The sequence below is a fragment of the Endobacterium cereale genome, assembly GCF_009617585.1.
GTDB lineage: Bacteria > Pseudomonadota > Alphaproteobacteria > Rhizobiales > Rhizobiaceae > Neorhizobium > Neorhizobium cereale.
In genome coordinates, this window is the sequence record NZ_WIXI01000049.1 from 57,672 (window position 1) to 288,357 (window position 230,686).

Here is a 230,686-nt window from a genome sequence, read left to right on the forward strand (position 1 = left end):
GACCTGATCGCGGTGGCTGACGAGATTTCCGAGCTGAAAAAGCGTTCGGGCCGCGATGCTCCTACGGTCATCACCTAATCTGACGGCAAGCGATACGGCCAAAAAGGGCAAATAGTGACGACACGAACGGCATCCTGCGGCTGCGGCCAGCTTCGCATCAAGGTGAATGGCGCGCCGCTTGCCGTTGGCGTGTGTCATTGTTTTGCCTGCCAGCAGAGGACCGGCAGCGTTTTTGCAGCGCTTGCCGCTTTCGCCCCGCCTTATGCCGTCAGCGGCAAGGCGCAGGAATATTTGAGAACGGGCGATCAGGGCGCCCGTTTTCGCTTCCGCTTCTGCCCCGTCTGCGGCAGCAATCTTTTCCATACGGAAGAGAGCGTCGCTGACAATTCCGTTGCCGTCGCGGTCGGCTGCTTCAGCGATCCGTCCTTCCCGCCGCCGCGCGATTCCATCTATGACTGCCGAAGGCACACGTGGGTGACGCTTCCGGCCGGTGTAACCATCCATGCAAGGGATCCGGCATGAGGCTTGGTGCGACCCTCACCGCCAATGGCGCCGACTTCGCCATCTGGTCCTCGACTGCCGAAAAAATCGAGCTCTGCCTTTTTGATGCAGACGGCAAAACCGAAACTGCCCGTCATGCGCTGACACATGGCGAAAACGACGTCCATTACATCACCCTCCCCGGCATCACCGCCGGCCAGCGTTACGGATTTCGTGCCCACGGTACCTACGATCCCGATCACGGCCTCTGGTTCGACCCATCCAAACTGCTGATCGACCCTTATGCCCGCGAACTCGACCGCCCCTTCCGCCACGATGTCCGTCTGATGCGGTTTGGCGAAGACACCGCCGATATAGTGCCCAAAGCCATCGTCACATCCCAGACGAAAACCAAGGTCACGGCGCCAAAACTCAAACCCGGCGGTTTTGTTTATGAAGTGGCCGTTCGCCCCTTCACCATGCTGCACCCGGATGTGCTGGAACAACAACGCGGCACGATCGCCGCCCTCGCCCACCCATCCGTCATCGCGCACCTGAAAAACATTGGCGTCGACGCCATCGAACTGATGCCGATCACCGCATGGATCGATGAACGTCATCTTCCCCCGCTCGGCCTCACCAATGGTTGGGGTTACAATCCCGTCGCCTTCATGGCGCTCGATCCGCGCCTTTGCCCCGGCGGCATGAGCGAACTGCGCAAGACAGTAGCGACACTGCACGAAGCCGGCATCGATACCATCCTCGACCTCGTGTTCAACCACACCGGCGAAAGCGACCGTTATGGCGCGACGCTCTCCATGCGCGGCCTCGACAATCTCTCCTATTACCGCCATCTGCCGGATGCGCCCGACGTACTGGTCAACGACACCGGCACCGGCAACACCGTCGCCTGCGATCACCCGATAGTACAACGCCTGATCATCGACACGCTGCGTCACTTCGTGCTGGAGGCCGGCATAGACGGTTTCCGCTTTGACCTCGCCCCCGTTCTCGGCCGCACCGCAAACGGTTTTGTCCGCGATGGCGGCACCCTCTCGGCCATTCTGGCAGATGATGTGCTGGCCGATCGCATCATGATCGCCGAACCTTGGGATATCGGCCCCGGCGGTTACCAGCTCGGCAATTTCCCATCCCCCTTCCTCGAATGGAACGACCGCGCCCGCGACGATCTGCGCCGTTACTGGCGCGGCGACAATGGCCTGACCGGCACGCTGGCAAGCGCTCTGGCCGGAACATCGAGCGTGTTTTCGCAACATGGCCTGACACAGACCCGCAGCGTCAATTTCCTTGCCGCCCATGACGGATTCACGCTGATGGACCTCGTGTCGCACGAGCACAAGCACAACGAGGCGAACGGCGAAAACAACCGCGATGGCCACGGCGAAAACCTGTCGTGGAACAACGGCACCGAAGGCGCGACTGAGGACGACAGCATTCTCGAAAACCGCCGTCGCGATGTCATCGCCCTTCTCTCCACCCTGTTCGTCTCCCGCGGCACGGTGATGCTGACGGCAGGTGACGAAGGCGGCCGCTCGCAAGGTGGCAACAACAATGCCTATTGCCAGGACAATGCCATCACCTGGGTGGACTGGCAAAAACTCGATCCGGCAATCATCGCCCACACCGCCTTTCTCTCAAGCTTGAGAAAACGCTTTCCAGCCTTCGCCGACACCGCTTTTTTGACAGGAGAAGGCGATATCGAATGGTTTTCCGCCCGTGGCGAGGTCATGACCGTAGGAGATTGGGAACGCGGCGACGCCTCCACGCTGACCATGGTGCTTGCCACGCCCGATCGAGAAACCGGCCAGAATGTCCGCATAGCCGTTCTCTTCAACCGTGGCCACGACACTGTCGAAGCCCGACTGCCCGGAAACAACTGGCAGGCGCTGGCATCGCCCTACACAATCGGTAGAATGAATTTGCCGCCGCGCTCAGTAAGCTTCGCAAGCGGACTGTGATTGCATCCCCGGCCAGCAAACTGATTTTCAGAAATGCAATTTACGTATAAATTCTTGATACTTGCCGGAAATAACCCGCCAGCTGAAAGAGATACTGATGCCACGTGAGATTTCGCTAAGCGATGTCAAGGATCTCGTCGGAACCGAAATCGGCGTGTCCAGCTGGATCACCGTCGACCAGACGATGATCGACACCTTTGCCGACGCTACCGACGATCATCAGTTCATCCATGTGGACCCCGCGCGCGCCGAGGCAGAGAGCCCGTTCGGCGGCACGATTGCCCATGGTTTCCTGACGCTATCACTCCTGTCGACCATGAATTACGATTGCCTGCCGGTGATCCGCGAGCAAACGATGGGCCTCAATTACGGCCTGGACCATATCCGCTTCGGTTCCCCCGTCAGAACCGGCAAACGTATTCGTGGCCATTTCAAACTTACCGAAGCCCGTTTTCGCGGCGCCGGCATGCTGATGACCACCTATGACGTCAACATCGAAATCGAAGACGAAAAGAAGCCCGCTCTGACCGCCACCTGGACGACGATCGTGCAGTTCGATCCCAAAGACCGTCCCGAGGACGCGTAAGCAGAAAAACTGCAATTTCCTGATGCAGGCCGAGTACCTGCGGTGCTAGGCTGGAAACATTCATCCCCACCGCCTGGAGGCTGCATGTTCCCTCTCTCGCATATGATGAAATCCTTTATCCGCAAGGGCCGCCTGACGGTCATCGATGCCGACGGCAAGCGGCACGTGTTTGCCGGCACGCCGGGTCTCGAAGTGACCATGCGGCTGACCGACCCGAAACTCTACAAGGGCCTTGTCTTCAATCCCGAGCTTGCCGCCGGCGAAGCCTATATGGATGGCACGATGCGCTTCGAGGAAGGCTCGACGCTGCAAGATTTCCTGACGCTGTTTTCGGTCAACCGGCTGTCGCTCGGCTCCTATCCGCTGCAAAAGGTATTGCGAGCAATAAAAATGCGGTTCCGCAAACGCCAGCAATCCAATCGCAAGGGTCAAGCGCAACAGAACGTCGCCCATCACTACGATCTCGGCAACGAATTTTACAAACTCTTCCTCGACGACAACATGCTCTATTCCTGCGCCTATTTTCGTGAGGAAGGCGAGACGCTGGAACAGGCACAGCGCAACAAGCTGCGGCTGCTAGCAGCAAAACTCGGCCTCAAACCGGGCATGAAAGTGCTGGATATCGGCTGCGGCTGGGGCGATCTTGCGCTGTATCTCGCGAGCCTCGAAGACGTGCAGGTTCTGGGCGTGACGCTCTCGAAAGAACAGCAGGCGCTGGCATCGGAAAGAGCGCAAAAAGCCGGGTTGGCTGATCGCGTCAAGTTCGAGCTGCGCGATTATCGCGACGTCACCGAAAAGTTCGATCGCATCGTTTCTGTCGGCATGTTCGAACATGTCGGTGTGCACCATTACGATGAGTTTTTTGCCAAGATAAACACGCTGATGCCGGATGACGGCGTGATGGTACTGCACTCGATCGGCCATATGAGCCCGCCCGGCATGGCCAGCCCCTGGCTTCGGAAATACATTTTTCCGGGCGCCTATTCTCCCGCCCTGTCGGAAGTGTTCGAGGTTGTCGAGCAGAACAGCCTCTGGGTCACCGATCTGGAATTTTTGCGCGTGCATTACGCCACCACGCTTGCCCATTGGAACCAGCGTTTTCAGGCCAACCGCAACAGGGTGATCGAACTCTATGACGAGCGGTTTGCTCGCATGTGGGAGTTTTATCTGATCAGCGCCGAGATGATGTTCCGCACCGGCAGCCAGATGGTCTTTCATATGCAATTGTCCAGAAAACGCGCTGCCGCCCCGATCGTGCGCGACTACATTACTGACAAACAACGTGAATATATCGAGCGGGAAAAACGGCTCGACCTATCCATTTGAGAGAATGCAGGAGGACATGAATGGCACCGGAGACAGATCGTGAAACCGCTGTGCGGGAGGCTTTTCGCGCGCAGATCAAGGCCGCAACAGCACTCGGTTCGCCCTTCGTCGCCCGCCTTTCGGCCCTTGCCGCGCAGAGGTTGAACCGCGACACCGATGTCGGTCGCGCCCTGCTCGACTGGCCCGGCGACGCCTCGATCAACAACGATCTTGTTCCGGCCCGTCTTGCCGGCTGCCTGCATGCGCTGGTTCTGTCGGGCAAGGATGATGCGCTGAAAACGCTTTATCCGCCTCACGAAAGCGATGACGATATGCTCTGGCAAGCGATCACCAACGCTTTCGAAGCCCATGGCGAATTCATCCTGCAACGGCTGCAATCGCCACCGCAGACCAATGAAATTCGTCGTTGCAACGCCCTTCTGCCGGGTTTTCTCACCATTGCGGAGATTTTCGAAAAACCGCTCGACCTGCTGGAAGTCGGTGCCAGCGCTGGCCTCAATCTGCAATGGGACAGATATCGCTACAATCTTGGTGGTTTCGAATGGGGCGACCCCGCCTCGCCCGTTCTGCTTCAGCCCGACTGGCAGGGGCCGCCGCCGCCCAACGCGACAATCACCATCGCAAGCCGCCTTGGTTGCGATTTGAACCCGCTCGACGTCACCTCGGCGGAAGACCGGCGGCGGCTGATGTCCTATGTCTGGGCCGACCAGCCGGACCGCCTGCAGCGCCTGTCGGCCGCGCTTGACCTTGCGGTCGGCGATCCGCCGCCGGTGGAACGCGCCGATGCGCTGGAATGGCTGCCGCGCGAACTGGTAAAACCGCCGACCGGTGCGGTGCGCGTGATCTACCATTCCATCGCCTGGCAATATCTGCCGGCAAGCTTACGCGCTCGCGGCGAAGCCACCATCACCGAAGCCGGCAAACGCGCAACGAAAGACCAGCCGCTTGCCCGCCTGCAGATGGAAGCCGACGACAAGGCGGATGGCGCCACGATCAGCCTGCAGATCTGGCCAACGGGAGAAATCCGCGAACTGGGGCGCGTGGATTTTCACGGGCGCTGGGTTAAGTGGAAGGGGTGGTGACCGCAGCCCACATCATATCATCCCGAATTTGACACTCATCGAATGCATCCTATGATTGCATTGGATGGGTGGAAATGCCAATGAGCGGGCTTGATATTGCGGAAATGGAGCAGATGAAACTGCTCGCCAATGCGTTCACAGGACATCCACGGCCTGCATTGCTGTTGGCGTCGTGACGCCAATTGCGGACGTCATTATGGGATCGGCGACACATCTGTCCAATTTAGCGGGTTGATGGTAAGTTATTTCACCAGATGGCTTACAGTCGTCATCGCGCTACACTACATGGCGCGACGCGTATTGAGGAAGCTAAGATGACATCAGAATGGCTCTTTATTTCATTCGGGATGCCTGCAATCATCGCGGTCATCGCCTATGTCGCAGTCCGTCTGCATGAATGGGACCTTGACCGCAGCACAAGCACCGCCACCCCGGCGAATAGTTTTCGCTAACCGCCCACGCCACCAAATCGCTGGCGATACGCGCCCGGCGTGATTCCCGTCTTCCGCAAAAAGCTTCGGTGCAGCATGTCGAGACTGCCGAAACCGCTGCGCTCAGCGATACGTGCAAGCGGCCAATCCGTCGTTTCCAGCAGCAGCTTCACGCGTTCCACCCGCGCGGTTTCAACGAAGGCAGCCGGCGTTGTGCCGGTCTCAGTCCTGAAAGTACGGGCGAAATGGCGTTCGCTTTGCCCGACGCGGGCAGCAAGGGCCGGCACTGAAAGGTCACCGTCCGGATTTTCGATGATATCCGCCAGCAACGTCTTCAGCCTCGGTGTCGATGCCGTGGTCTGGATGCCGGCACTGAATTGCGACTGGCCGCCCGGCCGACGCAGAAACAGCACAAGTTCACGGGCCACCGCGCGCGCCGTCTCTGTGCCAAGATCCTCCTCGACAAAGGCCATGGCAAGGTCGATGCCGGCGGTAACACCCGCGGATGTATAGATCGGCGGTTCGGCCACGAATATGGCATCGGGCTCGAGTTGCACACTCGGCTCGATCAGCGGCAGAAAACGGTGCAGGTTCCAGTGCGTGGTCGCGCGCTTGTCTTTCAGGAGACCGGCAGCGGCAAACAGAAGCGCACCACTGCAAATGCTTGCCATGCGTCGCGCCTGCCCGGCATGGAGGCGTAACCATGCGAGGAAATCGGCATCTTGCATGGCTGTCATCATCGGCAGTTCACCGCCACCGCAGACCAGAATCATATCGGCATCTGCCGCAACGTCTGTGATCGCCATACAGGGGCCGATCTCATAACCGGCATGGGTCTTGATCGGTTGCCCCGTCAAAGAGGCAAGCTCGATACGGTAGGCGGGCGCGTGCTTGGGGCGAAACCTGTTGGCAACGGCCAGCACTTCGGCAGGCCCGGTGATATCCAGCGACTGCACGCCGTCGATCGCCACCATCACCACGCACCGTTCCATCACCGCTCTTATCGCCATGGCGCTTTTTACGACCTTTATGTCATTTCCGCCATCATCTGATACGGCTACCAAGGGCCATGAAAAAGCGCTTCATCGTCCCGCTCGCGATCATCGCCATTTTTTCTACCGCCATCGTCTGGATGAACGCACCCGCACCCGGCAATATCGGTTCAACGAGCGACAAAACGCCGACACTGACCATTCCCGAAGCCAACGGCAGGCGGCCACTGGTTCTGCTCCTCGCGGAGAATGACGGCACGGAAACCACTGATCTCATCGTGCCTTTCGGCATCCTGAAACAGGCCGATATTGCCGATGTGGTGATTGCCGCCACGAAAGCCGGGCCTGTGACGCTGATGCCAGCGCTTACCATCGAGCCGGACATCACGCTCCAGGACTTCATGGCGCGCTACGAGCACCGACCGGATGTGATCATCGTGCCGGCCTATCACCATGCCGCAAATCCTATCATCGAAAATTTTGTGGCTGAACAGGCCCGGGCCGGCAAGACAATCGTCAGCATCTGCGACGGTGCGCTGACCGTTGCGCGCACCGGCATTTTTGATCACCGGCGCGCCACTGGCCATTGGTTTTCGCTGCGTGGTCTGGCGTCGGATTTTCCGGATACGCAATGGATCACCAACCGCCGGTTCGTCACAGACGGCCCGATCATGTCCACAACAGGTGTCTCGGCCTCGATCCCGGCCAGCCTGTTTCTCGTCGAACAGCTTTCCGACCGGGTAACAGCCGAACGCACAGCGCGAAAACTTGGTCTGCCGATGTGGTCGGATGCACATCTATCGGAAAATTTCCGTCTGACGGCTGGCCGCATAACTGCCGTCGCCAGCAATGCAGCCGCATTCTGGCTGCACGAGACCATATCGATCCCGGCACAAGATGGCTTTGACGAAATCGCTCTGGCGCTACAGGCAGATGCATGGTCGCGCACCTACCGCTCGCAGGCCATCGTTCGCGGAAATGGCGTGATCACGTCGCGCAACGGCCTGAAGCTGCTCCCCACCGACATGCAGGCAGATGTAAAGATGCCCGCAGAAACCAGTCTCGCGGGCATTCTTCATTCGATCGGTAAACGTTATGGCGCGGCCACGGCCGACCTCGTAGCCTTGCAGCTGGAGGCAGACCCCTGATTAGAGCGCCGCGTCGCCAGCGCCTTCAGCCAGTAGCCCAAAGGCATAGGTCGAAAACGACCGCCAGACCTCCACCCGGAACACATCTTCGGCCGTTCTGAGCAGCACGATCTCCACCTTGCCAAAGATGGTGCGTGAGCAGGCGCCGACGGGAAACGCCGCAAGCGACAGATCCTGCGGGCAACCGGTGTTGATGGTCGCAGCAGCTCCGGGACCGGACACGAGAATGGCCGTGTTACGGTGAGATACGTCGGCCGCAGAATGTGGCACACTGGCCTTGGCCGCCTCTGCCATCAAACCACTGCCAATCTCACCCGGACCATCAGCAATCACCAGCCACTCATCCGGCCCCAGCCACATGGCAGTGCGGCCATTGGCGGAAGCCGAGGTCTTTGGTTCTGTCGGAAGATCGACACCAAGCGCCGCCGACAGCGCGGCAACATCCGCAGCCGCCACGCGCAAGGAAATGCGCTCTGCCGGTGCTGCCAGTTCAAGCCGGGCGACGGACGAACCGCCATGAGCGCCGGCAAGCGGAAGGGTTCTCGTAGCGATCTCAGCCCCAAAATCAACCATTGATGCGGCCTCCTTCCTTGTCGACAAACACCACGTCGGTCACTTCGACGGCGATCGTCTTGTCCTTCATCGGCACGTAAAGCGTTTCACCCATTTTGGCGCGACCGCCGGCCACCAGCGCCATGGCAATCGACCGGCCGAGATTTTCCGACCAGTAGGACGAGGTGACATGGCCAAGCATGGTCATCGGTTTCGGCTGGTTCGGATCGGCAACGATCTGGCCGCCCTCTTCCAGCACCTCGTTCGGATCCTTGGTCAGAAGTCCGACAAGCTGCTTGCGACCTTCACGCACCAGATCCGGGCGCTTGAGGCCACGGATACCGACGAAATCGGTCTTCTTCTTGGAGACGGCCCAGCCATAACCGGCATCGTCCGGCGTGACAGTGCCGTCGGTATCCTGACCGACGATGAGATAACCCTTTTCGGCGCGCAGAACGTGCATGGTTTCGGTGCCGTAAAGGCAAGCGCCGAGGCTTTGCGCGCGTTCCCAGATCGCCTTCCACACGGCCGGACCGAAATCCGCCGGCACGTTGATTTCGAAACCGATTTCACCGGTGAACGACACACGGAACAGACGCGCCGGCACACCCATGACGGTGCATTCGGCAACCGACATATGCGTAAATGCCTCGGCGGAAATATCGAGACCTTCCACGAACGGTCGGATGATTTCGCGCGCCTGCGGACCCTGAACGGCAATCACCGCCCATTGTTCGGTGGTCGAGGTCAGCCAGACCTTCAGATGCGGGAACTCCGTCTGCAGATAATCTTCCATATGCTGCAACACGCGCGGCGCACCACCGGTGGTGGTGGTCACATGGAAACGATCTTCGGCGAGACGCCCGACGACACCGTCGTCATAGATGAAACCGTCTTCGCGGGTCATGATGCCGTAACGGCTCTTGCCCGGTTTCAGCGTGTCCCATGCGTTCGTGTAAAGCAGGTTGAGGAATTGGGCCGCATCCGGCCCGACCACCTCGATTTTTCCGAGCGTCGAGGCATCGAACACGCCGCCGACTTCGCGCACCGTCTTGCACTCGCGGTTGACGGCAGCATGCATATCCTCACCGCGCTTGGGAAAATACCAGGCGCGTTTCCAGTTGCCGACATCCTCGAACTCGGCGCCTTCGGCCGCTTCGAGATGATGCATCGGCGTCTTGCGGGCCGGATCGAACAGGTCGCCTCGCGAATGCGCCACCAGCGTGCCGTAAGTGACCGGCGTATAAGGCGCGCGGAACGTGGTGAGACCCACTTGAGGGATCGGCCGTCCCAGCATTTCCGAGGCGATTGCCAAGCCATGCATGTTGGAGAGCTTGCCCTGATCGGACGCCATGCCGTTGGTGGTGAAACGCTTGATATGCTCGATCGAGTGCATGCCTTCGCGCACGGCAAGGCGGATGTCCTTGGCGGTCACGTCATGCTGGAAATCGACGAAAGCCTTCACCGCCGTATCAGGCCCTGCCCCTTCGGCAGCACCGATCATGCCACCGGTCCATTCGTAGAGGTTGGATCCGGCAAAGGCGATGGCATCGATGCTGTCGGCACCCTTGTGGCCAGCCATTTCGGCACCAGCGGAAAGCGCTTCGCCGATCAACGTGGAAAGGTCGTCAGTGCCATTGCAGGCACCGATCGAGATGCAGTCCTGCGCATAGATATCCGGTAGGAAACGATCGTTTTCGGCTTCGAAACGCAGTTTTCCGCGCGATTGCGAGAACAGGTGCACGGAAGGCGTCCAGCCGGCGGAAACCAGCAGCGCATCGACCTTGAGCTTGCGGCTGTTCTTCTCACCATTGCGGGCAACGGTGATGGAGGAAACGCGGTGGCGGCCCGCCGTATCGACCACGGAATGGCCGACCAGAACCTCAAGCCCAAGCGAACGCGCTTCAGCGAGAACGGCTTCACCGGGCAGCTTGCGGTTGTCGATGATGGCAACCACATCGATACCGGCGCGCTTCAGGTCGAAGGCAGCCTCATAAGCGCTATCATGCGCCGTATAGACGGCAACCGCGCGACCGACGGCGACACCGTGATGGTTGAGGAAAGTGCGTGCAGCGGACGCCAGCATGATGCCGGGACGGTCGTTGTTGGCGAACACCATATGGCGTTCGATCGAACCGGTGGCGAGGACAACCTTCTTCGCACGCACCTGCCAAAGACGCTCTCTCGGAAGGTCCCTGGACGGCAGCGGCAGATGGTCCGTCACGCGCTCCACGAGGCCGAGAAAACCGTGATTATAGTAACCGAACACGGTGGTGCGGTTGAGCACCGTCACATTCGGCATCGCCTTCAGTTTTGCCGCGACGCCTTGCGCCCAGTCATAGCCGTTCTTGCCGTCGATCTCGGTTGACGAGTCGAAATGCAGCGCACCGCCGACTTCCGGCTGTTCATCGACGAGAATGACCTTTGCGCCGGTCGAGGCAGCAGACAGCGCCGCCGTCAGGCCCGCGACACCGGCACCGGCAATCAGTACGTCGCAATGTTCGTAACGGCTGGCGTAGTGATCGGTATCGCCTTCCTTCGGCGCTTCGCCGAGACCGGCGGCGCGACGGATGATCGGCTCATAGAGTTTGTGCCAGGCTTCCTTCGGCCACATGAAGGTCTTGTAGTAGAAACCGGCGGCAAAGAACGGCGAGAGCAGATCGTTGAACGCGCCGATATCGTGTTTCAGCGACGGCCAGCGGTTCTGCGAGGCGATCTTTGCGCCGTCAAAAACTTCCTGCACGGTAGCGCGCACGTTCGGCTGGCGACGCGAGGCGTCACGCGACACGTCGAGCAGCGCATTCGGCTCTTCCGGTCCGGCGGAAAGAATGCCGCGTGGGCGATGGTATTTGAACGAACGGCCGAGCAGGTGCACGCCATGCGCCAGAAGTGCGGATGCAACGGTGTCGCCCTCGAGCGCCGTATAGCTTTTGCCGTCGAAGGTGAAGCGGGCGGTGCGGGCGGGTGTGTGGCGGCCGGTCCCCTTGATGCGGAATGCGCCGGAATTGGAGGAAGAGCTCATCGGGCGTCTCCTTCCATTTGTTCCCAAGTCTCGACCGTCTTTTCCTCGGCGATCGCTTCGGCTTTTGTCTCTGCCGGGATCGGCTGTTTCGGAAGGCCTGCCTTGTAGGTCATCAGGAACTTGTCGCTTACCGTATCGCGCGCCGCGTTGAAGAAGCGGCCGCAGCCATGGATATGCCGCCACCGTTCATAGGTGAGGCCTTTTTCGTTGTTGCGCAGGAAGAAATATTCCGCGAATTCCTCGTCCGAAATCGCGGCGATATTGTCCGGGCGGGCAATATGCGCCTCGCCGGCCCAACGGAATTCCAGCTCGGAACGGTCTTCCTCGCAATAGGGGCAATGGATCAGCAGCATCGTTCGTCCACCTCAAAGAGCACTATCCGGAAGGTCAGTTCCGGGAGGTTGATTACACAGGCGCTGCCCCATGGAGACATAGGGCACGAGCCTTTTCAGCAGTTGTTCAAAATCGTCATAAGGGCGAAGGACACCGGTTGTACCCATATTCACCAAGGCGACTTCCATCATGTCGGTACTGATCGCGAACGGATGCGACTGCTCGCCGTCCGGGTCTTCTCCGATGAAATAGACCACGGGCTTGAGTAAAACCTTGGCGCAGACCAGCAACCCCTTGTTTGCCAGGAATGGCCAATCCGTCTCGCTCCTGGCCCGAGTTATGGTCTGCATGCGGAAATCATCGACACCCGGAAGGATATCACTGGCAGCCGCCGGCCTTTCGCCGCCAGCCGACGCACCGAGTACGGCCGCAAGGCCTATCGTTGCGATCATCATCAATGTGCCACGGCCGCCGCAGCCGCCTCGTCGATCAGACGGCCGGTACGGAAACGGTCGAGATTGAGGCCTGCGGCCAGACGGTGCGGTTCACCGCGCGCGATCAGATGCGCGAACAGGTTGGCAGACCCCGGCGTCGCCTTGAAGCCGCCCGTACCCCAGCCGCAATTGACGAACAGGCCCGGCACCGGCGTCACGCCCTGGATCGGCGAGCGATCCGGCGTGTTGTCGGTAATGCCGCCCCATTGGCGCATCATTTTCACGCGGCGGAAGATCGGGAAGAGTTCACAGATCGCATCCAGCGTATGGGTAATGATCTGCAGGCCACCAGTCTGGCTATAGGAATTATACTGGTCGGTACCGGCGCCGATGACGAGTTCGCCCTTGTCGGACTGCGAGATATAGGCGTGCACGGTGTTGGACATCACCACGCAGGGGAAGATGGGTTTCAGCGGTTCCGACACCAGCGCCTGCAACGGGTTGGAATGCAGCGGCACGCGCACGCCCGCCATTTCCATCACCACGGATGAATGGCCGGCAGCGGACACGCCGATCTTCTTGGCGCCGATGAAACCCTTGGAGGTTTCGACACCCTGCACCTCACCCGCAGGACCGCGGCGGATGCCGGTCACTTCGCAGTTCTGGATGATGTGAACACCACGGTCGGCGGCAGCACGTGCATAACCCCAGGCGACGGCGTCGTGACGGGCGGTGCCGCCGCGCCGCTGCAACGCAGCACCGTTGATCGGGTAACGCGCCGTCTTGGAAATATCGAGAACCGGCACGAAATCCTTGGCCTGTTCCGGCGAAAGCCATTCGTTGTCGATGCCGTAAAGCCGGTTGGCATTGATATGGCGCTTGAACGACTGCTGGTCGTGGATGTTGTGCGACAGCATCATCACGCCGCGCGGCGAATACATGGTGTTGTAGTTGAGATCCTGGCTCAGGCCTTCCCACAGCTTCAGGGAATGCTCGTAGATGTCCATGCTCTCTTCATAGAGATAGTTGGAGCGGATGATGGTGGTGTTGCGGCCGGTATTGCCGCCGCCGAGCCAGCCCTTTTCGATCACCGCGATATTGGTGATGCCATGTTCCTTGGCGAGGTAATAGGCAGCCCCCAGACCGTGGCCACCGGCGCCGACGATGATGACGTCGTAACTGGAGCGCGGCTCGGGCGATGTCCATTGCTGGTCCCAGCCCTTGTGGGCACGCATTGCCTCGCGTGCGATGGCGAAAACCGAATATCTGCGCATCTGGCCTCTCTTCCTTGCTCCACCTCAAGGGTCTTTCGACCACATGACTTGGGTAATGTCATACCCATCGCAAATCAACATGCAGCGTAATGGCTGTTTTGCGACGCTTGAAGGGATTGTTTCGACACGGCGAAAATCGAAGCATGCCTGACGCAGCGCAGACACATTAACCAACCACGGATGATCCACTTGCGCGGCAGATGTAATTACGGCTCAGTACTATCGGGCAGATTGGGGACGCGTTCATGGAAAAGCTGCATTCCATTCAGTATCTGCGCGCCCTGGCCGCACTTCTGGTCGTGGTCGCACACTCATTTTCTCATCAGATCGGCGTAGAAAATCCATTTGTGGTTCTCGCAGGACGTCTCGGGGTCGTACTGTTTTTCGCGATCAGCGGCTTTATCATGGTCTATATTTCCGGATCGGGCGCGTTTTCCCCTGCAACCTTCCTGAAGCGACGCGCCATACGCATCATTCCGCTCTACTGGCTGTTTACCGGCCTGACCGCACTGATTGCCGCTGCTATCCCCACTCTTTTGCAAACGACCGTCTTCACATGGCCGCACTTCATCCAGTCACTGCTTTTCATTGCGCATGAGGCGCCGGGCCGGGGCGGCACCAGCCCCATGCTGTCACTCGGCTGGACACTGAATTATGAAGCCTATTTTTACGTCGCCTTCGCTGCATTGGCCACGATGGGTGCCCTCACCCGCGTTCGGCTGCTGACATCGTTGTTTGCAGCCACATGGATTGCCGGACTGATACTGGCACCGGAAAATGCCATTCTGAAATTCTACCTGAATGTATCGCCGCTTGCCTTTGCTGCCGGCGCATGGATCGGCTGGCGGCAACTGAACGGCGGCTTTCGCTTCGGTAAACATCACATCCGGGCACTTGGTTGCGCCGCGGTGACGGGCGTTCTGCTTGCGCTTGTTGATGATGGCCGGGGCTGGACAATGCAACTGAGCTTCTTCGGGCAGGTGCTTTGCGCTGCCAGCCTGCTGGCTGCTGCCCTGGCAAGCGAGCCTCGCCTGAAGCGCGTGGCACTTCTCGGCTTGCTGGGCGACTCATCCTACGCTCTTTATCTTTCGCACATGTTCGTCATCGGCGGCGTCACCCGGATTGCCACCCGCCTGATCGGCACGGAAAACGATATAGGACTGCTCGCGACCACGAGCGCCTGCATCCTCGCCTCCTGTTGCGTCGCCGTTCTTGTCCATCAACGCATCGAAATGCCGCTGCTGCGGCTTCTTTCCCGAAAACGCCGCAGGGATAGGCTTTTGCAACCCAACGAGGTTGCCGCGGCCAGATAAGCACCGGCAGCAACACCGCTGGGTTGAACGGTGCATAATGAACACAATTTTTCATAATTACCCCCGCAGTATCTGGACTTCCCCCCGATCACCTGTTAATAGCCCTGCCAAATCGCACGGTTGACGCCGCGCGTACGTAACTCTATCGCCAAAAATCCTGTCGAGGAACCGGCGAACACAAACCAAAGGAACGGGATTTCACGTGCAGGTACTAGTCCGCGACAACAACGTTGATCAGGCACTCCGCGCTCTCAAGAAGAAGCTGCAGCGCGAAGGTGTTTTCCGCGAAATGAAGATGCGCGAAAGCTATGAAAAGCCTTCGGAAAAGCGCGCTCGCGAAAAGGCCGAAGCCGTTCGTCGCGTTCGCAAGCTTGCCCGCAAGCGCATGCAGCGCGAAGGCCTGCTGCCGCAGACCCCGCGTCCGGCACGTCCGGCTCGCTAATCTGTCGTCTTTTCGACGTTTTCTCATGCTTTAGAGCGGCGGCGACCTGACGGACGCCGCCGCTTTTTGATTTCTGTCTGGATTTCCGCCCTGTCGTTCAGGCTGGTATCCCTGCTCATATGAGGACAAGCGCCTGATGGCTGCCATGACTGCCGCTGATTCCATGTCGAATGGTGTTTCGCATTCCACAGCCCGTCTCCGCCGCGGCATTGCACCCATTGCCCTCATTTTTCTTGCTGCCAGCGCTCTGACCGCTTGCCAGTCGACCGTAACCTCGATGGATACGATCCGGCTCGATCGCGCCCAGGGCTCGGAACAGAACATTGCCTCGCTGACATCCGTCATCAACGCCAATCCGCAGGATCCGGAAGGCTACAACGTCCGTGGTTCGGCTTACGGCCGCGCTGGCGACTTCCGCCGCGCCCTGGACGATTTCAGCCGCGCCCTGCAGCTCAACCCGCAATTCTACCAGGCCTATGCCAACCGTGCGCTGGTCTATCGCAACATGGGCAAGCCGGTCGAAGCGGCCAATGACTACAACGCCGCGCTGCAGATCAATTCGAACTATGACGCCGCCTATATCGGCCGCGGCAATATCTACCGCCAGGCCGGCCGCACCAACGAAGCCTTCAACGATTTCTCCCGCGCCATTCAGCTGGAAACCACGGATGGCCGTGCCTATCACGGTCGTGGCCTGATTCTGCAAAGCCGTGGCCAGCACGCGCAGGCGATCGACGACTTCTCCAAGGCGATCTCGCTGGCATCCACCTCGCCGGAACCTTATAACGGCCGTGGCGTATCCTATGTCGCGCTGAACGACGACGAAAACGCGTTTGCCGATTTCAACCACGCCATTGAGCTGGATGACAAGATCGCCGAATCCTGGGCCAACCAGGCGCTCGTTTATGAGCGGCGCGGCGACAAGGCACGCGCCGCGAAATCCTATTCGCACGCAGCGCGGCTCGATCCGAACTACAAGCCGGCCAAGGATGGCCTTGCCCGAACCCGCGGCGGCGCCTGAACGGCACGCAAACTGCCCGAACAGCACGTAAGCTGGATGAACAAAGATTGACGGCCTCGCTGATGCGGGGCCGTAGTCGTTTCAGGACCGGGTGAGAAAACTCAGCGCAGCAGGAAAACGCCGGCGGCATTGAGAATGATAAAGACAATCAGGCCGCCGAGAAAACCGCCACCGGACAGAAACCCGACGGCCATGGCGATCAACAGCACGACGGTGGCCATCGTTCCCCACTTGGCGCCCGCCAGAAAAAGACCATAGGTCTTTTCATGCTCGCGATAGTCCATTTCGGCACCGGTCTCGATCGGCCCGCTGTTGTGATGCTCCATGCACGCTCCTCCCAGATCAGCACGGGGCGCCCAGATGACGCCCACACGCAATTGATCCGTGTCGGCGGCCGTTCTGTCAAGACCGGTTCGGCGGCTCGCCATGGCAACATAAGTTGCATACGCGCCATCTTTCAATTTGACGCCTGTTTTGTTACATCGCGAAGAGAGGAGAAGGATGGTGGAGGAACCATCCGGGGGGACAAATGGCGGCACTGCTTCGTTTGAGCAGCCTGATCGACAGGCTGAGCGAGATAATAGGAAAATTTTCCGGGTATCTCGTTTTATTTTGCTGCCTGATCAGCGCCGGCAACGCTCTCATACGTTACACATTCAACATCAGCTCCAACGGCTGGCTGGAAATCCAGTGGTACCTGTTCGCCTTCATCGTGCTGATGGGGGCCTCCCATACGCTGCGGCTGAACGAACATGTCCGTGTCGACCTGATCTACGGGGCTGTGTCCGAAAGGAAGCGGTTATGGATCGATGTGATCGGTCTGACCCTCTTCCTGCTGCCCGCCTGCATCTATCTGGCATGGATCTGCTGGCCGTTTTTCTGGTTGTCCTGGGTTCAGGGCGAGGAATCCTCCAATGCCGGCGGGCTGATCCGCTGGCCGGTCAAGCTCACCATCTTCGCCGGTTTCGCGCTTCTTGTGTTGCAGGGGCTTTCGGAGTTGATCAAGCGCATCGCCGCGCTGATGGGACAGGCCGCGGTCGACACGACCTACGAAAAACCGCTGCAGTAAACACCGGGAGAGAGACATGTTCGCTTACGGTGTGATGCCGCCCTTGATGTTTGTCGGCATGATCATCTTCATGCTTTACGGTTTTCCCGTTGCCTTTTCGCTCGCGGCAGTCGGGCTTGCATTCGGTGTTCTGGGTGTTTTGACCGGTCATTTCGAACAGGTTTTTCTTCAGGCCCTGCCCTTCCGGGTTTTTGGCATCGTTTCCAACGACCTGCTGCTGGCCATCCCGTTCTTCACATTCATGGGTGCCATCCTCGAAAGATGCGGGCTGGCGGAGGATTTGCTCGAAGGCACCGGCAAGCTTTTTGGCGCAGTGCCAGGTGGCCTCGCCTATGCGGTCATCGTCGTCGGTGCCATTCTCGGCGCCATCACCGGAACGGTGGCAGCCTCGGTCATCACCATGGGCGTGATATCACTGCCGATCATGCTGAAATACGGCTACAGTCCGCGCCTTGCCACCGGCGTCATCGCCGCATCCGGCACGATCACCCAGGTCATCCCACCATCGCTCGTGCTCATCGTTCTCGCCGACCAGCTCGGTCGTTCGGTGGGTGACATGTATCTCGGTGCCATCGGCCCCTCCATCCTCCAGGTGACCATCTTCCTTCTGTTCATTCTGGCACTCTCCATCTTCCGCCCGAAGGATGTGCCGGCTCTGCCGCCGGAAGCACGCGGTGAAATGAACATGGCGCTGGTCATGCGGGTGCTCTGGGGCATGATCCCCTCTATCGTGCTGATCTTTCTCGTTCTCGGCACCATTTTCATGGGCCTCGCCACGCCGACGGAAGCCGGTGCGCTCGGCGTCGTCGGCGCCATGGGCATTGCCGCCCTGCACGGTCGCCTGACATGGGACCTGACACGGCAGGGTATGCACACCACGATGCAGATCACCTCCATGGTGGTGTTCATTCTTGTCGGCGCCACCTGTTTCAGCCTCGTTTTTCAAGGCATGAACGGCGGATTGTGGATCGAGCACCTGCTTTCTCACGTTCCCGGCGGCGCAATCGGCTTCCTGATTTTCGTCAACATCTTCATCTTCTTCCTGGCCTTCTTCCTCGATTTCTTCGAGATTGCCTTTATCGTCATCCCCATGCTGGTGCCGGTGGCCAATGCGCTCGGGATCGACCTGATCTGGTTCGGCGTGCTGATTTGCATCAACATGCAGACCAGCTTCATGCACCCGCCTTTCGGGTTCGCACTCTTCTACCTGCGCTCCATCGCGCCGCGCTCGGTCAAGACGAAGGATATCTATCTCGGCGCCATACCCTGGCTCTGCATGCAGCTGATCCTCGTTGCCATCGTTATTTTCTGGCCCGAGTCGGTGACCTACTGGCTCGACAAGACACCGGCAGTCGATCTCGACTCGATCAAGATCGAAATTCCGGGTTTTGGTTCCGGCGACGGCAACCAGATGCCCAATTTGGGCCTGCCGCCGTTGGACGGCGCACCGACGCAGCCGGGCGGCTTACCGGGACAGGGCCTACCGGGCATGCCGAACCTGGGAGAGCCACCGCAGATCAACCCGTAAGGGTTGCTCTCGTCGGGACAGGCTATCGAGAGTATACTTACGGAGCGAGGGCAGAGTTGGTTCTCTTCCCTCACCTTGCTATCTAGTCAAGAATATAAGCCGGACAGCTATTGATCAGCTTGTCCGGATTTTCTTCACTGTTAGCTTAATGGTCAGTGGTTTCCACATCGCATTACCTCCGGTTGGAGAGCAAGGTCCTTGCCTGGGTCGGCGTGACCTATCCTCGCCGATACTCCGGTGGCCTCGGAGCTTTCTTCTTTCGCTCTCCAACGGAGGAATTTTATCGAGCAGTGTAGGAAACGCCACAAAACACACGCATTGAATGCAAACCCTCACAGAATACCCTGCATATTCTTGTTCATAATGTTTTGCTTGAGGCTTCAGAGTTTACCGGTGCGTCGCTGGATCAGCATGAAGGTGTCGAACGTGTATTCCGATAACTGCAGCCACAGATAAGCTTCCTTTTTATAGGCAACCTGATCCTCGTAGATCGCCTTGAAGTCGGCATTGGTCGCCAGGATGTCCTTGTAAACCTCCAGCGAAGCATTGAAACACGCCTCCAGAACATCCTGACTGAACGGTCGCAATGTCGTGCCCTGCGCAACGATCTGCTTGATCGCGGTCGGGTTTTTCAGGTCATATTTCGCCATCATGTTTGTGTTGGCGAAAGCGCAGGCGTCTGTCAGCGCTGCCTGATAGGCTTTGGGCAGGCTATTCCATTTTTCGAGGTTGACCATCGAATGGATCGCCAGGCCGCCCTCCCAGAAGGCTGGATAATAGTAATATTTGGCAACCTTGTAGAAACCGAGCTTGTAATCGTCATAGGGGCCGATCCATTCCGCCGCATCAATCGTGCCCTTTTCCAGCGCCGGATAGATGTCACCACCCGCGATCTGTTGCGGAACAGCACCAAGCTTTTCAAGAACGCGGCCGGCCAGGCCGGCAATACGCATCTTCATCCCCTTGAAATCATCAACCGTATTGATCTCTTTTCGGAACCAGCCGCCCATCTGCGCACCGGTATTGCCCGTCAGAAGACCGTAGACGTTATGTTTGGCAAAAAACGCGTTCATCAGATTATTGCCGTTGCCCTGATAGAACCATGCATTGGTCAGGCGCGCATTGAGACCGAACGGAATGGCGCTGCCGATGGCAAAGGTCGGGTCCTTGCCGACGAAATAATAGGAACATGTATGCGCCATTTCGACAGTGCCATTGGTCACGGCATCGAGCGCCTGCAGGCCGGGAACGATCTCGCCCGCGGCAAAAGGTTGGATGATGAACTTTCCATCGGTGGAATCGGCCACATGTTTTGCGACATCGTCTGCGCCGCCGTAGATCGTATCCAGCGATTTCGGAAATGATGATGTCAGCCGCCAACTGATCCTTGGATTTTGCTGGGCGATAGCCGGCGCGGCAAGCACGCCTGCGGTCGCCACGCCCGTTCCCGTAACAGCCGCCTTTTTGAAAAATGCACGACGATCCATGCCCGCCTCCCGTTGGCTCTTGCATTGAAACCGAGCCACGGCCCAAATCTCTCCCAATTCCGTGGCGCCACTGAAACAACCACGGCGCTCGACATGTGACAAGCCGGCGATTTTCTCTTCCTGCGTGCAAACATGCCGCCACATGGCACCTTTGGTCCCAAACCGCTCTCGACAAAGTCTGCGCAACCCGTGGTCCGCCCCCCCGGCAGGACAGATGAGCCATAAAGCGAACTCGCTTGACTTGGATATATAAGCAGCGCCAAAAGGCTTCACCAGACCAGCCTTTCGGAGCCTCTCGCATGCCAAAACCGATCGTCGCCATTCCCGCCGATATCAAGGAGATCGAGGGCGCCCTCTGGCATGCAACGCCCAATCAATATGCCAAGGCTGCGCTTCATGTGGCGCAGGCCATGCCGATCATCGTGCCGGCGTTCGAGGACGGCAATGATATCGACGGCCTGCTCGACCGCGTCGATGGCGTGCTGATCTCCGGCGCTGCCAGCAATGTCCACCCCTCGCGTTACGGCCTTGAAGCCACAGAAAAGGACGGCCCGTTCGATCTCGCCCGCGACGCCACCTCGCTGGAACTGATCCGCCGCGCCATCGATCGCGGCATCCCGCTTCTCGCCATCTGCCGCGGCATTCAGGAGTTGAATGTCGCGCTCGGCGGCACGCTGGCGAGCGAAATCCAGGAGGCAGAAGGCATGTGGGATCACCGCATGCCGGACGATCAGAGCCGCGATGTGCGTTATTCGATCCGCCAGCCGGTTTTCGTCAAGGACGGATCGTGCATCGCGAATTATCTCGGCACAGCCGGCGAAGTGCAGGTGAACTCGCTGCATCGTCAGGCGATTGCCAAGACCGCGCCGCGCCTGCAGGTGGAAGCGACTGCCGAGGACGGCACGGTCGAGGCCGTGTCGGTGATAGATGGCAAAAATTTTGCTGTCGGCGTGCAATGGCACCCGGAATACTGGGCCGCCACCGATCAGCCGTCGCGACACCTGTTCGAAGCGTTTGGCGATGCGGTACGGGCATATGCGGCAGGCAAGACAGCCGGCCAGACAATACGCAACATTGCGGCCGGATAGTGCCTGCGTCTCTCCGGCTGGCCGCACGAACCCGCGTCGGCTGTATCAGCCAGCGCCGGGCCCGGTTTTATCTGAAGCAAGATCGGTTCGGGATATTTCCGTGACGTCGAGAGACCGCGAAATCCCGAGTAACGTCTTCCACCACATCGGCTTTACCTCGTGCAGGGACAGAATCAGCAGTTGATCCTCCGGCAAGACCATCCGCCTTGAGAACCCGTCCCCGTCAGCATTCCTGACGGTGATCATCGCATCGCCCGGTTCGCACAGCGCAACCTTCGTCTCATTGACCTCGAGATCAAAAACCGTCCTGTTGTCGATGGCGACAGTCAACCGGCCAAGAGTGCTCAGGTCAGGCTCTCGTCTGATCTGCAGCCTGCAGCGGCTCATCAGGCCCTTACCCCTTCACCGGCGTTTCCGGCACCGGCGTATAGACTTTCTTCTCGTCGAACCAACGGATCAGGTTGTCGACCACAAGATCAGCCATGGCATTGCGGGTCGGCACGGAGGCAGACGCGACATGCGGCAGCAGCGAGGCATTATCGAGATCGAGGAAATTCGAGGCCGTCGTCGGCTCTTCGTAAAACACGTCGAGACCGGCAGCAGCGATGGTGCCATTGCGCAAGGCTGCTTCCAGCGCCTCTTCATCCACGCTCGATCCGCGCCCGACATTGATGAACACGCCGTTCGGTCCGAGTGCCGAAAGAATGTCTGCATTGATGATCTTGTGGGTGGCAGCCGTGCCCGGCACGATGCAGATCAGCGTATCGACCGCTTCCGCCATCTCCTTCAGCGAGGCGAAATGCGTGTAGGAAACATCGGTGCGCGGCGTACGGGTATGATAGCTGATCTTCAGCTTGAAGGCTTCCAGCCTCTGCGCGATTTCGAGCCCGATACGGCCAAGACCGAGCAGTCCGACATGACGGCCTTTCAGCGACAACGGCGACAGCGCAAACGGACCATCCGACTTCCAGCGACCGCTGCGCAGCCAGTCTTCCGCCGGCGGCAGGCGGCGCACCGTGTTGAGCAGAAGACCGATCGTCGTGTCGGCCACCTCGTCGTTCAGGACATCCGGCGTATGTGTGACAATGATGTTTTTTGTGGCGGCATAGGCCGCATCGACACCGTCATAGCCGACACCGAAATTCGAGACGATTTCGAGGTTGGGCAGCAAATCCATCCATGGCTTTTGCAATGTGCCGAACAGCGCAACGGCACGCACTTTGTTGCGCGTCGCTTCATCGAGGCCCAGTTCACCGCCTTGTGTCGGCACCGATACCACGTCAAAATCTTTCCCAAGCCGCTCCAGCACACGCGGATGAATGCGTCCGGGAATGAGGACGGTGACGGGCTTGTCGGTCATGCTCTGTTTCCTGTGCTTCTCTGGAAAATTCTGGAGGCTCTATGCGCGAGGGCGATGCGGCCCTGTCGATTGACGGATGCGCATTTCCGGCTTGATGAGATGGATGCCGTCCGGCTCATGGCTTCCAGCCAGACGGTCGAGCAGCGCACGCGCCGCCAGACGCCCGACTTCCGCCTGCTGGTTTGACACGGTGGTCAGCGCCGGCACCGAGATCGAAGCCTGCTCCAGATCGTCGTAACCGGTGACCGAAATATCTTGACCCACCACGAGGCCGGCACGGGCGATACCGTTCATCAGACCGATGGCGACCAGATCGTTCCAGCAGACGGCAGCCGTCGGCTTCTGCGGCAGGGAGAGGAAATTGACCGCAGCCTCGAAACCGCCCTGCATCGAGCGCGGGCCCGGGATGCGCAGTTCGGGATCGACCTCGATACCGGCCTTGCGCAGCGCATTGACATAACCCTGATAACGGTCGCGGCCGGTAGAGGTCTGGTCGGTACCACCGATCATGGCGATGGTTTTATGGCCAAGTCCGATAAGGTGATTGGTGGCGAGCGAGATACCGTAACTGTCGTCACCGCGATAGGTCGGCAGCGCCGTGCCTTCCATCGAGCGGGCAACGAGGATCAGCGGCATGCCATTGGTTTCCGCCAGCCGTACATCCTCGATCGGGGTGCCGATGGCCGGTGACATGATGACGCCGTCGCCGCCGAGCTGCAGCAGCGTTTCGATGAAATTGCGCTGTTTTTCGACCGAATCGTAGTGGTTGGAAAGAATGAAGGTCTGGCGGTTGCGGTCGAGTTCGGTCTCGATGGCCTTCAGGATTTCCCCGTAGAACGGGTTCATGATGTCATGCACCACGACGCCGATAATGCCCGAGCGCGAGGTACGCAGGCTGGCAGCGCGGCGGTTATAGATATAACCCAGCGCGCGCGCCTGTTCCTTGATTTTTTCGCGGGTATCGGAGGCCACCAGCGGGCTGTCGCGAAGGGCAAGCGAAATGGTTGCGGTCGAAAGCCCCAGGCTTTCGGCGATCGTCGACAGCTTGATCTTTTGGGCCACAGGTCCTCCGGCGGTGAGATGCACCAAACAGAGGCGCAATCGGGATTTAAATTATTAAAACAATTTAATTCCGTTTCGCAAGCTTTGAAACGACGTTTATGCGCGACCTTCAGTCATCGTCGGACTGAAGGTTTTCATCCACGGTGCGCAGCAGTTTGATCAGGGTCTTGATCTCCTTGTCGGACAAACCCTTGGCGGCCAGCGCCCCGCAATTTTCAGCGGACCGCGAAATCTGCTCGACGCTTGTGCGCCCGAGTTCTGTCAGATGCACCTTGGCCAGACGGCCATCGTTTTCATCGGCGCGGCGCTCCAGAAAGCCCTGCGCCTCCATGCGACCGATTGTGCGCGTCATTGTCGGCGCCTTGACGCCGAGTTTTTCGGCCAGATGCCCGGGCGTCATGCCGTCCTCTTCGGCCAAAAGCATGATCACGCCGTCCTGACCGGCATACAACCCGCTGTCAGACAGCATATGGCTGAGGGCGGTGCGCATGGATCGGGCAGCCTGGGTGATCGCCGGTGCGATATCGACGGCCTCGTAGGAGCCCTTCTTCTTCAGCTCTTTGTTCTTCTTGTCGGCCTTTTTCTTGCTCATGCCCTCAAACCTACCCTGCCCATTCACTTGATCGGTTACGCCGGCTTTGCCATGCAGATGCCTTGCCGATATAGGAAGCATAATCCATAGCGAAAGCCGGGAACCATCGCCAGATGTCCAAAACCATGCCGCCCGAACATCCGGCCCGATACCCGCAACGGCGTTCTGCCATGAACGCGCCCGACCTGTCACCCGATATGCGCCGCAATTGGATCGCCATCCTGCCGCTCGGCGCCCACGAACAGCACGGCCCCCACCTTCCCTTCGAAACTGACGCGCTGATTGCCGAAGGTCTTGTCGAACGTATCATTCCGCAATTGCCGACGGATTTGCCGGTAACATTTCTGCCGGTCGAATCAGTCGGTTATTCCATAGAGCACATGGATGTGACGGGCACAAAAACGCTGAGCTTTGCCGACGCGGTGAACCGCTGGCTTGGCATTGCCGAGGACCTGCACGAACAAGGCATCCGCAAATTCGTGATGCTGAACGCCCATGGCGGCAACTCCCCGCTTCTGACCATCGTGGCAACGGAAGCACGCGTGCGTTTCAACATGCTGGCAGTGGCGACAAGCTGGACGCGTTTCGGCCAGCCGGACGGCTGGATCAAGCCGGAAGACAAGGCACTCGATATCCATGGCGGCGATATCGAGACCTCGGTCATGCTGGCGCTTTGGCCGGGCCGTGTGGATATGGCCAAGGTGGACAGATTTGGCTCGAGGCAGGCGGAGTTTACGAAAGAATACAAACATCTGCGTGCCTATGGGCCGCATGCTTTTGGCTGGAAGATGAGTGACCTCAACGGCCAGGGCGTCGCGGGTGATGCGAGCGCCGCAACCGCCGAGCGCGGCGAGCAGTTGGTGACGCATGCGGTGGCGGGGATCATCGAGCTTCTGCAGGATGTGGCGCGGTTCGATGTCGAGATATTGAAGTAACGCCAGGTCTCCTTGAAATATATGAGGGTTCGTTTCGGGCGCTTGTCGCTGAAACCGCGATGCCTCATACTACTGCAAGTTGTGATCGCCAAAGGAGGCGGACATGCGCATATCCATTGCCGATGCCCGAAGCCAACTCTAAGAATTGGTAAAACTTGCAGAGCAAGGCGAAGAGATGATCCTGACGCAGCCCGGCTTACCCTCTGCGCGACTGTCGATCGTGCATACAGCGACCGAAACTTCGCACCAACGCTACGATGCCGCCGCCGAACTGCCCAAAATTGGTCCGCTGACATCCAGACGCGAGCCTGTGAGCGCTGAAGAGAAACGAAAAGTGTTCGAGGAAATCCGCAGGCGCGCACCCGAGAGGGACCTTGTCGACAGCACCGACGCCGCTCACAGCCAGGATTTTCTTTATGACGAATCCGGCTTGCCCAAATGATCGTCATCGACTCGTCGGCAATTATCGCAATTGCAGCGAACGAGCCAATGGCGCGCGAGTGTGAAAAGGTCTGCAAACCGAAAAAGCAGTCCTTATTTCTGCTGGTACTCTCGCACAGGTTCTGATCGTGTCGGACCGACGCAAACTTGTTCAGGACGTAAGCGACCTGTTGAACAGCGTCATTACCCAGATCGTAGACGTTACGCCGGCGCGCGCGCATCTGGCTGCCTCCGCCTAGGCCCAATGGGGCAAAGGCATCCACCCCGCCGCCCTGAACTTCGGCGTCTGTTTTGCCTATGTCACGGCGCAGGAATTCGACTGCCCTCTCCTCTTCATCGGCGAAGACTTTTCCCGCACCGACATCAAGCCCGCCATCCACACCTGATCACGTCATCTTATAACATTAAACCCTTTGAACTCGTCCCGCCTTGCTCTTATATGGGTCGGACCGGATGTCCGGGTCCTAAAAATTTCGCGCGCATAGCGCCCCAAAATCTCTCGAGGTTTCCATGACCGAAGCAGCCACCGCAAAGCCCGTTCCCGTTACCGTGCTGACAGGCTATCTCGGCGCCGGCAAGACGACGCTCCTCAACCGCATTCTCTCCGAAAGCCACGGCAAGAAATACGCCGTCATCGTCAACGAGTTCGGCGAGATCGGTATCGACAATGACCTGATCGTCGAGTCGGACGAAGAAATCTATGAAATGAACAATGGCTGCGTCTGCTGCACCGTGCGCGGCGACCTGATCCGCGTTGTCGAAGGCCTGATGCGCCGCCCTGGCCGCTTCGATGGCATCATCGTCGAGACCACCGGTCTTGCCGATCCGGTTCCGGTCGCACAGACGTTCTTCATGGACGATGACGTACGCGCCAAGACCGAGCTCGACGCCGTCGTTGCACTGGTCGATGCCAAACACCTGCCATTGCGCCTGAAAGATAGCCGCGAAGCCGAGGACCAGATCGCCTTTGCCGATGTCATCGTCGTCAACAAGACCGATCTCGTGACGGCAGAAGAACTGTCGGTGATCGAGGAAATCGTCCGCGCTATCAACCCGACGGCCCGCATCCACAAGACCAACCGTTCGCGCGTCGATCTGTCCGCCGTCCTCAACCAGGGTGCCTTCAACCTCGAGCGCGCGCTGGAGAACGATCCGCATTTCCTCGAGCACGGCCATGACGACCATGTCTGCGGCCCGGATTGCGATCACGATCATCATGATCATGGGCACCATCATCACCACGATCACGACCACACCTGTGGTCCGGACTGCGGCCACGATCATCACCATGATCACGGTCATGGCCATCACCACCATTCGCCGGGCGCCGTTGCCGCCATTCACGACCTGACGGTCAAGTCGATCTCGCTGCGTGGCGGCGAAATGAACGCAGAACGATTCTTCCCGTGGATCCAGAAGATCACCCAGACGGAAGGCCCGAACATCCTGCGCCTCAAGGGCATCATCGCCTTCAAGGGTGACGAGGAACGGTATGTCGTCCAGGGCGTGCACATGATCGTCGAAGGCGATCACCAGCGTCCGTGGAAGGAAGGCGAAAAGCGCGAAAGCCGCCTCGTCTTCATCGGCCGCAATCTCGATTTCGCCAAGATCGAGCAGAGTTTCCTCGCCTGCCAGGCGACGGAAAAGACACCGGCCTGATTGCCCATCCCGACCGAGCGGTCACTGACGAAATCCATGCGTGAAAGAAATATCCACTGATGCCGACTGTTGCACCGCTTGATCTTGAAGGCCACGTCGTCGGGGTTCACTTCCTCGGCGACATTCCATTCTTCGCTACCGCCGCCGGCACGATCCACCGTCTCGATGGCGGCGCAAAGGTCGAGGAAGCCCATCAGGGCCTGATCACCTTCGTGCGTGATCCTTTCAGCAACTCGCTGCTGACAGGCGGCGAGGACGGCAAGGTGCTGCGTATCGCGCCGGACGGTTCGGCAACACTGGTGGCCGAAGCGCCGCGCAAATGGATCAATGTCGTGGCCGGCGGCCCGCAAAACGCGGTCGCATACGCTTACGGCAAGTCGAGCTTCGTCAAACTGGCAGACGACACGACCAAGGAATTTACCGAGGAACGCAGCGTCGAGGCCATCGCCTTTGCACCGAAGGGCATGCGCATTGCCGCCGCTCGTTACAACGGCGTTTCCATGCACTGGGTCGGCACCAATGCGCCGGCACAGGATCTGGAATGGAAGGGTGCCCATACCGGCGTCACCTTCTCGCCGGATGGCCGCTTCCTCGTCACCATGATGGTGGAAAACGCCCTGCACGGCTGGAAGCTGGACGGCAAGGCGAACGACGCCCGCCACATGCGCATGACCGGTTACCCGGCCAAGGTGAAATCGTTGTCCTGGTCGCCCAAGGGCAAGTGGCTTGCCTCATCCGGCGCACCGGCCGCCATCGTCTGGCCGTTTGCCGGCAAGGATGGCCCTATGGGCAAGGCGCCGCAGGAACTCGGCACCCGCGCCAATATCATGGTCACACAGGTTGCCTTCCACCCGGCCGAAGAGGTGCTGGCGATTGGTTACATCGACGGCATGATCCTCGGCGTCCGCCTGTCGGACGGCAAGGAAGCGCTGCTGCGTCGCCCCGGCAAGGGCGGCATCACCGGCTTTAGCTGGAGCGGTGATGGCAAACGCCTCGCCTTCGCATCCGATGCCGGCGATTGCGGCGTTATCGATATCTCGGCCTGATCTTTTCGAGCGGCTTGGACCTCAGGCCGCCTGCAATTCTTCAGAAAACACGTCGACACCGTCGCGACCTTCGCGCTTGCGGCGATAAAGCGCCTGATCGGCCCTGTGCAGGATGGCGTGCAGCGTGTCTGCCTCGTCCATCTGGCCGGTTGCCACACCGATACTGAGCGTCGGGCGCACGCAGCAAGCCTGTGCCATGCCGTCCGTTGCGGCCGAAAACGCACTGCGAATATTCTGCGCCAGGCCGGCCGCATCGTGGAGCGTGCGGTCAGGTAAGACCACCACGAACTCGTCACCGCCATGGCGCGCGATCAGATCGCCGGCCTGCACGGCGCTGTGCGCCGCCGTGGCAAATGCCTTGAGCACATCGTCACCCATCGCGTGGCCGCAGCTATCGTTGAGCTGCTTGAAATTGTCGATATCGACAACCAACACAGCCAACGGACGCTGCGTCAGCCCACTGAAGGCACGGCTCATGCCAGCCCGGTTGAGCACGCCCGTCAGCGGATCGTGATAGGCGGCATTTTCCAGCTGCAGCTGCGTTCGCTCCGTCGCCATCATCATGATCACCATGCAGCGCAACGTCAGGAGCAGCATGGCAACGAGGCCGAGCGCTGCATGCATCTGGTCGCCATTATGGAACAGCGGGCCGCCACCGAGACTGCCCCACCACCCCATCATGGCGCGCGCGCCATAGAGCGTGGCGGTCAATGCAAAAAGGCCGGAGGCCAGTTCCGCCGAATAGAGCTTTTCATCGCGCGCCATGCGCCGCGCTTCCCAGGCAACCGCCATGTCGAACAAGGCGCAAACTGCAGAGGCAAACACGATGCGCGGCATGGATTGCGACGGTTCGGTAAAGATCAGAAAATACGGAAGGCTCGGCACGCCGGCGATCAGGAACACGGCCCACGGACTGATCCTGCGCCCCGCAAACTCGCGGATTGCCACAACCAGGAACGCGCTACCGATGATCGTCAGCGTATTGCCGACGGAAATCGACAGGAAATCCGGGGCGATTTCCCGCAGCACGATGAGACAGGACGCCAAACCGAGCAGGATATTGTTGGCACTCCACCACCCGAGCCAGCGGCCGAACCGGCCTGTCGAATAGGCGGCAAGCTGCACCGCGCCCATGATCACACAGGCGAGTGCCGTCATCGCGTAAACCGTGCGCAGATCGAATGCCATCCCTTCACCCCATCTTCCTGAGCGAAGTGTAGGCAACCCGTCCTTTACAAAAGGTGACAAACACTCGCTTAATACGAGCGATTATTGTCGGTTTGCGGGGATTTACTGCTAACCTGCTTTTCCCGCTGAGGATTTTCTCTTCTCGTTGCGATCATGCGCCCAAAGCGTCATAAGGCAACACGGCAGGTGCCGCAGACGGAGAAGACGATGATCCCCTGGATAGTGCTCGATACGGCAAAGGTGCCCGGCGGACGCGACGAATTGCGCCTGAAACAGCGTGGGTCGGAATTTTCCATCATGCTCGGCAGCAATGAGTTGATGAACAGCCGCCTGAGTGGATCCGAGGAAGCGCTTGCCAGCCTCTCCTGGGAAAAGATCAAGGGACGCCCGAAACCCAAAATGCTGATCGGCGGATTGGGCATGGGCTTTACCCTTCGCGCCGCGCTGAAGGAACTCCCGGCCGATGCGCAGATTACCGTCGCCGAACTGGTACCAGCCGTGGTTGCCTGGGCACGCGGCCCGATGGCGGAAGTGTATGGCGATTGCCTGTCCGATCCACGCGTGACGATCGAGGAAGGCGATGTCGCCGATTTCATCAATGCGCGCCCGAAGGCATGGGATGCCATCCTGCTCGATGTCGACAACGGTCCGGAAGCGCTGACCCGTGATGAAAATGACCAGATCTACGCCTCGCGTGGGCTGCGTGCTGCAAAGACCGCACTAACGCCTGGCGGCGTCCTCTCCGTATGGTCCTCCGCACCCGACCCCAAATTTACCCGGCGCCTGCAGGCCTCGGGTTTTGCGGTCGAAGAAGCACGTGCCAAAGCCAACGGTCGGGGCAAGGGTGGTGGTGCACGCCACATGATCTGGCTGGCGACGGCCTGAACCTATGCCGAGCGCACGGCGCCGATAATATTGCCCAGTAGCGAATGCAGGTCGTCGCGATAACCATTGCGCGCCGACGGACCGCTTTCATTGGATGTCATCACCACTGTCATCTGCAATGACGGCACGATGTACACCATCTGGCCGCCATAACCCCAGCCGAACCACACATTTTCGCCGCCGATCGTGCGGTTGAACCAGCCATAGCCATAGCCATCGCCGGAAAATCGCGAACTTGTGCGCACCTGCCATGATGAGGCGATCCAGTCGGCCGGGATCACCTGACGCCCCTCGCTCGTCCTGCCTCCATTGCGATAAAGTTCACCGAAGGCCAGTAGCGAACGCGCCGTCATCGCCATCTGGTTGCCACCCAGATAGATGCCCTGCGGATCGCGTTCCCACGATCCAATGCGGAAGTCATCCACCGGCGCAAACCACTCCCGCGCCAGTTCCAGCGTCGATTTACGCCCTACCCGCGTCAGGATGGCGGAGAGCAGGTGCGTGGACGCGGTGGAATAGAGCATGTCGCCGCCCGGCTCACCGTCAAATGGTTCCGACAATGCAAACCGCACCCAGTTGCTACTCGACACCCAGCGCCCGTAATTCGGCCCCGACATGCGCGACAGACCGGCTTGCATAGACAGGAGATTACCGACCGTGACCGCGTTCAGACGCGGATCCGGATCGGATGGCAAGGCGGACTTCAGGATCGGGGCGATCTTCTGATCCGGCCCGTCCAGCAGCTTCTTGCCGATGGCGATGCCAACCATCGCGGAAATGATCGATTTCGACGCCGACTTGATATTGGTGGAGCCGTTGAGCGAATGACCATTGAAAGCGCGCTCGGCAAGCGGCTTGCCCTCGCGGTTAACAAGAACGACTTTCAGCGGCGACAGCGTTGCAGCACCATCGAGCACCGCCTTCAGGCCAGTGGCCGCAGGCGCCCCTTGCGCAAACGCATGCGCGGCAGGAATGAGAAATGGCAGCGAGGCAAGTGCGGAGCGGCGTGTAAACATCTTCACAAGCTAGGGCCGCAGCGCGGCATCACCATGGCGGAAAGTGCGTGCTCACACCAAGGTGAAGGCCTGTGAATCCGACATTGAAAACCCCGCCCCGACATCATGTCCGGGCGAGGCTTCAGGGCGTCATGCCCAAGTGCCCCACAGGAGGACACGTCATATTTGTACTTTCGAAAATATGATTACAAGTCGAATAAATGTCAATCTGGTGTGATCGGCGCTTTTTTCGCAATGCGTGCTTCTCGATATCACAAAGCAGGAGAGACGCCGGCATTTGCAATCCCGTCAATGCATGTCTTCATGATCACGGCCATTTCTTCATCGGTATCTGCAGTAACACCGCGAGAAACGATCTTTTCCGATTTGAAATTGGGATCATCGAGCGCGGTGCAGCCAATGAAACCCCACAGATAGCGAGGATCGCAGCCGTTATCCTCCAGCCGTCCGATGGCTTCTGGCGCCATATCACGCATGATCTTTTCGACACTGTCGAATGAGCTTGGCTGCGGCACACCGAGGTGATCCCTCTTGTGCCATTTCTCGATGCGGTGAGCGACGATACCGTTGCGGCAACGATCGGTGAGCGTCTTCGCCGGCTCGATCAGCAACGGTTTGAAAGCAGCTTCATCCGCATAAGAGGGCGGCGCAGCCAGTACCAACATCATTGTCGCCAACAGCGCAAACCACATCGCAAAATCTCGCATTCGTTGCGACAGAACTAAAGCAGGATTTGAAAATGAAAAGACGCGGGCGCCCGCCTTCGGGCACCCGCGTCCACATCATCAAAAAGGGGAGTTGGCCGGCGCCGCCTCCGTTGCGCCGGCCGGCCCCCTACCGGTCAGTTCTCGCGTCAGAACCGGTAGGTGACACCTGCGCCGATCAGCCACGGATCGATCTTGGCCTTGCCGGAAAGCGGGCCGTTGGTCAGCGCGTTATTGTCGACCTTCCAGTCGGTTTCGAGGAAGATCTTCTTGACGTCGAAGTTGATGCCCCAATGTTCATCGAGCATGTAGTCGAAACCGACCTGCAGAGCGGCACCAAAATTGTCTTCGACGTCAAGGCCGGTAAAGCCGGCACGATCGGACTGGTTGTAGAACAGAGAGTAGTTCACACCGGCACCCACATAAGGCTTGAAGGCGCCGAAATCGGTAAAGTGATACTGCAGCATCAGGGTCGGCGGCAGAAGCCATGCCTTGCCGACATCGAGATCACCGAGCCCGTCGGTCTTGATCTTGGCATAGGTCGTGCCGAGGATCAGTTCAGCGGCAAAATTCTCGGTGAAGTAATAGGTGATGTCCAGTTCGGGAACGACCGAGTCGGAATATTCCAGACCGACACCCGGAGCCTGATCGATGGAGCCGCTGTCATTGGTGATGACGCCGAGTGCGCGAACGCGGATCTGCCACGGGCTCTTGGTCGACAGCGCTTCATAGGCGGTCGGTGCTTCCTGCGGTGCTGCCAGATCGGCGGCAGTTGCGCCCATTGCGAATAATGCAACGCTTGCGCCAGCCAGACAGCTGAGAACCCGTGCTCGATTGATGTTCATAACCCTCTCCTTCAAATCAATGATGATCAAGGATTAGGCGTATGCGACAGATTGACGTTTGATCCGGATCAAACAGACGGGCGCCCCGTGATCGACTGCGGCCAAAAGGTCACAGGTTTTTCGCGGGGGCGCCCTCACCTCAGTCGTTCATTCAGTTGGCGGGCACACCCTTCTGCCAGACGGCCCAGTCGGCAATCACCGCATCGGCAAGTTTGGAGCCGACGCGGTAGGCATTCACGGTTGAAGGCATGAAGCCACCGGACTTGGCACTCAGCGATTCGGCCGCCGTCTTGCCTTCCGGCTCACGATCGAAATTGGACGCCGTGCGCAGAACCACGATACGGTGGAACTGCAAAAGGCCGGCATCGCCACCGCGCTTCAGGGCGGTCAGCGTGGCATTGTCCTCCATCTGCGTGGTGCAGTAATTACCCTTGCCCTCGGTCATCAGCGACACCCAGTCAGCCATGCCCTCGGCAATCTTTGTACCGTGCCAGTAGGTGTCCGTAGAGAGTGTATCGCAGATGCTGACGGCGGGGGCGGCACTACCCGGCTCTCCCTTTTTGTAAGCGGCGCGATAGGCTTTCGAATCGTCATTGTCGGAAAGCTCGGTATCCTTCGTGAGAGCAAACGCCCTCTGCAGCAGCGGCTCGTTCAACTGATACACTTCGGTGCCCGAACCCCAGCTTGCCTTCTCACCGGGCTTTTTGGCGCCAAGGGCGATCACGCCATTCGGCCAATCGGCCGGCACCTGGCGCGGATCGATTTCGTGGCGCAGCCCGGCATCGACGACATAACGCGCCCAATGAGCGGAGCCCAGCGTACCATCGGTCGGATCGACACCGGCAATGCCGGCGATGATGAAATACGTGTTCTTCAGATCGAACTTGTCGCTATAGACCAACGCCGATACCGAGCTTGCCGCGTTGGCAAAACCCATGGCCGTCGTCATCATGCACAGCCCGGCCGCATCGCAGGCAACATCGGGATATTCCTTGGAAAGACCCGGAACCGCGATCTTGGTTTCCAGTTTTCGCTCGGTCAGCCACGGCTTGGCTTCTCCCCCGAACATGGTGATGACCATGACTTTTGGCGCGATCGGCTCGGCGGCAACGGCCGGCAGCGCAACCGATGTCAAAACGGATGAGATGAAAAGTGCAGGAATACGCATAAAGCCCCTCTTATGATTTTTGAAAAGATTGAACCCGAAAACGGGTCAGGTCTTTTCAATCCATCATCCGGGGCGGGTCAAGCCGCAAAACAAAACACCCCGCCTCCCTTTCGGGAGACGGGGTCGGGCAGGATCGGAGATACGCGGGAGCCGTGAAGCCCCATCTTGCAAAAGGTGTGCCGCCACACACCTTCCCTGTCTCATGTCACCAATGGCAATCACCGGAAGGCTGAACACCTCCGAATATTGCCGTGACATGGGTCAGGCCAGCTTGCGTCCACTCGCCACGATCATGCCAGCGGCATCATCCAGCCAGCCAGCCTTCAGCTCCAGCGCCAGAAAACGGGCGCGGTCGCAGGGGCCGGGCATAACGAGATGCCGGGTCTTTTCGGCAGCAAAGCCGAATTTCTGGTAATAGGGTGCATCACCGACGAGGATGATCGCACCATGGCTACGCCGGGTGGCTTCGGTGATGGCTGCACGCATCAGAGCAGCACCCATCCCCTTGCCTTCGCGGGCAGGATCGACGGCCAGCGGGCCGAGCAGAAGCGCATCGACCGGAGCACCATCGGCGGCAACGCCGGCTTCGATGTTCCACAGACGCACCGTGCCGATGACATGGCCGGCACCGTCGCGGGCAACCAGCGCCAGACCTTCGGCCGGCAGACGCTTGCTGCGGATCTTTTCCGACGACTTCTTGCGGCGCTCAGTGCCCATGGCGCGATCGAGCAGGTTTTCGCGGGCAACGATATCGGCCGCATTTTCAGCGGAGATCGTGAAGGATTTGGATTTCGGCGCAAGGAATGCGCGTACAGAATCAAGAACAGCGGCCATCTTGGCCTCCCGCACTCAAAACCATTTCAAATGGTGTCTTCGGTTCATTGTGGATTTGCGGCCCCCGCCTGGAGGATCGGGAACCGCGAACTGTTTTCGCGTCAGGGACGCGGAGGCAAAAAGCCTTTAGATCACGTAGGCCTTGAGCGGGTCGAAGCCGTTGAAGGCAACCGCCGAATAGGTCGTCGTGTAGGCGCCGGTGCCTTCGATCAGAACTTCGTCGCCGATCGAGAGCGTGAGCGGCAGCGGGTACATGTTCTTTTCGTACATGACGTCAGCCGAATCGCAGGTCGGGCCGGCCAGAACGCAGGGCTCCATCTGATCCTGATCGCGCGTGGTGCGGATCGGGTAACGGATCGCCTCGTCCATGGTTTCGGCGAGACCGCCGAACTTGCCGATGTCGAGGAAGACCCAGCGATGGTTGTCATTGTCCGACTTGCGCGAAACGAGAACGACTTCCGCCTTGATGACGCCAGCGTTACCGACCATGCCGCGACCCGGCTCGATGATCGTCTTCGGCAGGTTGTTGCCAAAGTGCTTGCGCAGCGAAGCAGAGATCGCCTGGCCGTATTCTTCGGCCTTCGGGATGTCGCGCAGGTACTTGGTCGGGAAACCGCCGCCCATGTTGACCATCTGCAGGACGATGCCCTGCTTGGCCAGCGACGAGAACACGCGCTTGGCATCGGCCAGAGCCGAATCCCAGGCATCGACCTTGGTCATCTGCGAACCGACGTGGAACGACACGCCGTAGCTTTCGAGGCCCAGCTGGTGAGCGTAGACGAGAACGTCGACGGCCATCTGCGGGACGCAGCCGAACTTGCGCGACAGCGGCCATTCGGCGCCTTCACCATCGGTCAGAACGCGGCAGAACACCTTTGCGCCGGGAGCGGCACGGGCGATCTTTTCGACTTCCTCGTGGCTGTCGACAGCGAACAGGCCAACGCCGAGTTCGAAGGCGCGTGCGATGTCGCGTTCCTTCTTGATCGTGTTGCCGAAGGAGATGCGGTCAGCGGTTGCGCCGGCGGCGAGTGCCATCTGGATTTCGGCAACCGAAGCGCAATCGAAGCTCGAGCCCATGGAGGCGAGCAGTTCGAGGATCTTTGGTTCCGGGTTTGCCTTGACGGCATAGTAGATCGAGCTGTCCGGCAGTGCGTGGCGGAAAGCCTTGAAATTGTCGCGCACAACGTCGAGGTCGACAACAAGGCAAGGGCCTTCTGGACGCTCGGTACGGAGGAAGTCGAGGATACGTGCAGTCATCGTTCAAACCCTCTGGAGCACCACGCTCCGGCATGAGGACAAAGGACGAATGAGAATGCGCCGACGGCGGTTTTTGGAGACACCGCTGTCTAGCACGCTCAAACGCGCGATCGATGGACCAACGCCCTGCCAAGAGCTTTGATCCGCTTTGTCTGCCATTGATTGGAGGGTTGTCCCTACCGCACTTCCGGCAATTCAGGTGTGCCTCTACAGAATTGCATGCTGATGGAAAGCATGCAGAGACTTAAAAGGCCCGCACCGTCGTTGCTTCATATGTCCTCGCATTTCCCGGTTGGCCGGAATAGCGACTGGAGGGGTTAGTTCCAGGTACCTTACCGATGACCTCACCTTAGAGATAAATCTCAATTCGAGGGTCGGCGGACACACATGGGCACGTGCGACTTTGGGCAAGGCGGGAGATAAGAATATTCGCCGTCATAATCAAGCGGTTTTTTGTTTCCCGGCCAAAAATCTTAACACGACGCAGGCAGGGGGAAATTGCATGAACAATGGGGCGAAATTAGACAGGCATATGGAAACGCGCCCCTTGTGTTTCCGGGCCGGCTGACGTCTTGCTGGCCGTGAAAGCCAATTTGCGAACCGGAGCAAACACTTCGATGGATACACTCACCCGCATGCGCGCCTTTATCGACGTGGTTGAAGCGGAAGGTTTTTCCGCTGCTGCCCGCCGCACGGGCCGTTCCAAGGCGCTTTTGTCGAAATATGTGCGCGAACTCGAGGACGATCTCGGCGCGCTTTTGCTCAATCGTACGACGCGGCAATTCTCGCTGACCGAGGCCGGACACACCTATTTCCGCACCGCGGCCGACATCCTGAAAGAGATCGACAACCTCGCCGACCTGGTGCGCGAAAACAATGCCGACCTCAAGGGCCGCATCCGTGTGTCCGTGCCGCGCACCTTCATCGATGCGCCGGTTGGCCAGTCGCTTATCGATTTCGCCACTGCGAACCCGGAAATCGCGCTGGAAATCGTGGCCGAAGATCGCTTCGTTGATCTGATCGAGGAAAGTTTCGACCTCGCCATCCGAATCACCAAGCTGGAAGATTCAGGCCTGATCGCGCGTAAATTGTCAGATTTTCGGGTCTACGCCGTCGCGACGCCGGATTTCGTTGCCCGCTACGGCCCATTCGACCACCCGAGCGACCTGACCGGCAAACCCTTCATCGTCGATACCAACACCCGCTCACACAACAATATCCGCTTTCAGGATCCGAATGGCGGCGCGCTCTCGGTTCCGGTTGCCGGCCCCATCGAGGTCAACAGCCCTCAGGCGACATTGCGCGCGGCACAGGCAGGGCTCGGCGCCGCCATCGTGCCGGATTTTATCGTGTTGCCGTATATCCAGTCCGGTGAACTGGTCACGCTGTTCGATGACTACATCGTCAAGGACCGCGGTATCTATGCAGTCTACCCTCATCGCCGTTACCTGCCGGCCAAGGTGCGCAGTTTTGTGGACTTTCTCACCGCATGGTTCCGCAACAAGGGCGAATGATCGCGGCCTGATGACATGACTGTCATCAGGGAGCCGAAATTCCGTCTTATTTGCGGGTCACTCCACGGGCCTTAATTCAGGGCCGCATCATTTTGGGCAAAGAAAAGCAGACATGAAAATTCTTCGCGCGATATCGACGGTTGCCGCACTCTGTGCCCTGCCCCTGCCCGCCCTGGCGCACCCGCATATCTTTCTCGATGCACGCCTCGAAGCCGTTGCCAGCGATGACGGTCATCTGGCCGAGTTGCGCAATGTCTGGCGATTCGACGAGGTGTTTTCCTCCAGCGTGATGCTCGATTTCGACAAGAATTCCGACCTGAAGCTCGACAACGAGGAACTGGCCGAACTCGGTGAGACCATGCGCGCCTCGATGGAAGATTTTCATTATTTCACGACCATCTCGGTCGATGGCAAGGATGTGCCGGTCGCCAAGCCGGGCATTATCCACGTCACCTGGCAGCACGGCCAGATTCTCGTCATCTTCGCGGTAAAGCCATCCAAGCCCGTGCCGCTCAAGGGCAAGCTCGCCTTCGGCATCTACGACCCGTCCATGTATACGGCCGTCAATTTCCCGTCAGACGGCGACCTGAAGGTGGAAGGCAAGGCTTTTGCCGCCTGCAAACATCAGGTCGTGCGCCCCGATCCGGACGAGGTCATCGCGTCCAACAAGGACACGCTGACAGACGCCTTCTTCAACGATCCGACCGGCACCGACATGACCAAATTGTTCGCGACCCGCATGGAGGTGACATGCTGAACCTGCGACGCCTTGCGCTCATCATCCCCGGCCTTCTTCTCGGCGGGCTGATGCTGGCCACCGCTGCGCACGCGCAATCACCACTCGGCGTTGGCTCGGCCGAACCCAGCTTTTCGGTGGGCGGGCCACTCGCCCCGTATTTCCAGTGGATCAATATGTATCAGCAGAGTTTTTACCGTTCGCTGACCGGCGCATTGAAGGCCATGCGGGAAGACCCATGGGCGCTGTCCGGCCTCATCGGCCTTTCCTTTGCGTATGGTGTTTTCCACGCCGCCGGCCCCGGCCACGGCAAGGCGGTGATTTCCTCCTACATGATCGCCAACGAAACCGCGCTGAAACGCGGCATGGTGATCTCCTTCCTCTCGGCCCTGCTGCAGGGCGTTGCCGCCATCCTGCTGGTGGTCGTCGCCTATTTTGCCCTGCGCGGCACCGGCATCACACTGACCCGCGCCACATGGGCCATGGAAGTCGCAAGCTTTGCCATGATCGCCCTGTTCGGCCTCTGGCTGCTGACGCGCAAACTCTGGTCGCTGCGCCGCACGATGCCACTACAGGGGCTTGCCATGGCCGCCCCCACCGGCCCGACCGGCCTGCGCTTTGAAGCCGTCGAAGTGCATGACCACTCAGACCTGAAACCCGGCAATGTCTGCGACGACTGCGGCCAGATGCACATGCCCGACGCCGCCACGATCGGTGGCCGCGATTTCAGCCTGCACGAAGCATGGTCGGCCATCCTGGCGGTCGGCATGCGCCCCTGCTCCGGCGCCATTCTGGTAATGACGTTTTCGCTGCTGAACGGACTTTATCTTGGCGGTGCGCTGTCGGTCCTCGCCATGTCGATCGGCACCGCCATCACCGTCTCGATCCTGGCCACGCTTGCCGTGACGGCCAAGGACATCGCCGTGCGTTTTGCCGGCCCCGGCTCACGCCGCGGCGAACGCATCACGCTCGGCGTCGAAATCGTCGCCGCCCTCTTCCTGGTGATGATGGGCCTGTCACTGCTGGGCGCTTCGCTGCAGATGTGACGCTCGACTTCTCCGGCAGTGCAACCATATTGCCGAGGGAGACCAGGGGCATGGGACAATGAGCGCGGCGACAGGACCGACACAGGCACATTCGCTGCGAAGGCAATGGCTGTCGAGACTGGCCGTCGCGTTCATGATGGTGGCCGGCTTTATCGGCGGCAACTCACTTGCGATGGGTGGACTACCCGAGTGGCGTCAGGCGGGACCTTTCTGGCTGGCATGGGCGGGATTTCAGGCTGTCTGCCTGCTGTTCGGCACGATCTGGGCGCGCACGTGGAAAGGGCCAGACGCCTTCGTGGCCGGTCTCTGCTGGAAACTGAAACGGTTTCGCGTCCGCATGCGCCGCCGCTGGCTCCCCGGTCGTGACTGGGAGGCTTATCGCAGCGCAGAACCGGTCGTCGTCGTGTCATGCGTTTTCGCCGGGTTCGTGACCTTTGTTCTGATACCACTCGGTATAAAAGTCGTCCTGCTTTCAGGCGCCGGGGTGGTCTTCGTTATCATGATGGTCCTACCCTATTACAGGGATGCGCCCACCAACCCGGTCATCCATGTGCCGTTTTCCGGCATCATCAGTGCTTTCTGGGGCTTTCTTCTCGCCGCTCATTTTAATTGATGATCCAATATCGATCCGCCATGTTCAAAGAATACAAGCCTCCCTGCCGCTGCGAGACCAAATGAGCGACGACAAGGCAACAAGCACAACAGCGAACTCACAGGGGTGGCCATGGATAACGAGACTGACCGTTGCCTCCACTGCGATGGCAGGTTTCATCCTTGGGCGCATTTTCGGCGGCGAGGCATTTGCCGAATTTGAGAAGACCGCTACTGCCTGCACATTGTGGGCACTCCTGCACCTCACCTGCCTGCTGGCCGGCGCCGCATGGGATTTTTCCCGTTCAAACCTTGGGATGCGCCGCTTTACACTCGGCGTGAAACGCAAATGGCGCAGGCTGCGTAATCGCTTGAGAAGACGCTGGGCCGATCAACGCCGACGCAGGAACTCACATTGGGAAGAAGACCTGCTGTTCTGGCTTGTCCTGCTGTCAGCCTGTGCCGCCATGATGCTGGTGCCGGTTCTGGGGATTGCTCTGGCTATCGCGGCCGGCTTCATTTTCATCATATGGCTGGTCACGCTGTGGCTCTACAAAAACGCTCCGGCCAACCCGGTAACAGCCATCCGGACCTCGACCTTTCTGGGTCTATTCATGGGCTATACGTCCTGACCAACTCTAACGATCCCGCCGGCGCTGATAGCGCGCCCGCAACCAAAAGATCCAGAAGAAGCACAGGATCAGCAGCGTGCCGACGATGACCGCAAGAACCGGCGAAAAATCGCCGATCCACAGGACCAGCGACGGCATGAAATAGATGACGATACCGGCGCCGCCGAGGATGAGGGCTGCGGCAATCGCCTGCGATTTCGCTTCCGGCGTCATGCGCTCGCCTTCGCGATCTCGGCGCGAAGATCTTCCAGCTTGCGCTTCTGCTGGCCGTCCGCGTCAAAATTTTCCGGCGCAAGCCAGGCTTCAAAAGCCTTTCCAATCACCGGCCATTCACTGTCGATCATCGAAAACCATGCGGTATCGCGGTTTTCACCACGCGAAATCAGATGCTGGCGAAAGACGCCTTCGAAGGAAAAACCATAACGCCTGGCCGTCACCTTGCTCGGCTCGTTTTCGTTGTGACATTTCCATTCGTAGCGACGGTAGTCGAGATCCTCGAACACATGTTTCGCCATCAGGTAATGCAGTTCGGTCGACATCGGCGAGCGTTTCATCGCTAGCCCATGCGCCACGGAACCGACCTCGACCACGCCATTCTTCGGGTCCGGCCGCATGTAACTTGCCATGCCCACCACCTTGCCGCTGGCGTTTTCTCGGGCGACCAGCGTCACGAAACCGGAATTGTCGCGCACATTGTCCAGCCACGCGCCAAACGCTTCCGGCGTGTCGTATTGATCGTTCGGGAAATAGCGGATCAGCTCGTTGATCGCATCCGCCCCGCCCAGCGCATCCCACAACGCAGCCAGATGTTTTGCCCGGTCATAGGGTTCGAGGGTGACAAAACGGCCCTTCAAGGTGACAGGAGCGGGAGCGGCAGGCTTGTAGGTGGAGAGATCGCGCATGAATGCCTCTGCAATTGATCTTTTGAAAGCTAAGCGAGGCGTTTTGGAAAGGCAACGACAAAGCGCGATGATGATTTAAGGGTATTTTTCCGATCCGTTTTGGGGTGGACAAAAAGGGCCAGAAACCTAATTTGCGCACCATTGAATAAAGTCAAATGACTGTCATTTTCGCCGACGGCAACGACTGCGCGGCGCTTTCGAGAGATATATTTTCGCTCATTCGATCAACAGACACGGACGGGAAACACGATGGGACCAGGATCAGCCATGAAGGCGGCGAAGCTTTCGACACAGCCAGCCGCACCAAAGCCGAACGCCGTGCCGCCTTTCCGTCCGATCATCCTGCATAGCGGCCAGAGTTTTTCCGGCGCGGGCACGAGCTCCGACAATTCCGGCGTCATCTTTTCCGGCCATACGGCCCAGCTTGGTGATTTCGACAAGGCGCTCCAGTGCGGCGGCAGCTATTGCCTGCGCAACAGCCAGCATACCGGTTCCGCCGGCCTCACCGACGACGGCCGCGTGATCTTCAGCGTTACCAGCCGCATCAACGGTCGTGATACAACGGTGATTGGCGCCTTCGACCAATCCGGCCAGCCTTCGCCGCCGACCGACAAGGAAGTAAAGCTTCTCGACAAGATCGTGCCCTCGGCGAAAAGCCGGCTTGTGCTCGACACCAAAACGAGAAGCGACCTCGGTGTGAAGCTCAACGGCGACAATGCCACGGCCGCCATGTACGCCGACCGGAACACGATCAAGTTCAACGTGAGCTACCTCCACCAATTCGACAACAAGACGTCGCTGGGCGTGGATGCAGCGGCAACGGCGGATTACAAGACACGCCAGGTTCTGTCGCGATCGATTGGCGTGAGCGGAAAATCCGGTGACTTGTCGGGACGCGTCGCCTTCGAACAGGCAGGCCTGACGAGAACAGGCACCGCTGAGGTGCGTAGCGGCAAGCTGTTCGGCAATGTCAAATATGCCACGGACGGCACCAACCAGAACCGCGAATACAATTTCGGCGCTGATATCAACAAGTCCACCACCCTCACCGTCACGCTGAGGCCGGACTATCAGATGCCGAAAACCGCAGCCGCCCCGTCCTTCAAGTTCGATCCGATGAAACCGGACCCGATCCCGGATCACAGCAATGCCAAGATCGAGCTGAAGATCACGTTCTGAGACTTCATGGTTTGCCGCGCGTATCGCGTGCGGCAAACCGTTTTGCGGCCGTTCGGGGATGATCATGGTCTGGAGTACAAACCGCATCCTCGGACTGGCATTTGCCGCCCTGATCGGCCTGCAAGGCACCGCTCACGCAGCCATCTGGCATGCCTTCGAGTTCAAGGACGGCGATGGCTGGATGGTGATGACATCGGACGTGGTGGCCGGCGGCGCCATCGGCCTGCGATGCCTCAAGGGCGAATTGAACGCGGTGGCATTGCCGGTTCCCACCAATGCCAAGGATCCCATCAAGGTCTTTTATGAAATAGACGGCACGCCCTTCATCGGCATGTGGGAGATCGACGGCGACCGCGCCGTGCTGAAAGGCGATGCCGCCAAGGCATTCGGCTCGCAGATCCAGAGAATGAAAAGCGCCATGTGGTACTATGTCGGTGACACACCGAAATCGCTGGCGACGCCCGGCAATCTTCAGGAAACCCTCGACAAGCTGCCGAGCCAATGTGGCGACCGCGCCGGTTCATGAACCGTAAAAAGGCCTCCCACCGATAAGACGGGAGACCTGAACTGCCCCGGCAACCGTCGTAAACTCAGGCCTGAACCTTCGCCGCCGACACCGTCGCATCGATATGATCCACCAGCGCATCCGGCAGGTTGAGACGACCGGCGAGCAGGTCGAGATAACCGCGCTCAGCGCGTGTATCCGGTTCGATCGTCAGGCGGGTTGCGGTGTAAAGCTCGACCTTCTGTTCTTCGGTGCGGGCAGCAGCCACGAGCTCATCGATATCGACCGGGTTTGCCAGTTCGTCTCGGATGAAAGCTTCAGCTTCCGAACCAAGATCGACTTCATGCACCTTTTCCATGATGTTGGCGCGCTCGGCTTCATCAATATGGCCGTCGGCCTTGGCGGCGGCGATCATGGCGCGGATCAGCGTCAGGGCAAAGTCATTGGAAAGCTGCGGCGATTCCAGGCTGAAGGCGCTATCCGGCGGCGGCAGGGCGATAGGCTGATTGCTGGCCGGTGCCGGCTGCGGGGCGGCTTCCGGTGCCTTGCCGGACTGATAGTTCTTGTAGGCGAGGTAACCGAGGCCGGCGACGGCCGCGATACCACCGATCGTGGCGACATTGCCGGCCAGCTTGCGGCCGGTCTTGGTGCCGAGGATGGCAGCGGCAATACCGGCGGACTTCAGGGGATTTTTCTTCGCGATGCCGCCGAACTGGCCTGCCCGGTCACGAACGCTTCCCGAGAGGCCCGGAACTTGTGAACCGAGGAACTGGTCTAGAAGCTTCTTGGCGTCGAACATTAAAATCTCCTGATCGTGAAACACTGACCCGGAGATAGGGACGCCAAGGGCGAAATCAAAACGGATGACGAAAATGTCATGAGGCGGCCCGCGTGACGGACCGCCTCATGAAAACCGATCGAATGGCCGAAACTCAGGCCTTCAGCGCAAAAGCTTCCGAAGCAAGCTTGGTGATGCCGGCCCAGTCACCAGCAGCCACCAGTTCCTTCGGGGCAACCCAGGAACCACCGACGCAGACAACGTTGGGCAGCGACAGGTAATCCCTGGCATTGTTAAGCGAAATACCGCCGGTCGGGCAGAAAAGCGTGCCGGCGAGCGGCGAGGACCATGCCTTCAGCATGGCAGCGCCACCGTTCTGTTCGGCGGGGAAGAATTTCATCACGTCATAACCGGCTTCGCGCAGCGTCATGACATCGCTCGGGGTTGCCGTGCCCGGAAGCAGCGGAACCGCGCTATCGTTGGCGGCAGCAAGCACGCTCGGCGAAACACCCGGAGACACGATGAATGTGGAACCGGCCTTGACGGCGGCTTCGTAATCCTTCGAGTTCAGAATGGTACCGGCACCGACATTGGCGCCTTCCACTTCGGCTGCAACCGCCTTGATGGCGTCGAGTGCGGCCGGCGTGCGCAGCGTGATTTCGATGGCGCGCAGGCCACCGGCGACCAGCGCCTTCGCAAGGTTCACCGCCGACTTCGCGTCGTCCACGATCAGCACCGGCACGACCGGCTGCAGCTTGAGGATGGAAAGGACTTTTTCTGTCTTAACGCTCATCATCTTATCCGTTTGAAACGATTAAAGTGGGCTTTGAAATACTCCCCGTACTTTGCGATGTCGAGGAAAAATGCCGTTGCGACACAATGCGGGGCTGGTCGAAAGTGTCGCATTGCCATAGGTTTGCTGTCAACGGACGGGAGCACCATGGCCAAGGAAATAGAACGCAAGTTTCTGGTAGCGGATGACGGCTGGAAGGCCGGCGTGGGCACCACCAGCAAATTTTTGCAGGCCTATATCGCCACCGGAGAAGACCGCTCCATCCGGGTGCGCATCATAGACGGGGAACGGGCACGTCTGACGATCAAGCTCGGCCGCGATCTTCTGGTGCGCGATGAGTTCGAATACGACATTCCCGTCGCCGACGCCGAGGAACTGATGCAGGCGGCGATCGGCATCGTTCTGGAAAAGAGCCGTCACCGCGTGGATTATCGCGGCTTCACCTTCGAGGTCGATGAATTTGCCGGCTTCTATCACGGCCTGATCGTTGCGGAGGTGGAGATGCGATCCACCGAAGACCGGCCCGACCTGCCCGCATGGCTCGGCCGCGAAGTGACCGGCGACAAGCGGTATTCCAACATGGCAATGGCGACGAACGAGGACTTGAGCGCGGAGTTGGGCCATGGCCTTTCGAATCCGCCCCTCTGAACCGTTCGCTTCTGAAATTCGCGCGGTTGCGGAAAGGCAGCTTGGCCGTGCCGTGACCCTGCTGGAAGAGCAGCCGGACGGGCCGCACAAGGCCGTGCACGATGCGCGCAAACGTTTCAAACGGGTGCGCGCGCTCTACAGGTTGATCGAACCGGATGCCAAGGCGTTTCGAAAAGCGGAAAACGCCCGCATCCGCGATGTCGCCAAATCGCTGTCGGCCGCGCGTGATGCCACCGCCCTGATCGAAACAACCGAATATCTTGCGGGCGACGCGAAATCGCCGGAAGAGATCGCCGCCCTCACCTACGCATCCAATGCGCTGATCGAACGACGCGATCGCATCGTGGCGAACGAATCAGATCTTGAGGAAAAAATCGCCGCAGCCATCGAGCAAAGTCTGGCGGCGATCGACGCCGTGCAGACACTTGATCTCAACGACAATCCCGGCAAGGCAGCCAAATGTCTTGGCAAAGCATGGCGCAAGCAGCGCAAGGCAGCCGCATCGGCGCTTGCCGCATGCCATGCCCAGCCGGAAGCCGACGTCTTTCATGAATTGCGCAAATCAGGCCAGATATACTGGATGCATCTGTCGCTTCTGCGCGACCTCTGGCCATCTGCCATGAGCGCCAAACACGACGACGCTAAGACACTGGTCGAAATCCTCGGCCACGAGCACGACCTTTCCGTGTTGACCCAGTTGATCAACGAACAGCCGCAGCTTTTTGGAAATGGCGACACGATGGCGCGGCTTCTGGGCGCCGTCATATCCAAACAGCAGGCGCTGCGGCATCAGGCACTGGAGATGGCCGACAGCGTGTTTGCCGATGATAGAGAGCAGGAAAGCCACATCGTCGCCCTGCTCTGGAAAGCAGCCGCAACATCCTGATAATTTGTCACGATACAGGCCATTGCGAAGACGCGGCCAAAATTGTATTTCGTGCCCCATGACCGAAAACCAGACCCTTCCGCGCCCCGAAGCCACGGGCGCATTTCTTGTGGCTGCCCTCTATCATTTCGCCCGCTTCGAGCGTTTCGAAAGCGTGCAAAAGCCGCTGCAGGCTTTCTGCGATGAAAACGGCATCAAGGGTACGCTGCTGATCGCGCGTGAGGGGATCAATGGCACGGTGGCCGGCACGGATGCGGGCATAGCCAGACTGCTGGCCCACTTGCGCGCCATGCCGGAGTTTTCCGGGCTGGAGCACAAGGAAAGCCGCGCGTCAAAAATGCCGTTCGTGCGCATGAAGGTGAAGCTCAAGAAAGAGATCGTCACCATGGGCGTCGAGGATATCGACCCCAACCGCATCGTCGGCACCTATGTCGATCCAAAGGACTGGAACGCGCTGATCTCCGATCCGGAAACCATCCTGATCGACACACGTAACGACTACGAAACGGCGATCGGCATTTTTAAAGGCGCCGTCGATCCGAACACAAAGACGTTTCGCGAGTTTCCGGACTGGGTGCGCAACAATACCGGCCTGCACAACAAGCCGAAAATCGCCATGTATTGTACCGGCGGCATCCGCTGCGAAAAGGCCACGGCCTTCATGAAGCAGGAAGGCTTTGAGGATGTTTACCACCTCAAGGGCGGCATCCTGAAATATCTCGAGGAAGTGCCGGCAGAGGAAAGTCTCTGGGAAGGCGCCTGCTTCGTGTTCGACGAGCGCGTCTCGGTCGAGCACGGGCTGAAGGAAGGCAACCACAAGCTCTGCCACGCCTGCCGCAACCCGATCACGGCGGAAGAAGTGACCTCGGAAAAATACGAGGAAGGCGTGTCCTGCTCCAACTGCTACGACAGCCGCACGGAAGAAGACCGCTTGCGTTACCGCCAGCGGCAATTGCAGATCGCGCTCGCCAAAAAGCGCGGCCAGAAGCATATCGGCGGCTGATGAAAAACGTCCTGTTCGTCTGCAGCCAGAACAAGCTGCGCAGCCCGACGGCCGAACAGGCGTTTAGTGACTGGCCGGGCATAGAGACCGCCTCGGCCGGCACCAATAACGACGCGGAAAACCCGCTCTCCTCAGAGCTTGTGGAATGGGCGGACATCATTTTTGTGATGGAGCGCACCCACCGCACAAAGCTGCAGACGCGCTACCGGGCGGCGATGAAGAAGGCGCGGCTGATCTGTCTGGATATTCCCGATGATTACCAGTTCATGGAGCCGGCTTTGGTGGAGCTTCTGAAGGCGAAGGTGACGCGGTATTTGTGAGGATGCCCGATCTTGGTGTTGGTACAAAAATGTACTAACATGTGAGCTATGAAGGCACGGTTTGAATGGGACCCGGAGAAGGCAAAAGCCAATCTTCGCAAGCACCGGGTTAGCTTTCCGGTCGCTGTCCGTGTTTTTGCCGACCCATTCGCCATGACAGAGCAGGACCGCATCGAGAACCACGAATATCGTTGGCAGACCGTCGGCCTCGTCGAAGGAATTCTGCTGCTGCTGGTGGCACACACCGTCCGGGACGATGACGATGGCGTGGAAGTGATCCGCATCATCTCGGCGCGTCGTGCCGATCCAAAAGAGAGAAGGCGTTATGAGCAAAACCGTTCGTCATGAGGTTGACCTCAACAACCTGCCGCCCCTGACCGAGGCACAAAAGGCCGAGATCGAGACACTGGCGACAACGCCGGATGAACAGATCGATACCAGCGACATCCCCGAACTGGATGAGGCATTCTGGAAAAACGCTATGCAAGGCCGTTTCTACAAACCGACCAAGACCGCAACCACGGTGCGGGTGGACTCGGATGTGCTGGCGTGGCTCAAGGGACAGGGCAAGGGCTACCAGACCCGCATGAATGCCATCCTGCGCCGCGCCATGCTGGCCGACTTGGATCAAAACCGTTGATCGTGGGCGACGGCCCTGATCAGCGCCCAACCTCCCGCTGCTCCATCAGCATCCGCCCGATCGCATCCCCCGGCATCGGCCTGCCGAAGAAATAACCCTGCAATTCATCACAGCCGCTGAGCCGCAAGATCTTCGCCTGATCCTCGGTCTCGACGCCTTCCGCCGTTACCGGAATGTCGAGCGCGCGGGCAAGCGCCACCGTGGCCTGCAACAGATCGACGGCACTGCCGCCTTCCGCCACCGTCGCCACCAGAGACTGGTCGATCTTCATGCGGTCGAAACCGAACTGACGCAGGTATCCGACGCTGGAAAAACCCGAACCGAAATCGTCGAGCGCGATTTTGACGCCGATCGCTTTCAAACTGTTGATCGCCGCCAGAGCGCGAGCCGGATTGCGGATGAAATAGCTCTCGGTCATTTCCAGCGTGATGCGATTGGGATTGACATCGAGATCGCTGAAGGTTTGAGCGACATGGCCGGCAAAGGCCGGGTCGCGGAACTGCCCGGGAGAAATGTTGACGGCAAGCCGCAGGTCCGGCCATTGCCGCACGGCACGGCAGGCCGTACGCAGCACGCTCAAACCCAGCTGGTCGATCATGCCGGTCTGTTCGGCGACACCGATAAAGATTTCGGGGCTGACCGGCCCATGCCCCGTCCGGTTCCAGCGCGCCAAAGCCTCAACCGACACCATGCGCCCATCGCGCGCATCGACAACCGGCTGATACACAACACCGATCTCGCTGTTTTCGATCGCGCGGCGCAGATCGATTTCCAGCTGGTTACGCTCTTCGCGCTCGGCATCCATGCAAGGCGCGTAGACGGTCCAGCGGCCGCGACCGGCCTCCTTGGAGCGGTACATGGCCATATCGGCCCGACGCAGCAGTTCCTCGCCCGAAACGGTGCCGCGCGCAGAAACGGCCACACCGATACTGGTGCCGACCACGGCCACACGTTCGCCGATCACGAATGGCTCGGCAAAAAAGCCGAGAATGCGCTCGCATAGTTCCGGCACCACTGCCTCATGCGCCCGCGTGTTCATGGCTATGGCGAATTCGTCGCCACCCACCCGCGCGATGGCAACACCCTTGCCGATCAGCGCCGAGAGACCGGCTGAGACGCCGCGAATGAGATTGTCGCCGGTGCCGTGGCCATAGGCATCGTTGACTTCCTTGAACCCGTCGAGATCGAGATAAAGCAGCAACACATCGTCATCGCTGTTTTCCGCCAGCGACACCAATTCGCGCAGGTTGGCAAACAGGCCATAGCGGTTGGAGAGACCACTCAGCGTATCGAGGCGCGAAAGCTCCACCGCCGCCGCCTCTTCCGCCTTGATCTGACGCAGCAGCCGCGCGCCGCTGACAAAAAGAAGAATGAAATAGATCGCCACCATGGCAATGGCGCCAAGCACCAGCGGCTGCACCTGCGCAAGACTGGCGGTGCCCGGTAGACGCGAAGTCCAGGTCAGCCCGCCGATCGCATGCCCTTCGACGTCACGGATGTCCACATGGTTGGCGGGCTGCTCGCCTTGGTCCACGAGGCGCAGGCCGGAAACCACATAGGTTCTGGCCATGCCCTTGATATCGTTTTCATGCAGATGACGCAGCAGCACGAGATACCGGCGCGCCGCCGGTTCGTGATCGATACGGCCGCTTTTCTGGCGCACGAGGCCGATGGCAACGGCGGCGACCCCCCGATGCGTGCGGATGAAGGCATTGCCCTCCGGTGTCGCCTCCGGCGCAGAATTGCGAACGCTGTCGAACAGGGATTGAAATGATGGGCCGAAGTAACTCTTGACGGTCCAGTCGGCCGACGCGCCGGCCTCATAGGTCATCAGCGCCTGCCCATCGGCGGTGAGCACCACGGCGGCATCAAATAGGTTATTGTTGGCGGTCATGTCGCCAAAATTGCTGACAACCCAGTCCATGCCGTCGGTATCATAGACAAAGCGGTCGGCATCATCCCAGGCGGCATAATCATTGAGGGTGGCGCCGAGATGGTTGCGAAAGGTCAGCAGCGCACCGATCGTGGTCTCGCGCGAACGCTCATCATCCAGCCGATTGGCGTGTTCGCCAACGCGGTCGAGCGCGGTCAGCACCATGCTGGTGACGATCACCATGACGGCCGCGAAGATAACGAGAAGCGAGCGCACGAGCGAGCGACGCTGTGCGACAGAAGACTGCTTCGGACGCGATGATAGGACCCGCATATTTTCCCCCGAACCCACGATACGTTGCGAGGGTTCAAATTTTGTTTATCGCCAACAAAATCCGGGTGCAAACCCTGCCGACGAAAAAGGCGGCCCGACAAAGCCGGACCGCCCTTATTGCAGTGGATGAACCGCCCGGAATTACCAGGAAGCGATCAGCGCACCCTTGTATTCATCGTTGATGAACTTGCGGATGCTTTCGTCGTGATAGGCTTCAACCAGCGTCTTTGCCCAGGGAGCGTCCTTGTCGGCGGTGCGCACGACGATGACGTTGGCGTAAGGCGACTGTTCACCTTCGATGGCGATGGCGTCCTTCTTCGGGTTCAGACCGGCTTCCATGGCGTAGTTGGTGTTGATGACGGCGGCATCGACGTCGTCAAGCGAACGCGGCAGCTGGGCTGCGTCGATTTCGGCGAATTCGATCTTCTTGGTGTTCTCGATGATGTCGGCAGGGGTGACCTTGATGCCGGCATCTTCCTTGAACTTGATCAGGCCCTTGGCAGCCAGAACCAGCAGCGCGCGGCCGCCATTGGTCGGGTCGTTCGGGATAGCGACGGTCGAACCTTCCTTCAGTTCGTCGAGGCTCTTCACCTTCTTGGAATAAACACCCATCGGGGTGGTGATGGTCTTGCCGATGCTGACGAGATCGAACTTGCGGTCAGCGATCTGGTTGTCGAGGTAAGGCTGGTGCTGGAACGAGTTGGCCTGGATGTCGCCATCGTTCAGCGCCTGGTTCGGCACGACATAGTCGGAAAACTCGATGATATCGATGTTGAGGCCCTTGGTCTTGGCGACTTCCTTGACCTTTTCCATGATCTTGGCATGTTCGCCGGCCGATACGCCGACCTTGATGTCTTCGGCAAGAGCGGAGCCGGCAGCGAGAACTGCAAGCGTTGCTGCGATGATGAGCTTCTTCATTCTAGTGTTTCCTCACGTTTTATTTGATCTTATGGCGCCGCCTCTTGGGATGGAGGCGGCGCAATGGGTTTGGCCGTTACCAGGTGGGCGTGATGGCACCCTTGAACTTTTCCTCGATGAAAGCCTTCACTTCCGGGCTGTGATAGCTCTCGACAAAGGTTTTAACCCAGTCGGCATCCTTGTCCTTGGCGCGCACGGCAATGATACCGACGTAAGGCGCCTTCATGCTTTCCTGAAAGATGCCATCCGACTTCGGATTTAGACCGGCAGCAAGCGCGTAATTGGTGGTGATGGCGGCGAGATCGACGTCATCGAGCGAACGCGGCAGCTGCGCGGCATCGAGCTCCAGAATGTTGAGGTTCTTCGGATTGCCGGTGATGTCGGCAACTGAAGCCTTTACGCCGATTCCGTCCTTGAGCGTGATCAGCTTCTGGTCGGCAAGCAGCAGCAGGGCGCGGGCGCCATTGCTCGGGTCGTTCGGGATCGACACCGAAGCGCCGTCCTTCAGCTCGGAGAGTGCCTTGATCTTCTTGGAATAGCCGGCCATCGGAAAATTGACGGACTGAGCAACGCTGACGAGATCAAGCCCGCGCTCCTTCACCTGATTTTCCAGATAAGGCAGATGCTGGAAGGAGTTGATGTCGATATCGCCATCCGACAACGCCTGGTTCGGCACGACGTAATCGGAGAACTCGATGATATCGAGTTCGAGACCCTTCTTAGCGGCGACTTCCTTGACCTTTTCCACCAGCTGCGCATGCGGGCCGGGCGTCACGCCGACCTTTTTCGTTTCGGCAAATGCTGCACCGGTGGAAAACAGGGCGGCGAGCGTGGCCGCGACAATCAATTTTTTCATGATCTTACCCCTCTTTAAAACAATCAGTTCTTGCGGTTGCGCTTGTCGAAACTGCGGGCCAGTGCATCACCGGCGCTCTGCACGAACTGGACGAGCACGATCAGCACGATGACGACGGCGAGCATCATTTCCGGCATGAAACGCTGGTAACCGTAGCGGATGCCGAGGTCGCCCAGACCGCCGCCACCGACAGCACCGACCATGGCGGAATAACCGATCAGGCTGACCATGGTCATGGTCAGCGCCGCCATCAGCGACGGACGCGCTTCGGCGAGCAACACTTTGAACACGATCTGCATCGGCGTGGCACCCATGGCGCGCGCCGCCTCGATCAGGCCCTTGTCAATCTCGCGGATCGCCGCTTCCACCAGACGGGCGAAAAACGGAATGGTCGCAATGGTCAAAGGCACGATCGCCGCATTGGTGCCGATCGAGGTGCCGGTGACCAAACGCGTGAACGGAATGATCGCCACCACCATGATGATGAAAGGCGTCGAACGCGCCGCGTTCACGATCAGGCCGATGATACGGTTGACCGTGGGTGCCGGGAACAGTTCGCCCTTGCCGCTGGTGGCGAGAAAAATGCCGATCGGCAGGCCGATCAGCGAACCGAGCAGGCCGGAGATCGCTACCATCTGGCCTGTCTGGCCAAGCGATTTGAGAATAAGGCTGATCATCATCTCAAGCGACATAACCGAGAACCTCCGTGGTCAGGCCGGTTTCGGCATAAAATTGTTCGGCGCGGGCAACGACTGCGGGATCGGCCGAGTAGGAGACGACCAGCGACCCAAAGGGTTCTCCGCCGATTTCCTCGATGCCACCGGCCAGAATGTTGACGTCGGAACCAAGTTCGGCGACCAGACGACCGGTGAGCGGCTTGAAGGCGGTTTCGCCAAAAAACACCAGACGGACCAGCACGCGATCACCGGCAGCCGGCACCTGCTTGATGCTGTCGCGCAGCCATTGCGGCAGGTTCAGCGCAGAAGCCAGAAGCGTGCGCGTCGTCTCGTGGCTCGGGTTGGCATAAACGTCGAATGTACGACCGGCTTCGACGATACGTCCGGCATCGATCACCGCCACATGGCTGGCAATGGTTTTCACCACTTCCATTTCGTGGGTGATCAGCAAAACCGTGAGGTTCAGCTCGGCATTGATGCGCTTCAGCAGTTCGAGAATCGACTGAGTGGTTTCCGGATCGAGTGCCGAAGTGGCCTCGTCGGACAGCAGCAGCTTTGGATCGGTCGCAAGCGCACGGGCAATGCCGACACGCTGCTTCTGGCCGCCCGACAGTTCGGATGGATAGCGATTGGCCTTGTCACCCAGCCCGACGAGATCGAGCAACGGGCCAACCTTGGCCTTGATCGCCGCCTTGTCGACACCGGCAATTTCCAGCGGCAGCGCCACATTGTCGAACGCGGTCCGCGACGACAGCAGATTAAAGTGCTGAAAAATCATGCCGATCTGGCGGCGCAGGCCCCGCAGGTTATCTTCGCCCAGCCCACCGACTTCGATACCATCGACGATCACCTTGCCGGTCGTCGCCTTTTCAAGGCCGTTGACGAGCCGGATCAGGGTGGATTTGCCGGCGCCGGAGCGGCCGATAATGCCGGTGATGGAGCCGCGTGCAACGGAAAGATCGATATCGGCAAGTGCCGTAAACCCGCCTTCGCCGGCCGGGCCAAAACGCTTTCCGACGCCTTCGAAGGCAACCATCGGCACCGCCGATACGCCGGCCGATCGATCAGCCTCTGGCGCGGTGCGACCCGAACCTCTGACGGCCGCTTGTTGGATTGTCATGTCTTACTCTCGGGTGTTGGTCTTCAGAAACTGGCGGCTCTATAACCGCTTGTGCACGTTTTAGCCAATCAGGCGGCACATTCGAAGACAAACACAGACGGTGAGCATTTTTGACGGCTTTCGGTAAGGGCTGTTGCAGCAGAGGTTTTGACACCTCTCTTGACCGAGACTTATGCCGTTCGCGCTGACCACTGCACAGGGATGGTTTTCCGTTTGTGCAGTGCGGCAGGAAATAATCTTCTCTCTTTTACGGATTGCGACCTATTCGTTTGACGAACCGAAAGTCGAGGCGAGCGTGCTGTACCAATTGCCGCTTTTCTTGATCGTCCGCGTCTGGGTCTCATAGTCCACGTAAACTAGGCCAAAACGCATGCGATAGCCTTCCGCCCACTCGAAATTGTCCATCAGGCTCCAGGCGAAATAACCCTTCATCGGGTAACCGTCCTTCACCAGATCGGCGACAACACCCAGATGGTCGGCGTAATAATCGAGGCGCATATCGTCCGCGATCTGGCCATCGACCAGTTCGGTATTATCGCACGCGCCATTTTCGGTGACGTAGCAATCCGGCAGGTCGTAACGACGGTAAAGGTCTTCGACGAGAGACTTCATCGCCGGCGCATGGATTTCCCAGCCAATATCCGTCACCTGTTCATTCACGAACGGTGCCGGTTTCGTTGCCGGAAATTCCGCGCCCTCAGCCGGATCGGCGGAGACACGCATCGGCGTGTAATAATTGAGGCCCCACCAGTCGAGCTTTTGGGAGATGACGGCAAGGTCGCCCTCCTCCACCACCGGCATGCGATCGCCGAGCGCCTCAAGCAGCGAGGCCGGATATTCGCCCTTGAACACCGGGCCGAAAAACGCGCCATTGTGGAAATCGAAGGCACGCTCAGTCGCCGCCTTATCCTCAGTGCTGTCCGTACCCGCAATGACCGAATGGGCATTCAGCACCAGCCCGACCGGCACCTTTGGCGTGACATGGCGGATCGCCTCGACGGCCAGCCCGTGTGCGAGATTGGTATGATGCATGGCGGCCAACGCCGCTTCCATGTTGCGTTCGCCCGGCGCATGCACGCCGTAAAGATGCGACAGCCAGACCGAGCACCACGGCTCATTGAAGGTGGCGACGGAATCGAGCCTGTCGCCAAGCCGCGCCATCACCACCTTGGCGTAACGCTGGAAGGCATAGGCCGTGGAGCGCGCCGCCCAACCACCCTCGCCCATCAGCGTCAGCGGCAGGTCCCAGTGATAGAGCGTCGCATAGGCTTTGATGCCGCGCGCCTTCATGCCGTCGAGAAGACGATCGTAGAAATCCAGTCCCTTCTCGTTGATGCGACCGGTGCCATCCGGAATGATGCGCGGCCATGCGATGGAAAACCGATAGGCCTCGACGCCCATATCCTTGATGAGATCGAGATCCTGCTCGAACCGGTGATAGTGGTCACAGGCGACATCACCGTTATGGCCACCATAAACACGCCCGGGCATGTTGCAGAAAGCATCCCAGATCGAGGCTTTTCGCCCGTCTTCTTTCGCCGCGCCTTCGATCTGGAAGGCGGCGGTGGCGACACCGAAAAGAAAGTCCTTGGGAAAACGCGCGGCAAGATGTTTTGGGTCGGTCATGGAAACACGCCTGTCTGTCTCGAAAAGCCGGATGCTCAAGCGGTGTAAACCAAGCGGAACCCGCTTGTACAGCACGCACACGGCAATTGTTACGGGCATGACGCAAGCAACGAATCCGGTTTTTTAGAACGCAAAATCCCGCATCTCGCACGTAAGTATAAGTTTTAAAAACTGCACCAAATGCGAACACAGATTGGATGAAATTATGCACATGCGCAAAATTTGCCTGCCAATAGATGCCAATGCAACAATTTCAACCAACGCGTTCTTGCGCTTTGCGAATGTGCGGCGTACGGCCGCAGCGTCACATTGCCCTGCGCTGAATTGACGCGTCAGTTCCTGACCCGCCGCGTGGGGCATCTCATGCGGACGAAGGAGCATAAAATGAGAGACGTTCCGGGGCTGCCGTCTCGCCGAACCTTTTTGAAGGCATCGGCGGCAAGCGCAGCCATCGCGGGTATCGCAGCAGTACCTGCCAAAGCTGAACAGAAGCCAGAACCGGTGGCGCTCACCGAATACAAGCCAGACTGTCTCAAGCCCAGTGAGTGGGCTTTCGTGATGGCAGCGGTGGCAAGACTTATCCCGTCGGATGGCGAAGGCCCCGGCGCGATCGAGGCACGCGTTCCGGTCTTCATCGACAAGCAGCTCGCAGGCGATTACGGCCGCGCGGCCGACTGGTACATGCAGGGTCCGCACGATGCGGCGGCAAGCCCGTTGCGTGGCTGGCAGACCCCGCTCAACCCGCTGCAGATCTATCAGAAGGCGATCCCGTTCTTCGACGAGTGGTGCAAGACCACCCACGGCAAGATCTTTGCCGAATTGGATGCGGAAACCCAGGACAAGGCGCTCACCTCGCTCCAGAAGGACGAGATGAAAATCGCGCCGGAACTGCGCGAATTCTTCACCATCCTGCTCGCCAACACCAAGGAAGGCTATTTCGCCGACCCGATGTATGGCGGCAATCACGGCATGGAAGCTTGGAAATATATCGGCTTCCCGGGCGCCCGCGGCTCCTACAAGGAATGGGTGCTCAAGCATAACAAGCCTTACCCGCTTGGCCCTGTCTCCATCTCCGGCGAAAGGGCTTAAAAGTCATGGCACGCACAGAAAAGAAAAAAGACGTCGTCATCGTCGGCCTCGGCTGGACCGGCTCCATCCTCGGCATGGAACTGGCGCAGGACGGTCTGGAAATCGTTGCGCTGGAGCGCGGTCACGACCAGAACACCGTTCCGAACTTCCAGTATCCGAACATGATCGACGAGCTGAAATACGGCGTCCGCCTCGGCATGATGCAGAAGCCGCATAACTCTACCGTCACCATCCGCCGCGATGTCAACGAAACGGCCCTACCTTACCGCAGCCTCGGTTCGTTCCTGCCCGGCATCGGTGTCGGTGGCGCCGGCACGCACTGGAACGGCCTGAACTGGCGTCCGCAGCTGTCGGAATACCGCTTGCGTTCCCATGTGGAAGAACGCTGGGGCGCCGGCATCATTCCGGAAGACATGCATCTGCAGGACTACCCGGTCACCTACGATGAGCTCGAACCTTTCTTCGATCGTTTCGAGCATGTTGCCGGCATTTCCGGCATGGCCGGAAACGTCAAGGGCAAGATCATCGAGGGCGGCAACCCGTTCGAGGCACCGCGTTCGCGCGAATACCCGATGCCGGCCATGCCGACGACCTGGGACGGCGCAAAATTTGCCGAAGCCGCCAAGGCTGCCGGCTGTCATCCGTTCCCGAGCCCGGGCGGCATCGCCTCGCAGGCCTATGTCAACGAATATGGCATGCAGATGGGCCCGTGCAACCATTGCGGTTTCTGCGAACGTTACGGCTGCTACAACTATTCGAAATCCTCGCCGCAGACGGCCATCCTCGATGCCCTGAAGCGCAAGCCGAATTTCGAATACCGTACAGAGGCCGACGTCTTGCGCGTCGAAATGGCCGCCGACGGCAAGACCGCGACAGGCGTTACCTATTACGACTACAAGACTGGCGAGGAAGTTTTCCAGCCGGCCGATCTGGTCATCCTCGCAGCATACCAGCTGCACAACGTCCACCTGATGCTTCTTTCGGGCATCGGCAAGCCGTATGACCCGGCAACGGGCGAAGGCACGACCGGCCGTAGCTACGCCTACCAGATGAACGGCGGTTACACGCTGTTCTTCAAGGACGAGCACTTCAACCCGTTCATCGGCACCGGCGCAAACGGCATGTCGATCGACGATTTCGGCATGGACAATATCGACTTTGGTCGCGAAGGTTTTATCGGTGGCGCCTACTGGCGTTCCGGCCAGACCAACGGCCAGCCGATCCGCTCGATGTCGCTGCCGAAGGGTTCGCCATCCTGGGGTGCTGGCTGGAAGGAAGCCGTCGGCGAATGGTACGGCCATTCGATGTCGATCGGCTCGCACGGCTCGCACATGTCCTATCGTGGCAACTTCCTCGACCTCGATCCGACCTACAAGGATCCGCTCGGTCGCCCGTTGATGCGCATGACCTTCAACTGGAACCCGAACGACATCCGCATGACGCAGTTCATGAAGTCGAAGATGGAGCCCATCGCTCAGTCGATGAACCCGACCTCGATGCAGGAAGGCTTCAAGAAGGAAGGCGCCATGTACGACGTGCGTCCTTACCAGACGACGCACAATGTCGGCGGCTCCGTCATGGGTGCCGATCCGAAAACGTCTGCCGTCAACCGCTATCTGCAGGCATGGGACAAGCACAACATCTTCGTGCTCGGTGCCGGCGCCTTCCCGCAGAACACCCAGTACAACCCGACCGGCATGGTCGGCGGTCTCGCCTATTGGGCCGCCCATGCCATCCGCACGGATTACCTGCGTAATCCGCGTCCGCTGGTGTGAGGAGAACATCGATGAAAAAACTCGTTCGCGTTCTCGGCGTACTCGTCGTTCTCGGCATCATCGCCCTCCTCGCCTTCATCTTCGTGCCGGTGCAGCGCACCGGCCCGGCCACCCAGCTGGCAGCCGATTTCAAGCCAGCCAAGGGCCAGGGTGAATACGTCATGCGCGCCGGCGACTGTCTCGCCTGCCACACCAATGAAGGCGGCAAGCCTTTTGCCGGCGGCCGTGCAATCCAGAGCCCGATGGGCGCGATCTGGACCACCAACATCACGCCCGACAAGGAAACCGGCATCGGCAACTGGTCGCTCGACGATTTTCGCGCGGCCCTTTACGATGGCGTGACCCCGAACGGCACACATCTCTATCCGGCCATGCCGTATGAGAACTACCGCAAGATGTCGGAGGAGGACATTGTTGCCCTCTACGACTACTTCATGAACGAGGTGGAGCCGGTCTCCAACAAGGTCGAGGAAACCAAACTTGCCTTCCCGTTCAATCTGCGTTTCGGTCTCAGAGCCTGGAACTGGCTGGCTGCCAATTACGAACCCGGCTTCAAGCCCACGCAGGGCCAGGATGAACAGTTCAACCGCGGCAAATATCTGGTTGAAGGTGCAGGCCACTGCGCCGCCTGCCACAGCCCGCGCAATCTGTTCATGGCACAGGACGGCATCGACGACACGTCGAAGGCCTTCCTGACCGGCGGCGAGATCGACGGTTACACCGCCCCTGACCTGCGTGGTCCGGAAAGCGGCCCGCAGAAGTGGACGACCGAGCAAACAGCAGCCTATCTCGCGACTGCTCGTAACGCTCACTCCACGGCAACCGGCGAAATGATGCTCGTCGTGCGTGACTCGCTGCAGTACCTGACCAAAGAGGATAATATGGCGATTGCCGCCTACCTCAAGAAGATCGGTACAGGTGGCGAGAAAGCAGCGACTGCTCCGGCAGAACCTGTCGTCACCGAGACGGAAAAGATGCTGACGGAAGCCAAGGCGGACATGCCGCTCGGCCCCCGCCTTTATCTCGACAATTGCGGTGGCTGCCACCTCGTGAACGGCAAGGGTGCCGCGGAGATCTTCCCGGAACTCGACGACAACTCGCTTGTGACAGCCAAATCGCCGAAGGGGCTGATCAGCGTCATCCTGCACGGTGCGGAACTGCCGTCCACGGCCGACCGCCCAATGAAGGTGCGCATGCAGGGTTACGACAACCGTCTGTCGGACGAAGAAGTCGCAGCGCTTGCCACCTTCCTGCGTGAAGGCTGGACCAACAAGGCGCCGGCCGTTTCGGCTGCCGACGTCAAGGCCATCCGCGACCTTCCCAAACATTGATAACCACCCTGCCCCGCCGTGTAAAAATGGCGGGGCGGGACCATGATTTGGGGCTCTTTACAGTCGCATTTGAACATGTTCAAAAACAAACCATAAATTTAATTAGCAATTCGAAATCAAACATTTACGCGAATAAAAACTGATCAATTGTAATGAACTCGATCACAAAAAGGAGAAAAATACCCTCTTTCGGCACACCATAAAAATGTGACCGCCTATTTAAGTAATTTATTTATAGTCTTGATGGCCAAATCACCTCGTAATTCGAGGAATGATTGGCGTGATACTTCGTTTCCCCAAAAATCTTGTTCAGGCCGGCCTTTATATTGAGGCCGTCGAATGCCCCAGTGCCGAATTTCCGCGTCGGCGGTTCATGCTCGAATCCGAGGAGGATCTGAAATCCATCCTCCTGTCCTCCGCCGTTGACGTGCTTGTCAGCCAGCAGAAAAGCCGTGTGGATGTCGCAGCGCTTCTGGAGCGCGCCCCTGCCGGTTATTTCAAGCCCGCCCCCTTGAGCGAGCCGATGCGGCTGGAAACCAGCGCTGCCCTTGAAGGCGCGATGGATGCCATGCGCCAGGGCCTCGAAGCCATGGTCGACGGCAATATCGACATGACGCACATTACCGAGGCTGCCATCGCAGCCCGCCGCGGTGTCGAAAACGCGCCGGAACTTTTCGTGGAAATGACCCGCCTCAAGGCGAAGCACAAGGCGACCTATCTGCATTCGGTCGTCGTCGCCGGCCTGATGGCGCAGATGGCCGTTCTGCTCGAATATGATGACGAGATGGTCGACGAGATCGGTCGCGCCGGCATCCTGCACGATATCGGCAAGCTGCTCATTCCCAATGCCATCCTCAACAAGCCCGGCAAGCTGAATGCCGTCGAATGGCGGATGATCCGCAGCCACCCGGAAATCGGCTATCGCCACATGAAGGATCTGGGCGGCGTTTCCGAACTCATCCTCGATGTCTGCCGCCTGCACCATGAAGCGCTTGACGGCAGCGGTTATCCGCTTGGCCTCAAGGACGAGCAGATCATCCCGGTCGTGCGCATCTGCACCGTCTGCGACGTCTTCGATGCACTGACCAGCGTGCGCCCCTACAAGAAGGCGTGGACGACGGCAGACGCGCTGACCTGGATGTATGACCAGCCGCACATGTTCGACCGAAAGCTGATCCTGCGGCTGGGCTCGATGTTCCGGTAAAACCTCAGCCTTTCCGTCGCATCGGCAATTCCAGTCGGCGCGTGATGCCGGTCGCACGGAAAAACGCTTCGTCATGGCTGATGACGAGTAGAGCACCATCATAGGCGGCAAGCCCCTGCTCAACCATCGCGATCGAATCGAGATCCAGATGATTGGTCGGCTCATCGAGGATCAGCAACGGTGGCGGTCGCGTTCCTCCCAACACGCAGGCAAGCCCCGCCCTCAGCAATTGACCACCGCTCAGCGTTGAAACCGGCTGCAATGCCGCGTCGGCGCGGAACATGAAGCGGGCCAAGGCGGCCCTGCCCGCATTGTCATCGGCCTCCGGGTTGAGACGGCGAAAATTGTCCCGGATCGTTTCATCCGCCTTCAACATGCTGACGGCCTGGTCGAGCAGCGCATAATCCGTGAACACACGAACCGTGCCCTGCGATGGTGCGACGGCACCCGTGATCGCGCGGATCAGCGTCGTCTTGCCCGAACCGCTGGCGCCGATTACCGCGACCCGTTCCGGCCCGACCAGATCAAACGATATATCCGACAAAACAGGTGGGCGATCGCCATAACCGACGCTCAGATGATCGACCCGCAACACGACCTTGGTCGCCGGCAATCTGGTCGGAGGAATGTGCACTGACAACGGCTGCAATATCTCGATCCGTTGTCTGGCCTCCACAATCGCGGCCGACGCCTGCTGCTTTTGCCTTGCCGCCAGCCTCGCGTTTTCGCCGCTGGTGCCCTCGCTCTGCATTTTCAGCCCGCCCGCAGAAATCCGCGGCATGTCGCCCCGGTCTGCCTTGCGTTTGCCGGCGCCATCCCTGCGTGCCTTGCGCTCCACCTGCACCTGGGCGGTCCGGGCAATCTCGTCGAATGTCTTTTCCGCATCCGCCAGATCGTGTTCGGCAGCTGCGAGTTCCAATTGCTTGCGCTCCTGAAACCGGCTCCAGTTGCCGCCATAACGCCGGGCACTGACCGTCGTCAGTTCGACAATCGCATCCATACAGTCGAGCAGTTCACGGTCATGACTGACGACGATCGCCCCCGCCTTCCAGCGTGAAAGAAGATCGATGACGGCGATGCGCCCATCCCGGTCGAGATTGTTGGTTGGTTCGTCCAGCAGGAGGAAATCCGGTTCTTGAAAGACCAGCGAGCCGAGCCCCGCACGCGTGCGCTGCCCGCCGGAAAGTGCGGCAAGACGCGTCTCCGGTCCGGCATCGAGGCCGACGTCGGACAGGGCTGCAGCGATCCTTTCTTCAAGCAGCCAGTCGATGGTTGCGATTTCCTCGACGGTGGCGTCACCTGCAACCGCCTTGCCGAGAAGCGCAAGCTCGGTCGTGACGCCAAAAAGATCGGCAACCGTCGCGCCGTCATCGACCTGCACGCTCTGCCGCATCATGCCGATCCGGCCCTGCACGGAAACCGAGCCCGTCTGCGGCTGAATGTCTCCGGCGACAAGTTTCAGGATCGTCGTCTTGCCGACGCCATTGCGGCCGACAAGCCCTGCCCGTTCAGGGCCGAAACTCAGATCGAGATTGGGAAAAAGCGGGCGGCCGTCAGGCGTGGACCACGAAAGATTGGACAGGATTATGGAGGCAGGCATCTATATGATTTCCCTGGATTGCAAGGCAAAGCGGCGTTGCGATCGAGATGAAATCCATTGCGGCACACATCCTGTTGGTACTGCTGACTGCCCGTTTTTACCGGCGGACAGCGACCAAAACAAGGCGGACGGCAGCAGAGGTCTGCCGCCCGTCAAAACGGATCAGAGTTTTACCCAGGCGCCGTTCTTTTTCGAAGACGCCACGCAGGCCTCGACGAAGGCAACACCCTTCACGCCGTCATCGACGGTCGGATAGATGACCGCCTTGTCCAGCTTGGTGCCGTTCTTCTTGGCGTTGATGGCCAGAGCCGCTTCCGAATAGATCGTCGCAAAGGCTTCGAGATACCCTTCCGGATGACCGCCGGGAATACGCGACACACGCGCCGCAGCAGCACCGGCACCAGCACCATTGCGGGTGATCAGCCGCTTCGGCTCACCGAACGGCGTATACCACAAGAGGTTCGGGTTTTCCTGGGACCATTCCAGCCCGCCCTTTTCGCCATAAACGCGCAGTTTCAGGCCGTTTTCATTGCCCGGCGCCACCTGGCTGCACCACAACATGCCCTTTGCGCCTTCAGCAAACCGCAGCATCACATGGGCATTGTCATCCAGCCTGCGGCCCGGCACAAAACTGTCGAGATCGGCGGCGAGGCTTTCCAGCGTCAGGCCGGTGACGAAGGATGCAAGGTTATAGGCATGCGTGCCGATGTCGCCGGTCGAGCCACCGGCGCCCGACTGCGCCGGATCGGTGCGCCAGACGGCCTGCTTGGCGCCCGTCTGTTCGGCCGCTTCCGTCAGCCAGTCCTGCGCATATTCCACATTCACCACACGCAGCTTGCCGAGATCGCCATTGGCGATCATTTCGCGCGCCTGCCGCACCATCGGATAACCGGTGTAATTGTGGGTGAGGATAAAAAGCGCATCGCTTTCATCCGCCAGCTTCTTCAGCTTTTTGGCGTCCGCCAGATTGGAGGTCAGCGGCTTGTCGCAGATGACATGGATGCCGCGCTTCAGAAACTCGCGCGCGGCTTCGAAATGCACATGGTTGGGCGTGACGATCGACACCGCCTCGATGCCATCCTTCAGCCGCGCCTCGCGGATCGCCATGTCCTTGTAGGACCCATAGGTGCGGGCCGGGTCGAGCCCCAGTTCGCGGCCGGACGCCGCCGATTTTTCCGGCGTCGACGACAGCGCGCCTGATATCAGATCGAACCGGTCATCCAGCCGTGCCGCCATGCGATGCACCGCACCGATAAACGCACCCGAACCTCCGCCCACCATGCCGAGACGGATACGCCGCTCCCTTGCCGCTTCCTGTTTGCCTTCGATTGCCATGAAATATCTCCTTGAAATGTCTGTGGAGCAGTTGCCCCTCATCCGCCTGCCGGCACCTTCTCCCCGTAAAAAACGGGAGAAGGCCCCTAACGGCACCCTTTCCGTCCATCCACAATGTCGAGCGTGGCACGTCCCCTCTCCCCGCCTGCGGGGAGAGGGTTAGGGTGAGGGGCAGCCACCTGCGCCAATCACAGCCCCAGCATGCGCCGATTGGCCGCTTCATCCGTGCCGGCACCCGCAAAATCGTCGAACGCGTGTTCGGTGACGCGAATAATGTGCGCCTTGACGAACTCCGCCCCTTCCCGCGCGCCGTCTTCCGGATGTTTCAGCGCGCATTCCCACTCGACCACGGCCCAGCCGTCAAAATCGTTGGCGGCCATCTTGGAAAAGATCGAACCGAAATCGACCTGACCATCACCCGGCGAGCGGAAACGTCCGGCACGGTTTACCCAGCTCTGGAAACCGCCGTAAACGCCCTGCCGTCCGGTCGGATTGAATTCCGCGTCCTTGACGTGGAACATTTTTATCCGATCCTTGTAGATGTCGATGTTGTCGAGATAATCGAGGCATTGCAGCACGTAATGCGACGGATCGTAGAGCATGTTGGCGCGCGGATGGTTTTTGACGCGCTCCAGGAACATCTCGAAGGTGATGCCGTCATGCAGGTCTTCGCTCGGATGGATCTCGTAGCAGACGTCGACATCGTTTTCATCGGCATGGTTGAGGATCGGCGTCCAACGTTTCGCCAATTCGTCGAAGGCCGCTTCGACCAGACCGGCCGGACGCTGCGGGAACGGATAAAGATAAGGCCAGACCAGCGCGCCCGAAAAGGTCGCGTGTGCCTTGATGCCGAGATGTCTTGAAGCGCTGATGCCCATCTTGACCTGCTCGACCGCCCATTCCTGCCGGGCTTTCGGATTGCCACGCACTTCCGGTGCGGCAAAACCGTCGAACACTTCGTCATAGGCCGGATGTACGGCCACAAGCTGGCCCTGCAGATGGGTGGAAAGCTCGGTGATCTCGACGCCGTTCTGGCGGGCCACACCGGCCAGTTCGTCGCAATAATCCTTGGAGTTCGAGGCCTTTTTCAGGTCGATCAGCTGGCTCGCCCAGGTCGGCACCTGCACGCCAAGATAACCCTTGTCGGCCGCCCATTTGGTGATGCCGTCCCAGGAATTGAACGGTGCCGCGTCGCTTGCAAACTGGCCGAGAAAGATGCCCGGTCCCTTGATCGTCTTCATGAAAATACCTCCGCTTTTTTTACAATTCAAAACATGGACCGGGCGCGCATGGAAACAACCGTGCGCGCCCGGGAAAAGCCAAATCAGAATGGCGAGTCAGGGAAATAGAAGTCCTTGGCGTTGTCCTTGGTCACCAGCGTAGCATCGAGGATGTAATTGCCGCTGACCGGCACCTGATCGTAGAAACCGCCGGCGGTGAGCTGCATGGCGGTCGCCACCATGGCCGGCGGATACAGCACGTCGACCGGCATCATCTTGTCGCCATCCATGACCTTCTTGATCATATCCTTCGAACCGGCGCCGCCGACGACATATTTGATGTCGGTGCGGTTGGCTTGGCTGATGGCTTCCATGACACCGACGGCCATATCGTCATCCTGGCACCAGACCACGTCGATCTTCGGATATTTGGTGAGATAATCCTGCATGACGCGAAAGGCGTCGTCGCGGCTCCAGTTGCCGTACTGGCGATCCAGAATTTTGACCTTCGAGCCTTCGATACCCTTGTCAAAGCCGTCCTGACGCTGCTGATCGATCGGGATCGGCAGACCGCGAATGATCACCACTTCGGCGTCCGGCGTGGTCTTGGCGATGTACTGACCGGCGACTTCACCGAGCGCCGGGTTGTTGCCGGCCACATAGAGATCGCGGATCGTGTTGTCGTTGACGGAAGGCGCGCGGTCGACCAGCGCCACGAATTTTCCGTCATCCTTGACCTGCTGGATGGCCGAAACGAGCTGATCCGGATCGGTCGGCAGGATGACCAGCGCGTCGATGCCCTGCACGGCCAGATCCTGCACGGCATTGGCCTGGCTTGCCGGATCCGCCGAAGTCTTGACGATGACGTTGAGGCCCTTGTGTTCGGCCATCAGAAGTTTGGCGACACGTTCGGCATGGAACACCACGCCGGCCGTCCAGCCATGGTCGGCGGCCGGAATGGACACGCCGATCGTTACCTTTTTTGCTTCCTGCGCCCAGCTGACGCCGGGGCCGATGGCGACCGTGGCAGCGAGTGCCGCTGCGGCAATCCCAAAAGTTCTTCTGCGCATGTTCTCTCTCCCAAGATGAACGGGGTCTCTCCTCCCCACCGGACCCGCCCCAGATGGCCCGGCGTAACTGTAAAACCTGTTATTTTCGCATCAGCGTGCGCTGCACCAGCATGGCGATGATGATGATCGCTCCCTGGATCGCGCCGATCAGATATTCGCTGACGAAATTGGAAAGCAGCATGATATTGCCGACGATTTCCAGAATGAACGCCCCGCAGATCGTGCCCCAGATGCGGCCCACACCACCCCGCAAGGCGGTGCCGCCGACCACGACGGCAGTAATCGCCTGCAATTCCCACAGAATGCCGGTGGTTGCCGAAGTCGAGCCCAGACGCGGCACATAGATGATGACGGCAACGGCGACGCACAGGCCCTGAATGACATAGGCAATGGTGCGCACTTTTTGCACCGAAATGCCGGAGTAGCGTGCCACTTCCTCATTGGAACCGACCGCGATCACATGCCGGCCAAAACGGGTGCGGTATAGCACGAAGGCGGCGATCGCGGCGGTCACGAAGATCACGATGATCGGGATCGGAACGCCAAACACATCGCCAAAATAGACCGGGCGATAGAGCTGCTGCAGTTCGCGGTCGCGAACGGTGATCGATCCGCCCTGAGACAGCCACGTCGTCAGGCCGCGATAGATGCCCATCATGCCGAGCGTGGCGATAAAAGGTTCGATCTTGCCAACCGTGGTGATCAAACCATTGGTGAGGCCGCAGGCGGCGCCGAGGATCAAGGCAAGCAACATCGCCACGATCAGCATCAGCATCGGATCGGCAACCGCGCCGGAATTCATGAACAGGATCATCAGGCTGGCCACGAAGGCGACCATCGAGCCGACCGACAGATCAAGCCCGCCGGACGAGATGACGTAGGTCGCACCCAGCGCGATGACGGCAATGAAGGCACTACGGGTGATGACATTGGTGAGGTTGGCGAGCGAGACGAAATTCGGATTGGCGAAATAGCCCAGCACCAGAAGCAGCGCCAGCGCCACGAATGGCGCGATCGCCGCCATGTCCCAGTCTTTTGACGTTTTGGGCGCCTTGGTGGTGTCCGTTGCGACCGCGTTCATGCCGCCTCCCCCGCGCCTGCATTCACACCCGTCGCCAGCTGCACGATCTCGTTTTCGGTCATACGTTCCCCCTCCACTTCACCAACGATCGTCCCTGAGCGCATGACATGGATGCGGTCGCAGATGCCGATCAGCTCAGGCATTTCGGAGGAGACGACGATGATCGATCGCCCCTCTTCGGCCAGCCCGGCAATGAACTTGTAGATCTGTTCCTTGTTGCCGATATCGATGCCGCGCGTCGGCTCATCGATGATGACGACCTGTGGATCGAGCAGCATCATTTTTGCAAGCAGCAGTTTTTGCTGGTTGCCGCCGGAAAGCTGGCCCGCGAGGATATTTTTTGTGGCCGTGCGGATATCGAAATCCTCGATCGCCTTGTCGAGAGCATCGCTTTCCCGCTTGCTATCGATCTGAAAGCCGCGAATGAACTTTCCGAGCGATGCCAGCGTCAGGTTGGTGCGCAGGTCCTTGGTCAAGAGCAGGCCCTTGCCCTTGCGGTCTTCCGACAGATAGGCGACGCCGGCTTTCAGGCTGGAATGAACGTCGGTGAACGCTACCGAATGACCGCGAAACGTCACTTTGCCTTTTCCCGGACGAAGACCCACCAGCCCCTCCATCAATTCTGTACGTCCGGCACCGATCAGCCCGGCAAAGCCGAGGATTTCTCCCTTGCGCAGGGAAAAACTTGCGCCGCGCGCATAACCCGGCACGTCGAAATCTTCGACATTCAACACGGTCTCCCGCGCCTCGGCGGTATGCCGATCGGGATAGAGTTTTGCCACATCCCGGCCGACCATCAACCGCGCCATATCGGCGGGCTGCAATTCGGATGTTTCGTGTGAGGCGACCAATCGGCCATCGCGCAATACAGTGACGCGATCGGCGATCTCCTTCACCTCCGGCAGCCGGTGCGAAATGTAGAGGATGCCGACACCCTTGGCGCGGATATCGCGAATGACCTTTAACAGCGCCTCGGTTTCATGCGGTGTCAGCGAGGCGGTCGGCTCATCGAAGATGACGATGCGATGTGGCACCAGCAGCACGCGGGCGATCTGCACCAGTTGCCGCTGCGCGATGGAAAGCCGCGAGACAATGGCATTCGGATCGAGATCGCCGCCAAGATCGCGGACCGCCTTTGCGGCTCCCTCGTTCATAGTCCGGTCGTCCAGCGCAAGACCCTTGCCGAGTTCGCGGCCGAGATAGATGTTCTGGGCAACCGTCAGGTCCGGTGCGAGAAGAATTTCCTGATGCACCAGCACGATGCCGTGGTTTTCCGCATCCACCGGGCCGGCAAAACTGACCGGTTTACCGTCGATCCGCAACTCGCCGCGGGTCGGCTGATGGTTGCCCGCAAGGATTTTCATGAGCGTCGATTTGCCAGCACCGTTTTCGCCGATAATGGCGTGAACCTCTCCTGCCCGAACGGTCAGGTCGATATCCTTCAGAACCTCGACAATACCAAATGTCTTCGACAATCCCGCGCCTTGCAGCAGCGGCACCGCATGATCGCTCACTCCCTCGGGCGCAAAAACGCTCATGAGCAAGCCACAAAATTCAGGTGCGTCGATACGCGTTCGAATGGAAACGCAGATCGAACGCCAGCCTCCTCGCAAGCGGTCGAATGCATTGATAGTCCTCCTGATTGTGGAGGCTAGCCAAGATTATGAGGTACGTAAAGCAGGAATTGCCGATCAAGCCTCAACCAAATGTGAGCACGTAAGATGACAGATTATCAACAATCTTTACGAGCATTACCGTTGACGAATTAGTTTATTCTAATATAAATTGTATTTGACTGAAATCGCAGCCAGAGCCCGGCGCGGCGGACCCTCATTAGGAGGCGTCGGGCTTCTGGCGCGGGTCAGCCTGTTAAGAACTTCAAATATTTGCGGGCAGAAACGAATTTCGTCTCTGCCCGCAAATGCGTTTTGCCTTGTCTCTCAGATGTCGATCAAACGTAACGATTGACGACGTTTTCCAACAATTCCTGACGGCCGGACTTTGGCTCGGGATTGATGTTTTCGCGCTCCACCCTGGCGGTGATTTCTTCCAGCGAATAATCGCCGCGCAGCATCTTTTGCGCTTCTGCGTCATTCCACTTGGCGTAACGGTCGGCCAGCGGCTTCGACAGCGCGCCATCCTCCAGCATCTTCGCCGCAGCCTTGAGACCGCGTGCGCAAGAATCCATGCCGCCGATATGGCCGATCAGCAGATCTTCCGGGTTGATCGACTGGCGGCGCAGTTTGCTATCGAAATTGGTGCCGCCGGTGGTGAAGCCGCCCGCGAGCAGAACCTGATAATAGGCCAGCGCCATTTCCGGCACGTTGTTGGGGAACTGGTCGGTATCCCAGCCGGACTGGTAATCGTTGCGGTTCATATCGATCGAACCAAAGATGCCGTGGGCGTTGGCGAGTGCCAGTTCGTGTTCGAACGTGTGGCCGGCCAGAATGGCGTGGCCCTGCTCGATGTTCATCTTCACCTCGTTTTCGAGGCCGTACTTTTTCAGGAAGCCGTAGACTGTAGCGACGTCGTAATCGTACTGGTGCTTGGTCGGTTCCTGCGGTTTCGGCTCGACGAGGATTGCGCCCTTGAAGCCGATCTTGTGTTTGTAATCGACCACCATGTGCAGCATGCGCGCCATCTGGTCGAACTCGCGGGAAAGGTCCGTGTTGAGCAGGGTTTCGTAACCCTCGCGACCGCCCCACAGAACATAGTTCTCGCCGCCCAGCTTTTGCGTGGCGTCCATGCAGGTCTTGATGGTGGCAGCCGAATAGGCAAACACGTCCGGGTCGGGATTGGTGGATGCGCCCGACATGAAACGGCGGTTGGAAAACAGGTTAGCCGTGCCCCACAGCAGTTTTACGCCGGTCTCTTCCTGCTTCTGGGCAAAGTAATCAACGATCTCTTCCAGGTTCTTTTTATCTTCCGCGAACGTCTTGCCTTCAGGGCGTGCGTCGGCATCGTGGAAGCAATAATAGGGCGCGCCGAGCAGCGAGAACATTTCGAAGGCGACATCGGCCTTCAGCTTGGCCTTCTCCATCTCGCCGTCATACCACGGGCGATCAAACGTGCGGCCACCGAACGGGTCGCTGCCTTCCCAGGCAAACGAATGCCAATAGGCAACGGCAAAGCGAAGATGGTCCTCCAGCCGCTTGCCGGCGACGATCTCGTCGGGATTGTAGAAACGGTAGGCCAGCGGATTGGTGCTGTCCGGGCCTTCATATTTGATCTTCTGGATATCGCCGAAAAAGCCGGTTTTCATATGGGTCTCCTCCCTGAAAAGATGATTTTGATGATTACGCATAAATTTGAGGTACGTAAATCAGAATATGACGTACGTACCTCATTGCAAGATAAAAATCGCCGCGAGGCAGCGATCTTCGGTTTTGAGGTGTTTGGGCGATGAGATGTTTTCACTCACCGCCACGGGGAATAGCTCCCTAAAAATCAGCTGGCCAGCGCACGAATGGCCGGATAAGCGGCGCGATAACGGGCGTAAGCTGCCTCATAACCTTCGCTCAGGCCGGCAACCGGATCGATCGTGGTTTCCGTTTTCGGCGCGGTGCAGACCGCAACCGGATCAGCACCGGTCGCGGCAATCAGGCCGAGACGCGCGGCACCGAAAGCCGCACCGAAATCGCCGTCCGCCGGAATATCCACCGGCACGCCGAGTGATGTGGCAATCGACGCCAGCCAATAGCGCGAGCGCGAACCGCCACCGATGGCAGTCACGCGTTCGATCTGCGTACCGGCCGATTTCAGCGCTTCGAGATTGTCGCGGATGGCGAAGGTCACGCCTTCCAGCACGGCTTGCGTCAGCACCGAACGGCTGGATTCATGCTCCAGCCCGAGGAAGGCACCGCGAATGACAGCATCGTTGTGCGGCGTGCGCTCGCCGGAAAGATACGGCAGGAAGGTGACGCCGGACGGTGCTTTCAGCGTGTCGCCAAGCTCGGCCACTAGATCGGCAGCGGGCTTGCCGCTCACCTTTGAATGCCAGTTGAGCGCATCGGTGGCAGACAGGATGACGCCCATCTGGTGCCATGTCTTTGGCAGCGCATGGCAGAAGGCATGCACGGCGCTTTCCGGCTTCGGCAGATAACTGTCGGTGGCGGCAAACAGCACGCCCGACGTGCCGAGCGACACGAAGGCGGAGCCGTGCGACACGGTACCCATGCCGATGGCCGAGGCCGCATTGTCCCCTGCCCCGCCGGCAACGACCACGTCGTCGGCCATGCCCCATTCGGCAAGCAGCTCGCCGCGCAGTTTTCCGGCCTGATCCGTGCCTTCCACCAGCGAGGGCATCTGTTTTTCGGAAAGATCGGTGGCCGCCAGAAGCTCGGCCGACCATTTGCGAGCGCCCGTGTCGAGCCAAGATGTCCCGGCAGAATCCGACATTTCGGAAATGTGCTCACCGGTCAGCCAAAGACGCAAAAAGTCCTTGGGCAGCAGTACCTTGGCTACCTTCGCAAAGATGTCGGGTTCGTTGTTCTTCACCCATGCCAGTTTTGGCGCGGTGAAGCCGGGGAACACGATATTGCCGGTCAGCTTGCGGAAAATCGGATTGGCGTCGAGAGCGGCTGCTTCCTTGTGCGAACGCGTATCATTCCACAGGATGCAGGGGCGCAGGACCTTGTCATCGGCATCCAGCAGCGTCGCGCCATGCATCTGGCCGGAAAGGCCGATGCCCTTCACCGCCGACAATTCCTTCGGGAATTTTGCTTTCAGCCCGGCAACCGCCTCCTCTGTGGCGCGCACCCAGTGTTCCGGGTCCTGTTCCGACCAGCCGGGATGCGGACGCGACACATCGAGCAAACCATTGGCCGAACCGATGATCTTCTGATCGCCGTCGATAAGCAGCGCCTTTACGCCGGACGTGCCGAGATCGAGACCGAGATACATGCTGTTTCCTTTCCTCCCGCCGCCTTCAGGGCAGGTTGTCCTTCAAGAAAATGTCTATGCGAATACGTTCCTGCGCGGCGATGACAGGTAGGCCATCCGCCTTCGCCTTCAAGACACGGATGGCGCTGCGCACCTCATGCCCGGCATCCTGATTGAGCACGGCATCAATCGTGCCATCCACCAATGCGGCGCTGCTTAGCCCCGTCAACTCGTGCAGGATCACCACCGGCGCAGGCGAAAGCGGTTTTGCCTCCAGCACCGGCAAAAGACCGCGATTACCAGCACCCAGACTGTAGATGCCACAGATGTCGGGATGCTGACGCAGCACATCGCCGATCAGCGTTTCCACCAACTCCGGATCATCCCGGCCCTCAACGGCGGGCAGCAATGCCAAGTGCGGAAAATTCTGGCGCATCACCTCGGCAAACCCATCGAGACGTTCGCGGTGATCGCGCACCATCAGCGAACCGGCCAGCGGCACAATCTTGCCTTGCCTCGAGCCCAGAAAACGCCCCATCAAAGTGGCGGCAGTGCGCCCGGCGGCGATATTGTCGATACCGGCATAATGATCGCGCGGCGATTGGCTGAGATCGGAGACAAGCGTCACCATCGGAATGCCAGCAGCCGCCACACGGCCTGCTGCCTCGCGCACGTCAGGCGCATCGACAGCCACGAAAGCGACACCAGCCGCATCACCGGCGGCGACCTTGTCCAGCGCTGCTACGAGAGCCGCACTTTCCAGCGCCGGCACGTCGATCACCTCGATCCGCGTGCGCTCGGTCCCGGAGCGGGCGATCGCCTCCTCCACCTCGCGGCGCAGACCGAGCATGAAAGGGTTTTCGTTGACCGGCAGAATGAAGACAAACGGGTAAACGCGGCTCTTCGCGAGATTTGCGGCAGCGACATCGCGCACATAACCAAGAGACGCAATCGCTTCCTCGACCCGCACTCGCGTGCCTTCGCGCACACCCGGCCGGGCATTGAGCACACGGTCAACGGTGGCAAGGCTGACGCCGGCACTTCTGGCGATGTCATGGACCGTCGGCTTCATGCGCACTCCTCCGCCCGTGTGGTAGCGAAAAAGCTGAGGTACGTAAATCAGATTTTTGTCGCAACTCGTGCCGCTCAACAGCAAAACGGGGCCGCTGCTTAAGGCAGCGACCCCGAGTGGCGCGGTGGATTCCTTGAAAAATCAGTGGCCGCCGCCACCGCCTCCGCCACCTTGCGGGGCAGGCTTGGAGATTGCGGCAACACCCAAAATCATCATGCCGAACAGTACGGTGAGGATCATGAAGACATCGCTGAACGACATCACCACGGCCTGTTTGGTGGCAAGCTGCACCATCTGTTTGATGGCGCCGGTCGTCCCATCAAGCCCATAGGTATTGAGGTTTGCGGCCATGTTGTTGAGCTGGCTGACGGCTGCCTGATTGCCCCAATCGAGGTTTTCGCGCAGCCGTTCGTAATGCACGTCCTGACGGTTGGACAAAAGCGTGCTGATGATCGCCAAACCAACGGCGCCGCCGAGGTTACGGGTCAGGTTGAACAGGCCGGAGGCACCGCGGATACGGGCGGGCGGCAGCGTGCCGAGCGCGATATTGTTGATCGGCACCATGCACATCATCAGGCCGAAACCGCGCAGGATCTGCGGAATGAACAGCTCATAAAAATCCCAGTCGGCGGTGATGCCGGTCATGATGTAAGTGCCGGCGGCAAAGCTGATGAAGCCCAACACCATCATCGCCCGCAGGTCCATGACCGTCGAAAGCTTGCCCGCAATCGGCGCAGTGAAGAACATCGCCAGACCCGAGACGAACATCGTCTCTCCGATCATCAGACTGTCATAACCGCGAATACGGCCGAGATAGACCGGATAGATATAGGTCAGACCGTAAAGTCCGATGCCCATGACGAAGGAGAAGATCGAACCGAAGGCGAAGTTTCGATTGGCAAAGGCGGTCAGATCCACCACCGGGAATTCCGAGGTAAAGGCGCGGTAGAAAAACACGACACAGCCGGCAGCCGACGCAATCGCGCCGATGACGATCATGTGGTCGTTGAACCAGTCGTTGGAATTGCCCTCTTCCAGCACATATTCAAGCCCGCCGAGGAAGACGCCCATGGCGGCCAAACCCCACCAGTCGAACTTCTTGAACAGCGACAGTTCAGGCTTGTCGAAATCGATGAACTTCCATGTGACGACGGCGACAATGATGCCCGGAATGATGTTGACCAGAAACAGCCAGTGCCACGAAAACGCGTGCGAAAGATACCCCCCGACGGTCGGGCCGATGGTCGGCGCGAGCGTCGCGATCAGACCGATGATCGGCGAGACGATGGCGCGTTTCGACGGCGGAAAGATGGTGAAGGCCGCAGCAAACACCGACGGGATCATGCCGCCACCGATAAAGCCCTGAATGGCGCGGTAGACGATCATCTGGTCGATATTCGACGCCGTGGCGCAGAGCGCGCTGGCGATGGTAAAACCGGCAGCCGAGAAGGCAAAGAGATACCGTGTCGACACGATGCGTGCGAGCGTGCCCGACAGCGGGATCATGATCACTTCGGCGATCAGGTAGGATGTCTGCACCCAGCCGATCTCGTCCGAACCGGCGGAGAGGCCGGCCTGGATTTCCGACAGCGATGCCGAAACGATCTGGATATCGAGGATCGACATGAACATGCCGAGCACCATGGCGAAGAAAGCGATCAGCTTTCTCCGGTCCATGGGGGCATCCGCCACCGAAGTGGCGGGCATCGATCCTGCAGTTGTCGTTGCGCTCCCAGCCATGGGGACCACCTCCGCCCTCAACGGGCCGTTAGATCCGAGCCGGGTTAGTTTTTCGGTGCCGTGCGCGTGTCGACATCGACGACGACGCTCAGACCGGCGCGCAGACGACCGCTATCCAGTGCGTCCTGCGGCAGGGCGATACGCACCGGCACGCGCTGGATGATCTTGGTAAAGTTGCCTGTGGCGTTTTCCGGCGGCAGCAGCGAGAAGACCGAACCGGAAGCCGGCGAGATGGACTGCACCGTGCCGGTGATCGCATCGTCGCTATAGGCGTCGACATGCACCTTCACGTGTGCACCCGGTTCCAGATGCTGGATCTGCGTTTCCTTGAAATTGGCGTCGATATAAAGCTGACGCGTCGGCACCAGCGCCATCAGCCGCTGACCTGAGGAAACGAGATCGCCTTCCTGAACCGAACGGTTGCCGACGACACCGTCATACGGCGCCTTCAGGATGGTGAAGGACAGATCGCGGGCTGCCTTGTCACGCTGAAGTTCGAGACCGCGGATCTGGCCTTCGGCTTCGCGCTTCTGGGCGTCGAGGATCTTGATATTGGCCTGAGCGCTGGCAATGCTGGCCTGACCACCCACGAGATTGGCCTTGGCCTGATCGAGCGCGATATTGGCGCTGTCGAGATCGGCGGCGGTGCCGGCCGACTTCGCCTGCAACTCGGCCTGACGCTTCTGGGTGATTTCGGCACCACGCACGGCCGCCTGCAAGGCAACCTGCTGGGCCTCAGCCTGCTCGACGCTGGCATTGCCGGCAGCGATCTGCGCATCGATGCGTGTCAGCGACAATTTTTGCGTTTCGATGGCGGCATTGGCCTGATCGAGCGCGTTCTGGTAATCGCCGTTGTCGAGCGTAACAAGCGTGTCGCCGGCCTTAACCTGCTGGTTGGCAACCACATTGACCTTCGACACGAAGGCGGTGACCTTCGGTGTGATCGTGGCAATGTCGCCTTCGATATAGGCGTCGTCGGTGGACACCATGAAACGGCCGGTCGTCCACCATTCATAACCATACCATGCACCACCGGCGAGAAGCGCCAGCACCACGATGGGCAGAACCACCCCACGCTTCTTTTTCTTCGGCTCGGCTTTCTGCTCGGCAGTTGCCGCAGCCGTCGCCGTCGGGGCAGTCGGCGCGTTGGCCGGGGCCTCCGTGCGGGCTTCGGCCTTGTCGTCTTCGACAGCTTCGAGCTTTACGGCGCGCTTAGCGCCGGAATTTTGAGATGCGTTCATGGTATCGACCATCTACATAGGGAGAGCGGGGCACCAATCGAACCGATCGGTTTAATCGGGCTTGACTTAGAACTTTGCAAAACACATATCAAGGGCCAATCGAACCGATCGGTTCGAAATGATGAAAAAAGGTAAAATGGATAGTTCGAAGACATTGCCGGTTACCGAGACCTCTGCGCCCGCAGGCCGTTTTGCCGCCGGCGCGGACCCGGCAAAACGCGAGCAGATCGTCGACGGTGCTAAACGCGTGTTCATGCAGAAAGGTTTCGATGCCGCCAGCATGAACGACATCACCCGCGAGGCCGGTGTGTCGAAAGGCACGATCTACGTCTATTTTGACAACAAGGAAGATCTGTTCATCGCGATGGTGGAACGCGAGCGCGCCGCCTTCCTGGCAGCACTGCGCACCGTGTTGAAAGACAACGAGAATGTCGAAACGGGCCTGCGGGAATTCGGCATCAAATTTCTCGAACACCTGACCGACGAAAAGATCGTCAATGCCATGCGCACCGTGCTTGGCGTGCGCGAACGCATGCCGGATCTCTGTGCCCGCTTTTTCCGCGGCCCGCAGAACCTACGCACCGTGCTGAAGGACTTTTTGACCCTGCATGTAGAGGCCGGCTCGCTTGAGATCGACGATATCGAGCTTGCTTCCGGACAGTTTCTCGATCTCGCCAGCGGCAGCTTTTTCAAGTTCCGCCTGTTCGGCACTATGCCGGAGGCACCGCCGCGTGAAGAGATAGAGCGCGTCATCCGCGGCGCCATTCATGTCTTCATGGCGGCCTACGGGCAGAAAAAAACCAACTCTCCTGCGGAATAATAGTCATGCGGCGCACGTATACCCCAGACGTGCGCTTGTTTCACTGAAACTGGCGACAATATACCTTGTCCAACACGTCGCGATGTTTCAGGAGAAAACCGCCCCATGCAAGACATCATGCTGCTCATCCAGGATCCCACAGCCTGGGTCGCGCTCGTCACCCTTGTCGTCATGGAGGTGGTGCTCGGCATCGACAACCTCATCTTCATCTCGATCCTGACCAACAAGCTGCCGCCGGAGCACCGTGACAAGGCCCGCAAGATCGGTATCGGCCTTGCGTTGGTCATGCGTCTCGGCCTGCTCGGCACCGTTGCCTGGATCGTTCAGCTTACCAATCCGGTCTTCGAAGTGTTTGGCCATCCCTTCTCGTGGAAGGACATGATCCTGATCGCCGGCGGCCTGTTCCTGCTCTACAAGGCAACCAAGGAAATCCACCACAGCGTCGATCCGATCGACCATAAGGATGACATGGTCGGTGCCGGCGAAAAGGTGGTGCAGATCACCTTTGCTGCCGCCATCACCCAGATCCTCATCCTCGACCTGGTGTTTTCGATCGACAGTATCATCACCGCTGTCGGCATGACCCCGCACCTGCCGATCATGATCGTCGCCGTCGTCGCGGCCGTCACCGTCATGCTTCTGGCCGCAAACCCGCTCGCCAACTTCATCGAAAAGAACCCGACCATCGTCATGCTGGCTCTGGGCTTCCTGCTGATGATCGGCGCGACGCTGATTGCCGAAGGTTTTGGCGTGCACGTGCCGAAGGGCTACATCTATGCCGCCATGGCATTTTCGGCGCTGGTCGAGATCCTCAACATGGTCTCGCGAAACGCCAAGAAGAAGAAAAAGAGCAGCGACCAGACGCTGCATTGATGAAAAACAGCAGCAGTCTTGAATGCGGAGGGCGCCCATGTGGCGCCCTTTTTGTTGCGATCTTGCAACCACCTCCGCCGTCATCCTCGGCCTTGTGCCGAGGATCTGCAATGGCTTGATATCGTCGGCGTGGTTAGATCCTCGGGACAAGCCCGAGGATGACGAAGATCGTAAAGCGCAGTGCGGCAAAAGATATCGCGTGTGTCTCACTCAGCCAGCTTAATCTTCTTACCGTTACTACGCGCGGCTTCTTCGATACGCTTGAACTCGGCATCCGCCTTCTCGTACTCAGCGCGAAAATCCGGATCGGCCATCAGTTTGTGTTTCAGTTCTGCTATTGTGGCCATGACGCCAAATCCCCGATACTAAAGCACCAACAAAATACCCTGTCTGTGGCTACCCTACAAACTCCACGAATGTGTGATCCTCGCCGACAAGTTCTTCATCGATGATCGCCGCGATTACCTGCCAGTCGCCGCCGGCAAGCCCGGCCCCGATCTTCGGGTAGCCGATACGCTGGCCCGCATAACGCGCCTTCACAGTCCTCATGGCACTGCGGATCGCATCGTAATCCGCCAATATGCCATCACCGCGCCAGTGGAACTGCGTGTACGCATTGACGACATCGAAAAGACAGTCGCCGCGCTCGATCGACGCCACAGAGATAGTACCAAGCTTGGCGGCATCTGCTTTGGCGGTTTTACAGTCCGCCGCATAGGCCTCGGGAAACTGCTTCTTGATCGATAGCGCAATGCCCTTACCCATCTGGCACTGACAATTACAGCCATGCAGGATGACGTCAAAACTACCGTCGAGCACGAGCGCGAGCAGATCGCCCTGAATCGTTTTCATCTTTGCATCCTGTAAATGTTCATCGTCTGGAAGGCTGGCTCACCCCTTGGCCAGTTCCCGTTCCAGCGCCGAAACCAGCCGGTTGTCCTGCGGCTCCACATCCGGTGCGAAACGCGCCACCACCCGACCATCGCGACCGATCAGGAATTTCTCGAAATTCCAGACGATCTCGCCGCCATCCTTCAACTCCAGCCCCAGCGAACGCAGGCGCTCCTTCATCGGTCCATCGCCGGTCGTCGGCAGGTCAATGGATGTCAGCGCCTTGTAAAGCGGGTGCTGGTCCCGGCCCTTCACCGAGATCTTGGAGAAAATCGGAAACTTTACATCATATGTCAGCTGGCAGAATTCGACGATTTCCGCATCGGTGCCCGGTTCCTGCTCCTTGAAATTGTTGGCCGGGAAGGCCGCAATCACAAAGCCTTCGCCCTGCTTGTCTTCATAGAGCTTTTCCAGCCCCTCATACTGCTTGGTCATGCCGCATTTGGAAGCGACATTGACCACCAGCATGACCTTGCCCTTGTATTCGGACAACGAGGTCTGGCGCCCGTCGGCCAACGTGACGGGGATGGAGAGAATATCGGCCATGGAAAACTCCTAAAGACGGCAATGCAGTTGGCGGCACTCTATCGCGCAGCCGCCCATTGTCCAGCATGGCAAAAATCGTCTAACTCGCGGCAGTTGTTTGAAACATTTTGTTCGCTCAGGCATTATCACGCCACTTTCGTACCGCCTCTCGCATCCCCGGAGCCCCATGACAACCCAGCAGATCCTCGCCTTTGCCGTGATTGCGGCGATGATGGCCGTCTTCATCTGGGATCGTTTTCGCTATGATGTGGTCGCCTGCTGCGCGCTGGTTCTCGCTGTAACCGTGGGTGTCGTGCCGTTCGACAAGGCGTTTTCCGGCTTTTCCGACGATATCGTCATCATCGTCGGTTCAGCGCTGATCGTCTCGGCCGGCGTTGCCCGTTCCGGCATCGTCGATACGGCGATCAAAAAGTTCTTTCCCAATCTCAATTCGCTGCACACCCAGCTGGCATTGCTGATGATTGTGGTGGCTGTTCTGTCCGCCTTCATCAAGAATATCGGCGCGCTGGCGATCATGATGCCGGTCGCCTTCCAGTTCGCCAAGAAATCCGGTGTCTCACCCTCGAAATACCTGATGCCGATGGCATTTTCCGCGTTGCTCGGCGGTTTGATGACGCAGATCGGCACCTCACCCAATATCGTCGTTTCGCGCATCCGCGAGGAACTGACCGGCCAGTCCTTCACCATGTTCGATTTCACCCCGATGGGTGTCATCCTTTGCGTTGTCGGTATCGTGTTTCTGCTGTTCTTCCACTGGCTCGTGCCGAGCAGAACCAAGCAAACCAGTTCTCTGGAAGAAGCCGTCGAGATCAGCAACTACACATCCGAAGTGACGATCACGCCGCAATCGACCGTGCTGGAAAAGGCGCTGGGAGAACTGCTGAAACTCGGCGATGGCGAAGTGATCGCCAATGCCGTTCTGCGCGGCACATCGCGCATGGCCCCCTTCCCGGATTTGAAACTGCGCGAAAACGATATCGTGCTGCTGGAAGGCCCATCGAAGGCGCTGGACCGCATCGTGTCCGGTGCCAAGCTGCAACTTTCCGGCAAGCCTCTGATGGAAAACGGCAAGGACCAGGCCGACGTGATTTCTATCGAGGCGATCATTAGCCAGGAATCGCCGCTCAAGGGTCTTTCGGCAAAGGAACTGGCGCTGTCCTACACGCGCGGCGTCAATCTTCTCGCCATCAGCCGCCACGGCGAACGGGTCAAGGAAAGGCTGGCGAGCCTGACTCTGATGGCCGGCGATGTGATCGTGCTGCAGGGATCCCGCAAGAACATGCCGGGCATCATGCAGGATTTTTCGCTGTTTCCGCTGGCCCAGCGCGAAGTGCTGCTCGGCACCCGCCGCCGCGCCGTCATTCCGCTGATCATTCTCGCTCTTGCAATGGCCGCAACCGCCGTTGGCTGGGCGCCCGTCCCGGTCGCCTTCTTCGCGGCAGCATTGGGCATGGTCGTCTTTCGCGCCATTCCGCTCACAGATTTCTACAAGTCGGTCGATGGGCCGATCCTCGTCATGTTGGCAGCGCTGATCCCGGTGTCCGACAGTCTGCGCACAAGCGGCGGCAGCGAACTGATTGCCGGCTGGCTGGGTCAGGCGGCGGCAACGCTGCCAGCCTGGGGCGCGCTCGGTCTGATCCTGATCACCGCCATGGCAGTAACGCCCTTCCTCAACAATGCCGCCACCGTGCTGGTCATGGGCCCGATCGCGGCCAGTTTCGCGACCAATCTCGGCTTCAGGCCGGAAGCCTTTCTGATGGCAGTGGCTATCGGTGCCGGCTGTGATTTTCTCACCCCCGTCGGCCATCAGTGCAACACGCTGGTGTTTGGTCCCGGCGGCTACAAATTCTCAGATTACCCGCGCCTCGGTCTTCCACTCTCTTTCCTGATCATATTGGTGAGCATCCCCGCATTGCTCTATGTCTGGCCAGTCAGCTGACGCCGGTAAGACACTGCTAGGGTCGTTGGCCCCAAAAACCTTGACGCTGCCAGCTGAATATGGCCTAAGCCTGCACCAATCCCTATTCCCGGAACAGGCTTGGCGCCGCCCGATATTAACGGGCAGCGCGCCTTGAAAAAGAGCAGCACAATGATCCATCCGACCCCGCGCGTCCGTATCGCTCCCTCGCCGACCGGCGAACCCCATGTCGGCACCGCCTATATCGCGCTTTTCAACTACCTCTTTGCCAAAAAGCATGGCGGCGAGTTCATCCTGCGTATCGAGGATACCGATGCCACCCGCTCGACGCTGGAATTCGAAGAGCGTGTTCTGGATGCCTTAAAATGGACCGGCCTGACATGGGCGGAAGGCCCGGATGTCGGCGGACCTTACGGCCCGTATCGCCAGTCCGAGCGCAAGGACATGTACCAGCCCTACGCGCAGGACCTGCTCGACAAGGGCCACGCCTTCCGCTGCTTCTGCACGCCGGAACGTCTGGACGAGATGCGCGAAGGCCAACGCGCCGCCGGCAAGCCGCCGAAATACGATGGTCTCTGCCTGCGCTACAGCGCCGAGGAAGTCAGCGCCAAGATGGCAGCCGGCGAAGGCTCCGTCGTGCGCATGAAAATCCCGACCGAAGGCTCGTGCGATTTCACCGACGGTGTTTACGGCGACGTATCGATCCCGTGGGATTCGGTTGACATGCAGGTGCTCATCAAGGGCGACGGCATGCCGACCTATCACATGGCCAACGTCATCGACGACCATCTGATGAAGATCACCCATGTCGCGCGCGGCGAGGAGTGGCTGGCTTCGGTGCCGAAGCACATCCTGCTGTATCGCTACTTCGGCTGGGAAGCGCCGGTGTGGATGCACCTGTCGCTGATGCGCAATGCCGACAAATCAAAACTGTCGAAGCGCAAGAACCCGACCTCGATCAGCTACTATTCCGCTCTGGGTTACCTGCCGGAAGCCCTGATGAACTTTTTGGGCCTCTTCTTCGTGCAGATCGCCGAAGGCGAAGAGCTGCTGACCATGGAAGAGCTGATCGGCAAATTCGACCCGGAAGCGCTGTCCAAGGCCGGTGCGATTTTCGACCTGCAGAAGCTGGACTGGCTGAACGGCCGCTGGCTGCGCGAAAAGCTGTCGCCGGAAGAATTTGTTGCCCGCACGCTGGAATGGGCGCTGGAAAACCAGCGTCTGACCGAAGGCCTGAAACATTCGCAGAGCCGCATCACCAAGCTCGGTGATCTCCCGAACCTTGCCGGCTTCCTGCTCGCCGCCGACGTCAATCTGACACCGGCTTCGTTTGCGGGCCTGAAGACATCGCCGGAAGATACGCTGCTGATCATCAACACGGTTCAGGCCGACATCGAAAAGATGATCGAATGGAACGTCGAAGCCATCGACGCCGAGCTGCGCGCCGTTGCCGACAAGCTGGAGAAGAAGCTGCGCGTCGTCACGCCGCCGCTGTTCATCGCCATGTCGGGTTCGCAGCGTTCGCTGCCACTGTTCGATAGCATGGCGATCCTTGGCCGTTCGGTCGTGCGCCAGCGTCTGAAGATTGCGGCCACTGTCGTTTCGTCCATGGTCGGCGACGGCAAGTAATATCGGGAGCTGCCGGAATCGGCAGCATTCTGCAACGAACACAGCCCTTAAAGGCGAAAAACCATGACCGACACCAAGACCGAAACCGCCCTCTCCTCCGACGCCACCGAAGTGCGCGCGCAAAAGCTCGCAAAGCTGCGCGAAACCATCGGCGACGTTTATCCGGCGCATTTCCACCGCACCATCACCAACGCGGAACTGGCGGAAAAATACAAGGACCTCGAGTCCGACGTCGAAACCACCGATGTCGTCACCGTTGCCGGCCGCGTTTATTCCTCGCGCAACTCGGGCATGTTCATGGACATCCATGACGCCGGCGGAAAGATCCAGATCTTCTCCCACAAGGATGTCACGCCCGAAGAAGCCCGCAACATGCTGGCGATGATCGATCTCGGCGACATTATCGGCGTTACCGGCATCGTGCGCCGCACCAAGCGTGGCGAGCTGTCGATTAGCGCTCGCGAAATCACCATGCTGACCAAGTCGCTTCTCCCCATGCCGGAAAAGTGGAACGGCATTGCCGACGTCGAGATCCGCTATCGCAAGCGCCACCTCGACATCATGAGCAACGACGAATCCAAGCTGCGTTTCCAGCAGCGCTCGAAAATCGTTTCGGGCATCCGCCGCTTCATGGAAGAAGACGGTTTTATGGAAGTCGAAACGCCGATGCTGCATTCGGTTTATGGCGGTGCAACGGCCGATCCGTTCAAGACCCACCACAACACGCTGAAGCAGGACATGTACCTGCGCATCGCGCCGGAACTTTTCCTGAAGCGCACGCTGGTATCGGGCCTCACCGACAAGGTGTTCGAGGTCAACCGGAATTTCCGCAACGAAGGCGTTTCCACCCGGCACAATCCTGAATTCACCATGATGGAATGCTACTGGGCCTATGCCGATTACGAGGACATCATGGACCTCGTGGAGCGCATGTTCGCCGAACTGGCGATGAAAATCCACGGCTCCACCGAGTTCATGTACGGCGACAAGGAAATGTCCTTCAAGGGCCCGTTCAAGCGCGTGCCGATGCCTGACGCCGTCAAGGAAGTGACCGGCATCGACTTCCTCGCCATGAAGACCGACGAGGAAGCCCGCACCGCCGCCAAGGCTGCCGGTTTCGAAGTCGAGAAGGACTGGACCTGGGGCGAATGCCTCGCCTTCATCTTCGAAGAGAAGGTCGAAGGCACGCTGATCCAGCCGAGCCACGTCACCCATTTCCCGAAGGACATTTCGCCCTTCGCCAAGGAAGTGCCGGGCGAACCGCGCCTCGTCGAACGTTTCGAAACCTATTGCAATGCCTGGGAACTGGGCAATGCCTTCTCCGAACTGAATGACCCGGAAGAACAGCGCAAGCGCATGGTCGAGCAGCTGGAACAGGCCCACGCCCGCGGCGAAAAGGACAAGCAGCTGGACGACGAGTTTCTGGACGCGATCGATCAGGGCATGCCGCCGGCCGGTGGCCTCGGCATCGGCGTCGACCGCCTGACCATGCTCCTGACAAACGCCCCGTCGATCCGCGACGTCATTCTCTTCCCGGCCCGCAAGGCCAAGGCAGACTGATTGCTATCGGAGCGCGCATCGCAAGGTGCGCGCCAATGGTTCAAACGAAAACTGCGCAGCTGAGAGTCAGCGGCGCCGTTTTGGTTTGATGGTATTTCGTCATCCTCGGGCTCGTCCCGCGGATCTAATCACGTCAAAAACATCAGGCAATTGCAGATCCTCGGGTCAAGCCCGAGGACGACGGTGGAGAGCTTAATGCCCCGCCGGTTCGGTCACCTTTGGCTCAGCCGCCTTGGCCTCATGTCCAGTATCTTCGGCCGGATGATCTCCGGCTGCAGCAGTCGTTCCTGCATCAATCGCAGGCGCCTCTTCCGTCTTGTCACCAAAAAACATGCCGGTGATGGAGCTGAGAAAACCTTTTTCCTGCGGGGTCGAGGCAACCACCTCGCCGCCATCAGGCGTGCCGTGTGCATCGGCAGCCGGAGCATCATGGGCCTCTGCCGGTGCGGCATCGTGGCCTTCGGCGGCCGGCTTTTCGCCGTGGCCAGCAGCCTCGCCGCCACCATGGCCACCTTCGGACCCCTTGGCTTTGCCGGCGCCGCCGTGACCACCTTCCGGCGTCGCGACAATCGGTTCGATGCAATCTTCGAAATCCGTCAGGCTTGCCGCCATGCCGTCAATGTCTTCATAGGGCAGATCGACGCGCATGCCGTAATACTGGCCGGTCGCATCGGCAGTGCCATCGAGATAAAAGGCCGCCAGCGGATGGTTCATCACCCCATCCGGCACTTTTGCAGGATCGGGCGTATAGATGACCTGCGCACCGATGGCACGGCCGCGCATGGCGGCGCGGTCGGTCGGACCGGCCTTGTCGAGAATGGCGATCTGCACGAGATCGGCCTTTTCGGATTCTTGCACCGCCTTGGCGACACGTACAGCGGTGCGTACCCGCGCCGGACCATCACCCGTGTCGGCGACGACATATTTGCGCACCCAATATTGATGATCGCGCTTGATCTTCACCGTCTGAACGGTGGAACAGGTAAGCCCGTTAAGACTTGCGGATGAGGAACCTAGCAATCCGGCATGGCTGACGTAAAGCGCTGCCGCGCCGCTGCCACCGCCGAAAACGACGATGCCGCCGAGGATCAGGGCAAGCTTGCGCGAGAGCCGGATCTTGATGCCTTTCACGTACCAAGCCCCGGCATGGTCTACCCCGATTTACTCACTACACATCTGGAATACTGAGCCGATACTCACTCATTCCTATTGAGGAACCTTTAATTCACTAATGTTTTCCACGCGAAAATGATGCCAATATTGGTTGCATCCGTACCAGAACGAACCAGACGGCTGTGCGCTTGAATGTTTCGGCCAGCTTTTATCGCGCTCCATCTCCCGTATCGTCGGCCGGAGGGTTATCGACGATGAGCCCGCAACCGGACACATCATCGCGATCTTGTTGCGAATGATTTGCAATAGCATTGACAGCGTCAAAATCTGCGCTAGTCTCTAATGCAAATGACTTGCAACAGCAGAAACGGTTTCCATGTCCCTTTTGAGAATTGCATGCCTTGTTACCGGCCTTCTCGCCCTGCCCTTAGCCGCGCAGGCCCAGAGCCCATCGGGAGAGAAGCCAAAAGTCGTCACCACCTTCACCATCATTGCCGATATGGCCAAGAACGTTGCCGGTGATGCCGCAACCGTTGAAAGCATCACCAAGCCGGGTGCCGAGATCCACAATTACCAGCCGACGCCACGCGACCTTCTGCGCGCCCGCGATGCCGATCTGGTCCTGCGCAACGGTCTCAATCTCGAACTCTGGTTCGAACGGTTCCTGAAAAACCTCGGCGACGTGCCGAGCATCACGGTTTCGGATGGCGTCACCCCGATGGCGATTGCCGGCGGCGCCTATCAGGGCAAACCCAACCCGCATTCCTGGATGTCACCGGATAATGCGCTGATCTATGTCGAGAACATTCGCAAGGGTCTGGCGCAGGTCGATCCGGCCCACGCAGATGTCTACGCCGCCAATGCCAAAACCTATTCGGACAAGATCCGCGCGCTCAGCCAGCCGATCCGCGAGGAACTGCAAAAGCTGCCGGAGAACAAACGCTGGCTGGTGACGAGCGAAGGCGCATTCTCCTATCTCGCCCGCGATTTCGGCCTGAAGGAACTCTATCTCTGGCCCGTCAATGCCGACAGTCAGGGCACACCGCAACAGGTGCGCGCCGTCATCGACGCCATGCGCGAACACGGTGTGAAGGTGATCTTTTCGGAAAGCACCGTCTCCGACAAGCCGGCCAGACAAGTAGCCTCCGAAACGGGTGCTGCTTATGGCGGCGTGCTTTACGTGGACTCGCTTTCGGAAGCCGATGGCCCGGTCCCGACCTATCTCGATCTTCTGCGCGTCACCTCGGAAACCATTGCAAAGGGTTTGGCACAATGATGATGGGCAGCGTCAAACCGGTCGCTACCGGTATCAAACTCGACAATGTCAGCGTCGCCTATCGCAATGGTCACACGGCGCTGAAACATGCCAGTTTTGAGGTGCCGAAGGGCACGATCACCGCACTTGTCGGTGTCAACGGTGCCGGTAAATCCACCCTCTTCAAGGCGATCATGGGCTTTGTCTCGGTCAACGAGGGCACGGTCGAAATCCTCGGGCTTCCGGCCCGCGAGGCGCTGAAAAAGAACCTCGTCGCTTATGTGCCGCAGTCGGAAGAAGTCGATTGGGATTTTCCGGTGCTCGTTGAAGACGTGGTGATGATGGGCCGCTACGGCCATATGAATTTTCTCCGCATCCCTTCCCGCCGTGACCATGACATGGTGACGCAAGCGCTGAAGCGCGTGAACATGGAGGAATACCGCAAGCGCCAGATCGGCGAGCTTTCCGGGGGCCAGCGCAAACGTGTGTTTCTCGCCCGCGCACTTGCACAGGAAGGTCAGGTCATCCTGCTCGACGAACCCTTTACAGGTGTCGACGTGACGACCGAAGAACAGATTATCACGCTGTTGAAGGCGCTGCGCGACGAAGGTCGCGTGATGCTGGTGTCCACCCACAATCTCGGCAGCGTGCCGGACTTTTGCGACCGCACCGTCTTCGTGAAAGGCACCGTGCTCGCCTACGGCAAAACCGAGGACACATTCAACGAAGCCAACCTCGAAAAGGCTTTTGGCGGCGTGTTGCGCCATTTCATTCTCGGCGGCCGCGACCTGCATGACGACGAGGACCCGCGCCACGTCAAGGTTTTCACCGACGACGAACGCCCTTACGTCACCTATGGCAACGGCAAAGAGAAGCAAACGGAGGCTCAAAATGCTCCAGACGCTTCTTGAACCTTTTACCTATGGCTACATGCTCAACGCCATCTGGGTCTCCGCCCTTGTCGGCGGCGTCTGCGGTTTTCTCTCCGCCTACCTGATGCTGAAAGGCTGGTCGCTGATCGGTGATGCACTGTCCCACTCGATCGTTCCCGGCGTCGCCGGCGCCTTCATGCTCGGCCTGCCCTTCTCCATCGGCGCCTTTCTCTCCGGCGGTCTTGCAGCACTTGCCATGCTCTTCCTCAACCAGCGCACCCGCCTCAAGGAAGACGCGATCATCGGCCTGATCTTCACCTCCTTCTTTGGCCTAGGCCTGTTCATGGTGTCCCTGTCGCCGACCTCCGTCGATATCCAGACCATCGTCATGGGCAATGTTCTCGCCATCTCTCCCGGCGATACGCTGCAACTGGTCATCATAGGCACGGTCAGTCTCGCCGTGCTGGCGCTGAAATGGAAAGACCTGATGGTCACCTTTTTCGATGAAAACCACGCCCGCACCATCGGACTGAAACCCGATGTGCTGAAAGTGGTGTTCTTCGCTCTGCTGGCCGCCTCCACCGTCGCCGCCATGCAGACCGTCGGCGCCTTTCTCGTCGTCGCCATGGTCGTCACACCCGGTGCCACCGCCTATCTGCTGACCGACCGTTTTCAGCGCGTCATCCTGATGGCGCTCGCCATCGGCGCCGGCACCAGCTTTCTCGGCGCATACCTCTCCTATTTCCTCGATGGCGCCACCGGTGGCATCATCGTCGTCGCCCAGACCCTCATCTTCCTCACTGCCTTTGTGTTCGCCCCCAAACACGGCATGCTTGCCTCGCGTCGCCGCCTGAAAGCCTCGTTGCGAGACGCCGACCCGGAAAACATGTCGGAGACAGCCGCATGAGCGACACGATCGACCTTCTCCTCTTCCCGTTCCAGATCGATTTCATGCGCACCGCCTTTGCGGTGACCATGATGATCGCGCTGCCGATGGCCATCCTCTCCTGTTTTCTGGTGCTGAAGGGCTGGTCGCTGATGGGCGATGCGGTCAGCCATGCCGTGCTGCCGGGTGTGGTCATTGCCTATATTCTGGCGATCCCGCTTTCCATCGGCGCTTTCGTCGCCGGCATGGTCTGTGCACTGGCAACGGGTTTCCTCAAGGAAAACAGCCGCATCAAGGAAGACACCGTGCTCGGCATCGTCTTCTCCGGCATGTTCGGCCTGGGCCTGGTGCTTCACGTCAAGGTTCAGGCCGATGTGCATCTCGACCACATCCTGTTCGGCGACATGCTCGGAATCCTGCCCTCCGACCTCATCGAAACCACGCTGATCGCCATCGCCTCGACCATCTTCCTGCTGATTTTTCGCAAGGACCTGCTCGTCCACGCCTTCGACGAACAGCACGCAAAAGCCATCGGCCTGCCGACGCGTATCCTGCATTACGGCCTGCTCGCCGTGCTGTCACTGACTGTGGTTGGCGCCCTGAAGGCAATCGGCATCATCCTCTCGGTCGCTCTTCTCGTCGCACCCGGCGCCATCGCTTTCCTGCTGACCCGCCGTTTCACCACAATGATGATCACGGCAGTGGCGGTCGCACTCGGCTGCTCGCTCGGCGGCATCTACCTCGCCTTTTTCCTCGACAGCGCCCCCGCCCCCACCATCGTGCTGCTGATGACGACCGTGTTCATTCTGGCCTTCATCCGCACCATGCTGCAAACCCGGCGCGCTGCGGTATGAAAGACAAGCGGGCATATGCCCGCTTGTCTTTCATCAGATCCGGGTATATACCCTGAAAAATGTCGAACGATACATGCCACTGTGTTCTGCTGCGCAAGGCCGCCCGCAAGGTCTCGTCCTATTACGACGAGGCCCTTGCGCCGCTTGGCATCAATATCGGCCAGTTCAGCATGCTTCGAAACATCCGCCGCACGGAACCGGTATCGCTTACCGATCTGTCGCACCGGCTGGAACTCGACCGCTCGACGGTCGGGCGCAATGCGAAAGTGCTGGCTCGCATGCAGCTGATCAAGATCGGCCATGGCGAGGACCAGCGCGAAGCCGTGCTGACCATCGCGACAAAAGGCCATGACATTCTGGAAAAAGGCGCACCGCTCTGGGATGGCGTTCAGGACGATATCGATGCCCGCCTCGGCGAAGACAAAGCAAGGCAATTGCAGGAACTGCTGACCACGCTCTGATTTTTCAAACCATATGCGGGCAGATACCCGCTTTTAACGCAAGGCCCACGGCCATGAAGGGGAAGACCGCATGATCTCGAATGGCATCGCCGGCTGGATGGCGAAAAGAAACCTGCATTACGGCTGGGTTGTCGCCGCCACCACCTTCCTCACCATGCTGGCCACCGCCGGTGCCATGGGCTCGGCCGGCGTGATGATCCAGCCGCTGCATCAGGAATTCGGCTGGGACATTGCCGATATTTCCACCGCCATGGCCGTACGCCTCGTTCTGTTCGGCCTGCTTGGCCCCTTCGCCGCCGCCTTCATGAACCATTTTGGCATTCGTCAGGTGGTGTCGACGGCGCTTGGCATGATCGTCTTCGGCATCCTCGCCTCGTTTTTCATGACGGAAGTCTGGCACCTGCTGCTGCTCTGGGGTGTGGTTATCGGCGTCGGCACCGGCATGACCGCGCTGGTGCTCGGCGCCACCGTTGCCAGCCGCTGATTTTCCAAGCGTCGCGGTCTCGTCATCGGACTGATGACGGCCAGCAACGCTACCGGCCAGCTGGTTTTCCTGCCGCTTCTCGCCGCGCTGACCGAGGCCTATGGCTGGCGCACCGCACTGACCCTGACGGTCGCCGTGCTCGCCACCGCCTTTATCCTCGTTTTCCTGCTGATGCGCGATCATCCCGCCGATCTCGGCTTGCCCGCCTATGGTGAAAGCACCGTCACCACGCCGCCCAAACAGGATCATAACTTCCTCACCACCCTGGTATCGCCGCTCGTTACGCTCAAAAGCGTGTCCGGCAATCCGGTCTTCTGGGTGCTGTTCGGCACGTTTTTCGTCTGCGGCCTCTCCACCAATGGCCTGATCCAGACCCACTGGATCTCGATCTGCGGCGATTTCGGCATGGCCGCTGTCACCGCCGCCGGAACGCTCGCCGTCATCGGCATTTTCGACTTTTTCGGCACGATCGCCGCCGGCTGGCTGTCCGACCGCTATGACAACCGCATCCTGCTCTTCTGGTTTTACGCCCTGCGCGGCCTGTCGCTGATCTACCTGTCATTCTCCGGCTTCAGCGTCGTCGAACTTTCCGTCTTCGTCATCTTTTACGGCCTCGACTGGGTTGCCACCGTACCGCCAACCGTCAAACTCGCCGCCGAAAACTTTGGTCGTGAAAAAGCCGGTCTCGTGTTCGGCTGGGTATTTGCCGGCCACCAGCTGGGCGCCGCCACCGCTGCTTTCGGCGCCGGTTTCTTCAAAAGCGATTACGACACATACATGCCGGCCCTGCAGATCGCCGGCGTCATGTGCCTGCTTGCCGCCGTGTCGGTTATGCTGCTGAGAAAACCGGGATCGGCGACGCTGGTGCCGAAAGCCGCCTGAGAATCCGCCAGCTCGCCAAACCAATGATATTTTCACCGCGCCAGAATTCAGCTATCGTCTGATTCTGGCGCGGTCCACGCCTCCCCCCTCCATCGGGAAAGTAGATTTCATACGGGACTTATTCGGCGATCAAACCGACTAACGAGCACGCACAAGGAGGGACTGCGACCACCGCTCGCCTAGGAGGTTTTGATGAAACTATCTGCACCCATCTACCAGCTGAAGCGCGAGGCCAAAGACATGGCCCGTCTGCAGGCAATTCCCCTGCATGCCGCACTCGATCATGTCGCCGGCAAGGAAGGCTTTGTCAGCTGGAGCCTGCTTGCAGCCCGGCATGCATCGGCTTCGCCCGCTGAAAAACTCTATTCTCACCTGAAGGACGGGGATTTTGTCCTCATCGGAGCACGCCCCGGCAAAGGCAAGACGCTGCTGGCACTTGAGCTGCTGGTCAATGCCGCAAAAGCCGGCCGCCATGCAGTGTTCTTTACCTTGGAATATACGGAAAAGGATATCGTCGGGCGTTTCGAAAAACTCGGCGTCAAGCCGAGCGACATCCGAAATATTGTCTTTGATTGTTCAGATCGGATCAGTGCCGATCACATCATGGCGGCGATGCGGGAAGCGCCCAAGGGCACGGTTGCGGCCGTCGATTACCTGCAGTTACTCGACCAACGCCGCGAAACTCCGCCGCTTGCCCGTCAACTTGAAAGCTTGAAGCATTTTGCCGTCGAGCGCGCTCTGACTTTAATCTTCATTTCCCAGATCGACCGCTCTTACGATCCATTGGCTAAAGTCTATCCCGACATGACGGATGTACGGCTGCCTAATCCCATGGACCTCGGGCTGTTCAACAAGGCCTGCTTCCTAAACGGCAGTGGAACGGCCCAGATCCTTTTTCAGAATTGAAAAACGCCTGAAGCAACAAAGGCCGCGGAACACCGCGGCCTTTGCCAAAAGATCAGCTTGGTCCGATGCCTTAAGCAGCAGCGAGCTGCAGCTCCTTCTTCACCAGTTCGCGCAGGGCCACGAGGTCCTTGGCGAACAGGCGAATACCGTCCGACAGCTTTTCGGTCGCCATCTGGTCTTCGTTCAGCATCCAGCGGAAGGTCTTTTCGTCCATCTTGATCGGGGCAACGGCCTCGAACTTTTCAGGCGACAGCTTGCGCTCCAGCGTGCCTTCGGCCTTGTCCAGCTCGTCGAGCAGGTTCGGCGCGATCGTCAGACGGTCGCAACCGGCCAGCGCTTCGATTTCGCCGACATTGCGGAACGAGGCGCCCATGACGATCGTCTTGATGCCGTTGGCCTTGTAGTAGTTGTAGATCGAGCGGACCGAGACGACGCCCGGATCGGTCTCCGACGTGTAGTCCTGGCCGGTCGCCTTCTTGTGCCAGTCGAGGATACGGCCGACGAAGGGCGAGATCAAAAATGCCTTGGCATCGGCGCAGGCAACGGCCTGAGCGTGGCTGAACAGAAGCGTCAGGTTGCAGTCGATGCCTTCGGCCTGCAGCTTTTCGGCAGCCTTGATGCCTTCCCAGGTGGAAGCCAGCTTGATGAGAATGCGGTCACGCTCGATACCGCGCGCCTTGTAGGCGGCGATGATCTCGTGCGCCTTCTTGATCGAGGCTTCGGTATCGAAGGACAGGTCGGCATCGACTTCGGTCGAGACGCGGCCCGGAACGATGGCGGCAAGCGCTGCGCCGACATCAATGGCCAGACGGTCGGCAACGGCTGCGGCAACGGCGTCCGCATCGCCACCCTGGGTGCGGCCCCAGGCAACGGCTTCCTTCACCTTGTCGGCAAAGATCGAGGTGTTGATCGCCTTCAGGACGATCGACGGGTTGGTGGTGCAATCCACAGGTTTCAGGCGGGCAACGGCTTCGATGTCACCAGTATCGGCGACAACGGTGGTCATGGCGCGCAGCTGCTCTAGTTTCGATGTCATCGGCAAAATCCTCGCTTTTAAAACCCAACGCCCGGCAGGCGTTTCTGATCCCTCGACAGTTATATGGATAACAGCGCTGGACAGGAAAGAAGTCAAGACATTTGTCTTCTTGAATTGACATATGTTCCATCCATGACGATATCATGGCATCCAATCGAGATAGTGCGCCTGCGGGCAAATGCGAGGATGCCTTGGTCAAGCTCAGACGCGACACCCACACCGCCGTTTCCGATTCAGGATCGCAGCGCCTGCGCGCCGCATGGCTTTATTACAATCAGGGCCTGACCCAGAAGGATGTCGCCGAACGCCTCGGAATCAGCCGCTCCACCGTCATCCGCATGCTGGACGAGGCAATGAAACGCTCGGAAGTGCAGATCTGGATCAGCGAAGGCGTCGATACCTGTCTTGAACTCGCCACCCGGCTGGAGCGCGCCTATGGGCTGGATGAAGCGGTCGTCGTGCCCGCCCCAAAAGACGACAGCGCCGAAGCACTCGCCAGCGCCGTTGGCCTCGCGCTCGGACAGTTTTTGTCCGACGTCATCCAGAACGACATGACCATCGGCGTCGGCTGGGGCCGCACCATGACGGCATCACTTTCCAGCTTTCGGCCGCCGCGCCGGGAAAACTGCAAGGTCGTGTCGCTGCTCGGCGGCATCGTCGCGGTGCAGAAAACCAATCCCATCGATTTCACATGGCGGTTCGCCGGCCAGCTGGGCGCGGAATGTTTCATGTTCCTCGCCCCGCTTCTGGTCGATAGCGTCGCCACCAAACGGGCTTTGATCGAAAAATGCGGCCTCGATGCTGTTTATGATCTTGCCGAAAATCTCGACCTCGCCGTGGTCAGCTGCGGCGATATCGGCCCGCATTCGACCTCGCTGTCGGAAGGTTTCATCTCGAAAACCGAACTCGACCGTCTGATCTCGGCCGGCTGCGTCTGCGACACGATGTTCAATTTTCTCGATGCGGACGGAAAGTCTGTCGATCACAAGCTCAACGAGCGGGTGATGTCGATCGATCTCGATACGCTGAAAAAGGCAAAACACATCGTGCTCTCCTCTGGTGGCGCCCATCGCGCCACCGCCATCCGCGCCACGATAAGGCGGGTAGGCTGCAATACGCTGATTACGGATGAGGCGGCGGCGGTGGAATTGTTGCGGCTGGCAGAAAGTGGGTAGAACACCCCGCTTGATCACGGATCAGGAAGTGCGACCCACAAATTTTGAAAGGTTAAATCCGCTCAAAATTGCGCAGGGTCATCCCTCTATCCCGTAATGCCGTTCCAACTGGTGCCAGCTTTCGTCCATCGCGTAGGCCGCAGAAATCAATGGAATGCCCACATGGCCGAACAGGATGGACAGCTGGCGTTCCGCCTGATGCTCGGGCAGGCCGGCGACCTGGTTACTATAGATGACCGATACCAGTCCGGTTCTATCCGCGCCTGACAGGCAATGTATCAGGATGGGTTTGGGCGCGTCTTTCATAAGAGCCACCAGCTTGTCGGCTTCCGGGCCGGTCAATTGCTTGTAGGCCGACATACGGAAATTGATGTGGCGTATATCGAGCTTGCGGGCGGCTGCAATCTCGTCATCGTACCAGGCCTGATTATCATTCTCGCCGCGCAAATTGACGATGGTGCGGATACCATACTGCTTGACGTAACGTTCGATCTGGTCCGGCGTCGGTTGCGCCGAGCGATACAGTTCGCCGGGAATGACGGTATGAAAATTACCGCTGAGATGCAGCACGCCGATATAACCGCCGCCGCCTGCCAGAGCGATGAAAAACACCATAACCAGCCGCTGCAGCCAAGTTTTCGAGACCATATCGTGCGCTCCATCCACATGTGGCAGGTACGAACGGCCCGCCGTTGATGAATTCGATACGGAGCGAAACTGACAGGATGCTGAAGGCAGGACGCAGGCACCGGCTCACTGCCCTCGATGTTAAATCCGGCATGTTCCCAATAAAAAACGGAGACAATACTGGTTTCAACAATAAACGCCGAATACATCCCATGCGACGGCACGAATTTGCATATATGACTTGCCTCGTCTTGCGTGACATCGGGCAAGAAATAGGGGTGACGATACCCGTGGGAGGAATTAGAATGATCAGGAAAACCACAGCTCTTGCTGCAGCATTTCTCGTCGCAGGCGCTTTTACCGCAAGCGCGCAGACGACAGGAGACTGGGTACTCGGCAATTACAAGGGTGCCGGTTACTGGTTTCCGGGCATCATCGACAAGATTGCCGACGGCAAGGTGACGATCCGTTATGACGACGGGGACAAGGAAACCGTCGCGATGGGCAATGTCCGCCCGTACAACTGGGCGATCGGCACGAAGGTGGAATGCAATTTCAAGGGCAAGGGTGACTGGTATAGCGGCACCATCTCTTCGCTCGCCGGCGAAAAAATCGGCATCAACTATGACGATGGCGACAAGGAAACGACGCGGACAGGCCGCTGCCGCTCGAACTGAGCTTTAGATTATCGCCCCGAAAGCCGGAACGGTTTTCGGGGCGATGTGATGTTTGATAACGCCACGGGGCGTTCGTCATCATCCGTCAGGCGCTGGCCGCTTCCCAGCCCAAAATAGCGCGTTTGCGGGTCAGGCCCCAGTGATACCCCGTCAGCGCTCCGCTTTTGCCGACCGCCCGATGACAGGGCACGACGAAGGAAATCGGATTGGCACCGATGGCAGCACCCACGGCGCGGCTCGCCTTCGGCTGACCTATATCGCAGGCGACATCGGAATAGGTCACGGCCTTGCCGAACGGAATTTTCAGAAGACTGCGCCACACCTTCATCTGGAAATCAGTGCCGATCAGCACGACCTGCAAGGGACGTTCCGCCGACCACTGCGAACGATCAAAGACACGGGCAATGTAATCTGCAGTGCCCGGCGTGTCCTCCACATAAGTGGCATTCGGCCAGCGCCGGGTCATGTCGTCGAGACAGGCCCGCTGATCTTCAAAACCATCAGCAAACGCAAGGCCGGCCAGACCACGGTCGGTTGCCATGACCAGCGCCCGACCGAAAGGCGACGGATGGAAACCATACCGGATCGTCAGCCCGCCGCCCTTCGCCTTCCACTCACCCGGCGACATCGCCTCATGCGTCACGAACAGATCGTGCAGGCGGCCGGGGCCGGACAGGCCGAGCTCATAGGAGGTTTCCAGAAGTGGCAGCTTTTCCGTGCCGAGCAGGCGCTTGGCATGATCCAGCGTCACCGCCTGCAGAAACGCCTTCGGCGACAGCCCGGCCCAACGCGTAAAAACCTTCTGCAGTTGCGTTGGCGACTGGCCAAGTTCGGCAGCGATCGCTTCCAGTGACGGCTGGGCGCGGTAATCGAGTGTGATCAATTCGATGACCCGGCGCACCGTGTCGTAATCGGAGCCCTCAGGCGTCACATCGACCGGCTGACCGGAAATCTTTGCAAGAGCGTTCATGGCATCTCTCCTTTGCCCGGAAGATGGCGTCATCGTGCCGTCTGCACCACCCGTTTCTTGCAGTTCTACAGGAGATATCATCGCTATCCGTCAGATTCTGCGTTTCACCGTGGCAAGAGCAGCCTTGAACGCTTTGGCAAAACTTTCACGATCATCAGGGTTGAGAAAGGAACCGACATCGGTGCGCTTGCCCTCGCCAGAGACATGCATGGCGGTGATGCCGAATTCCTCGTGCCGGGAAACCCCGAAACGCGCCCAGAACGGATTGAACCGATGCTCGACCGCAAGGCCCGCCGGGGAAATCTTTCGGATCGACAGATCGCTGCGTGTCACCGTCACCTGTTCACGCGCAAGGCCTGATCGGTAGTTGAACCGGAAAGCGACATAGAGTGCCAAAAAATCGAGCCCGAAAAACAGCCCCACCGGCCAAGCGCCGCTGACCACGAAAAACAGGCCATAAAGCAGGCAAACGGCGCCCGATACGCCGAGAAATACGCGAAAACCCTTCCGCCCGAGCGAGCGATGCGCGGTCAGTTCGGCGGCAAACACCGGCCGATCTTCCGAAGCATGGTCTTCCCAAGCATCAAGGTGCGCATCCACGTTGCTTTTCTCCGGGGCGGGTGGCAGTAAAAACCATGGCCGTTTTCAAGCTCAAATCCAGCACCCAAACTTTGCAAAAGTCAAATGCGGCAGGCGCGCCGCGCCGTCGCAAGGCTTTGCCGCGCTCCGCCTATTCGAAGGAGGAACGTACGGAAATCTTTCGCCGTTTCTCTATCCAGCGGCCGGAGCCGAAGGGCGAGCTGGAGCATGTGAACCCGTTCACGCTGGTGGTCGCCGTGGCGCTTTCTGCGCAGGCAACCGATGCCGGTGTGAACAAGGCGACACGCGAACTGTTCAAGATTGCCGATACGCCGGAAAAGATGCTGGCTTTGGGCGAAGACGGCGTAATCGCCCATATCAGGACGATCGGGCTGTTTCGCAACAAGGCAAAGAACGTCATCGCGCTCTGTCGCATGCTCATCGACGAGTTCGGCTCGGAAGTGCCGAAAACCCGAGAGGAACTGGTGCGCCTACCCGGCGTCGGCCGGAAGACGGCGAATGTGGTGATGTCCATGGCGTTCGGCGTGCCGACCATGGCGGTGGACACGCATGTGTTCCGTATCGCCAACCGCATTAAGCTGGCGCCCGGCAACACGCCGGATGACGTGGAAGACAATCTGATGCGGGTGATCCCGGAACAATATCTATACCACGCGCATCATTGGCTCATCCTGCACGGGCGTTATACCTGCAAGGCGCGAAAGGCAGAATGCGAACGCTGCGTGATCGCCGACATTTGCAAATACCCAGCCAAGAGCAACGACATCCCGGCACCGCTGGTGGAACTGCCGCCGCAGGTGATCGGCGGGGTTATCGCCGACGCTCTCGCCGAAAGCTGAGTTACCCCACAAAACTCGGATCGCGTTTCGACAGCGCCTTGTGCAGATGCACCATCAGGCCGGCGGCAAACAGCGGCGTCAGAAGGTTGACGAACGGGATGGCCAGGAAACCGGCGATCAGCATGCCTGCGAGAAACACCGTGGAGGAATGTTTGGCGCGAAACGCCTTGGCTTGCGCCACCGGACGAAACCGCATGGCGGCAAATTCGAAAAATTCTCGGCCGAGCAGGTAACCGTTCACCAGAAAGAAGGCGATCAGGTTGACTCCCGGGATGAACAGCATCAAGAGCGCGATGATGTTGCCGACGATGACGACGCCGAGAAACTGGATCGAGCCGATAATGGCCTGACCGAGCGGCAATTCCTTGCCCGGTGGATCGGCGGGATAGTCACGCTTTTCGAGCACCTCGGCCACATCGTCGAGAAACAGGCCGGCAATCAGCGCCGTCACCGGCGCGATCAGCAGGGCAAGCGCCAGCGCCAGACCGACACCGAACAGGATGCCGGCGATCAGCGCCAGAAACCCACCGAATTCCGGCATGGACGGCAGGAAAGCCGCAAACCACGGCCAGACATAGGTCAGCAAAACCTCCCGCAGGCCGAACCAAAGGCCCGCAAGGATCAGCAGCGTCAGCCCCAGCATTTTGAGGAAAACCGCGCGGCTTTCCGGCGCAAAAAGGTTGGTCAGCGAGCGGCGTGCGGCGTCGAGGATCATCGGCGTCTCCTTATGTCCGGCTGGATATGGGATTTGCGTGAGGTTTCAGCAAGATACGCAGGCAATACGATGCGATTTAACCGAGTTGCGCCTCGATAGCCACCTTATCCAGCACAGAGCGGACATCAACGATGCGACCATTCTTGAACCGATAAAACACGTTTTCTGCAAACCGGATGCGCCGACCATTCACGTCCAGCCCCAAAAAGCGGCCTTTCGGCGAACAGTCGAAAGCCAACCGGCTGGCGACATGCGGCGGTTCGCACACCAGCAGGTCGATATTAAAGCGCAGGTCGGGGATCTGTTCGAAATCGTTGATCAGCATGTCGCGATAACCGGACAGGCCGAGCAGACGCCCATTGTGATGCGCATTCTCTCCGACAAAGAGGCCGAGATTGTCCCAATCCTGCCGGTTCAGGCAGTCGATATACCCGCGATAGATCTCGGCAAGCTCAGGCGGCGTCATCGTCCAGCCTCCGCAATTCCTCGCGGTGCCGGACCATGGCGAGAAACCGCCGGTAGTCACGCCCATAGGCCTTGGTCTGCCGTGGATCGGCGGCATGTTCCGCCCAGCCCTGATCCATCGCACCGGCGGCCGCCTGCAGATTTTCGTGCAGGCCGCCGGCTACTGCCGCCGCCATTGCGGTGCCGAGCAGAACGGCGTCCTTGGTGTTCGGCACCACCACCTTGCAGCCGGTCACATCGGCGTAAAGTTCCAGCAGAAGCGGGTTCTGCACATGGCCGCCGGTAATGTGCAATGTCTCGAAGCGGTAGCCATATTGCACCAGTGCTTCGAGGATGTGGCGAATGCCGAGCGCAATCGCCACCGAGGTGCGCCAGTAGACCCGGCAGAGACCGTCAAACGAGATGTCGAGCGTCAGGCCGGAAATCACGCCTGTCGCGCGTGGGTCGGCAAGCGGCGAGCGGTTGCCGTGGAAATCCGGCAGGATGTTGAGGTCGGGCGCAAGATTGCCACCCTCCTCCGCCCGCAGTTCACCGATGCGGGCGACGATACGGGCATGCAGTTCCAGCGTCGGTTCGCCGCCCGCCGCATGCATGCGCACGATATGATCGAGCAGCGCGCCGGTGGCGGATTGCCCACCTTCCACCAGCCAGTGGCCGGGCAGAAGTGCATCGTAATATGGGCCCCACAGGCTCTGTCCGGGTTTCGGCTGGCTGTTGAAGGCGACGATGCAGCTGGATGTGCCGGCGATCAGCGCAACGCTCTGTTCCAGCGCCTCACCATCCGCCGCTTTGCCGAGAGCACCAAGCGCGCCGGCATAGGCATCGATCATGCCGGCGGTGACGACACATTTCGTATCGAGACCGAGATCGGCGGCAGCCGCATTCGTCAGGTGACCGATAACGCCGCCGACCGCTACCGTGTCTTCCGGCAGGCTGGCGCGTTCCAGCAGGTCATCGAGACCGGCCAGGCCCAAAAAATCCGCCTGCCAGCCGGGCGTTTCGTGCGAGAGATAGTTCCACTTGGAGGTCAACGTGCAGCGCGAACGCGACGCCGATCCGGTCGCCTTCCATGTCAGAAAGTCGGCGAGGTCGAAGACGAAACCGGTTTTGGCCCAGGTCTCCTTGTGATGCCTTTTCAGCCACATCAGCTTTGGCATCTGCATTTCCGGCGACAGCGTTTCGCCGGAATATTTTAATACCGGATGGCCGGAAGCGTTGAGGATTTCCGCCTCGTTGATGGCGCGGTGATCGAGCCAGACAATCGTGTCGAAACGGTTTTCACCGCGTGGCGAGACGGATAGCGGCTTACCGTCCCGATCGCGCACGACCAGCGAACAGGTGGCATCGAAACCGAGCGCCGCGACCTGTTTTGCGAATATGCCGGCCTCAGCAAGGGCCGCCCGCACGGCGCCACAACAGGCAGCCCAGATGTTTTCACTATCGTGTTCGGCGTGGTTTTCGCGGGGGCGGATCATCTCGATCGGCTGTTTGGCGCGCGAAAGCAGCCGCCCGGCGCGATCGAAAACCGCAGCCCGCGCGCTCGTGGTGCCGACATCCACCGCGACGATATGATCACGCATCCGGATTGGTTTCCTGCCCCTATGACCTCGATGGAACCCGCACCCGTTCAGATCGAACGGCTGACAGCAGGTCCCTTGCGACCATCACTATATTTTTGGACAAGGTGGAGCAAATCCGGCATGGCGTCAAATATTGCGTCGGGCTGTAGTTCCTCGATGCGTTCACGATATCCGGCAATGTGAGTATGCGAACCGCCGGTAAAGGCAAGCGCCGTCATGCCCGCCCGCTGCGCAGCCTCAATGCCGGCCGGGCTGTCTTCCACGACGATGCAATTGGCCGGATCGTAACCCATCTTTTCTGCGGCATGGAGGAAGAGGTCGGGCGCAGGTTTGCCGTTTTCGACCATCGAGGCGCTAAAGATGTTCGGTTCGAATTTTTCGATCAGACCCGTCAGTGACAGCGACAGGCGAATGCGTTCCGGCTGGCTGGAGGATGCGACGCAATGGGCGCAACCAAGCCTGTCGACCGTATCGGCAATGCCCGAAATCGCCTGCAATTCGGTTTTGAACCGCTCATAAAGATCGACACGAAGGCCTTCGAGAAATTCCGGGCCGGTGTGAAATCCGTATTCCTCGTCCATGACCTGGGTCATGGTGGCGAGGCTACGACCGAGGAAGCGCGTGTATGCTTCCTCCTCGGCCATATCGATGCCGTGGCGATTGAGTGCGGTGACGAGAACACGCACCGAAACCGGTTCGCTGTCCACAAGAACCCCGTCACAATCGAAAATCACCAGCGGCCGGTCATTCATGGCATCAGCCCTTACTTGACCAGTTCGTCGGCAAGATAGAGTTCCAGCGTTTTCGCCGTACCCTCAGTCCAAAGCGTCTTCAGCGCATGCGCAAAACGCTTGCGGAACAGCTCGTTGCCGGAGACTTCGCCAAAGATCTCGTCGAACACCAGGAAGGCGTCCGGATCGTCCTTGGCCTTGATCGCGGCAGCCTGCAGCTTTTCGGCGCTGGTGTCGTTGAAGACGATCTTGCGGCCGCTATCCGACGTGCCGGCAAAATAACGGCACCACAGGGCAGACACCAGCGACAGACCGACGATATCGAGGCCCTGATCGAGACGATCACGCGTCGACGGCAGGATGAATTTCGGCTGACGGTTGGAGCCATCCTGCGCCAGACGCGGAATGGTATCGCCGATTTTTGGATTGAGGAAACGGTGCTCGATCAGATCAAAATAGGCATCGAGGCTGGTATCCGGCACCGGCGGCACGATCGGGATGATCTCTTCCTTCTCCAGCTTAGCGAGGAAGGCGCGGATCAGCGGGTGTTCCATCGCCTCATGCACGAAGTGGATGTCGAGCAGCTCACCCGGATAGGCGATCGTTGCGTGACCGCCGTTGAGGATGCGCAGCTTCATCAGCTCGTAAGGGGCAACGTCCGGCACGAACTGCACGCCGACTTCTTCCAGAGCAGGACGGCCGAGCGGAAAGTTGTCTTCCATCACCCACTGCTTGAACTCTTCGCAGAACACCGGCCAGTTGTCGTCGATGTTGAAATCGTTTTTCAGGATGTCGATTTCGCGCTGGCCGGTGGCCGGGGTGATGCGGTCGACCATCGAATTCGGGAAGGCGACGTTGTCATGGATCCACATCGCAAAATCGGGATCCGACATTTTTGCCAGACCGACAACGGTGTTTTCCGTGACGTGACCATTACCCGGAATGTTGTCGCAGGACATGATCGTGAACGGTGCCAGACCACGCTCGCGGCGAACTTTCAGACCAGCAAGGATAAGACCGAACACCGTCTTCGGTGCGGTCGGGCTCTTGCCGTCCTCAACCATGGCCGGATGCGCCGGGTTGAAATGACCGGCCGCGTCGATGAAATAACCGCCTTCGGTGATGGTCATCGAAACGATGCGGGTGGTCGGGTCCGCCAGCTTTTCGATCAACGCCGCCGTTTCGCCCGGCGCAATGATGTCGATCATCGGGGCGGTGACGCGGGCGCCGGTCTTGTTGTTGTCCTGCTCGACAACGGTGGTCAGGAAATCCTGGGCTTTCAGCTTTTCGCGCATGGCGGCGTCGGATGGCATGACGCCGGCGCCGGTGATCGCCCAGTCATGACCCTTGCCGGTATTGAACAGGTCGTCGAGATAGATCGCCTGATGGGCGCGGTGAAAATTGCCGACGCCGAAATGCACGATGCCGTGCGACAGCGTTTTCGGATCATAAGCGGGAATGGCAGCGGTTGCCTTGGCCTGATCCAGCGTGGCCAGCGAAAGTTTTACGGTCATGTCTCGGTCCTCAAGGGTCCTGAAATATCAAATACATGCGTGACCGCCGCAAACGGGCGGTCAGCGGGAGCCTCAGCTCATCCAGTTGCCGCCATCGACATTGTAGGTCTGGGCGACGACGTAATCGGCATCGCGGCTGGCCAGAAACACGGCCATGCCGGTCAGATCTTCCGCCGTGCCCATGCGGCCGAACGGAACAGCCTCGCCGACCAGTTTCTTCTTTTCGCCGCGCGGGCGGTTTTCATGCTTGGCAAACAGCGCATCGACGCCGTCCCAATGCTCGCCGTCAACGACGCCGGGGGCGATCGCGTTGACGTTGATGCCGTGCTTGATCAGGTCGAGACCGGCGGACTGGGTAAAGCTGATGATCGCCGCCTTGGTGGCGCAATAGACGCCAACCAGCGCTTCGCCGCGACGGCCGGCCTGGCTTGCCATGTTGATGATCTTGCCGCCCTGCCCGCGTGCGATCATCGACTTGGCGACGGCCTGCAGCATGAACAGCGAACCGGCAACGTTGATCGAAAACAGCGTGTCGTAGCTCTGCCTGGTGATTTCCACGATCGGCGCCAGATCGAACAGCGCCGCATTGTTGATGAGGATATCGATGCCGCCGGTCTTTTCCTCGACCGTGCGGATGGCCGCGTCGATGGATGCCTGATCGGTGACATCCAGCTGCACTGCATAGGCCTTTGGCCCGATTTCCTTTGCGGTCTGTTCGGCGCGTTCGATATTGATATCGGCGATGGCCACGGTCGCGCCTTCGCGCACATAGGCTTCGGCGAACGCGCGGCCGATGCCGCGCGCTGAACCGGTGATGATTGCCGACTTTCCTTCCAGTCTACCAATGGGTGCAGAACTCACAGTCTCATTCCTCGATAATGCAATCGCAGTCTCAGCCAGCGATGCGCAGGCCCTGATCGTCGAAACGGTGCAGTCTCGTCTCATCCGGCGTCAGGTAGACGGTATCGCCGTGATGGGCGCCGAATTCGCCACTGGCGCGCGCCGTCATCTTGCCGATGCCATCGACATTAAGATGCAGGAAGGTATCGGCGCCGAGATGTTCGGCAACCGAAACCGTGCCCTTCCAAAGGCCGCTTTCCTTGGACAGCGTCAGGTGTTCGGGACGGATGCCGGCGGTCTTTGCATTCTTCGACTGTGCGTATTCACCTTCGATCAGGTTCATGCGCGGCGAACCGATGAAGCCGGCGACAAACAGGTTGCGCGGCGTATTGTAGAGTTCCATCGGCGAACCGACCTGCTCGATATTGCCGCGATTGAGAACCACGATCTTGTCGGCCATGGTCATGGCTTCGATCTGGTCGTGGGTGACGTAGATCATCGTCGTTTTCAGCTGGTTGTGCAGGTCGCTGATTTCCAGACGCATCGTGCCGCGCAGGGCCGCATCGAGGTTGGACAGCGGCTCGTCGAACAGGAAGGCCGACGGTTCACGGACAATGGCGCGGCCGATGGCGACGCGCTGGCGCTGACCACCGGAAAGCTGGCCGGGACGACGTTCGAGGTAATCGGAGAGGTTAAGAATGCGGGCGGCATCCTCGACCTTCTTATCGATCTTCGACTGTTCCATCTTCGCCATCTTCAGCGGGAAGGCGATGTTTTTACGCACGCTCATGTGTGGATAGAGCGCATAGGACTGGAACACCATGGCAAGGCCACGCGCGGCCGGGGCTGCTTCTGTCACATCCTTGCCGTCAATGGTGATCGTGCCACCGGTGACGTCTTCCAGACCGGCAATCAGGCGCAGAAGCGTGGACTTGCCGCTGCCCGACGGACCGACGAAAACGACGAACTCGCCATCGGTGATTTCCAGATCGACGGATGGAATGACCTTGGCTTCGCCAAAGTGTTTCTGGACGTTTTTGAGAGTAATGCTGCCCATGAGACCAATTCCTTACTTAACCGCGCCAAACGTGAGGCCGCGAACGAGTTGCTTCTGGCTGAACCAGCCGAGGATGAGGATCGGCGCAATCGCCATGGTGGAGGCAGCCGATAGCTTTGCCCAGAACAACCCTTGAGGTGACGAGAACGAGGCGATGAAGGCCGTCAGCGGTGCCGCATTGGTGGTCGACAGCTGGATGGTCCAGAAGGCTTCGTTCCAGGCAAGGATGATGTTCAAGAGCAGCGTGGAAGCGATGCCCGGCACCGCCATCGGCGTCAGCACGTAGACGATTTCCTTCCACAGATTGGCGCCATCCATACGCGCGGCTTCCAGGATCTCGCCCGGAATTTCGCGGAAGTATGTGTAGAGCATCCACACCACGATCGGCAGGTTGATCAGCGTCAGCATGATGGTGAGGCCGATACGGGTATCAAGCAGGCCAAAATTGCGGAACAGGATGTAGATCGGCAGAAGCACCGCAACCGCCGGCATCATCTTGGTGGAGAGCATCCACATCAGGATGTCCTTGGTGCGCTTGCCGGGTGCGAACGCCATCGCCCATGCCGCCGGAATGGCGAAGATGAGGGCGAGAATGGTCGAACCGATCGACAGGATCACCGAGTTCATGAACGGCTTGAAATAGTCACGCTGCGTCTGCACCGTGATGTAGTTCTCGAACGTGCCGGACGGGATCAGGCTGAACCCGTCGATGGCTTCCGGCTCCGTCTTGAAGCTGGTGATGACCGCATAGAGGATCGGGAAGAAGATCACCAGAGCGACGACCCAGGCAAGGATGGTCCAGGCGATCTTGCTTTGCGTGGTGGATTTGCGAGCCATGATCGTCTCTCCTACTTGTCCAGGTTCTTGCCGACGGCGCGCATCAGGAAGAAGGCGACGATATTGGCGAGAACGACTGCGATGATGCCGCCTGCGGCACCGCCACCGACGTCATAACCGAGACGTGCCGTGCGGTAGATCAGGAAGGTCAGGTTTGTGGACGCGTAACCGGGGCCGCCATTGGTGGTGACGAGGATTTCCGCATAGATGCCGAGCAGAAAGATCGTCTGGATCAGAATGACGACCGTGATGGCGCGGGAAAGATGCGGCAGCGTCAGGTAGATGAAGCGGTTGACGAAATTGGCGCCGTCCATTTCGGCGGCTTCCTTCTGCTCACCGTCCAGCGACTGCAGGGCGGTCAAGAGGATCAGCGTTGCAAACGGCAGCCACTGCCATGCGACGATGATGATGACAGAAAGCAGCGGATATTGCGCAAACCAGTCGATTGGCTGCACCCCGAAGAACCGGGCGATATCGGCAAACACCCCGTAACTCGGGTGCATGATCATGTTCTTCCAGATCAGCGCTGCCACCGGCGGCATGACGAAGAAGGGCGAGATCACCAGAATGCGCACGATGCCTTGGCCGAAAATCGGCTGGTCGAGCAGCAATCCGATGGCGATGCCGCCGATCACGGTGATGGCCAGCACACCGACCACCAGGATCAGCGTGTTCCAGATCGCCGTGAAGAAGGCCGGATCCGTGTAGAAATACTGGTAGTTGAAGAAACCACCGAAGCTGACATTCTGAGGCGTCAGAAGATTGTAGTTCTGGAACGAGTAATACAGCGTCATCGACAGCGGTATGACCATCCAGACCAGTAGGGCAATGACGGAGGGCGCCATCATCAGCCGCGCCAACGTCTTGGTATTCTGCGTTGCCATTTCAGCGACCCTCCCTTGAGTGGCCACGCGCATCGCCTCGGCGGGAGGCACACGCGCGGTTTCATCTTCTTGTTATGGCTTGTGCCCGATGCCGCGGGCGGCGGTGCAGCTGCCCGATTGAGCGGGCAGCTACGGTCCTTGGGAGGACTTTTTACTTGATGTAACCGGCGCGGGTCATGTCGCGGGTTGCCGTTGCCTGAGCGGCGGCAAGCGCGTCTTCGACCGTGGACTGGCCGGCGATGACAGCCGAGAACAGCTGACCGACAGTGGTGCCGAGAGCCTGGAATTCAGGGATCGCGACGAACTGGCCACCGGTGTAAGGCACCGGCTTGACGGTCGGCTTGGTGATGTCGGCAGCGTCCATCGCGGCAAGCGTCGGAACGGCAAACGGTGCAGCCTTCGTGTACTCTTCGTTCTTGTAGAGCGAGGTACGCGTGCCCGGAGGAACGTTGGACCAGCCTTCCTTGGAAGCGACGAGCGCCGTGTATTCCTTGCTGGTTGCCCAGGCAATGAATTTTTGGGCCGATTCAGCCTTCTTGGAAGAAGCAGGCACCGCAAGATTCCACGACCACAGCCACTTGCCGTGGTTGTCTACACCTTCCTTGTTCGGGAACATGGCGTAACCGACCTTGTCGGCAACCTTGGAATCCTTCGGGTTCGATACGAACGATGCGGCGACGGTCGCGTCGATCCACATGCCGCACTTGCCCTGCTGGAACAGCGTCAGGTTTTCGTTGAAGCCGTTGGAAGACGCACCGGACGGGCCGGCATCCTTCATCAGGTCGGCGTAGAACTGCAGCGATGCCTTCCACTCCGGCTGATCGAACTGCGGCTTCCACTGCTCATCGAACCAGCGACCGCCGAACGAGTTGTTCAGAGCCGAAACGAAGGCCATGTTTTCGCCCCAGCCGGCCTTGCCACGAAGGCACATGCCGCTGATGTCGGCCTTGCGGTCGGTGGTCTTGCGAGCCGCGTCAGCAATGAATTCCCAGGTTGGCTTTTCCGGCATTTTCAGGCCGGCTTTTTCGAACAGGTCCTTGCGGTACATGATCATGGCGGATTCGCCGTAGAACGGTGCCGCAAAAAGCTTGCCGTCCATCGACAGGCCACCGCGGATGGCGGGCAGCAGGTCGTCCATGTCGTACTTGTCGCCGAGGCCGTCGAGCGGCAGCAGCCACTTCTGCTTGGCCCAGATCGGAACTTCGTAGTTGCCGATGGTGACGATGTCGTACTGGCCACCGCCGGCAGCGATATCGGTCGTCACGCGTTCACGCAGGACGTTTTCTTCGAGGGTGACCCACTCGACCTGGATATCAGGATTGGCCTTGGTGAATTCAGCAGTCAGGCCCTGCATGCGGACCATGTCGCCGTTGTTGACAGTTGCAATGGTGAGGGTTTCGGCAGAGGCCATACCGGCAAACGCCAGCGCCGAGCAGGCGCCCAGCAGAACGGTCTTCAATGTCATATCTTCCTCCCGAGAAGATTAAATGCGAGCATTCGCTTTGCTCGTGGGCAATTACCTATCAACACCTGACAGAAGTCAACACGGATTCGTCGCTGCACTGCGATTGAAACGTTTTAAATAATTGAATTTAAACGAATAAATATTTGCTCACAGGGAGAGCAACTGCTCAGCTGCCGATTCATCGGTGATCAAGCCATTGATTAGCTTACCCTTGAGGGCTGCAGCCATGGCGGGAATTTTTCTGCGCCCTTGCGCAATTCCTACAACCGAACATGTGCCCCGCGACGGGATCGGCACGGAAGCGACACGCCCGTTGATGGGGTTGTCGAGCAGTTTTCCGTCGTGATCGAAAAACCAGCCGCAGATTTCGCCGGCTGCACCATTCTCCACCAGCATCTGCATTTCCTCACGCTCGAGAAAACCATCAAGGCAGAGCGGACCATCCGGCCCGAGTTCACCGATACCGACAAACGTGACATCGGCCATGGCACCGAGCTTGATGGTGGAACGCACCAGCGCCTGATCATGCAGCGTCTCGCGCTCCTCGATCGAAGTGCACATGACCGGCAGCGGCATCGGAAAATGCCGCGCCTTGATGGCATCGGCCATGGAGAAAATGACGTTGTAATAGGCCGCCGATCCGTCCGGTCCGATATTGCCGGTGAGCGACACGATGCGGTGTTGCGGACATTCCATCGGCGGCAACTGATCGACCGCCGCCTTCAGCGTGCGGCCCGTACCGATGGCAACGATGATCGGATCCGGCCGCTTCAGCCAGCGTTCGATTTCGGCAGCCGCCGCTTCGGCGATACCGACCGTGGTGGAGACGGCCGCGGGATCGCTCGGCACGATCTCGATATATTTCAGGTCATGCTTGGCTTTCAGCGCCTCGGCGAGTTCGAGGCAAGCGGCGATCGGATGGTCGAGCCGCACTTTGATCAGCCGCTCGGCAACGGCAAGCGACACCAGCCGTTGCGCCGACTGTCGGGAAATGCCCATGGCGCTGGCAATCTCATCCTGGGTGCGTCCCGCGACGTAATAAAGCCAACCGGCCCGCGCCGCATCGTCGAGCCGTCCTTGCGAATCCGACCGTTTTGCCATGACAGAAATCTCCTCTTGCGATTTGCTGACATGTTTTGGGAGGGACTGTCAAACGACAGGAAGTGAATGCACGCTTTTGTCCTCATGATGCGGCGTTGGTGCCGCTGGGAAACGCAGTTGGAGATCGTAACCTCTCATGCGCGGATATCATCCCTGCCGGCCAATGAAGCGCCGGAAATCCGTCCCCATGTAAATCCCGTCGTCGGTAAATTTATCGGCGATATATTTCAGAGGTCCAAAATCCTGGAGGACAGAAATCTGTACTTCCGCATCGACCTTTTCGATCCTGTTTCCCTGCTTGGCGATCTGGAGTGCCGGCACCCAGGTAAACATCTGCCCTTGAGAAAGTGGGCCATGTTTGGCCACCGCCTTGCTGTGAAGATCACCCTTGTCGATATAGCGCGGCGTGACCGTGCCCAGTTTCAACGCATGCGCCAGAAAGAAATCGAGATGGTTTTCACCGGTGGGGGGAGGATTGAACCGTCCTGCCGTAAACTCGCCGAGTTGCGAATGAACGCTGTAGCTCATCGTTGTCCCATCGCTCATGTGCAAGTCCCCGAATGCCCCCATGGCGTAGACAACCAGCCGTTCCGGATCAAATTCCGGGTCGCCTTCAAACCAGTCCCTTATGACGGGGGCAAAGGTTGCCGGGTCGCACATCTGCATGAAACCATCGCCGAAAATCAGCTGGTTACCATGCCGTCGCCAGAATTCGAGCAGCCCTTCAGGCAGAAGGCCCCGATAGCGAGCCACCTCCTCTTCCGGAACCGGCGATGCCGTTTCAAGATTACTTGCATAGGCAAGAAGCGGCTCGTAGTCGGAATAGGGCATGAACGGTTACTCCGGATAGCTCTGGGGGATCGTGTCTGCGATGCAGGCGGGAGAACTGTCGAACTTCACCGTCATGAGATGGCATCCATTCGCCTGCAGATTGCGCGCATGTTGCTCGAGTTGCGTCGTTTTGCTGGGCCAACTTCCACCGATCGATCGGTTAACGTTCAGGTCGCCCATATCATAATATCCCGTTGGTTCGCCGCCAGCCCCCATGTCAAGCCTGTGTAAAGCTTCGTATCCGAGAGAGTGCCAATCCTGTCCGGGGTTTCGCGTCTGCCAGGAGGTAATCACCCGGTCCCTGGCCTGACTGACACCCGGCAATGCTTCTACCCCTGACCTCTTGAGAAGCTTGTATTGGGCGCGATTGTTCAACACCTGCGTCGGGCTCATTGTGCGCATCGTCGTCTCTTGCACCCGCAACTGTGAATCGTAAACCCTTTCCTTCGACGTTCCTATAAACCGCGTCTTGTTGAAGCAGAAGGTTTTCTCGGGACACCTGTCCTTGTCCTCGCAATCGCCGGTACATTCATCGGTGCGTGTGTCGGGTGGATCCGCCGGCTTGGGTTCTGCCTGAGGTATGATTTCAAGCCCTGGCGGCGGCGGCGGGAACGGAAGCGGCGTCTGGTTCCTGGGTTGGAGGAGACGGTTCCAAAGATCACTCAGCGCCCGTCCTGCGTCATTTACCTGACCGGGGGTCAGTGGCTTATTTCCCTTGAAGAAAAGTCCCCCCTTACCGGCCATCGCGGTTCAGCTCCTTTTTAGCAAGCGAAATCAACGTATTAATGTCCCAATCATGGTCGGCGCCCGGGCGCTGCAGGTGCGCGCGCACAGTTGGCGACCGGCCGAAATTGCCGTCGGAAACCAGATCAAGCCAGGCCCATTTCTTTCGGTTTTCGCCAGACAGGATCCCCAGTTCTCTGGCAGACGCCTCGCTTCTGTCGACAACGGTATCGATATCTTGCTCACTGACGGGCCACTGGTCAGCCGCCATAGTGCGTATATACCGTTTGATACCTTGGCGGATGGCGCCGGAACGCCGCTCCCGGATCCGTTGCATCGTCGCCGCGTCAAGCGTCAATGGTCCTTTGGGCAAAGTAGAGAATGCTCGTGCCCTCCTGACCTTGTGCCATCCGGGCCTCTCCGCATAGTCGTCGGCAGGCAGAAACAGGACCGTTGCCGAGCCTAAAAACCGTGAGAACTGCACTTCGTCGAATGCGGGAAGTGTCTGGGCCAGCACGTTCGGATCGAAATGACGGAACAGCACCCATTCGAAGGCATCTCTACTCCCGCCTTTTTCGGTGGCTACCCTCACCTTGTTCAGTCTGCGAAGGTGTTTCCATAACGCCTCCTCCCCATCCGGATACGCCCAGAAAACAACACAGGCCTTTTCCAGCGCGAGCCTTTCGATATGATCCCGAACATGATCCTTATCCAGCCGGACGAACCAAGGCCCGTCACGGCGCATAGCGATATCGCCACCGTCAAGAAACAGCGATCGACTGCTGATTCCGGCATCGGCCAGATCGTCTTCAAGATCATCGAACTGCGATCCGTCGAGAACGGCGAACAACGGCGCAGACGTAACAGTTACCAACTGACGAAATGAAAGGGACCGCGGGTCCTCGCTGAACGTCTCGGAAAACGGACGGTCGAAAGAAGACGAATCCATCCGACTAACCACACAATCGAACGGACAGTCTCGTCATGCGTTTACATCGACCTGCGCGCCTCACTTTGAAGGAAAAGACAGGGGAACTGAAAAACGCACATGAAAAGGTCAAGCTCATGAACAACTCCAAATGTCTTCAAAATCAATAAAGGCACCACCGGAGGCGACCGGCGCGGAATGCATGTCATGCGTGCATTCCGCAACATAGGTTCCGACCCACGAAGGTCAAGCACAGGAAGCTCAAACAGAAGAATGAGCGGCCTCGGGAGTTTCAGCGCTCCGTTTAAGCGTCAAAAGACGACGCAGCCCGTAGCGCTCACTTGGGGTAGGTCCTCACCCGCTCGATCGACACGGCCACGCCATCCTGCATGCCGACGAAGATCGAAATGCGCGGTGAGAACGGCTCGAAAATGCTCTTTTTCGGCCGTGCAAAGATCACATGCAGATCACCAGGCTTGATGTTGCCGTAGCCTTGCTGTGCCGCCTGCTCCGGTGGCGACACGAAGTTGAATTCCATCACCTGAACGTCGGAAAACGGGCCGGCCTCAAGCGCCTTGCGTATCTCGGCGGCCGTCTTGCCGATGATGATCTGCACGGCCTTCGCCTCAAGTTCCTGGAGCGCCTCAGCCTCGGAGAGGTCCTCGGTCTGCGCCATAGCCCGACCTCTATCGAAACCGGGCGGCGCCAGAACGGCAAAAGCGGCGAGAAAAATCCCCGCCGCCCTTTTCACCCACGATGACCGCCCTGGCCTCACGCCACCTGCACGAGATGCCCCTCGGACACCTCGCGGTATTGCCGAACCGGTGGCACATAATCCACCGGGCGGATCGGGCTCTTGATCTCGTCGGTCGACATGTTGCGCTTGATCGAACGGCGCGACGGATCCGGCACAGGAACGGCGGCGATCAGTTTTTGGGTATAGGGATGCTGCGGATTTTCGAACACCGCCGCACGTGGACCGATCTCGACGATTTCGCCCAGATACATCACAGCCACCCGGTGGCTCACCCGTTCCACCACGGCCATGTCGTGGGAAATGAACAGAAATGCCAGCTTCAGGCTCTGCTGCAGGTCCAGCAACAGATTGCAGACCTGCGCCTTGATCGACACGTCGAGTGCCGACACCGCCTCATCAGCCACGATCACTTTTGGATCAAGCATGAGCGCACGGGCAATGGCCACACGCTGGCGCTGGCCGCCGGAAAATTCGTGCGGAAAACGCCGCATCATGTCGGGCGACAGGCCCACCTTGGCCATCAGGTCGGCGGCCTTTTCGCGCGCCTGTTGTTTGGTGCCGAGATGGTGCTCGACAAACGGCTCCATGACTGCCGAACCGACGCTCATGCGCGGGTTGAGCGAAGCGAACGGGTCCTGAAAGATCATCTGGATCGAGCGGCGCATGGTGCGCAGAGCCGAGCGGTCGAGTTGCATCACCTCGTAACCGTCCAGCGTCACCTTGCCCTCGGTCGGTTCGACCAGACGGGTGATCGACCGCCCGGTCGTCGACTTGCCGCAACCGCTCTCACCCACCAGCGACAGCGTCTCGCCGGCAAACAGCTGGAACGACACCTTTTCCACCGCATGCACGGCGCCGGATTTGCGCGCGAACAGGCCTGAGCGGATGTCGAACCGTGTCGTCAGATCTTTTACGTCGAGGATCGGCGTCTTGCCCTTGGCGACCGTGTCGGCAACATCGGCGGTCGGTATCTGCTCGCCGGTGGTCGTGTCGATGATCTGAAACCGTTGCGGCAGTTTGCGCTCGCCCATCGAGCCCAGTTTCGGCACGGCCGACAGAAGGGCTCGTGTGTAGGGATGACGACCGCGGTGAAAAATGTCGTCGGTGACGCCGGTTTCCACCTGCTCGCCGCGGAACATCACGATCGTGCGGTCGGCCACTTCCGCCACCACGCCCATGTCATGGGTAATGAAGAGAACGGACATGCCCTCCTCTTCCTGCAGCACCTTGATGAGGTCGAGGATCTGTCCCTGAATGGTGACGTCGAGTGCCGTCGTCGGTTCATCGGCGATCAGCAGCTTTGGTTTGGTGGCGAGCGCCATGGCAATCATCACGCGCTGGCGCATGCCGCCGGAAAATTGATGCGGATATTCGTCGAAACGGTTCTTGGCGTTGGGAATACGCACCTTTTCCAGAAGCCGGATCACCTCGGCCTTGGCTTCCGCATTGGAGATATCACGATGCACTGTGAGCGCTTCCGAGATCTGCCTCCCGATCGGGAAGATCGGGTTGAGGCTCGTCATCGGCTCCTGAAAGATCATGGAAATATCGTTGCCGCGCACGCGCCGCATCTGCTCTTCCGGCAGTGACAACAACTCCTTGCCGCCGAGCCTCACCTTGCCTTCGATCTTGCTCGTCGCCTTGGGCAGAAGCCGCATGATCGACAGCGAGGTGACCGATTTGCCGGAACCGCTTTCGCCGACGATCGCCACCGTCTCGCGTGGCGCAACGTCGAACGAAATGTTGCGCACCACCGATTTCCACTCGTTGTTGACGCGAAACGACGTGGTGAGATTTTCCACCGACAAGATCGGGGCGATACCCGTCACAGAAGGCTGCATGCCATATTCCCCTTGATGATTGGTTCTTGAACAGTCCCTGTCATTCTGGCTGCCGGCTCAGACCGCCAGCGAGGTTTCGGCCAGCGTCACCCAATAGCTTATGCCGTAGGGCAAGGCCTCGTCGTTGAAGTCGTAAGCGGCATTGTGGAGATTGGCCGTGTCGCCATTTCCAATGAAGATAAACGCGCCGGGGCGTTTTTCCAGCATGTAGGAGAAATCCTCGGCTCCCATATGCGGTGCCATGCCGGTGTCGACGGCCCGCTCGCCAGCCACCTTTGCGGCGACAGAGGCGGCAAAATCCGTCTCGGCATCATGGTTGAAGGTGACCGGATAACCGCGGCGATAATTGACCTCGGCGGTGGCGCCATGGGCGATAGCCGTGCCTTGAGCGATTTCCGTCAGGCGTTTTTCAGCGAGATCGCGGGTTTCCGGCAGCAGCGTGCGCACCGTGCCGGTCAGTTTTACGAAATCGGCAATGACATTGCTTGCCTCGCCTCCATGGGTGGTGGCAACGGTCACGACCAGCGATTTCAGCGGGTCGGTTTCGCGCGAAACGATCGATTGCAGCGCAATGATGATATGCGCCGAGGCGACCACCGGATCAATGGAACGGTGCGGCTGGGCGGCATGGCTGCCGCGACCGTTGACGGTGATTTCGAACGTGTCGGCAGCGGCCATCACGCCGCCCTTTCGAGTGGCGAATTCACCAACGGGCAGTTTTGGTTCATTGTGCATGCCATAGACCTGATTGATGGCATATTTGTCCATGAAACCGTCATTGATCATGGCGAGCGCACCGGCCCCGCCCTCTTCAGCCGGCTGGAAGATTACGGCGACGGAACCCTTAAAATTACGGGTTTCGGCGAGGTATTGCGCAGCGCCCAGCAGCATGGCCGTGTGCCCGTCATGTCCACAGGAATGCGCCTTGCCCGGCGTCTTCGATGCCCATTCCTTGCCGGAGGTTTCAAAAATCGGCAGTGCATCCATGTCGGCACGGAAGCCGACAACCGGTCCATCGCCATGTTTGCCCTTGATGATACCGACGACGCCGGTCCTGCCGATGCCGGTTTCCACCGTGTCACAACCGAAGGATTTCAGCTTGTCGGCAACAAAGGCCGCCGTCTCGTGAACATCGTAGAGAAGCTCGGGGTTCTCATGAATGTGACGCCTCCATCCGGCGACGGTTTCCTGCATTTCGGCGGCACGATTGAGCACTGGCATTCGCAAGACCTCGTTGTTTTATCGTCATTTCCCACTCTGTTGGCAGGGATATTGCGACGCGTCGACACGCTTTTGCAAGCTGCAAATTTCCATCTTGAACGAAAAATAGGCCCGTGCTTAGATGGCACAAAATTTGATCACAAGCGAATGGGAACGCGGTGATCACGCCACTGAACACAAGCCGGCAAGGAGGAATGGTAAGGCATTTCGACTGTAAAAGCAGAGGCTTGAACAACAGCCCCTTGATCGTCGATCTGCATTCTGCGCTTAAATCAGCGCATTGTCATATTCACAACTCATAAGAGAACAATAAGGGGAATGGCAAATGAAAAACGTGAAAATGCTTCTGGCCGGCACGGTGGCCGCACTTGCCTTGGCGGGCGGCACCGCCCATGCCGAACGGGGCACGGATGGAGATCTGAAGATCCTGTTCTGGCAGGCGGTTTCGACCATGAACCCGTTCCTGTCAGCCGGCACCAAGGAAGTGCTCGCCTCCTCCATCGTCATCGAGCCGCTGGCCCGTACCGATGAAAAGGGCGAACTCGTGCCGTGGCTGGCATCGGAAATCCCGACCGTCGAAAACGGCGGTATCGCCAAAGACCTGCTCAGCATGACATGGAAGCTGAAGCCGGATGTAAAATGGTCCGACGGCACGCCATTCACCGCCGAAGACGTGATTTTTACCTGGAAATATTGCACCGCGCCGGATGGCGGCTGCGCTCAGGCGGCACAATATGAAGGCGTCAAGAACGTCGAGGCCGTTGATCCGCACACGGTAAAAATCACCTTCGAAGAACCGAAACCCTACCCCTATTCCGCCTTTGTCGGCGCACAGTCGCCGATCATTCAGGCGGCTCAGTTCAAGGATTGCCTTGGCGCCAAGGCCCCCGGCTGCACAGCCGCCAACTTTGGCCCGATCGGCACCGGCGCCTTCATGGTCACCGATTTCAAGCCGAACGACGTTGTCACCTTCAAGGCCAATCCAAACTATCGCGATGCCGCCAAACCGGCCTTCGCCTCCATTACCCTGAAGGGTGGCGGTGATGCGGCATCCGCTGCCCGCGCCGTTCTCGAAACCGGTGAATACGATTATGCCTGGAATGCGCAGGTCGAGCCGGAAGTGCTGGAAACCATGATGGCGGCCGGCAAGGGCCGGTTGGAAATCTCCTTCGGCACGCAGACCGAACGCATCAACCTCAACTGGACCAATCCTGATCCGGCACTCGGCGCCAAACGCTCCACCAAGGAAGCCGGTCCGCATCCGGCGCTGAAGGACCCGGCAGTGCGCCGCGCCCTGTCGCTCGCCATCGACCGCGACATCATCGTCGAGGCCGGTTACGGCAAATCCGGCAAGCCGACCTGCAACATCGTGCCGGCGCCGGAAGCGGTCGCGTCCACCAAAAACGACAGCTGGTGCCTGAAAGCCGATGTCGAGGGCGCCAACAAGCTGCTGGATGATGCCGGCTGGGTAAAGGGCGGAGACGGCATTCGCGCCAAGGACGGCGTAAAGCTCAATTTCCTGTATTCGACATCCACCAACTCGGTACGTCAGGCAACGCAGGAACTGGTCAAATCGATGTGGGCGGAAATCGGCGTTGGCGCCGAACTGCGCAACGCGTCTGCTTCCGTCTTCTTCGGCGGCGATCCGGCAAGCCCGGACACGTTCCAGAAATTTTACGCCGACGTCCTGATGTACACCAACAATTTCGACGGCACCGACCCGGAAAAATATCTGGCCGAATGGCTGTGCGACAAGATGCCGGGCCCATCCAACGGCTGGCAGGGCCAGAACATTCCGCGTTACTGCAACCCGGAATTCGACAAGCTGGTCGGCACGCTCTCCAAGACGGCAGAGCCGGAGAAGCGTGCGGAACTCGCCAAGCAGCTCAACGACATGCTGACCGAAGAAGGCGCGCATATCCCGCTCGTCCATCGCGGCGACCAGTCTTCCTTCGCCGTCACGCTGGAAGGCATAAAGATGAACTCCTGGGACAGCCAAGTCTGGAACATCGCCGACTGGTACCGCAAGAAGTAAGGCCTGCCGCCGGGCCTGCCTCAAGGTTCGGCCGCACCCATCTCCGCACTGCCGCATCGTCCGCTTGATGATGCGGCGGTCTCGCAAACCTGCAGTCACCGCCAGCGCCGGAAATGGCCGGCCGGACTGCAGCCTGGAGACCCTGCATGTTCACATACACATTGCGGCGATTGTTTTTTGCGATCCCGACCCTGCTGGTCATCAGCTTCGTGATTTTTGCACTGCTGGACCTCGCACCCAACGACCCGACCGGTGACCTGCCGCTCACCATTCCGCCGGAAGTGCGCGAGCAGATCCGCGCCTCGCTCGGCTTGGATCAGCCCTTTCTCATCCGCTACATGAAATGGCTGCAGCAGTTTTTCATCAACGAACCGCTGAACATTTTCGAAAGCCTGACCGGCTGGCAGTTCGGTGATGGCGAACGCATGCGCGTTCTGTCATGGGCCACCCGCAGCCCGGTGGTCGATCTTATCGTCCAGCGCCTGCCGCAAACGCTCTGGGTGGTAGGCCTCGCCTATCTGTTCGGCATCCTGATCGCCATTCCGATCGGCGTCATCTCCGCCTACAAGCAGTATTCGATCTTCGACCAGATCGGCACCTTCATCTCGATGGTCGGTTATTCGGTGCCGACCTTCTTTACCGGTGTGCTGCTGATCGTCATCTTCTCCTCATACCTGCAATGGTTTCCCTCGGTTTACGACACCAATCTGCGGGTGACGGACTTTTCGAGCTTCATGGCACAGATGCGCCAGATGGTGCTGCCCGTCGCAGTGCTGGCGCTTTACAACGCCTCGCAGATCACCCGTTTCGTGCGCGCCTCCATGCTCGACAACCTGCATCAGGATTATGTCCGCACTGCCCGCGCTAAGGGCGTCAAGGAAAAGGCCGTGCTGCTCGTGCATGTGCTACGCAACAGCCTGATCCCGGTCGTGACCGTGATCGCGCTCGGCGTGCCGACCATCTTTTCCGGCGCCATCATCACCGAGCAGATTTTTCGCGTGAATGGATTGGGGCAATTGCTGATCACCGCCGTTCAGGGCGCCGACATGCCGCTGGTGCAGACGCTCACCTTCATCTTCGCGGTACTGATCGTCCTCTTCAACCTGATTGCCGATGTCCTTTACGGCATTCTCGACCCGAGGATTCGTTATGACTGATGCAACAATCGCGACCACTACGCCGGTTACGCCCACCGTGGCCTCTACGCCCGCCCGATCCGCTTTCGGCGATATCTGGCACCAGTTCCGCGCTCATAAGGGCGGCGTTATCGGGCTTGGCGTCTTCATCTTCATCGTGCTGGCCGTCTTCGTCGGGCCTTACATCCACACCGTCGCACCCAATGCCATCAACATTCGCGACAAGAACCAGTGGCCGTCTATGGCGCATCCGTTCGGCACGGACAATCTCGGCAAGGACATGCTGGCGCAGGTTCTGGCCGGTGGCCGCGTGTCGCTGGCGGTCGGTTTTGCCGCCATGCTGCTCGCCCTGTTTCTCGGCACAATCGTCGGCCTGTTTTCCGGCTATGTTCGTCGGCTGGACGGACCATTGATGCGCCTCACCGACCTGTTTCTGGCGCTGCCGCTTTTGCCGCTTTTGCTGGTGGTGATCATGCTGTTCCGTGACACGCTGCGCGCCGCCTTCGGCCCGGAAACCGGCATTTTCTTCCTCGTGGTTTTTGTCATCGGCATCACCAGCTGGATGCACACGGCCCGGATCGTGCGTGGCGACGTTCTCGCGATCAAAAGCCAGGAATTCGTTCTGGCTGCAAAATCCAGCGGCATGCGGGAATACCGCATCCTCCTGCGGCATATCCTGCCCAATGTGCTCTCTTCGATCATGGTATCGGCAACGCTCGGCATTGCCTCAGCCATCATCACGGAATCGGCGCTCAGCTTCCTCGGCCTCGGCTTCCCCTCCGACTTTCCCACCTGGGGACGCCTGCTGTTCGATGGCGCCAACTTCCTGCAACTGACACCATCGCGCGTCCTGTGGCCGGGGCTGGCGATCTCCGCCACCGTGCTGAGCGTCAACTATATCGGGGATGCCATCCGCGATGCGCTCGATCCGCGTGCGTTGAAACACTGAGGTCTCGCATACACAAAACCAGGCCGTCCCTTGGGGCGGCCTTTCGTATGCGTTCTTTTCACGGTCACAAAAAAGAACTGGCCCGGTTTCCGGGGGAAACCGAGCCAGATCGTCTCTTCGAGGGGGATGAAGAGTTTATCTGGAAGCTTGAAGGGCGGGGGACGGGGGCGCTTCCAGATGTATGGATAACGGACTTGCCCAAAATTGGTTCCGGCGATTTACGGAAAAAAATCGACAAACCGCATTTTTTTCGAAACCGAGCAAAAAGCCGGGGAAATCACTCGGCGATGTCGAGTGGAAATGTCAGGCAGTAGGAAATTTCCTTGTCGGAAATGCCGTATTGCGCCTTGCCGTTCACCGAGGCGGGAACGACACGCTCCAGAACAGTACTGCCGAAATGGCCCTTCAGCGTCTCCTCGTTGACGAGGCTTTCGCCAGCACCCGCGTCGAGCGTTTCGAGCCAAGACACTTCCAGACTGTCGTGGCCATCGACCAGAACACGATTGCACCTCACTTCGATGGCGCGACGCGACGTCAGTAGTGAGCCATGGCTCACGGCATTGACGATCAGTTCGTGCAGCGCCAAACCGATATGCAAAGACGCGTTCGGGGTCAGCAACACGTCGTCACCTTTGATCACGACCAGATGCGCATTCTCCGGCAGGTACTTCTGCGTCTGCTGTTCGACCAGCTCGCGGAAATAGGCGCCACGCCAGCTACTGTCGGTGATGAGATCCTGGCTCTGCGACAGCGAATAGAGCCTTCCACGGAATTTGTTGAGGAACCCGTCCAGCGTGCCGGAATAACGCGCCGTCTGTAGCGCGATGCTCTGGATAATGGCCAGCAGGTTTTTCGACCGATGGCTGACTTCGCGTAAAAGTGCGCGCAGAAGCCGCTCGCGATGGCGCTCCTCGGAACGGTCGATGATGGTGGTGACCAGATGCATGTCGCCCGGCGACAGGCTAACGGCTTGCACTCGAAACTCGAACACGTCTTCGGAACCGACTGCGATTTCGATATGCGCCTTGTCGCCGTTCTTTTTGATCGCGTCCTTGATCGTGGACAGCTTGTCCGCGATCTCCTCACCGAACAGGCTACGGTCGGACGGTTTATTGTCTGCCGGAATTTGCCAGATGGATGGCAGGTTGGTCACGAACACATAGTCGCGTGCAGCATTCTGAATGGTAATGCTGGCGCCGAGATCCACGAGCGCGGGCATGAAGAAGCCTTGGAGCTTGTCACCACTCTCACCGGCCTGCTGCCATGTCAGCTGATGCCGCAACTGCATCACCCCGCGTAATTGTCTTAACTGAAAGGGAACACCGAATGCCGGGTACCGGCATCCGGTTGATCAAGAAATTTTCTTATATTGTGTCATGTCCGCCTGAACAACCCGAGAACCAGAGATATGACGAGCAGAACGAGGAACACATAGAACAGGATCTGGGCAATACCAGCCGCCGTTCCCGCCACTCCACCGAACCCGAGAGCGCCGGCTATCAGCGCGATCACGAGAAATACCAGAGCGTAGTACAACATGGCGATTTCCTTTCGTTTTCTTGCGAAAGAACGTCGCCATGTCTTGTTTGTTCCTGATCTGTCTCAATATCCCGCCGGTTCCGCTCAGGCTGCCGCCTTGACCGCCTCGTTGAAGAACAGCGCCTGGCTGATCAGCGCCTTCACCATGTCCGGGTTAAACGGCTTGGTAACGAGGAAGGCGGGTTCGGGACGCTCGCCGGTCAGAAGACGTTCCGGGAATGCGGTGATGAAGATCACCGGCACGCTGGAGGTCTTCAGGATCTCGTTGACGGCATCGATGCCCGAGCTGCCATCGGCGAGCTGGATATCGGCGAGAACCATTTTCGGCTGCGAGGTCTGGAACAGGTTGACCGCTTCCTTGTGGGTGCGGGCAACGCCGGTGACGCGGTGGCCGAGATCCTGCACCATCTGCTCGATATCGAGCGCGATCAGCGGCTCGTCCTCGATGATCATGATGTCGGTGGCGACCTGGCGGGAAATCTCGCGCGATGCCTCATCAAGAAGCTGGGTGGCTTCCTCGGTGCTCAGATCGAGGATTTCAGCAGTCTCTTCGATAGTGAAACCTTCGACAGAGATCAGAAGGAATGCATGCCGCGCCTTGGACGGCAGGGCCGAAAGGTTGGCGACGGCGCGCTGTTCCCATGCGAACGGGGATTCGATCGGGCGGATTTCAATGGATGTGGAACCAAAGATCGCAACGAAAAGTTTATACAGCGAAACGCGATCCTTCGACGTCTCGGGAAAGATCGAGATATCTGCAATCAAGGCTTCGAGAACCGCGGCAACATAGGCGTCACCTGATGTCTGCGATCCGGTGACGGCACGAGCGTATCGACGCAGGTAAGGAAGGTGAGACGCGACGCGCGTGGTGAGTGACATAAATAAATTCTCCCCTGAGCCCCAGCGGGCAACTAACTGGCTGAAAACGGTCGGAAACAAAAAAAGTTCCGACGGTAAGGGAACTTTTTTTGTCTCCGTGCATTCTGTTGGCAGTGATATCGCAACAGGCTGCCCGCGTGATGAGTGAACAAGATAGCAGAAAAAAAGAAAAAACAATGACGACAGCGCAAGCGAAAGACTTCAGGCCCGGTGCGACGCTTCCCAATGCGGCAATCTCGCGCAAGCTGCGCGACTTTTACGATGCCGTACAGGAAGAAGGTATCCCCGACCGTTTTCTCGACCTTCTCGAGCGCCTTGAGCAGGCCGAGAAAAACGCGAAATCGGGGACGTAACATGACAGAGCAAGAACTCGCCGACCGCGCGTTCAAGCGCGACCTCCTTGCATCCCTGCCCAATCTTCGTGCGTTCGCGGTCTCGCTGACCGGTCGTCACGACAAGGCGGACGATCTTGTGCAGGACACGATCATGAAGGCCTGGGCCAACCAGACCAGCTTTACCGCCGGCACCAACATGCGTGCCTGGCTGTTTACGATCCTGCGCAACGAATTTTACAGCCAGATGCGCAAGCGCGGCCGTGAAGTGCAGGATTCGGATGGTCTGTTTTCCGAGCGCTTTTCCGTGCATCCGGAACAGTATGGCCGCCTCGACCTGCAGGATTTCCGCAAGGCACTCGACAAGCTGCCGGACGACCAGCGCGAAGCCATCGTTCTCGTCGGTGCTGCCGGTTTTGCCTATGAGGAAGCCGCCGAGATCTGCGGTTGCGCCGTCGGCACGATCAAGAGCCGTGTCAGCCGCGCCCGTACCCGCCTGCAGGAACTGCTGGGCGTGACCGGCGAAAGCGACTTTGGCCCCGACCCGGGCGACGCCGCCATCACGGCCCGCGCCTTCGGCAGCTGAGCCGCTCCAAAAATTACCTGGGAGGAGACGAAACGTCGCGATCACTGGTCGCGGCGTTTTTTACTGCATCGATCAGAGTTTTGTCGTCGAAGGGTTTCAGGACAACCGGGATTTCCGGCCACTGTGCGAAGCCATTGGCATTCACATGCGACAGGCTGGAAAGAACGACCTTTGCCTCCGTTGCGGCAATACGCCGGGCGGCATCGGCAACATCATCCTGAATGATGCGGACATCGATGAGCACCACATCGAAACGACGATTTTCAAGAATGGCGGGATAGTCGCGCGGCATGGCGATTTCGACGTCGCATCCCAGCGCATCGAATAGAACCTGCTCGCCATCCAGCGCTACAAGGTATTCGGGGTCGACAATGAGAACACGCAAAATCCGGGCATCCTGATGGTGATTTGGGCGCGAAGCCATCAGGGGTCTAGATCACCCAAACGGGGGGCGGGTCTTTATAAAATGATACATTGGCCGGATGTTATGCCGCAAACGGCAACAAAAATGGGACGCGGCGAATATCCGCGTCCCATTATGATCCTTCTAAATGACGACTGTCAGCTTTCTTCGGTGGAACCACTCAGCGTCTTGCCGAGCACCAGGGCAAGACCGCCGGCGATCGCCACGGCCGCAAGCGGTTTCGAGCGGATCACCATAGGCAGGGCAGACATCGCCGCGGTCAGCATCATCGCCTTGCCGCTATTGGCGGCGGCAGCCTGACGACGGCGTTTTTGTTCAGCCCGGTTGGACAGCATGATCGCAAGGAAAAAGATCAGCGCCACGATAAAGGCTGCAAACGCCACCGCAGCGGCGGCGGCGGCCGGATGCATCATCGTTGCGAGATAAATGCCCAATGCAGTCACACCCGCGGCATAGGCCGTCAGCATGAAAAATCCCGCTATCGCATAAAGCACGGCATTACGGCGCATCCGCTTGGTGAAAGCGCCGATATCAACCGCAAGCAGCGATGCCAGGATAGGGGCCAGCCCCCCCATGATCAGCGACGCGCCAGGAGGGCGAACAGGAAGCCGGCACCGGCAGCGATGGCCACCGACTGCAGCGGATTGGTGCGAATCTGGCGCTCAAGGTCCTTTTCCAGCGACAGAGCCTGTTCACGTGCAGCCTCGACCATATTGAGCGATGCATCGGCCGCTTCATCCGTGGCGCGCTTCACCCGACGGCTAACGTTTTCCGCCTTCTGCGAGCCGGCAGCGGCAACTGTGCGGGCAAGAACGGCAATGTCCTCGCGCAACTGCGCCAGTTGCAACTCGATTTCCTGCGCATACACTGCTGATGCAGCTTCGCCGGGAATGTCCTTGGTTGAATTTACAGGCGCCATGTCAATCTCCTTTGACGATCGTCGAGTGGTCGGCGTCAGCCGCAATCGAGGACAAAAAGGGGATGTCTGGAAAGCTGTCGACAGGTGAAAACCCGACGAAACTACCCCGCGACGACCGCCCCACAACATGCGCCTTTCGGCAGGCGCAGGTTTCCTGTCTTCGGTTCACGGTCTCAACGCGGGCTTTGGTTTTTTGTTCCAAAGCTTGTGAAAATGACAGCCGATCAGCCGGCCACAGGCGGTTCCGGCCAGACCTGCACACCACCGGTCCATATTTCGAATGCTTTTGAAAGCCGCAGCACCGTCATATCGGCAAAACGTGGACCGACGATCTGCAGTCCGATCGGCATGCCGGATGTCGAAAAGCCGCAATTGATCGAGGATGCCGGCTGTTCCGACATGTTCCACGGCACGGTAAAGCCGATATGTTCAAACGGTTTTGCGGGATCATTGGTGGGCGACGCCCAGTCGGCCGGATAGGAGACAATCGGATTGGTCGGCGAGATCACCGCATCGACGGTCGAAAACAGCTTTGAACATGCCTGCCGCATCGCGATCGTCTGGTTGAAACCGCCCACGGCCTCGACACCGGAAACGTCAGCGCCCCCTTCCGCCCAGTGCAGGATATAGGGCAGGATTTTCGCCCGCCGCTGCGGCGACAATGCTTCGATATCGCCCCAGAACCGGGCACGCCAAAAGACGTCGAGCCCATCCAGCATCGCGCGCGTCATCACCGGTTCGACCGGTACGACGATGGCACCGGCGTCCTCAAACCGTTTGGCTGCTGCAATCACCGCATCGCGCACTTCGGCTTCGACAGCAAGGCCGACACCGGCATCCAGCATCAGGCCGATCTTCAAACCCTTCACGTCTATATCGAGATCGAGCCAGTCGATATTTTCCGGCGGCAGAGACGTGCCGTCGCGCCAGTCCGGCCGCGACAGCGTCGCCATCGAAAATGCGGCATCCTCGACCGTGCGGGTCATCGGCCCGGCGCAACGCCCGACATAATAGGGATCGACCGGAATGCGGCCATGGCTTGGCTTGAAACCGAAAAGCCCGGTCCAGCCGGCCGGAAGCCGCACAGAACCGCCGATATCCGTGCCGATATGCAGAGGCCCGAAACTCGCTGCCCCCGCAGAACCGGCACCGGCGCTGGAGCCACCGGGGTTCTGGGTGAGATCCCAAGGATTGCGGCTCAACGGATGAAAGCTGGAAAGGCCGGAAGACAACATGCCGTAATCCGGGCATGTGGTTTTGGCGAAAATGACCGCGCCGTCTTCCTTCATGCGCGCCGCGATCGGTGAATCGGCAGCAGCCGGCGTCAACTCCACCGCCGCCGTGCCGAGCGGCACCGGCTGGCCTTCAGTGGCGATCAGCTCCTTCAGCGTGACCGGAATGCCATCGAGCGGACCCAACACCTCGCCCCTCGCCCAGCGTTCGGTCGAGGCTTTCGCCTGCGCCCGCGCACTGTCGGGATCGTAGAGATAAAGCGCCTGCACATGCGGCTCGAAGGCTTCGACGCGCTCTTCCACGGCGAGCCAGTATTCGGAGGGAGACAGTTTTTTATCGCCGAAAAGGCCGACAAGATCGCGAATGCTCAGTTTCAGAAGATCATTCATGGCAATATCTTCGCTTTGAAAAGGATGTCGTTCAGGTTCGGTCTCGGGGGTCCAATAGATCGCGCAGGCCATCGCCCAGCATGTTGAAACCGAGCACGGCAAGCGCGATGGCCAGCCCCGGCAGCAGCGCCAGCCACGGCGCCTGCCCGAGATAGGTCTGCGCGTCGGCAAGCATCCGCCCCCATGTCGGCGCCGGCGGCGGCATGCCAAGACCGAGGAAACTGAGGCCCGCTTCGGTGAGGATGGCGAGGCCAAGCTGGATGGTGACCTGCACGATAATCTGGTTGGAAATGTTCGGCAGGATATGCGTAAAGGTGATGGCGAAACCCGAGCGCCCCATGCCGACGGCGGCGGAAACATAATCGCGCGTCCAGATCTGCAGCGCCGCGCCAAACGTCAGGCGGGCGAAGACCGGCACCATGAAGGTGGCGATCGCCAGAATGGCGGTGAACCGCCCTGCTCCCAGAAAGGCACCGAGCATCATCGCCGACAGGATCGGCGGCAGCGCAAAAATGATGTCGCAAATGCGCATGCCGATCACCTCGGCCCAACCGCGCCGCGCCGCGAGAAAAACGCCGACCATGGTGCCGACGCTTGCACCCAGCGCCACGGCGACCAACGCCGTCGATAGTGAATTCCATGCGCCGACCATCAGCATGGAGGTGAGATCGCGGCCAAAGTGGTCGGTACCGAACAGCCCCGCAGACAGCGGCGGTTTGAGCTTCAGCAGGATCTGCATTTTCGACGGTTGGGCCGGCGTCCAGACCAGCGACAGCAGTGCGATGGCAACCAGAGACAGCGTGATGACAAGGCCGGTGAAGAGAACCGGGCGGCGCAGGATGTTTGCGATCATTGCGCCTTCGCCCTCAGCCGCGGATCGATCACCAGATAGGCGAGATCCACGAGGAAATTCATGATGATGACGAGGGCGGCGAAAAACAGCACGACATTCTGCATGACGATGATGTCACGCTGCGACAGCGCCTGATAGGCCAGACGCCCCAGCCCCGGCAGGTTGAAAACATTTTCGACCAGAACCGCGCCTGCCACCAGAAAGGTGAATTGCAGGCCGAGCATGGTCACCACCGGGATCAGCGCATTCGGAACCGCATGCCGCCACAAGGCTGCCGACTCTCCCAAACCTTTGGCCCGCGCGGTGCGGACAAAATCCTCGTTCATCACCTCAATGACCGAGGTACGCGCCACCCGCGTCAACACTCCGGCCTGCGCCAAAGCCAACGAGACGGCGGGCAGCAGCAATGCCTTCAAGCCTACGCCAAGACCAGCATCCCAGCCGGGAAACCCGCCGGCCGGCATCCAGCCGAGGCTGGAGGAAAACAGCAGGATCAGCAGCAACCCGACCCAGAACCCCGGCATGGCGATGCCTGCATAAGAAAACAGGCCGACGAAAAAATCGACAGGTCCGTTACGATAGCGCGCTGCGGTGACACCAAGCGGCACGGCGATCGCGACAGACAGAACAACAGCCATCAGCGCCAGCGGCAGCGTCACCGCCAATCGCTCGGCGATCAGGCCTGCAACCGGCACGCTATAGGTATAGGAATTGCCGAGATCACCCTGCAACACGCCGGCAAGCCATGCGAGATAACGCAGCGGCAGCGGCTGATCGAGCCCCATCTGTTTTTGCAGCGCAGCCAGCGTATCGGGGCTGGCGGAGGTGCCGAGCATGATTGATGCCGGATCACCGGGCAGCAGGTTCATGACGGAGAAGACGAGGAGCGAGACGGCGAGAAGCGTGATGATCAGGCTGAGGATGCGGCGGGTGAGGATGGTGATCATGGGGTGACGGCGCCCATCTGAACCGTAAAGTCGGGAGACTTCCATGCCAACACGCTGACATTGGCGAAAAACTCCCCCTCTGGCCTGCCGGCCATCTCCCCCACAAGGGGGGAGAAACCCTGTGGCAGCCTCCTGCCCGATGCAAGGCTCGGGGCATCGGCCGGGTTAAGCCCTCCCCCTTGTGGGGAGGGTTGGGAGGGGTCTTTTTTCATAAACAGCGTATCGTGCCTCACTCTACCCAATGCACATCCGTCAAAACATTCGACGGAATCGGCTCATTCTCCCAAAGCCCCTTCAATTTCCCATCCCACACACCGAGCTTCGGCATCACGAACAGGAACAGCGACGGCACGTCATCGGCCAGAATCTTCTGCGCCTCGCCATAAAGCTTGGACTGTTCGGCCGGGTCCGCCGTTTCCTGCACCTTCTGCAAAACCTCGTTAAAGGCCGGGTTCTTGTAGTTGAAGTAATACGGATCGCGGGCGTAGATATCGAGGTCCATCGGCTCGGCATGCGCGACGATGGTCATCTCGTAATTGGCGGCCTTCAACACATCCGACACCCATTTCGCCGGAAATTCGGTGGTCTCGATATTCATCGTCACACCGATTTCGGCAAACATCGCCTGCAAAATCTGCGCACTGCGCTGCGCATAAGCCATCTGCGGCGCCTTGATGGTGAAGGTCAGGCCGTTGCCGTAACCGGCGTCCGCCAGCAGTGCCTTGGCCTTTTCGACATCGTAAGGCCAAGTGCCCGTGAGATCGATATAACCGGGATCGTTCGGCGTATAATGGCTGCCGATCGCGGTGCCCAGACCAGACCACGCGCCTTCGATCACGGTGGCACGATCAACCGCCATCATCAGCGCCTGCCGCACCCGCTTGTCGTTGAACGGTTTGGTGGCATTGTTCATGCCGGCCACGACCTTCAACTCGGTATTGCCGACCACTGTCACTAGCCGGGCGTCGCCTTTAAAACTGTCCATCAGTTCCGGCGCGCCGAATTCTGGAAAGGCGTCGACATCGCCTGCCTTCAGGGCGGCAGCCTGCGCCTGCGCATCGCCGATGAAACGGAAGGATGCTTTGTCGAGCGTTACCGAAACGGCCTTGTTCCAATAATCGGCGTTTTTCGCCAGCTCCACCTGAGACCCCTTGGCCCAGCTGACGAATTTGAACGGGCCGGTGCCGACCGGCGTCACCTTGTTGTTGTCAGCAGTCTTCGGCGCCACCATCACCGAGGCCGGCCAGCCGAGCCAGTAAAGCAGGCTGCCGGTCGGCTGTTTCAGCTTCAGCACCAGCGTCGCCGCATCCGGCGTTTCCACGGTGTCGATGGTGGAGAAATATCGTTTCTGCGGGTTGACGCTATCGGCACCACGAGCGCGGTCGAGCGTGAATTTTGCAGTCGAGGAATCGAACGCCTCGCCATCATGGAATTTCACGCCCTGACGCAGCTTGAACGTATAGGTCAGGCCATCCGGCGACACCACCCAGCTTTCGGCCAGAAGCGGTACGACCTTGCCGTCTTTATCGATCGTCGTCAGACCTTCGAACACGTTCTGCCAGGTCACCTGACCGATCATCACCTGCGCACCGATGGTGGGATCAAGCCCGCCGGGTTCCACCGCCATCCCCAATGTCACCGATGTTTTCGGCGCTGCAAATGCATGGCCCTGAGCCGCCAGAACGGCGACACCGGCAACGGTGAGCCCGAGCGCCGCTCGTCGCGTGACCGATACGAAGGAAGAAAAAACCATTCGCGTTCCCCATTTGGCAGGTCATCCGATGGATTGCGCCATCGCCGCCTGTGATTGACAAAAGACTGTCATGTTGCAAGTGCACACACAATGCATATTTTTGTGGTCTCTGTGTAGCCGAAATCGCTACACGGGGCATTTTGTCAAAGCGGCTTTTTCGAACCCGTCTTTTTGGTCACCGCACCGCGCATAAAAGCTTCGATGAAATCGACCAGCTTTGACGCTGCAAACGACAGTTGACGGTCGGGGGCGATGCAAAGCTCCATCGGCGTCTTCACCGCTTTCGCGCCGCCGATCGGCACCGCCACCAATTGGCCGGCATCAATTTCGCGTTGCACGGAAAGCGCCGGCAGCAGTGTGACAGCCGTTCGCCGCAACACCAGTTCCTTCAGCATTTCCAAAGAACCGGTCACAAACACCGGGTCAAGCTCCAGCCCGGCTTTCGAAAACACATCCTCAAAGGCCTGCCGGGCGCTGAAACTCTTGTTCGGCAGCGCGAGCGGCATCTGCACCAGATCGCGCAGCGAAAATTCTTTGGCGCCCGCGGCCGGATGCTCGGCAGACAGGATCACGTCATAGATCAGTTCGGAGCGCACCCGCACCTTCAGCCCGGAAATCTTTGGCGCAAACAGTGCCACCACGACATCCGCCTCGGCGGCAGCCAGTGCTTCCACTGCCTCGCGTGCTGAGGTGATGGCCACCTCGAACCGCAATTTTGGATACTTTAGACTGAACTCGGCCAGAACAGGCGCGAGCAGGTTCGCCACAGTCGCGCCATTGGCATAGATCACCACCTTGCCGCGCTGCAGGCCCTGCAGGTCATCGATCAGCTGGTTCACATGCTCCAGCTCACGCAAGGTTTTTCCGGCCCGCGCCGCCAGCAGTTCTCCGGCAGCGGTCAGGCGAATGCCGCGATTGTTGCGCTCCACCAGCGGCGTGCCAAAATAGTGTTCGAGGTTTTCGATCTGGCGACTGACGGCGGTCGCGGCAACGCCCATGTTCTCCGCCGCCGCGCGCATGGAATTGGTGCGCACCAGTTCATCGAAATACATCAGGGCGCGAAGCTGCATGCGGAAAATCCAATATCTGTCGCGGCAAAAAATCAGCCGCGACGAAAACCTTCGCTGGCGACCAGAAGCTGGCGCGTATAATCGGCGGAAAACGCGCGCTTTTCCAGTGCCTCGACCGGCACGGTCTCGACAATCTGCCCGTTTTTCATCACCGCAACCCGTTCGCACATATGGCTGATCACGCCAAGATCGTGGCTGACCATGACAAAGGTCAGGTTTCTATCTTTTCGCGCCTGCTCCAGCAGGTTGAGGATTTCCGCCTGGATCGAGGCATCCAGTGCCGAGGTCGGTTCGTCCAGCAGCAAAATCTTTGGCTCAAGGATCAACGCACGGGCAATGGCGATACGCTGGCGCTGGCCGCCGGAAAGCTGGTGCGAATAGCGGAAACGAAAACCGGCACCGAGACCCACTTCATCCAGCGCGCGGGCGATGCGGGCATCGATATTGTCGAAACCGTGGATGACCAGCGGCTCCAGCAGCAGCCTGTCCACCGTCTGGCGCGGATGCAGCGATCCGTAAGGGTCCTGAAACACCATCTGCACGGTGCGATAGAATTCCTTGGTCCGGCCATGGCTTTTGTAGTTGCGGCCGTCGACGGTCAGTGTCCCCTCTTCGAACCGATTGAGACCGGCAACGGCCCGCAGAAGTGTGGATTTGCCTGAACCGGATTCCCCGACGATTCCAAAAGACTCTCCGGTGGCGACATCGACGCTCACCTTGTCGAGCGCCACATATTCATCAAACGTCACGACCATGTCGCGGACGGAAAGTGCTGTTCTGTCTGTCATTTTGCCCATCTTCACGCCAGCCACTCCGCCTTGCGTTCCAGAACCGGCAGCGGATGCCGGTCGGTGCCGATGGTCGGCAGGCAGTTGAGCAGACCTTGCGTATAGGGATGTTTCGCCTGTGCCAGATCGGCCGACGGCAGTTCCTCGACGATACGCCCCGCATACATGACGATGACGCGGTCGCAGAAGGAAGACACAAGCCGCAGATCGTGGCTGATGAACACCAGCCCCATGCCACGCTCGGCCACCAGCTTGTCGAGGATGGAGAGCACGTCGAGCTGCACCGTGACATCGAGCGCCGAGGTCGGCTCGTCGGCAATCAGCATTTCCGGGCCGCAGATCAGCATCATGGCGATCATCACGCGCTGGCCCATGCCGCCCGAAACCTCGTTCGGATAAAGACCGAAAACACGCTCGGGATCGCGGATCTGCACTGCCTCCAGCATTTCAAGAGCACGGTTGCGCGCTTGCGAGCGGCTGAGTTTTTCATGCGCCAAAAGCGTTTCGATGATCTGCTTGCCGATGGTCATCACCGGGTTCAGCGAATACTTTGGGTCCTGCAGGATCATGCCGATGCGTTTGCCACGCAGGTTTCGTCGTTGTTTTGGCGTCACTCTCAGCAGGTCGATGCCGTCGAATTCCAGCTTCGAGGCAGTGATCTTGGCATGCCCCGGCGTCAGACCCATGATGGCGCGGCCGGTCTGGGATTTGCCCGACCCGCTTTCGCCGACAATGCCCAGCCGTTCGCGACCCAGCGTAAACGATACGCCGCGCACCGCCTGTACTTCGCCGGTGCGGGTTGGAAAAGTGACGCGCAAATCGTCGACCGTCAGAAGAGGTCCACTCATTGGCCGGCCTCCTTCGGATCAAGCGCATCACGCAGGCCATCACCCAGCAGGTTGAAACCAAGGCTGACGATCAGGATGGCAAAACCCGGCATGGCGGCAACCCACCACTGATCGAGAATGAACCGGCGACCGGAAGCGATCATCGCACCCCATTCCGGCAATGGCGGCTGTGCGCCGAGGCCGAGGAAACCGAGACCGGCGGCGGTGAGAATAATGCCGGCCATATCCAGCGTCACACGCACGATCAGCGACGACAGGCAAAGCGGCATGACATGACGCAGCACGATGCGGAAGGGCGATGCCCCCATCAGCTTGACCGCCGAGATGAATTCCGAATTGCGAAACGTCAACGTTTCGGCGCGGGCGATGCGTGCATAAGGCGGCCATGAGGTAACGGCGATGGCAAGGATGGCATTTTCGATGCCGGGACCGAGAGCGGCCACCAATGCCAGTGCCAGAACCAACTTTGGAAAGGCCAGAAAGATATCGGTGATGCGCATCAGGATCGCGTCGATCCAGCCGCCGGCATAACCGGAAACGGTGCCGACGATCAGGCCGATGGGGGCTGCGATGACGGCAACCAGCACGATGACCATCAGCGTCAGGCGCGAACCGTGGATCAGGCGGGACAGAATATCGCGGCCCTGATCGTCGGTGCCGAGCCAGTAACCGGCCGAACCGGGTGGCAGCAGGCGGGCGTTCATCAGATCGCCTTGCACCGGATTATACGGCGCCAGCACATCGGCAAAGGCGGCAACGAACAGCAGAGCCAAAATGATGCCGAGGCCAAGCAGCGCCAGCCGGTTTTCCGAAAACCGTCGCCAGATGATATAGGCGCGTCCAAGCCTTGCCTGATGGCGCGAGGTGGGACGGTCGGAAAGCAGCCAGTCACGGCTGTATGGTTTTGGGGTCTGTGCCACGACGCTCATCGGCTGCGTGTCCTTGGATCAAGCGTGCGGTAAAGAAGGTCGGACAGGAGGTTGATGGCAATGAAGACGGAACCGACAATGATCGTTCCGCCCAGCACTGCGTTCATGTCCGCATTCTGCAGCGAATTGGTGATGTAGAGGCCAAGCCCCGGCCACGAGAAGATCGTCTCCGTCAGAACCGAGCCTTCCAGCAGCCCGGCATAGGAGAGCGCGATGACGGTGATCAGCGGCACTCCGGCATTGCGCAGCGCATGGAACCAGATGATCCGTGTTTCCGACAGACCTTTTGCGCGGGCGGCGACGATATATTCCTGTTGCAGCTCGTTGAGCATGAAGGAGCGCGTCATGCGGCTGATATAGGCAAGCGAGAAATAACCGAGCAGCGCGCCGGGCAGGATGATGTGGCGGAACGCATCCCAAAAGACGTCCCACTGGCCCTGAATGAGGCTGTCGAACAGGAAAAAGCCGGTGATCGGCGTGAACGTGTATTCGTAAACGATATCGAGACGGCCGGGATAAGCCACCCAGCGCAGCTTTGCGTAAAACAGCACCAGCGACAGAAGGCCGAGCCAGAAAATCGGCACGGAATAACCGATCAGCCCGACAACGCGAACAATCTGGTCGGCAATGCTGCCGCGCTTGACGGCGGCCAGCACGCCGAGCGGAATGCCGAACAGTGCGCCAAAAACGGTGCCAACCGTGGCAAGCTCCATCGTCGCCGGGAAGACACGGCGGATGTCGTCCATGACAGGATTGGTGGTGAGAACGGAGGTGCCAAAGTTGCCGGTCAGCGCATCACGAACGTAGAAATAGAATTGCTGGTAGAGGGGCAGATTGAGGCCCAGCTGCTCGCGCACGCGTTCCACCACATGCGCCGGCGCGCGGTCGCCGACGATGGCGAGCGCCGGATCGATGGGGATCACGCGGCCGATGAAAAAGGTGACGGCCAGCAGGCCCAGAAAAGTCGTGACGACAGTCACCAGAAAGCGGAGAACCGCCTTTCCGGTGGAGGAGGAACGGCTGCGCTTGCGCCGTGTCGCTGCCGTCGTATCGGTGAGAGTCAAGAAGATCTCCTCGAGATGTTGAAGAGGATGCCGCCAGCCCCTTCTCCCCGTTTGCGGGGAGAAGGTCCGGAGCGAAAGCGAGGGGATGAGGGGCGGAGGCCAACTCGGCGGTTCGGGCTGCCCCTCATCCGCCTGCCGGCACCTTCTCCCCGTAAAACGGGGAGAAGGACAGATGCCGCACCGCCCTCATTCCCAATACGCCGCAATCAGTCCTTCGAGACCGTATAGACGAAGTTGGTATCGAAGCTCGGGCCGAGCTTGTAACCCTTCAGCTTCGAGGAATATCCCGCCACTTCCGTCTGCTGGAAAACGATCACAAACGGGCTGGTGGCCGCGACCTTCTTCTGCAGGTTCTGATAGATGGCCGCGCGCTTTTCCGCATCCTTTTCCAGAAGCGCGCCCTTGGAAGCATCCGACAGTTCCTTCGGCACATCCCAGGCATTACGCCAGGCCAGCGTCTTGCTCTTGCCCTCGTCGGAATTGTCCGGATTGACAGTAAAGGTCTCGGCATTCGAATTCGGGTCAAAGTAGTCCGAACCCCACTGGCCGATATAGATGTCGTGGGTGCGGGCGCGGAACTTTGTCAGCGTCTGCTTGCCGTCGCCAGGAATGATGCTGAGCTTGATGCCGGCCTGCGCCAGCGTCTGCTGCACGCTTTCGGCAATGCCGGTTACCGGCTGGGTGTTGCGCACATCCATGGTGACGGAAAAACCGTCCTTCAGGCCGGCCTTGGCCAGCAGTTCCTTGGCCTTGGCAACGTCGAGCTTGTAGGGATTTTCTGTGCTGGCGCCGAGCTGGCCCTTGGGCAGAAAATTCTGGTGGATTTCGCCGATGCCCTTTATCAGCGTCGCGCCGATCGCATCGTAATCGACCAGATATTTCATCGCCTCGATGACCTCAGGCTTGGCCAGATTGGCGTTTTTCTGGTTGAGGCTGAAATAATAGATCGTGCCCTTTGGCGCGGACGTGCTCGACAGGCCTTCCTTGCCTTCGATGGCCTTGAGATCGTTCGGCTCAAGGTTACGGGCAACATCGATATCGCCGTTTTCCAGCGCCAGACGCTGGCCCGAGCTTTCCTTCATGTGGCGGTAGATGACCCGCTTCAGTTTCGGCTTTTCGCCGTAATAGTTCGGGTTGGCTTCCATGATGACGGCTTCGTTGGCGCGCCATGCCATGACCTTGAACGGACCGGAACCGGCATAACCGGTCTTCATCCATTCATTGCCGAAATCGGTGTCGTACTTGTATTCGGCGCTCGGCGTCATTGCCTTGGCGTGTTCCATCACCACCTTCTTGTCGACCACGGAGGCGACGGTTGCGGTGAGAACATTGAGCACAAAGCTTGGCGCATAGGCCTTGTCGACGGTGAAGGTGAACGTGTCGGGTGCGGATGCCTTGGCTTTCTCAGCGACATTGTCGCCGGTCAAGCCGAACTGGGTGAGCAGGAAGGCCGGCGACTTGTCGAGCTTGACGGCGCGCTCGAAGGAGAAGGCAACGTCCTCGGCGGTCAGCGGATTGCCGGAGGCAAACTTCAGGTCCGGCTTGAGCTTGAACGTATAGGTCATGCCGTCATCGGAAACGGTCCAGCTGGCGGCGAGATCACCGACGACCTTGGACGTATCGGCCGGGTCGAGACCAACCAGCTTGCTGTAGCTGTTGGCGGTCACTTCGGCGGTGGAAAGCTCGAAAGCCTCGCCCGGATCGATGGTGATGATGTCGTCGATGGCAAAACCTTCGACCAGCGTATCGGCCGGTGTCGCGGCAAAAGCCTGCGGTGCGGCAAGCGTGATCAGCGCAAGGGCGGCACCTGCGGAAAGAATGCGCATGCGCTTGTTGAGAGAGTTCATCATGGTGGTCGTTCCCGTTGTTTTGTTGCCCGTTATTGTCTTTGTTTTTGGATCTTGTCGGCGGCGCTTGCCGCCTTGGCTGGTCAGGCCTTTTCGTGCCAGGCTTCTCCAAGCACGCGCAACCAGTTCTCCCGGCACAATTTAGCAATGTCTTCAGGAGCGTAGCCCGCGTCCCGAAGGGCCGCAACCAGTTTCTGGTTGCCCGCCGCATCGTGAATATCGGCCGGTACGGTTGCACCATCGAAGTCCGATCCGAGCGCCACGCAATCGATGCCCATGCGCTCCACCATGTAATCGATATGGCGGATCATGTCGGAGAGCGGCGTGGCGGCATTGTCACGCGCATCCGGCCGCAGCATGGTGACAGCGTAGTTGAGACCGGCAAGGCCGCGGCTTTCCTTGATCGCATCCATCTGTTTGTCGGTGAGGTTGCGGGCGACCTGCGTCAGCGCATGCGCATTGGAATGGCTGGCGATCAGCGGCTGATCGGTGGTTTTTGCTACATCCCAAAAACCCTTTTCGGTGATGTGCGCGAGATCGATCAAAATGCCGAGACGGTTGCAGGCCTTGACCAGTTCAAAACCGATATCCGTCAGGCCCGGACCGGTATCCGGCGACATCGGATAGGCAAACGGCACACCGTGGCCAAAGATGTTGTGACGGCTCCAGACCGGGCCGAGCGAGCGCAGGCCGGCTGCATAAAACACGTCGAGTTCGGCCAGATTGGCGCTGATCGGCTCGCAGCCTTCCATATGCAGAACGGCGGCAAACACGCCATCGGCCATGGCCTTGCGGATATTGGCGGTGGTGCGGCACAGGCGCCATGCGCCCGCCTGTTCCAGGCGCAGCGCGATCGAGGCTTTTTCCATGCCGATCTGCAGTGAGGATAAATATTCCAGCGGGGCGGCCAGCGGCGTCTCGTAATGGCCGTTGTCATCCGGTTCTTTCAGGATCAGGTCGCCGGAGGGGATGTAAATGGCGCAGATACCACCGGCGAGACCGCCGATTTTTGCGCGCGGCGCATCGATATGGCCTTGGGCCGTGCCCTTCAAAAATTCGGCGACCGGATCGCCGCCTTCCTTCATGGTCCTCCAAAGCCGGAGAAGCACGTCGTTATGGCCGTCGAACACCAGTTCCATGAATTTTCCAGATCTCTGCTGCGAATGCGAAGCGCTGATCCTATTCAGAACTCCACACACTCGGCAAGCCGGAAAAAATCATCTTATTTGGTCCAATGCGCGTCATCGGTCCGGCTCAGCATCGGCGTCTTGAACACGCCGACGATCAGGTCGCGCCACTTCGGATCGATATCGGCAATCGTGCCGCGCCAGCGTTCCGATTGCAGCATGGCCGCACCGATCACCACCGGCTCGATGCCGATCGCCTCCATCAGCGACAGGCCGGCGAGAATGGAAGAACCGCTGGAGATCACGTCATCGATCAAGGCGATACGGGTGCCGCGCAGCAGCGGCAGCATGCGCGGATCAGCATAAAGCCGCTTGCTGTATTCGGGCGTGGTGATCGATGACATCGGCACCGACAGTTCATCGTCGTACCAGAATTTGCGGGATGTCCCGAGCGGCACGTAACGGCCATGGCCAAGACGGCGGGCAACGGCTGCTGCAAGCGTCAGACCCAATGTCGGCAGGCCAACGACGATTTCCGGATCGTAGGGTTTCAGCTTGGCCGCCAAGGCATCGGCCAGCGCATCCTGCACGGCAAAACTCGCCTGATTGATGATCAGCGAGGCGAGCGCGTTTTCGCCATTGGAAAGATGCCGGATCGGCAGCATGATCTGTCGACCATCCTCCAGCACGGCCGGATAAAACGTGCTGAACGGCCCTGCGGGATCAAACGTGTCGGCGGGATAGATTTCCTGCCAGAAATCGTGCGGCTGCATGCGGCTCTCCATCCACGAAATGCGGGTTCACGCGAAATAGGGTTCATCGCGATAACGGCCGATCTCCTCGACCAGCCATTCGCGGAAAACGCTGACGGGCCGGGAATCGGTCTTGGCGACGGGTGCTACCGCATAATAGGCGCTCGGACTACGCACCTGATGCGGAAAAGCCTGAACAATCTCGCCATTGCGCAGTTCGGACTCGATCAGGAACAGCGGCATCAGCGCCACGCCCAGCCCGGCAATACAGGCCTGCGCCACGCTGGAAAATTGTTCGAAACGCATGCCCTGCGAAGGCGCATCGCGTAGCCCGAGGCTCTGGAACCAGTGGTTCCACGCCCCCGGCCGTGACGCCATATGCAGCAGCGGCAGGGCTCGCAGATCCTCCGCACCAGCAACCGGATGGCTGGCCAAGAAAGCCGGGCTTGCCACCGGTGCCACCATCTCATCCATCAGAAACGTGCACTCCGCCCCCGGCCAGTCGGGCAGACCGATATGGATCGCCATATCCAGCCCGTCCTTCTCGAAATCGAAGACACCGATACGGGTGGCGAAATTCAGCGTGATCTCGGGATGGCGCTCGACGAAACGCGGAATGCGCGGCATCAGCCAGCGCGTGCCGAATGTCGGCAGGATGGCAAGATTGAGCTGGTCATTATGCGTTTTCGTCATGGCCTTCAGCGAGGCCGAACGGATCAGCGACAACGCATTACCGATCGATTTCGCGTAATCCACACCCGCCACAGTCAACCCGACACCACGGCTGCTGCGTTCGAACAGCAGCACGCCCAACTGGTCTTCAAGCCCGGAAATCTGGCGGCTGACAGCCCCTTGTGTCAGCGAAAGTTCATCGGCAGCACCGGAAAAACTGCCGAGCCGCGCCACCGCATCGAAAGCGGCGAGCGCACCGGTCGAAGGCAGCAATCTTCGGCTCGCAGTGATCATCACCCATTCCTATACCTCATGGCGAAATGAGTAAACAACGCTTGCCGATATCCAAACCCTCACGGACAATACCGGCCACACCTGATTTTTGGAGGCATCATCGTGAGTTCGCGCACCGCATTTTCCTGGGAAGACCCGTTTCTGCTGGACGAGCAGATCAGCGAAGACGAGCGGATGATCCGCGACACCGCCGCCGCTTTCGCCAAGTCGGAGCTTCTGCCACGCGTGCAGGAAGCCTATCTGGATGAAACCACCGACAAGGGCCTGTTCAAGCTGATGGGCCAGACCGGTCTGCTCGGCGTCACCTTGCCGGAAGAGTTTGGCGCCGCCAACGCATCCTATGTGGCTTACGGCCTCGTTGCCCGCGAGATCGAGCGTATTGACAGTGGTTACCGCTCGATGATGAGCGTTCAGTCGTCGCTGGTCATCTACCCGATCTTTGCCTACGGCTCCGACGAGCAGAAACAGAAATACCTGCCGGGCCTAGTCTCCGGCGACCTGATCGGCTGTTTCGGCCTGACCGAACCGGATGCCGGCTCCGATCCCGGCGGCATGAAAACCCGCGCCGAAAAGATCGAGGGCGGTTATCGCCTGCGCGGCGCAAAGACATGGATTTCCAACGCCCCGATCGCCGATGTTTTTGTCGTCTGGGCAAAGTCGGAGGCCCACAATAACGAGATCCGCGGTTTCGTTCTGGAAAAGGGAATGAAGGGTCTTTCGGCGCCAAAGATCGGCGGAAAACTGTCGCTGCGCGCCTCGATCACCGGCGAGATCGTTCTGGACAGCGTCGAGGTCGGCGAAGATGCACTTCTGCCGAATGTGTCGGGCCTGAAAGGCCCGTTCGGCTGCCTCAACCGCGCCCGCTACGGCATTTCCTGGGGCGTGCTGGGAGCTGCCGAAGACTGCTGGTTCCGCGCCCGTCAATATGGTCTGGACAGAAAGCAGTTCGGCAAACCGCTGGCCGGCATGCAGCTTTACCAGAAAAAGCTCGCCGACATGCAGACGGAAATCACCCTCGGCCTGCAAGCTTCCTTGCGCGTAGGCGAACTGATGGACGCCCACAAAATGGCGCCGGAAATGATCTCCATCGTCAAGCGCAACAATTGCGGCAAGGCGCTGGATATCGCCCGTCAGGCCCGCGACATGCATGGCGGCAACGGCATCCAGATCGAATACCATGTCATGCGCCATGCGCAGAACCTGGAGACTGTGAACACCTATGAAGGCACGCATGACGTTCACGCGCTGATTTTGGGCCGCGCCCAGACGGGCATTCAGGCGTTTTTCTAAGGGCCCCGCCTTCATCTGGAGAGCAGCATCATGCTCTCCAGCATATTCTCCGAAATCATTTAGTATTACTTTTTGTCAAGCCGTTGATTGTCGCGGCCATCTATCCTACCTCAGGGCCGCAACCATTTTTGCCGGCTTCCCCGTCGGCACTCGCCTACCCTCCCTTCGAAAACGAAAGTGGACACCATGACAACCTATCCCGACGTCAAGCTTTTTATTGCCGGCGAATGGCGCGATGCCGTTGACGGTGAGACCATCGAAGTGACCGATCCGGCCACTGACGAAGTGATCGGCAAGATCGCCCATGCCCGCAAGGCTGACCTCGATCTGGCGCTGGAAGCTGCCGACAAGGGTTTCAAGATCTGGCGTGACACGTCTGCCTTCGAACGCTCGAAAATGATGCGCAAGGCCGCCGATAACCTGCGCGAACGCGCCGATGCGATCGCCTACATGATGACCCGCGAACAGGGCAAACCGCTTGCCCAGTCGAAGATGGAAGTGCTCGGCGCTGCCGATACGATCGACTGGTTTGCGGAAGAAGCCCGCCGCACCTATGGCCAGATCATCCCGGCCCGCTTCACCGGCGTATCGCAGATGGCGATCAAGCTGCCGGTCGGCCCGGTTGCCGCCTTCACGCCGTGGAATTTCCCGATCAACCAGATCGTCCGCAAGCTGTCCGCAGCACTTGCCGCCGGTTGCTCGATCATCGTCAAGGCACCGGAAGAGACGCCTGCATCGCCTGCCGAACTGATCCGCGCCTTCGCCGATGCCGGCGTTCCGGCCGGCGTCATCGGTCTGGTCTACGGCATTCCGGCCGAAGTCTCGGAATACCTCATCCCGCATCCGGTCATCCGCAAGATTTCCTTCACCGGCTCGACACCGATTGGCAAGCATCTCGCAGCGCTTGCCGGCAAGCACATGAAGCGTGCCACGATGGAACTCGGCGGCCATGCGCCGGTGATGATCTTCAACGACGCCGATCTCGACAAGGCGATCGAAATCACCGCGCTGTCGAAATTCCGCAATGCCGGTCAGGTTTGCGTCGCGCCGACCCGCTTCCTCATTCAGGATGGCATTGCCGACAAGTTCCTCGACGGTTTTGTCAAGGCGGCCGCAGCCATCAAGGTCGGCAACGGTCTTGAGGCCGACACGGTCATGGGTCCGCTTGCCAACGAGCGCCGCATCCCGGCCATGGAAGACCTGATCCAGGATGCCGTCGCCAATGGCGCGGACCTGAAGACCGGCGGCAAGCGCATCGGCAACAAGGGCAATTTCTTCGAACCAACAGTTCTCGCCAACGTGCCCACCTCGGCCAAGATCATGAACGACGAGCCGTTTGGCCCGATCGCCATCGTCAACCGCTTCTCGACCTTCGAGGATGCCGTTGCAGAAGCAAACCGCCTGCCCTTCGGCCTCGCATCCTATGCCTTCACCGGCTCGGTCAAGACCGCCCACGAACTCGGCCGTCAGGTCGAAGCTGGCATGCTGACCATCAACCACAACGGCCTTGCCCTGCCGGAAGTGCCATTCGGCGGCATCAAGGATTCGGGCTATGGCACGGAAGGCGGTTCGGAAGCCGTTCAGGCCTATCTCGAAACCAAATACGTCAGCCAGATGAACTGATCCACCAGCTTCATGTGAATGACGGAACGGCCGGGGTGAAAACTCCGGCCGTTTTGTTTTGGGGATTGTCTGCGTGAGAATAGTCGCATACGAAAACAAAGAGTGAACATGCGAGTGAGATGATGACCGAAGCCACGACCGAAGCCGCGCCTCTCCTCAAGGAAATCTTCAATCGCGCCCGCCTCGAGCATTTTGCCAGTGAGACTGCTGCAATCCATCCGGGTTTTGACGGCGACCGATTTCTGAAGTTGGCATCGGAGGGACTGGATGATCTCAGCATCATGCAGCGTCTGCGGCAGATCGCAGTCTCCTTTCACGCCACCCTGCCCGGCCCCTATGAAAAGAACCTCAAAATTCTCCGAGCACTGGCCCCGCGTATCAATCACGGTTTTGCCTCGATCACGCTGCCGGAATATGTGGCGCTTTACGGCCATGATGATTTCGACCTTTCCATGCGGGCGCTGGCTTTTTTCACGCAGTTCGGCTCCTCCGAATTCGCCATCCGCCATTTTCTGCAAAAGGATCAGGCCCGCACACTCATGGTGATGGAAGGCTGGTCCAAGGATGAGAACGAGCATGTGCGCCGCCTCTCTTCCGAAGGCTGCCGCCCGCGCCTGCCATGGTCGTTCCAGTTGAAGGAACTGATCGCCGATCCCTCGCCTGTCGCAACGATCCTTGAAAACCTGCGCAGCGACCCGGCGCTGTATGTCCGCAAATCCGTCGCCAACCATCTGAATGACATCACCAAGGACCACCCGGACTGGGTGCTGCAAAAGATCAGCGGGTGGGACCAGACCAACGCCCACAGCAACTGGATCATCCGACAGGCGTTGCGCACGCTGATCAAGAAGGGCGATGCCCGCGCCCTGCATGTGCTGGGAGCGGGTCATAAGGCCGAGGTGACAATCAGTAGCTTCGTGGTGACGCCGTCAGCCCTGAAACTCGGCAGTGCCGTGAAAATTTCCACGCAACTGACCTCGACGGCATCGGCACCACAAAAACTCGTGGTCGATTACGCCGTGCATTACGTGAAGAAGGCCAGCGGCACTTCGAAAAAGGTTTTTAAATGGAAAGAAATCACCCTCGATGCCGGGGTAAGCATCGAGCTATCCATCAGCCGTGCCATCCGTGATTTCACCACCCGTGTGCATTATCCCGGCCGACATGCGGTGGACCTGATTGTCAACGGGGAAGTGCTGGCGCAAGGAGCGTTCGAGATCGTCGCTTAGGCGGCAAACACCTTAGCCCGCCGCAGCGTTACGAAACCGGCCTCTCCGGCCCTCACCTGCCGTTCCGGCTCGACGTCGAATTCCAGCGCCTCTCCTGCGCCGGTCGCTGCCAGCACCCGTCGACCATCCGGGCGGTCGAGAACCCGCGAAATCGTCGCGGCAATGCCCGGCCCCTGCTCAGACCAGTCGAGATCGGCGGGCCGCGCGTAAAGTTCCGCTTTACCGTCCGCCACACCAACCGCATCCACCGACACATCACCGGTATAGGCACGCCCATCGCGCACCTCAGCGGCGATCATATTGGCATCGCCCAAAAACTTCATCACGAAGGCGGATTGCGGATCGCGGCAGACCTCCTGCGGCGTGCCCTGCTGCACGATCCGGCCATCCTTGAGGATGACCACGCGGTCGGCCAGGTCGAGCGCCTCTTCCTGGTCATGGGTGACGAACAGCGTGGTGATGCCTAGTTCCGAATGGATTTCGCGCAGCCAGCGGCGCAGGTCCCGTCGTACATTGGCATCGAGTGCGCCAAAAGGTTCGTCGAGCAGCAGCACTTTCGGATCGACGGCAAGGGCGCGGGCAAGCGCCACGCGCTGCCGCTGGCCGCCGGAAATCTGTGCCGCGAAACGATCGCCGAGGCCTTCGAGACGGACAAGGCGAAGCAGATCGGTGACGCGGGCATCAATGGCCGCCTTGTCGCGTTTCACCTTGGACACTTTCATGCCGAAAGCGATGTTGTCGGCCACCGTCATATGCGGGAAAAGCGCGTAATGCTGGAACACGAAACCGACGCCGCGGTCGCGCACCGGAATGTCGGTGGCATCCTGATCGCCGAAATAGATGTGGCCGCCATCAGAATATTCGAGCCCGGCCACCATGCGCAGGATGGTGGTTTTTCCAGAGCCGGATGGGCCAAGCAGTGCCACCAGTTCACCACTTTCGATATCAAGCGACACGTCCTTGACGGCGCGAAAGGTCTCAAAAGTTTTGACGACGTTTTCGAGGCGGATTTTCATGATGTTTTCTCAGCCGGGTTGGCGGTTTTGCGAACGCGACCAGCGCCTTGGCGCTCGAGCAAAACCTTGGCGATGATGGTGAAGACGGCAAGCAATGCCAGAATGGAAGCAGACGCAAACGCGCCCGCCGCCTGATAATCGTGGTAGAGCAGCTCGATATGCAAAGGCAGTGTATTGGTCTGGCCGCGAATATTGCCGGACACGACAGAGACCGCGCCGAACTCGCCCATCACCCGCGCGTTGCACAGAATGACGCCGTAAAGCAGCGCCCATTTGACGTTCGGCAAGGTCACCGAAAGGAAGGTGCGAAAGCCGGAAGCGCCGAGCGATGTTGCCGCCTCCTCAAGATCACGTCCCTGCGCCTGCATCAGTGGGATCAGTTCACGTGCCACGAAGGACGCAGTGACAAACATCGAGGCGATGATGATGCCGGGAATGGCGAACAGGATTTTGATGTCCCAGGCATCGAGCAGCGGTCCAAAAAGGCCCTGAAGGCCGTAAACAAACAGATAGGCGACACCGGCGACGATAGGCGAGACCGAAAACGGGATTTCGATGACGACCAGCAGAAACCGCTTGCCCCAGAAATCGAACTTGGTGATTGCCCATGCGGCGGCGATGCCGAAGGCGGTATTGAGAGGCACGGCGATCAGCGCCGCCAGTACGGTCAGCCCGACTGCATGCAGCGTGTCGGGATGGATGATCGTGTCGCGATAAACCTGCCAGCCCTTGGCAAAGGCTTCGACCGCGATAATGACCAGCGGCGCCAGTACCATGAAGAAGCCGATCACCAGCACAATGCCGATCAGCGTGCGGCGAAACAGCGGATTGTCGCCGACACGTGGCGGCTTTCTGCGGGAGGGATGATTGCTCATGACTATCCCTTCACCGTGTATCGCAGCGCCCGCGCCTGCAGCCAATTGGTAATGGCCAGCATGACGAAGGCGGTGATCAGCAGCACGGACGCGATGGCGGCTGCGGCCTGATAATCATACTCTTCAAGGCGGATGAAGATCAGCAGCGCGGTGATTTCCGTCGACATCGGCTGGTTGCCGGCAATGAAGATGATCGCGCCGAATTCACCCAGCGAGCGGGCGAAGGAGAGCGAAACACCGGCCATAAGCGCCGGCGTCAGCAATGGCAGGATGACTTTGCGAAAAATCTCCCAGTCGGAACCGCCGAGAGATTGCGCAGCCTCTTCCAATGCCGGATCGAGATCCTCCAGCACCGGCTGAACCGTGCGCACCACGAAGGGAATGGAGGTGAAACACATGGCGATCATGATGCCGAGCTGGGTATAGGCAACCTTGATGCCGAATTCTCCCAGAATGGAGCCGAACCAGCCATTGTTGGCAAACAGCGCCGTCAGCGCGATACCGGCGACGGCTGTCGGCAACGCAAACGGCAGATCGACCATGGCATCGACGATGCGCCGGCCGGGAAAGCGGTAACGCGTCAGCACCCATGCGAGCGCCAGTCCGAAAAACAGGTTGAAGACGGTGGCGCCCAATGCCGAGAGCACGGTGACACGATAGCTGGCGACAGCACGCGGCGAGGATATGATCTGCCAGTAGTCGGCAGGCCCAAGGCTTGCCGCCTTGATGACGAGGGCGGCCAGTGGCAGCACCACGATCAGGCCGACATAAAACAGGGTCACGCCCAGCGATAACGGCAGGCCGGGCAGGACATTACGACGTCTCACGCAGTCGGTTCCTTGTTACGGAAAATCCGGCGGATGGAAATCCGCCGGTCGGAAGGATTACGAGGTTGCCCACTCGCTCGCCCGTCATCCTCGGCCTTGTGCCGAGGATCTACCGCGCTCTCATTTGGCTCAGCAGATGCTCGGCTCAGGGCCGAGCATGACGGAAGTGAGTTTGGCAATCAGCCGATTTCAGGAAAAGTTAGCGGCTGCCGTAAAGCTTGTCGAGCGTGCCGCCGGACGCGAAATGCTCCTTCTGCACCTTGTCCCAGCCGCCAAAAACGTCCTCGACCTTGACGAGGCGAACTTCAGGGAACTGGTCCTTGAACGCGGCCGCGACCTTTTCGTTGTTGACGCGGTGGCCGAATTCGGCGGCGATCTTCTGGCCTTCTTCCGTATAGAGGAAGTCGAGATAGGTCTTGGCCAGCTGTTCCGTGCCGTGCTTCTTGGCAACCTTGTCAACCACGGCAACCGGGAATTCGGCCAGCAGGCTGACCTCAGGCACGACGTTTTGCACTTTGTCCTTGCCGAACTGCTTTTCGATGCCACGGGTCTCGGCTTCGAACGTGATCAGCACATCGCCCTGTTCGCGTTCGACAAAGCTGGTCGTGGCCGCACGGCCGCCGGTATCGAAGACAGGAACGTTGTCGAAGATCTTGGTGATGTAGGCGTCGATCTTCTCGGCGTCGTCCTTGTATTCTTCTTTTGCCCAGGCATAGGCCGCGAGATAGGTGTAGCGCGCATTGCCTGACGTCTTGGGGTTCGGGAAGACGGCGTGAACATCGTCACGTCCCAAGTCGGCCCAACCCTTGATGTTTTTCGGGTTGCCGGCGCGCACTAGGAAGGCCGGGAAGGAATAGAAGGGCGAGGCATTGTTCGGGAATGCCTTGGTCCATTCCTTGGACACAAAACCGTTCTTGGCGAGGAAATCGATATCGGTCGACTGGTTGAAGGTCACCACATCGGCTTCCAGACCTTCGACAATCGAACGCGCCTGCTTGGATGTGCCGGCGTGCGACTGGTCGATGGTGACGCCCGGATGCGCCTTCACGAAAGCCTCGTTTTCGGCAACGAACAGTTCGCGGGCCACGTCATAGGAAGCGTTGAGCAGCTTGTTGGCATCCTGCGCGAAGGCGGGCTGGACGAAAAGCGAAGCCAGGGCAGTGCCGAGGATCAGGAGGCGGTTCATCAAAAGTCTCCGATGGGATCTGTCGTTATCGCCAACATATGGGGCAAGACCGGGAACGACGAGAAAAGCGCCACCACGCGGCGCGCCCTGATGAGAATTTTCCACCAAAGGAGAAGCAGTTTGGCGAGGCCTGTTCCAAGATGATGAAACAGGCCCCGGATTGCGTTATTCCGCCGCCATCGGCAAGTCGAGTTGCTGGGGCTCATTCTGCTGGTCCGAGGACTTTTCCGTCTCCTTCGGCTCGCGACCGAAAAACAGCGCATAACCGGCCGGCAGAACAAAGATGGTCAGCACAGTAGCGACCAGAATGCCGCCCATCATCGCATAGGCCAGCGGCCCCCAGAACAGACCCCAGGAGATCGGGATCAGTGCCAGAACCGCCGTCATCGCGGTCAGAACGATCGGCCGGAAACGACGCACGGCAGCGCCGGTTATCGCATCGGCCTTATGCATGCCGGCGGCGATATCCTGATCGATCTGGTCGATCAGGATGATCGAGTTACGGATGATGATGCCAAGCAGCGCGATGACACCAAGGATGGCCACAAAGCCGAAGGGCGCACCGGTGATCAGAAGTGCCGCGGCGGCCCCGATGATGCCGAGCGGACCGGTGGCGAGAACCAGCATGGATTTTCCAAAATGCTGGAGCTGCACCATCAGCAGGGCCACGATGACCAGCAGCATGACCGGCACCTTGGCCGCAATCGACTGCTGGCTTTCGGCCGCATCCTCCGCACCGCCCTGGATCTCGACACGGTAACCGGCCGGCAGTTCCGCACGGATATCGCTCAGCTGGTTATAGAGCTTCATCGAAAGGTCGGTCGGCTCCACACTGTCCGGCACGGTGGCCTTGATGGTGATGGTCGGCAGGCGGTCACGGCGCCATTCGATGCCGTTTTCCAGAACCGGTTCGACGCGGGCGATCTGCGATACCGGCACGAAGGCACCGCTATCGGTGGGGATATAGACGCTTTCCACAGCCGACAGCAGTTTTCGGGTTTCCGCCGGTTCGCGGGCAACGATCGATACCGTTTCCTCGCCATCGCGGAAATCACCCAGCGGCGCACCGGTGGTGGCTGCATAGAGCATCTGCCGCACGCGCTGAGAGGACACGCCGAGCGCACGGGCACGGTCCTGATCGATGACCAGCTTCATCGCCGGCACTTTTTCCAGCCAGTCGTCGTGAACCGCACCGAGAACCGGGTTCTGGTGGAAACGTTCCTTCACCTGATCGGCAATGCGGCGCACTTCATCACGATCCGGTCCAAGCACGCGCATCTGCACGGCCCAGCCGACCGGAGGGCCGAGGAACAGGCGATCGACCTTGCCGCGCACGGTCGGAAAATCTTCCGCCAGTGTCTTGCGCAGTTTTTCGATCATTCGCTCGCGGGACTCCACGTCCTTGGCCATCACCAGCAATTGCGCATAGTTCGGGTTGCGAAGCTGCTGGTCGAGCGGCAGGAAGAAGCGCGGTGCGCCCTCACCGATATAGGTGGCGACAAAGGTCTTGTCTGGATCGGGCAGGATACGGTCTTCCAGCGCCTTCGCCTGACGTTCGGTTTCCTCAATCGACGTTCCTTCCGGCAGCCACATGTCGACGAGAATTTCCGGCCGCGACGATTGCGGGAAAAAACTCTGCGGGATGAACTGGAAGGACCACAGGCTGCCGGCAAACACGCCGAGCGTCAGAAGCAGCACGATCACGCGATGCTTGACCGCCCAGCCGACCGAGTGGCGCAGGCCGCGATAGAACCGCGTGTCATAGGCATCGTGATGGGTGCCGACATGGGCGCGCTGTTTCAGCAGCATATAGCCGATCCACGGCGTGAAATAGACGGCCACAAACCACGAGACGACCAGCGCAATGCCGACGACATAGAACAGCGAGCGCACATATTCACCGGCGGTCGAATCCGCGAAACCGACCGGAATGAAACCGGCAACGGTGATCAGCGTGCCCGTCAGCATCGGAAATGCGGTGGAGGAATAGGCGAAGGTGGCGGCCTCGAGTTTCGGCAGCCCCTCCTCCAGCTTGCGCTCCATCATCTCGACGACGATCATCGCATCATCCACCAGAAGGCCAAGCGCAATGATCAGCGCGCCGAGCGAGATGCGCTGCAGCTCAATGCCTAAAGCGTACATGATGGCAAGTGTCGCGGCGAGAACCAGCGGAATGGCGATGGCGATGATGATGCCGGAGCGCCAGCCGATCGAGATCAGCGATACGGCCAGCACGATCACCAGCGCTTCCATCAGCGCCTGCGTGAATTCGCCGACGGCTTCGGTCACCACTTCCGGCTGGTTGGAGACCTGATCGACCGAGACACCGACCGGCATGGAGGCAATGAACCGCTCATAGGTCGCCTCGACGGAGGTGCCGACATCGGTCACCTTGAAGCCGGGCGCCATGACGACACCGACCTGCACGCCATCATGCCCGTTGAAGCGGTATTTGCGATCGTAAGGTTCGGCAAGACCGGAGGAAACGGTGGCGATATCGCCGAGACGGATCACCTGCGAACCGGTGCGCAGGCGCAGTTCGCGCACATCTTCCGGTGTCGTCACGCCTCCCTCCACCGCGATCCGGACGGAGCGACTGGAGGTCTCTACGTTTCCGGCCGGATCGACGGTGTTTTGGCCCGCAAGGGCGCTCTGGAGGTCGTTGAATGTCAGATTGTGCTCGGCCAGAATTTTGGACGACACATCGATATAGATCTTTTCCGCCTGGTCACCGAGGATGACGGCCTTTTCGACGCCGGGCGTGGCGATCAACATGTCGCGCGCCTGAATGGCGTATTTTTTCAGCTCCGGATAGCTGTAACCATCACCGCTGATCGCGTGCAGGGTAATGTAGGTATCGCCGAATTCATCGTTGAAATACGGGCCCAGCAGGCCATCCGGCAGATCGGTAATGTCGCCGACCTTCTTGCGCACCTGATAGAAGGCGTCGGCCACGTCACGGGCGGTCGTATCGCCCTTGATCTGCAGCGTGATGATGGTGGATCCGGCACGCGAATAGGATTTTACCCAGTCGAGATGCGGGGTTTCCTGCAGCTTGCGCTCGATCTTGTTGGCGACCTGATCCTGCATTTCCTCAAGCGAGGCACCCGGCCACACGGCCTGCACGACCATGACGCGGAAGGTGAAATCAGGATCTTCCTTCTGGCCCATGTTCATGATGCCAAGCGCACCGATGATGATGATCAGTCCGAACAGGAAACGGCCGATGCTCGGATGGGCGATCGCCCAGCGCGACAGGTTGAAGGGCTGCTTTTCCGGGGTCTGGTCAACACCAGAATTGGGGCCGGACGGTGTGTGATCGGAGGACGACATGATCTTTTCCCTCTCCGGAACCGGTTACGAACGATCGGCGCTGGCGGGCGCCGTCTGCGTTTTGCCTTCGGCTTCCGCCGTGGTCGCCCCCGGCACCTTCACCTTCATGTCTTCCGCCATGAACTGCGTACCGGCCGCGACAACCGTCTCGCCGGGCTTGACGCCATCAGCGATGCGCACGCCGTCATCGGCAAAACCGGCAACGGTCACGGCACGCGAATGCACGGTGCCTTTGGCCTTGTCGACGATCCAGACGATCTTCTTGCCGTCCTTTTCGGTGACAGCGGCAAGCGGCACGGAATAGGCCGCCACCGCGCCATCGGTGCGGGCGGTGATCATGCCGGTCATGCCGAGCCGCAACTGCTCATCTTCGGGCAGGCTGACGCGAACCGTGAATGTGCGCGACTGCGTGTTGGCGCTGCCGGAAACCTCGCGGACTTTGCCTTCAAGCGTCAGGTCGCGATAGGACCAGAAGGTCGCGGATACGGTCTTGCCGGGCCGGAACTGGGCGATATCGTTTTCCGGCACCGCGATCTCGATTTCCTTTTCGCCATCGACGGCGACCGAAATCACCGCAGTGCCGGCAGCCACCACCTGTCCGGCCTCGGCACTGATACCCGTGACGATGCCATTCACATCTGACTTAAGTTCGGCATAGGCAACCTGATTGCGGGCCTGTTCCAGCGCCGATACAGCCGACTGTCGGGCCGAGACAGCCTGATCGGCCGCAAGCGTGCTCTGTTCCAGCTCGGCCTGCGGCGCAATATTCTTGGATGCGAGATTTTCGGCGCGGCGGCGAGCAAGCGTCGAAATCTCCACCTGCTTTTCGGCGGAGGCCAGATCGGCCTCGGCCCGGCGCACGGCCAGCTGCAGATCGACGGCGTCCAAACGGGCAAGAACCGTACCGGGCGTCACCCGATCACCGATATCGACCAGCCTCTCGGTGATTTTTCCCGCCACGCGAAAACCGAGATCCATCTGTTTTCTTGCCCGGACCGAACCGGAATAGACAAGTGCACGGCCTTCATCGGCAGCACCGATCTCGGCGACCTTGACCGGCCGCAGGACTTCAGCGGCTTCCGGCTTTTTTTCCTCGCTACAGCCCGCAATCGCAAGCGATGAGAAAAAAACAAGACCGAGAGACAATTTGGAAAAGTTCGACATGGCCGCGCCCCTGTGCGGTTGATGGTTCGATAGGCTTCGTAACCTCGGCAAGGTCAGCGAAGCGCCCGAAGTGCAAATTCGACAAGATCCTCCGGCGTCGCGCGCCGACCTTCAGAAAGACAGTCTGCAATAATTTGAGGGTGACACAGCGCCACCGTCGCCTGCATGAAGCAATCCGATGCGACATCGGCATCCTGCTGGCGGAATTCGCCGGCCTTGATGCCCTGCTCGATCCGATCCGCAACCAGCACGCGGACCCGCTCGATATGCTCTTCTATGACCTGCCATTGTTGCGCGATGGCAATCACAACCATCTCGTGCACCTTATTCTCATGCAGCATGGTTTCAAGCGTCATGCGATGCTGACCGAGCGCATAGGCGCGCAGACCGTCCGCAGCCGTTTTTGCGCCCTGGATGCTGATAACCGCGAGATCATAGCTTGCAGCCAGCATGCGGCGCGCCAGTGCCTGATGGATTTCCGCTTTGGAAGCGAAGAACCGATAGATATTTGCCGGCGACATGCCCAATTCCTTGGCGATGTCGGCCACATTGGTCTTCGTATATCCGTAATGCCGGAACAGCCGCTCGGCGGTATCGAGGATGCGCTCGACATTTTCCGACCTTACGTCGGCTGCGTTTGCACTGGCGGCATGACTGGCCTGAAGGCTATCGCTCATGTCTGCTCCGTTACGACTGACGAATTTTAATTTTCGTCAGTCGTAATTCGACAACGCGTGTTTGTCAATCGCTTGGCAACCGTCTCCGAAGGATTATCGGTTTCGGAACAAATTCCGTATTAGAGTGGTTACGCAAGACTGTGAGGGAGCAACGGGACGCCATGAATCTGGCCAAGGGCCATCCAGCGATGCTGACGAGCGAGGGGCTCTACCAGACACTTCTGGATTCCATCACCGATTACGCCATCTACATGCTGGATGCAGACGGCCACGTTTCGACGTGGAACTCCGGTGCCGAGCGCATCAAGGGTTACAGCGCCGAAGAGATCATCGGCCGACATTTTTCACTCTTCTATACGGACGAAGACCGCACCCGCGGCGAACCGCAGCGCGCACTGTCGACCGCCCGCCGTGACGGACGGTTCGAGAAGGAAAGCTGGCGCCTGCGCAGCAATGGCAGCCGCTTCTGGGCCCATGTCGTCATCGACGCGATCCATGACGATGCCGGAAACGTCGTCGGTTTCGCAAAAATTACTCGCGACAACAGCGAACGCATGGAAGCCCAGAAAGCCTTGGCGAAAGCGCGCGAGGAACTGTTCCAAGCGCAGAAGATGGAGGCGATCGGCCAGCTGACCGGCGGCGTCGCCCATGATTTCAACAACCTGCTGATGGCGATCATGGGCAGCCTGGAAATGCTGCGCAAGCGTTTGCCCGAAGATCCGTCGCTTTTACCGCTGATCGACAATGCCATACGTGGTGCCGAACGTGGTGCAGCACTCACCCAGCGCATGCTCGCCTTTTCGCGTCGGCAGGAATTGAACGTGCTGCCGGTCGATGTGCCGAAACTCGTCCTTGGCATGCGCGATTTCCTGAAAAGCTCACTCAGCCAGACGCTGACCATCGAGACCGATTTTGCCGGCAACTTGCCCTATGTGCAGACCGATCCAAACCAGCTTGAAACCGCACTGCTGAACCTCATCGTCAACGCCCGCGATGCCATGCCGCAAGGCGGTACCATCACCATTTCGGCAACCCCACAGGACGTCACCGATACGGATGGGCGGCTGAAACCGGGCCGCTATCTTTCAATCAGCGTGAAGGATGATGGCGAAGGCATGGATGCCGAAACACTGGCGCATGCGACCACGCCCTTCTTCACCACCAAGGGTGTCGGCCGCGGCACCGGCCTTGGCCTTTCCATGGTGCAGGGGCTGATCGAACAGTCCGGCGGCGCGCTCAGCATCGAGAGCACGCGTGGCGAAGGCACGACGATCTTCCTCTCTCTGCCTATTGCCGGGATGGACGAGACAATCCTCGAGCCCGAACTGCCCCTGATCCTGCCACAGGAAAACACCCGCCCGCTCACCATTCTCGCCGTCGATGACGACGCGCTGGTGCTGATGAACACGACGCTGATGCTGGAAGATCTGGGTCACACCGTGATCGAGGCCTATAGCGCCGCCGATGCCCTGTCTGTCATCAATGGCGGCGAAAAGCTCGACCTTGTCATCACCGACCATTCCATGCCGCAGATGACCGGTTCGGAACTGGCGCTGGAGATCGCACGGCTGCGCCCCACCCTTCCGGTGATCCTGGCGACCGGTTACGCCGAACTGCCGGCCGGCACCGACCAGCAGCTGCCGCGGCTTGCAAAACCGTTTACACAGGCGCAGCTCAAAGAAATTGTCGGCACCGCGATGCATTGAACCAAACTGCCCGCCTTCGCGTTGATCCGTCAACACGTAACGAAGGAGGAACGGTCATGGTGTACAAACCCCCAATGTTTTACGACAAGGAACCGACGATCGAGGTGGAAAACCCGCCTGCCGCCGAACTTGAAACCCGCGTCGCCGATGCACTCGCAACCAATTTCGGGGTCGATGCCAGCGATGTGACGGTGGTGGCCGACGGTTCGGAAATCACGCTCACCGGGACCGTGCTCGATGAGCAGGAAATTGCCCGTGCCACCGAAGTTGCCGCTTGTGTGCAAGGCGTCAGCCAGGTCCGGAATTTTATCCGCAGCGGCGGTTTTATCCATTAAGATCAGGTTTTAATGTCGGCATGGAAGCCCAACCTTGCTCCATCCTCACGGTCGAGAGGGCGGAGCACTATGCTGCCGATGGCTTGGACTCACGCAAGCGCACATAGGCGGCTGAGAACCTTATCCGAAAAAACCGCACCTCCGGTTTTCAGAACTTCGAAGATATCCGAGTCACCGCGCGCAAGCGCGATTTTGATGACATGATCGATGTCACCGATCTCCTTCTGATCATCCGTTTCGATTTCCCAGGTCCCGCATCCGGGCAGAACCTCACATATCAGGCTGTAGGCTCCGGTTGGTATATCAACCGGTTCATACTCGAAGATCGAACCGATCTGAACCGGGGTTTCAGAGACATCGAACGGAACACGCAGGCAGGATATCGCATCCGGCGATGTACGGAATGCGTCCACCATTTCGATTTCAACTGTGCAGATGAAAGCATGTTCCGGCACGCCGAAACTGACGATACCCGGCGACCATGCAAAACCCTGCTGCATTTCCGGCTCGCCCCAGAGATGTCCCGGACGGTCGACGGAAGGCAGATACAGGATCAATTGCCCGTAATTGATAAGGACATTCAGGGATGCCAGCATGTATTTCTCCGCCGAACTTTAATCATGCCGTCATCGGCAGAAAATAGGATTGCTTCGGAAAAAGCCAATCACTGGAAGCAGCGGATTTACCCTTCCCCACCGGGCGCAAATTTCGCCACCAGCGCATGCCGGTCGCCGGGATAGGTCAGGCGCACCGACGTCACCGGTCCGGCCGGGCTCCAGGTACGGCGTTCGATGACCAGGCAGGCCGTGCCTTTTTCGATATCAAGCAGGATGGCAACCGAGGCACCGGCTGAAACGGCCGAGATGCGGTTTTCGGCAGCACTCCATGGCACCCGTTTCAGCAGCCATGTACCGGGCGAGACCGTGTCGAATGTTTCTGCCTCGGCCTCGGGCACGGTGGCAAGACTGATCAGCCGTTCCTCCAGGCAAAAAGGTGCCGCGCCAGCTTGGTGAATGCAGGTGATATCCAGCACAGAGGCAGCCTCCGACAACTCCAGCCTCTGTTTGTCGGCAGCATTGGCACGACGTTTGCTGCGGGCATGAACTATGTGCGAATAGGAAAGCCGCAGCGATTGCACTTCAGCCTCGATTTCGGCAATCGCCAGCACGGCCGATTGCGCGCGTGGCTGGGCGACAAAACTGCCGGATTTCTTGCGGCGTTCGATCAGTCCGGATTTGGCAAGCTGAGTCAGCACCTTGTTGGCGGTCATGCGCGAACAATTATAATCGGCAGCGAGATCCACCTCGAACGGGATGCGGTGCCCTGGTGGCCATTCGCCCGACACGATGCGCGCCTCGATATCGCCGAGGATACGCTGGTGCAGCGTCGCATCCCTCACAATCTTCATTCCGCCAGAAGCTCCTTCATCGCCGCCTGAAAACGGCGGTTGATTTCGTCACGCCGCCTGTGCCGACCACCGGAGACCTGCCGCACACCGCGCGCCCAGACACAATCGACGGAAACGCCGCCCGCAAACAGCCAATGATCGAGAATTTTATCCGGCGCAAGATAGGGCACGGCTTCGGCATTCAACGAAACCATATCGGCCGGATTGCCCACGACAAGACCCGCCGCCGCACCAAGCGCCTGCGCCCCGCCGGCAAGTGCGCCTTCAAACAGTTTTTGGCCCGTCGAACCGCCGCTATCGGCCACGACATTGCGGGCGCGAAGACCGAGGCGCTGCGAATATTCAAAAGTCCGCAATTCTTCCGGCAGGGAGATCAGGATGTTGGAATCCGACCCGATGCCGAACCGTCCGCCTTCTTCCAGAAAGGCCGGCGCAGAAAAGATGCCATCGCCGAGATTGGCCTCGGTGATCGGGCAGAGACCCGCCACCGCCCCACGCTTTGCCATCGCGCGCGTTTCGGCGTCGGTCATGTGGGTGGCGTGGATGAGGCACCAGCGATTATCGACCGGTGCGTTGTCCAGCAGCCATTCCACCGGCCGCGCGCCCGACCATGCAATGCAGTCTTCCACTTCCTTCACCTGTTCGGCAACATGGATATGCACCGGCCCGCCAGCCGCCATCGGCACGACGGCGGAGAGTTCTTGCGGTGTGGCGGCACGCAGCGAATGCGGCGCAACGCCGAGCACTCCACCATCGACACCGGCGATCAAACCGGTGCAGGAGGCCATCAGTTTTTCGAAAGCATCGAGAGAATGGATAAAGCGCCGCTGCCCTTCGGCAGGCGCCGCACCACCGAACCCGGAATGCGCATAAAACACCGGCAACAGCGTCAGCGACAGGCCAGTCTCTTCGCTCGCGGCGGCGATGCGCACGGCCAATTCTGCCGGGTTGGCATAAGGCGAACTATTCTTATCGTGATGCAGGTAGTGGAACTCGCCGACGCGGGAAAAACCGGCTTCCAGCATTTCCATGTAAAGCTGTGCGGCAACGGCTTCGACATGATCCGGCGTCATCGACAGCGCAAACTTGTACATGACCGTGCGCCAGCTCCAAAAGCTGTCGTTTGATGGCCCGCGCACTTCCGCCAGTCCCGCCATGCCGCGCTGAAAGGCATGGCTGTGCAGGTTGGGCATGGCCGGCAGCAGCAGAGCATGACGTTCGTCATCCACCTCCGCATCCACGCCGGTCTCGATGCTGGCAATGCGGCCCGCCTCGACCCTCAGCCGAACATTTTGGACCCAACCGCCTGGCAACAAGGCCGACTGTGCATGAAGTGTCGTCATTTTCAAAAACTCCTCGATGCCTGCCTTGGGCCTGCCTGGCGGCCAACACGATCATCCCGAAAAATTCCGTATTGCCAGTCCGACCATTATGTATATACATTATCACCAACTTGGGAAGGTGAAAATGACGGACGCAACCGTAACAAACGTCGATTTCAACGCAAGCACGGCAGCCACCGGAGTTGCGCGAACCCTGTGGCGCAATGCCCGCATCGCCACGCTCGCTGAAACCCTGCCCGGCCTCGGCATCCTCGAGAACGGTGTCATCGCCACTGAAGGTGGCCGCATCACCTATGTCGGCCCGCAAGCCGATCTTCCCGCGCCGCTCAAAGCCATCGAAACCGTCATCGATCTGGAAAACCGCTGGGTGACGCCGGCGCTGGTGGACTGCCACACCCATCTCATCTACGGCGGCAACCGCGCCCGCGAATTCGAAATGCGGCTCAAAGGCGCGACCTATGAGGAGGTCGCGCGCGCCGGCGGCGGCATAGTCTCTTCGGTCAAGGCCACCAATGCGCTTTCGGTCGAAGGTCTGGTGGCTGCCACCCTGCCGCGCCTTGATACTCTGCTTGCCGAAGGTGTTTCGACCATCGAGATCAAGTCCGGTTACGGGCTGAATATCGAGGGCGAACTCAACATGCTGCGCGCCGCCCGTGCACTGGCAAAGATACGGCCCGTCCGCATCGTCACCTCCTACCTTGCCGCCCATGCGACCCCGGTGGAATACAAGGGCCGCAATGGCGATTACATTTCCGACATCGTGCTGCCGGGCATGGACAAGGCGCATGCGGAAGGTCTTGTCGATGCCGTCGATGGGTTTTGCGAAGGCATCGCCTTTTCGGTCGAGGAGATGCGACGCGTCTTCGATCATGCCCAGAAACTTGGGCTTCCGGTCAAACTGCACGCCGAACAGCTCTCCGATCTCGGCGGCGCCAAAATGGCAGCCTCCTATGGCGCACTCTCGGCCGATCATCTCGAATATCTCGATGCCGAAGGCGCTGCCGCCATGGCCACCGCTGGCACGGTAGCAGTGCTGCTGCCCGGCGCCTTCTACGCCATCAACGAAACCCAAAAGCCGCCGGTTCAGGCGCTGCGCGACGCCGGCACAAAGATCGCCATCGCCACCGACAGCAATCCCGGCACCTCGCCGCTGACTTCGCTGCTGCTGACCATGAACATGTCGGCCACCCTCTTCCGCCTCACCGTGGAAGAATGCCTTGCCGGCGCCACCCGCGAAGGTGCCCGTGCCCTTGGTCTTCTCTCCGAAACCGGCACGCTGGAGGTCGGGAAATCGGCTGACTTCGCGGTCTGGAACATCGATAGCCCGGCCGAGCTGGTTTACCGCATCGGTTTCAACCCCATCCACGCCCGCATTTTCAAAGGCGCTTCCGTATGACCATCACGCTCCATCCCGGCTCCGTCTCGCTCGCTCAGCTCGAAACCATCTACTGGACCGGCGAACCGGCAAAACTCGACGCATCCTTTGACGCCGGCATCGAGCGCGCAACCGCCCGCATCGCCGAAATCGCCGCCGGCAATGCGCCGGTCTACGGCATCAATACCGGTTTTGGAAAACTCGCCTCGATCAAGATCGACGCGAGCGACGTCGCCACCCTGCAACGCAACCTCATCCTGTCGCATTGCTGCGGCGTCGGTGCGCCTTTGCCGGAAAACGTCGTGCGGCTGATCATGGCGCTGAAACTCGTGTCGCTCGGGCGCGGTGCTTCCGGCGTACGGCTGGGGCTGGTGCGGCTGATCGAAGCCATGCTGGACAAGGGCGTTATCCCGGTCATCCCGGAAAAAGGCTCGGTCGGCGCATCCGGCGATCTGGCACCACTTGCCCATATGGCGGCAGTGATGATGGGCGAAGCCGAAGCCTTCTTTGACGGCGAACGCCTGTCCGGTGCTGACGCCCTCGCAAAAGCCGGACTGACGCCGGTCGTTCTGGCGGCAAAGGAAGGTCTGGCGCTGATCAATGGTACCCAGACCTCGACAGCACTGGCGCTCGCCGGACTTTTCCGCGCCCATCGTGCCGCACAGGCAGCGCTGATCACAGGTGCCATGTCCACCGATGCGGCCATGGGCTCGTCGGCTCCCTTCCATCCGGACATCCACACGCTGCGCGGCCACAAGGGCCAGATCGATACGGCTGCGGCTTTGCGCGCGCTTCTCGCCAATTCGGTCATCCGCGAAAGCCATATCGAAGGCGACGAACGCGTGCAGGACCCCTATTGCATCCGTTGCCAGCCGCAGGTGGATGGCGCCTGCCTCGACCTGTTGCGCTCGGTCGCCCGCACGCTGGAAATCGAGGCCAACGCCGTCACCGATAATCCGCTCGTGCTCTCTGACAACAGCGTCGTCTCGGGTGGCAATTTCCACGCCGAACCGGTGGCGTTTGCCGCCGACCAAATCGCCCTTGCCGTCTGCGAGATCGGCGCGATTGCTCAGCGCCGTATCGCGCTTCTGGTCGATCCCGCGCTTTCCTACGGCCTCCCCGCCTTCCTCGCCAAAAAGCCGGGCCTCAATTCAGGCCTGATGATCGCCGAAGTCACGTCCGCGGCGCTGATGAGCGAAAACAAGCAGATGTCGCACCCGGCCTCGGTGGATTCGACCCCGACCTCCGCCAATCAGGAGGACCACGTGTCGATGGCCTGCCACGGTGCCCGTCGCCTTCTGCCCATGACCGACAACCTGTTCGCCATCATTGGCATCGAGGCGCTGACGGCGGCACAGGGCGTCGAGTTCCGCGCGCCTCTCGCCACAAGCCCGGAACTGCAGAGCGCCATCACCTCGATCCGCAAGGTCGTGCCGACGCTGGAGGAAGATCGTTACATGGCCACCGACCTTCAATCGGCCAGCGATCTGGTGGCGACGGGCGCGCTGAACGCTGCGGTTTCGACCAACATTCTGCCGCCGCTTCTCGCCTGATTTGAAATCATGGCGTATCGCCACAAAAACAAAGAGGGAAACACGATGACCACCAATCCGCGCCACAATATCCGTGATGTCCGCTCTCCCCGCGGTAACGAACTCACCGCCAAAAGCTGGATGACCGAAGCGCCCTTGCGCATGCTGATGAACAATCTCGACCCGGACGTGGCGGAAAATCCGCATGAACTGGTGGTCTATGGCGGCATCGGCCGCGCCGCCCGCACCTGGGCCGATTTCGACCAGATCGCCGCAACACTGAAGACGCTGACGGAAGAAGAAACGCTGCTGGTCCAGTCCGGCAAGCCGGTCGGCGTTTTTCGCACCCACAAGGATGCACCGCGCGTTCTGATCGCCAATTCCAACCTCGTGCCGCACTGGGCCACCTGGGACCATTTTAACGAACTGGATAAGAAGGGTCTCGCCATGTACGGCCAGATGACCGCCGGTTCGTGGATCTATATCGGCACGCAGGGCATCGTACAGGGCACCTACGAAACCTTCGTCGAGGCTGGCCGCCAGCATTATAACGGCAGCCTCAAGGGCAAGTGGATTTTGACCGGCGGCCTCGGCGGCATGGGTGGCGCCCAGCCGCTGGCCGCCGTCATGGCCGGCGCCTGCTGCCTTGCGGTCGAATGCGACGAAACCCGCATCGATTTTCGCCTGCGTACCCGTTACGTCGACGCCAAGGCAAAAACGCTCGATGAGGCACTGGCGATGATCGCCGAGTGGACGGCAAAGGGCGAAGCCAAATCCGTCGGCCTGCTCGGCAATGCAGCTGAAATCTTCCCGGAACTGGTCAAGCGCATGCAGGCCGGTGGTCCGCGCCCCGATATCGTCACCGACCAGACCTCTGCCCATGACCCGCGCAACGGCTACCTGCCGCTCGGCTGGACCGTGGAGGAAGCGAAAGCCAAACGCGAAACCGATCCCAAGTCGGTGGAAATCGCCGCCCGCGCGTCGATGAAAGCCCATGTCGAAGCCATGGTCGCCTTCTGGGATGCCGGCGTGCCGACGCTGGATTACGGCAACAATATCCGTCAGGTCGCCAAGGACGAGGGCCTTGAAAACGCCTTCGCTTTCCCTGGTTTCGTGCCGGCCTATATCCGCCCGCTGTTTTGCCGTGGCATCGGTCCTTTCCGCTGGGCTGCCCTCTCGGGTGATCCGGAAGACATCTACAAGACCGACGCCAAGGTGAAGGAACTGCTGCCGGACAACAAACACCTGCACAACTGGCTAGACATGGCGCGCGAGCGCATCGCCTTTCAGGGCCTTCCAGCGCGCATTTGCTGGGTGGGTCTCGGTGATCGCCACAAACTCGGCCTCGCCTTCAACGAAATGGTGCGCAACGGCGAACTGTCGGCTCCGATCGTCATTGGCCGCGACCATCTCGACAGTGGCTCCGTCGCCTCGCCCAACCGCGAGACGGAAGCGATGCAGGACGGATCGGACGCCGTCTCCGACTGGCCGCTGCTCAACGCGCTGCTCAATACCGCATCGGGTGCCACATGGGTGTCGCTGCATCATGGCGGCGGCGTCGGCATGGGCTATTCGCAACATTCCGGCATGGTCATCTGCGCCGACGGTTCGGAAGATGCCGACCGCCGTCTGGAACGCGTGCTCTGGAACGACCCGGCCACCGGCGTCATGCGCCATGCCGATGCGGGTTATGACATCGCCGTCGATTGCGCCAAGGAAAATGGCTTGCGGCTGCCCGGCATTCTGGGCAACTGACATGCGCATCCTGCGGGCCAGCGACCACAGGCGCATGCCATGGAAAAACGGACGCGGAGAGACGGTGGAAATCGCCGTCTTCCCGCCCGACGCCACGGTCGACACGTTCGACTGGCGCATCAGCATGGCGACCGTTGCGGAAGATGGGCCGTTTTCCATTTTCCCCGGCATCGACCGCACCCTGTCGATCCTTGAAGGTCGGGGCATGGAACTGTCTGTCGAGGGCCGCCAAACGGTTGTGCTGACGCACGATTTTGCGCCCTACCCGTTCCCGGCCGATGCCGCGACGAGCGCGCGGCTGCTGGATGGCACGATCACCGACCTCAACGTGATGACGCGGCGGGGGCGGTTTTCCCACAGCGTGGCGATGGTCACGGCACCGCGAGCACTGGCGCCGGCCGATGGGCTGATGTTGGTCTTGTGCCATCTCGGCGAGATGCAGGTGACGAGCCGTGAAGCGACCGAAACGCTTTCGGCGCTGGATTGCGTGCTGCTGGAAAACGGTGAAGCCGCGAACATCTCCGGGGATAGCGAAGGCTTTGTGATCAAATTGTCCTGATCACCATCGGTGCTGGTTGCGAGAATACTGCGGGCTCCCAAGAAGCTCCCATCAAAGGAAAGATATCACAGAAGGCGACAAGGGAGCCACGTCGTGGCAGGGCGGAAAGCTGCACTTGCGCCTCCCCGATCTAGCGATCATCCTCCCCAAAGGGCGCTGAAAGTACGCGGCAAGCTCCCGGCCAAATTGAACCACTAAGGATCGGCCGGATTAGGCGCTACCCCTTGCAGGAGTGGCTCGAAGGGCGGGAAGCGACCTGCTGCTCGGCTCCGGTTGGCTTGGTAGGGTCTCTGTTACATGTGTAAGTGCCCTGCACTCAAAGGGAGATAGGATGACCACGTCTTCCACTTCCACCCCAACCCGACCAAAACCCCTCACAACCCCATCAAACCCACCTTATGCTCATCCGCCGCCGCCCGGCTGATGCGCTCCAGCTCCTCCGCAGCCTTACCGCGATGCCGCTCCTTGTGGCGCAGAATGGCAAAATTGCGCGCCGGAAGCTCAATACCCGCGCGCACCAGCAAACCCTGTCGCAGGAACGGTGCCGCCACCATGCCCGATACCGCCGTCGCGCAATCACCCGAGCGCACCGCCGACACCACCGCTTCGTTGGACGGCAGTTCCAGCACCACCGAAATATCGCTGACGCCGATACCCATGCCCGACAGCGCCTCTTCAAAGGCCGAGCGTGTGCCAGACCCTTTTTCACGCAAGACCCATGAGGTGACGGCGGTGATATCCTTGTGACCAATGGCGCGGCCGTCTCCGAACGGATGCACCGGGCTTGCCACCACCACCAGCCGGTCGGCGACGATGGGCAAAACCGACAGCGCCGGTTCGTCGATCAGGCCTTCGATGAAACCCACCTCACCCAGACCGTCGCGGATGGCATCGGCCACCATGCGGGTATTGCCGATCGTCAGCTTGAGCTCGACACCGGGATAAAGCCGTTTGAATTTCAACAGGATCGGCGGCAGCCAGTAGCTGGCGATGGTCTGGCTGGCAAACACGCGGATTTCGCCGCGCGCCAGCCCGCTCATTTCCGACAGCATCAGCTCGGCACTTTTCGCCCGCGCCAGCGTCGCTTTCGCCTCCCCCAGAAAACTGCGGCCGAGCGCCGTCAGCTCGATACGCCGCCCTACACGGTGAAACAGTTCGACACCATAAAACCCTTCGAGATTGCGGATGGCCGAACTGGCCGCCGATGGCGTCAGTCCCACGGCCTCCGCACCTCGCGTCAAATGTTCGCGCTCGGCGACAGCCACAAAAATGGCGAGCTGCTCAAAGGTCATTGTTCGATTTTACCGCACAAAACATATCGAACTATACGATGGAATTACAAATCAGGGAAGCGCATCGTGGCGACAGAAGATTGGATGCCACCATGGCGCTCGCCACCCACACGGATCACAGCAACTCACATACATTCACCCGGCTTCTGCCGGGCATGATGGCGACACTTGCGGTGACGGCAGCTGCGATCATCCTGGAAACGCTGGAAATGCATGTCCTCCAAGGCCGCTGGATTGAAAGCCTCGTGCTGGCCATCCTGATCGGCATGGCCGTCCGTTCCTGCTTCGATCTGCCGGCATCGCTGGAACCCGGCATCCAGTTCTGCGCCAAGACGGTGCTCGAAGTGGCGGTGGTTTTGCTTGGCGCCTCGATCAGCCTGTCGGCCATCGAAGACGCGGGACTGACGCTGGTCGTTGCCATCATGGTAATCGTCGCGCTGTCACTGATCGGCAGTTATGCCATCGGTCGCCTTGCCGGCCTGCCCCCGCGGATCGCGACACTCGTCGCCTGTGGCAATTCCATCTGCGGCAATTCGGCGATTGCCGCCGCCGCTCCCGTGATCCATGCCAAAGCGGATGAGATCGCCTCGTCGATTGCATTCACCGCCGTGCTCGGCGTCGCGCTCGTGCTGGCTCTGCCGCTGTTTCAGGTGCCGCTTTCGCTGGGCTCCGCCGATTACGGCGTGTTTGCCGGCCTGACAGTGTATGCCGTGCCGCAGGTTCTGGCCGCCACCGCGCCAGCCGGTCTCATCAGCGTGCAGACCGGCACGCTGGTCAAACTCATTCGCGTGCTGATGCTTGGACCGGTCATTGCCACCCTTTCCATCCTGCATGGCCGCAACACCGGCGGCAAACTGTGCTGGAGCAAGATGGTGCCATGGTTCATCATCGGCTTTGCCGCGCTGATGGCCCTGCGCTCGGCCGAGATGGTTCCTCAAGCAGCGCTTGCCCCCATTTCGGCCGCATCCGGCCTCCTTACCATCGTTTCGATGGCGGCTCTTGGCCTGTCGGTGGATATCCGCAGCGTCCGCCAATCCGGCATACGCGTCATCGGTGCCGCAACCCTGTCGCTGGCATTTCTCTCAGGCCTCGCGCTGATATTCCTGAAAGTTTTTGCAGCGCACTGACGAGCACAGCAGCGGGCGCAAAACCCGGCGCCTTATGTATAGACAAGTCTGCATTCCCATGCCTACTATCAGTTTATAGGCAGGCGACTGACCTGCTGAATAATGAAGCAGACAGGGGAACGACCACATGAAAAAGCTTGCCACCATCGCCGCCTTTGCGGCCGCCCTTATGGCCACCACCACCGCCAAGGCCGAGACCGCCGTGTCGATGGGCATTTCCGGCTGGACCGGTTTTGCGCCGCTGACGCTTGCCAAGGAAGCCGGCATCTTCAAAAAAAACGGCCTTGACGTGACGATCAAGAAAATCCCGCAGGGCAGCCGCCATCTGGCGCTTGCCTCAGGTGACGTCCAGTGTGCCGCAACCACGGTGGAAACCTGGATCGTCTGGAATGCGGTGGGCATCGAAACCACGCAGATGTTTCAGCTTTCCGTCTCACACGGCGGCGACGGCATTGCCGCCAAGCCCGGCATCGAAAAGATCACCGACCTGAAGGGCAAGACGGTCGCCGCTTCGGCGCCCGGCACCTCGCCTTATTTTCTGCTGGCCTGGATTCTCGGCAAGAACGGCATGACCATGAAGGACGTGAAAGTCGTCAACATGGAACCCGGCCCGGCCGCACAGGCGCTGCTGGCCGGCCAGAACGATGCGGCCATGACCTACGAGCCCTATCTGTCGAGCGTGCGTGCCGAACCGACCAAGGGCAAGATCATCGCCACCACAAATGATTATCCGGCGGTGCTCGACACTTTTGGCTGCACCAATGCCTTCCTGAAGGACAATCCGGAGGCTGCCAAGGCGATCGCCAAGAGCTGGTATGAAGCGCTCGACATGATCAAGGCGGACAAGGAAAAGTCCTTCGAGATCATGGGCAAGGACGTCAAGCAGTCCGGCGCGCAGTTCGGCGAATCCGCTGCTTTCCTGACCTGGCAGGAGCGCGATGCATCGCTGAAATTTTTCGAGACCGGCTTCAAGACCTTTAACGAAGAAGCGGCAGAATTGCTGCTGCAGGCCGGCGTCATCAAGGCCAAGCCGGATCTGACCAAGCTCGTCGATCCGGCCTTCATCAAGTAATCGACCCGTTCAAAATGGTTCGGGGCGCCGGGTGAAAAAACCGGCGCTCCTTTTCATCTTCAGCAAGGGGCGCATCATGCAACCTCTCCAACCGATCAGCGCACGTTTACGCGTCCTCCTCGGCATCCTGTTTTTCGTGCTGTTTTTTGCCGGCTGGGCCTATGCGACGCTCGGCGGCTTCGTATCCCGCACCTTTCTCGCCGATCCACTCACCATGCTGCAGGATGGTTACGACCTCCTCGTCAATCAGGGTTTTGCCTATGATATCGGCATGACCATCTGGCGTGTCGTCGGCGGTTTCGTACTCTCGGCGATCATCGCCGTGCCGCTCGGTATCCTGATGGGCGCCTACAAGCCGATCGAAGCGCTGCTCGAACCGTTCGTGTCCTTCGCCCGTTACCTGCCGGCCTCCGCTTTCGTGCCGTTGCTCATTCTCTGGGCTGGTATCGGCGAGATGCAAAAGCTGCTGGTCATCTTTATCGGCGCCGTCTTCCAGATCATCCTGATGATCGCCGTCTCGGTCGCCGGCACCCGACGCGATCTGATGGAAGCCGCCTATACGCTCGGCGCCACCGACAGCGGCGTTGTGCGCCGCGTGCTGATCCCGTCAAGCGCGCCGGATATCGCCGAAACGCTGCGCCTCGTGCTTGGTTGGGCCTGGACCTACGTCATCGTCGCCGAACTGATCGGCGCCTCTTCCGGCATCGGTTACATGATCATCAACAGCCAGGCGCTGCTCGCCACCGGCCAGATCATTTTTGGCATCATCGTGATCGGCATTATCGGACTGATCTCCGATTTCGCCTTCAGGAGCCTCAACCGCAAACTGTTTGCTTGGAGGCTTGCATGAGCGAACTCATCGTGAAGAGCGTTTCCCGCATCTTTCCGGGCGTCCATGGCGGCAAGCCGGTCACGGCGCTGCAGCCGACAGATCTCGATATCGCCAAGAACGATTTCGTCACCGTCCTCGGCCCTTCCGGCTGCGGAAAATCGACGCTGCTGCGCATCATTGCGGGGCTCGACAAGCCGACCACCGGCACCGTGACTTTGGAAGGCAAACAGATCACCGGGCCGGGTGCCGATCGCGGTATGGTGTTTCAGTCCTATACGCTGTTCCCGTGGCTTTCGATCCGTGAAAACGTCGCTTTCGGCCTGCGCGAACGCGGTATTGCCGCGAAGGAAAAGTGGGATATCGTCGACAGCTATATCGACAAGGTGGGCCTGCGCGGTTTCGAAAATCACTGGCCAAAGCAACTCTCCGGCGGAATGCAGCAAAGAACCGCAATCGCCCGTGCGTTGGCCAACGACCCAAAAATCCTGCTGCTCGACGAACCTTTTGGCGCACTCGACAACCAGACGCGCGGCTTGATGCAGGAATTGCTGCTTGGCATCTGGGAACGTGAGCAGAAGACCGTGATTTTTGTCACCCACGATATCGAGGAGGCCGTGTTCATGGCCAACCGCGTGGTGACGATGACGGCGCGTCCGGGTCGTATCAAGTCGATCACCCCGGTCGACCTGCCGCATCCGCGTCATTACACGGTAAAGGCCAGTCCTGAATTTTCAGCCCTGCGGTTGAAGCTGACGGAAGAAATCCGCTCGGAAGCGATCGCCGCCGCTCACGAATAATGCGGCAGGAGTGAGCGACGGCGAGGTAGCCGGCAGATGGCGCAGGTCACGATGACCATCTGCCGGTGGCGACGCATGCTTGGCTCAAGGGGCGGCCAAGCTGACTGCATGCGTCGAGAGGCGATTATGGATTGCGTGCCGCGCGTGCGTTTTTCATGGCATCCGTGCATGGCTTGGAAAACTCGCTTGCATGCTCACGAATGCAGGCTTTCAGCCGCCCGCCACCCGGCGAAATGCCGGGGCATAGTTTCTGGATATCCGGCGCGCAGATTTCGCGCGCCGCCTGCATCTGCGCTTGACCGGCCTGCTGTGCATGCGCGGCACCGGCAAACAGCAAAAGTGCGATGGTGAGTGCTTTTCTGAACATGATGTCATCGTCTGATGATTGGAGATTTGAAATTACCAGCGGCTGATGGTGCCGTGGCGCACGATGTGGCCGCCATTCGGGCCGGTTACGACGCCGGTGCGGCTGCAGACCCCGGCGCCACAGGAGCGCGTAACCGTGCGGCCGACATGGGGCGGACGTGGGGGATGCGGCCCGAGATTCGGCGGCACCGGATAATAGCGCGCCCAATGGCCGTACCATGGGCGACCGACATAGTGGCTGTGCCAATAGGCCTGGTTGAAGACGACGACCGCGATGCCGATGGCGGGTGCCACCGACGGTGTGATCACCACCGGTCGCCCGGCATAGATCACATGCAGATAGGCAGCCGATACCCAGCCGCGCTGCCCGCCCCAGCCGATATCGCACCATGACCGGTCGGCAAGGCAGCCGTAGGTGGCAACCGAGGCGGACGGCGGCAGCGTGGTCACCACCGGATAAGCGGTGCCGGGCCCGGCCCGAAGGTTGACGGCGTTGGTGGTGACAGCGGGCGTGGCGGCACTGGCTTCCGACGCCATGGCAAAACCGGCAATCAGAATGGCGGCAGCCCAGAGCGATGGCGGCAGGTGTTTGCCGCGTTTGATGATCGACATTGCTGTTTCTCCCGTCACATCCAGCCGATCAGGCGCGGCAGGCGGGCGGCCTCGAGCTGTTCGGGGCTGAGTTTGGCGCGCAGGTCGGCAATCGCCCGTTTCAGGGTTTCGGCCTTGGCGCTGCTGGCAAGCAGCATGTCGGCAAAAGCTTCCGGCCGGGCGAAGGCGTCCGGTCCAGCCGGGTTTTCGCCCTCCTTGCCAAACAGGTTGCTCACCAGTTGCTGCTCCGGCACCATGGCCAGCACCGCACTGGTGTAAGCGCGCCAAGAATCCTGCTGATCCGTGCGAATGCCGATCGTGGTTTCCTGAATGGACAGGCCGGATGCGATCAGCACACGGATGCGCACCGGATTATAATGATCGCGCAAAAAGGCGGCGCGTTCACCGAAGGCGATGCCATGCTGGAAGCCCGGGTTGAAACTGCAGGCCGAGTCCTCTTCGGCCCAATCGTCATCCTGGTCCCAATCCGTTTCACTGCCGACGGAAGCGGCGGCGGATCTGCCGGTTTCGACGGCGTTGCGAAGCGTGCCGGTCTGCGCGATGGCTGCGGTGGAAAGGCTGGCGACGGTCAGCACCAGAGCTGCGGCGGGAATTGCGATTTTCATGTCTTGATCCTCTTCAAGCGGTGGATGAGGATCAATTTGGCCGCTGCAGTTTTCGCCAATGCGTCAGGTTGTTTTCATTTTGTAACAACGACCTTCAGGTCGGTTCGCGGGTGTGGCCTGCCTCGCTGCGTGGTGGCCCCGGCTCACCGCGTGGCCCTGACTGACCGCGTGGTAATGTCACCACCGCCTCCAGCCCCTGCGGATCGAGATTGCCAAGCCGCACCGTGCCGCCATACGCTTCGACGATCTGCCGCACGATGGTCAGACCCAGACCCGACCCGCCGGTATCTCGGCTGCGCGAGCTTTCCACCCGCACGAAGGGATCGAACACTGCCTCCTGCATGTCCGACGCGATACCCGGCCCACGATCGCGGATCGCCATCACCACATGTTCGTCTTCACTCACCAGCGACACGGCCAGATAGCCCTCGCCATACCGCAGGGCATTGTCGATCAGGTTGTCGATCACCCGGCGCAAAGCCGCGGGTTGGATGCGCACCATGGCGGCTTCCGTTCCTTCGGCCAGCGTGAGGACATCCGGCACGATGGCGCGTTCGGCCAGCACAGTCGCCAGCATGTCAGCAACGTCGATCGCCTCGACCTCCTCCACGGCCAGCGCCGCCTTGGCGAATATCAGCGCATCGGTCATCAATCCCTGCATGGTCTCGACATCCTGCAACGCGCGGGCACGATGCGGATTGTCCGGCATCATTTCCAGCCGCAACCGCAGCCGCGTCAGATTGGTCTTCAGGTCATGCGAAATCGCACCGATAACAAAGGTGCGGTTGTTGATCAGGTTGGCGATGCGGTGCTGCATGGCATTGATGGCGCGGATCAGCGTGCGCACTTCTTTGGCCCCCGCTTCCGGCAACGGTTCCGGCTGCAGTCGCGTGCCCAGCCGATCCACCGCCCGCGACAGCGCGGCGATAGGCCTCGCCTCACGCGCCACGGCACAGAGTGCCACGATGGCGACGATAAAGCCGAGCGCGCCTGCGCCAAAACCGATCGGCCAGCCGAGAATGCGCACGGTCAGCGTATCGTTCACATCGAAGCGCGCGACCTCGCCCGAAGCCAGCCCGATCTGCACCAGAATACGCCGCTCGTCCTCATTATCTCCGTCGCCACCATTAAGCTCCTCACCGGGGCCGACAGCGAAAAAACGATCGTCCAGCCCCTGCCGCTCCAGTTCATGCCGAACGAGAAACGATATGCGCACAAGGCCGGAACCGAAGTTTGATGGCAGATCGGCAGGTGGTGTTTTGGAAAAACTGAGCGCGATGCCGTTGGTTCTTGCCAGCGCAACAATCGTCGGACGTTCGCCGATCGGCGTCCGGTCGAGAAGCTGAACATAGGGAACGATCCGTTCGCCGACCGAATAACGGCGCTCCACCGTCGCATCCGCCTTGTGACGACGTACACCTTCGAACACAACGAGCTGGATGACGAACAGAGCAAGCGCCACGATCAGAACGATACGCCAGAAAATCCCGAGCCGCGCCATGATCAGGCGTCCGTAACCTGCGCCGACAGCATATAGCCGGCGCTGCGCACGGTGGTGATGAAGGCCTGTCCCTGTGGCATCAACGGTGTCAGCTTGTTGCGCAGGCGCGACATGGTGACATCGATGGTGCGGTCAAACGGATCGGCGACGCGACTGCGCGTCCAGTCCAGCAGTTGATCACGCGATAGCACACGACGCGGACGTTCGAGAAAACACATCAGCAGATCGAATTCGGCAGATGTCAGGAATACGGTTTCCCCGTCGGCAGGGCCGACCGTGCGCGCATCGAGATCGAGAACGAGGCCGCAGAACGCCTTGCGGTTGGGGCCTTCCGCAACACCGTTATCCTCATGCTCGTCAGCACCATTGCGTAAGCCGCCACGCCGCAGAATGGCGCGGATGCGTGCCAGCAACTCGCGTGGATTGAACGGTTTGCCGAGATAATCGTCGGCACCCATTTCCAGCCCAACGATACGGTCGATTTCCTCGTCCCTGGCGGTCAGCATCAGGATCGGCAGGTCGCTGTTTTTTCCACGCAGACGGCGGCAGAAGGACAGTCCATCCTCGCCCGGCAGCATCAGATCCAGCACGACGAGATCCGGCTTGCGGACGACCATGAGCCTTTCGGCGGCACTGGTGGTTTCGGCGGCATCGACGGCAAACCCCTCACCGGTCAGAAACTCGGTCAGCAGCGTGCGGATATCGCGGTCGTCCTCGACGATCAGAATATGGCGGTTGTTCATGCGGCCATTGTTCACGCCCGGCAGCGACAGGCAAGCACTACGGCCGCGCTGTTACAAAATGCAAAAAATCTCATGGTTTCTGCAAAACGCCGGAAAATGGATGGCTGCATCCTGTCTGCCGTCGATCAACGATGCCCACCGATCACAAACCAAGGAAACACGCCATGATCAAGACAGTCTCGATTTTCGCCACCACCGCGCTGCTGTTCGGCATGGCCGCGCAAAACGCCAATGCCTGGACCCGCGATGGCCATGTCCACACGCCGCACGGCACCTATTCCGGCCATGCCAGCGGTGGCTGCGGCGGTAGCACCTGCTCACGCAGCAAGGTGGTGACCGGCCCTCACGGAAACACCGCCAGCCGTTCCGGTTACGTCACCAAGACAGCGCCCGGCAGCTATTCCTACGGCCGTACCACCACCGGCCCGCGTGGCAATACCGTTACCCGCAGCGGCAGCGTTTCGCGCTACTAGGACCGCAGTGGCATTAACTCTCGGCCACCAGATGGCCGGGAGAAACTTCACGGTATTGCATCGGCATGATCTTGTAATCGACCGGACGGATCGGGCTCTTCAGCTCCTCCACAACGGCGGAATTCTTGATACGCCGACGTTCAGGATCAGGCACCGGCACTGCCGACATCAGCCGTTTCGTATAGGCATGCTGCGGATTGCCAAAGACGTCGGCGCGCGAGCCGATCTCGACGATTTCACCCAGATACATCACCGCCACGCGGTGACTTACGCGTTCCACCACCGCCATGTCGTGGGAAATGAACAGGAAGGCCAGATCGAGTTCCTGCTGCAGATCGAGCATCAGGTTGATCACCTGCGCCTTGATCGATACATCGAGCGCAGAGACGCTTTCATCCGCAACAATCACTTTCGGCCGAAGCGCAAGCGCGCGGGCGATACAGATACGCTGGCGCTGGCCGCCGGAAAACTCGTGCGGATACCGCTTGGCCATATCCGGCGTCAGCCCGACCTTGACCAGCATGTCGGCCACGACCTCCTTCGCCTGTTTGGCATCACCCATTTTATGCTCGAGATACGGCTCGGCAATCGCCGCCCCCACAGTCATGCGCGGGTTAAGCGAGGCAAACGGATCCTGAAAGATCATCTGCACACTCTTGCGCATCTCGCGCATATCCTTTTTGTCGAGCGCCAGCACCTCGCGGCCTTCGACCAGAACCGAGCCGCTTTCCGGCTCGATCAGCCGCATGATGGCGCGGCCGGTGGTGGATTTGCCGCAACCGCTTTCACCCACCAGCGACAGGGTTTCGCCAGCCCGCAGATCGAAGGAAACGTTTTCGACCGCATGCACCCGACCGCTCAGTTTTCCGAACAGGCCGGAATGGATATCGAAGCGTTTGGTGAGATTTTTCACCTGCAGGATCGGCTCGCCCGCCGCCACCGTATCGGCCACTTCGACGGGCACATCGCTTTCACCGGTCGATGTGTTGACCACCGGAAAACGCAGCGGCCGCTGATAAGGCTGCATGGAGCCCAGCACCGGAACGGCAGACAGAAGCGCCCGCGTATAAGGATGTTGGCCGCGATGAAAAATGTCGGCCGTATCGCCGGTTTCCACCTGTTCACCGCGATACATCACCACGGTACGATCGGCGATTTCAGCCACCACGCCCATGTCGTGGGTGATGAACAGGACGGAGGTCCCCTCCTCTTCCTGCAGCATTTTTATCAGATCAAGAATCTGCCCCTGAATGGTGACATCGAGCGCAGTTGTCGGTTCGTCAGCGATCAGCAGCTTTGGTTTTGTGGCAAGCGCCATGGCGATCATCACGCGCTGGCGCATGCCACCGGAAAAACGATGCGGATATTCATCAAACCGCGAGGCAGCGGACGGGATACGCACCTTTTCAAGGATGCGGATGGTTTCCGCCTTCGCTTCGGCCTTGCTCATCGCGTTATGGGCGAGCAGCGCTTCGGAAATCTGGTCGCCGATGGTGAAGAGCGGGTTGAGGCTCGTCATCGGCTCCTGAAAGATCATCGCGACGTCATTGCCGCGCACCTTGCGCATTTCGTGTTCCGGCAGGGCCAGCAGATCACGGCCACCGAGAAACACCTTGCCTTCGATGCGGCTGGTATCGGCTTGCAGCAAGCGCATGATCGACAGGGAGGTGACCGATTTACCGGAGCCGGATTCACCGACGATCGCCACGGTTTCACCGGGTGCCACGGTGAAGGAGATATCGCGAACGACCGGCTTCCATTCGCCATCGACCACGAAAGATGTCCGCAGCTTTTCGACGGACAGGACCGGATCGGCGGATGGAATGATTTTTGCTGCGGTGTTCATCGGCGTTCCCTTTTATTCTTGGTCTGCCGGATACCGGCGATGCGGCCCGCCCTTAACAGGCAGGCCGCGTGTCGAAGTCGCTCAATCCGGCCACTTCAAAGCACCGGCAAACCGATGACGCGAAAGATCCTCGAATGGCGTGGCGATGATCTCGTTGGAGGCACGCGCCTTGTCGAGTTCCTCCGCCAGACGCGATGCCACCACCGTCTCCTGACCCGGATGCAGGTTGCACGGGTCGAGGTAGAAGTAATTGTGCTCCACCTCATGGTCGCGCACGATGATCGGCGTGGCGCCACTGCGAAGTGCGGCCGCCAGATCCCAGGCGGTGATATGCGCTTCCTCGGCCTTGATGATCACGCGCATGCGGTCGAGCGGGTTGTTGGTCGGGTCGGGCTCGATCAGCGCGGTGACGCCCGGACGGTTGTCCAGCGTCTGTTTCCAGAGGTTGAGGTAACCTGTTTCGCGCTCGCGGATACCGGCGTGATCACGCTTTTCCCAGGCTTCCAGCGCCGCCATGACGCCAAAAATGCTTTCCTTGCCGACCTTCATGCCACGGCCGATGCCCATGTTCTGCAGGAAGGCGTTGCGCACGAGGTCCTTGCGGCCGGCCACGATACCCGAGGTCGGGCCGCCGAGAAACTTGTGGCCCGAATAGAGCGCGATATCCGCACCCTGCTCCAGGAAGATGCGAAGGTCATATTCCGAAGCCGCATCGACGATGACCGGCACGCCCTTGGCATGGGCGATCTCGACGAATTCCTTGAGGTGCAGCAGGCCGTAATCCACCACATGGTGCGACACGACATAAACGGCCGCTGCCGTCTTGTCCGTGATGGCGTTTTCCATGTGATAACGATGCGTCGAAGTCGCCTGCCCGATCATGACAGCCTTGCCGCCGGCCAGCCGGATCGCCTGATCGACCGGTGCGCCATAGGACACGACATGGCCCATCTGCACCAGAACCTCGTTTTTCTCGGTCGTGACTTCCGGCAGCTTTTCGATGGCCAGCAGGTCAGGCCCGGTGATGGCGCCTGCGACAGCAAGGCTGATGCCCGACGAGCAGGAGGCGGTGACGAAACCGGCCTCACCACCCGTCAATCGGGCAATCACGGCGCTTGCCTTGCGCTGCAGGTCGTTGATCTCGACGAATTGCGGCAGGATCTGCGTCATCGCCTTGATGGCTTCCGGCACCACGATGGAGGCGCCGAGTCCCGTCATCGTGCCGGAGACGTTGATCACCGGGCGAAGGCCGATCTCTTTGCGGATATCATCGGACATAGTCATTCTCCAGGTTGTATGCTGTGCATGGTGATGCGAATTTCGGTTGCTCTGCGCGCGCCTATACCATAATAACGCAATAGGTTCTTTAAGGCGCAGGAGCGTGGTTTTGGATAATAAGACATCAGCGGACACGCTTTCCGACACGACGTCTGTTGAGGGTGAAGCCAAGGCGAAACGCTCGCGCGTCAGCGGCATCGACCGTGCCCTGCAGGTAATCGATTATCTGTACGAGACCGGCGCGCCGGCCGGCGCTTACGCGATTGCCAAGGCCGTGAAAGCGCCGCTGTCGACCGTCTACGTGATCATCGACGATCTCGTGGACAAGAACATGCTGGCCCGCAATGCCGACGGCACCCTGTGGCTCGGCGCGCGGCTTTACCATTACGGTCTGGCTTACGCCCGCTCGCTGGATTTCATGAGCGTCGCCACCCACGAAATGCACGATCTTTGCCGCGAGGCCGGTGAAACCGTGCAGGTCTGCGGCCGCGATGCCGAGCACATGCTGGTGCTGGCCATGGCCGATGGCCCGAGCCATTTTCAGGTCGCCTCGCGTGTCGGCACCCGCGTACCGCTCAACTGGACAGCCTCCGGCCGCCTTCTGGTCGGCCACATGGCGGAGGCCGAGCGTATCGACCTGTTCAAGCGTGGTGCGCGTATTTCGCCGACCGGCCGCGCGACCATCGACCCGGCCGAACTGGCGCGCGCCGCCAAAGTGGCGTTTGACGAGCGCCTGTCGATCCAGGCCGGCGAATCTGACTATTCCGTCGCCTGCATCGCCTCGCCGATCGTTGACAACAGAGGCGATTGCGTGGCGACGATTTCCATCGTTCTTCCCGAACAGAAAGCCTTTGCCGACAAGGCTGGTTACGCCGACCGTGTGAAGGAATCGGCGGCCCGGATCGAGAAGGTGATGGGCTGGCGCAACCACTGACCGTCTCCCGTTCTTAATCGTGCAAGGCCACGATGGCTTCGATCTCCACCGTGATATTGCCCGGCAGAGAACCGAACCCGACGGCGGAACGGGCATGCTGGCCCGCTTCGCCAAACACGGCGTTGAAGAGATCGGAGCAACCGTTGATGACCTGCGGGTGATCTGCGAAATCCGGCGACGCATTGACCATGCCGAGCAGTTTGACGACACGACGAACGCGCGACAGATCGCCCAGCGCATCATGCATGACGGCCAGCAGATTGACGCCGGTCAGGCGGGCGTCGGAATAGGCCTTCTCCGCCGTCACTTCGGTGCCGACCTTGCCGACATGCATAAAACCATCCGCCTCACGCGGGCCCTGCCCCGAGAGATAGAGGATATTGCCTTCGATCACATGCGTGACGAAATTGGCGATCGGCGGCGGCGCCGGCGGCAGAGTGATGCCGAGCGCGGTTAGCCGGTCATAAGGCGTGGTGGCCGTCGCGTCGATTTTGATCGTGGACTGTGTCACGCAAACTCCTGTGTCATGCAATTTGTGGCAGGAAATTCCCACCGCCTTAGCGGTAGGAATAACCATGGCTGTGGCGAACCAGTTTGCGGGCGCGCGGGATATAGCGGCTGGCGGTGATCGCTTCGGATCCGATGACCGAATACCGCGGCTCGAACAGCTGGCGCAGCTGCGAAACGTCGCCGTTGGAATCGGTGGCTTCCAGATCGCTGTCGACCACATCGAACACGGTGAAATCGGCGCGCTGGCCAACCGAAAGACGGTTTTCCATGTCGAGCTTGATGACCTCGGCCGGCGCATGGGTGACGGCATTGACGACCTTGTCGAACGGCATGCCGACCGACAGCAGTTTCGACATCGTCGTTGCCAGATCCCAGACCGGAAAGTTCATCGAATGGCCGTGCAGATCGGTCGAGATCGAATGCGGCAGCAGGCCGCGCGCAATCGCCGCTTCCGCGACCTTGAACGAGAAGGACGCGCCGCCATGGCCGATATCGAGGCGCACGCCTTCCGAGGCGCAGCGTTCCGCCAGGTTGAACAGGTCCTCGTCTTCCATGATCGACGAACCCGCCTTGCCGTTGAAGCAATGGGTGACGACGTCGCCGGGACCGAGGATTTCGAGAACCTCGTCATACAGCGCCGGCGGTTCGCCGACATGCACCATCATCGGGATTTTCAAAATCTTGGCGATCTTCTTGCCGAGCTTGACCGGGGTTACGCCCCAGGAGCCGGTGATGACGTGGCTGGCGCGCACTTTCAAACCGACGATATGCTCGCTGTTTTCGGCGTAGCATTCGATGATGCGGTCGAGATCGATGTCACGGATATCGCGCAGTTCGGCAACGCGGTTGCAGGCTACCAGACCGATGGAACCGAGGTTGAGGAAGGCTTTGACGCGTTCCTTCGACGGCTCGATGATGTATTCGCGAAAACCGTGAAAGTTGGCTTCACCGGCGGAACCGGCATCAACCAGCGTGGTGACGCCGCGTTCGGCACCGCATTCGGACGGGCGGATCGAGATATCGGTGCCGCCATGCCAGATATGCACGTGCAGATCGACCCAGCCGGGCGAGACCCAGGCGCCCTTGCCATCGACGCGCACCGCATCGGCAGGCGCTGCAATCGACTGGCCGATGGCGGCAATCTTGCCGTCGCCGCCGACGAGGATGTCCGTGGTGCCGGTCTGTGCGGTCGCGCCAAAAGCCATTGGCTTGACGTTGGTGAGGAGGAGCGGCTTACCTTGTTCCGCAGTCATATTACAGGTCCCTTCGCAGTCTTGGATCGAGCATGTCCCGCAACCCGTCGCCGACCATTTGCAGCGAGAGCACGGAAAGAATGATGGCAAAGCCGGGGAAATAGGTCATCCAGTCGGCCTGCCCGATATATTGGCGACCGGCGGCGATCATGGTTCCCCAGGTCGGAATTTCGGGACTGACGCCAAGCCCCAGGAAGGACAGGCCGGCTTCCGCCAGCATGGCGCTGGCAAACAGAAACGTGGCCTGCACGAGGATCGGCGACAGCAGGTTGCGCAGCACATGCCGCGTCATGATGTGGAATGTGGAGATGCCAAGCGCTTGGGCTGCTTCCACATAAGGCAGTTCGCGGATCACCAGTGTCGAGGCGCGCACGATGCGGGCAAGACGCGGCGAATAGACGATCGACAGCGCCACGATGACCGTTGTCAGCGACGGCCCCAAAGCCGCCACCAGCGCGATGGCGAGCAGGATGTCCGGAAAAGCCATCATCGCGTCGATCAGGCGGGCAATCGGCGTATCGAGTTTCTGGAAGAAACCGGCAAGCAGGCCGAGCGTGACGCCGATGGCAGCCGACAGGCACACCACGGATGCACCGATCAGCAGCGACAGCCGCGCCGAATAGATCGTGCGCGAAAACACGTCGCGACCGAATTCGTCGGTGCCGAACCAGAACATTTCGCCTGGCGGTTTCAGCCGGTTGACGATCGACAATTTGGACGGTGAGTAAGGCGCAATCCACGGCGCCAGCACCGCCAGCGTCACAAAAATGATCAGCACGATCAGGCCGAAGGCGACCGTCTTGCGTTTGATGAAACGCTTGAAAAATTTCGAGCCTTCACTCTCGGCGGGTTTGGTCTCGGTAACAGCGATATCCGTCATCCGTCGCCCCCTTAATAACGCACGCGGGGATCGATCAGCAGGTAGAGCATGTCGATCGCGAAGTTGATGAGAACGTAGAGCGCGGCAATCACCAGCAGCGCCCCCTGAATGACCGGGTAATCACGTCGCAGCACGGCCGAAACCACGAGGCTGCCGACTCCCGGAAGCCCGAAAACGGTTTCGGTGACGACCGCGCCCGAGATCAGCACGGCGGCGGTGAGACCGATGACGGTGAGGATCGGGATCAGCGCATTTTTCAGCGCATGTTTCATGATCACCCGGCGCTCCACCAGACCCTTGGCACGGGCGGTGCGGATGTAATCGTCACCCAGCACGTCGAGCATGGAGGCGCGGGTAAAGCGCAGGATCAACGCCGAGGAGACGATGCCGAGCGCAAAGGCCGGCAGCGTCAGGTGATACATGCGCTCCATGAAACTCGAACCGGGGCCGCCATATCCGGACACCGGAAAGATGTTCAGCCGCACGGCAAAAAACTGCATCAGGATCAGGCCGAGCCAGAAACTGGGAATGCTGGCGGCCAGCATGGCAATGGTGGTGGCGGCCTGATCCACAAACGAACCACGGCGATAGGCGGCATAGATGCCGATCGGCAGCGCGATGATCGTGGCGATCGCCAGCGAAAAGATCGTCAGAAAGAAGGTCGGTTCGGCTCGATCCAGCAAAGCCGATGTCACCGGCATGTTGAGGAAGATCGACTGGCCGAGATCACCCTTCAGCATCTGGCCGATATAATAAAAGTATTGAACGGCCAGAGACTGGTCGAGGCCCAATCGGGTGCGCAAGTCGGCAATGTCGGCGGCCGACGCATCCGGCCCGAGCATGACGGCCGCCGGGTCACCCGGCGTGACGCGCACGATGACAAAAACGATGGTCACGACGAGAAACATCACGACGATCATGCCGGCCAGGCGCTGGAGAATATAACGGATCATGGAATTCTCTTCTTATGCCTCTCGCGAGGGCACATTTTCGAACCCGGAGCCGCCACTAGGGCAGCGGCCACCGGGCTCCTCGAAAAGGATCACTTCTTGATCGAAGCATTCCAGAAGTAAGGCCATGGAGCAGCTTCGACGCCTTCAATCGTCTTCTTCTTGGCAGCGACGGCGTTGAAATCGCCGATCTTCATGTAGGGGATTTCCTCATACATGGCCTTCTGCACATCCGCCCAAAGCGCCAGGCGCTTGGCCGGGTCGGCTTCGGCGGAGAAGGCTTCGACCGTCTGCTTGCGCAATGGCGTATCCCACCAGCCCGGCGAGCTTGGCGCCAGCGAACCGATCAGCGCCGGTTCCGGCAGGAACGGGCTGTGGGTGATGTAGATGTCCCAAAGACCCTTGTCCGCGCGGCGCTGGGTAAGGGTTGCCCAATCCACCACCTGCATGTCGACCTTGAAACCGGCGAGCTTCAGATATTCGGCCGCCACCTGCGCCATCTTGTAATGGAACTCGTACTGGCGGCTGGTGAGGATGCGGATCGGCTTTTCGCCGTCGTAACCGGCAGCTTTTGCCGCTTCCTTGGCACCATCGGGATCGGCAACATTGTAATTGCCCTCGACACCGGCATCGGTGCTCCAGACAAAGTTCTTCGGATAGATATTGCCATCAAGCGCGTAGAAATCGGTGCTGCCGAAGGCCGCTGCCAGCATGTCTTCCATGCTCAGCGCCTGACGGATCGCCTTGCGCATCGCCACATCCTTGGCAACGCCTTCCGCGGTGTTGAATACGAAGACCGGATAACCGAACGGCTTCAGCACGACCGGCTCGACGGTGGACGAACCTTCCACCTTGGCGAAGGATTCGACCGGCAGCTGGTCGATATAATCATACTGGCCGGAAACGGCAGCTTCGACGCGGGTATTGGCATCCGGCACCGGCACGAAACGGATTTCATCGAGATACTGGTGGCGCGCACCGCCATAACCATCCGCCTCACCGCCGCGCGACTTGTAGCCGTCGAAACGGGCGAGCTGGATATACTGGTCGGCCTTGCGTTCCTTCAGCATGTAAGGACCGGTGCCGATGAATTCCTTCATCGGCTCGTCCTGCTTTTCGGCAGGCAGAATGATTGCCGCCGAATTGTTGAAGGCGAGCAGCGACACGAGCGGCGCATAGGGCTGTTTCAGCGTGATCGTCACGGTCGAGGCATCGGTCGCCTCGATCTTGTCGAGGAAGGAGGCGGCCTGCTTGCCGCGCGAGGCCACCTTTACCCAGCGGTTCAGCGAGGCAACGACATCGTCCGACGCCATGTCGGAACCATCATGGAATTTGATGCCCGAGCGCAGCTTGATGACATAGGTTTTGCCGTCGGCGCTGATTTCCGGCAGGCTTTCGGCCAGAAGCGGCACGGTCTTCCAGCCCTTGTCGAATGTGTAGAGTGTCTCAAATATGTGCTGGGTGACGATGCCGACGAGATCGGCGGTAGAGGCCATCGGATCGAGTGTCGGCGGTTCGCCGATCGTCGCGACATTGATGACGCCACCCTTTTCCTGGGCGGCAGCGAAAGATGGTGCGGCGATAAGCGCCGTGGCGACAAGGAATGCGAGCTTCAGCTTCATGACAGGCTCCCGGTTTTTTTGATGTTCCATTATTATGTTATGTGCATTTTTATAACAGAATAACTCAAGCGACCCGGCTGTCAATCCTCCGATTGCGTGTTCGGAACGCGAGAAGGTCAGCATCGTATTTGCGACGGGATCGGTCGCAGACATCGGGCCGTTGATCTTTCGCCGCATTTACTTGCTTTGAAAGGTTGGCACGGACTTGAAACTGGCGTTTGGCGCCTAAGTCCTGCCTTATCCCGCCGCCGCACATCCTTGTTCGCATTCAATGGGCATCGCCCCAGGTCTCCGTAATGACGCCGCCGCCAGAGTCACAGGTTCAGTCGCAGGTCAAATCACAGGATCAGTCCGAGATTCAGGAGCAGGCCGTTCCGCGCAAGACGGGCATGTCGGACAAGGCGTCGCTGCGGTTGCGAATGCTGTGGCGTTATCTCGCCGGGCTCGACCTGCGCATTCTGGTGCGCCGCAACGAATGGGGCATCATCGTCATTGCCGCTGCGATCGGCGTGATTTCCGGCCTTGTCGTCACCGCGATGAACCTTGCTGCGGCTGTGATGCACCAGCGCATTTTCGGCGTCGCGGATGGTGAGAGGCTCAGTTCATCCGAAATCGGCGATACGATCCTGCTTCTGTCAGCCCCCATCGTTGGCGGCATCATTCTCGGCATCACCATTCTGGTGCTGGCCCGTTTCCGCAAACGCCCGATGGTTGACCCGATCGAGGCCAACGCGCTGCATGGCGGCAAGCTTTCGCTCACCGACAGCTTTATCATCGTCTACCAGAACCTTGTCTCTAACGGCTTTGGTGCATCGGTCGGGCTTGAGGCTGGTTACACCCAGCTTGCCGCCGGTTTCGCCTCCAAGATCGGCACCAAACTGTCCCTGCGCCGTGCAGACATGCGCATCCTCGTGGGCTGTGGTGCTGCCGGCGCCATCTCGGCCGCCTTCAATGCGCCGCTCACCGGTGCTTTTTACGCCTTCGAGCTGGTCATCGGCTCTTACACGACCGCATCACTTGCACCGGTCGTCGTTTCCGCACTGGTCGCGACCTTGGTTGCCCGCCAGTTCATCGACATCAGTTTCATCGTCGAAATGGGCATGCTGCAAAGCGTCAGCCCAAGCGATTTCGTGCCCGCCATCATTCTCGGCGCCTGCTGCGCCGGCGTTGGCATCGTTCTCATGAAGGGCGTCGCGACCATTGAAGAGCTTTCCCGCAAAAGCTCCATTCCCGCATGGCTACGCCCGACGCTCGGCGGCATCGTCGTCGGCCTGTTCGCGATGATCAGCCCGCAGGTCATGTCCGGCGGCCATGGCGCGCTGCATCTCAACCTCGCGCATGACGTCGCCCTGCCCGCCCTCATCGCGATATTCCTGATGAAGGCGGCCACCTCGGCCGTGTCGATCGGCGCCGGTTTTCGTGGCGGCCTGTTTTTCGCCTCGCTATTCTTGGGTGCCCTGCTGGGCAAAATTTTCGCCTTCTCGACCGCCGCTCTTGGCCTTGTCCTGCTGGCCCCTGTCGTGCTCGCCATCGTTGGCATGAGCGCGCTTGCCGTCGCCATCATCGGCGGGCCGCTGACCATGACCTTTCTGGCGCTGGAACTGACCGGCGACTTCCCGATCACGGCACTGGTGCTGGCCGCAGTCATCACTTCGTCGCTGATCGTGCGCACCACATTCGGTTACTCGTTCGCCACATGGCGCTTTCACCTGCGCGGCGAAAGTATCCGTAGCGCCCATGATGTCGGCTGGATCCGCAATCTCACCGTCGGCCGCATGATGCGTTCCGACGTCAAAACGGCCCCAGCCACCATGTCGCTCGGCGATTTCCGCCACGACTTTCCGCTCGGCGCAACCCAGCGCGTGATCATCACCGATGATACCGGCAAATATGCCGGCATGGTTCTGGTGCCGGAAGTGCACAGCGCGTTGACCGACGCCGACGACCAGAATGACAGCCTGGAAAAATACATCCGCTTCAAGAATGACGTGCTGCAAACGCAGATGAACGCCAAGCAGGCCGCCGGCATTTTCGAAAAAACACAGGCTGAAGCACTCGCCGTCATCGACAATATGATCGAACGAAAGGTGGTCGGCCAGCTGAGCGAAAGCCACACGCTGCGCCGTTATTCGGAAGAGCTTGAACTACGGCGTCGCGAGATGGTCGGCGACAGCATCTGATTGTCGAGCGGCGATCGGTTTGCAACCGATGTTCCGTTTCCCGCGTTTTCCCGCCAAACGGAAGGAAGGCGCATGAAACGGATCGACGAAAACGGCATCACGGCCGATACTGGCCGCACCAGCCGGAAATCCCGCCACACCGAAGAAATCCCGCGTCCGATTTCCGAACATGGCGTTATCGGCAACCTCAAAACCACCGCGCTTGTGGCGACCGACGGCACGATCGATTTCCTTTGCTGGCCCGATCTCGACAGCCCAAGCATGTTCTGCGCGCTGCTGGACCCGGAAAATGGTGGCGGTTTTGAACTCGCGCCGCACATTCCCGGCGCCCGCCCGATCCAGATGTATATTCCCGACACCAATGTGCTTTTGACCCGCTGGCTGGGCGATACCGGAAGCGCGGAAGTGGTGGATCTGATGCCGCTTCTCTCCGAAGACAGCAAGGTTCAGGGCCGCTTGATCCGTCGCCTCAAGGTGACGCGTGGCAAGGCGAAAATTCACGTGCGTTGCTGGCCGCGCACAGATTACGCCCGCAATACCCCGCGTTTCGAACAGGCGGAAGGCGCTGTTTTCATCACCGATGACAATGGCTTGTCCCTGCGCCTGCAGGCCGACATCCCTCTCGACCTGAGCGAAGGGGAACTGACGGCGGTAATCAATTTGAAGGAAGGCGAGCAGATCGACTTCGTGCTGGACGACCTGACGTCAGACGAAAAGGAGGCCAAACGCCTGACGACGGAAGACATCACCGCGCAGATCAAGGACACGATCCACTATTGGCAGCAATGGGCCGGCCATTCCAGCTACCGCGGCCGTTGGCGCGAATCCGTCAACCGCTCGGCGCTGGCGCTGAAACTGCTGACCTCAAAGCAATACGGCTCGATTGCCGCCGCGGCCACGTTTGGCCTGCCGGAAGCGCCCGGCGGCAGCCGCAACTGGGATTACCGCGCCAGCTGGATCCGCGACGCCTCGTTTACCGTCTATGCGCTGATGCGGCTGGGCTACCAGGAAGAGGCCACCGCCTTCACCAAATGGGCGGCCGACCGGGCCGATATCTCCCACCGAGGTCGGCTTGAGATCATGTACAAGCTGGATGGCAGCCGCCAGGTGCAGGAAGCCGATCTCGATCATCTCGCCGGTTATGGTGGTGCCCAGCCGGTGCGCGCCGGCAACAGCGCCGCCACGCAATTGCAGCTCGATATCTACGGCGAACTGCTCGATTCAATCTACATCAGCAACAAATACGGTGAGGCGATATCCCATCGCGACTGGCTGGGCATTTGCGATGTGGTCGATCATGTCTGCGAAATCTGGCAGCAACCGGATGCCGGCATCTGGGAAATCCGCCGTGAGGACCGTGAACATTTGCATTCGCGGCTTATGTGCTGGGTGGCCGTCGACCGGGCACTGAGGCTGGCACAAAAACGCTCGCTCGCCGCGCCGTTCGGGCGCTGGATCGAAACACGCAATGCCATCACGCAGGATATCTGGGAGAATTTCTGGAACGACGAAAAGAAACATTTCGTCAAGGCCAAGGGCTCGACGGAGGTGGACGGTGCAATCCTTATGATGCCGCTGGTGCGCTTCATCAGCGCCACCGATCCCGCCTGGTTATCGACGCTCGACGTGATCGGCGAACAGCTGGCCGATGACAGCATGGTCATGCGCTACAAGGATGCCGACGGACTGGATGGCGACGAAGGCTCGTTTGCCACCTGCTCCTTCTGGTATGTCGAATGCCTTGCCCGCGCCGGCCGATTGCCGGAAGCCCGCTTCAATTTCGAAAAACTGCTTCTGCTCGGCAATCATCTCGGGCTCTATGCGGAAGAGTTCGATTGCAAGGGCAATTTCCTCGGCAATTTTCCGCAGGCCTTTACGCATCTGGCGCTGATCAGCGCCGCATTCTATCTCGATCGGGCCCTGGATGGCCGTTATGGCCAGTGGCGGGCGTAGGCGCGTCTCTTGGATCAACCAATGCTGACAGGCGTGGATTGTCAGCCCTAAAAATACTTGATAAAGAAATGAAGGTTTAAGAAGCCCGAGGGGCAGATGACGTTCCAGCCAAGGATGCAAAACAGGATCGAGGGCTTTGCCGTCGGCAGCCTGCATCGACGTGCATGGAACGGTATCGTTGCCGACCTGTGGGATGTTGAATGCGGTTCTTACGCCGGTGGACATTACGTTGCCCGTGATCCCCGCCTGTTCATCGTTCTCGATCACAGCGGCAAGGGTTGCCCGACGGTCAAGCGTTCGCCGACGGATGGAGGCGGCCGGCAGGACAGAAGCACCAGCCCTATCTCTTATGTTCCAGCAGATATGGAATTGTGGGTCGATATTGAGGGCGTGCAACGCCTGCGTCATCTCGACCTGCATTTCGACGCGACCGGCATCGGCCGGCGATTGATGGAGGAGATCGATCCGGATCGCCTCAACCATCCGAACCTGCTGTTTGCCGATGCCAGCATCATGTCGCTGGCGGAACTGATCGCCAAGGAAATCGCCAATCCGACACCGTTGCACGACCTCTATGGCGACAGCCTGTGCCTGGCACTGATCATTTCTGCGCTGAAAGTCGAAAAGGCCAATACCCGTAGGCGCAGTGCGCTTGCGCCCTGGCAGCTTCGCCGCGCCACGGAATTCATCGAGGCCCATTGCCTGCGCAATATCCGGCTCGAGGAACTGGCCGAACTGACCGGCCTGTCACAATCGCATTTCAGCCATTCGTTTAAAGTTTCCACCGGCATGGCGCCGCACCAGTGGCAGGTGAAGGCACGGCTGGACAAGGCAAAGGCACTGCTGACCGATTCCGATCAGCCTCTGACGGCTATCGCCGCAGAGACCGGCTTTGCCGATCAAGCACATTTCACACGTGTTTTCCGTCAGCATATAGGCACGACGCCGGCCCGCTGGAAGCGGACGCAGATCGTCTGAAAGCAGCCGTGTTGCCCTTTTGGCAACACTTTGACGACATTTGCTCGCCGCATTCAATTTTGCCCAAGAAGCTTCAATTTTCCCAGATCGCGGCAATCCGCGAAGATTAATTTGAGTTAATTGCTCAACTTAATAGCAAGGCCCGAGGGGGCATTGAGGGGTGCAAATGCGTAAGCAAACTAAGTCTGTGAATATCGGCCTCGGCCTGAAGGCGTCCGCTGCCGCGATCGCCATCATGGCGGCGTTCCCGGCCGTGGCGCAGGATTCGACGCAGCTTCAGACCATCGTTGTCGAGGGGCAAGGCAATGGCACGGGCACCGGCCCAGTCAAGGGTTATGTCGCCAAACAGACCACCGCCGGCTCGAAGACTGATACGCCGTTGAATGAGGTTCCGCAGGCGGTTTCGGTCGTCGGCCGCGAAGAGCTTGAGGACCGAGGCGTTGTCAACAAGGTCGACGAGGCGCTGCGCTACACGGCCGGCGTCGCCACACAGCCATTTGGCACCGACCCCGACACGGACTGGTACTACATCCGCGGTTTCGACGCGGGCCAGACCGGTGTCTATCTCGATGGCCTCAACCTGTTCGCTTACGGCTTCGGCAACTTCCAGATCGATCCGTTCATGCTCGAACGCCTGGATGTCCTCAAGGGACCGGCGTCGGTTCTCTATGGTGGCGCCAATGCCGGCGGTATCGTCGACATGGTTCGCAAGCGCCCCACCGACGAACCCTATTATTACACAGAGGCCGGCATCAACACGAACGGCAATGCCTTCACCGGTTTCGATATTTCCGACAAGGTCGGTGCCAGCGAAACGATGACCTACCGCCTGACCGGCAAGATTGCCGGCGGCAACGGTTATACCGACTACACGAACGACCTGCGCGGTTTCATCATGCCGCAGCTCACCTTCACCCCGGATGAAGCAACCAAATTCACCATCTGGGCTTATGCCGGTGGCCTCGATCAGGTTCATACGGGCAACGGCTTCCTGCCTTATGAAGGCACGGTTATCGATCGCCCCGGCGTCGGCAAAATTTCCCGTAAATTCTTCCCAGGCGAACCCGATCTCGACACTGGCCGTTACGACCAGCAGATGATCGGTTACGAGTTCGAGCATGAATTCGATGGCGGCTGGAAGTTCTCCTCGAACGCGCGTTATGGCCATCTCGACAAGTACGAGTACCTTACTTACCCGTCGCTCTGGGCCAGCCAGACCGAACTGCAGCGCATCAACTTCATCGGCGATACCAGCAGCGACACGCTGGCCTGGGACAACCGCGTCGAAAACGAATTCGAACTCGGTGGCGCAACACACAAGATCATGGCCGGCGTCGATTACCGTCTATACCATATCGACAACGTCCAGAACTCGGTCTTTGGCGCGGGCTTCTCGCCTCCGCAGCCTTACAACGGCAACCTTGACGTCCTGAACCCGAATTACGGCCAGACCCAGCCAACGCCCGGCGCGCTTTACAGCGAAGACGTGACGATGAACCAGGTCGGCTTTTATGCGCAGGATCAGATCCGCTTCGGCAGCGGCTGGCTGGTCACGCTCAACGGCCGTTACGATTACGTCAACACCGACTTCGAGAACCGGTTGACGCCTTCCGGCAGCTTCGAGGATTCCGACAGCGCCTGGAGCGGCCGTGCTGGTCTGGCCTACGAATTCGAAAACGGCATGACGCCCTATGTCAGCGCCGCCACCTTCTTCAATCCGCTTGTGGGTCGTGGTGCGCAGGGACCGCTCAAGCCGGAAGAAGGCGAACAGTATGAAGCCGGCATAAAGTACGATCCGACCTTCATGGATGCATCGTTCACCGCTTCCGTCTTCCACATCAACAAGAAGAACAACTCGGTATCCATTCCGGTAGCCCCGTTTACGGACCAGCTTGGCGAAGTGGAATCGAAAGGCTTCGAACTTGAAGGCAAGGTCAATATCAACGAAAACTGGAAGCTGCTCGGCTCGTTCAGCTACAATGATGTCGAAGTCACCCGCAACGATCCAAACCCGAACCTGATCGGCAAGACGCCATATGTCGTGCCGGATTACATGGCTTCGATGTGGGTTGATTACAGTGTCACCGAAGGTGCTCTCGAAGGCCTCAGCCTTGGTGCGGGTGTCCGTCACAAGGGTAAATCCTGGGCAGACGAACTCAACACCCTGCAAGTCCCGGACTCGACCGTCTTCGACGCGGCGCTCCGCTACAAGAAGGGCGGCTGGGCAGCATCACTCAACGTCACCAACCTCTTCGACAAGACCTATGTCGAGGCCTGCCGCACCAACGGTGCATGCGGTTACGGCGACGCCCGCACGATCACTTTCAAGGTCAGCAAGACTTGGTAAGTTGACATTTGCGGAAAGGTTTTGCAGGTAACCGGGGGCGGAAGGAAATCATCCTTCCGCCCCTTATCCGTTTCCGACCGGAGCATTTTCAAAAGTGGCCCAGACATTCCTCTCCCTTTCCGGCATCAAATATTCGGCCACCGGCAAGGATATCCTGCACGATATCGATCTTTCGCTGGAGCCGGGCCATGTCTATGGGCTTGTCGGGCCGAACGGATCGGGCAAGAGCACGCTTCTGAAAATCATCGCCCGCCAGATCGGCGCCACCGCCGGCAATATTGTGTGGGATGGCAAGGGGACCGGCGAATGGGGCAATCGCGCCTTTGCCCGCCACCTCGCCTATATGCCGCAATTTACGCCGCAGACGGATGGCATGACTGTGCGTGAACTGGTGGCTCTCGGCCGTTTTCCCTGGCACGGCGCGCTCGGGCGTTTTTCCGACACGGACCGCGCCAAGGTAGATGAAGCACTGGAGCGCACCGATCTTATCCGGTTCGAGGACCGGCTAGTGGACAGCATGTCGGGCGGTGAGCGCCAGCGCGCATGGATCGCCATGATGCTGGCGCAGGATGCCCGCTGCATCCTGCTCGACGAGCCGACATCGGCACTGGACCTTTCGCATCAGGCCAGCGTGCTGTCGCTGGTGCATGACCTCTGCCATGAGCGCAACCTCACCGTGATCGTCGTGCTGCACGACATCAATCTCGCGGCCCGTTATTGCGACCGCATGGTGGCGCTCGGGAATGGCCGCATCGTCGCGCGCGGAAAGCCGTCCGACATCGTACGCTCCGACATGCTGCAGACGATCTTCGGTATCGACATGGGCGTGTTCATGCATCCGGTTCGTCAGGAACCGGTCAGCTACCTACTCTGAGGCGCCGGCCATGGCTGTCCCCTCCTCTGTTTTCAACCCGAAGGATCTGCGCCAATGACGATGATGCCGATGGCTGACCGTTTCACTCTTTCCGGCACCGCCACTCCGGTCGATGCGCAGCGCATGCTGGAAGAGATTTGCGACCACTTCGTCGAACATGCGGACGTGTTCCGGCGTGAGAATGGCGCGCAGCTCGTCACCATCATCGGCAATGCCGAGATCGATATCGTTGACGACAAGCTGAAGATCGAACTGATCTGCCCGACGCCAAAATTCGTCATTTCAGCGCGCAGCATGATCGCCGAGCATTTGTTCGAATTCGCGGGTGACGAGCCGCTGGAACTCATCTGGTCGGAAGAGCCGAACCCGCACGCTTTACCGAGTTTTCGCGAGGCCACCGTGGTGGAAACCATGGATGTCACGCCGCATATGCGCCGTATCACCGTTTCCTGCCGTAATGCCGAACAGTTTGTCGGCGTAGGCCTGCATGTGCGCCTGTTGATCCCGCAAGGGGCTGCCCGCAACAATCGCGCACCGGCCTGGCCGGGCATGTTGCCGGACGGCCGTGTGGCATGGCCGGACGAGAAGGAAATGGCGGTACGGATCTATACGATCCGCAGCGTCGATCTCGAACGCGGCCAGCTGGATATCGATTTCGTGCTGCATGAAAGCGATGGCCTGCCGATGCCCGGCGCCGAATTTGCCGTGGAGGCAAAACCCGGCGACGTGATCGGCATCATGGGTCCGGGCGGCGATGGCGTCGCTCATGCCGGCTCGCTGATCCTGGCTGGCGATGAGGCCGCATTGCCGGCGATCGGCCGCATGGTCGCTGAAGCCCTGCCCACTTCGACCATTCGCGCCTTTATCGAAGTCGATAATGCGGCGGAAGAACAGGAACTCATCTCCAAGGCCAAACTGGAAATTACCTGGCTGCACCGCAATGGCGGCAAGGCCGGCACGATGCGCCTGCTGGAAGCCCACGTGAAGGAAGCCACCGAAACCGCACCCGAAGGCACCTATATCTGGAGCGGCTGCGAAAAGACCGAGGCCCGCGCCATCCGCGATTTTCTGAAAAGTCGAGGCCATGACCGCAAGCTGATGAGCATCAGCGCCTATTGGCAGAAGCCGAAGGTCAAGGCTTGAGGTTTTTCAGGGCAGGCTGAACACGCCTGCCCTGCCACTGCCGGAACCGAAATCCGGCACGTCATAGCTCGCTACAAGCTGCAAACTGTCTTGCGGCAGATGGGCGCGAAAAGGATCGCCGATCAGGATGGTTTTGCCCTCGGCTCGACAAGCTGAAAGCCAAGGCAAAACCCTTGCCGCCGTTACTTTATCGTAAAAGAGATCACCGACCAGAACGATATCGATAAACGGCAGAGAACCGCCGATCAGATTACCGTCCGCTATGTCGATCTTCACGTCATTCAATGACGCATTGAGCCGTGTCGCGGCAAGCGCAATGGCATCGATATCCGACGCCGTGACACGCGCTGCACCGGCTTTCGCAGCGGCAATGCCGACCACGCCGGAACCGCAGCCGAGATCGAGCACCCGTCTGCCCCTCATCACTTCCGGCTGATCCAGCAGATACCGCGCCAAAACCGTGCCGCCAGCCCAGGCATAGGCCCAGTACGGTGGCTCGCCCGCATCGTCCATCAGCTGGCTCAAGCGACTGCCGGGATGCGCGGTATAAAGAGAAATTTCCGGCAGAAGCCGCGCTGGCTCGACGCGCAGATTGCTGCGAATGAACTCTTCGGGAGAAACATTCATGTCAGTGCCGGCCTGACCTCACTCTCGAAAGACTTTAACGCCGCGGCGATGGCCTGATGCATGTCGAGATAACGATAGGTGCCGAGCCTTCCGCCAAAGATGACGTTTTTCTCCTGCTCCGCCAGCGCCTTGTAGGCGAGATAGATGCGTTTATCCTCCGCCGTATCGATCGGGTAATAGGGCTCGTCGGCGCGGGTGGCAAACCGTGAAAACTCCTTCACGATGACGGTCTTTTCCGTCTGGTAATTGCGCTCCGGATTAAAATGGCGAAATTCGAGGATGCGCGTATAGGGCACGTCCTCATCAGCATAATTCATCACGGCCGTGCCTTGGAAATCGCCGAGGGATAAAACCTCTTCCTGAAAGTCGATCGTGCGCCATTTCAGCTCGCCGGCACGGTAATCGAAATAGCGGTCGATCGGGCCGGTATAGACAACCGGCACGCCTTCCGGGATCTCCGATTTCAGGTCGAAATAATCGACGCCAAGCCGGGTTTCGATCAACGGATTGCCGAGCATGCGCTCAAAAATCGCCGTGTAACCGTCAACCGGCAGGCCTTCGTAAGGATCATTGAAATAGCGGTTATTGAACGTGTAGCGCACCGGCAGGCGGGTGATGATATTTTCCGGCAGTTCGCGCGGATCCGTCTGCCACTGCTTGGCGGTATAGCCCCGGATAAAGGCCTCATAGAGCGGCCGACCGATCAGCGAGATCGCCTTTTCCTCGAGATTTTGTGGCTCGCGTCCGGCAAGTTCCGCCGCTTGGCTGACCACCAGCGCCCGCGCTTCGTCGGGTGTAAAATGTTTACCGAAGAACTGGCAGATCGTGCCGAGATTGATCGGCATCGCGTAAACCTGCCCCTTGTGGGCGGAGAAGACGCGATGGCGATAATCGGTGAACTGCGTGAAACGATTGAGATAATCCCATACCGCCCGGTTGGGCGTATGGAACAGGTGCGCCCCGTATTTGTGCACCTCGATGCCGGTTTCGCGGTCGTTCTCGCTATAGGCATTGCCGCCGATATGGCGGCGCCGGTCGATCAGCAACACGCGCTTGCCAAGCTCGTTCGCCACCCGCTCGGCAATGGTGGCGCCGAAAAAGCCGGCACCGACGATGATGATGTCGTGGTTCGAAAAAGTCATGGTCCCGCCCGCCCTAATTGGCAGCGACCATAAGGGTGGACAGGCGCATGGCAAAGCCACTCTTGCCGTTCCCAAAAATCATGAACAGAAAACCCGCCGCCATGCGTATGGCGACGGGTGCAATTTCGGTTCAGCAGGGATCAGCTGAAGACAAAATAATCGTGATGCTGCTGCAGGGCAGAAACCGTCGACTGCTTGATCAGGATCGAGTTCTGGTCGTTGAACGCGATCAGAACGTCATTGCCCTGTTGCGTCATGTTCAGATCATCGAAGTTCGCAGCCCAGTTGCTGTCGATATCGATATAATCCGGACCGCTGGCATCGTTGTTGAAGTTGAACACCGTGTCCTTGCCACCTTCGTAGAGCATCTTTCCGTCGCTGGTGGTGCGGAAATAGAAGGTGTCGTTGCCGGCGCCGCCATCCAACGTCTGCCCGTTGGCATAGGCATAAAGGTCGTGGCGACCGTCCGTATGAGAGATGTCCCGCGACAGGATCGTGCCGCCGGCGCTCATATGGTCGCTCCACACCTGACCCGTACCATCCTGCTTGTAGGCATGCACGACACGCGAGCCATCAGCCTCGATCTCCGAATTGTAGAGAAGCGTGCCCTTGGCGTCGTAGGTGCTGACATCCTTCGATCCGTCGGCAAAGCGCTGCTCCTTGTAATCATAGGAACCATCCGCGTGGAACCGGTCGATAGCGGTGACCTTGCCGCTCGCGTCGGTGGATTGATGTTCCGTGACATAGGTCTTGCCGGTCACGTTATACGCCCAGTTGTCCATCGTGCCGTCGGCATTCAGGATGTTCTGCTTCATCAATTCGCCACCGACATAGGTCTTGTTTGTGGCACTGCCGTCGGTGTTGAGAACATAGTCGGTCAGCATCACGCCGGCCTTGTCATAGGTCGTCGTCTGCTTGTCGCCCAGATGGCCGACATAGGAATAACCGGTGCGGATGCCGTCCGTGTAGTTGGTGGTGAACAGATCGCCATCCGGTTCCTTGACCATCTTGGAGATCATGTCGCCGCTGGCAACGTCATATTTCAGCGTCGTGTTGGTGCCGTCAGGCGCCACCGTCACGTCGTTCTGAAGCCGGCCGGCAGTGTCGTAATACATGTATTCGCGCGTACCATCGGTCGAGCGAACCTCGCGGTAATCATAGGTGCCATCCGTATGCAGCCGCTCGATCAGCAGGATATTGCCGGCCGCATCGTTCTTCTGGTGAATGGTCACGTAGGCCTGACCCTTGATATTGTAGGACCAGTTATCCAGCGTGCCATCGACATTCTGGGTGTTCACCTTGGTGAGCACGCCACCGACATAGGTCTTGTTCGTCGCGCTGCCATCGGCATTGGCGAGATAGTCCGTCAGCATGATGCCGGTTTTGGCATCATAGGTGATGGTCTGCTTCCAGCCCTCATGGCTGGTGGCGACGTAAAGCGTGCGCACACCGTTGACATAGGTGCTGGTAAACAGGTCGCCATCCGGCTCCTTGACCATTTTCGAAATCACGCTGCCGCTGGCGGGGTCGTATTTGAAGGTCGTATTGGTGCCGTCTGCCGCTACCTGCACATCGTTCAGCACACGGCCCGCGGTATCGTAATAGAGATACTGCTTGGAACCGTCGGCCGCGCGGACTTCGCGGTAGTCATAGGTACCGTCGGCATGCAGGCGCTCGATCAGCGTGACATTGCCATTGGCATCGCTTTTCTGGTGGATGGACACATAGGTCTGGCCGGTAATGTTATAGTTCCAGCTGTCATAAGTGCCATCGGCATTCTGGGTATTCTGTTTGGTCAGCACGCCGGCGACATAGGTCTTGTTGACGGCGCTGCCGTCGGCATTGAGCTTGTAATCGACCAGAATGACACCGGTCTTGGCGTCATAGGTAATCTGTTGCTTCCAGCCTTCATGGCTGGTCACGGCATAAAGCGTGCGTACGCCGTTGGTATATTGCGAGGTAAAGACGTCGCCATCGGTTTCCTTGACGACCTTGGAAATGATCTGCTCGCTTGCTGGATCATAGGTGAAGGTCGTGCTGGTGCCGTCTGACGCCACCTGCACATCCGTCACCAGCTTGCCGGCGGCGTTGTAGTAGAAGAATTCCTTGGAACCGTCGGCCGCGCGAACCTCGCGATATTCATAGGTTCCATCGGCACGCATGCGTTCGATCAGCGTGATATTGCCGGCCGCATCATTCTTCTGGTGGATCGTCTCATAGGCCTGGCCCTTGATGTTGTAGGACCAGTTGTCAAAGGTGCCGTCGGCGTTCTTGGTGTTGAGCTTGGTCAGCACACCATCGACATAGGTCTTGTTGGTGGCGCTGCCATTTGCCTGCACCACGTAATCGGTCAGCATCTGGCCGGTCGCGGGGTCATAGGTGATCTGCTGTTTCCAGCCCTCGTTGCTGGTCACGGCATAAACCGTGCGCACGCCGTTGGTATATTGCGTGGTGAAGATATCACCATCCGGCTCCGACACCATTTTGGTGAGGAGGTTGCCGGTCACCGGATCATAGGTCAGTGTCGTATTGGTGCTGTCGGGGGCAACGGTGACGTCATTCACCAGCTTACCGACGGCATTGTAATACATGTACTCCTTCGTACCGTCGGCTGAGCGGATTTCCCGATAATTGAACGAGCCATCTTTGTGCATGCGCTCCAGCAGCGTCAGATTGCCATTGGCATCAAACTTCTGGTGGATCGTCGCGTAGTCCTGACCCTTGATGTAATAGTTCCAGGTCTCGTGCGAACCGTCGGTGTAATAGTTCACCTTGCTGACCGGAATGCCGCCTTCGATGCCGTAATCGGTGGTCAGCGTCAGCTTGCCGGCAGAATCGAATTCCTGCACCTTTGTCCACTGCGCCTCGCCGTATGTCACGGAGAAGGAGAAGCCGCCCTGAACCTTGGCGAGCAGCGCCCCGTAATTGGCGATCATGTAGGCCATGGTCTCGACCGAAGAGACAGCCAGTACATTGCCATCCGTCAAGGTCACGGTTTCCAGACCCTGCGCGTCATCGAGCTTGTGCATCTGCGACACGAAATCGGCAGCCGCCATCGTCAGATCCGCATCAACCGTGGTGACCGGCTCATGCACGGCTTCTGGCGCGCCGACTTCGATGATGAGAGGGCTGTCGCTGAGGGGGATCGTGAACTCGCTGACATTCTGGTAGACCGCAATCGGGGTCAGACCCTGCATCGGATCATAGATGCGGATGATGCTTTCGACACGGCCGAGATTGACGGTGACGGTCTTCGGCGGATTGGTGATGTCCGTATCGGTGATGTCGTTGAAGACCAGCGCATCGCGCCACACGACGAGATCGTAGACGCCGCCGGACTTTTCCATCAGCATCGTGTGCGTATCGGATGGTTGACCGGTCAGTGTGTAGTCGACATCCAGCACGCCATCGGCGGTACCGTCATCGCCGAAGCCGAGGATGGTGGTGAGGTTGTGCAGCGCGATGGCTGCTTCCTTCGGCGTCCCGTCCTGTTCGAACAGGCCGAAATAAACTTCCTTTTCGCCACGCGGCCGGCTCGCCTCGTTGTCGAACAGTTCGTAGATATAGGTTTCCGACGCGCCGTTTTCGTAAGAAAGCAGAAGGTCCGAAAGCAGCAGCTTTGCCTGTGCGGTTTCGGATGTACCGATGCCCGGCTCGCTCTTCAGCGTCGTGTGGCCCGTTTCGGTGACGATCAGCCGGTCGCCGATGGAAGCTCCCTGCGCGAGGCCGAGCGTATACTCGACCTGACTGTCTGCGTCCTTGCCGGTGTGGGTGTAGGTATGGGCGTTGGCCGCATCGGAATATTTGCCGAGATCACCAAGCTTGGCGTAGTCGGCAATATTGTCATAGGCGAGACTGAGATTGATGACGGTGACGCCGGCAAGCTCCGGCTCTGCCTTCACGGCGGTGTAAAGCGCTTTCTGGAAGGCGATGGCCGCATCAAGCCCGACCATTCCGTTGAAGCTGACACTGTTGACGTTGGCTTCGTTGACGCCTTCGATGGCGATAACCGAACCCGGATGTTTTGCCATAAATGCCTTCAGGCCGGCAATATGGCCCTCGATGCCCTCGTCGCCCTTGGCCGGCAGCGTATAGGTCACGCGAAAATCGAACTGGACGCCAGCATCGGCCATGGCATCGACGATCGGAGAAGCCTTTCCGTGTTCGGCAAAGGAATCTCGCACCTTGTTGACACCGAGATATTCCAGGCTCTCGAGTATCAGGCTCGAATTCTTGTAGCCGTCACTATAGGTCGAACCCTTGGTATTGATACCAATGGAGTTCACGAAAGTGGAAGCACTGACCACTGTATGATTTTCCGACATCATTCATCCCCGTTCGGTAAATTAGTGAAACATGAACCTGTAAATCGCCCCTTTTGGGATTTGACTGCATTTTAGCGGCCGGACCTTGGTCGCTTTTCGGACACTTGCGCGCCGCGAAACCGGAAAACGTACCGCATGGGTACGCGGCGGCAGCCGGGGACACGACCATGCGGTCCCGCGCGGCGCTTGCCCAAATCTGCCGGCCCAAAGCCGGGACGCGATGCACCCTTGGATGCAGATCGCGGTCGCCCTCCCCGGTAAATCTGCCGACAGCACGGAACTCTCAAATGGTCCGCTTGTTCTGCTCCGGCTCGGTCGGCCTTGCGCCACCGAAATCATCACCACCCGATCTCAACTCGGGAGTAAAAAGTCTTACTTGATTGAAATATCTGCTGAAAAATCGGTACTATTATGCTTTGCGAGTTCCACCAGAACCGGTGTCGCCCCTATTTCGAAACTCTTGTCTGCGGCAAGCGGCTCTGAAGCGCACAAGGCTTGCGCCTTCACCACCTCTCCCGACCGCACCGCCATTTCTGCCCGGATTTCCGCGTGTGTTGTCCATGCCGCCAGTTTCACACCCTCGCCGTCATCCATCGCCAGAACAAAAACATCCGGCATCGGGCGGCTCAGGTGAAAGGCCTTGGCATCTTTCACCAGTCGGATCACCTCACGCACCGCGCAGGCCGCAGGCTTCGGCTTGTAGTCGTAATCGAATAGACCAAAGTTGGCCTCCAGGTCGTTTTCGTCCCGACCCTGATCCTTCAATTGATAAACCCAGGTGCCCTTCATCCACGGCGTTGCCGCCGACCACAAAAGAAACTGTGCGATATTGTCGGACTGTGCCTGCGTACTGATCACACAGGGCTTTTTCGCCGTAGGCCAGCCGAATTCCGTAACCGAGACCGGTACCTGCTTGCCGTCCTTTTCCGACAGCATTTTCTGCAAATCTTCCAACCGGTCGACCAGTTCGGTTGCATTGCGTTTGGTCTCATCCGGCTCGCAGTGGTTATACATATGAACCGACAGTCCGGCGGGCGCCATCACGGCACCATCATCCACGATCGCCTTGGTCCATTGCCAACCGCTATCGACACCGACAGCGCCAACCAGAAGCGGAGCGCCGGGAGCCGCCTCGGCAACTGCCGGAACGGCCGCCTTGGCCAGCGCCGAATAGAACTGTGCTGCCCGCGGATCGTCCGGTTTTCCGGGTCCGACTAGGAACGGCAACGAAAAACGCGCCGTGAGGTTCCATTCATTCCAAATTTCATAGATCGGATCGAAAGGTTCGGCCGCAGCGGCTGCCCGCGCGGCAAAATCGGAAAATGCCTTGCGACCCGCTTCGGTGAGCGGTGGATCGCCTTCCTTCACCTGCGGATGACCATGGCCGAGGATCAGAAGCGGTCTCGCCGGCCTCAGCTTCATGAAATCGAACAGTTGCTTCGGCTCTGGCCTTCCCTTTTTGGCACCCGGCTGATCGAAGGCCGGCCAGGCAAGATCATCACGATAGGAGCCGAACCCCATATCCTTGATGAGCGCGGCGGTTTTTCCCGCCACGTAATTATATTCGCCACCAATGCCGAAATGCACACCAACGCCGATGACCAAAGGCTCCGGCCGGGCAACAAGATCTGCCCGGACGAAGGAAACGGAAGCGCTGTCGGCAGCGAATACGACACCCGACTGAAGCATCAGCATGGCTGTGACCGCTATGCAGGCTTTCGCCGTTGTCTTCCGCATCCAGCGCTCCTCGAAGCCGTCAGATCAGCGTCAGGCGCGTGCCTGATAACCTTATCATCTGGCAAAAGTGTGACGTTGTCACGAATTTTAGCTGTAAAATTCCTTATACCATTCCGCGAACCGGCGTACGCCGTAATCGAGGTCCAGTTCAGGCTTGAATTTCGTCAGCGCCACAAGCAGGTCAGGCGAGGCAAAGGTGCGCGGCACATCGCCCTTCTGCATCGGCAGCATGTTGCGAATCGCCGGCTTGCCCATGGCTTCCTCGATCGTCTCGACAAAGCGCATCAGCTCCACCGGCTGGCCACCGCCGATATTGACGACACGGAACGGCGCATGCTGCGACAGCGTATCGACAACGCCGTCTGCGACCACACGGTTTTCCTCGGATGGCGGCACGGCCATCAGCCGCATGATGCCCTCGACGAGGTCATCGATATAGGTGAAGTCGCGGCTCATCTTGCCTTCGCCATAGACATCGATCGGGCGATCGTTGCGGATGGCATCAACGAACTTGAACAGCGCCATGTCCGGACGACCCCACGGACCATAAACCGTGAAGAATCGGAAAGCCGTCGTCGGCACCTTGAACAGATGCGCATAGCTGTGCGCCATCAGTTCCATCGACTTCTTGGTCGCGGCATAGATGGTCATCTGCTCGTCGGCCTTGTCGCTTTCGGCAAATGGAATCTTTTCGTTGGCGCCGTAAACGGACGAGGTCGAGGCCAGAAGCAGGTGTTTTGGCTGGATCTGGCGAGCAAGCTCGATGATGTTGAACGAGCCGACGAGATTGGAATCGACGTAGGAGCGCGGGTTCTCGAGGCTGTAACGCACACCGGCCTGGGCTGCGAGGTGAACGATCACATCCGGTTCGGCAAGCTCGGCCGCCTTGTCCAGCGCATCCTTGTCTTCCAGCTGCGCGATGACCGCCTTGAAGCCGTTGGAGCGGGCCAGGATTTCGTGGCGCTTTTCCTTGAGCTTGGTGTCGTAATATTGCGTCATGCCGTCGAAACCGACGACGAAATGGCCCTCGTCGAGCAGCCGCTTGGCCAGATGGAAACCGATAAAGCCCGCAGTGCCGGTAATGAGATAGCGCATTTTTACCCTTTCGCGCGATGTGGGGTCAGGACGACCCCCACCAGGTTGATCTGGCTGCCGCCGCAATGGGTCGTCTGACGGACAGCTAAAACGTACATCAATGATTCAAGCCCTGTCTACCGCAATGCAGCAAAATATGTGCAATTGTCATTTTTCGAGGAGGCGATCATGCCGCCACCCCGATGGTTTTCGAGAACTTGAAGAGAAAAATGGCACGAGCGATGGCAACGAGGATCGCCGTGGAAAGTGCTGCAATGCCTGTGCCGGCAAAACCAAAGATTTCGATCATGGCAAAGGCCATCGCCACCGACAGGATGACGCCGAGAAGGTTGATCGTGGCGTAATGATTGTCCTTTTTCATGCTGGTCAGGCCGACATTCAAGAGATCCGAGCAGGAACGAATGACGGCGGCGAGCAGCAGCATGATGAAGATTGAGCGGTATTCGGTGACATCCTTCATATCGAGGAAATGAATGAGAATTTCGCTGGCGACAAAGACGCCGGCGCCGAGCACGACCGATAGTGCCGCCACCTTGACGAACTGGTTCTTCATGATCCGCTTCCAGTCGGAAGCCGATCCGGCGTTATAGGCCTTGAACAGAACCGGCAGCGCCAGCTGCACCACGGCGGTCGTCATCAGCGTCTGCAGCGCATTGGTGAGCGACCAGTAGAATGTGTAGACACCGGTCAGCGTCAGCCCAAGCATGAAGGACACGATGTAACGGTCGGCATAAACCAGACCGACAAGGCCGAGATCGCTGAAATAGATGAACCACGATTTTTTCAGACGGCCCCTGATCCACTCGCCTTCGAACGGTGCCTTGGCAATCTCGCCCAGCGGCCATTTGCGGATCAGCCAGTAGAGCACGGCGAAAACGACGACATAGCTGAGGATCCAGCTGGCAAACACCGCTTCGAGGCTGCGCAGTTCCGGCAACCACACGCCCAGCCCGACGATGACCGGCACCCACAACGCCGAGCGGATGAACACAAGAATATTGGCCTGCAACGCCATTTCCATGGCGATCATCGGCACATGCAGGTCCAGCGCATAGGTTTCGAGCCAGACCAGCGCAATGATGAGGATATAGATGGCAGTGAGCGGATAACCGGTGGCAAAAGCCAGCCCGATGGCCAAAAGTGTCGCCAAGGTCAGCGAAATCGTCGTCACCACCAGCCGCGTCTTGATCTTGGCTGCCGCCGTCACGACCGGCACGCCAACCGCATCGCGGGCGACAAAATAATTCAGCCCCCAGCCGATCAGCGCCGGCATGATGCCGACCGCACCGAGCGTCAGGCCGTAGATACCGGCGGCCTCATAGCCGAGATATTTGACGATGTAGAAAGTGAGCAGGAAGCGAAAAACCAGCGTCGAAGCGCGCAGGCCAAGATTCGCAAAACTGTTCAGCTTCTTCAGAATTCGCATCGATGGGTATGTCCTAAAGCGCGACCACGCAGTCGCTGTTTCCTGTCAGCGAATGCTGGCATCGGTGGTGCGTAAAATACGGTTGTCGTGCTCGACTTCGGCAATCATGACGAGCAGTCGTTCGGCGCTCTTCTTCCAGGAAAAATCGCCTGTCCTCACCAGCCCCCTCTCCCGCACGGCAGCGATATCGACCACGCCATCAACAACATCGCGCATGGCGGAGGTCATAGACGCCACATGATGCGGATCGAAATAGATGACGGCATCGCGGCAGACTTCGCGCACCGGTGGAATATCGCTTGCAATCACCGGACAACCAACCGCCATAGCCTCCAAAGGCGGAATGCCAAAACCTTCGTAAATGCTCGGAAACACCAGCGCCGCTGCCTTTCGGTACAGCGCCTGTATCTCCTCGTCGGTCAGACGGCCGGTGCTGACGACGTTGGACGGCAATTCGCCCAACAATGATTTTGCGAACGTGTTCGCTGCCCCGCCGACCATGACAAAAGTAACATCATGCCTGTCGAGCGCGATGAAAGCCCGGATCGCGCCGGCCAGGTTCTTGTTATTGGCGGGCGAACCGACGAACAGGAAGAAGGGACGTCTTTCGAGATCGAATTTCGGCAGAACCGAAAAATCCGGTTCGACTGCGAAAACATGATCGATCGCGTTCGGCACCAACCCGATCGTCTGGACCTCCACGCCGAGCAGTTTCGACAATTCCTGTCGCGAAAAATCCGAAACGGTGGCCAGATTGGCACGTTTCGCCAACATGCGCCCGAGCAGGCGATGAAATGTGCCATAAGCGCGGGAGAAATTTTCGGGATGGCGATAAACCAGCGCATCATGCAGCACTGTCAATTGTCGCCCGTGCAGAACGGGGCCGGAATTGCACAGATTGACCAGCACGCCATCACGGCTGGCCCGCCACAAATCCGTCTGTTCCCAGGCATGACCGGTACGGCTGCCGGTATTTTCGAACCCGAGATTTTTCAGCCAGTCCGGCCGCGCAACACCCTGTGGCGCCAGCACTGTGAAACGCGAAACATTCGTCGACGCGAGTTCCGCGTCGATCTCGCCGAGGATGGAACCGGCGAAACGTTCGACCCCGGTCACCGGGCGGCCGAGAAAGCGCCCGTTGATAAAAATTTTGCGGGAAGAAGCCGACCTCAATTCAACGGGCATTGGCACCCTGCCCGATCGGGGCGCGGACGCCGGTCATGCGGTTCGAAAGCCGATTGAAGAATTTGCGGCCCGGTTCCTCGACGAAATAATAGGTGAAGCAGGCGCAGATGATGATCGACACCAGATAACCCAATGCCATCAGGTCCATCAGCCCGGCTGGGCCAAAGGCGAGGCGCTCATGCACACCATCGGCCTTGATCAGCGTCATGCCGATCTTGCCTTCGATAACCTTGGCACCGGCAAAAATGACCGCAAAAACGATGAAGTGGACGAGATAGATCGAATAGGAGAGTTTTCCGAGAAACAGCAGCGGCCGGACACGCAGCAGCTTTGCAACCGTGCCGCCCTCATAGGAAAACAGCAGGATAGCCGCTGAAAAACCGAGGATGTTGAAGGTCGTGTAATGCGGCTTGAACCAGAACAACAGCAGCATGATTGCCGTCGCCAGCAGTTCAGGAACGGTGCCCCGCACCGCACTGTTCTCCCGAAGCTTCAGATAAAGCTCATAGGTCAGGTTGCCGGCGAAAAAGCCAAAAATGCATTGGACGAGGCCAAGGCCGGACGCGAGGTTGAGATCCGGATGATAGGTATCGAGCCAGACCAGCAGCACGCCCGCAGCGATAAAAACCGCGACCGAACCCCACATGCGGTATCGCCCAAGCCCCAGAAACACCGCCACGAAAACGAGATAGGTGTAAAACTCCGTGCTGATCGACCAACTCGACGCGTTCCATGTCAGTTCCGGGAAGGGAATGACCGCCTGTAGCAGAAAAACGTTCGCGATCAGTGACGGAATATCGTTGGTGCCGGCGAACGCTCCCTCGCTGCTGTGAAGACCCGCACGGGCCGCCATGAACAGCTTTGCCAGTTCCAGCAGGACGAAAATGCCGAGCGTGAAAATGTGCAGCGGATAGAGCCGACCAAAACGGCGGATGACGAAACGCCAGCCGTCACTGCCGCGGACAAGCGACGTCCGATAGGCATGGGTGATAACGAAACCGCTCAGCACGAAAAAGAAGGGTACGGCCAGATTGCCGTTCCGGATCAGCGGGAAATCATAGAAAAAACCGGCTGCCTGAAAATGGAACAGCGCCACCAGAAGGGCGGCAATACCCCTCCAGGAATCGAGGGCGTCGAACCTGATCTGCCCCTGTTTCATGCGCCATACTCCCCGGATCCGGTGTATTTGCAGCGCCAGTCTTGGTTCATCGAGACGAACCCGTCAAGCGGAATGCTGCGTTGCATATAATTCTCGATCAGATATCGTCCAGCCCAATCGGCGACCTATATCGAAACAAAATTCGAACGACACATCTCAGTGTTAACCAATGTTGTTAAGTGCCGGACCGGGCGAAAATGCGGTCTGGCGCCAAGTTTGCGGAGACAGGATCGACATGACGGAAACGCCGTTCCAGAAGGTGAAGGCCGATCTCAAGCGTTATGCCCTGCGGGAAAACAGGACATCCGCCGGCCTCGGCTTCACGCTGCGCATGTTCCTGCTCACCCCCGGTTTCCAGTTCGTCTTTTCCCGCCGCCTGCAGGAAATGGTGGTGAAAATTCCACTGATCGGCCGTCTGTTGCGCCGTATTCTCTGGTGGTGGAGCTGCGTGTTTTTCAGCTCGGAACTGGCCATGGCGGCAAAGATCGGCGGCGGGTTTTATGTGCCGCATCCGTTCGGCATCGTCGTTGGCGCCGCCACGCTCGGCCGCAATGTCTCCATTCTCCAGAACGTCACCATCGGCCGCAAGGCGGCGGAAGATCCGCGTGATCCTGTCATCGAGGATGGCGTGTCTATCTCTGCCGGTGCCGTCGTGGTCGGTGCCATCACGGTCGGCGAAGGTGCCACGATCGGCGCCAACGCCGTCGTCACCAAGGACGTGCCGCCCCATTCGATCGCCATGGGCATTCCGGCAAAAATCATAGGACCCAAACCTGTCACAGACACGCCGCTTGTTGATAGGCCCGTCGCAGGCGATGCCGCCACGACCAGTCCGGCAGCATAAGGAAATCGCGCCGATGCGGATCGCCCTGTTCAGCGCCCTTTATCCGACCCCAAGACACCCGAAAATCGTCGGTGGCGCGGAAGTGTTTGCCCACCAGTTCGCCGAGGCGCTTGTCGCCAGTGGCGACGAGGTGATGGTTCTCTGCAATTCACTTGAGGGCAAACGCGAGAGCGAATTCGTCAACGGCGTGCGCGTCGAATTCATTACGGTGCGCAATCTGTTTCCGCCGTTTCAGGAAAAGCAGAACCCGGCGGCGCGGGTGCTTTGGCACGTCATCGACGACTGGCAGACTGCCCATGCAGATGTCGGCAAACTACTCGACGATTTCCGCCCCGATGTGGCCAATTCCAACACGATCAACGGCCTCACCGCCGATGTGTGGCGGGTGGCAAAATCCAAAAAAATCCCCACCGTGCATACGCTGCACGATTATTACCTCACCTGTCCGCGCTGCTCCCGCTTCCATGGGGATAAATCCTGCGGAATAGCCTGTACCGCGCTCACGGTCGGTCGGCGGCGCCGTGCAAAAAGAGTGGATGCCGTGGTCAGCGTCAGCCAGCGCACGCTCGATCTTCATCTGGAAGACGGACTGTTTGGTGGAGCCGCAAAACATGTGGTGCGCAATGTGCCCAACCCCGCCATCACGTTTTCCCCTCGCCCTTTGCCAACGGCGCCGTTGCGGATCGGTTATCTCGGCCGCTTTTCCGAGGAAAAGGGTGTTGGCCTTCTGGTGGAAGCCGTCGCACGCCAAAAGCCGGGTGCCGTGACGCTGGCTCTGGCCGGCAATGTACCGGAGGATGAAAAGGCGCGGCTGCGGGCCTTGGCTCCGCACGCCGATCTCGATTTTGTCGGCTTCGTCTCACCTTCCGAATTTTACGCAACCGTCGATGTCATCGCCATTCCCTCGATCTGGGAGGAACCCGGCGCGCTGGTACTGGTGGATGCGCTGGCGGCGGGCCGCCCGGTTATCGGCAGTCGTTTCGGTGGCATTCCCGAGGTCATCGAACATGGTGTAACGGGTTGGATCGTGCCGCCGGGAGCCGATGGTTTTGCCAAGGCTATCGAGGCTCTGGTCGAGGATCCGGCACGCGTTCTCACCGCGCATGAAAGCCTGCGGAACCGCCCCGGCCGGGTATTCGAAGATGTAGTTCGCGAATATCGCGATATCTATCGCTCAGTCATGCCGGTCGTTGCCGAAGCCACCTGAGCGGTCTTTTTCGGCTTCGTCCGTTTCGACAGCCATGCGCCCATCGGCTTTTCCAGAAACAGATGCGCGACGATCGATCCGATGATCGACACGACCAGTCCGCCGATAAAAATACCGATCAGCGGCAGGCCAAACTTGGCACCAATCACGCCAAAAATCTTCAGCGCAAACGGATGCGACAGATACAGCGCATAGGACGCATCACCGCCCAGCGCCAAGGCGCGCGTAATCCGGCCATCCGGCGCGGAGGGGCCAAGCACGACGGCAGCGGTGATCAGGATCGCCGGGATGCCGCCGGTGATCAACCGCGTGACATGTTCATAAGCCGAAATCTGGTAGAGCCAGATCGCCAGAACCAGACCGGCCACGATCATCGCCACCATCACACTGAACGGCAATCGATACCCCTTGAGGTAAAGCGCCGCCAGACCGATGCCGAGCAGGAACTCGCCGACAATACCATTGCCCCAGAACTTGATCAGCCAGACCTGATCGGGCACCAGCACCGCCGCCGTGCACAGAACGGCGAACAGAACGAGCATCACCGCAATGCCCATCGCGCGCCGCAGACACAGGGCCAGCGCAAAGATGGCGTAAAACAGCATCTCGTAATTCAGCGTCCAGCCGAGCGACAGCAGCGGAAACAGTTCGCCGTCGGTGCGCGGCCATGGGATGAACGCGTAGGAAGCGATGATGTGGCGGATATCCAGCCCGTTATTGTTGATCAGGCTGCCGGCGGCGAGGATCGACACCAGCATCAGCGTCGAAAAAATCCAGTAGAGCGGCACGATGCGCACCAGCCGTCTGCGCAGGAAATCGACCGGCGCGCCCGGCCGGCCAAAGCGGTCATGCATCATGAAATACATGATGAAACCGCTGATGACGAAAAAGATGTCGACGCCCAGACCCCAGTCGAGAAGACCGATGCCGCCAAACGTGCCGCCACTGCGGGCAGCAACGTTCAGCACCTCCACATGCGCATGCGCGAACACGACGAGGAAGGCCGCGAAGAACCGCAGGATCTGCACGTTGACGACGTAGTTTCCGCTTCCACGGACTTTTGCCTGCGACATGGTTTTTCCCATTCCTCGCGCTATCTGAGGGCGCTGCCGACTAAAATCTTTTCGCGATGCAACGCTAACATGACGATGACATAGATTCGAGCGATTATGCCTTTCATCAGGCGACAGGATGCGATTTTCGATGAATATCCTCGAGAAATCAACGATTTCGCCAGTCAAGAAAGCCCGCTGCCATCTGTCCTGAAACGGATCAAACCGTTGACATTCACGGTCAGACGGCTACGAAACATAACAGTCCTTCGCAATTGCGAGATGGAAATAGACGAACAGGAAGCCTCATGAAATTCTGGGATGTCGTCAAGGCAGATCTGCATATCAATGCGGGCCACCGCAGCATGAAGAAGATGCCTTTCACGTTTCTCTTCAATCCCGGTTTCGCCACGGTCTTTCTGCACCGCGTCGCCACGCATTTCTACAAGGGCCGGCTGAAACGCCTCGGCATCATCGTCTGGCGCTGGAATGTGACGCGCAGCGGCTGCCATATCAATCTCGGCAGCCATATCGCGCCCGGCCTGTTCCTGCCACATCCGGTCGGTATCGTCATCGGCGAAGGTGTCGAGATCGGCGAAGGGGCTGCGATCTACCAGACGGTGACGATCGGCAAGACCGCCTCGCCCAAATATCCGGTGATCGGCGCCGGCGCGACGCTTTATCCGAATGCCATCGTTATCGGCCCGATCACGGTGGGTGAAAAGGCGATCGTCGGTGCCGGTTCTGTTGTCGTCAAGGACGTGCCGGCGCACGGCATCGTTGCCGGCAATCCGGCGAAACTCATCCGCGTCGGCACCGGAGACTGAAACGGGCGAACCAGGCCCGACCGAATGAAGCCTTGGGCTTTTACGCGAACAACCGAACACGGGGGTGTTTTTGACCATGGATCAGGTGAAATCGCGCAGCCAACTCTACCAGTTGAACTGGGTCCGTGCCATCGCAGCGCTGATGGTCGTGGGTTACCATCTGGAAATCACCATGGCGCTGTCGAAATATTTCGACCGGGCCGTATTTCCGATCTTCAAGGCCGGTTCGGCGGGTGTCGAACTGTTCTTCGTGCTGAGCGGTTTTGTCATCTACTATGCCCATCATCGCGACAGACAGGGCGATGTCGAGGCGGTCAAGAAATTCGTCTTCAAGCGCTTTCGCCGGCTTTATCCACCATTGTGGATCGTGCTGATCGCCACCACCGCGATGGCATTGGCCGCCGGCGCCGAGTTCGGCGCCTGGGATGTGATCGCCGCCTACCTCATCCTGCCGGTGGAAAAGGAAGTGCTTCTCGGCGTCGAATGGACGCTGCGTCACGAAATGCTGTTTTATGCGACCTTCCTCCTCTATCTCTGGAACAGAAAAATAGGCCTCCCACTGCTGATCGGCTGGGGCGTGATCGGTTCGCTTGCCGGCGTGTTTTTCGATGAACCATGGCTCTTAAAATTCCTGCTCAGCCCGTATCACCTGCTGTTCATGGCCGGCATGGGCATCGGCCGGCTGTTTGTCCGCGAAGACATGACCTATGGCCTGCCGACCTTTATCGCCGGCACCATCGTTTTTGCCGGAACATGGTGGCAGGTCAGTTACGGCGGCGGAGCGGACCCGGACTATCTCATCCTGCTCTTCGGCCTCGGCGCCACCGGCATCATCTACGGCCTCTGTGCGCTTCCCTCGTGGAACCGTCCGTTCAAGCCATTAGACATGATGGGCGCAGCCTCCTACAGCCTTTACCTCATCCACTATCCACTTCTGTCGCTGCTATTGAAGATCGCGATGGTCGTGCATGCGAAAATTCCGCTGCCGCTGGAGCTTTATTTCATCGGCATCGTTTTCGCCTGCCAGGTGGCCGGTCTGCTGTTTCATTATTATGTGGAAAAGCCGGTGCTCAGCCTGACGGGGCGTTTGATGCAAAGACGACAGCCGCAGCCGGCGGAGTGAGGCCGAACAGGCTTTAAGGGTTTGCGAGGATGCGCCCAGCCGATCTCCCCCGTAAACGGCAGGGCTATCGCATATGGATTTGAGGTGGTGCGGCTTGCTCCCAATGATCTTCCCCTTTGAGGGGGAGATATCACCGAAAGGTGACAGAGGGGGTAACCCACGGTGCGGCAGGTGGGATGAAATCGGCATTTGCGCCAGAAATACCCCTTCTGTCCTGCCGGACATCTTCCCCTCAGGGGTGAAGATTATCAGGAGCAAGCGGTAACAACACTACCCCTGAGGCCGCGGCACCATATCCGCCTGCGCATTGGCCAGTCCCGGCTCCGCACCACCCTGCCCCATAGGCTTCAATTTCGGCTGCTGCGGCACACGCGACTTGTTGCGCACGTGGTACCCGAACATTTCGGAAAAGATGTAGCCGAACATCAGCGTCGCATAGGACGGGCCGTAACACTGGATGGTGATGCTGTAGAAGTTGAACATCGTCATCAGCGACAGTTTCACCGGATCTCGCGCATGCCGCACCATCAGGAATTGCATGACCACGAACAGCACGAAGGGCATGCCCATCATGATCAGCGTCGACATGTAGAAATTGTCGAGCGGCAGGTTGTATTCGGACAGTGCCGTGTAATCCATCGGATAACTGAAACAGCCAAGGCCGCAGCCAAATACCACGCCGGCCGGAAAGATTTCCGCGACCGTCTGGAACGGACCGGGCCAGGTATTGTCGATACGGTCCTGCAGACTGAACAGCGATGACGACACCTTGCCGAGTTCGGCGCCATAAAACATCAGCATCAGAAGTGGCGGCACCAGCAAGCACACGAAGGACCATTTGGCGACAAGCCGCAGGAAGGCGATGTTCAGCGCCCGGTCACGCAGAAAATAGACGGTGAAATAGATCCCCACATAGAGGAAATACACGCCGAGTGCCGTCTTGCTGGTCGAGACCTGGATCGCCCAGAGAATGATCGGCAGGCAGATGACATTGGTGAGAAAGCTGTAATGCGGTGACAGCAGGATGAAGATGAAGATGACCATATAGGCGGCCATGGTGCTGTCGCCGGCAAGCCCGCCGTAACGGATGCCTCCCTCCTGCCACCACAGCTTGGTCGCCTCGCGCTCCATGCCAAAACTGCTGATCGTCTGGCCGACCCACGGATACTCTACATAAGGATTGGCCAGAAGACCGAGGACGGAGGCGCCGCAGATGACGATCAGCACCGCCCGCACCCATTGCCGCTCCGTCACCGAACGCCCGTAGAAACAGAAGCCGACGAACATCGGGATGAACATCTTGATCGACGAAAACAGCGAAAATGCCGAATTGTTCATGAAGAAGATGCTGGTAATCGTCGACAGGATGAAGATGTAGCAGAGATACATCCCGATCGCGTTCTTCTTGACGAAAAACTGCTGGTAGAAAAACAGGCCCATCGCCACGAACGACATCAGGTCCGGCACGAACCATAAAAACGAGACGTGCAGCAGCTGGAACAGATAACGAATACTGCCGGTCAGGCCATCGCGAATGGCGAACAGGATGAAGGTGATCAGCAGGAAATTGTAGATCACCTCATCCCAGTCGATCCTGGGCGTATCGCTTTGATACCGTCTTGTCGTCATACGGGCTGTGGCTCCGGAAGCCGGCTGGGGAGGATCGAGACATAGACGTCATCGATCTGCCTGACCATCCGGTCTGATGTGTAACATGCCAGAAAGCGCTTGCGTCCGATCTCGCCGAATTCCTCAAGGGTTTCGCGCGTCAGGCTTGCGAGGCAATCGCGCAGCGCATCGGGATCTTCGGACGGCACCAGCATGCCGTATTTGCCGTTTCCAAGAATTTCGACCAGCCCGCCGACGGCGGCAGCCACCACCGGTTTCTGCATCCGCATCGCCTCGATCGCCACCAGACCGAACCCTTCCCAACGGGAGGGGACCACCAGCACATCGCAGGCCTTCATCTGCGCATAGACGCCGTCGCGATCCATCCAGCCAAGCTGGGCGATATGATCGGGAAGCGTTTCCGGCATGTTTTCCTCACTGACGGCAAAACCGCCGACCAGACGAACGCTGAAGCGATTACCCAGTCCCTCGACGGCTTTCAGCAGAATATCCACGCCCTTCTGGTAATCGAACCGTCCGGCATAAAGAAGGCGGATGCGATCATCCTTCCATTCGGCCGATGGCACCGGCGGCACATTGCGGTCGATACCGCTTTCCACCAGCGTCACCTTGTCGGGCGACAGACCCAGCTCCATGGCGCGCCTGTATTCGTGCTTGGAGATGACAATGATGCTGTCGGCGGCATTGCCGAGCTTGCGCTCCATCATCTCGGCGAACCCGCGCACGTAACGTGCGCCCTGCATATCCACCGACCAGCCATGCGGGCAGAAGACGATACGGTAGTTGCGGCGCAGGCCAAGCACGCGCACGATGATGCCGGCCACTGACGAATGGGCATGCACCACATCCGGCTGGAATGTGCTCACCGCCTGCAGGTAACGCTGCACCAGCAGGAAGGAGCCCAAGAGACGGGTCGGGCGCTTGAAGGTGAGGATCTGCGCGCCGCATTCGCGGATGGCCGGATCGATGAAATCGAAATGGGTCTCGGGCACCAGAAGCTGCACGTTCTCGCGCCCATAGGCTGCGACCTGATGCGGGATCAGTTCTGCCAGATAGGAGCCGGTACCACCGATAATGCTTTCGCAGACGTGAAGTATCTTCATGGTCTAGTTGCGCCAAACAAAACGAACGGGTTCCACGGCATGTTTTACCAGTGCCGATCGCCTGAATGGTCGCGCTTGCCGGTGCATCGCGACGCTGTTGGCTGCGTTGACGTGTTCCGACAAACGAAATCCCCCCAAGGTTGATAATAGTCTTACGATCGCATGATCTTTTTAAGGCCGGGCGAGCGGATAAGTGGCAGCGAGAACCGACGGCCGAACATGACCAGGCTTCTCAGGTGCGCACGGCCGGCAAAACTGAACGGGCTGGAAGCGCTCGACCGCTGATGGTCATGCACCAGCTGAGCGCCCGGATAGCAGATCACCTTCTTGCCGGCGCGCCATACGCGGGCGCACAGATCGACGTCTTCCATGTAAAGGAAATAGGCTTCGTCCATGCCGTCCAACTGCGCGTAGAGGTCGCTGCGGATGACGAAACCCGTGCCCATCACCCATTCGGCCTCGAACGGCTTTCCATCGCGCCAGGCCTCACGCATCAGATGATGATCGATACGGCCGGTAAACATTTTGCCAAGCATGTTGACGCGACGCGCACCGATATCGAGGATCGAATAGAAGCGCCGTGCCGAATACTGGCGGCTGCGATCCGGATTGACGAGGTCGAGACCGACCAGACCGATGCTCGGATCACGGTTCATGAGGTCCATCACCCGCGCAACGCTGTCGAACTCGAAATAGGTATCCGGGTTCAGCACCAGCAGGTAATCCGCATTGGTGTGTTTGTAGCCTTCGTTGATACCAGCTCCGAAGCCGGCATTACGGTCGGAGGCGATCAGTCTGACGCCGATCGGCAGTTTGGCCCGCAATACGGGCACGCTGTCGTCACCGGAAAGATTGTCGACGACGATGATCTCCTCCGGCTTGGCGACGGCTTGTGCGATCATCGATTCCACGCAACGGATAGTAAGACCAGCAGTGCGGAAATTGACGACAATGACGTTGAGAGGCGATTTGTTTGTCATCTGTGACCCATGTGTTCGTGATGGGATGAAGTGCGCTGCGGCAACGTTTGCAGGGTTGGCAGCTGAAGCATTCGGCGAAGATTTTTTGGTTTGAAAATCATGGTCATGCCTTCCCCGCTGCACCCGGTACAAAGCCGGTGGCAGTATTGAAGGCAGCGTCGGGATCGGCAGGGGTGTCGATCTCCAGCGCGCTGAAGAAAATATTCGCCTGCGCCACCGAACGGCGATGCATGGCGGCGATATGGGCACGTCCGGCCTCGGCAATCGCCTGACGGTTGGCGGCGAGATCAGTAATCGCGCTGTCGAGCAGTTCCGTATCCCTGTCGAGATCGAAGGACATGAGGCGGTCGGCAGTGCGCAGACGCTCAGGGATGCAGCCGGTCGAGGACGCAAGAATATCGCACCCGTAACCATAGGCTTCCAGAATGACCAGCGGATCCGCCTCGTCGATCAGGCGCGACGGCAGGGCGAACATGTCGAGACGCTGGTAAAACGCGTCCTTTGCGTCGTCATAAACGGGGCCGAGATACTCGGCGCGATACGGATACTTTTGGCAGAATGCCAGGATTTCAGCTTTCAGGCTTTCATCGCGCACCGGGCCGGCCAGCACGAAGCGGAAATCGTCACGCTTGGCGAAGATGCGCTCGGCCAGCGCAATCAGATAATCCACGCCCTTTTCGCGGGTGAGAACGCTGAGGTGCCCCATCGTGATCGGGCCACTGCGAACCGCACCCGCCGGTTTTTCCTTAAAGAACAGATAGGCGTTCGGCAGTACAAAGCTGCGCGCTTTCAGTTCCGGGGTAAAATAGAGATCGGCATAACGGTCGCGCATCTTTTCCGACAGAAAGACGTGGCGCTGATAGGGACCGCTGACGGCCACCAGCGCACGCGCCGAACGGGTCGGGCCGAGATTGATCGGCCGGAACGAATGGTGGTGGATGAAATGATCCAGCCGCTTGAGACGCAGCGCCGCAAGGCATCCCATGAACAGCCAAAGACCGTTCTGGCCGGGCGGCGAGGTATAGACGTGGTCCTTGCGCGGGATGGAAAACAGGATGATCAGCGGCAGCACGAGGGCAGCCGCAATCTTTTCCGCGCCCGTTCCGCCAGTCGGCAAAACGGTCACCGGCGCATGTTTTTCGAACTCGGCGACAATGTGGCGATTGTAATTCGTCTGGCCGTTCAGCGGCTGCGGCATCGGGCCGATCACCCAGATACGGCTGCGCCCGCCCCTGGCGGACTTTGCTGCACCGGCTGCTGAAAACAGCGATCGAACGAAGGAAAGAACCGACATTATTTCTGCACCTCGCTCAATTCGATCGTGACCGCATCCTGCGTGGAAAAATCGAGGACGACTGGCGCCGGGCCGATGCGGCCGGGTTCGGCCTTGGCGAGACCTTGCGCCTCGCACATGGCCTCTGCCTTCACCGGCTGCGTGGAAGACGCGTAACCCGCCTTGACCCAGTCGCCCTTCGTCCACATGACGATTTTCTGGCCTTCGCCGGTGCTAAGCCGTGCGACAAACACATCCGGTTTCGGTTCGCGGATTTCGACGCTGTCCGCCGACTTCACCAGTTCGGCAGCGGCCCCCATGAAGCAGACAGCCGGTTTTGGCTCGTCCTCATAGGAAAAGAGGCCGTAATTGCTTTCACGCTCCACCGGGTCCGGCGAAATGTTCTTCAATTCGTGCATCCACACACCCTTGATGTAAGGGATTGCCGAGGAATGCAGGATGAACTGGGCGAAATTATAAGCGGATGTATTAAGCGGCATGCCACAATTGCCACGCGAGGTCGGCCAGCCGAACTCGGTGATATAAAGAGGCGTCTCCGTTCCACCGCGCACCTGTTTCAAATCCGCCTGCAGTTTCTCGACCCGCTCGATCATCTCTTCCGCCGTGCGATCATGCGGATTGGCAGAGCACTGATTGTAGAGATGAACGGACAGGCCGTCGGCGCCGTCCATCACACCATCGCGCACGATTGCCTTGGCCCAGCCCCAATCCTCATCGTCGCCAACGGCGCCAACAACGATCTTCGCTTTCGGGTTCACCCGCCGGATCTTTTCAACGGCCACCTTGGCGACGCGGACATAATGGCTGGCGGAGCGCGGATCGTTCTTCGATCCCTCGCCCATGATGCGCGGCTGCGGTTTGCCGGTGCCTATATACATGTTCCATTCGTTCCAGATCTCGTAGATCGGATCGTATGTCTGGGTCAGTTCGACGGCCTTGCCGACATAATCCTCGAACAGTTCGAGCGCTGAATCACTGATCGGCGGCACACCGCCTTTGACGCCGGAATTGGCAAGGCCAAGGTTGATCATCGGCGTGATGCCGGCCTGCGGCAGAAAATTCATCAGCCGGCCGGATTTCGCGAGGACCGGGCCGGAGGGCGGAAAATTGAACGACTGCCACGGCATGTAATCGCGATAGGAGGTCGCGCCGATCTGAGTGAGCTGATCGCGGACTTTGTGGGCATCCTTGTAGCCGAGAACGCGCACCGTACCGAAATGCGTGTTGGCGCCGATGATCGGAGCGACAAAGTCCTTGTTCGCAGGCTTTTCGAACGTCACCGACTGTGCCGACGCAGATGACGCGCAGGCGAACACGCCGAAGCAAGCACTGAGAAGCGCGGTGCGAAAAGCGGCTTTCCCAAAAGCCTTCTGGCCTGTCGTCTTCATGTCGTTCTTCCTGCTTTTGCGCATTCTGTCAGGCCTTGAAACCAAGCCCTCATGCGACGCATGGAATTCCACGAGTGGCCTCAAACGGCCACCCGCCCGTCAAAGTTCTGGATCTGATCGATGAATTCCAAATACCGTCCGCCAAGATAATCCTGGTCGAACTCCCCTGCCTTGGATGCGGCATTGGCCTTGTATCGCTCCAGCTTTTCGCGATCGGCCAGCAGTTCTTCCAGCGCGGCGCGCCAAGCATTTTTATCGCCCGGCGGCACCAGAATGCCGTTCTCGTCATGCTGTACCAATTCCGGAATGCCGCCGACGCGGCTGCCGATCACCGGCACGCTCATGCCCAGTGCCTGAATGACGACACCCGGCGAGTTTTCCATCCAGATAGATGGGATGCAGAGCACGTCGCTGCCGCCGATATTGTCGATAGCTGTCTGCAAGGGCACGTGGCCGGTGAATTCGAGCCACTTGTGATGGCCGAACCGGGCTTGCAGCGCATCTGCATCCTGACCGGAGCCGACCACCTTGAAAGTGAACGGCCATTTTTCGGCCAGTTCCTCGGCAGCTTCCAGCAGGACGTCGACACCCTTGGCGGATTCCAGACGGCCGGCATAAACAAAACGCACGATATCGCTCGGCTCGCGCGCGACGGTCGGCGGCGGATATTTGTTGGCGTTCAAAATATGCGCCATCGGGTAATCGGCCAGCGGTTGAAACATCGCATTGCGCTCCAGGTTCGCCCGTGAGGGGGAACAGAAGCCGATGCGGCGCATGGCGCGAATGCCGCGACGCTTGTAACCGGCCGACATCTTGCACGGCCCGCACTGAGTCTCGCAGGTCTTGCCGTCCACGAACATCGTCAGCTTGACACAGGACAGCGCCATGTCGGGCATGACATACATGACAGGGATATCGCGTTTGCCCAGTTCCGGCAGGACGTTATGGCCGATGCCGGTGATGTAATGCACGTTGCAGAAATCCGGCTTGAACTCGTCCAGAACCTTGGCAACCATCTTTGGATTGCGCGGATCGAGATGATCCTGCAGGTGCCAGAACGGTTTCTTGAATTTCGAGACGCCACGGCCCTGCTTAAAGATCGGGTAAGGCCTCGGCATGTAGAGCGCCCAGATCTTCATGCCGTCGACCATCTCGCCGTATTTCACCTCGTCCGGCGACTTGGCAGCCGTCAGTACGCCGATCTCGTGGCCCTGTTTCTGCAGCCAGGTTGTGAGGTTGAACGCCGAAATTTCCGCGCCGCCAAGGATGTTGGGCGGGAACATCGCCGAGATCACCAGAATACGCATTCACACCTCAAATGTTTGCCGGATTGCTTTTTGCCGGTCGGACCGCCCTCCTCCCAAAGGGCGAAATTCTCCAGGTTTCAGGTCTCAAAAACCCAGGTCGTATTTGGTCTTGGCGAGCTTCATCAGGTACTGGCCATAGGCGCTCTTGCCGAGCTTGACGGCGAGCTTTTCAAGCTGCGCGTCATCGATATGGCCCATGCGGAAGGCGACTTCTTCCGGGCAGGCGATCTTGAAGCCCTGACGTTTTTCCAGTGTAGCGACGAAATCGGCAGCATCGAGCAGGCTGTCCGGCGTGCCAGTATCGAGCCAGGCATAACCACGGCCCATCAGTTCCACCGAAAGCTGGCCGCGCTCGAGATAGATGCGGTTGACGTCGGTGATTTCAAGTTCGCCACGCGGCGAAGGCGCCAGGTTGGCGGCAATGTCGATGACCTGTTCGTCGTAGAAATAAAGACCGGTGACCGCCCAGTTGCTCTTGGGCTGGGCTGGCTTTTCCTCGATCGACAGCGCCTTCATTTTGCCGTCGAACTCGACCACGCCATAACGCTCGGGATCGGTCACGTGGTAGGCGAAGACGCGCGCACCCTTGTCCGTACCGTCTTTCGGGCGCATCAGCTGCGGCAGGCCGTGACCGTAATAGATGTTGTCGCCGAGGATCAGCGCCGACGGATTGGAGCCGACAAAATCCGCACCGATGATGAAGGCCTGCGCCAGACCGTCCGGGGTCGGCTGCACCGCATATTCGATCGAAATGCCCCATTGGCTGCCGTCGCCGAGCAGGCGCTTGAACGCCTCGTTGTCATGCGGCGTGGTGATGATCAGGATTTCCTTGATACCGGCCAGCATCAGCGTAGTCAGCGGATAATAGATCATCGGCTTGTCATAGACCGGCATCAGCTGCTTGGAGACGGCCATGGTGATCGGATAAAGCCGCGTGCCGGAGCCGCCGGCGAGAATGATACCCTTCATGCTTTTTCCCTTACTGTCAGGCCCGCTTGCTTCGGGCACAAATGCGTCAGGCGCGAACCAAGTTCGCACCGATCGTTAGAGAAGGCGGTCGAGCACAACCTTGGTGGACTGCTTCCAGTCCGGCAGCACGATGCCGTAGGTTTTGGCGAGTTTTTCCGTCGACAGCCGCGAATTGGCAGGCCGCTTGGCCGGCGTCGGATACTCGTCCGTGGTGATGCGGCCGACAGAGACGGCCTTGCCGCTTTTCGCCTGCAGACCCGCAAAGATTTCCTCGGCGAAATCCGCCCAGGTGGCTTCGCCGCTGCCGGTCAGATGGAAGACACCCCGCAGGCTCGGATCGCTATCCGTCGCCAGACGTTTGGCGACCACGATCACCGCATCGGCGATATCGAGTGCGCTGGTTGGCGTGCCGTGCTGGTCGGCCACGACATTCAAGGCATCGCGGGTTTCCGCCAGCCGCAACATCGTCTTCACGAAATTGGCCCCGAAGGGGGAATAGACCCAGGCGGTACGCAGGATGGCATGATTGGGCGTCGTCGCCGCAATCGCTTCCTCGCCCGCAAGCTTGCTCTGGCCGTAGACGGAGGCAGGACCGGTGGCATCGGTTTCCAGATAGACGCCGTTTTTGTCGCCGGGAAAGACGTAATCGGTCGACAGATGCACGACAGGAATGGAAAGCTCGTTGGCAATTTCGGCCAGCGCCTGCGGACCCTTGGCGTTGACGGCAAAGGCCAGTTCCGGTTCGCTTTCGGCCTTGTCGACCGCCGTATAGGCGGCCGCCGAGACGATGGCATCCGGCTTCAGTTCGGCAAGCACCCGGCGGATCGATGCCGGATCGGCCAGATCCAGTTCCGGCCGGCCGACGGCGACGATTTCGACACCGGCCTGCTGCCCACGCTCGATCAGCGCGGTCACCACCTGCCCCTGTTTTCCTGTCACGGCAATCCGCATGCGCATCAACCCTTTTTCAGAACGCCGAGACGTTCGCCGGAATAGACGCCTTCGCGCAGCGGCTGCCACCACCATTCATTGTCGAGATACCAGCGCACGGTGCGCTCGATACCGCTGTCGAAATTCTCTTGCGCCTTCCAACCCAGTTCCGTTTCCAGTTTGGTGGCGTCGATGGCGTAACGCGCATCGTGGCCCGGACGGTCGGTGACATAGGTGATCAAATCCGCATGCGGCGTCGCCTTCGGACGCAACTCGTCCATCAGCGAGCAGATGCGCTTGACGACATCGATATTGCGACGCTCGTTGCGGCCGCCGACATTATATTTCTCGCCGAGACGGCCGCGCGAGGCGATCAGGTCGAGCGCGCGTGCGTGATCCTCGACATAAAGCCAGTCGCGGATGTTGACGCCCTCGCCATAGATCGGCAACGGCTTGCCATCCATGGCGTTCAGAATGATCAGCGGGATCAGCTTTTCCGGGAAATGATAGGGCCCGTAATTGTTGGAGCAGTTCGACACCACGACCGGCAGGCCATAGGTGCGGTGCCAGGCGATCGCCAGATGGTCACTCGCGGCTTTCGAAGCGGAGTATGGAGACGATGGATCGTAAGCCGTGACTTCCTCAAACAGGCCTTCGTCACCCAGCGAGCCATAAACCTCGTCGGTCGAAACATGCAGAAAGCGGAAGGCTTCCTTGCGGGCCGGCGAAAGGTCGTTCCAGTAATGACGCGCCGCCTCCAGCAGCGAAAACGTGCCCATGACATTGGTCTGCACGAAATCGGCAGCACCGCTGATCGAACGGTCGACATGGCTTTCCGCCGCCAGATGCATGATCCGGTCAGGCTTGAACGAATTCATCGCCTCCGACATCTTTTGCAGATCGCAGATATCGGCCTGCAGGAACTGGTAGTTCGAGGCGCCCTCGATCTCCGTGAGCGACGCGAGATTGCCGGCATAGGTCAGTTTATCGACATTGAGCACTTCGGCGCCGACATTTTTGACGAGATGGCGCACGAGGGCCGAGCCTATAAAACCTGCACCACCGGTAACGAGAATACGCATGGGTCTACTCCGTGCTCATCAATATTGGAAAGAAGGCGGCAGATCCGCCAGCTTCGGCTGCTTCATATCCTTGTCGGACAGGATCGCATTGTCGAGCAGCAACGGCCATTCGATGCCGATTTCCGGATCATTCCACAGAAGACCGCGATCGTTTTCCGCGCTATAGGGCGCCGTCACCTTGTAGAAGATGACACTGTCCGGCTCGAGCGTGGCAAAACCATGGGCAAAACCGGCCGGAACCCAAAGCTGCTCACCGTTTGCCTTGGAAAGCTCAGCACCATACCATTGCCCATAGGTCGGGGAACCGACGCGAATATCGACGACGACATCAAAAATGCTGCCGGCAAGGCAGCGAACCAGCTTGCCCTGGGCAAACGGTTCCAGCTGGAAATGCAGGCCGCGCACCGTACCGACAGCTGCCGACAGCGATTCATTTTCCTGCACGAAATCCACATCCGCGACATTTTCGCGGAACCAGCCATCCTTGAAAACCTCCGCAAAATACCCGCGGTGATCGCCCAGTCGTGTCGGAATAATCTTGGCCAGTCCGGCCAGCGGCAATCGTTCGATCTTCATCACGCACCCATCAGTTTCATGAGAATCCCTTTTGGCAGAAAAAGGCATTCAGAACAGGAGGCATTCGACATAAAGATGCGCTTGCCTCTCGAGAATTGTCAGTTTCCGAAAGTCCCCATATCAGGGGCATTCCGGCAGCTTGAATTCGTTGCATCCAGCAATTGCCATGGCGGCAAGTTTGCACTTTTCATGCTGCAAAGCAACATTTTCTGTCTGCCTGTCAACTTTCGTCCTTCACCCTTTCTTCACCACCCGCCGGCCGGAATTAGGCATGGAAAAGCAGATGGCAAGGGTTACTCAGATATTTAAAAACCGACCATAATTGGAAACAAAGGTGAATTTCTGTTCACTGGTGCAGATTGCCTTTCGCTTCATCAAGCGACCCTGCCGAGATCATAGGACGCAAATAAAACATTTTTGTATCAAAGACATAAAAGACTTCGACAATGTGAGCATTGTTCAGCTCGCTGATTTTGCGGCAGAAAAGTCACGCTGCAAGGGTTAATTTGGCCTGACGGGCCAACTCGATTAAGAAGGCGGATTGAAAGAATGGACTTACGCCCCAGCTATGGTGGCGCCCACAATCGAATTCTCTGTCAGAAAGTGGCTTTTTGTCGTTGTCCTGAAACACAATATGACACAATAATGCCGCGCTGCAGCATCAACCTAGTCCTAACACGCGAGGGAATATGCGTATCACCATGATCGGTTCCGGCTATGTCGGTCTCGTCTCCGGCGTCTGCTTTGCCGACTTCGGCCATGACGTCATCTGCGTCGACAAAGACAAGTCCAAGATCGACGCGCTCGAAAAAGGCATCATGCCGATCTACGAGCCGGGTCTCGACCAGATCGTCGCTGAAAACGTGAAATCCGGCCGCCTCACCTTCTCCACGGATGTGCCGAACAGCGTCAAGGATGCCGACGTGGTGTTCATCGCCGTCGGCACGCCGTCGCGTCGCGGCGACGGTCACGCAGACCTTTCCTATGTCTATGCCGCTGCGAAGGAAATCGCCGAGCATTGCTCCGGCTTTACCGTCGTCGTCACCAAGTCCACCGTGCCGGTCGGCACCGGTGACGAAGTTGAGCGCATCGTCAAGGAAGCCAATCCGAACGCCGATATCGCCGTTGTTTCCAACCCTGAATTCCTGCGCGAAGGTGCGGCCATCGAGGACTTCAAGCGTCCTGACCGCATCGTCATCGGCCTTGACGATGACCGCGCCCGCGGCGTGATGACCGAAGTCTACCGCCCGCTCTACCTCAACCAGGCACCGCTTCTCTTCACCGCACGCCGCACGTCCGAGCTGATCAAATACGCCGCCAACGGCTTCCTCGCCATGAAGATCACCTTCATCAACGAGATCGCCGATCTCTGCGAGAAGGTCGGCGCCAATGTGCAGGATGTTTCGCGCGGCATCGGTCTCGATGGCCGTATCGGCGCAAAATTCCTGCATGCCGGCCCGGGTTACGGCGGCTCCTGCTTCCCCAAGGATACGCTGGCGCTCGCAAAGACCGCGCAGGACCATGAAAGCCCGATGCGCTTGATCGAGACCACGATTTCGATCAATGACAACCGCAAGCGCGCCATGGGCCGCAAGGTCATCTCGGCACTCGAAGGCGACGTGCGCGGCAAGAAGATCGCCGTTCTCGGCCTCACCTTCAAGCCGAACACCGACGACATGCGCGATAGCCCTGCGATTGCAGTGATCCAGACCCTGCAGGACGGTGGCGCGACCGTTGCCGCCTATGATCCGGAAGGCATGGAAAACGCCAAGAAGCTGATCGCAGGCATCGACTATGTCGCCGGTCCTTATGACGCGATCGCCGATGCGGATGCCATCGTCATCGTGACGGAATGGAACCAGTTCCGTGCGCTTGACCTGCCGCGCGCCAAGGGCATGATGAAAAGCCCGATCCTTGTCGACCTGCGTAACATCTACCGTCCGGCAGAAGTCGCCAAGCACGGTTTTGCCTATCACGGCATCGGCCTGAACTGAGCCGAAATCACCGGTCTGTGCAGCCTTTGAAAGCTGCCCGGCAAACGGCACAGCATTGAGAAAATTGGCCCCGGCATGTTTCTTTTGGCATTGCCGGGGCCATTTCCTTAATTTCGTCAGAGATGGCATGATGATTGCCTCTCTTATGGAAGACCAGACTGACGTGGGCAGCACATGCGGCTGCCAGGCGAAACCCAGATCCCTGATCCGCATGCGTGCGGGTGGAACGCCAAAATCGTTCCGGGACCATGAGGAGCACTTGATGAGGGTACCAGACCAGCTCTCCTTCCAGCAGGCCCAGGGTCCGTTTGGTCAAGGAGGGGACGATCCGGAAATTACTCTGATCGATTTCGACGCGATCATTGCGATGATCCGTCGTCAATGGCTGATCATGGCGGCGATGGTCGTCGTCTTCGCAGGCCTCGGCTTTGCCTATGTATCGACCACCGTGCCGCAATTCACCGCCTATACCAGCCTGATCATGGATCGCGGCAATAGCGGCGTCATGTCCGACATGAGCGAGAACCAATCGCGTGTCACCGTAGATGACGAGGCAACCATCCTCAGTCAGCTGGAAATCATCAAGTCCGACAGCGTTGCCGACCTTGTGATCGACAAGCTGAACCTCACCCAGAACGAAGCCTTCATGGGCGCATCCGGCTTTTCGATCGGCAAACTGCTCGGGCCGCTCAATGTCGCCCGATGGTTCCGCTCTGAAGAAGAGGTGGCGGAAGACAACAGAACGATCGCCCGCACCATCCTGCAGGGCAACATGGCGGTTGCTCGCAGCGGCCAGTCCTATGTCATCAATCTGGGTTACACATCCGCCTCGGCGCAGCTTTCCTCCCAGATCGCCAACACCTACGCCAGCACCTATCTCTTAGATAAGTTCAACGCCCGTTTCGAATCCACCCGCCGCGCCAGCGAATGGCTGGAGCTGCGCCTTACCGAGCTGAAGCAGCAGGTGATGGATTCGGATCTGGCCGTGCAGAAATTCCGCCGCGACAATGGCCTGATCTCCGCCAAGGATGGACTGCTCGTCAACGAACAGCAGCTTTCCGAAATCAACAGTTCGCTGATCGTGGCGCAGGCCGACACCGCGCGTGCCCAGGCGAAATACAACCGCATCCAGACCATCGTCAACGAACGCCGCTCCGATGCATTGGTCACAGATGCACTGGTCAATTCGATCTCCGCCAACCTGCGCGACAAATATCTGACCGCATCGCGCAAGGAAGCCGAGATCTCGCAGAAATTCGGCGAAAACCATGTTCAGGCCATCCGCCTGCGCGGAGAAATGGAACAGTACGAACAGCAGATGTTCGGCGAACTGGGCCGTATCGCCGAAAGCTATCAGAGCGAGCTCGATGTCGCCCGCGCCAAGCAGAAATCGCTGGAGGAGAATGTCGCGAGCCTCACCTCCGTCTCGGCCATGGCCGGTGAAACGCAGGTGCAGTTGCGCGAGCTCGAGCGCTCCGCCGACAGCTACAAGAACCTCTACCAGACGTTTCTCGCGCGTTATCAGGAAGCGATGCAACAGCAATCCTTCCCGGTCACCGAGGCTCGCGTGATCACGGAAGCGACGCCGCCGCTGAAGCCGAGCAAGCCCAACAAGCCGATGCTGATGGTGCTGTTTGCCTTTTTCGGCCTGATGGTCGGCGCCTCGATCGGCGGTTTCCGTGAATTCCGCGACCGCTTCTTCCGCACCGGCGACCAAGTGCGCGACCAGCTGGGCCTCGAATATCTCGGCCTCGCCCCCCTCATCACCGATGTGCGCGCACCAGCCAACAGCAGTGAGCCGGCACGCCCTGGCGTCATCCGTCCGCTCAACAATGCCTATCGTTATTGCGTCGACCACCCGCTGTCGCAATTCGCCGAGACGCTGCGCAGTGCCAAGATCGCCGCCGACCTGTCCTTCTCCGGCCAAGGTGCCAAGGTGATCGGCGTGGTGTCGGCCTTGCCGGGCGAAGGCAAGACGACGGTTTCCGCCAACCTCGCTGGCCTGCTGGCCATGCAGGGTGCCCGCACGCTTCTGCTCGACGCCGACCTGCGTAATCCCGGCGCCACGCGGGCGCTTGGCCAACATGCCGAACGCGGCATCCTCGAAACGCTCACCAATAACGAGCCGCTCGACCAGACGCTGATGTTCGATCCGCAGACGCGGCTTGCCTTCCTGCCGGCGGTGGTGCGCCGCCGCGTGCCGCATTCGTCGGATCTGCTGGCGTCGCCGGTCATGGGCCGGATCATGGAAACGCTGCGCCGCAATTTCGATTACATCATCGTCGACCTTCCGCCGCTCGGCGCAGTCGTCGATGCCCGTGCCATCGGCCCCATGCTGGATTCCATCGTGATGGTGGTGAAATGGGGAGAGACCTCCCCGGCCGTGGTGCGCAACACACTGTTTTCGGATGCCGAACTGCACGCCAAATGCGTCGGCGTCATTCTCAACAAGGTCGATATGGAAAAGATGAAACTCTACGGCCAGCACGGCTCGAACGAGTATTATCACAGCCAGTTTTCCAGTTATTATCATGAGAAGTGAGCCCCGCGCGGGGCTCCGAACGACCGTCGGCATGCATGCCACTCAGTCGCGGCAGCTGGCGATTTGACAAACAGCAGGACAGCCAAGCCTTTGTGCTTGCTGCAGAATCCCGCATACACCTTGTTTTCCAGGGCTACACGACGGCGTGCGAAATCCTGTCATAAAAAATACGAAAATTATTCGCTTTACCGCTTGTGCGAGACAAGAGCCTCTATTATAGAAACCCCCGCTGGCCACGGAGTGTAGCGCAGTCTGGTAGCGCACCACGTTCGGGACGTGGGGGTCGCAAGTTCGAATCTTGCCACTCCGACCAGCCAGAATAACCCCGCTCATGCGGGGTTTTTTCGTTTCTGGCCGGTGTGACCGGGCAGACGTAATTTGCCGCAGCGCATCGGTTTTGCAGCCCCGGAAGTGACTGATAAAAGCCACGAAACGATCATTTTTCATTCATTCACGGTTCACCGGCCGAGGCGCCAAATCCCCCTACCCGAACAAGGAGGGATATGAGATGCGCGGATTGATCTTGAGCGCCGGGATGATTTTCGGGATGCTGCTCGGCAGTAGCGCCAATGCGATGCCAATCGGCCAACCGGCAGCGCCGATGGCTTCGACGGTACAGAATGTCGATTATTATTGCGGACGCGGTTATCGCCTGTCTCCACGGGGCGTCTGCCGTCCCAACAGACCACCACCGCGTTATGAACGTCGCTGGCACCGACACGACCATTGGCACGACCGGCGCGAATGGCGTGATCGCCGCGAGCGTCGGGAATGGCGCGAGCGCCGCCATGATCGGCATTATCGCGACTATCGCGATTGGTAACGAGAAGCCCTTCCGGAAACGGAAGGGCTTTTTTCTGGCAATCACGATCCGCCACACCAACGGGAGATGGAACGAGGCGAAATCCGGATTTTTTAAACACGCTTATGCTCAAGCCTCGCCCCACGTCCTCCCGTGATTGTGATGAGGAGAAATTTGCAACCGCAAAAGACACACCCGATATTGACCAATGTCACCTGACGTGATGGAGCACCTTCATGAAGCCCTGGATTGTCATGGGTATATTGGCCACCGCCGTCTTAACCGCCCGCTGGTTTTTGTGGGCCTATCCGAGCGTGACGGAAGCATCCGCGCATATTGGATCGCTGATGGTCCGGTTCGCCACAGGTTGACCTGGAAATCAGTGTGATTTGTAACGCAATGTTGCACTAAGTGATTAAACTTCAAGGTGATCGCGAGTTATATGTCGCTCGGTAAAGGAGCGGCCATGAACGACAAACTACGTTTTGAAGTTTTCGGATGGGTGTTCGGCGCGACCATTATTGCAGCATGGATATCCATGCCTTTCTGGTTGGGAAGCTGAACCTGTCGACAGCCCGCCATAGGGCGGCCAATCGCATGTCGGGGGCGACCTGCCCCCGTCCGTCGTCAGCAAACGATGGGTATCCTGCGTTACGTAGCCGTCTCCACATTACCGGCACCATCAACGTGTTTCTGAAACCGTCTCCGATATTCTGAAGGCGAAATTCCCACCTCCTTCTTGAACGCCTTGCAGAAATAATTCGCATCCGCGTAGGAAAGATCCAGCGCTACGTTGGTGATCGGCAGGTCGCTGTTTTTCAGGAGCGCCTCCCTTGTTCTCCCTTCCGTCATTCGACCGAAGTGACGAGAGACGCGGCTGCCTGAAAAAACGGGATAGGTGCAGCGAGAATTCATTGATAATCCCGGATATGCTAAAAGGAATAATGCGCGTATCGCTTCCGCAAGACTGTCCGTATCGACCTTCGATCCTGCCAAAATCGATAGCCTGACCTTTTTTGGTATTTCTGACCTATCGCAAAGGCGAGCAATATTTGGCAATTATTTGAAAGTCATGCTCAGCATGAGGTCTCGCGCTGCTGGCTGCGGAACTTCTTCGCCACCGATGGGTTGATACTTCAAAGCCGCTTCGGGGGCAGAAGGTTTCAACAGCGAGGAGCAGCTTCATGCAGAACAATCACCCGGAAGCCCGCCGCGGCATGGTCAAGTTCGTGCTGACCATTTTTTTCATCGCAATCGTGATTGCCGGCATTTATCTGTTGGGCTTCACTCCCGGTGAAGCCTGATCAGCCGCTTTGCTTCTCTCATAAAAAAAGCCCCGGTGGTTACCCACCGGGGCTTTTTCATATGTCTGCATGCAATGATCAAACCGTGCCGGCGCTATCCGAACTAGTGTCCAGCGCCCGGCTGAGGCCGAGAGCAACCAGCGTACAGATTGCACCGGAAATCAGGTAACCACCGATGAAGATGATACCGAAATTGCTGGCAAGACCAAGCGCAACGAGCGGCGCAAAACCGGCACCCAGCAACCATGCAAGGTCTGACGTAAACGCCGCGCCGGTGTAACGATAGCCCTGGCTGAAGCGGAACGACACCGAACCGGATGCCTGGCCGAAAGACAGGCCGAGAATACCGAAGCCGATGATGATGAACGCATCCTGTCCGGCCGGACCGGCATCGAGCAGGAAAGGCGCGGTGAAGCTGAAGATGGCGATGATGATGGCACCGATCATCAACTGACCACGACGGCCGATGCGGTCGGCCAGCATGCCCGATAGGATGATCGTCATCACGCCGACCACGGCACCGGCAACCTGAACGAACAGGAATCCTGCTGGCGACTGACCACCGTAGAGCGTCACCCAGCTCAACGGGAAGATAGTCACCAGATGGAACATGGCAAAGCTCGCCAGCGGCACGAAGGCCCCGAGCAGGATATCGCGTCCATGCTTGTTGATCGTCTTCAGGATCGGCTGGGCTTCCAGCTCGTGGTTTTCCAACTGCGTGCCGAACTCCTTGCTGGCAACGATGCGAAGCCGCGCAAACAGCGCCACGACGTTGATGGCAAACGCCACGAAGAAAGGAAAACGCCAGCCCCAGCTCAGGAAGTCCGCATCGGACAGGTTGGCGACGAAATAGCCGAACAACATGCTGGCCATGGCAAAGCCGATGGGCGCACCGAGCTGCGGGATCATCGCATACCAGCCGCGCCGGTTCTTTGGCGCATTCATCGCCAGAAGCGACGCCAGACCATCCCATGCGCCTCCCAACGCAAAGCCCTGGCCCATTCGGAACAGTGCCAGAAGAGCGACAGACCACATGCCGACGGTTTCGTAACCGGGCAGAAAGGCGATAGATGCAGTCGAGCCACCGAGGATAAGAAGCGCGATCGTCAGCTTGGTGCCGCGACCATAGACGCGGTCGATCCACATGAACACGACCGAGCCGACCGGGCGGGCAAGGAATGCCAACGAGAACACGGCGAATGAATAAAGCGTTGCAGTCACCGGATCGGGTGCGAACGAAAACACCAGACGCGGAAACACCAGAACGGATGCGAGGCCATAAACGAAGAAGTCGAAGAATTCGGACATGCGACCGATAACGACGCCGATGGCGATATTGCCTGGCGAGACCGGCTTGTCCTCATGCATGTGCCTGACGTCGTTTTCGGCAGACGTCGACGAGGGTATTGCGACAACGGTCATGAATTGCGTCCTCCTTCGCTTTCAATTCCGGTACCAATAAAGTGATGATGTCGGCGAATAGGCTCGGCAATCAAGCACATTCTTAAAAAGACATGCGAATTTAGATTATTTGACTAATTTCAAAACCGCTTTCGCCTTGGCTTTGCCCTATTCCCGCCTTAATTGGAAAACGTCTGCAGTGTGGGGCTTCTGCCTCATGCAATGATTTTTGGCAGCGTTCGTTCCCTTGCAGAAGCGCATTTTTTGTTGCGATGCGACGAAACACCTCATAGAGGCTACGGCGACGCTGCATTAGTCAAAATAAACAAATGCGAATTTCGAACAGAAAGATGCCCAGGTTGTTGAAGCTTGTATCTCGCCTCTGTGCGCTCGCCGTCCCACTCGCCCTTGCTGGCTGCGATATGGTTGTCATGTCGCCCTCGGGGGATATTGCGGCGCAGCAGAGGGATCTCATCGTCGTATCCGTACTCCTGATGCTCCTCATCATCGTACCGGTACTTTTCCTGACCCTGTATTTCGCCTGGCATTATCGCCATTCGAACACCAAGGCGCGGTATGAGCCCAATTGGCATCATTCGACGCGCCTCGAAGTCGTGATCTGGTCGGCGCCGCTGGCCATTATCATCGTACTCGGCGCCATCACCTGGATCAGCACCCATAAGCTCGATCCCTACCGTCCGCTGGACCGGCTCGATGCAGAGCGCCCGATCCCGGCCGACACCAAGCCGCTCGAAGTCGAAGTCGTTGCGCTCGACTGGAAATGGCTGTTCTTCTATCCCGAATACGGAATCGCAACCGTCAACGAGATGGCGGCTCCCGTCGATCGTCCGATCACCTTCAAGATCACCGCTTCGTCGGTCATGAACTCCTTCTACGTTCCGGCGCTGGCAGGCATGATCTACGCCATGCCGGGCATGGAAACGAAGCTGCACGCCGTCATCAACAAGGAAGGCGTGTTCGACGGTCTTTCGGCCAACTACTCGGGCGCAGGTTTCTCCCACATGCGCTTCAAGTTCCATGGCGTGACCAATGAAGGCTTCGATGGCTGGATCGCCCGCGTCAAGCAGAACGGCACCGCGCTCAGCCGCGACGCCTACCTGAAACTCGAAAAGCCTTCCGAGCGCGAACCGGTTCGTTATTTCGCCACCGTCGAGGATGGCCTTTACAGCCGCGTTCTCAACATGTGCGCCACGCCCGGCAAGATGTGCATGAACGAAATGATGCATATCGACATGATGGGCGGTGCTGGCGTCGAAAGCCACGAGAACCGCGAAAAGCTGAAATACGACAACCGCCACGCTGGCGAAGTCGGCCACGGCACCGGTTCCGGCATGGGTGACACCGTTCCGGCCACCGGCGAACCGGCTCGCAGCGAAGCGGCTCCGCACGAAAGTCATTCGGCACCGGTCGAAAACAACAATGGGACGCCGGCACCGGCTCAGCTCAACAGCAATTGAATCTGGCGCGTTGCGTCCCTTTAAGAAATCAATGAACGGGTTACTCCATGTTCTCCAATCCTGATCTTGCCAAATGGATCTTTGGGCGGCTCACACTTGATGCCATACCCCATGAACCAATTGTCATCATGACTTTCATAGCAGTCGTGCTCGGCGGTATCGCCGTGCTCGGTCTGATCACCTACATGAAATGGTGGGTTCCGCTGTGGCGGGACTGGGTTACCAGCGTCGATCACAAGAAGATCGGCATCATGTATATCATCCTCGCCATCATCATGCTGTTCCGCGGTTTTGCCGACGCCATCATGATGCGTATCCAGCAGGCGATTGCCTTCAACGGCAACGAGGGTTACCTCAACTCTCATCACTACGACCAGATCTTCACCGCCCACGGCGTGATCATGATCTTCTTCGTGGCGATGCCGTTCGTGACTGGTTTCATGAACTATGTCGTGCCGTTGCAGATCGGCGCACGTGACGTGTCCTTCCCCTTCCTGAACAACTTTTCGTTCTGGATGACGACGGCAGGTGCGATCATCATCATGATCTCGCTGTTCGTTGGTGAATTCGCACGCACCGGCTGGCTGGCCTATCCGCCGCTTTCGGGCGCGGATTACAGCCCCGGCGTCGGTGTCGACTATTACATATGGGGCCTGCAGGTCGCCGGTGTGGGAACGACGCTGTCCGGCATCAACCTGATCGCCACCATCGTCAAGATGCGCGCTCCGGGCATGTCGTTCATGAAGATGCCTGTCTTCACCTGGACCTCGCTTTGCACCAACATCCTGATCGTCGCCACCTTCCCGATCCTGACCGCAACCCTCGTGCTCTTGTCGCTCGACCGTTACGTCGGTACCAACTTCTTCACGAACGACCTCGGCGGTAACCCGATGATGTACGTGAACCTGATCTGGATCTGGGGTCACCCGGAAGTCTACATCCTCGTCCTGCCTGCCTTCGGTATCTTCTCCGAAGTCGTTGCGACCTTCTCCGGCAAGCGCCTGTTCGGTTATGCCTCGATGGTCTACGCAACCTGTGTGATCATGGTCCTGTCCTACCTCGTATGGCTGCACCACTTCTTCACCATGGGTTCGGGCGCATCGGTCAACGCCTTCTTCGGCATCACCACGATGATCATCTCGATCCCCACGGGCGCGAAGATGTTCAACTGGCTGTTCACGATGTATCGCGGCCGTATCCGTTACGAAGTTCCGATGTACTGGACGGTCGGCTT

General features: G+C 59.3%; 213 protein-coding genes, 1 tRNA gene and 2 pseudogenes (2 of these 216 only partly in view). 88 read left to right on the plus strand and 128 right to left on the minus strand.

What is annotated here, in order from left to right:
• From GAO09_RS22190 to GAO09_RS22220, 7 genes are all read left to right on the plus strand, one after another.
• Positions 1-78 carry the 3' end of an alpha-D-glucose phosphate-specific phosphoglucomutase gene (locus GAO09_RS22190; protein ID WP_153358329.1) on the plus strand. Its footprint begins 1,551 nt before the window's first position, so 78 of the gene's 1,629 nt are visible here — the last part of the coding sequence; its start codon lies off the left edge, out of view; its stop codon occupies positions 76-78.
• A gap of 36 nt (positions 79-114) precedes the next feature.
• Positions 115-522 carry a GFA family protein gene (locus GAO09_RS22195; protein ID WP_324185067.1) on the plus strand — a complete coding sequence of 136 codons (408 nt, stop codon included), beginning with the start codon at positions 115-117 and terminating at the stop codon, positions 520-522.
• Entirely contained in the window at positions 519-2,459 is a 1,941-nt protein-coding gene (gene glgX / locus GAO09_RS22200; RefSeq protein ID WP_153357727.1) for a glycogen debranching protein GlgX, read from the plus strand. The genes GAO09_RS22195 and glgX overlap by 4 nt, the downstream gene beginning before the upstream one ends.
• Before the next feature lie 97 nt (positions 2,460-2,556).
• On the plus strand, positions 2,557-3,045 hold the full coding sequence (locus GAO09_RS22205) for a MaoC family dehydratase (RefSeq protein ID WP_153357730.1): 489 nt from the start codon (positions 2,557-2,559) through the stop codon (positions 3,043-3,045).
• Between the two features lie 84 nt (positions 3,046-3,129).
• Positions 3,130-4,371 (plus strand): SAM-dependent methyltransferase, encoded by a 1,242-nt coding sequence (locus tag GAO09_RS22210; RefSeq protein WP_153357733.1) that lies wholly within the window; start codon positions 3,130-3,132, stop codon positions 4,369-4,371.
• Between the two features lie 20 nt (positions 4,372-4,391).
• The gene (locus GAO09_RS22215; RefSeq protein ID WP_153357736.1) at positions 4,392-5,453 is read left to right on the plus strand and encodes a DUF2332 domain-containing protein; all 1,062 of its coding nucleotides are present in this window, start codon (positions 4,392-4,394) and stop codon (positions 5,451-5,453) included.
• A gap of 314 nt (positions 5,454-5,767) precedes the next feature.
• A complete protein-coding gene (locus GAO09_RS22220) occupies positions 5,768-5,905 on the plus strand; it encodes a hypothetical protein (RefSeq protein ID WP_153357739.1) in 138 nt (45 codons plus the stop codon).
• Here GAO09_RS22220 and GAO09_RS22225 read toward each other — a convergent pair.
• Positions 5,902-6,894 carry a GlxA family transcriptional regulator gene (locus tag GAO09_RS22225; RefSeq protein ID WP_153357742.1) on the minus strand — a complete coding sequence of 331 codons (993 nt, stop codon included), beginning with the start codon at positions 6,892-6,894 and terminating at the stop codon, positions 5,902-5,904. The two genes, GAO09_RS22220 and GAO09_RS22225, sit on opposite strands and share 4 nt — an antisense overlap.
• Positions 6,895-6,953: 59 nt before the next feature.
• On the opposite strand from GAO09_RS22225, the gene GAO09_RS22230 reads away from it, so the two are divergent.
• Entirely contained in the window at positions 6,954-8,024 is a 1,071-nt protein-coding gene (locus tag GAO09_RS22230) for a DJ-1/PfpI family protein (protein ID WP_153357745.1), read from the plus strand.
• Here the strand turns inward: GAO09_RS22230 and GAO09_RS22235 are convergent, their stop codons facing one another.
• Genes GAO09_RS22235 through GAO09_RS22255 form a run of 5 tightly spaced genes read right to left on the minus strand, consistent with a single transcriptional unit; the run spans position 8,025 to position 13,639 of the window.
• Positions 8,025-8,597 carry a sarcosine oxidase subunit gamma gene (locus GAO09_RS22235; protein ID WP_153357748.1) on the minus strand — a complete coding sequence of 191 codons (573 nt, stop codon included), beginning with the start codon at positions 8,595-8,597 and terminating at the stop codon, positions 8,025-8,027.
• Positions 8,590-11,598 carry a sarcosine oxidase subunit alpha gene (locus tag GAO09_RS22240; protein ID WP_153357752.1) on the minus strand — a complete coding sequence of 1,003 codons (3,009 nt, stop codon included), beginning with the start codon at positions 11,596-11,598 and terminating at the stop codon, positions 8,590-8,592. Before GAO09_RS22240 ends, GAO09_RS22235 begins: the two co-directional genes overlap by 8 nt.
• On the minus strand, positions 11,595-11,951 hold the full coding sequence (locus GAO09_RS22245; protein ID WP_153357755.1) for a sarcosine oxidase subunit delta: 357 nt from the start codon (positions 11,949-11,951) through the stop codon (positions 11,595-11,597). Before GAO09_RS22245 ends, GAO09_RS22240 begins: the two co-directional genes overlap by 4 nt.
• 12 nt (positions 11,952-11,963) lie before the next feature.
• Positions 11,964-12,383 carry a hypothetical protein gene (locus GAO09_RS22250; protein ID WP_153358331.1) on the minus strand — a complete coding sequence of 140 codons (420 nt, stop codon included), beginning with the start codon at positions 12,381-12,383 and terminating at the stop codon, positions 11,964-11,966.
• A gap of 2 nt (positions 12,384-12,385) precedes the next feature.
• Entirely contained in the window at positions 12,386-13,639 is a 1,254-nt protein-coding gene (locus tag GAO09_RS22255) for a sarcosine oxidase subunit beta family protein (protein ID WP_153357757.1), read from the minus strand.
• 245 nt (positions 13,640-13,884) lie between these two features.
• On the opposite strand from GAO09_RS22255, the gene GAO09_RS22260 reads away from it, so the two are divergent.
• The 3 genes from GAO09_RS22260 to GAO09_RS22270 all read left to right on the plus strand — a co-directional run bounded on the left by GAO09_RS22260 (position 13,885) and on the right by GAO09_RS22270 (position 16,415).
• Positions 13,885-14,952, plus strand: coding sequence for an acyltransferase family protein (locus GAO09_RS22260; protein WP_153357761.1), 1,068 nt, complete (start codon positions 13,885-13,887; stop codon positions 14,950-14,952).
• Positions 14,953-15,154: 202 nt separating this feature from the next.
• A complete protein-coding gene (gene rpsU / locus GAO09_RS22265) occupies positions 15,155-15,394 on the plus strand; it encodes a 30S ribosomal protein S21 (RefSeq protein WP_112728665.1) in 240 nt (79 codons plus the stop codon).
• 145 nt (positions 15,395-15,539) lie between these two features.
• Positions 15,540-16,415, plus strand: coding sequence for a tetratricopeptide repeat protein (locus tag GAO09_RS22270; RefSeq protein WP_410768425.1), 876 nt, complete (start codon positions 15,540-15,542; stop codon positions 16,413-16,415).
• Positions 16,416-16,516: 101 nt separating this feature from the next.
• On the opposite strand, the gene GAO09_RS22275 is transcribed toward GAO09_RS22270, so the two are convergent.
• Positions 16,517-16,741: an aa3-type cytochrome c oxidase subunit IV gene (locus GAO09_RS22275; protein ID WP_153357768.1), complete on the minus strand. Its 225-nt coding sequence runs from the start codon at positions 16,739-16,741 to the stop codon at positions 16,517-16,519.
• Between the two features lie 203 nt (positions 16,742-16,944).
• Here GAO09_RS22275 and GAO09_RS22280 point away from each other — a divergent pair, with 203 nt between their 5' ends.
• Together GAO09_RS22280 and GAO09_RS22285 are read left to right on the plus strand one after the other, a co-directional pair.
• Positions 16,945-17,484: a TRAP transporter small permease subunit gene (locus GAO09_RS22280; protein WP_153357771.1), complete on the plus strand. Its 540-nt coding sequence runs from the start codon at positions 16,945-16,947 to the stop codon at positions 17,482-17,484.
• Positions 17,485-17,500: 16 nt separating this feature from the next.
• Positions 17,501-19,012 carry a TRAP transporter large permease gene (locus tag GAO09_RS22285; protein WP_153357773.1) on the plus strand — a complete coding sequence of 504 codons (1,512 nt, stop codon included), beginning with the start codon at positions 17,501-17,503 and terminating at the stop codon, positions 19,010-19,012.
• 380 nt (positions 19,013-19,392) lie between these two features.
• Here GAO09_RS22285 and GAO09_RS22290 read toward each other — a convergent pair whose 3' ends face one another.
• Positions 19,393-20,499 carry a TRAP transporter substrate-binding protein gene (locus tag GAO09_RS22290; protein WP_153357776.1) on the minus strand — a complete coding sequence of 369 codons (1,107 nt, stop codon included), beginning with the start codon at positions 20,497-20,499 and terminating at the stop codon, positions 19,393-19,395.
• 299 nt (positions 20,500-20,798) lie between these two features.
• On the opposite strand from GAO09_RS22290, the gene GAO09_RS22295 reads away from it, so the two are divergent.
• A complete protein-coding gene (locus GAO09_RS22295) occupies positions 20,799-21,587 on the plus strand; it encodes a gamma-glutamyl-gamma-aminobutyrate hydrolase family protein (protein ID WP_153357779.1) in 789 nt (262 codons plus the stop codon).
• A 45-nt stretch (positions 21,588-21,632) separates the two neighbouring features.
• On the opposite strand, the gene GAO09_RS22300 is transcribed toward GAO09_RS22295, so the two are convergent.
• The 4 genes from GAO09_RS22300 to GAO09_RS22315 all read right to left on the minus strand — a co-directional run bounded on the left by GAO09_RS22300 (position 21,633) and on the right by GAO09_RS22315 (position 24,601).
• A complete protein-coding gene (locus GAO09_RS22300) occupies positions 21,633-21,917 on the minus strand; it encodes a hypothetical protein (protein WP_153357782.1) in 285 nt (94 codons plus the stop codon).
• Between the two features lie 64 nt (positions 21,918-21,981).
• A complete protein-coding gene (locus GAO09_RS22305) occupies positions 21,982-22,947 on the minus strand; it encodes a 2-hydroxyacid dehydrogenase (RefSeq protein WP_153357790.1) in 966 nt (321 codons plus the stop codon).
• Positions 22,948-22,986: 39 nt separating this feature from the next.
• Positions 22,987-24,009 (minus strand): LacI family DNA-binding transcriptional regulator, encoded by a 1,023-nt coding sequence (locus tag GAO09_RS22310; protein WP_324185065.1) that lies wholly within the window; start codon positions 24,007-24,009, stop codon positions 22,987-22,989.
• Between the two features lie 109 nt (positions 24,010-24,118).
• On the minus strand, positions 24,119-24,601 hold the full coding sequence (locus GAO09_RS22315) for a MarR family winged helix-turn-helix transcriptional regulator (RefSeq protein ID WP_153357795.1): 483 nt from the start codon (positions 24,599-24,601) through the stop codon (positions 24,119-24,121).
• A 170-nt stretch (positions 24,602-24,771) separates the two neighbouring features.
• On the opposite strand from GAO09_RS22315, the gene GAO09_RS22320 reads away from it, so the two are divergent.
• The 4 genes from GAO09_RS22320 to GAO09_RS22335 all read left to right on the plus strand — a co-directional run bounded on the left by GAO09_RS22320 (position 24,772) and on the right by GAO09_RS22335 (position 28,682).
• Positions 24,772-25,536, plus strand: a complete 765-nt coding sequence (locus GAO09_RS22320) for a creatininase family protein (protein ID WP_153357797.1) — start codon at positions 24,772-24,774, stop codon at positions 25,534-25,536.
• 175 nt (positions 25,537-25,711) lie between these two features.
• Positions 25,712-25,978: a hypothetical protein gene (locus GAO09_RS22325; protein ID WP_235938393.1), complete on the plus strand. Its 267-nt coding sequence runs from the start codon at positions 25,712-25,714 to the stop codon at positions 25,976-25,978.
• Positions 25,979-26,487: 509 nt separating this feature from the next.
• Positions 26,488-27,636 (plus strand): CobW family GTP-binding protein, encoded by a 1,149-nt coding sequence (locus tag GAO09_RS22330; protein ID WP_153357799.1) that lies wholly within the window; start codon positions 26,488-26,490, stop codon positions 27,634-27,636.
• 59 nt (positions 27,637-27,695) lie between these two features.
• Entirely contained in the window at positions 27,696-28,682 is a 987-nt protein-coding gene (locus GAO09_RS22335) for a WD40 repeat domain-containing protein (RefSeq protein ID WP_153357801.1), read from the plus strand.
• A gap of 21 nt (positions 28,683-28,703) precedes the next feature.
• Here GAO09_RS22335 and GAO09_RS22340 read toward each other — a convergent pair whose 3' ends face one another.
• Positions 28,704-29,870 (minus strand): GGDEF domain-containing protein, encoded by a 1,167-nt coding sequence (locus tag GAO09_RS22340; protein ID WP_153357817.1) that lies wholly within the window; start codon positions 29,868-29,870, stop codon positions 28,704-28,706.
• Between the two features lie 207 nt (positions 29,871-30,077).
• Here GAO09_RS22340 and GAO09_RS22345 point away from each other — a divergent pair, with 207 nt between their 5' ends.
• The gene (locus tag GAO09_RS22345; protein ID WP_153357820.1) at positions 30,078-30,755 is read left to right on the plus strand and encodes a spermidine synthase; all 678 of its coding nucleotides are present in this window, start codon (positions 30,078-30,080) and stop codon (positions 30,753-30,755) included.
• A gap of 2 nt (positions 30,756-30,757) precedes the next feature.
• Here GAO09_RS22345 and GAO09_RS22350 read toward each other — a convergent pair whose 3' ends face one another.
• The 6 genes from GAO09_RS22350 to odc2 form a co-directional block, all read right to left on the minus strand.
• Positions 30,758-31,771, minus strand: a complete 1,014-nt coding sequence (locus GAO09_RS22350) for a serine hydrolase domain-containing protein (RefSeq protein ID WP_153357823.1) — start codon at positions 31,769-31,771, stop codon at positions 30,758-30,760.
• Between the two features lie 251 nt (positions 31,772-32,022).
• Entirely contained in the window at positions 32,023-32,463 is a 441-nt protein-coding gene (locus tag GAO09_RS22355) for a hypothetical protein (protein ID WP_209018797.1), read from the minus strand.
• 161 nt (positions 32,464-32,624) lie between these two features.
• A complete protein-coding gene (locus GAO09_RS22360) occupies positions 32,625-33,320 on the minus strand; it encodes an OmpW/AlkL family protein (protein WP_153357829.1) in 696 nt (231 codons plus the stop codon).
• A 151-nt stretch (positions 33,321-33,471) separates the two neighbouring features.
• Positions 33,472-34,488: a purine-nucleoside phosphorylase gene (locus GAO09_RS22365; RefSeq protein ID WP_153357833.1), complete on the minus strand. Its 1,017-nt coding sequence runs from the start codon at positions 34,486-34,488 to the stop codon at positions 33,472-33,474.
• A gap of 261 nt (positions 34,489-34,749) precedes the next feature.
• Positions 34,750-35,322, minus strand: coding sequence for a GNAT family N-acetyltransferase (locus tag GAO09_RS22370; protein WP_153357836.1), 573 nt, complete (start codon positions 35,320-35,322; stop codon positions 34,750-34,752).
• A 126-nt stretch (positions 35,323-35,448) separates the two neighbouring features.
• Positions 35,449-36,579 (minus strand): ornithine/lysine decarboxylase, encoded by a 1,131-nt coding sequence (gene odc2 / locus GAO09_RS22375; protein ID WP_153357839.1) that lies wholly within the window; start codon positions 36,577-36,579, stop codon positions 35,449-35,451.
• A 617-nt stretch (positions 36,580-37,196) separates the two neighbouring features.
• On the opposite strand from odc2, the gene GAO09_RS22380 reads away from it, so the two are divergent.
• From GAO09_RS22380 to GAO09_RS22400, 5 genes are all read left to right on the plus strand, one after another.
• Positions 37,197-38,093 (plus strand): LysR family transcriptional regulator, encoded by an 897-nt coding sequence (locus GAO09_RS22380; protein ID WP_153357842.1) that lies wholly within the window; start codon positions 37,197-37,199, stop codon positions 38,091-38,093.
• A gap of 112 nt (positions 38,094-38,205) precedes the next feature.
• The gene (locus GAO09_RS22385; RefSeq protein WP_153357846.1) at positions 38,206-38,850 is read left to right on the plus strand and encodes a DUF1007 family protein; all 645 of its coding nucleotides are present in this window, start codon (positions 38,206-38,208) and stop codon (positions 38,848-38,850) included.
• Positions 38,844-39,875 carry a nickel/cobalt transporter gene (locus tag GAO09_RS22390; protein WP_153357849.1) on the plus strand — a complete coding sequence of 344 codons (1,032 nt, stop codon included), beginning with the start codon at positions 38,844-38,846 and terminating at the stop codon, positions 39,873-39,875. Before GAO09_RS22385 ends, GAO09_RS22390 begins: the two co-directional genes overlap by 7 nt.
• 58 nt (positions 39,876-39,933) lie before the next feature.
• The gene (locus GAO09_RS22395; RefSeq protein WP_153357852.1) at positions 39,934-40,488 is read left to right on the plus strand and encodes a hypothetical protein; all 555 of its coding nucleotides are present in this window, start codon (positions 39,934-39,936) and stop codon (positions 40,486-40,488) included.
• Between the two features lie 61 nt (positions 40,489-40,549).
• On the plus strand, positions 40,550-41,098 hold the full coding sequence (locus tag GAO09_RS22400; protein WP_153357855.1) for a hypothetical protein: 549 nt from the start codon (positions 40,550-40,552) through the stop codon (positions 41,096-41,098).
• A gap of 6 nt (positions 41,099-41,104) precedes the next feature.
• Here the strand turns inward: GAO09_RS22400 and GAO09_RS22405 are convergent, their stop codons facing one another.
• Both GAO09_RS22405 and GAO09_RS22410 read right to left on the minus strand, forming a co-directional pair.
• Positions 41,105-41,311 carry a hypothetical protein gene (locus GAO09_RS22405; RefSeq protein WP_153357859.1) on the minus strand — a complete coding sequence of 69 codons (207 nt, stop codon included), beginning with the start codon at positions 41,309-41,311 and terminating at the stop codon, positions 41,105-41,107.
• Positions 41,308-42,000, minus strand: a complete 693-nt coding sequence (locus tag GAO09_RS22410; RefSeq protein WP_153357861.1) for a GNAT family N-acetyltransferase — start codon at positions 41,998-42,000, stop codon at positions 41,308-41,310. Before GAO09_RS22410 ends, GAO09_RS22405 begins: the two co-directional genes overlap by 4 nt.
• Positions 42,001-42,267: 267 nt before the next feature.
• On the opposite strand from GAO09_RS22410, the gene GAO09_RS22415 reads away from it, so the two are divergent.
• A complete protein-coding gene (locus GAO09_RS22415) occupies positions 42,268-43,179 on the plus strand; it encodes a hypothetical protein (protein ID WP_209018798.1) in 912 nt (303 codons plus the stop codon).
• Positions 43,180-43,243: 64 nt separating this feature from the next.
• Complete coding sequence (locus GAO09_RS22420; RefSeq protein WP_153357867.1) at positions 43,244-43,705, plus strand: hypothetical protein; 462 nt, start codon at positions 43,244-43,246, stop codon at positions 43,703-43,705.
• Positions 43,706-43,769: 64 nt separating this feature from the next.
• Here the strand turns inward: GAO09_RS22420 and GAO09_RS22425 are convergent, their stop codons facing one another.
• Both GAO09_RS22425 and GAO09_RS22430 read right to left on the minus strand, forming a co-directional pair.
• Positions 43,770-44,483 carry a tellurite resistance TerB family protein gene (locus GAO09_RS22425; RefSeq protein WP_153357869.1) on the minus strand — a complete coding sequence of 238 codons (714 nt, stop codon included), beginning with the start codon at positions 44,481-44,483 and terminating at the stop codon, positions 43,770-43,772.
• Between the two features lie 133 nt (positions 44,484-44,616).
• Positions 44,617-45,255, minus strand: a complete 639-nt coding sequence (locus GAO09_RS22430) for a 2-dehydro-3-deoxy-phosphogluconate aldolase (protein WP_153357872.1) — start codon at positions 45,253-45,255, stop codon at positions 44,617-44,619.
• A 147-nt stretch (positions 45,256-45,402) separates the two neighbouring features.
• On the opposite strand from GAO09_RS22430, the gene GAO09_RS22435 reads away from it, so the two are divergent.
• Genes GAO09_RS22435 through GAO09_RS22460 form a run of 6 tightly spaced genes read left to right on the plus strand, consistent with a single transcriptional unit; the run spans position 45,403 to position 48,752 of the window.
• Positions 45,403-45,903 carry a CYTH domain-containing protein gene (locus GAO09_RS22435; protein WP_153357875.1) on the plus strand — a complete coding sequence of 167 codons (501 nt, stop codon included), beginning with the start codon at positions 45,403-45,405 and terminating at the stop codon, positions 45,901-45,903.
• Positions 45,878-46,789, plus strand: coding sequence for a CHAD domain-containing protein (locus GAO09_RS22440; protein ID WP_153357877.1), 912 nt, complete (start codon positions 45,878-45,880; stop codon positions 46,787-46,789). Before GAO09_RS22435 ends, GAO09_RS22440 begins: the two co-directional genes overlap by 26 nt.
• 58 nt (positions 46,790-46,847) lie before the next feature.
• Complete coding sequence (gene trhO, locus GAO09_RS22445) at positions 46,848-47,792, plus strand: oxygen-dependent tRNA uridine(34) hydroxylase TrhO (protein ID WP_153357880.1); 945 nt, start codon at positions 46,848-46,850, stop codon at positions 47,790-47,792.
• Positions 47,792-48,112, plus strand: coding sequence for a low molecular weight protein tyrosine phosphatase family protein (locus GAO09_RS22450; RefSeq protein WP_209018799.1), 321 nt, complete (start codon positions 47,792-47,794; stop codon positions 48,110-48,112). The genes trhO and GAO09_RS22450 overlap by 1 nt, the downstream gene beginning before the upstream one ends.
• Positions 48,113-48,160: 48 nt before the next feature.
• A complete protein-coding gene (locus tag GAO09_RS22455) occupies positions 48,161-48,460 on the plus strand; it encodes a BrnT family toxin (RefSeq protein ID WP_153357886.1) in 300 nt (99 codons plus the stop codon).
• Positions 48,438-48,752, plus strand: a complete 315-nt coding sequence (locus tag GAO09_RS22460; protein WP_153357888.1) for a BrnA antitoxin family protein — start codon at positions 48,438-48,440, stop codon at positions 48,750-48,752. Before GAO09_RS22455 ends, GAO09_RS22460 begins: the two co-directional genes overlap by 23 nt.
• A gap of 19 nt (positions 48,753-48,771) precedes the next feature.
• Here GAO09_RS22460 and GAO09_RS22465 read toward each other — a convergent pair whose 3' ends face one another.
• The 6 genes from GAO09_RS22465 to GAO09_RS22490 all read right to left on the minus strand — a co-directional run bounded on the left by GAO09_RS22465 (position 48,772) and on the right by GAO09_RS22490 (position 56,155).
• Positions 48,772-50,958 (minus strand): putative bifunctional diguanylate cyclase/phosphodiesterase, encoded by a 2,187-nt coding sequence (locus GAO09_RS22465; RefSeq protein ID WP_153357891.1) that lies wholly within the window; start codon positions 50,956-50,958, stop codon positions 48,772-48,774.
• Positions 50,959-51,099: 141 nt separating this feature from the next.
• On the minus strand, positions 51,100-51,876 hold the full coding sequence (locus GAO09_RS22470; RefSeq protein ID WP_153357894.1) for a MetQ/NlpA family ABC transporter substrate-binding protein: 777 nt from the start codon (positions 51,874-51,876) through the stop codon (positions 51,100-51,102).
• Positions 51,877-51,952: 76 nt separating this feature from the next.
• Positions 51,953-52,732, minus strand: coding sequence for a MetQ/NlpA family ABC transporter substrate-binding protein (locus GAO09_RS22475; RefSeq protein ID WP_153357897.1), 780 nt, complete (start codon positions 52,730-52,732; stop codon positions 51,953-51,955).
• A gap of 23 nt (positions 52,733-52,755) precedes the next feature.
• The gene (locus GAO09_RS22480; protein WP_153357900.1) at positions 52,756-53,424 is read right to left on the minus strand and encodes a methionine ABC transporter permease; all 669 of its coding nucleotides are present in this window, start codon (positions 53,422-53,424) and stop codon (positions 52,756-52,758) included.
• Positions 53,414-54,445: a methionine ABC transporter ATP-binding protein gene (locus GAO09_RS22485; protein WP_153358333.1), complete on the minus strand. Its 1,032-nt coding sequence runs from the start codon at positions 54,443-54,445 to the stop codon at positions 53,414-53,416. Before GAO09_RS22485 ends, GAO09_RS22480 begins: the two co-directional genes overlap by 11 nt.
• A gap of 345 nt (positions 54,446-54,790) precedes the next feature.
• Positions 54,791-56,155, minus strand: coding sequence for a GH1 family beta-glucosidase (locus GAO09_RS22490; protein ID WP_153357903.1), 1,365 nt, complete (start codon positions 56,153-56,155; stop codon positions 54,791-54,793).
• Positions 56,156-56,539: 384 nt separating this feature from the next.
• Between GAO09_RS22490 and GAO09_RS22495 the strand changes: the two genes are divergently transcribed.
• From GAO09_RS22495 to GAO09_RS30380, 4 genes are all read left to right on the plus strand, one after another.
• Positions 56,540-57,244 (plus strand): gluconate 2-dehydrogenase subunit 3 family protein, encoded by a 705-nt coding sequence (locus GAO09_RS22495; RefSeq protein ID WP_153357905.1) that lies wholly within the window; start codon positions 56,540-56,542, stop codon positions 57,242-57,244.
• Positions 57,245-57,249: 5 nt separating this feature from the next.
• Positions 57,250-59,019 carry a GMC family oxidoreductase gene (locus GAO09_RS22500; protein WP_153357908.1) on the plus strand — a complete coding sequence of 590 codons (1,770 nt, stop codon included), beginning with the start codon at positions 57,250-57,252 and terminating at the stop codon, positions 59,017-59,019.
• A gap of 11 nt (positions 59,020-59,030) precedes the next feature.
• Positions 59,031-60,350, plus strand: coding sequence for a c-type cytochrome (locus GAO09_RS22505; protein WP_153357911.1), 1,320 nt, complete (start codon positions 59,031-59,033; stop codon positions 60,348-60,350).
• 280 nt (positions 60,351-60,630) lie between these two features.
• Entirely contained in the window at positions 60,631-61,554 is a 924-nt protein-coding gene (locus tag GAO09_RS30380) for an HD-GYP domain-containing protein (RefSeq protein ID WP_209018800.1), read from the plus strand.
• Positions 61,555-61,558: 4 nt separating this feature from the next.
• Here GAO09_RS30380 and GAO09_RS22515 read toward each other — a convergent pair whose 3' ends face one another.
• From GAO09_RS22515 to GAO09_RS22565, 11 genes are all read right to left on the minus strand, one after another.
• The gene (locus GAO09_RS22515; RefSeq protein WP_153357916.1) at positions 61,559-63,154 is read right to left on the minus strand and encodes an ABC-F family ATP-binding cassette domain-containing protein; all 1,596 of its coding nucleotides are present in this window, start codon (positions 63,152-63,154) and stop codon (positions 61,559-61,561) included.
• A gap of 162 nt (positions 63,155-63,316) precedes the next feature.
• Positions 63,317-64,489, minus strand: coding sequence for a Gfo/Idh/MocA family protein (locus tag GAO09_RS22520; RefSeq protein ID WP_153357919.1), 1,173 nt, complete (start codon positions 64,487-64,489; stop codon positions 63,317-63,319).
• 188 nt (positions 64,490-64,677) lie between these two features.
• Complete coding sequence (locus GAO09_RS22525; protein WP_153357922.1) at positions 64,678-65,730, minus strand: sugar phosphate isomerase/epimerase family protein; 1,053 nt, start codon at positions 65,728-65,730, stop codon at positions 64,678-64,680.
• Between the two features lie 83 nt (positions 65,731-65,813).
• Positions 65,814-66,779: a substrate-binding domain-containing protein gene (locus GAO09_RS22530; protein ID WP_153357925.1), complete on the minus strand. Its 966-nt coding sequence runs from the start codon at positions 66,777-66,779 to the stop codon at positions 65,814-65,816.
• Positions 66,780-66,858: 79 nt separating this feature from the next.
• Entirely contained in the window at positions 66,859-67,860 is a 1,002-nt protein-coding gene (locus GAO09_RS22535; protein ID WP_153357928.1) for an ABC transporter permease, read from the minus strand.
• Positions 67,857-69,398 (minus strand): sugar ABC transporter ATP-binding protein, encoded by a 1,542-nt coding sequence (locus GAO09_RS22540; protein ID WP_153357931.1) that lies wholly within the window; start codon positions 69,396-69,398, stop codon positions 67,857-67,859. Before GAO09_RS22540 ends, GAO09_RS22535 begins: the two co-directional genes overlap by 4 nt.
• 413 nt (positions 69,399-69,811) lie before the next feature.
• Positions 69,812-71,122 (minus strand): xylose isomerase, encoded by a 1,311-nt coding sequence (gene xylA, locus GAO09_RS22545; RefSeq protein ID WP_153357934.1) that lies wholly within the window; start codon positions 71,120-71,122, stop codon positions 69,812-69,814.
• Positions 71,123-71,307: 185 nt separating this feature from the next.
• Entirely contained in the window at positions 71,308-72,762 is a 1,455-nt protein-coding gene (xylB, locus tag GAO09_RS22550) for a xylulokinase (protein WP_153357937.1), read from the minus strand.
• A 25-nt stretch (positions 72,763-72,787) separates the two neighbouring features.
• On the minus strand, positions 72,788-73,813 hold the full coding sequence (locus tag GAO09_RS22555) for a LacI family DNA-binding transcriptional regulator (protein WP_153357940.1): 1,026 nt from the start codon (positions 73,811-73,813) through the stop codon (positions 72,788-72,790).
• Between the two features lie 141 nt (positions 73,814-73,954).
• Positions 73,955-75,553 (minus strand): DHA2 family efflux MFS transporter permease subunit, encoded by a 1,599-nt coding sequence (locus tag GAO09_RS22560; RefSeq protein ID WP_153357943.1) that lies wholly within the window; start codon positions 75,551-75,553, stop codon positions 73,955-73,957.
• A gap of 44 nt (positions 75,554-75,597) precedes the next feature.
• Positions 75,598-76,794, minus strand: a complete 1,197-nt coding sequence (locus tag GAO09_RS22565) for an HlyD family secretion protein (RefSeq protein ID WP_153357946.1) — start codon at positions 76,792-76,794, stop codon at positions 75,598-75,600.
• 136 nt (positions 76,795-76,930) lie between these two features.
• Here GAO09_RS22565 and GAO09_RS22570 point away from each other — a divergent pair, with 136 nt between their 5' ends.
• Both GAO09_RS22570 and GAO09_RS22575 read left to right on the plus strand, forming a co-directional pair.
• Positions 76,931-77,614: a TetR/AcrR family transcriptional regulator gene (locus GAO09_RS22570; protein ID WP_153357950.1), complete on the plus strand. Its 684-nt coding sequence runs from the start codon at positions 76,931-76,933 to the stop codon at positions 77,612-77,614.
• Between the two features lie 105 nt (positions 77,615-77,719).
• A complete protein-coding gene (locus GAO09_RS22575; protein ID WP_153357953.1) occupies positions 77,720-78,487 on the plus strand; it encodes a TerC family protein in 768 nt (255 codons plus the stop codon).
• A gap of 206 nt (positions 78,488-78,693) precedes the next feature.
• On the opposite strand, the gene GAO09_RS22580 is transcribed toward GAO09_RS22575, so the two are convergent.
• The 3 genes from GAO09_RS22580 to GAO09_RS22590 are packed head-to-tail and all read right to left on the minus strand — an operon-like array spanning position 78,694 to position 79,924.
• Complete coding sequence (locus tag GAO09_RS22580) at positions 78,694-78,834, minus strand: hypothetical protein (RefSeq protein ID WP_153357956.1); 141 nt, start codon at positions 78,832-78,834, stop codon at positions 78,694-78,696.
• Positions 78,835-78,883: 49 nt separating this feature from the next.
• Complete coding sequence (locus GAO09_RS22585) at positions 78,884-79,339, minus strand: macro domain-containing protein (protein ID WP_153357959.1); 456 nt, start codon at positions 79,337-79,339, stop codon at positions 78,884-78,886.
• A gap of 39 nt (positions 79,340-79,378) precedes the next feature.
• Positions 79,379-79,924, minus strand: coding sequence for a glutathione peroxidase (locus tag GAO09_RS22590; protein WP_153357962.1), 546 nt, complete (start codon positions 79,922-79,924; stop codon positions 79,379-79,381).
• A 166-nt stretch (positions 79,925-80,090) separates the two neighbouring features.
• On the opposite strand from GAO09_RS22590, the gene GAO09_RS22595 reads away from it, so the two are divergent.
• The 3 genes from GAO09_RS22595 to lysS all read left to right on the plus strand — a co-directional run bounded on the left by GAO09_RS22595 (position 80,091) and on the right by lysS (position 85,031).
• Entirely contained in the window at positions 80,091-81,863 is a 1,773-nt protein-coding gene (locus GAO09_RS22595) for an SLC13 family permease (RefSeq protein WP_153357964.1), read from the plus strand.
• A gap of 150 nt (positions 81,864-82,013) precedes the next feature.
• On the plus strand, positions 82,014-83,471 hold the full coding sequence (gltX, locus tag GAO09_RS22600) for a glutamate--tRNA ligase (RefSeq protein ID WP_153357967.1): 1,458 nt from the start codon (positions 82,014-82,016) through the stop codon (positions 83,469-83,471).
• Positions 83,472-83,534: 63 nt separating this feature from the next.
• Positions 83,535-85,031, plus strand: coding sequence for a lysine--tRNA ligase (gene lysS, locus GAO09_RS22605; RefSeq protein ID WP_153357970.1), 1,497 nt, complete (start codon positions 83,535-83,537; stop codon positions 85,029-85,031).
• 192 nt (positions 85,032-85,223) lie between these two features.
• Here the strand turns inward: lysS and GAO09_RS22610 are convergent, their stop codons facing one another.
• Positions 85,224-86,162, minus strand: a complete 939-nt coding sequence (locus GAO09_RS22610; protein ID WP_153357973.1) for a hypothetical protein — start codon at positions 86,160-86,162, stop codon at positions 85,224-85,226.
• A 358-nt stretch (positions 86,163-86,520) separates the two neighbouring features.
• On the opposite strand from GAO09_RS22610, the gene GAO09_RS22615 reads away from it, so the two are divergent.
• The 7 genes and pseudogenes from GAO09_RS22615 (at position 86,521) to GAO09_RS22645 (ending at position 92,744) form a co-directional block, all read left to right on the plus strand.
• Positions 86,521-87,420, plus strand: a complete 900-nt coding sequence (locus GAO09_RS22615; RefSeq protein ID WP_153357976.1) for a metal ABC transporter substrate-binding protein — start codon at positions 86,521-86,523, stop codon at positions 87,418-87,420.
• Positions 87,417-88,310, plus strand: a complete 894-nt coding sequence (locus GAO09_RS22620) for a manganese/iron ABC transporter ATP-binding protein (protein ID WP_410768263.1) — start codon at positions 87,417-87,419, stop codon at positions 88,308-88,310. The genes GAO09_RS22615 and GAO09_RS22620 overlap by 4 nt, the downstream gene beginning before the upstream one ends.
• Positions 88,291-89,178, plus strand: coding sequence for a metal ABC transporter permease (locus GAO09_RS22625; RefSeq protein ID WP_153357979.1), 888 nt, complete (start codon positions 88,291-88,293; stop codon positions 89,176-89,178). The genes GAO09_RS22620 and GAO09_RS22625 overlap by 20 nt, the downstream gene beginning before the upstream one ends.
• Positions 89,175-90,011: a metal ABC transporter permease gene (locus GAO09_RS22630; RefSeq protein WP_153357982.1), complete on the plus strand. Its 837-nt coding sequence runs from the start codon at positions 89,175-89,177 to the stop codon at positions 90,009-90,011. Before GAO09_RS22625 ends, GAO09_RS22630 begins: the two co-directional genes overlap by 4 nt.
• Before the next feature lie 59 nt (positions 90,012-90,070).
• Positions 90,071-90,472, plus strand: coding sequence for a MarR family winged helix-turn-helix transcriptional regulator (locus GAO09_RS22635; RefSeq protein WP_153357986.1), 402 nt, complete (start codon positions 90,071-90,073; stop codon positions 90,470-90,472).
• Positions 90,473-90,542: 70 nt separating this feature from the next.
• Positions 90,543-91,838: pseudogene (locus GAO09_RS22640) on the plus strand (MFS transporter).
• A gap of 192 nt (positions 91,839-92,030) precedes the next feature.
• Positions 92,031-92,744 (plus strand): DNA helicase, encoded by a 714-nt coding sequence (locus GAO09_RS22645; RefSeq protein ID WP_153357989.1) that lies wholly within the window; start codon positions 92,031-92,033, stop codon positions 92,742-92,744.
• Between the two features lie 70 nt (positions 92,745-92,814).
• Here GAO09_RS22645 and tal read toward each other — a convergent pair whose 3' ends face one another.
• Complete coding sequence (tal, locus tag GAO09_RS22650) at positions 92,815-93,780, minus strand: transaldolase (protein ID WP_153357992.1); 966 nt, start codon at positions 93,778-93,780, stop codon at positions 92,815-92,817.
• Between the two features lie 191 nt (positions 93,781-93,971).
• Here tal and GAO09_RS22655 point away from each other — a divergent pair, with 191 nt between their 5' ends.
• Complete coding sequence (locus GAO09_RS22655) at positions 93,972-94,955, plus strand: sugar-binding transcriptional regulator (RefSeq protein ID WP_153358337.1); 984 nt, start codon at positions 93,972-93,974, stop codon at positions 94,953-94,955.
• A 78-nt stretch (positions 94,956-95,033) separates the two neighbouring features.
• Here the strand turns inward: GAO09_RS22655 and GAO09_RS22660 are convergent, their stop codons facing one another.
• Positions 95,034-95,603, minus strand: a complete 570-nt coding sequence (locus GAO09_RS22660) for a dual specificity protein phosphatase family protein (RefSeq protein ID WP_153357994.1) — start codon at positions 95,601-95,603, stop codon at positions 95,034-95,036.
• 284 nt (positions 95,604-95,887) lie between these two features.
• Between GAO09_RS22660 and GAO09_RS22665 the strand changes: the two genes are divergently transcribed.
• Positions 95,888-96,259 carry a tudor domain-containing protein gene (locus GAO09_RS22665; RefSeq protein WP_153357995.1) on the plus strand — a complete coding sequence of 124 codons (372 nt, stop codon included), beginning with the start codon at positions 95,888-95,890 and terminating at the stop codon, positions 96,257-96,259.
• Between the two features lie 85 nt (positions 96,260-96,344).
• Here the strand turns inward: GAO09_RS22665 and GAO09_RS22670 are convergent, their stop codons facing one another.
• Positions 96,345-97,229 carry a methylated-DNA--[protein]-cysteine S-methyltransferase gene (locus tag GAO09_RS22670; protein ID WP_153357998.1) on the minus strand — a complete coding sequence of 295 codons (885 nt, stop codon included), beginning with the start codon at positions 97,227-97,229 and terminating at the stop codon, positions 96,345-96,347.
• A gap of 90 nt (positions 97,230-97,319) precedes the next feature.
• On the minus strand, positions 97,320-97,829 hold the full coding sequence (locus GAO09_RS22675) for a DUF2244 domain-containing protein (RefSeq protein WP_324185060.1): 510 nt from the start codon (positions 97,827-97,829) through the stop codon (positions 97,320-97,322).
• A gap of 35 nt (positions 97,830-97,864) precedes the next feature.
• Here GAO09_RS22675 and nth point away from each other — a divergent pair, with 35 nt between their 5' ends.
• A complete protein-coding gene (gene nth, locus GAO09_RS22680) occupies positions 97,865-98,668 on the plus strand; it encodes an endonuclease III (protein ID WP_153358002.1) in 804 nt (267 codons plus the stop codon).
• Position 98,669: 1 nt separating this feature from the next.
• Here the strand turns inward: nth and GAO09_RS22685 are convergent, their stop codons facing one another.
• The 17 genes from GAO09_RS22685 to GAO09_RS22765 form a co-directional block, all read right to left on the minus strand.
• Complete coding sequence (locus tag GAO09_RS22685; protein WP_153358004.1) at positions 98,670-99,383, minus strand: sulfate transporter family protein; 714 nt, start codon at positions 99,381-99,383, stop codon at positions 98,670-98,672.
• 76 nt (positions 99,384-99,459) lie between these two features.
• Positions 99,460-99,849, minus strand: coding sequence for an ester cyclase (locus GAO09_RS22690; RefSeq protein ID WP_153358006.1), 390 nt, complete (start codon positions 99,847-99,849; stop codon positions 99,460-99,462).
• On the minus strand, positions 99,836-101,428 hold the full coding sequence (locus GAO09_RS22695) for an FGGY-family carbohydrate kinase (RefSeq protein ID WP_153358008.1): 1,593 nt from the start codon (positions 101,426-101,428) through the stop codon (positions 99,836-99,838). Before GAO09_RS22695 ends, GAO09_RS22690 begins: the two co-directional genes overlap by 14 nt.
• A 47-nt stretch (positions 101,429-101,475) precedes the next feature.
• A complete protein-coding gene (locus GAO09_RS22700) occupies positions 101,476-102,180 on the minus strand; it encodes an HAD family hydrolase (protein WP_153358010.1) in 705 nt (234 codons plus the stop codon).
• A gap of 11 nt (positions 102,181-102,191) precedes the next feature.
• Complete coding sequence (locus GAO09_RS22705) at positions 102,192-103,673, minus strand: mannitol dehydrogenase family protein (protein WP_153358012.1); 1,482 nt, start codon at positions 103,671-103,673, stop codon at positions 102,192-102,194.
• A 72-nt stretch (positions 103,674-103,745) separates the two neighbouring features.
• Positions 103,746-104,519 (minus strand): L-iditol 2-dehydrogenase, encoded by a 774-nt coding sequence (locus tag GAO09_RS22710; RefSeq protein ID WP_112728763.1) that lies wholly within the window; start codon positions 104,517-104,519, stop codon positions 103,746-103,748.
• A 46-nt stretch (positions 104,520-104,565) separates the two neighbouring features.
• Positions 104,566-105,570, minus strand: a complete 1,005-nt coding sequence (locus GAO09_RS22715) for an ABC transporter ATP-binding protein (RefSeq protein ID WP_153358016.1) — start codon at positions 105,568-105,570, stop codon at positions 104,566-104,568.
• Positions 105,571-105,582: 12 nt separating this feature from the next.
• Positions 105,583-106,407, minus strand: coding sequence for a carbohydrate ABC transporter permease (locus GAO09_RS22720; RefSeq protein WP_153358018.1), 825 nt, complete (start codon positions 106,405-106,407; stop codon positions 105,583-105,585).
• An 11-nt stretch (positions 106,408-106,418) separates the two neighbouring features.
• Positions 106,419-107,291 (minus strand): carbohydrate ABC transporter permease, encoded by an 873-nt coding sequence (locus GAO09_RS22725; protein WP_153358020.1) that lies wholly within the window; start codon positions 107,289-107,291, stop codon positions 106,419-106,421.
• 151 nt (positions 107,292-107,442) lie between these two features.
• A complete protein-coding gene (locus GAO09_RS22730; protein ID WP_153358022.1) occupies positions 107,443-108,756 on the minus strand; it encodes an ABC transporter substrate-binding protein in 1,314 nt (437 codons plus the stop codon).
• Between the two features lie 147 nt (positions 108,757-108,903).
• Complete coding sequence (locus tag GAO09_RS22735) at positions 108,904-109,857, minus strand: sugar-binding transcriptional regulator (protein WP_153358024.1); 954 nt, start codon at positions 109,855-109,857, stop codon at positions 108,904-108,906.
• 147 nt (positions 109,858-110,004) lie between these two features.
• Positions 110,005-110,688 (minus strand): GAD-like domain-containing protein, encoded by a 684-nt coding sequence (locus GAO09_RS22740; RefSeq protein WP_153358026.1) that lies wholly within the window; start codon positions 110,686-110,688, stop codon positions 110,005-110,007.
• Positions 110,689-110,694: 6 nt separating this feature from the next.
• Positions 110,695-111,432 carry a polymorphic toxin type 15 domain-containing protein gene (locus tag GAO09_RS22745; RefSeq protein ID WP_153358028.1) on the minus strand — a complete coding sequence of 246 codons (738 nt, stop codon included), beginning with the start codon at positions 111,430-111,432 and terminating at the stop codon, positions 110,695-110,697.
• On the minus strand, positions 111,422-112,360 hold the full coding sequence (locus GAO09_RS22750; protein ID WP_153358030.1) for a DUF4123 domain-containing protein: 939 nt from the start codon (positions 112,358-112,360) through the stop codon (positions 111,422-111,424). The genes GAO09_RS22745 and GAO09_RS22750 overlap by 11 nt, the downstream gene beginning before the upstream one ends.
• A 316-nt stretch (positions 112,361-112,676) precedes the next feature.
• Positions 112,677-113,015, minus strand: a complete 339-nt coding sequence (locus GAO09_RS22755) for a hypothetical protein (RefSeq protein WP_153358032.1) — start codon at positions 113,013-113,015, stop codon at positions 112,677-112,679.
• A gap of 95 nt (positions 113,016-113,110) precedes the next feature.
• Entirely contained in the window at positions 113,111-114,937 is a 1,827-nt protein-coding gene (locus tag GAO09_RS22760; protein WP_153358034.1) for an ABC transporter ATP-binding protein, read from the minus strand.
• Between the two features lie 57 nt (positions 114,938-114,994).
• Positions 114,995-116,158 (minus strand): M20 aminoacylase family protein, encoded by a 1,164-nt coding sequence (locus GAO09_RS22765; RefSeq protein ID WP_153358036.1) that lies wholly within the window; start codon positions 116,156-116,158, stop codon positions 114,995-114,997.
• Positions 116,159-116,483: 325 nt separating this feature from the next.
• Here GAO09_RS22765 and GAO09_RS22770 point away from each other — a divergent pair, with 325 nt between their 5' ends.
• The 3 genes from GAO09_RS22770 (at position 116,484) to GAO09_RS22780 (ending at position 120,278) form a co-directional block, all read left to right on the plus strand.
• The gene (locus GAO09_RS22770) at positions 116,484-118,193 is read left to right on the plus strand and encodes a peptide ABC transporter substrate-binding protein (protein WP_153358038.1); all 1,710 of its coding nucleotides are present in this window, start codon (positions 116,484-116,486) and stop codon (positions 118,191-118,193) included.
• Positions 118,194-118,339: 146 nt separating this feature from the next.
• Positions 118,340-119,350, plus strand: coding sequence for an ABC transporter permease (locus GAO09_RS22775; RefSeq protein WP_153358040.1), 1,011 nt, complete (start codon positions 118,340-118,342; stop codon positions 119,348-119,350).
• The gene (locus GAO09_RS22780) at positions 119,343-120,278 is read left to right on the plus strand and encodes an ABC transporter permease (RefSeq protein ID WP_153358042.1); all 936 of its coding nucleotides are present in this window, start codon (positions 119,343-119,345) and stop codon (positions 120,276-120,278) included. The genes GAO09_RS22775 and GAO09_RS22780 overlap by 8 nt, the downstream gene beginning before the upstream one ends.
• A 277-nt stretch (positions 120,279-120,555) precedes the next feature.
• Here GAO09_RS22780 and GAO09_RS22785 read toward each other — a convergent pair whose 3' ends face one another.
• The 3 genes from GAO09_RS22785 to GAO09_RS22795 all read right to left on the minus strand — a co-directional run bounded on the left by GAO09_RS22785 (position 120,556) and on the right by GAO09_RS22795 (position 122,696).
• Positions 120,556-121,560: a sensor histidine kinase gene (locus GAO09_RS22785; protein ID WP_235938395.1), complete on the minus strand. Its 1,005-nt coding sequence runs from the start codon at positions 121,558-121,560 to the stop codon at positions 120,556-120,558.
• A 92-nt stretch (positions 121,561-121,652) separates the two neighbouring features.
• Complete coding sequence (locus GAO09_RS22790; protein ID WP_153358045.1) at positions 121,653-121,817, minus strand: DUF1328 domain-containing protein; 165 nt, start codon at positions 121,815-121,817, stop codon at positions 121,653-121,655.
• 84 nt (positions 121,818-121,901) lie between these two features.
• Positions 121,902-122,696 (minus strand): response regulator, encoded by a 795-nt coding sequence (locus GAO09_RS22795; RefSeq protein WP_153358047.1) that lies wholly within the window; start codon positions 122,694-122,696, stop codon positions 121,902-121,904.
• 176 nt (positions 122,697-122,872) lie between these two features.
• Here GAO09_RS22795 and GAO09_RS22800 point away from each other — a divergent pair, with 176 nt between their 5' ends.
• The gene (locus tag GAO09_RS22800; RefSeq protein ID WP_209018814.1) at positions 122,873-123,049 is read left to right on the plus strand and encodes a NepR family anti-sigma factor; all 177 of its coding nucleotides are present in this window, start codon (positions 122,873-122,875) and stop codon (positions 123,047-123,049) included.
• Between the two features lies 1 nt (position 123,050).
• Positions 123,051-123,614, plus strand: coding sequence for an RNA polymerase sigma factor (locus tag GAO09_RS22805; protein ID WP_153358050.1), 564 nt, complete (start codon positions 123,051-123,053; stop codon positions 123,612-123,614).
• A 13-nt stretch (positions 123,615-123,627) separates the two neighbouring features.
• Here the strand turns inward: GAO09_RS22805 and GAO09_RS22810 are convergent, their stop codons facing one another.
• From GAO09_RS22810 to GAO09_RS22885, 16 genes are all read right to left on the minus strand, one after another.
• The gene (locus GAO09_RS22810) at positions 123,628-123,999 is read right to left on the minus strand and encodes a response regulator (RefSeq protein ID WP_153358052.1); all 372 of its coding nucleotides are present in this window, start codon (positions 123,997-123,999) and stop codon (positions 123,628-123,630) included.
• Between the two features lie 176 nt (positions 124,000-124,175).
• A complete protein-coding gene (locus tag GAO09_RS22815) occupies positions 124,176-124,613 on the minus strand; it encodes a hypothetical protein (RefSeq protein ID WP_153358054.1) in 438 nt (145 codons plus the stop codon).
• A 2-nt stretch (positions 124,614-124,615) separates the two neighbouring features.
• Positions 124,616-124,957 carry an ElaB/YgaM/YqjD family protein gene (locus GAO09_RS22820; protein ID WP_153358056.1) on the minus strand — a complete coding sequence of 114 codons (342 nt, stop codon included), beginning with the start codon at positions 124,955-124,957 and terminating at the stop codon, positions 124,616-124,618.
• A 224-nt stretch (positions 124,958-125,181) separates the two neighbouring features.
• Positions 125,182-126,579 carry an amidase gene (locus tag GAO09_RS22825; RefSeq protein WP_153358058.1) on the minus strand — a complete coding sequence of 466 codons (1,398 nt, stop codon included), beginning with the start codon at positions 126,577-126,579 and terminating at the stop codon, positions 125,182-125,184.
• A gap of 31 nt (positions 126,580-126,610) precedes the next feature.
• Positions 126,611-127,432: an ABC transporter permease gene (locus tag GAO09_RS22830; RefSeq protein WP_153358060.1), complete on the minus strand. Its 822-nt coding sequence runs from the start codon at positions 127,430-127,432 to the stop codon at positions 126,611-126,613.
• A complete protein-coding gene (locus GAO09_RS22835; RefSeq protein WP_153358339.1) occupies positions 127,429-128,379 on the minus strand; it encodes an ABC transporter permease in 951 nt (316 codons plus the stop codon). The genes GAO09_RS22830 and GAO09_RS22835 overlap by 4 nt, the downstream gene beginning before the upstream one ends.
• 229 nt (positions 128,380-128,608) lie before the next feature.
• Entirely contained in the window at positions 128,609-130,132 is a 1,524-nt protein-coding gene (locus GAO09_RS22840; protein WP_153358062.1) for an ABC transporter substrate-binding protein, read from the minus strand.
• 143 nt (positions 130,133-130,275) lie between these two features.
• A complete protein-coding gene (locus GAO09_RS22845) occupies positions 130,276-131,202 on the minus strand; it encodes a LysR family transcriptional regulator (protein WP_153358064.1) in 927 nt (308 codons plus the stop codon).
• Positions 131,203-131,234: 32 nt separating this feature from the next.
• Positions 131,235-131,990, minus strand: coding sequence for an ABC transporter ATP-binding protein (locus GAO09_RS22850; RefSeq protein WP_410768247.1), 756 nt, complete (start codon positions 131,988-131,990; stop codon positions 131,235-131,237).
• An 11-nt stretch (positions 131,991-132,001) separates the two neighbouring features.
• A complete protein-coding gene (locus GAO09_RS22855; protein WP_153358067.1) occupies positions 132,002-132,838 on the minus strand; it encodes an ABC transporter ATP-binding protein in 837 nt (278 codons plus the stop codon).
• Positions 132,835-133,767, minus strand: a complete 933-nt coding sequence (locus GAO09_RS22860) for an ABC transporter permease (protein WP_153358069.1) — start codon at positions 133,765-133,767, stop codon at positions 132,835-132,837. The genes GAO09_RS22855 and GAO09_RS22860 overlap by 4 nt, the downstream gene beginning before the upstream one ends.
• Positions 133,764-134,831 (minus strand): ABC transporter permease, encoded by a 1,068-nt coding sequence (locus GAO09_RS22865; RefSeq protein ID WP_153358071.1) that lies wholly within the window; start codon positions 134,829-134,831, stop codon positions 133,764-133,766. Before GAO09_RS22865 ends, GAO09_RS22860 begins: the two co-directional genes overlap by 4 nt.
• A 206-nt stretch (positions 134,832-135,037) precedes the next feature.
• Complete coding sequence (locus tag GAO09_RS22870) at positions 135,038-136,681, minus strand: ABC transporter substrate-binding protein (RefSeq protein WP_153358073.1); 1,644 nt, start codon at positions 136,679-136,681, stop codon at positions 135,038-135,040.
• Positions 136,682-136,761: 80 nt separating this feature from the next.
• A complete protein-coding gene (locus GAO09_RS22875) occupies positions 136,762-137,817 on the minus strand; it encodes a dipeptidase (RefSeq protein WP_153358075.1) in 1,056 nt (351 codons plus the stop codon).
• Between the two features lie 83 nt (positions 137,818-137,900).
• A complete protein-coding gene (locus GAO09_RS22880) occupies positions 137,901-138,578 on the minus strand; it encodes a phosphoribosyltransferase (protein WP_153358077.1) in 678 nt (225 codons plus the stop codon).
• 27 nt (positions 138,579-138,605) lie between these two features.
• Positions 138,606-139,523, minus strand: a complete 918-nt coding sequence (locus GAO09_RS22885) for a LysR family transcriptional regulator (RefSeq protein ID WP_153358080.1) — start codon at positions 139,521-139,523, stop codon at positions 138,606-138,608.
• A 102-nt stretch (positions 139,524-139,625) separates the two neighbouring features.
• Between GAO09_RS22885 and GAO09_RS22890 the strand changes: the two genes are divergently transcribed.
• The 3 genes from GAO09_RS22890 to GAO09_RS22900 all read left to right on the plus strand — a co-directional run bounded on the left by GAO09_RS22890 (position 139,626) and on the right by GAO09_RS22900 (position 143,665).
• The gene (locus tag GAO09_RS22890) at positions 139,626-140,813 is read left to right on the plus strand and encodes an acyl-CoA dehydrogenase (RefSeq protein ID WP_324185059.1); all 1,188 of its coding nucleotides are present in this window, start codon (positions 139,626-139,628) and stop codon (positions 140,811-140,813) included.
• Between the two features lie 186 nt (positions 140,814-140,999).
• Positions 141,000-142,436 carry an NAD-dependent succinate-semialdehyde dehydrogenase gene (locus GAO09_RS22895; RefSeq protein ID WP_153358342.1) on the plus strand — a complete coding sequence of 479 codons (1,437 nt, stop codon included), beginning with the start codon at positions 141,000-141,002 and terminating at the stop codon, positions 142,434-142,436.
• 122 nt (positions 142,437-142,558) lie between these two features.
• Positions 142,559-143,665: a DNA alkylation repair protein gene (locus GAO09_RS22900; protein ID WP_153358084.1), complete on the plus strand. Its 1,107-nt coding sequence runs from the start codon at positions 142,559-142,561 to the stop codon at positions 143,663-143,665.
• On the opposite strand, the gene GAO09_RS22905 is transcribed toward GAO09_RS22900, so the two are convergent.
• The 7 genes from GAO09_RS22905 to GAO09_RS22935 form a co-directional block, all read right to left on the minus strand.
• Complete coding sequence (locus GAO09_RS22905) at positions 143,662-144,681, minus strand: sulfate/molybdate ABC transporter ATP-binding protein (RefSeq protein WP_153358086.1); 1,020 nt, start codon at positions 144,679-144,681, stop codon at positions 143,662-143,664. The two genes, GAO09_RS22900 and GAO09_RS22905, sit on opposite strands and share 4 nt — an antisense overlap.
• Positions 144,678-145,556: a sulfate ABC transporter permease subunit CysW gene (gene cysW / locus GAO09_RS22910; RefSeq protein WP_153358088.1), complete on the minus strand. Its 879-nt coding sequence runs from the start codon at positions 145,554-145,556 to the stop codon at positions 144,678-144,680. Before cysW ends, GAO09_RS22905 begins: the two co-directional genes overlap by 4 nt.
• 2 nt (positions 145,557-145,558) lie before the next feature.
• Positions 145,559-146,383: a sulfate ABC transporter permease subunit CysT gene (gene cysT, locus GAO09_RS22915; RefSeq protein WP_324185058.1), complete on the minus strand. Its 825-nt coding sequence runs from the start codon at positions 146,381-146,383 to the stop codon at positions 145,559-145,561.
• Positions 146,384-146,582: 199 nt separating this feature from the next.
• Entirely contained in the window at positions 146,583-147,569 is a 987-nt protein-coding gene (gene cysP, locus GAO09_RS22920) for a thiosulfate ABC transporter substrate-binding protein CysP (RefSeq protein ID WP_153358090.1), read from the minus strand.
• Positions 147,570-147,734: 165 nt separating this feature from the next.
• Entirely contained in the window at positions 147,735-150,902 is a 3,168-nt protein-coding gene (locus GAO09_RS22925) for an efflux RND transporter permease subunit (RefSeq protein WP_153358092.1), read from the minus strand.
• Between the two features lie 24 nt (positions 150,903-150,926).
• Positions 150,927-152,066, minus strand: coding sequence for an efflux RND transporter periplasmic adaptor subunit (locus GAO09_RS22930; protein ID WP_153358098.1), 1,140 nt, complete (start codon positions 152,064-152,066; stop codon positions 150,927-150,929).
• A 53-nt stretch (positions 152,067-152,119) separates the two neighbouring features.
• Positions 152,120-152,743, minus strand: coding sequence for a TetR/AcrR family transcriptional regulator (locus GAO09_RS22935; protein ID WP_153358100.1), 624 nt, complete (start codon positions 152,741-152,743; stop codon positions 152,120-152,122).
• Positions 152,744-152,895: 152 nt separating this feature from the next.
• Between GAO09_RS22935 and GAO09_RS22940 the strand changes: the two are divergent.
• Positions 152,896-154,449 (plus strand): annotated as a pseudogene (locus GAO09_RS22940) (ATP-binding protein); the annotation flags it as partial.
• A 56-nt stretch (positions 154,450-154,505) separates the two neighbouring features.
• The gene (locus tag GAO09_RS22945; RefSeq protein ID WP_153358104.1) at positions 154,506-154,784 is read left to right on the plus strand and encodes a BON domain-containing protein; all 279 of its coding nucleotides are present in this window, start codon (positions 154,506-154,508) and stop codon (positions 154,782-154,784) included.
• Positions 154,785-154,873: 89 nt separating this feature from the next.
• Here GAO09_RS22945 and comJ read toward each other — a convergent pair whose 3' ends face one another.
• From comJ to GAO09_RS22960, 3 genes are all read right to left on the minus strand, one after another.
• Positions 154,874-155,380: a competence protein ComJ gene (comJ, locus tag GAO09_RS22950; RefSeq protein WP_153358106.1), complete on the minus strand. Its 507-nt coding sequence runs from the start codon at positions 155,378-155,380 to the stop codon at positions 154,874-154,876.
• Positions 155,381-155,466: 86 nt separating this feature from the next.
• Entirely contained in the window at positions 155,467-156,192 is a 726-nt protein-coding gene (gene hutC / locus GAO09_RS22955; RefSeq protein WP_153358108.1) for a histidine utilization repressor, read from the minus strand.
• Positions 156,189-157,535: a formimidoylglutamate deiminase gene (locus GAO09_RS22960; RefSeq protein WP_153358110.1), complete on the minus strand. Its 1,347-nt coding sequence runs from the start codon at positions 157,533-157,535 to the stop codon at positions 156,189-156,191. The genes hutC and GAO09_RS22960 overlap by 4 nt, the downstream gene beginning before the upstream one ends.
• Positions 157,536-157,659: 124 nt before the next feature.
• On the opposite strand from GAO09_RS22960, the gene hutI reads away from it, so the two are divergent.
• The 4 genes from hutI to GAO09_RS22980 are packed head-to-tail and all read left to right on the plus strand — an operon-like array spanning position 157,660 to position 162,756.
• Positions 157,660-158,931: an imidazolonepropionase gene (gene hutI, locus GAO09_RS22965; RefSeq protein ID WP_153358112.1), complete on the plus strand. Its 1,272-nt coding sequence runs from the start codon at positions 157,660-157,662 to the stop codon at positions 158,929-158,931.
• The gene (hutH, locus tag GAO09_RS22970) at positions 158,928-160,463 is read left to right on the plus strand and encodes a histidine ammonia-lyase (RefSeq protein WP_153358114.1); all 1,536 of its coding nucleotides are present in this window, start codon (positions 158,928-158,930) and stop codon (positions 160,461-160,463) included. The genes hutI and hutH overlap by 4 nt, the downstream gene beginning before the upstream one ends.
• Positions 160,464-160,508: 45 nt before the next feature.
• Positions 160,509-162,197 carry a urocanate hydratase gene (hutU, locus tag GAO09_RS22975; RefSeq protein ID WP_153358116.1) on the plus strand — a complete coding sequence of 563 codons (1,689 nt, stop codon included), beginning with the start codon at positions 160,509-160,511 and terminating at the stop codon, positions 162,195-162,197.
• A 1-nt stretch (position 162,198) separates the two neighbouring features.
• Complete coding sequence (locus GAO09_RS22980) at positions 162,199-162,756, plus strand: HutD/Ves family protein (RefSeq protein ID WP_153358118.1); 558 nt, start codon at positions 162,199-162,201, stop codon at positions 162,754-162,756.
• Positions 162,757-163,130: 374 nt separating this feature from the next.
• Here GAO09_RS22980 and GAO09_RS22985 read toward each other — a convergent pair whose 3' ends face one another.
• Positions 163,131-164,048, minus strand: a complete 918-nt coding sequence (locus GAO09_RS22985; RefSeq protein WP_153358120.1) for a LysR substrate-binding domain-containing protein — start codon at positions 164,046-164,048, stop codon at positions 163,131-163,133.
• A 92-nt stretch (positions 164,049-164,140) separates the two neighbouring features.
• Between GAO09_RS22985 and GAO09_RS22990 the strand changes: the two genes are divergently transcribed.
• From GAO09_RS22990 to GAO09_RS23005, 4 genes are all read left to right on the plus strand, one after another.
• A complete protein-coding gene (locus GAO09_RS22990) occupies positions 164,141-165,175 on the plus strand; it encodes a YeiH family protein (protein ID WP_153358122.1) in 1,035 nt (344 codons plus the stop codon).
• A gap of 127 nt (positions 165,176-165,302) precedes the next feature.
• A complete protein-coding gene (locus GAO09_RS22995) occupies positions 165,303-166,247 on the plus strand; it encodes an ABC transporter substrate-binding protein (RefSeq protein ID WP_153358124.1) in 945 nt (314 codons plus the stop codon).
• Positions 166,248-166,323: 76 nt separating this feature from the next.
• On the plus strand, positions 166,324-167,097 hold the full coding sequence (locus tag GAO09_RS23000) for an ABC transporter permease (RefSeq protein WP_153358126.1): 774 nt from the start codon (positions 166,324-166,326) through the stop codon (positions 167,095-167,097).
• A complete protein-coding gene (locus GAO09_RS23005) occupies positions 167,094-167,876 on the plus strand; it encodes an ABC transporter ATP-binding protein (protein WP_153358128.1) in 783 nt (260 codons plus the stop codon). The genes GAO09_RS23000 and GAO09_RS23005 overlap by 4 nt, the downstream gene beginning before the upstream one ends.
• Before the next feature lie 124 nt (positions 167,877-168,000).
• On the opposite strand, the gene GAO09_RS23010 is transcribed toward GAO09_RS23005, so the two are convergent.
• The 5 genes from GAO09_RS23010 to GAO09_RS23030 all read right to left on the minus strand — a co-directional run bounded on the left by GAO09_RS23010 (position 168,001) and on the right by GAO09_RS23030 (position 171,703).
• Positions 168,001-168,243 carry a cysteine rich repeat-containing protein gene (locus GAO09_RS23010; RefSeq protein ID WP_153358130.1) on the minus strand — a complete coding sequence of 81 codons (243 nt, stop codon included), beginning with the start codon at positions 168,241-168,243 and terminating at the stop codon, positions 168,001-168,003.
• A 32-nt stretch (positions 168,244-168,275) separates the two neighbouring features.
• Positions 168,276-168,854, minus strand: coding sequence for an SH3 domain-containing protein (locus GAO09_RS23015; RefSeq protein WP_153358132.1), 579 nt, complete (start codon positions 168,852-168,854; stop codon positions 168,276-168,278).
• Between the two features lie 14 nt (positions 168,855-168,868).
• Positions 168,869-169,459: a hypothetical protein gene (locus tag GAO09_RS23020; RefSeq protein WP_153358134.1), complete on the minus strand. Its 591-nt coding sequence runs from the start codon at positions 169,457-169,459 to the stop codon at positions 168,869-168,871.
• Positions 169,460-169,553: 94 nt separating this feature from the next.
• On the minus strand, positions 169,554-170,960 hold the full coding sequence (locus tag GAO09_RS23025; RefSeq protein WP_153358136.1) for an ATP-binding protein: 1,407 nt from the start codon (positions 170,958-170,960) through the stop codon (positions 169,554-169,556).
• A gap of 2 nt (positions 170,961-170,962) precedes the next feature.
• Positions 170,963-171,703 (minus strand): response regulator, encoded by a 741-nt coding sequence (locus GAO09_RS23030; RefSeq protein WP_153358139.1) that lies wholly within the window; start codon positions 171,701-171,703, stop codon positions 170,963-170,965.
• Positions 171,704-171,867: 164 nt separating this feature from the next.
• Between GAO09_RS23030 and GAO09_RS23035 the strand changes: the two genes are divergently transcribed.
• Positions 171,868-172,176, plus strand: a complete 309-nt coding sequence (locus GAO09_RS23035) for a hypothetical protein (protein ID WP_153358141.1) — start codon at positions 171,868-171,870, stop codon at positions 172,174-172,176.
• A gap of 13 nt (positions 172,177-172,189) precedes the next feature.
• Here the strand turns inward: GAO09_RS23035 and GAO09_RS23040 are convergent, their stop codons facing one another.
• Together GAO09_RS23040 and GAO09_RS23045 are read right to left on the minus strand one after the other, a co-directional pair.
• Complete coding sequence (locus GAO09_RS23040) at positions 172,190-174,022, minus strand: ABC transporter ATP-binding protein (protein WP_153358143.1); 1,833 nt, start codon at positions 174,020-174,022, stop codon at positions 172,190-172,192.
• Between the two features lie 81 nt (positions 174,023-174,103).
• Positions 174,104-175,300: an aminotransferase class V-fold PLP-dependent enzyme gene (locus GAO09_RS23045; RefSeq protein WP_153358145.1), complete on the minus strand. Its 1,197-nt coding sequence runs from the start codon at positions 175,298-175,300 to the stop codon at positions 174,104-174,106.
• Positions 175,301-175,403: 103 nt separating this feature from the next.
• On the opposite strand from GAO09_RS23045, the gene GAO09_RS23050 reads away from it, so the two are divergent.
• A complete protein-coding gene (locus GAO09_RS23050) occupies positions 175,404-176,234 on the plus strand; it encodes an IclR family transcriptional regulator (protein WP_324185056.1) in 831 nt (276 codons plus the stop codon).
• 13 nt (positions 176,235-176,247) lie between these two features.
• Here GAO09_RS23050 and GAO09_RS23055 read toward each other — a convergent pair whose 3' ends face one another.
• The 5 genes from GAO09_RS23055 to GAO09_RS23075 all read right to left on the minus strand — a co-directional run bounded on the left by GAO09_RS23055 (position 176,248) and on the right by GAO09_RS23075 (position 181,449).
• The gene (locus GAO09_RS23055; protein WP_153358148.1) at positions 176,248-176,811 is read right to left on the minus strand and encodes a RidA family protein; all 564 of its coding nucleotides are present in this window, start codon (positions 176,809-176,811) and stop codon (positions 176,248-176,250) included.
• Positions 176,792-177,997 (minus strand): amidohydrolase/deacetylase family metallohydrolase, encoded by a 1,206-nt coding sequence (locus GAO09_RS23060; protein WP_153358150.1) that lies wholly within the window; start codon positions 177,995-177,997, stop codon positions 176,792-176,794. The genes GAO09_RS23055 and GAO09_RS23060 overlap by 20 nt, the downstream gene beginning before the upstream one ends.
• Position 177,998: 1 nt before the next feature.
• A complete protein-coding gene (locus GAO09_RS23065) occupies positions 177,999-178,877 on the minus strand; it encodes an ABC transporter permease (RefSeq protein ID WP_153358152.1) in 879 nt (292 codons plus the stop codon).
• Between the two features lie 11 nt (positions 178,878-178,888).
• The gene (locus tag GAO09_RS23070; RefSeq protein ID WP_209018802.1) at positions 178,889-179,830 is read right to left on the minus strand and encodes an ABC transporter permease; all 942 of its coding nucleotides are present in this window, start codon (positions 179,828-179,830) and stop codon (positions 178,889-178,891) included.
• A gap of 89 nt (positions 179,831-179,919) precedes the next feature.
• Positions 179,920-181,449 (minus strand): ABC transporter substrate-binding protein, encoded by a 1,530-nt coding sequence (locus tag GAO09_RS23075; RefSeq protein ID WP_153358154.1) that lies wholly within the window; start codon positions 181,447-181,449, stop codon positions 179,920-179,922.
• A gap of 389 nt (positions 181,450-181,838) precedes the next feature.
• On the opposite strand from GAO09_RS23075, the gene GAO09_RS23080 reads away from it, so the two are divergent.
• From GAO09_RS23080 to GAO09_RS23105, 6 genes are all read left to right on the plus strand, one after another.
• Positions 181,839-183,629: a chloride channel protein gene (locus GAO09_RS23080; protein WP_153358347.1), complete on the plus strand. Its 1,791-nt coding sequence runs from the start codon at positions 181,839-181,841 to the stop codon at positions 183,627-183,629.
• A gap of 72 nt (positions 183,630-183,701) precedes the next feature.
• A complete protein-coding gene (locus GAO09_RS23085) occupies positions 183,702-185,582 on the plus strand; it encodes a glycoside hydrolase family 15 protein (RefSeq protein ID WP_153358157.1) in 1,881 nt (626 codons plus the stop codon).
• 96 nt (positions 185,583-185,678) lie between these two features.
• Complete coding sequence (locus GAO09_RS23090) at positions 185,679-186,560, plus strand: helix-turn-helix domain-containing protein (RefSeq protein ID WP_153358159.1); 882 nt, start codon at positions 185,679-185,681, stop codon at positions 186,558-186,560.
• Positions 186,561-186,726: 166 nt separating this feature from the next.
• Positions 186,727-188,907, plus strand: coding sequence for a TonB-dependent siderophore receptor (locus tag GAO09_RS23095; RefSeq protein ID WP_153358162.1), 2,181 nt, complete (start codon positions 186,727-186,729; stop codon positions 188,905-188,907).
• Positions 188,908-189,001: 94 nt separating this feature from the next.
• Complete coding sequence (locus tag GAO09_RS23100; protein WP_324185054.1) at positions 189,002-189,781, plus strand: ABC transporter ATP-binding protein; 780 nt, start codon at positions 189,002-189,004, stop codon at positions 189,779-189,781.
• A 54-nt stretch (positions 189,782-189,835) separates the two neighbouring features.
• The gene (locus GAO09_RS23105; RefSeq protein WP_235938398.1) at positions 189,836-190,924 is read left to right on the plus strand and encodes a siderophore-interacting protein; all 1,089 of its coding nucleotides are present in this window, start codon (positions 189,836-189,838) and stop codon (positions 190,922-190,924) included.
• 6 nt (positions 190,925-190,930) lie between these two features.
• On the opposite strand, the gene GAO09_RS23110 is transcribed toward GAO09_RS23105, so the two are convergent.
• The 8 genes from GAO09_RS23110 to GAO09_RS23145 form a co-directional block, all read right to left on the minus strand.
• A complete protein-coding gene (locus tag GAO09_RS23110; protein ID WP_153358164.1) occupies positions 190,931-191,551 on the minus strand; it encodes a class I SAM-dependent methyltransferase in 621 nt (206 codons plus the stop codon).
• A complete protein-coding gene (glf, locus tag GAO09_RS23115; protein ID WP_153358166.1) occupies positions 191,548-192,693 on the minus strand; it encodes a UDP-galactopyranose mutase in 1,146 nt (381 codons plus the stop codon). The genes GAO09_RS23110 and glf overlap by 4 nt, the downstream gene beginning before the upstream one ends.
• 140 nt (positions 192,694-192,833) lie before the next feature.
• Positions 192,834-197,018 (minus strand): hypothetical protein, encoded by a 4,185-nt coding sequence (locus GAO09_RS23120; protein ID WP_153358168.1) that lies wholly within the window; start codon positions 197,016-197,018, stop codon positions 192,834-192,836.
• 372 nt (positions 197,019-197,390) lie between these two features.
• Entirely contained in the window at positions 197,391-198,755 is a 1,365-nt protein-coding gene (locus tag GAO09_RS23125; protein ID WP_153358170.1) for a glycoside hydrolase 5 family protein, read from the minus strand.
• An 87-nt stretch (positions 198,756-198,842) separates the two neighbouring features.
• Positions 198,843-199,850 carry an NAD-dependent epimerase gene (locus tag GAO09_RS23130; protein WP_153358172.1) on the minus strand — a complete coding sequence of 336 codons (1,008 nt, stop codon included), beginning with the start codon at positions 199,848-199,850 and terminating at the stop codon, positions 198,843-198,845.
• Between the two features lie 166 nt (positions 199,851-200,016).
• Positions 200,017-201,276 carry an MATE family efflux transporter gene (locus tag GAO09_RS23135; RefSeq protein WP_153358174.1) on the minus strand — a complete coding sequence of 420 codons (1,260 nt, stop codon included), beginning with the start codon at positions 201,274-201,276 and terminating at the stop codon, positions 200,017-200,019.
• Positions 201,277-201,321: 45 nt separating this feature from the next.
• Positions 201,322-202,461, minus strand: a complete 1,140-nt coding sequence (locus tag GAO09_RS23140; RefSeq protein WP_153358176.1) for a glycosyltransferase family 4 protein — start codon at positions 202,459-202,461, stop codon at positions 201,322-201,324.
• Positions 202,451-203,620, minus strand: a complete 1,170-nt coding sequence (locus tag GAO09_RS23145; RefSeq protein ID WP_153358178.1) for an acyltransferase family protein — start codon at positions 203,618-203,620, stop codon at positions 202,451-202,453. The genes GAO09_RS23140 and GAO09_RS23145 overlap by 11 nt, the downstream gene beginning before the upstream one ends.
• 235 nt (positions 203,621-203,855) lie before the next feature.
• Between GAO09_RS23145 and epsC the strand changes: the two genes are divergently transcribed.
• Positions 203,856-204,464, plus strand: a complete 609-nt coding sequence (epsC, locus tag GAO09_RS23150) for a serine O-acetyltransferase EpsC (RefSeq protein WP_209018803.1) — start codon at positions 203,856-203,858, stop codon at positions 204,462-204,464.
• Between the two features lie 13 nt (positions 204,465-204,477).
• Positions 204,478-205,671 carry a glycosyltransferase family 4 protein gene (locus GAO09_RS23155; protein WP_209018804.1) on the plus strand — a complete coding sequence of 398 codons (1,194 nt, stop codon included), beginning with the start codon at positions 204,478-204,480 and terminating at the stop codon, positions 205,669-205,671.
• Here the strand turns inward: GAO09_RS23155 and GAO09_RS23160 are convergent.
• Positions 205,632-206,744, minus strand: coding sequence for an acyltransferase family protein (locus GAO09_RS23160; RefSeq protein ID WP_209018805.1), 1,113 nt, complete (start codon positions 206,742-206,744; stop codon positions 205,632-205,634). The genes GAO09_RS23155 and GAO09_RS23160 overlap by 40 nt on opposite strands.
• Positions 206,745-207,031: 287 nt before the next feature.
• Between GAO09_RS23160 and GAO09_RS23165 the strand changes: the two genes are divergently transcribed.
• Positions 207,032-207,550, plus strand: a complete 519-nt coding sequence (locus tag GAO09_RS23165) for a serine O-acetyltransferase (protein WP_153358187.1) — start codon at positions 207,032-207,034, stop codon at positions 207,548-207,550.
• A 76-nt stretch (positions 207,551-207,626) separates the two neighbouring features.
• Complete coding sequence (locus GAO09_RS23170; protein ID WP_153358189.1) at positions 207,627-208,673, plus strand: acyltransferase family protein; 1,047 nt, start codon at positions 207,627-207,629, stop codon at positions 208,671-208,673.
• A gap of 270 nt (positions 208,674-208,943) precedes the next feature.
• Here the strand turns inward: GAO09_RS23170 and GAO09_RS23175 are convergent, their stop codons facing one another.
• The 10 genes from GAO09_RS23175 to rfbC all read right to left on the minus strand — a co-directional run bounded on the left by GAO09_RS23175 (position 208,944) and on the right by rfbC (position 219,931).
• The gene (locus GAO09_RS23175) at positions 208,944-210,302 is read right to left on the minus strand and encodes a hypothetical protein (protein WP_153358191.1); all 1,359 of its coding nucleotides are present in this window, start codon (positions 210,300-210,302) and stop codon (positions 208,944-208,946) included.
• Positions 210,299-211,405: a glycosyltransferase family 4 protein gene (locus tag GAO09_RS23180; RefSeq protein WP_153358192.1), complete on the minus strand. Its 1,107-nt coding sequence runs from the start codon at positions 211,403-211,405 to the stop codon at positions 210,299-210,301. The genes GAO09_RS23175 and GAO09_RS23180 overlap by 4 nt, the downstream gene beginning before the upstream one ends.
• A 152-nt stretch (positions 211,406-211,557) precedes the next feature.
• On the minus strand, positions 211,558-212,385 hold the full coding sequence (locus GAO09_RS23185) for a glycosyltransferase family 2 protein (protein ID WP_153358194.1): 828 nt from the start codon (positions 212,383-212,385) through the stop codon (positions 211,558-211,560).
• A 103-nt stretch (positions 212,386-212,488) separates the two neighbouring features.
• Positions 212,489-213,679, minus strand: a complete 1,191-nt coding sequence (locus tag GAO09_RS23190) for a glycosyltransferase family 4 protein (RefSeq protein ID WP_153358196.1) — start codon at positions 213,677-213,679, stop codon at positions 212,489-212,491.
• On the minus strand, positions 213,679-215,067 hold the full coding sequence (locus GAO09_RS23195) for a glycoside hydrolase family 5 protein (RefSeq protein ID WP_153358198.1): 1,389 nt from the start codon (positions 215,065-215,067) through the stop codon (positions 213,679-213,681). The genes GAO09_RS23190 and GAO09_RS23195 overlap by 1 nt, the downstream gene beginning before the upstream one ends.
• An 80-nt stretch (positions 215,068-215,147) precedes the next feature.
• Complete coding sequence (locus tag GAO09_RS23200; protein ID WP_153358200.1) at positions 215,148-216,374, minus strand: glycosyltransferase; 1,227 nt, start codon at positions 216,372-216,374, stop codon at positions 215,148-215,150.
• A gap of 84 nt (positions 216,375-216,458) precedes the next feature.
• A complete protein-coding gene (gene rfbA, locus GAO09_RS23205; protein WP_153358202.1) occupies positions 216,459-217,343 on the minus strand; it encodes a glucose-1-phosphate thymidylyltransferase RfbA in 885 nt (294 codons plus the stop codon).
• 75 nt (positions 217,344-217,418) lie between these two features.
• Complete coding sequence (gene rfbD, locus GAO09_RS23210) at positions 217,419-218,294, minus strand: dTDP-4-dehydrorhamnose reductase (RefSeq protein ID WP_153358204.1); 876 nt, start codon at positions 218,292-218,294, stop codon at positions 217,419-217,421.
• 5 nt (positions 218,295-218,299) lie between these two features.
• Positions 218,300-219,355: a dTDP-glucose 4,6-dehydratase gene (gene rfbB / locus GAO09_RS23215; protein ID WP_153358205.1), complete on the minus strand. Its 1,056-nt coding sequence runs from the start codon at positions 219,353-219,355 to the stop codon at positions 218,300-218,302.
• Between the two features lie 18 nt (positions 219,356-219,373).
• Positions 219,374-219,931, minus strand: coding sequence for a dTDP-4-dehydrorhamnose 3,5-epimerase (gene rfbC, locus GAO09_RS23220; protein ID WP_153358207.1), 558 nt, complete (start codon positions 219,929-219,931; stop codon positions 219,374-219,376).
• A 689-nt stretch (positions 219,932-220,620) separates the two neighbouring features.
• Here rfbC and GAO09_RS23225 point away from each other — a divergent pair.
• From GAO09_RS23225 to GAO09_RS30270, 5 genes are all read left to right on the plus strand, one after another.
• Positions 220,621-221,925: a UDP-glucose dehydrogenase family protein gene (locus GAO09_RS23225; protein ID WP_153358209.1), complete on the plus strand. Its 1,305-nt coding sequence runs from the start codon at positions 220,621-220,623 to the stop codon at positions 221,923-221,925.
• Between the two features lie 262 nt (positions 221,926-222,187).
• Complete coding sequence (locus tag GAO09_RS23230; protein ID WP_153358210.1) at positions 222,188-224,467, plus strand: polysaccharide biosynthesis tyrosine autokinase; 2,280 nt, start codon at positions 222,188-222,190, stop codon at positions 224,465-224,467.
• A 236-nt stretch (positions 224,468-224,703) separates the two neighbouring features.
• A tRNA-Pro gene (locus tag GAO09_RS23235) sits at positions 224,704-224,780 on the plus strand.
• A 195-nt stretch (positions 224,781-224,975) separates the two neighbouring features.
• Positions 224,976-225,290 carry a GCG_CRPN prefix-to-repeats domain-containing protein gene (locus tag GAO09_RS23240; protein WP_153358212.1) on the plus strand — a complete coding sequence of 105 codons (315 nt, stop codon included), beginning with the start codon at positions 224,976-224,978 and terminating at the stop codon, positions 225,288-225,290.
• 215 nt (positions 225,291-225,505) lie between these two features.
• Positions 225,506-225,640: a hypothetical protein gene (locus GAO09_RS30270; protein ID WP_274379779.1), complete on the plus strand. Its 135-nt coding sequence runs from the start codon at positions 225,506-225,508 to the stop codon at positions 225,638-225,640.
• 280 nt (positions 225,641-225,920) lie between these two features.
• Here GAO09_RS30270 and GAO09_RS29715 read toward each other — a convergent pair whose 3' ends face one another.
• Together GAO09_RS29715 and GAO09_RS23250 are read right to left on the minus strand one after the other, a co-directional pair.
• Positions 225,921-226,265 carry a helix-turn-helix domain-containing protein gene (locus GAO09_RS29715; RefSeq protein ID WP_209018806.1) on the minus strand — a complete coding sequence of 115 codons (345 nt, stop codon included), beginning with the start codon at positions 226,263-226,265 and terminating at the stop codon, positions 225,921-225,923.
• A 386-nt stretch (positions 226,266-226,651) separates the two neighbouring features.
• Complete coding sequence (locus GAO09_RS23250; RefSeq protein ID WP_153358213.1) at positions 226,652-227,995, minus strand: MFS transporter; 1,344 nt, start codon at positions 227,993-227,995, stop codon at positions 226,652-226,654.
• A 329-nt stretch (positions 227,996-228,324) separates the two neighbouring features.
• Between GAO09_RS23250 and cyoA the strand changes: the two genes are divergently transcribed.
• Positions 228,325-229,452 carry a ubiquinol oxidase subunit II gene (gene cyoA / locus GAO09_RS23255; protein ID WP_153358215.1) on the plus strand — a complete coding sequence of 376 codons (1,128 nt, stop codon included), beginning with the start codon at positions 228,325-228,327 and terminating at the stop codon, positions 229,450-229,452.
• Positions 229,453-229,499: 47 nt separating this feature from the next.
• Positions 229,500-230,686, plus strand: the 5' portion of a protein-coding gene (gene cyoB, locus GAO09_RS23260; protein ID WP_153358216.1) for a cytochrome o ubiquinol oxidase subunit I. The gene runs 817 nt beyond the window's last position; 1,187 of the gene's 2,004 nt are visible here — the first part of the coding sequence; its start codon is at positions 229,500-229,502; its stop codon lies off the right edge, out of view.

What these genes read in the sequence shown, in the direction of transcription:
- glgX (WP_153357727.1), top strand. Translation starts at nt 519, where the DNA reads ATGAGGCTTGGTGCGACCCTCACCGCCAATGGCGCCGACTTCGCCATC.
- GAO09_RS22205 (WP_153357730.1), top strand. Translation starts at nt 2,557, where the DNA reads ATGCCACGTGAGATTTCGCTAAGCGATGTCAAGGATCTCGTCGGAACC.
- GAO09_RS22210 (WP_153357733.1), top strand. Translation starts at nt 3,130, where the DNA reads ATGTTCCCTCTCTCGCATATGATGAAATCCTTTATCCGCAAGGGCCGC.
- GAO09_RS22215 (WP_153357736.1), top strand. Translation starts at nt 4,392, where the DNA reads ATGGCACCGGAGACAGATCGTGAAACCGCTGTGCGGGAGGCTTTTCGC.
- GAO09_RS22220 (WP_153357739.1), top strand. Translation starts at nt 5,768, where the DNA reads ATGACATCAGAATGGCTCTTTATTTCATTCGGGATGCCTGCAATCATC.
- GAO09_RS22225 (WP_153357742.1), bottom strand. Translation starts at nt 6,894, where the DNA reads ATGGCGATAAGAGCGGTGATGGAACGGTGCGTGGTGATGGTGGCGATC.
- GAO09_RS22230 (WP_153357745.1), top strand. Translation starts at nt 6,954, where the DNA reads ATGAAAAAGCGCTTCATCGTCCCGCTCGCGATCATCGCCATTTTTTCT.
- GAO09_RS22235 (WP_153357748.1), bottom strand. Translation starts at nt 8,597, where the DNA reads ATGGTTGATTTTGGGGCTGAGATCGCTACGAGAACCCTTCCGCTTGCC.
- GAO09_RS22240 (WP_153357752.1), bottom strand. Translation starts at nt 11,598, where the DNA reads ATGAGCTCTTCCTCCAATTCCGGCGCATTCCGCATCAAGGGGACCGGC.
- GAO09_RS22245 (WP_153357755.1), bottom strand. Translation starts at nt 11,951, where the DNA reads ATGCTGCTGATCCATTGCCCCTATTGCGAGGAAGACCGTTCCGAGCTG.
- GAO09_RS22250 (WP_153358331.1), bottom strand. Translation starts at nt 12,383, where the DNA reads ATGATCGCAACGATAGGCCTTGCGGCCGTACTCGGTGCGTCGGCTGGC.
- GAO09_RS22255 (WP_153357757.1), bottom strand. Translation starts at nt 13,639, where the DNA reads ATGCGCAGATATTCGGTTTTCGCCATCGCACGCGAGGCAATGCGTGCC.
- GAO09_RS22260 (WP_153357761.1), top strand. Translation starts at nt 13,885, where the DNA reads ATGGAAAAGCTGCATTCCATTCAGTATCTGCGCGCCCTGGCCGCACTT.
- GAO09_RS22270 (WP_410768425.1), top strand. Translation starts at nt 15,540, where the DNA reads ATGACTGCCGCTGATTCCATGTCGAATGGTGTTTCGCATTCCACAGCC.
- GAO09_RS22275 (WP_153357768.1), bottom strand. Translation starts at nt 16,741, where the DNA reads ATGGAGCATCACAACAGCGGGCCGATCGAGACCGGTGCCGAAATGGAC.
- GAO09_RS22280 (WP_153357771.1), top strand. Translation starts at nt 16,945, where the DNA reads ATGGCGGCACTGCTTCGTTTGAGCAGCCTGATCGACAGGCTGAGCGAG.
- GAO09_RS22285 (WP_153357773.1), top strand. Translation starts at nt 17,501, where the DNA reads ATGTTCGCTTACGGTGTGATGCCGCCCTTGATGTTTGTCGGCATGATC.
- GAO09_RS22290 (WP_153357776.1), bottom strand. Translation starts at nt 20,499, where the DNA reads ATGGATCGTCGTGCATTTTTCAAAAAGGCGGCTGTTACGGGAACGGGC.
- GAO09_RS22295 (WP_153357779.1), top strand. Translation starts at nt 20,799, where the DNA reads ATGCCAAAACCGATCGTCGCCATTCCCGCCGATATCAAGGAGATCGAG.
- GAO09_RS22305 (WP_153357790.1), bottom strand. Translation starts at nt 22,947, where the DNA reads ATGACCGACAAGCCCGTCACCGTCCTCATTCCCGGACGCATTCATCCG.
- GAO09_RS22315 (WP_153357795.1), bottom strand. Translation starts at nt 24,601, where the DNA reads ATGAGCAAGAAAAAGGCCGACAAGAAGAACAAAGAGCTGAAGAAGAAG.
- GAO09_RS22320 (WP_153357797.1), top strand. Translation starts at nt 24,772, where the DNA reads ATGAACGCGCCCGACCTGTCACCCGATATGCGCCGCAATTGGATCGCC.
- GAO09_RS22325 (WP_235938393.1), top strand. Translation starts at nt 25,712, where the DNA reads ATGATCCTGACGCAGCCCGGCTTACCCTCTGCGCGACTGTCGATCGTG.
- GAO09_RS22330 (WP_153357799.1), top strand. Translation starts at nt 26,488, where the DNA reads ATGACCGAAGCAGCCACCGCAAAGCCCGTTCCCGTTACCGTGCTGACA.
- GAO09_RS22335 (WP_153357801.1), top strand. Translation starts at nt 27,696, where the DNA reads ATGCCGACTGTTGCACCGCTTGATCTTGAAGGCCACGTCGTCGGGGTT.
- GAO09_RS22340 (WP_153357817.1), bottom strand. Translation starts at nt 29,870, where the DNA reads ATGGCATTCGATCTGCGCACGGTTTACGCGATGACGGCACTCGCCTGT.
- GAO09_RS22345 (WP_153357820.1), top strand. Translation starts at nt 30,078, where the DNA reads ATGATCCCCTGGATAGTGCTCGATACGGCAAAGGTGCCCGGCGGACGC.
- GAO09_RS22350 (WP_153357823.1), bottom strand. Translation starts at nt 31,771, where the DNA reads ATGTTTACACGCCGCTCCGCACTTGCCTCGCTGCCATTTCTCATTCCT.
- GAO09_RS22355 (WP_209018797.1), bottom strand. Translation starts at nt 32,463, where the DNA reads ATGTGGTTTGCGCTGTTGGCGACAATGATGTTGGTACTGGCTGCGCCG.
- GAO09_RS22360 (WP_153357829.1), bottom strand. Translation starts at nt 33,320, where the DNA reads ATGAACATCAATCGAGCACGGGTTCTCAGCTGTCTGGCTGGCGCAAGC.
- GAO09_RS22365 (WP_153357833.1), bottom strand. Translation starts at nt 34,488, where the DNA reads ATGCGTATTCCTGCACTTTTCATCTCATCCGTTTTGACATCGGTTGCG.
- GAO09_RS22370 (WP_153357836.1), bottom strand. Translation starts at nt 35,322, where the DNA reads ATGGCCGCTGTTCTTGATTCTGTACGCGCATTCCTTGCGCCGAAATCC.
- odc2 (WP_153357839.1), bottom strand. Translation starts at nt 36,579, where the DNA reads ATGACTGCACGTATCCTCGACTTCCTCCGTACCGAGCGTCCAGAAGGC.
- GAO09_RS22380 (WP_153357842.1), top strand. Translation starts at nt 37,197, where the DNA reads ATGGATACACTCACCCGCATGCGCGCCTTTATCGACGTGGTTGAAGCG.
- GAO09_RS22385 (WP_153357846.1), top strand. Translation starts at nt 38,206, where the DNA reads ATGAAAATTCTTCGCGCGATATCGACGGTTGCCGCACTCTGTGCCCTG.
- GAO09_RS22390 (WP_153357849.1), top strand. Translation starts at nt 38,844, where the DNA reads ATGCTGAACCTGCGACGCCTTGCGCTCATCATCCCCGGCCTTCTTCTC.
- GAO09_RS22395 (WP_153357852.1), top strand. Translation starts at nt 39,934, where the DNA reads ATGAGCGCGGCGACAGGACCGACACAGGCACATTCGCTGCGAAGGCAA.
- GAO09_RS22400 (WP_153357855.1), top strand. Translation starts at nt 40,550, where the DNA reads ATGAGCGACGACAAGGCAACAAGCACAACAGCGAACTCACAGGGGTGG.
- GAO09_RS22405 (WP_153357859.1), bottom strand. Translation starts at nt 41,311, where the DNA reads ATGACGCCGGAAGCGAAATCGCAGGCGATTGCCGCAGCCCTCATCCTC.
- GAO09_RS22410 (WP_153357861.1), bottom strand. Translation starts at nt 42,000, where the DNA reads ATGCGCGATCTCTCCACCTACAAGCCTGCCGCTCCCGCTCCTGTCACC.
- GAO09_RS22415 (WP_209018798.1), top strand. Translation starts at nt 42,268, where the DNA reads ATGAAGGCGGCGAAGCTTTCGACACAGCCAGCCGCACCAAAGCCGAAC.
- GAO09_RS22420 (WP_153357867.1), top strand. Translation starts at nt 43,244, where the DNA reads ATGGTCTGGAGTACAAACCGCATCCTCGGACTGGCATTTGCCGCCCTG.
- GAO09_RS22425 (WP_153357869.1), bottom strand. Translation starts at nt 44,483, where the DNA reads ATGTTCGACGCCAAGAAGCTTCTAGACCAGTTCCTCGGTTCACAAGTT.
- GAO09_RS22430 (WP_153357872.1), bottom strand. Translation starts at nt 45,255, where the DNA reads ATGAGCGTTAAGACAGAAAAAGTCCTTTCCATCCTCAAGCTGCAGCCG.
- GAO09_RS22435 (WP_153357875.1), top strand. Translation starts at nt 45,403, where the DNA reads ATGGCCAAGGAAATAGAACGCAAGTTTCTGGTAGCGGATGACGGCTGG.
- GAO09_RS22440 (WP_153357877.1), top strand. Translation starts at nt 45,878, where the DNA reads ATGGCCTTTCGAATCCGCCCCTCTGAACCGTTCGCTTCTGAAATTCGC.
- trhO (WP_153357880.1), top strand. Translation starts at nt 46,848, where the DNA reads ATGACCGAAAACCAGACCCTTCCGCGCCCCGAAGCCACGGGCGCATTT.
- GAO09_RS22450 (WP_209018799.1), top strand. Translation starts at nt 47,792, where the DNA reads ATGAAAAACGTCCTGTTCGTCTGCAGCCAGAACAAGCTGCGCAGCCCG.
- GAO09_RS22455 (WP_153357886.1), top strand. Translation starts at nt 48,161, where the DNA reads ATGAAGGCACGGTTTGAATGGGACCCGGAGAAGGCAAAAGCCAATCTT.
- GAO09_RS22460 (WP_153357888.1), top strand. Translation starts at nt 48,438, where the DNA reads ATGAGCAAAACCGTTCGTCATGAGGTTGACCTCAACAACCTGCCGCCC.
- GAO09_RS22465 (WP_153357891.1), bottom strand. Translation starts at nt 50,958, where the DNA reads ATGCGGGTCCTATCATCGCGTCCGAAGCAGTCTTCTGTCGCACAGCGT.
- GAO09_RS22470 (WP_153357894.1), bottom strand. Translation starts at nt 51,876, where the DNA reads ATGAAGAAGCTCATCATCGCAGCAACGCTTGCAGTTCTCGCTGCCGGC.
- GAO09_RS22475 (WP_153357897.1), bottom strand. Translation starts at nt 52,732, where the DNA reads ATGAAAAAATTGATTGTCGCGGCCACGCTCGCCGCCCTGTTTTCCACC.
- GAO09_RS22480 (WP_153357900.1), bottom strand. Translation starts at nt 53,424, where the DNA reads ATGTCGCTTGAGATGATGATCAGCCTTATTCTCAAATCGCTTGGCCAG.
- GAO09_RS22485 (WP_153358333.1), bottom strand. Translation starts at nt 54,445, where the DNA reads ATGGTTGCCTTCGAAGGCGTCGGAAAGCGTTTTGGCCCGGCCGGCGAA.
- GAO09_RS22490 (WP_153357903.1), bottom strand. Translation starts at nt 56,155, where the DNA reads ATGACCGACCCAAAACATCTTGCCGCGCGTTTTCCCAAGGACTTTCTT.
- GAO09_RS22495 (WP_153357905.1), top strand. Translation starts at nt 56,540, where the DNA reads ATGAGAGACGTTCCGGGGCTGCCGTCTCGCCGAACCTTTTTGAAGGCA.
- GAO09_RS22500 (WP_153357908.1), top strand. Translation starts at nt 57,250, where the DNA reads ATGGCACGCACAGAAAAGAAAAAAGACGTCGTCATCGTCGGCCTCGGC.
- GAO09_RS22505 (WP_153357911.1), top strand. Translation starts at nt 59,031, where the DNA reads ATGAAAAAACTCGTTCGCGTTCTCGGCGTACTCGTCGTTCTCGGCATC.
- GAO09_RS22515 (WP_153357916.1), bottom strand. Translation starts at nt 63,154, where the DNA reads ATGCCTGCCTCCATAATCCTGTCCAATCTTTCGTGGTCCACGCCTGAC.
- GAO09_RS22520 (WP_153357919.1), bottom strand. Translation starts at nt 64,489, where the DNA reads ATGGCAATCGAAGGCAAACAGGAAGCGGCAAGGGAGCGGCGTATCCGT.
- GAO09_RS22525 (WP_153357922.1), bottom strand. Translation starts at nt 65,730, where the DNA reads ATGAAGACGATCAAGGGACCGGGCATCTTTCTCGGCCAGTTTGCAAGC.
- GAO09_RS22530 (WP_153357925.1), bottom strand. Translation starts at nt 66,779, where the DNA reads ATGCGCAGAAGAACTTTTGGGATTGCCGCAGCGGCACTCGCTGCCACG.
- GAO09_RS22535 (WP_153357928.1), bottom strand. Translation starts at nt 67,860, where the DNA reads ATGAACGCGGTCGCAACGGACACCACCAAGGCGCCCAAAACGTCAAAA.
- GAO09_RS22540 (WP_153357931.1), bottom strand. Translation starts at nt 69,398, where the DNA reads ATGAGCGTTTTTGCGCCCGAGGGAGTGAGCGATCATGCGGTGCCGCTG.
- xylA (WP_153357934.1), bottom strand. Translation starts at nt 71,122, where the DNA reads ATGAAAACCGGCTTTTTCGGCGATATCCAGAAGATCAAATATGAAGGC.
- xylB (WP_153357937.1), bottom strand. Translation starts at nt 72,762, where the DNA reads ATGTATCTCGGTCTCGATCTCGGCACGTCCGGCGTAAAGGCGCTGCTT.
- GAO09_RS22555 (WP_153357940.1), bottom strand. Translation starts at nt 73,813, where the DNA reads ATGAAGCCGACGGTCCATGACATCGCCAGAAGTGCCGGCGTCAGCCTT.
- GAO09_RS22560 (WP_153357943.1), bottom strand. Translation starts at nt 75,553, where the DNA reads ATGGCTGGGAGCGCAACGACAACTGCAGGATCGATGCCCGCCACTTCG.
- GAO09_RS22565 (WP_153357946.1), bottom strand. Translation starts at nt 76,794, where the DNA reads ATGAACGCATCTCAAAATTCCGGCGCTAAGCGCGCCGTAAAGCTCGAA.
- GAO09_RS22570 (WP_153357950.1), top strand. Translation starts at nt 76,931, where the DNA reads ATGGATAGTTCGAAGACATTGCCGGTTACCGAGACCTCTGCGCCCGCA.
- GAO09_RS22575 (WP_153357953.1), top strand. Translation starts at nt 77,720, where the DNA reads ATGCAAGACATCATGCTGCTCATCCAGGATCCCACAGCCTGGGTCGCG.
- GAO09_RS22580 (WP_153357956.1), bottom strand. Translation starts at nt 78,834, where the DNA reads ATGGCCACAATAGCAGAACTGAAACACAAACTGATGGCCGATCCGGAT.
- GAO09_RS22585 (WP_153357959.1), bottom strand. Translation starts at nt 79,339, where the DNA reads ATGAAAACGATTCAGGGCGATCTGCTCGCGCTCGTGCTCGACGGTAGT.
- GAO09_RS22590 (WP_153357962.1), bottom strand. Translation starts at nt 79,924, where the DNA reads ATGGCCGATATTCTCTCCATCCCCGTCACGTTGGCCGACGGGCGCCAG.
- GAO09_RS22595 (WP_153357964.1), top strand. Translation starts at nt 80,091, where the DNA reads ATGACAACCCAGCAGATCCTCGCCTTTGCCGTGATTGCGGCGATGATG.
- gltX (WP_153357967.1), top strand. Translation starts at nt 82,014, where the DNA reads ATGATCCATCCGACCCCGCGCGTCCGTATCGCTCCCTCGCCGACCGGC.
- lysS (WP_153357970.1), top strand. Translation starts at nt 83,535, where the DNA reads ATGACCGACACCAAGACCGAAACCGCCCTCTCCTCCGACGCCACCGAA.
- GAO09_RS22615 (WP_153357976.1), top strand. Translation starts at nt 86,521, where the DNA reads ATGTCCCTTTTGAGAATTGCATGCCTTGTTACCGGCCTTCTCGCCCTG.
- GAO09_RS22620 (WP_410768263.1), top strand. Translation starts at nt 87,417, where the DNA reads ATGATGATGGGCAGCGTCAAACCGGTCGCTACCGGTATCAAACTCGAC.
- GAO09_RS22625 (WP_153357979.1), top strand. Translation starts at nt 88,291, where the DNA reads ATGCTCCAGACGCTTCTTGAACCTTTTACCTATGGCTACATGCTCAAC.
- GAO09_RS22630 (WP_153357982.1), top strand. Translation starts at nt 89,175, where the DNA reads ATGAGCGACACGATCGACCTTCTCCTCTTCCCGTTCCAGATCGATTTC.
- GAO09_RS22635 (WP_153357986.1), top strand. Translation starts at nt 90,071, where the DNA reads ATGTCGAACGATACATGCCACTGTGTTCTGCTGCGCAAGGCCGCCCGC.
- GAO09_RS22645 (WP_153357989.1), top strand. Translation starts at nt 92,031, where the DNA reads ATGAAACTATCTGCACCCATCTACCAGCTGAAGCGCGAGGCCAAAGAC.
- tal (WP_153357992.1), bottom strand. Translation starts at nt 93,780, where the DNA reads ATGACATCGAAACTAGAGCAGCTGCGCGCCATGACCACCGTTGTCGCC.
- GAO09_RS22660 (WP_153357994.1), bottom strand. Translation starts at nt 95,603, where the DNA reads ATGGTCTCGAAAACTTGGCTGCAGCGGCTGGTTATGGTGTTTTTCATC.
- GAO09_RS22665 (WP_153357995.1), top strand. Translation starts at nt 95,888, where the DNA reads ATGATCAGGAAAACCACAGCTCTTGCTGCAGCATTTCTCGTCGCAGGC.
- GAO09_RS22670 (WP_153357998.1), bottom strand. Translation starts at nt 97,229, where the DNA reads ATGAACGCTCTTGCAAAGATTTCCGGTCAGCCGGTCGATGTGACGCCT.
- nth (WP_153358002.1), top strand. Translation starts at nt 97,865, where the DNA reads ATGGCCGTTTTCAAGCTCAAATCCAGCACCCAAACTTTGCAAAAGTCA.
- GAO09_RS22685 (WP_153358004.1), bottom strand. Translation starts at nt 99,383, where the DNA reads ATGATCCTCGACGCCGCACGCCGCTCGCTGACCAACCTTTTTGCGCCG.
- GAO09_RS22690 (WP_153358006.1), bottom strand. Translation starts at nt 99,849, where the DNA reads ATGACGCCGCCTGAGCTTGCCGAGATCTATCGCGGGTATATCGACTGC.
- GAO09_RS22695 (WP_153358008.1), bottom strand. Translation starts at nt 101,428, where the DNA reads ATGCGTGATCATATCGTCGCGGTGGATGTCGGCACCACGAGCGCGCGG.
- GAO09_RS22700 (WP_153358010.1), bottom strand. Translation starts at nt 102,180, where the DNA reads ATGAATGACCGGCCGCTGGTGATTTTCGATTGTGACGGGGTTCTTGTG.
- GAO09_RS22705 (WP_153358012.1), bottom strand. Translation starts at nt 103,673, where the DNA reads ATGACCGTAAAACTTTCGCTGGCCACGCTGGATCAGGCCAAGGCAACC.
- GAO09_RS22715 (WP_153358016.1), bottom strand. Translation starts at nt 105,570, where the DNA reads ATGGGCAGCATTACTCTCAAAAACGTCCAGAAACACTTTGGCGAAGCC.
- GAO09_RS22720 (WP_153358018.1), bottom strand. Translation starts at nt 106,407, where the DNA reads ATGGCTCGCAAATCCACCACGCAAAGCAAGATCGCCTGGACCATCCTT.
- GAO09_RS22725 (WP_153358020.1), bottom strand. Translation starts at nt 107,291, where the DNA reads ATGGCAACGCAGAATACCAAGACGTTGGCGCGGCTGATGATGGCGCCC.
- GAO09_RS22730 (WP_153358022.1), bottom strand. Translation starts at nt 108,756, where the DNA reads ATGACATTGAAGACCGTTCTGCTGGGCGCCTGCTCGGCGCTGGCGTTT.
- GAO09_RS22735 (WP_153358024.1), bottom strand. Translation starts at nt 109,857, where the DNA reads ATGGCAAAACGGTCGGATTCGCAAGGACGGCTCGACGATGCGGCGCGG.
- GAO09_RS22740 (WP_153358026.1), bottom strand. Translation starts at nt 110,688, where the DNA reads ATGCCCTATTCCGACTACGAGCCGCTTCTTGCCTATGCAAGTAATCTT.
- GAO09_RS22745 (WP_153358028.1), bottom strand. Translation starts at nt 111,432, where the DNA reads ATGGCCGGTAAGGGGGGACTTTTCTTCAAGGGAAATAAGCCACTGACC.
- GAO09_RS22750 (WP_153358030.1), bottom strand. Translation starts at nt 112,360, where the DNA reads ATGGATTCGTCTTCTTTCGACCGTCCGTTTTCCGAGACGTTCAGCGAG.
- GAO09_RS22755 (WP_153358032.1), bottom strand. Translation starts at nt 113,015, where the DNA reads ATGGCGCAGACCGAGGACCTCTCCGAGGCTGAGGCGCTCCAGGAACTT.
- GAO09_RS22760 (WP_153358034.1), bottom strand. Translation starts at nt 114,937, where the DNA reads ATGCAGCCTTCTGTGACGGGTATCGCCCCGATCTTGTCGGTGGAAAAT.
- GAO09_RS22765 (WP_153358036.1), bottom strand. Translation starts at nt 116,158, where the DNA reads ATGCCAGTGCTCAATCGTGCCGCCGAAATGCAGGAAACCGTCGCCGGA.
- GAO09_RS22770 (WP_153358038.1), top strand. Translation starts at nt 116,484, where the DNA reads ATGAAAAACGTGAAAATGCTTCTGGCCGGCACGGTGGCCGCACTTGCC.
- GAO09_RS22775 (WP_153358040.1), top strand. Translation starts at nt 118,340, where the DNA reads ATGTTCACATACACATTGCGGCGATTGTTTTTTGCGATCCCGACCCTG.
- GAO09_RS22780 (WP_153358042.1), top strand. Translation starts at nt 119,343, where the DNA reads ATGACTGATGCAACAATCGCGACCACTACGCCGGTTACGCCCACCGTG.
- GAO09_RS22790 (WP_153358045.1), bottom strand. Translation starts at nt 121,817, where the DNA reads ATGTTGTACTACGCTCTGGTATTTCTCGTGATCGCGCTGATAGCCGGC.
- GAO09_RS22795 (WP_153358047.1), bottom strand. Translation starts at nt 122,696, where the DNA reads ATGTCACTCACCACGCGCGTCGCGTCTCACCTTCCTTACCTGCGTCGA.
- GAO09_RS22800 (WP_209018814.1), top strand. Translation starts at nt 122,873, where the DNA reads ATGACGACAGCGCAAGCGAAAGACTTCAGGCCCGGTGCGACGCTTCCC.
- GAO09_RS22805 (WP_153358050.1), top strand. Translation starts at nt 123,051, where the DNA reads ATGACAGAGCAAGAACTCGCCGACCGCGCGTTCAAGCGCGACCTCCTT.
- GAO09_RS22815 (WP_153358054.1), bottom strand. Translation starts at nt 124,613, where the DNA reads ATGGGGGGGCTGGCCCCTATCCTGGCATCGCTGCTTGCGGTTGATATC.
- GAO09_RS22820 (WP_153358056.1), bottom strand. Translation starts at nt 124,957, where the DNA reads ATGGCGCCTGTAAATTCAACCAAGGACATTCCCGGCGAAGCTGCATCA.
- GAO09_RS22825 (WP_153358058.1), bottom strand. Translation starts at nt 126,579, where the DNA reads ATGAATGATCTTCTGAAACTGAGCATTCGCGATCTTGTCGGCCTTTTC.
- GAO09_RS22830 (WP_153358060.1), bottom strand. Translation starts at nt 127,432, where the DNA reads ATGATCGCAAACATCCTGCGCCGCCCGGTTCTCTTCACCGGCCTTGTC.
- GAO09_RS22835 (WP_153358339.1), bottom strand. Translation starts at nt 128,379, where the DNA reads ATGATCACCATCCTCACCCGCCGCATCCTCAGCCTGATCATCACGCTT.
- GAO09_RS22840 (WP_153358062.1), bottom strand. Translation starts at nt 130,132, where the DNA reads ATGGTTTTTTCTTCCTTCGTATCGGTCACGCGACGAGCGGCGCTCGGG.
- GAO09_RS22845 (WP_153358064.1), bottom strand. Translation starts at nt 131,202, where the DNA reads ATGCAGCTTCGCGCCCTGATGTATTTCGATGAACTGGTGCGCACCAAT.
- GAO09_RS22850 (WP_410768247.1), bottom strand. Translation starts at nt 131,990, where the DNA reads ATGACAGACAGAACAGCACTTTCCGTCCGCGACATGGTCGTGACGTTT.
- GAO09_RS22855 (WP_153358067.1), bottom strand. Translation starts at nt 132,838, where the DNA reads ATGAGTGGACCTCTTCTGACGGTCGACGATTTGCGCGTCACTTTTCCA.
- GAO09_RS22860 (WP_153358069.1), bottom strand. Translation starts at nt 133,767, where the DNA reads ATGAGCGTCGTGGCACAGACCCCAAAACCATACAGCCGTGACTGGCTG.
- GAO09_RS22870 (WP_153358073.1), bottom strand. Translation starts at nt 136,681, where the DNA reads ATGATGAACTCTCTCAACAAGCGCATGCGCATTCTTTCCGCAGGTGCC.
- GAO09_RS22875 (WP_153358075.1), bottom strand. Translation starts at nt 137,817, where the DNA reads ATGGAACTGGTGTTCGACGGCCATAACGACGTGCTTCTCCGGCTTTGG.
- GAO09_RS22880 (WP_153358077.1), bottom strand. Translation starts at nt 138,578, where the DNA reads ATGCAGCCGCACGATTTCTGGCAGGAAATCTATCCCGCCGACACGTTT.
- GAO09_RS22885 (WP_153358080.1), bottom strand. Translation starts at nt 139,523, where the DNA reads ATGATCACTGCGAGCCGAAGATTGCTGCCTTCGACCGGTGCGCTCGCC.
- GAO09_RS22895 (WP_153358342.1), top strand. Translation starts at nt 141,000, where the DNA reads ATGACAACCTATCCCGACGTCAAGCTTTTTATTGCCGGCGAATGGCGC.
- GAO09_RS22900 (WP_153358084.1), top strand. Translation starts at nt 142,559, where the DNA reads ATGACCGAAGCCACGACCGAAGCCGCGCCTCTCCTCAAGGAAATCTTC.
- GAO09_RS22905 (WP_153358086.1), bottom strand. Translation starts at nt 144,681, where the DNA reads ATGAAAATCCGCCTCGAAAACGTCGTCAAAACTTTTGAGACCTTTCGC.
- cysW (WP_153358088.1), bottom strand. Translation starts at nt 145,556, where the DNA reads ATGAGCAATCATCCCTCCCGCAGAAAGCCGCCACGTGTCGGCGACAAT.
- cysP (WP_153358090.1), bottom strand. Translation starts at nt 147,569, where the DNA reads ATGAACCGCCTCCTGATCCTCGGCACTGCCCTGGCTTCGCTTTTCGTC.
- GAO09_RS22925 (WP_153358092.1), bottom strand. Translation starts at nt 150,902, where the DNA reads ATGTCGTCCTCCGATCACACACCGTCCGGCCCCAATTCTGGTGTTGAC.
- GAO09_RS22930 (WP_153358098.1), bottom strand. Translation starts at nt 152,066, where the DNA reads ATGTCGAACTTTTCCAAATTGTCTCTCGGTCTTGTTTTTTTCTCATCG.
- GAO09_RS22935 (WP_153358100.1), bottom strand. Translation starts at nt 152,743, where the DNA reads ATGAGCGATAGCCTTCAGGCCAGTCATGCCGCCAGTGCAAACGCAGCC.
- GAO09_RS22945 (WP_153358104.1), top strand. Translation starts at nt 154,506, where the DNA reads ATGGTGTACAAACCCCCAATGTTTTACGACAAGGAACCGACGATCGAG.
- comJ (WP_153358106.1), bottom strand. Translation starts at nt 155,380, where the DNA reads ATGCTGGCATCCCTGAATGTCCTTATCAATTACGGGCAATTGATCCTG.
- hutC (WP_153358108.1), bottom strand. Translation starts at nt 156,192, where the DNA reads ATGAAGATTGTGAGGGATGCGACGCTGCACCAGCGTATCCTCGGCGAT.
- GAO09_RS22960 (WP_153358110.1), bottom strand. Translation starts at nt 157,535, where the DNA reads ATGACGACACTTCATGCACAGTCGGCCTTGTTGCCAGGCGGTTGGGTC.
- hutI (WP_153358112.1), top strand. Translation starts at nt 157,660, where the DNA reads ATGACGGACGCAACCGTAACAAACGTCGATTTCAACGCAAGCACGGCA.
- hutH (WP_153358114.1), top strand. Translation starts at nt 158,928, where the DNA reads ATGACCATCACGCTCCATCCCGGCTCCGTCTCGCTCGCTCAGCTCGAA.
- hutU (WP_153358116.1), top strand. Translation starts at nt 160,509, where the DNA reads ATGACCACCAATCCGCGCCACAATATCCGTGATGTCCGCTCTCCCCGC.
- GAO09_RS22980 (WP_153358118.1), top strand. Translation starts at nt 162,199, where the DNA reads ATGCGCATCCTGCGGGCCAGCGACCACAGGCGCATGCCATGGAAAAAC.
- GAO09_RS22985 (WP_153358120.1), bottom strand. Translation starts at nt 164,048, where the DNA reads ATGACCTTTGAGCAGCTCGCCATTTTTGTGGCTGTCGCCGAGCGCGAA.
- GAO09_RS22990 (WP_153358122.1), top strand. Translation starts at nt 164,141, where the DNA reads ATGGCGCTCGCCACCCACACGGATCACAGCAACTCACATACATTCACC.
- GAO09_RS22995 (WP_153358124.1), top strand. Translation starts at nt 165,303, where the DNA reads ATGAAAAAGCTTGCCACCATCGCCGCCTTTGCGGCCGCCCTTATGGCC.
- GAO09_RS23000 (WP_153358126.1), top strand. Translation starts at nt 166,324, where the DNA reads ATGCAACCTCTCCAACCGATCAGCGCACGTTTACGCGTCCTCCTCGGC.
- GAO09_RS23005 (WP_153358128.1), top strand. Translation starts at nt 167,094, where the DNA reads ATGAGCGAACTCATCGTGAAGAGCGTTTCCCGCATCTTTCCGGGCGTC.
- GAO09_RS23010 (WP_153358130.1), bottom strand. Translation starts at nt 168,243, where the DNA reads ATGTTCAGAAAAGCACTCACCATCGCACTTTTGCTGTTTGCCGGTGCC.
- GAO09_RS23015 (WP_153358132.1), bottom strand. Translation starts at nt 168,854, where the DNA reads ATGTCGATCATCAAACGCGGCAAACACCTGCCGCCATCGCTCTGGGCT.
- GAO09_RS23020 (WP_153358134.1), bottom strand. Translation starts at nt 169,459, where the DNA reads ATGAAAATCGCAATTCCCGCCGCAGCTCTGGTGCTGACCGTCGCCAGC.
- GAO09_RS23025 (WP_153358136.1), bottom strand. Translation starts at nt 170,960, where the DNA reads ATGGCGCGGCTCGGGATTTTCTGGCGTATCGTTCTGATCGTGGCGCTT.
- GAO09_RS23030 (WP_153358139.1), bottom strand. Translation starts at nt 171,703, where the DNA reads ATGAACAACCGCCATATTCTGATCGTCGAGGACGACCGCGATATCCGC.
- GAO09_RS23035 (WP_153358141.1), top strand. Translation starts at nt 171,868, where the DNA reads ATGATCAAGACAGTCTCGATTTTCGCCACCACCGCGCTGCTGTTCGGC.
- GAO09_RS23040 (WP_153358143.1), bottom strand. Translation starts at nt 174,022, where the DNA reads ATGAACACCGCAGCAAAAATCATTCCATCCGCCGATCCGGTCCTGTCC.
- GAO09_RS23045 (WP_153358145.1), bottom strand. Translation starts at nt 175,300, where the DNA reads ATGTCCGATGATATCCGCAAAGAGATCGGCCTTCGCCCGGTGATCAAC.
- GAO09_RS23055 (WP_153358148.1), bottom strand. Translation starts at nt 176,811, where the DNA reads ATGGTTATTCCTACCGCTAAGGCGGTGGGAATTTCCTGCCACAAATTG.
- GAO09_RS23060 (WP_153358150.1), bottom strand. Translation starts at nt 177,997, where the DNA reads ATGACTGCGGAACAAGGTAAGCCGCTCCTCCTCACCAACGTCAAGCCA.
- GAO09_RS23065 (WP_153358152.1), bottom strand. Translation starts at nt 178,877, where the DNA reads ATGACGGATATCGCTGTTACCGAGACCAAACCCGCCGAGAGTGAAGGC.
- GAO09_RS23070 (WP_209018802.1), bottom strand. Translation starts at nt 179,830, where the DNA reads ATGATCCGTTATATTCTCCAGCGCCTGGCCGGCATGATCGTCGTGATG.
- GAO09_RS23075 (WP_153358154.1), bottom strand. Translation starts at nt 181,449, where the DNA reads ATGAAGCTGAAGCTCGCATTCCTTGTCGCCACGGCGCTTATCGCCGCA.
- GAO09_RS23080 (WP_153358347.1), top strand. Translation starts at nt 181,839, where the DNA reads ATGTCGGACAAGGCGTCGCTGCGGTTGCGAATGCTGTGGCGTTATCTC.
- GAO09_RS23085 (WP_153358157.1), top strand. Translation starts at nt 183,702, where the DNA reads ATGAAACGGATCGACGAAAACGGCATCACGGCCGATACTGGCCGCACC.
- GAO09_RS23090 (WP_153358159.1), top strand. Translation starts at nt 185,679, where the DNA reads ATGACGTTCCAGCCAAGGATGCAAAACAGGATCGAGGGCTTTGCCGTC.
- GAO09_RS23095 (WP_153358162.1), top strand. Translation starts at nt 186,727, where the DNA reads ATGCGTAAGCAAACTAAGTCTGTGAATATCGGCCTCGGCCTGAAGGCG.
- GAO09_RS23105 (WP_235938398.1), top strand. Translation starts at nt 189,836, where the DNA reads ATGACGATGATGCCGATGGCTGACCGTTTCACTCTTTCCGGCACCGCC.
- GAO09_RS23110 (WP_153358164.1), bottom strand. Translation starts at nt 191,551, where the DNA reads ATGAATGTTTCTCCCGAAGAGTTCATTCGCAGCAATCTGCGCGTCGAG.
- glf (WP_153358166.1), bottom strand. Translation starts at nt 192,693, where the DNA reads ATGACTTTTTCGAACCACGACATCATCATCGTCGGTGCCGGCTTTTTC.
- GAO09_RS23120 (WP_153358168.1), bottom strand. Translation starts at nt 197,018, where the DNA reads ATGTCGGAAAATCATACAGTGGTCAGTGCTTCCACTTTCGTGAACTCC.
- GAO09_RS23125 (WP_153358170.1), bottom strand. Translation starts at nt 198,755, where the DNA reads ATGCGGAAGACAACGGCGAAAGCCTGCATAGCGGTCACAGCCATGCTG.
- GAO09_RS23130 (WP_153358172.1), bottom strand. Translation starts at nt 199,850, where the DNA reads ATGCGCTATCTCATTACCGGCACTGCGGGCTTTATCGGTTTCCATCTG.
- GAO09_RS23135 (WP_153358174.1), bottom strand. Translation starts at nt 201,276, where the DNA reads ATGCGAATTCTGAAGAAGCTGAACAGTTTTGCGAATCTTGGCCTGCGC.
- GAO09_RS23140 (WP_153358176.1), bottom strand. Translation starts at nt 202,461, where the DNA reads ATGCCCGTTGAATTGAGGTCGGCTTCTTCCCGCAAAATTTTTATCAAC.
- GAO09_RS23145 (WP_153358178.1), bottom strand. Translation starts at nt 203,620, where the DNA reads ATGAAACAGGGGCAGATCAGGTTCGACGCCCTCGATTCCTGGAGGGGT.
- epsC (WP_209018803.1), top strand. Translation starts at nt 203,856, where the DNA reads ATGACGGAAACGCCGTTCCAGAAGGTGAAGGCCGATCTCAAGCGTTAT.
- GAO09_RS23155 (WP_209018804.1), top strand. Translation starts at nt 204,478, where the DNA reads ATGCGGATCGCCCTGTTCAGCGCCCTTTATCCGACCCCAAGACACCCG.
- GAO09_RS23160 (WP_209018805.1), bottom strand. Translation starts at nt 206,744, where the DNA reads ATGTCGCAGGCAAAAGTCCGTGGAAGCGGAAACTACGTCGTCAACGTG.
- GAO09_RS23165 (WP_153358187.1), top strand. Translation starts at nt 207,032, where the DNA reads ATGAAATTCTGGGATGTCGTCAAGGCAGATCTGCATATCAATGCGGGC.
- GAO09_RS23170 (WP_153358189.1), top strand. Translation starts at nt 207,627, where the DNA reads ATGGATCAGGTGAAATCGCGCAGCCAACTCTACCAGTTGAACTGGGTC.
- GAO09_RS23175 (WP_153358191.1), bottom strand. Translation starts at nt 210,302, where the DNA reads ATGACGACAAGACGGTATCAAAGCGATACGCCCAGGATCGACTGGGAT.
- GAO09_RS23180 (WP_153358192.1), bottom strand. Translation starts at nt 211,405, where the DNA reads ATGAAGATACTTCACGTCTGCGAAAGCATTATCGGTGGTACCGGCTCC.
- GAO09_RS23185 (WP_153358194.1), bottom strand. Translation starts at nt 212,385, where the DNA reads ATGACAAACAAATCGCCTCTCAACGTCATTGTCGTCAATTTCCGCACT.
- GAO09_RS23190 (WP_153358196.1), bottom strand. Translation starts at nt 213,679, where the DNA reads ATGTCGGTTCTTTCCTTCGTTCGATCGCTGTTTTCAGCAGCCGGTGCA.
- GAO09_RS23195 (WP_153358198.1), bottom strand. Translation starts at nt 215,067, where the DNA reads ATGAAGACGACAGGCCAGAAGGCTTTTGGGAAAGCCGCTTTTCGCACC.
- GAO09_RS23200 (WP_153358200.1), bottom strand. Translation starts at nt 216,374, where the DNA reads ATGCGTATTCTGGTGATCTCGGCGATGTTCCCGCCCAACATCCTTGGC.
- rfbA (WP_153358202.1), bottom strand. Translation starts at nt 217,343, where the DNA reads ATGAAGGGTATCATTCTCGCCGGCGGCTCCGGCACGCGGCTTTATCCG.
- rfbD (WP_153358204.1), bottom strand. Translation starts at nt 218,294, where the DNA reads ATGCGGATTGCCGTGACAGGAAAACAGGGGCAGGTGGTGACCGCGCTG.
- rfbB (WP_153358205.1), bottom strand. Translation starts at nt 219,355, where the DNA reads ATGCGTATTCTCGTTACCGGTGGTGCAGGTTTTATAGGCTCGGCCCTC.
- rfbC (WP_153358207.1), bottom strand. Translation starts at nt 219,931, where the DNA reads ATGAAGATCGAACGATTGCCGCTGGCCGGACTGGCCAAGATTATTCCG.
- GAO09_RS23225 (WP_153358209.1), top strand. Translation starts at nt 220,621, where the DNA reads ATGCGTATCACCATGATCGGTTCCGGCTATGTCGGTCTCGTCTCCGGC.
- GAO09_RS23230 (WP_153358210.1), top strand. Translation starts at nt 222,188, where the DNA reads ATGAGGGTACCAGACCAGCTCTCCTTCCAGCAGGCCCAGGGTCCGTTT.
- GAO09_RS23240 (WP_153358212.1), top strand. Translation starts at nt 224,976, where the DNA reads ATGCGCGGATTGATCTTGAGCGCCGGGATGATTTTCGGGATGCTGCTC.
- GAO09_RS30270 (WP_274379779.1), top strand. Translation starts at nt 225,506, where the DNA reads ATGAAGCCCTGGATTGTCATGGGTATATTGGCCACCGCCGTCTTAACC.
- GAO09_RS23250 (WP_153358213.1), bottom strand. Translation starts at nt 227,995, where the DNA reads ATGACCGTTGTCGCAATACCCTCGTCGACGTCTGCCGAAAACGACGTC.
- cyoA (WP_153358215.1), top strand. Translation starts at nt 228,325, where the DNA reads ATGCCCAGGTTGTTGAAGCTTGTATCTCGCCTCTGTGCGCTCGCCGTC.